Annotated in this window: 217 protein-coding genes and 2 tRNA genes (2 of these 219 cut by a window edge); 116 read left to right on the top strand and 103 right to left on the bottom strand. The window is 63.0% G+C overall.

Annotated features, from left to right (window positions below; genetic code table 11):
• From AB3N21_RS15295 to AB3N21_RS15240, 12 genes are all read left to right on the top strand, one after another.
• Positions 1-641 carry the 3' portion of a DeoR/GlpR family DNA-binding transcription regulator gene (locus AB3N21_RS15295; protein WP_367936017.1) on the top strand. The gene continues 163 nt to the left of window position 1, outside the view, so only the last 641 of its 804 coding nucleotides appear in the window; its start codon lies beyond the left edge, outside the window; its stop codon occupies positions 639-641.
• Positions 625-1,398: an inositol monophosphatase family protein gene (locus AB3N21_RS15290; protein ID WP_367936016.1), complete on the top strand. Its 774-nt coding sequence runs from the start codon at positions 625-627 to the stop codon at positions 1,396-1,398. Before AB3N21_RS15295 ends, AB3N21_RS15290 begins: the two co-directional genes overlap by 17 nt.
• 3 nt (positions 1,399-1,401) lie before the next feature.
• Positions 1,402-3,102, top strand: a complete 1,701-nt coding sequence (locus tag AB3N21_RS15285) for a Na/Pi cotransporter family protein (protein ID WP_367936015.1) — start codon at positions 1,402-1,404, stop codon at positions 3,100-3,102.
• Positions 3,099-3,848 (top strand): N-formylglutamate amidohydrolase, encoded by a 750-nt coding sequence (locus AB3N21_RS15280; RefSeq protein ID WP_367936014.1) that lies wholly within the window; start codon positions 3,099-3,101, stop codon positions 3,846-3,848. Before AB3N21_RS15285 ends, AB3N21_RS15280 begins: the two co-directional genes overlap by 4 nt.
• Complete coding sequence (locus tag AB3N21_RS15275; protein ID WP_367936013.1) at positions 3,845-5,206, top strand: glutamine synthetase family protein; 1,362 nt, start codon at positions 3,845-3,847, stop codon at positions 5,204-5,206. The genes AB3N21_RS15280 and AB3N21_RS15275 overlap by 4 nt, the downstream gene beginning before the upstream one ends.
• A gap of 98 nt (positions 5,207-5,304) precedes the next feature.
• Positions 5,305-6,687 carry an aldehyde dehydrogenase family protein gene (locus AB3N21_RS15270; protein ID WP_367936012.1) on the top strand — a complete coding sequence of 461 codons (1,383 nt, stop codon included), beginning with the start codon at positions 5,305-5,307 and terminating at the stop codon, positions 6,685-6,687.
• Positions 6,684-7,829 (top strand): iron-containing alcohol dehydrogenase, encoded by a 1,146-nt coding sequence (locus tag AB3N21_RS15265; protein ID WP_367936011.1) that lies wholly within the window; start codon positions 6,684-6,686, stop codon positions 7,827-7,829. The genes AB3N21_RS15270 and AB3N21_RS15265 overlap by 4 nt, the downstream gene beginning before the upstream one ends.
• Positions 7,830-7,904: 75 nt before the next feature.
• On the top strand, positions 7,905-8,744 hold the full coding sequence (locus tag AB3N21_RS15260; RefSeq protein ID WP_367936010.1) for an EamA family transporter: 840 nt from the start codon (positions 7,905-7,907) through the stop codon (positions 8,742-8,744).
• Between the two features lie 434 nt (positions 8,745-9,178).
• Entirely contained in the window at positions 9,179-10,303 is a 1,125-nt protein-coding gene (locus tag AB3N21_RS15255) for an extracellular solute-binding protein (protein ID WP_367936009.1), read from the top strand.
• Positions 10,304-10,427: 124 nt separating this feature from the next.
• Positions 10,428-11,540 carry an ABC transporter ATP-binding protein gene (locus tag AB3N21_RS15250; protein WP_367936008.1) on the top strand — a complete coding sequence of 371 codons (1,113 nt, stop codon included), beginning with the start codon at positions 10,428-10,430 and terminating at the stop codon, positions 11,538-11,540.
• Positions 11,541-11,552: 12 nt separating this feature from the next.
• A complete protein-coding gene (locus tag AB3N21_RS15245) occupies positions 11,553-12,473 on the top strand; it encodes an ABC transporter permease (protein ID WP_367936007.1) in 921 nt (306 codons plus the stop codon).
• On the top strand, positions 12,470-13,756 hold the full coding sequence (locus AB3N21_RS15240; RefSeq protein ID WP_367936006.1) for an ABC transporter permease subunit: 1,287 nt from the start codon (positions 12,470-12,472) through the stop codon (positions 13,754-13,756). The genes AB3N21_RS15245 and AB3N21_RS15240 overlap by 4 nt, the downstream gene beginning before the upstream one ends.
• Positions 13,757-13,887: 131 nt before the next feature.
• On the opposite strand, the gene AB3N21_RS15235 is transcribed toward AB3N21_RS15240, so the two are convergent.
• From AB3N21_RS15235 to AB3N21_RS15215, 5 genes are all read right to left on the bottom strand, one after another.
• Positions 13,888-13,962 (bottom strand) — tRNA-Glu (locus AB3N21_RS15235).
• Positions 13,963-14,066: 104 nt separating this feature from the next.
• Positions 14,067-15,815, bottom strand: a complete 1,749-nt coding sequence (gene recJ / locus AB3N21_RS15230; RefSeq protein ID WP_367936145.1) for a single-stranded-DNA-specific exonuclease RecJ — start codon at positions 15,813-15,815, stop codon at positions 14,067-14,069.
• A 93-nt stretch (positions 15,816-15,908) separates the two neighbouring features.
• Positions 15,909-16,886 carry a class II fructose-bisphosphatase gene (gene glpX / locus AB3N21_RS15225; RefSeq protein ID WP_367936005.1) on the bottom strand — a complete coding sequence of 326 codons (978 nt, stop codon included), beginning with the start codon at positions 16,884-16,886 and terminating at the stop codon, positions 15,909-15,911.
• Between the two features lie 74 nt (positions 16,887-16,960).
• The gene (locus AB3N21_RS15220; protein WP_367936004.1) at positions 16,961-18,247 is read right to left on the bottom strand and encodes a homoserine dehydrogenase; all 1,287 of its coding nucleotides are present in this window, start codon (positions 18,245-18,247) and stop codon (positions 16,961-16,963) included.
• Between the two features lie 102 nt (positions 18,248-18,349).
• Entirely contained in the window at positions 18,350-18,637 is a 288-nt protein-coding gene (locus tag AB3N21_RS15215) for a hypothetical protein (protein ID WP_367936003.1), read from the bottom strand.
• 99 nt (positions 18,638-18,736) lie between these two features.
• Here AB3N21_RS15215 and AB3N21_RS15210 point away from each other — a divergent pair, with 99 nt between their 5' ends.
• Positions 18,737-19,336 carry a TetR/AcrR family transcriptional regulator gene (locus AB3N21_RS15210; RefSeq protein WP_367936002.1) on the top strand — a complete coding sequence of 200 codons (600 nt, stop codon included), beginning with the start codon at positions 18,737-18,739 and terminating at the stop codon, positions 19,334-19,336.
• A gap of 15 nt (positions 19,337-19,351) precedes the next feature.
• Here the strand turns inward: AB3N21_RS15210 and AB3N21_RS15205 are convergent, their stop codons facing one another.
• Positions 19,352-20,263, bottom strand: a complete 912-nt coding sequence (locus AB3N21_RS15205) for a pirin family protein (RefSeq protein WP_367936001.1) — start codon at positions 20,261-20,263, stop codon at positions 19,352-19,354.
• 169 nt (positions 20,264-20,432) lie between these two features.
• Between AB3N21_RS15205 and AB3N21_RS15200 the strand changes: the two genes are divergently transcribed.
• A complete protein-coding gene (locus AB3N21_RS15200; RefSeq protein WP_367936000.1) occupies positions 20,433-20,909 on the top strand; it encodes a hypothetical protein in 477 nt (158 codons plus the stop codon).
• On the opposite strand, the gene AB3N21_RS15195 is transcribed toward AB3N21_RS15200, so the two are convergent.
• The 3 genes from AB3N21_RS15195 to AB3N21_RS15185 all read right to left on the bottom strand — a co-directional run bounded on the left by AB3N21_RS15195 (position 20,906) and on the right by AB3N21_RS15185 (position 23,631).
• Positions 20,906-21,403, bottom strand: coding sequence for a pilus assembly protein (locus tag AB3N21_RS15195; RefSeq protein ID WP_367935999.1), 498 nt, complete (start codon positions 21,401-21,403; stop codon positions 20,906-20,908). The genes AB3N21_RS15200 and AB3N21_RS15195 overlap by 4 nt on opposite strands.
• Positions 21,404-21,481: 78 nt before the next feature.
• The gene (locus AB3N21_RS15190) at positions 21,482-22,018 is read right to left on the bottom strand and encodes a TadE/TadG family type IV pilus assembly protein (protein ID WP_171174588.1); all 537 of its coding nucleotides are present in this window, start codon (positions 22,016-22,018) and stop codon (positions 21,482-21,484) included.
• Positions 22,015-23,631 carry a pilus assembly protein TadG-related protein gene (locus AB3N21_RS15185; RefSeq protein WP_367935998.1) on the bottom strand — a complete coding sequence of 539 codons (1,617 nt, stop codon included), beginning with the start codon at positions 23,629-23,631 and terminating at the stop codon, positions 22,015-22,017. Before AB3N21_RS15185 ends, AB3N21_RS15190 begins: the two co-directional genes overlap by 4 nt.
• On the opposite strand from AB3N21_RS15185, the gene AB3N21_RS15180 reads away from it, so the two are divergent.
• From AB3N21_RS15180 to rpoD, 9 genes are all read left to right on the top strand, one after another.
• Positions 23,621-23,779, top strand: coding sequence for a hypothetical protein (locus AB3N21_RS15180; RefSeq protein ID WP_171174584.1), 159 nt, complete (start codon positions 23,621-23,623; stop codon positions 23,777-23,779). The genes AB3N21_RS15185 and AB3N21_RS15180 overlap by 11 nt on opposite strands.
• Positions 23,780-24,054: 275 nt before the next feature.
• Positions 24,055-25,485: a Glu/Leu/Phe/Val dehydrogenase gene (locus tag AB3N21_RS15175; RefSeq protein ID WP_367935997.1), complete on the top strand. Its 1,431-nt coding sequence runs from the start codon at positions 24,055-24,057 to the stop codon at positions 25,483-25,485.
• 230 nt (positions 25,486-25,715) lie between these two features.
• Positions 25,716-26,969: a sarcosine oxidase subunit beta family protein gene (locus AB3N21_RS15170; protein WP_367935996.1), complete on the top strand. Its 1,254-nt coding sequence runs from the start codon at positions 25,716-25,718 to the stop codon at positions 26,967-26,969.
• Positions 26,970-27,029: 60 nt separating this feature from the next.
• Entirely contained in the window at positions 27,030-27,293 is a 264-nt protein-coding gene (locus tag AB3N21_RS15165) for a sarcosine oxidase subunit delta (protein WP_367935995.1), read from the top strand.
• Complete coding sequence (locus tag AB3N21_RS15160) at positions 27,290-30,223, top strand: sarcosine oxidase subunit alpha family protein (protein WP_367935994.1); 2,934 nt, start codon at positions 27,290-27,292, stop codon at positions 30,221-30,223. Before AB3N21_RS15165 ends, AB3N21_RS15160 begins: the two co-directional genes overlap by 4 nt.
• Positions 30,216-30,761 carry a sarcosine oxidase subunit gamma gene (locus tag AB3N21_RS15155; RefSeq protein WP_367935993.1) on the top strand — a complete coding sequence of 182 codons (546 nt, stop codon included), beginning with the start codon at positions 30,216-30,218 and terminating at the stop codon, positions 30,759-30,761. The genes AB3N21_RS15160 and AB3N21_RS15155 overlap by 8 nt, the downstream gene beginning before the upstream one ends.
• A 36-nt stretch (positions 30,762-30,797) precedes the next feature.
• Positions 30,798-31,097: a hypothetical protein gene (locus tag AB3N21_RS15150; RefSeq protein ID WP_367935992.1), complete on the top strand. Its 300-nt coding sequence runs from the start codon at positions 30,798-30,800 to the stop codon at positions 31,095-31,097.
• Between the two features lie 79 nt (positions 31,098-31,176).
• Entirely contained in the window at positions 31,177-33,129 is a 1,953-nt protein-coding gene (gene dnaG, locus AB3N21_RS15145) for a DNA primase (RefSeq protein WP_367935991.1), read from the top strand.
• A 114-nt stretch (positions 33,130-33,243) separates the two neighbouring features.
• The gene (gene rpoD / locus AB3N21_RS15140) at positions 33,244-35,232 is read left to right on the top strand and encodes an RNA polymerase sigma factor RpoD (RefSeq protein ID WP_171174570.1); all 1,989 of its coding nucleotides are present in this window, start codon (positions 33,244-33,246) and stop codon (positions 35,230-35,232) included.
• 48 nt (positions 35,233-35,280) lie between these two features.
• Here rpoD and AB3N21_RS15135 read toward each other — a convergent pair whose 3' ends face one another.
• Positions 35,281-35,811, bottom strand: coding sequence for a hypothetical protein (locus AB3N21_RS15135; protein ID WP_367935990.1), 531 nt, complete (start codon positions 35,809-35,811; stop codon positions 35,281-35,283).
• A 48-nt stretch (positions 35,812-35,859) separates the two neighbouring features.
• On the opposite strand from AB3N21_RS15135, the gene AB3N21_RS15130 reads away from it, so the two are divergent.
• The 6 genes from AB3N21_RS15130 to ribD all read left to right on the top strand — a co-directional run bounded on the left by AB3N21_RS15130 (position 35,860) and on the right by ribD (position 39,526).
• On the top strand, positions 35,860-36,318 hold the full coding sequence (locus AB3N21_RS15130; RefSeq protein ID WP_367935989.1) for a thiol-disulfide oxidoreductase DCC family protein: 459 nt from the start codon (positions 35,860-35,862) through the stop codon (positions 36,316-36,318).
• Between the two features lie 3 nt (positions 36,319-36,321).
• Positions 36,322-36,867: a DUF4166 domain-containing protein gene (locus AB3N21_RS15125; RefSeq protein WP_367935988.1), complete on the top strand. Its 546-nt coding sequence runs from the start codon at positions 36,322-36,324 to the stop codon at positions 36,865-36,867.
• Positions 36,868-36,948: 81 nt separating this feature from the next.
• Positions 36,949-37,353, top strand: coding sequence for a hypothetical protein (locus tag AB3N21_RS15120; protein ID WP_367935987.1), 405 nt, complete (start codon positions 36,949-36,951; stop codon positions 37,351-37,353).
• 70 nt (positions 37,354-37,423) lie between these two features.
• Complete coding sequence (locus AB3N21_RS15115) at positions 37,424-37,837, top strand: secondary thiamine-phosphate synthase enzyme YjbQ (RefSeq protein ID WP_367935986.1); 414 nt, start codon at positions 37,424-37,426, stop codon at positions 37,835-37,837.
• Positions 37,838-37,958: 121 nt separating this feature from the next.
• A complete protein-coding gene (nrdR, locus tag AB3N21_RS15110) occupies positions 37,959-38,429 on the top strand; it encodes a transcriptional regulator NrdR (protein ID WP_171174558.1) in 471 nt (156 codons plus the stop codon).
• Positions 38,426-39,526 carry a bifunctional diaminohydroxyphosphoribosylaminopyrimidine deaminase/5-amino-6-(5-phosphoribosylamino)uracil reductase RibD gene (gene ribD / locus AB3N21_RS15105; protein ID WP_367935985.1) on the top strand — a complete coding sequence of 367 codons (1,101 nt, stop codon included), beginning with the start codon at positions 38,426-38,428 and terminating at the stop codon, positions 39,524-39,526. The genes nrdR and ribD overlap by 4 nt, the downstream gene beginning before the upstream one ends.
• A 93-nt stretch (positions 39,527-39,619) precedes the next feature.
• Here ribD and AB3N21_RS15100 read toward each other — a convergent pair whose 3' ends face one another.
• The 3 genes from AB3N21_RS15100 to AB3N21_RS15090 all read right to left on the bottom strand — a co-directional run bounded on the left by AB3N21_RS15100 (position 39,620) and on the right by AB3N21_RS15090 (position 44,153).
• Complete coding sequence (locus tag AB3N21_RS15100; protein WP_367935984.1) at positions 39,620-41,623, bottom strand: capsular polysaccharide biosynthesis protein; 2,004 nt, start codon at positions 41,621-41,623, stop codon at positions 39,620-39,622.
• Positions 41,624-41,627: 4 nt separating this feature from the next.
• Positions 41,628-42,761, bottom strand: a complete 1,134-nt coding sequence (locus AB3N21_RS15095; RefSeq protein WP_367935983.1) for a polysaccharide biosynthesis/export family protein — start codon at positions 42,759-42,761, stop codon at positions 41,628-41,630.
• Between the two features lie 96 nt (positions 42,762-42,857).
• Entirely contained in the window at positions 42,858-44,153 is a 1,296-nt protein-coding gene (locus AB3N21_RS15090; protein ID WP_367936144.1) for a capsule biosynthesis protein, read from the bottom strand.
• Positions 44,154-44,308: 155 nt separating this feature from the next.
• On the opposite strand from AB3N21_RS15090, the gene AB3N21_RS15085 reads away from it, so the two are divergent.
• Positions 44,309-44,896, top strand: a complete 588-nt coding sequence (locus tag AB3N21_RS15085; RefSeq protein ID WP_367935982.1) for a riboflavin synthase — start codon at positions 44,309-44,311, stop codon at positions 44,894-44,896.
• Here AB3N21_RS15085 and AB3N21_RS15080 read toward each other — a convergent pair.
• Positions 44,866-45,963: a phosphatase PAP2 family protein gene (locus AB3N21_RS15080; RefSeq protein WP_367935981.1), complete on the bottom strand. Its 1,098-nt coding sequence runs from the start codon at positions 45,961-45,963 to the stop codon at positions 44,866-44,868. The genes AB3N21_RS15085 and AB3N21_RS15080 overlap by 31 nt on opposite strands.
• 134 nt (positions 45,964-46,097) lie before the next feature.
• Positions 46,098-47,150: a proline racemase family protein gene (locus AB3N21_RS15075; protein WP_367935980.1), complete on the bottom strand. Its 1,053-nt coding sequence runs from the start codon at positions 47,148-47,150 to the stop codon at positions 46,098-46,100.
• Positions 47,151-47,294: 144 nt separating this feature from the next.
• Between AB3N21_RS15075 and ribB the strand changes: the two genes are divergently transcribed.
• From ribB to AB3N21_RS15055, 4 genes are all read left to right on the top strand, one after another.
• A complete protein-coding gene (gene ribB / locus AB3N21_RS15070) occupies positions 47,295-48,416 on the top strand; it encodes a 3,4-dihydroxy-2-butanone-4-phosphate synthase (protein ID WP_367935979.1) in 1,122 nt (373 codons plus the stop codon).
• Position 48,417: 1 nt separating this feature from the next.
• Positions 48,418-48,969 carry a 6,7-dimethyl-8-ribityllumazine synthase gene (locus AB3N21_RS15065; protein ID WP_367935978.1) on the top strand — a complete coding sequence of 184 codons (552 nt, stop codon included), beginning with the start codon at positions 48,418-48,420 and terminating at the stop codon, positions 48,967-48,969.
• The gene (nusB, locus tag AB3N21_RS15060) at positions 48,966-49,448 is read left to right on the top strand and encodes a transcription antitermination factor NusB (protein ID WP_171174542.1); all 483 of its coding nucleotides are present in this window, start codon (positions 48,966-48,968) and stop codon (positions 49,446-49,448) included. Before AB3N21_RS15065 ends, nusB begins: the two co-directional genes overlap by 4 nt.
• 70 nt (positions 49,449-49,518) lie before the next feature.
• Positions 49,519-49,824 carry a hypothetical protein gene (locus AB3N21_RS15055; protein WP_171174540.1) on the top strand — a complete coding sequence of 102 codons (306 nt, stop codon included), beginning with the start codon at positions 49,519-49,521 and terminating at the stop codon, positions 49,822-49,824.
• A 228-nt stretch (positions 49,825-50,052) separates the two neighbouring features.
• Here AB3N21_RS15055 and AB3N21_RS15050 read toward each other — a convergent pair whose 3' ends face one another.
• On the bottom strand, positions 50,053-50,478 hold the full coding sequence (locus AB3N21_RS15050; protein WP_367935977.1) for an SRPBCC domain-containing protein: 426 nt from the start codon (positions 50,476-50,478) through the stop codon (positions 50,053-50,055).
• Complete coding sequence (locus tag AB3N21_RS15045; RefSeq protein ID WP_367935976.1) at positions 50,475-50,795, bottom strand: ArsR/SmtB family transcription factor; 321 nt, start codon at positions 50,793-50,795, stop codon at positions 50,475-50,477. Before AB3N21_RS15045 ends, AB3N21_RS15050 begins: the two co-directional genes overlap by 4 nt.
• A 115-nt stretch (positions 50,796-50,910) precedes the next feature.
• Here AB3N21_RS15045 and AB3N21_RS15040 point away from each other — a divergent pair, with 115 nt between their 5' ends.
• The gene (locus AB3N21_RS15040) at positions 50,911-51,342 is read left to right on the top strand and encodes an MmcB family DNA repair protein (protein ID WP_367935975.1); all 432 of its coding nucleotides are present in this window, start codon (positions 50,911-50,913) and stop codon (positions 51,340-51,342) included.
• Between the two features lie 3 nt (positions 51,343-51,345).
• Here the strand turns inward: AB3N21_RS15040 and AB3N21_RS15035 are convergent, their stop codons facing one another.
• Positions 51,346-51,534, bottom strand: a complete 189-nt coding sequence (locus tag AB3N21_RS15035; protein WP_367935974.1) for a DUF6324 family protein — start codon at positions 51,532-51,534, stop codon at positions 51,346-51,348.
• A gap of 77 nt (positions 51,535-51,611) precedes the next feature.
• On the opposite strand from AB3N21_RS15035, the gene AB3N21_RS15030 reads away from it, so the two are divergent.
• Positions 51,612-52,094, top strand: coding sequence for a GNAT family N-acetyltransferase (locus tag AB3N21_RS15030; RefSeq protein WP_367935973.1), 483 nt, complete (start codon positions 51,612-51,614; stop codon positions 52,092-52,094).
• A 47-nt stretch (positions 52,095-52,141) separates the two neighbouring features.
• Positions 52,142-52,218: transfer RNA gene (locus AB3N21_RS15025), tRNA-His, on the top strand.
• 53 nt (positions 52,219-52,271) lie between these two features.
• Here the strand turns inward: AB3N21_RS15025 and AB3N21_RS15020 are convergent.
• Positions 52,272-52,574: a DUF6476 family protein gene (locus tag AB3N21_RS15020; protein WP_367935972.1), complete on the bottom strand. Its 303-nt coding sequence runs from the start codon at positions 52,572-52,574 to the stop codon at positions 52,272-52,274.
• Here AB3N21_RS15020 and AB3N21_RS15015 point away from each other — a divergent pair.
• A complete protein-coding gene (locus AB3N21_RS15015) occupies positions 52,573-53,607 on the top strand; it encodes an RluA family pseudouridine synthase (protein ID WP_367935971.1) in 1,035 nt (344 codons plus the stop codon). The genes AB3N21_RS15020 and AB3N21_RS15015 overlap by 2 nt on opposite strands.
• Before the next feature lie 145 nt (positions 53,608-53,752).
• The gene (rpoH, locus tag AB3N21_RS15010; protein WP_171174524.1) at positions 53,753-54,649 is read left to right on the top strand and encodes an RNA polymerase sigma factor RpoH; all 897 of its coding nucleotides are present in this window, start codon (positions 53,753-53,755) and stop codon (positions 54,647-54,649) included.
• A gap of 70 nt (positions 54,650-54,719) precedes the next feature.
• Here rpoH and AB3N21_RS15005 read toward each other — a convergent pair whose 3' ends face one another.
• Together AB3N21_RS15005 and AB3N21_RS15000 are read right to left on the bottom strand one after the other, a co-directional pair.
• Positions 54,720-55,895, bottom strand: coding sequence for a fasciclin domain-containing protein (locus AB3N21_RS15005; RefSeq protein WP_367935970.1), 1,176 nt, complete (start codon positions 55,893-55,895; stop codon positions 54,720-54,722).
• A gap of 312 nt (positions 55,896-56,207) precedes the next feature.
• The gene (locus tag AB3N21_RS15000) at positions 56,208-57,386 is read right to left on the bottom strand and encodes a dipeptidase (RefSeq protein WP_367935969.1); all 1,179 of its coding nucleotides are present in this window, start codon (positions 57,384-57,386) and stop codon (positions 56,208-56,210) included.
• A 178-nt stretch (positions 57,387-57,564) separates the two neighbouring features.
• On the opposite strand from AB3N21_RS15000, the gene AB3N21_RS14995 reads away from it, so the two are divergent.
• Positions 57,565-58,539, top strand: a complete 975-nt coding sequence (locus tag AB3N21_RS14995) for a Gfo/Idh/MocA family protein (RefSeq protein WP_367935968.1) — start codon at positions 57,565-57,567, stop codon at positions 58,537-58,539.
• An 88-nt stretch (positions 58,540-58,627) separates the two neighbouring features.
• Positions 58,628-58,897, top strand: a complete 270-nt coding sequence (locus AB3N21_RS14990; RefSeq protein ID WP_367935967.1) for a DksA/TraR family C4-type zinc finger protein — start codon at positions 58,628-58,630, stop codon at positions 58,895-58,897.
• Positions 58,898-59,002: 105 nt separating this feature from the next.
• Here AB3N21_RS14990 and AB3N21_RS14985 read toward each other — a convergent pair whose 3' ends face one another.
• The 4 genes from AB3N21_RS14985 to AB3N21_RS14970 form a co-directional block, all read right to left on the bottom strand.
• On the bottom strand, positions 59,003-59,416 hold the full coding sequence (locus tag AB3N21_RS14985; protein WP_367935966.1) for an ankyrin repeat domain-containing protein: 414 nt from the start codon (positions 59,414-59,416) through the stop codon (positions 59,003-59,005).
• 120 nt (positions 59,417-59,536) lie between these two features.
• Entirely contained in the window at positions 59,537-61,357 is a 1,821-nt protein-coding gene (locus AB3N21_RS14980; protein ID WP_367935965.1) for a M3 family oligoendopeptidase, read from the bottom strand.
• Between the two features lie 73 nt (positions 61,358-61,430).
• Positions 61,431-62,399 (bottom strand): alpha/beta hydrolase, encoded by a 969-nt coding sequence (locus tag AB3N21_RS14975; protein ID WP_367935964.1) that lies wholly within the window; start codon positions 62,397-62,399, stop codon positions 61,431-61,433.
• Complete coding sequence (locus tag AB3N21_RS14970) at positions 62,399-62,689, bottom strand: SCP2 sterol-binding domain-containing protein (RefSeq protein WP_171174508.1); 291 nt, start codon at positions 62,687-62,689, stop codon at positions 62,399-62,401. Before AB3N21_RS14970 ends, AB3N21_RS14975 begins: the two co-directional genes overlap by 1 nt.
• Positions 62,690-62,803: 114 nt before the next feature.
• Here AB3N21_RS14970 and AB3N21_RS14965 point away from each other — a divergent pair, with 114 nt between their 5' ends.
• The 5 genes from AB3N21_RS14965 to AB3N21_RS14945 all read left to right on the top strand — a co-directional run bounded on the left by AB3N21_RS14965 (position 62,804) and on the right by AB3N21_RS14945 (position 67,807).
• Positions 62,804-63,328 (top strand): tetratricopeptide repeat protein, encoded by a 525-nt coding sequence (locus AB3N21_RS14965; RefSeq protein ID WP_367935963.1) that lies wholly within the window; start codon positions 62,804-62,806, stop codon positions 63,326-63,328.
• A gap of 29 nt (positions 63,329-63,357) precedes the next feature.
• Entirely contained in the window at positions 63,358-66,234 is a 2,877-nt protein-coding gene (locus AB3N21_RS14960; protein WP_367935962.1) for a helicase-related protein, read from the top strand.
• A 6-nt stretch (positions 66,235-66,240) separates the two neighbouring features.
• Complete coding sequence (locus tag AB3N21_RS14955; protein ID WP_367935961.1) at positions 66,241-66,612, top strand: RNA-binding S4 domain-containing protein; 372 nt, start codon at positions 66,241-66,243, stop codon at positions 66,610-66,612.
• Positions 66,613-66,677: 65 nt separating this feature from the next.
• Entirely contained in the window at positions 66,678-67,016 is a 339-nt protein-coding gene (fdxA, locus tag AB3N21_RS14950; RefSeq protein WP_171174500.1) for a ferredoxin FdxA, read from the top strand.
• A 281-nt stretch (positions 67,017-67,297) separates the two neighbouring features.
• Entirely contained in the window at positions 67,298-67,807 is a 510-nt protein-coding gene (locus AB3N21_RS14945) for a CarD family transcriptional regulator (protein ID WP_171174497.1), read from the top strand.
• Positions 67,808-67,871: 64 nt separating this feature from the next.
• Here AB3N21_RS14945 and cobS read toward each other — a convergent pair whose 3' ends face one another.
• Positions 67,872-68,636 (bottom strand): adenosylcobinamide-GDP ribazoletransferase, encoded by a 765-nt coding sequence (gene cobS / locus AB3N21_RS14940; RefSeq protein ID WP_367935960.1) that lies wholly within the window; start codon positions 68,634-68,636, stop codon positions 67,872-67,874.
• A gap of 79 nt (positions 68,637-68,715) precedes the next feature.
• On the opposite strand from cobS, the gene cobT reads away from it, so the two are divergent.
• Positions 68,716-69,729 carry a nicotinate-nucleotide--dimethylbenzimidazole phosphoribosyltransferase gene (gene cobT, locus AB3N21_RS14935; protein ID WP_367935959.1) on the top strand — a complete coding sequence of 338 codons (1,014 nt, stop codon included), beginning with the start codon at positions 68,716-68,718 and terminating at the stop codon, positions 69,727-69,729.
• Between the two features lie 50 nt (positions 69,730-69,779).
• On the opposite strand, the gene AB3N21_RS14930 is transcribed toward cobT, so the two are convergent.
• Positions 69,780-71,657 (bottom strand): monovalent cation:proton antiporter-2 (CPA2) family protein, encoded by a 1,878-nt coding sequence (locus tag AB3N21_RS14930; RefSeq protein ID WP_367935958.1) that lies wholly within the window; start codon positions 71,655-71,657, stop codon positions 69,780-69,782.
• Positions 71,658-71,675: 18 nt separating this feature from the next.
• Positions 71,676-72,131, bottom strand: a complete 456-nt coding sequence (locus AB3N21_RS14925) for an Lrp/AsnC family transcriptional regulator (protein WP_367935957.1) — start codon at positions 72,129-72,131, stop codon at positions 71,676-71,678.
• Between the two features lie 147 nt (positions 72,132-72,278).
• Here AB3N21_RS14925 and hppD point away from each other — a divergent pair, with 147 nt between their 5' ends.
• Positions 72,279-73,379 carry a 4-hydroxyphenylpyruvate dioxygenase gene (gene hppD / locus AB3N21_RS14920; protein WP_367935956.1) on the top strand — a complete coding sequence of 367 codons (1,101 nt, stop codon included), beginning with the start codon at positions 72,279-72,281 and terminating at the stop codon, positions 73,377-73,379.
• 141 nt (positions 73,380-73,520) lie between these two features.
• On the opposite strand, the gene AB3N21_RS14915 is transcribed toward hppD, so the two are convergent.
• Both AB3N21_RS14915 and AB3N21_RS14910 read right to left on the bottom strand, forming a co-directional pair.
• Complete coding sequence (locus AB3N21_RS14915; protein ID WP_367935955.1) at positions 73,521-73,889, bottom strand: hypothetical protein; 369 nt, start codon at positions 73,887-73,889, stop codon at positions 73,521-73,523.
• Positions 73,890-74,079: 190 nt separating this feature from the next.
• Positions 74,080-76,257, bottom strand: coding sequence for a hypothetical protein (locus AB3N21_RS14910; protein ID WP_367935954.1), 2,178 nt, complete (start codon positions 76,255-76,257; stop codon positions 74,080-74,082).
• Positions 76,258-76,420: 163 nt separating this feature from the next.
• Here AB3N21_RS14910 and AB3N21_RS14905 point away from each other — a divergent pair, with 163 nt between their 5' ends.
• Positions 76,421-77,119, top strand: a complete 699-nt coding sequence (locus AB3N21_RS14905; RefSeq protein WP_367935953.1) for an SIMPL domain-containing protein — start codon at positions 76,421-76,423, stop codon at positions 77,117-77,119.
• 220 nt (positions 77,120-77,339) lie between these two features.
• The gene (locus AB3N21_RS14900) at positions 77,340-78,530 is read left to right on the top strand and encodes an adenylate/guanylate cyclase domain-containing protein (protein WP_367935952.1); all 1,191 of its coding nucleotides are present in this window, start codon (positions 77,340-77,342) and stop codon (positions 78,528-78,530) included.
• Positions 78,531-78,968: 438 nt separating this feature from the next.
• Here AB3N21_RS14900 and AB3N21_RS14895 read toward each other — a convergent pair whose 3' ends face one another.
• The 6 genes from AB3N21_RS14895 to AB3N21_RS14870 form a co-directional block, all read right to left on the bottom strand.
• Positions 78,969-80,261, bottom strand: coding sequence for an O-acetylhomoserine aminocarboxypropyltransferase/cysteine synthase family protein (locus tag AB3N21_RS14895; RefSeq protein ID WP_367935951.1), 1,293 nt, complete (start codon positions 80,259-80,261; stop codon positions 78,969-78,971).
• A gap of 366 nt (positions 80,262-80,627) precedes the next feature.
• The gene (locus AB3N21_RS14890) at positions 80,628-81,632 is read right to left on the bottom strand and encodes a hypothetical protein (protein ID WP_367935950.1); all 1,005 of its coding nucleotides are present in this window, start codon (positions 81,630-81,632) and stop codon (positions 80,628-80,630) included.
• A 128-nt stretch (positions 81,633-81,760) separates the two neighbouring features.
• Entirely contained in the window at positions 81,761-83,020 is a 1,260-nt protein-coding gene (locus AB3N21_RS14885; RefSeq protein ID WP_367935949.1) for a TRAP transporter large permease, read from the bottom strand.
• Positions 83,017-83,559: a TRAP transporter small permease gene (locus tag AB3N21_RS14880; protein ID WP_367935948.1), complete on the bottom strand. Its 543-nt coding sequence runs from the start codon at positions 83,557-83,559 to the stop codon at positions 83,017-83,019. Before AB3N21_RS14880 ends, AB3N21_RS14885 begins: the two co-directional genes overlap by 4 nt.
• Positions 83,560-83,626: 67 nt before the next feature.
• Positions 83,627-84,610 (bottom strand): TRAP transporter substrate-binding protein, encoded by a 984-nt coding sequence (locus tag AB3N21_RS14875; RefSeq protein ID WP_367935947.1) that lies wholly within the window; start codon positions 84,608-84,610, stop codon positions 83,627-83,629.
• 49 nt (positions 84,611-84,659) lie between these two features.
• On the bottom strand, positions 84,660-85,202 hold the full coding sequence (locus AB3N21_RS14870; protein ID WP_367935946.1) for a 3-hydroxyanthranilate 3,4-dioxygenase: 543 nt from the start codon (positions 85,200-85,202) through the stop codon (positions 84,660-84,662).
• A gap of 214 nt (positions 85,203-85,416) precedes the next feature.
• Between AB3N21_RS14870 and AB3N21_RS14865 the strand changes: the two genes are divergently transcribed.
• The 4 genes from AB3N21_RS14865 (at position 85,417) to AB3N21_RS14850 (ending at position 89,456) form a co-directional block, all read left to right on the top strand.
• Positions 85,417-86,049, top strand: a complete 633-nt coding sequence (locus AB3N21_RS14865) for a cupin domain-containing protein (protein ID WP_367935945.1) — start codon at positions 85,417-85,419, stop codon at positions 86,047-86,049.
• A 158-nt stretch (positions 86,050-86,207) separates the two neighbouring features.
• Positions 86,208-87,542, top strand: a complete 1,335-nt coding sequence (locus AB3N21_RS14860; protein ID WP_367935944.1) for an NAD(P)-dependent oxidoreductase — start codon at positions 86,208-86,210, stop codon at positions 87,540-87,542.
• Positions 87,543-87,612: 70 nt separating this feature from the next.
• Positions 87,613-88,917 carry an NAD-dependent dihydropyrimidine dehydrogenase subunit PreA gene (gene preA, locus AB3N21_RS14855; RefSeq protein ID WP_367935943.1) on the top strand — a complete coding sequence of 435 codons (1,305 nt, stop codon included), beginning with the start codon at positions 87,613-87,615 and terminating at the stop codon, positions 88,915-88,917.
• A gap of 272 nt (positions 88,918-89,189) precedes the next feature.
• Positions 89,190-89,456 carry a hypothetical protein gene (locus AB3N21_RS14850; protein ID WP_367935942.1) on the top strand — a complete coding sequence of 89 codons (267 nt, stop codon included), beginning with the start codon at positions 89,190-89,192 and terminating at the stop codon, positions 89,454-89,456.
• A 17-nt stretch (positions 89,457-89,473) separates the two neighbouring features.
• Here the strand turns inward: AB3N21_RS14850 and AB3N21_RS14845 are convergent, their stop codons facing one another.
• Positions 89,474-90,094 carry a TetR family transcriptional regulator C-terminal domain-containing protein gene (locus AB3N21_RS14845; protein ID WP_367935941.1) on the bottom strand — a complete coding sequence of 207 codons (621 nt, stop codon included), beginning with the start codon at positions 90,092-90,094 and terminating at the stop codon, positions 89,474-89,476.
• Between the two features lie 169 nt (positions 90,095-90,263).
• Here AB3N21_RS14845 and AB3N21_RS14840 point away from each other — a divergent pair, with 169 nt between their 5' ends.
• The 11 genes from AB3N21_RS14840 (at position 90,264) to AB3N21_RS14790 (ending at position 100,235) form a co-directional block, all read left to right on the top strand.
• Positions 90,264-91,514 (top strand): Zn-dependent hydrolase, encoded by a 1,251-nt coding sequence (locus AB3N21_RS14840; RefSeq protein WP_367935940.1) that lies wholly within the window; start codon positions 90,264-90,266, stop codon positions 91,512-91,514.
• A gap of 80 nt (positions 91,515-91,594) precedes the next feature.
• The gene (gene hydA / locus AB3N21_RS14835) at positions 91,595-93,049 is read left to right on the top strand and encodes a dihydropyrimidinase (RefSeq protein WP_367935939.1); all 1,455 of its coding nucleotides are present in this window, start codon (positions 91,595-91,597) and stop codon (positions 93,047-93,049) included.
• A gap of 1 nt (position 93,050) precedes the next feature.
• Positions 93,051-93,533, top strand: a complete 483-nt coding sequence (locus tag AB3N21_RS14830; protein WP_367935938.1) for a hypothetical protein — start codon at positions 93,051-93,053, stop codon at positions 93,531-93,533.
• Positions 93,530-94,324 carry an ABC transporter ATP-binding protein gene (locus tag AB3N21_RS14825; RefSeq protein ID WP_367935937.1) on the top strand — a complete coding sequence of 265 codons (795 nt, stop codon included), beginning with the start codon at positions 93,530-93,532 and terminating at the stop codon, positions 94,322-94,324. Before AB3N21_RS14830 ends, AB3N21_RS14825 begins: the two co-directional genes overlap by 4 nt.
• Positions 94,324-94,755, top strand: a complete 432-nt coding sequence (locus AB3N21_RS14820) for an N-acetyltransferase family protein (RefSeq protein ID WP_367935936.1) — start codon at positions 94,324-94,326, stop codon at positions 94,753-94,755. The genes AB3N21_RS14825 and AB3N21_RS14820 overlap by 1 nt, the downstream gene beginning before the upstream one ends.
• Positions 94,752-95,666, top strand: coding sequence for an ABC transporter permease (locus AB3N21_RS14815; RefSeq protein WP_367935935.1), 915 nt, complete (start codon positions 94,752-94,754; stop codon positions 95,664-95,666). Before AB3N21_RS14820 ends, AB3N21_RS14815 begins: the two co-directional genes overlap by 4 nt.
• 94 nt (positions 95,667-95,760) lie before the next feature.
• The gene (locus AB3N21_RS14810; RefSeq protein ID WP_367935934.1) at positions 95,761-96,606 is read left to right on the top strand and encodes an ABC transporter permease; all 846 of its coding nucleotides are present in this window, start codon (positions 95,761-95,763) and stop codon (positions 96,604-96,606) included.
• 60 nt (positions 96,607-96,666) lie between these two features.
• On the top strand, positions 96,667-97,656 hold the full coding sequence (locus tag AB3N21_RS14805; RefSeq protein WP_367935933.1) for an ABC transporter substrate-binding protein: 990 nt from the start codon (positions 96,667-96,669) through the stop codon (positions 97,654-97,656).
• 182 nt (positions 97,657-97,838) lie between these two features.
• Complete coding sequence (locus AB3N21_RS14800) at positions 97,839-98,552, top strand: ABC transporter permease (protein WP_367935932.1); 714 nt, start codon at positions 97,839-97,841, stop codon at positions 98,550-98,552.
• Positions 98,545-99,279 carry an ATP-binding cassette domain-containing protein gene (locus AB3N21_RS14795; RefSeq protein WP_367935931.1) on the top strand — a complete coding sequence of 245 codons (735 nt, stop codon included), beginning with the start codon at positions 98,545-98,547 and terminating at the stop codon, positions 99,277-99,279. Before AB3N21_RS14800 ends, AB3N21_RS14795 begins: the two co-directional genes overlap by 8 nt.
• A 131-nt stretch (positions 99,280-99,410) precedes the next feature.
• Positions 99,411-100,235, top strand: coding sequence for an extracellular solute-binding protein (locus AB3N21_RS14790; protein ID WP_367935930.1), 825 nt, complete (start codon positions 99,411-99,413; stop codon positions 100,233-100,235).
• Positions 100,236-100,306: 71 nt separating this feature from the next.
• Here the strand turns inward: AB3N21_RS14790 and AB3N21_RS14785 are convergent, their stop codons facing one another.
• From AB3N21_RS14785 to AB3N21_RS14735, 11 genes are all read right to left on the bottom strand, one after another.
• A complete protein-coding gene (locus AB3N21_RS14785) occupies positions 100,307-101,179 on the bottom strand; it encodes a substrate-binding domain-containing protein (RefSeq protein WP_367935929.1) in 873 nt (290 codons plus the stop codon).
• Positions 101,180-101,305 carry a hypothetical protein gene (locus tag AB3N21_RS14780; RefSeq protein ID WP_367935928.1) on the bottom strand — a complete coding sequence of 42 codons (126 nt, stop codon included), beginning with the start codon at positions 101,303-101,305 and terminating at the stop codon, positions 101,180-101,182.
• 15 nt (positions 101,306-101,320) lie between these two features.
• A complete protein-coding gene (locus AB3N21_RS14775; protein WP_367935927.1) occupies positions 101,321-102,589 on the bottom strand; it encodes a c-type cytochrome in 1,269 nt (422 codons plus the stop codon).
• The gene (locus AB3N21_RS14770; protein ID WP_367935926.1) at positions 102,590-103,783 is read right to left on the bottom strand and encodes a formate dehydrogenase subunit gamma; all 1,194 of its coding nucleotides are present in this window, start codon (positions 103,781-103,783) and stop codon (positions 102,590-102,592) included. It lies immediately after the preceding gene.
• 26 nt (positions 103,784-103,809) lie between these two features.
• Positions 103,810-104,160, bottom strand: coding sequence for a putative quinol monooxygenase (locus AB3N21_RS14765; protein WP_367935925.1), 351 nt, complete (start codon positions 104,158-104,160; stop codon positions 103,810-103,812).
• 96 nt (positions 104,161-104,256) lie between these two features.
• The gene (fdh3B, locus tag AB3N21_RS14760) at positions 104,257-104,850 is read right to left on the bottom strand and encodes a formate dehydrogenase FDH3 subunit beta (protein ID WP_170398009.1); all 594 of its coding nucleotides are present in this window, start codon (positions 104,848-104,850) and stop codon (positions 104,257-104,259) included.
• Positions 104,851-104,862: 12 nt separating this feature from the next.
• Positions 104,863-107,757 (bottom strand): formate dehydrogenase subunit alpha, encoded by a 2,895-nt coding sequence (locus tag AB3N21_RS14755; RefSeq protein ID WP_367935924.1) that lies wholly within the window; start codon positions 107,755-107,757, stop codon positions 104,863-104,865.
• Positions 107,758-107,911: 154 nt separating this feature from the next.
• Entirely contained in the window at positions 107,912-108,100 is a 189-nt protein-coding gene (locus AB3N21_RS14750; protein ID WP_367935923.1) for a ubiquinol-cytochrome c reductase iron-sulfur subunit N-terminal domain-containing protein, read from the bottom strand.
• A gap of 59 nt (positions 108,101-108,159) precedes the next feature.
• A complete protein-coding gene (locus AB3N21_RS14745) occupies positions 108,160-108,768 on the bottom strand; it encodes a molecular chaperone (protein ID WP_367935922.1) in 609 nt (202 codons plus the stop codon).
• A 6-nt stretch (positions 108,769-108,774) separates the two neighbouring features.
• Entirely contained in the window at positions 108,775-109,341 is a 567-nt protein-coding gene (locus tag AB3N21_RS14740) for a DUF3306 domain-containing protein (protein ID WP_367935921.1), read from the bottom strand.
• Positions 109,338-109,892: a DUF3305 domain-containing protein gene (locus tag AB3N21_RS14735; protein ID WP_367935920.1), complete on the bottom strand. Its 555-nt coding sequence runs from the start codon at positions 109,890-109,892 to the stop codon at positions 109,338-109,340. The genes AB3N21_RS14740 and AB3N21_RS14735 overlap by 4 nt, the downstream gene beginning before the upstream one ends.
• Before the next feature lie 294 nt (positions 109,893-110,186).
• Between AB3N21_RS14735 and AB3N21_RS14730 the strand changes: the two genes are divergently transcribed.
• The gene (locus AB3N21_RS14730) at positions 110,187-112,139 is read left to right on the top strand and encodes a 4Fe-4S binding protein (RefSeq protein WP_367935919.1); all 1,953 of its coding nucleotides are present in this window, start codon (positions 110,187-110,189) and stop codon (positions 112,137-112,139) included.
• 112 nt (positions 112,140-112,251) lie between these two features.
• Here the strand turns inward: AB3N21_RS14730 and AB3N21_RS14725 are convergent, their stop codons facing one another.
• Positions 112,252-112,980, bottom strand: a complete 729-nt coding sequence (locus tag AB3N21_RS14725; RefSeq protein WP_367935918.1) for a hypothetical protein — start codon at positions 112,978-112,980, stop codon at positions 112,252-112,254.
• 64 nt (positions 112,981-113,044) lie between these two features.
• Between AB3N21_RS14725 and AB3N21_RS14720 the strand changes: the two genes are divergently transcribed.
• From AB3N21_RS14720 to AB3N21_RS14705, 4 genes are read left to right on the top strand one after another with little or no spacing between them, the layout of a single operon-like run.
• Positions 113,045-113,242: a DUF6494 family protein gene (locus AB3N21_RS14720; RefSeq protein WP_367936143.1), complete on the top strand. Its 198-nt coding sequence runs from the start codon at positions 113,045-113,047 to the stop codon at positions 113,240-113,242.
• A complete protein-coding gene (locus AB3N21_RS14715) occupies positions 113,239-114,300 on the top strand; it encodes an Mrp/NBP35 family ATP-binding protein (protein ID WP_367935917.1) in 1,062 nt (353 codons plus the stop codon). Before AB3N21_RS14720 ends, AB3N21_RS14715 begins: the two co-directional genes overlap by 4 nt.
• Positions 114,297-115,004, top strand: a complete 708-nt coding sequence (locus AB3N21_RS14710) for a DUF4444 domain-containing protein (protein WP_367935916.1) — start codon at positions 114,297-114,299, stop codon at positions 115,002-115,004. Before AB3N21_RS14715 ends, AB3N21_RS14710 begins: the two co-directional genes overlap by 4 nt.
• A complete protein-coding gene (locus AB3N21_RS14705) occupies positions 115,001-115,480 on the top strand; it encodes a DUF6505 family protein (RefSeq protein WP_367935915.1) in 480 nt (159 codons plus the stop codon). The genes AB3N21_RS14710 and AB3N21_RS14705 overlap by 4 nt, the downstream gene beginning before the upstream one ends.
• Positions 115,481-115,483: 3 nt before the next feature.
• On the opposite strand, the gene AB3N21_RS14700 is transcribed toward AB3N21_RS14705, so the two are convergent.
• From AB3N21_RS14700 to acs, 8 genes are all read right to left on the bottom strand, one after another.
• Entirely contained in the window at positions 115,484-115,984 is a 501-nt protein-coding gene (locus AB3N21_RS14700; RefSeq protein WP_367935914.1) for a flavin reductase family protein, read from the bottom strand.
• Between the two features lie 155 nt (positions 115,985-116,139).
• On the bottom strand, positions 116,140-117,552 hold the full coding sequence (locus AB3N21_RS14695; protein WP_367935913.1) for an exonuclease domain-containing protein: 1,413 nt from the start codon (positions 117,550-117,552) through the stop codon (positions 116,140-116,142).
• A complete protein-coding gene (locus tag AB3N21_RS14690) occupies positions 117,552-118,073 on the bottom strand; it encodes a hypothetical protein (protein WP_367935912.1) in 522 nt (173 codons plus the stop codon). Before AB3N21_RS14690 ends, AB3N21_RS14695 begins: the two co-directional genes overlap by 1 nt.
• Positions 118,074-118,168: 95 nt before the next feature.
• Positions 118,169-119,992, bottom strand: a complete 1,824-nt coding sequence (locus tag AB3N21_RS14685; RefSeq protein WP_367935911.1) for a DUF294 nucleotidyltransferase-like domain-containing protein — start codon at positions 119,990-119,992, stop codon at positions 118,169-118,171.
• A 114-nt stretch (positions 119,993-120,106) separates the two neighbouring features.
• A complete protein-coding gene (locus tag AB3N21_RS14680; protein WP_171174408.1) occupies positions 120,107-121,882 on the bottom strand; it encodes a sodium:solute symporter family protein in 1,776 nt (591 codons plus the stop codon).
• A 6-nt stretch (positions 121,883-121,888) separates the two neighbouring features.
• Positions 121,889-122,173 (bottom strand): DUF4212 domain-containing protein, encoded by a 285-nt coding sequence (locus AB3N21_RS14675; protein ID WP_171174840.1) that lies wholly within the window; start codon positions 122,171-122,173, stop codon positions 121,889-121,891.
• A 176-nt stretch (positions 122,174-122,349) separates the two neighbouring features.
• A complete protein-coding gene (locus AB3N21_RS14670) occupies positions 122,350-123,033 on the bottom strand; it encodes an adenylate kinase (protein ID WP_367935910.1) in 684 nt (227 codons plus the stop codon).
• Positions 123,034-123,040: 7 nt separating this feature from the next.
• Positions 123,041-125,005: an acetate--CoA ligase gene (gene acs, locus AB3N21_RS14665; RefSeq protein WP_367935909.1), complete on the bottom strand. Its 1,965-nt coding sequence runs from the start codon at positions 125,003-125,005 to the stop codon at positions 123,041-123,043.
• Positions 125,006-125,477: 472 nt separating this feature from the next.
• Between acs and AB3N21_RS14660 the strand changes: the two genes are divergently transcribed.
• The 3 genes from AB3N21_RS14660 (at position 125,478) to AB3N21_RS14650 (ending at position 128,602) form a co-directional block, all read left to right on the top strand.
• A complete protein-coding gene (locus AB3N21_RS14660) occupies positions 125,478-126,494 on the top strand; it encodes a C4-dicarboxylate TRAP transporter substrate-binding protein (protein WP_171174402.1) in 1,017 nt (338 codons plus the stop codon).
• 71 nt (positions 126,495-126,565) lie between these two features.
• The gene (locus tag AB3N21_RS14655; protein ID WP_171174400.1) at positions 126,566-127,195 is read left to right on the top strand and encodes a TRAP transporter small permease subunit; all 630 of its coding nucleotides are present in this window, start codon (positions 126,566-126,568) and stop codon (positions 127,193-127,195) included.
• A gap of 3 nt (positions 127,196-127,198) precedes the next feature.
• On the top strand, positions 127,199-128,602 hold the full coding sequence (locus AB3N21_RS14650) for a TRAP transporter large permease (RefSeq protein WP_367935908.1): 1,404 nt from the start codon (positions 127,199-127,201) through the stop codon (positions 128,600-128,602).
• Positions 128,603-128,729: 127 nt separating this feature from the next.
• On the opposite strand, the gene AB3N21_RS14645 is transcribed toward AB3N21_RS14650, so the two are convergent.
• The 8 genes from AB3N21_RS14645 to rocF all read right to left on the bottom strand — a co-directional run bounded on the left by AB3N21_RS14645 (position 128,730) and on the right by rocF (position 143,560).
• Entirely contained in the window at positions 128,730-130,700 is a 1,971-nt protein-coding gene (locus AB3N21_RS14645) for a DNA/RNA non-specific endonuclease (protein WP_367935907.1), read from the bottom strand.
• Between the two features lie 30 nt (positions 130,701-130,730).
• A complete protein-coding gene (locus tag AB3N21_RS14640; protein ID WP_367935906.1) occupies positions 130,731-135,263 on the bottom strand; it encodes an AAA family ATPase in 4,533 nt (1,510 codons plus the stop codon).
• Positions 135,253-137,121, bottom strand: coding sequence for a serine protease (locus AB3N21_RS14635; RefSeq protein WP_367935905.1), 1,869 nt, complete (start codon positions 137,119-137,121; stop codon positions 135,253-135,255). Before AB3N21_RS14635 ends, AB3N21_RS14640 begins: the two co-directional genes overlap by 11 nt.
• The gene (locus AB3N21_RS14630; RefSeq protein ID WP_367935904.1) at positions 137,108-138,739 is read right to left on the bottom strand and encodes a S8 family serine peptidase; all 1,632 of its coding nucleotides are present in this window, start codon (positions 138,737-138,739) and stop codon (positions 137,108-137,110) included. Before AB3N21_RS14630 ends, AB3N21_RS14635 begins: the two co-directional genes overlap by 14 nt.
• A gap of 251 nt (positions 138,740-138,990) precedes the next feature.
• Complete coding sequence (locus AB3N21_RS14625; RefSeq protein WP_367935903.1) at positions 138,991-140,322, bottom strand: serine hydrolase domain-containing protein; 1,332 nt, start codon at positions 140,320-140,322, stop codon at positions 138,991-138,993.
• Between the two features lie 347 nt (positions 140,323-140,669).
• Positions 140,670-141,713 carry an ornithine cyclodeaminase gene (locus AB3N21_RS14620; protein ID WP_367935902.1) on the bottom strand — a complete coding sequence of 348 codons (1,044 nt, stop codon included), beginning with the start codon at positions 141,711-141,713 and terminating at the stop codon, positions 140,670-140,672.
• A gap of 6 nt (positions 141,714-141,719) precedes the next feature.
• Positions 141,720-142,640, bottom strand: coding sequence for a citrulline utilization hydrolase CtlX (gene ctlX / locus AB3N21_RS14615; RefSeq protein WP_367935901.1), 921 nt, complete (start codon positions 142,638-142,640; stop codon positions 141,720-141,722).
• On the bottom strand, positions 142,640-143,560 hold the full coding sequence (gene rocF / locus AB3N21_RS14610) for an arginase (RefSeq protein WP_367936142.1): 921 nt from the start codon (positions 143,558-143,560) through the stop codon (positions 142,640-142,642). The genes ctlX and rocF overlap by 1 nt, the downstream gene beginning before the upstream one ends.
• 86 nt (positions 143,561-143,646) lie before the next feature.
• Here rocF and AB3N21_RS14605 point away from each other — a divergent pair, with 86 nt between their 5' ends.
• Positions 143,647-144,075, top strand: coding sequence for an Lrp/AsnC family transcriptional regulator (locus AB3N21_RS14605; RefSeq protein ID WP_171174383.1), 429 nt, complete (start codon positions 143,647-143,649; stop codon positions 144,073-144,075).
• A gap of 23 nt (positions 144,076-144,098) precedes the next feature.
• Here the strand turns inward: AB3N21_RS14605 and AB3N21_RS14600 are convergent, their stop codons facing one another.
• Positions 144,099-144,857: a DeoR/GlpR family DNA-binding transcription regulator gene (locus tag AB3N21_RS14600; RefSeq protein ID WP_367935900.1), complete on the bottom strand. Its 759-nt coding sequence runs from the start codon at positions 144,855-144,857 to the stop codon at positions 144,099-144,101.
• Between AB3N21_RS14600 and AB3N21_RS14595 the strand changes: the two genes are divergently transcribed.
• The 4 genes from AB3N21_RS14595 (at position 144,856) to AB3N21_RS14580 (ending at position 149,424) form a co-directional block, all read left to right on the top strand.
• Positions 144,856-145,008 (top strand): hypothetical protein, encoded by a 153-nt coding sequence (locus AB3N21_RS14595; RefSeq protein ID WP_367935899.1) that lies wholly within the window; start codon positions 144,856-144,858, stop codon positions 145,006-145,008. The two genes, AB3N21_RS14600 and AB3N21_RS14595, sit on opposite strands and share 2 nt — an antisense overlap.
• A gap of 162 nt (positions 145,009-145,170) precedes the next feature.
• Positions 145,171-146,772 carry a glycerol-3-phosphate dehydrogenase gene (glpD, locus tag AB3N21_RS14590; RefSeq protein ID WP_367935898.1) on the top strand — a complete coding sequence of 534 codons (1,602 nt, stop codon included), beginning with the start codon at positions 145,171-145,173 and terminating at the stop codon, positions 146,770-146,772.
• 16 nt (positions 146,773-146,788) lie between these two features.
• Complete coding sequence (gene glpK / locus AB3N21_RS14585) at positions 146,789-148,276, top strand: glycerol kinase GlpK (RefSeq protein ID WP_367935897.1); 1,488 nt, start codon at positions 146,789-146,791, stop codon at positions 148,274-148,276.
• The gene (locus tag AB3N21_RS14580; RefSeq protein WP_367935896.1) at positions 148,276-149,424 is read left to right on the top strand and encodes an iron-containing alcohol dehydrogenase; all 1,149 of its coding nucleotides are present in this window, start codon (positions 148,276-148,278) and stop codon (positions 149,422-149,424) included. Before glpK ends, AB3N21_RS14580 begins: the two co-directional genes overlap by 1 nt.
• A 61-nt stretch (positions 149,425-149,485) precedes the next feature.
• On the opposite strand, the gene AB3N21_RS14575 is transcribed toward AB3N21_RS14580, so the two are convergent.
• The 3 genes from AB3N21_RS14575 to metG form a co-directional block, all read right to left on the bottom strand.
• The gene (locus AB3N21_RS14575) at positions 149,486-152,638 is read right to left on the bottom strand and encodes an efflux RND transporter permease subunit (RefSeq protein ID WP_367935895.1); all 3,153 of its coding nucleotides are present in this window, start codon (positions 152,636-152,638) and stop codon (positions 149,486-149,488) included.
• A gap of 3 nt (positions 152,639-152,641) precedes the next feature.
• Entirely contained in the window at positions 152,642-153,811 is a 1,170-nt protein-coding gene (locus tag AB3N21_RS14570; protein WP_367935894.1) for an efflux RND transporter periplasmic adaptor subunit, read from the bottom strand.
• Positions 153,812-154,130: 319 nt separating this feature from the next.
• Complete coding sequence (gene metG / locus AB3N21_RS14565) at positions 154,131-155,849, bottom strand: methionine--tRNA ligase (protein WP_367935893.1); 1,719 nt, start codon at positions 155,847-155,849, stop codon at positions 154,131-154,133.
• A gap of 217 nt (positions 155,850-156,066) precedes the next feature.
• Between metG and AB3N21_RS14560 the strand changes: the two genes are divergently transcribed.
• Together AB3N21_RS14560 and AB3N21_RS14555 are read left to right on the top strand one after the other, a co-directional pair.
• Entirely contained in the window at positions 156,067-156,828 is a 762-nt protein-coding gene (locus AB3N21_RS14560) for an OB-fold-containig protein (RefSeq protein WP_367935892.1), read from the top strand.
• A gap of 30 nt (positions 156,829-156,858) precedes the next feature.
• Positions 156,859-158,529: a flotillin family protein gene (locus AB3N21_RS14555; RefSeq protein WP_367935891.1), complete on the top strand. Its 1,671-nt coding sequence runs from the start codon at positions 156,859-156,861 to the stop codon at positions 158,527-158,529.
• 76 nt (positions 158,530-158,605) lie between these two features.
• Here AB3N21_RS14555 and AB3N21_RS14550 read toward each other — a convergent pair whose 3' ends face one another.
• Entirely contained in the window at positions 158,606-158,830 is a 225-nt protein-coding gene (locus tag AB3N21_RS14550) for a hexameric tyrosine-coordinated heme protein (protein ID WP_367935890.1), read from the bottom strand.
• A 100-nt stretch (positions 158,831-158,930) separates the two neighbouring features.
• On the opposite strand from AB3N21_RS14550, the gene AB3N21_RS14545 reads away from it, so the two are divergent.
• Positions 158,931-159,371 (top strand): MarR family winged helix-turn-helix transcriptional regulator, encoded by a 441-nt coding sequence (locus tag AB3N21_RS14545; RefSeq protein WP_367935889.1) that lies wholly within the window; start codon positions 158,931-158,933, stop codon positions 159,369-159,371.
• A gap of 72 nt (positions 159,372-159,443) precedes the next feature.
• Here the strand turns inward: AB3N21_RS14545 and AB3N21_RS14540 are convergent, their stop codons facing one another.
• The 4 genes from AB3N21_RS14540 to AB3N21_RS14525 all read right to left on the bottom strand — a co-directional run bounded on the left by AB3N21_RS14540 (position 159,444) and on the right by AB3N21_RS14525 (position 163,282).
• Positions 159,444-160,667 (bottom strand): MFS transporter, encoded by a 1,224-nt coding sequence (locus AB3N21_RS14540; protein WP_367935888.1) that lies wholly within the window; start codon positions 160,665-160,667, stop codon positions 159,444-159,446.
• An 86-nt stretch (positions 160,668-160,753) separates the two neighbouring features.
• Positions 160,754-161,380 carry a YceI family protein gene (locus AB3N21_RS14535; protein ID WP_367935887.1) on the bottom strand — a complete coding sequence of 209 codons (627 nt, stop codon included), beginning with the start codon at positions 161,378-161,380 and terminating at the stop codon, positions 160,754-160,756.
• Positions 161,377-162,591, bottom strand: a complete 1,215-nt coding sequence (locus AB3N21_RS14530) for a CynX/NimT family MFS transporter (RefSeq protein ID WP_367935886.1) — start codon at positions 162,589-162,591, stop codon at positions 161,377-161,379. The genes AB3N21_RS14535 and AB3N21_RS14530 overlap by 4 nt, the downstream gene beginning before the upstream one ends.
• 70 nt (positions 162,592-162,661) lie before the next feature.
• Positions 162,662-163,282 (bottom strand): ImuA family protein, encoded by a 621-nt coding sequence (locus AB3N21_RS14525; protein WP_367935885.1) that lies wholly within the window; start codon positions 163,280-163,282, stop codon positions 162,662-162,664.
• 236 nt (positions 163,283-163,518) lie between these two features.
• Between AB3N21_RS14525 and AB3N21_RS14520 the strand changes: the two genes are divergently transcribed.
• Complete coding sequence (locus AB3N21_RS14520) at positions 163,519-164,409, top strand: FHA domain-containing protein (protein WP_367935884.1); 891 nt, start codon at positions 163,519-163,521, stop codon at positions 164,407-164,409.
• A gap of 76 nt (positions 164,410-164,485) precedes the next feature.
• On the opposite strand, the gene AB3N21_RS14515 is transcribed toward AB3N21_RS14520, so the two are convergent.
• Positions 164,486-164,884, bottom strand: coding sequence for a rhodanese-like domain-containing protein (locus AB3N21_RS14515; protein WP_367935883.1), 399 nt, complete (start codon positions 164,882-164,884; stop codon positions 164,486-164,488).
• Positions 164,885-165,004: 120 nt separating this feature from the next.
• On the opposite strand from AB3N21_RS14515, the gene AB3N21_RS14510 reads away from it, so the two are divergent.
• Positions 165,005-166,051 (top strand): aldo/keto reductase, encoded by a 1,047-nt coding sequence (locus AB3N21_RS14510; RefSeq protein WP_367935882.1) that lies wholly within the window; start codon positions 165,005-165,007, stop codon positions 166,049-166,051.
• 73 nt (positions 166,052-166,124) lie between these two features.
• Here AB3N21_RS14510 and AB3N21_RS14505 read toward each other — a convergent pair whose 3' ends face one another.
• Entirely contained in the window at positions 166,125-167,102 is a 978-nt protein-coding gene (locus AB3N21_RS14505; RefSeq protein WP_367935881.1) for a GlxA family transcriptional regulator, read from the bottom strand.
• A gap of 133 nt (positions 167,103-167,235) precedes the next feature.
• On the opposite strand from AB3N21_RS14505, the gene AB3N21_RS14500 reads away from it, so the two are divergent.
• The 3 genes from AB3N21_RS14500 to AB3N21_RS14490 are packed head-to-tail and all read left to right on the top strand — an operon-like array spanning position 167,236 to position 170,412.
• Complete coding sequence (locus AB3N21_RS14500; protein WP_367935880.1) at positions 167,236-168,159, top strand: 3-keto-5-aminohexanoate cleavage protein; 924 nt, start codon at positions 167,236-167,238, stop codon at positions 168,157-168,159.
• Between the two features lie 28 nt (positions 168,160-168,187).
• On the top strand, positions 168,188-169,654 hold the full coding sequence (locus AB3N21_RS14495; protein ID WP_367935879.1) for a carnitine 3-dehydrogenase: 1,467 nt from the start codon (positions 168,188-168,190) through the stop codon (positions 169,652-169,654).
• Entirely contained in the window at positions 169,651-170,412 is a 762-nt protein-coding gene (locus tag AB3N21_RS14490; protein WP_367935878.1) for an SDR family oxidoreductase, read from the top strand. The genes AB3N21_RS14495 and AB3N21_RS14490 overlap by 4 nt, the downstream gene beginning before the upstream one ends.
• Before the next feature lie 70 nt (positions 170,413-170,482).
• On the opposite strand, the gene AB3N21_RS14485 is transcribed toward AB3N21_RS14490, so the two are convergent.
• Together AB3N21_RS14485 and AB3N21_RS14480 are read right to left on the bottom strand one after the other, a co-directional pair.
• The gene (locus AB3N21_RS14485; RefSeq protein ID WP_171174344.1) at positions 170,483-170,665 is read right to left on the bottom strand and encodes a hypothetical protein; all 183 of its coding nucleotides are present in this window, start codon (positions 170,663-170,665) and stop codon (positions 170,483-170,485) included.
• A 132-nt stretch (positions 170,666-170,797) separates the two neighbouring features.
• A complete protein-coding gene (locus AB3N21_RS14480) occupies positions 170,798-171,679 on the bottom strand; it encodes a helix-turn-helix domain-containing protein (protein ID WP_367935877.1) in 882 nt (293 codons plus the stop codon).
• Between the two features lie 109 nt (positions 171,680-171,788).
• Here AB3N21_RS14480 and AB3N21_RS14475 point away from each other — a divergent pair, with 109 nt between their 5' ends.
• Genes AB3N21_RS14475 through AB3N21_RS14465 form a run of 3 tightly spaced genes read left to right on the top strand, consistent with a single transcriptional unit; the run spans position 171,789 to position 173,814 of the window.
• Positions 171,789-171,992 (top strand): DUF2061 domain-containing protein, encoded by a 204-nt coding sequence (locus tag AB3N21_RS14475; RefSeq protein ID WP_367935876.1) that lies wholly within the window; start codon positions 171,789-171,791, stop codon positions 171,990-171,992.
• Positions 171,985-172,890 (top strand): fatty acid desaturase, encoded by a 906-nt coding sequence (locus AB3N21_RS14470; protein ID WP_367935875.1) that lies wholly within the window; start codon positions 171,985-171,987, stop codon positions 172,888-172,890. The genes AB3N21_RS14475 and AB3N21_RS14470 overlap by 8 nt, the downstream gene beginning before the upstream one ends.
• 21 nt (positions 172,891-172,911) lie before the next feature.
• Positions 172,912-173,814, top strand: coding sequence for an EamA family transporter (locus AB3N21_RS14465; protein WP_367935874.1), 903 nt, complete (start codon positions 172,912-172,914; stop codon positions 173,812-173,814).
• 112 nt (positions 173,815-173,926) lie between these two features.
• Here the strand turns inward: AB3N21_RS14465 and AB3N21_RS14460 are convergent, their stop codons facing one another.
• The 4 genes from AB3N21_RS14460 to AB3N21_RS14445 all read right to left on the bottom strand — a co-directional run bounded on the left by AB3N21_RS14460 (position 173,927) and on the right by AB3N21_RS14445 (position 179,248).
• Positions 173,927-175,279, bottom strand: a complete 1,353-nt coding sequence (locus AB3N21_RS14460; RefSeq protein ID WP_367935873.1) for a DEAD/DEAH box helicase — start codon at positions 175,277-175,279, stop codon at positions 173,927-173,929.
• Positions 175,280-175,450: 171 nt separating this feature from the next.
• A complete protein-coding gene (locus AB3N21_RS14455; protein ID WP_367935872.1) occupies positions 175,451-176,401 on the bottom strand; it encodes a glycosyltransferase family 2 protein in 951 nt (316 codons plus the stop codon).
• A complete protein-coding gene (locus AB3N21_RS14450) occupies positions 176,394-177,152 on the bottom strand; it encodes a hypothetical protein (protein ID WP_367935871.1) in 759 nt (252 codons plus the stop codon). The genes AB3N21_RS14455 and AB3N21_RS14450 overlap by 8 nt, the downstream gene beginning before the upstream one ends.
• Positions 177,153-177,640: 488 nt before the next feature.
• Entirely contained in the window at positions 177,641-179,248 is a 1,608-nt protein-coding gene (locus tag AB3N21_RS14445) for a peptide chain release factor 3 (protein WP_367935870.1), read from the bottom strand.
• 109 nt (positions 179,249-179,357) lie between these two features.
• Here AB3N21_RS14445 and AB3N21_RS14440 point away from each other — a divergent pair, with 109 nt between their 5' ends.
• From AB3N21_RS14440 to AB3N21_RS14410, 7 genes are all read left to right on the top strand, one after another.
• On the top strand, positions 179,358-179,720 hold the full coding sequence (locus tag AB3N21_RS14440; RefSeq protein WP_367935869.1) for a SnoaL-like domain-containing protein: 363 nt from the start codon (positions 179,358-179,360) through the stop codon (positions 179,718-179,720).
• Between the two features lie 95 nt (positions 179,721-179,815).
• Complete coding sequence (locus AB3N21_RS14435; RefSeq protein ID WP_367935868.1) at positions 179,816-180,595, top strand: SDR family oxidoreductase; 780 nt, start codon at positions 179,816-179,818, stop codon at positions 180,593-180,595.
• A gap of 2 nt (positions 180,596-180,597) precedes the next feature.
• Entirely contained in the window at positions 180,598-181,710 is a 1,113-nt protein-coding gene (locus tag AB3N21_RS14430) for a hypothetical protein (RefSeq protein WP_367935867.1), read from the top strand.
• Between the two features lie 138 nt (positions 181,711-181,848).
• Complete coding sequence (locus AB3N21_RS14425; RefSeq protein WP_367936141.1) at positions 181,849-182,892, top strand: ABC transporter ATP-binding protein; 1,044 nt, start codon at positions 181,849-181,851, stop codon at positions 182,890-182,892.
• Between the two features lie 163 nt (positions 182,893-183,055).
• Positions 183,056-183,838, top strand: coding sequence for a 5'/3'-nucleotidase SurE (surE, locus tag AB3N21_RS14420; RefSeq protein ID WP_367935866.1), 783 nt, complete (start codon positions 183,056-183,058; stop codon positions 183,836-183,838).
• The gene (locus AB3N21_RS14415) at positions 183,835-184,485 is read left to right on the top strand and encodes a protein-L-isoaspartate(D-aspartate) O-methyltransferase (RefSeq protein WP_171174315.1); all 651 of its coding nucleotides are present in this window, start codon (positions 183,835-183,837) and stop codon (positions 184,483-184,485) included. Before surE ends, AB3N21_RS14415 begins: the two co-directional genes overlap by 4 nt.
• A gap of 62 nt (positions 184,486-184,547) precedes the next feature.
• Entirely contained in the window at positions 184,548-185,708 is a 1,161-nt protein-coding gene (locus AB3N21_RS14410; protein WP_367935865.1) for a LysM peptidoglycan-binding domain-containing protein, read from the top strand.
• Positions 185,709-185,777: 69 nt separating this feature from the next.
• Here the strand turns inward: AB3N21_RS14410 and AB3N21_RS14405 are convergent, their stop codons facing one another.
• Together AB3N21_RS14405 and AB3N21_RS14400 are read right to left on the bottom strand one after the other, a co-directional pair.
• Complete coding sequence (locus AB3N21_RS14405; RefSeq protein WP_367935864.1) at positions 185,778-186,443, bottom strand: helix-turn-helix transcriptional regulator; 666 nt, start codon at positions 186,441-186,443, stop codon at positions 185,778-185,780.
• Between the two features lie 43 nt (positions 186,444-186,486).
• Positions 186,487-186,792 carry a hypothetical protein gene (locus AB3N21_RS14400; protein WP_367935863.1) on the bottom strand — a complete coding sequence of 102 codons (306 nt, stop codon included), beginning with the start codon at positions 186,790-186,792 and terminating at the stop codon, positions 186,487-186,489.
• Positions 186,793-187,020: 228 nt separating this feature from the next.
• On the opposite strand from AB3N21_RS14400, the gene AB3N21_RS14395 reads away from it, so the two are divergent.
• From AB3N21_RS14395 to AB3N21_RS14380, 4 genes are all read left to right on the top strand, one after another.
• Complete coding sequence (locus tag AB3N21_RS14395; protein ID WP_171174307.1) at positions 187,021-187,236, top strand: twin-arginine translocase TatA/TatE family subunit; 216 nt, start codon at positions 187,021-187,023, stop codon at positions 187,234-187,236.
• A gap of 6 nt (positions 187,237-187,242) precedes the next feature.
• Positions 187,243-187,701, top strand: coding sequence for a Sec-independent protein translocase protein TatB (gene tatB, locus AB3N21_RS14390; protein ID WP_367935862.1), 459 nt, complete (start codon positions 187,243-187,245; stop codon positions 187,699-187,701).
• Positions 187,698-188,624, top strand: coding sequence for a twin-arginine translocase subunit TatC (locus AB3N21_RS14385; RefSeq protein WP_367935861.1), 927 nt, complete (start codon positions 187,698-187,700; stop codon positions 188,622-188,624). Before tatB ends, AB3N21_RS14385 begins: the two co-directional genes overlap by 4 nt.
• Positions 188,625-188,742: 118 nt before the next feature.
• A complete protein-coding gene (locus AB3N21_RS14380) occupies positions 188,743-189,585 on the top strand; it encodes an ATP-binding protein (protein ID WP_367935860.1) in 843 nt (280 codons plus the stop codon).
• Between the two features lie 83 nt (positions 189,586-189,668).
• Here the strand turns inward: AB3N21_RS14380 and AB3N21_RS14375 are convergent, their stop codons facing one another.
• The 11 genes from AB3N21_RS14375 to AB3N21_RS14325 form a co-directional block, all read right to left on the bottom strand.
• Positions 189,669-190,313, bottom strand: a complete 645-nt coding sequence (locus AB3N21_RS14375; RefSeq protein WP_367935859.1) for an SDR family NAD(P)-dependent oxidoreductase — start codon at positions 190,311-190,313, stop codon at positions 189,669-189,671.
• A gap of 42 nt (positions 190,314-190,355) precedes the next feature.
• Positions 190,356-190,604, bottom strand: coding sequence for a hypothetical protein (locus AB3N21_RS14370; protein WP_367935858.1), 249 nt, complete (start codon positions 190,602-190,604; stop codon positions 190,356-190,358).
• A gap of 182 nt (positions 190,605-190,786) precedes the next feature.
• The gene (gene purF / locus AB3N21_RS14365; protein WP_367935857.1) at positions 190,787-192,244 is read right to left on the bottom strand and encodes an amidophosphoribosyltransferase; all 1,458 of its coding nucleotides are present in this window, start codon (positions 192,242-192,244) and stop codon (positions 190,787-190,789) included.
• A 197-nt stretch (positions 192,245-192,441) separates the two neighbouring features.
• On the bottom strand, positions 192,442-192,996 hold the full coding sequence (locus tag AB3N21_RS14360) for a CvpA family protein (protein WP_171174294.1): 555 nt from the start codon (positions 192,994-192,996) through the stop codon (positions 192,442-192,444).
• A 42-nt stretch (positions 192,997-193,038) separates the two neighbouring features.
• Positions 193,039-194,403 (bottom strand): DNA repair protein RadA, encoded by a 1,365-nt coding sequence (gene radA / locus AB3N21_RS14355; RefSeq protein ID WP_367935856.1) that lies wholly within the window; start codon positions 194,401-194,403, stop codon positions 193,039-193,041.
• Positions 194,404-194,534: 131 nt separating this feature from the next.
• The gene (locus tag AB3N21_RS14350; protein WP_367935855.1) at positions 194,535-195,317 is read right to left on the bottom strand and encodes a DNA repair protein; all 783 of its coding nucleotides are present in this window, start codon (positions 195,315-195,317) and stop codon (positions 194,535-194,537) included.
• A gap of 142 nt (positions 195,318-195,459) precedes the next feature.
• On the bottom strand, positions 195,460-195,909 hold the full coding sequence (locus tag AB3N21_RS14345) for a paraquat-inducible protein A (RefSeq protein WP_367935854.1): 450 nt from the start codon (positions 195,907-195,909) through the stop codon (positions 195,460-195,462).
• 502 nt (positions 195,910-196,411) lie between these two features.
• The gene (locus AB3N21_RS14340) at positions 196,412-197,158 is read right to left on the bottom strand and encodes an ABC transporter ATP-binding protein (protein ID WP_367935853.1); all 747 of its coding nucleotides are present in this window, start codon (positions 197,156-197,158) and stop codon (positions 196,412-196,414) included.
• A complete protein-coding gene (locus AB3N21_RS14335) occupies positions 197,155-197,937 on the bottom strand; it encodes an MlaE family ABC transporter permease (RefSeq protein WP_367935852.1) in 783 nt (260 codons plus the stop codon). Before AB3N21_RS14335 ends, AB3N21_RS14340 begins: the two co-directional genes overlap by 4 nt.
• Complete coding sequence (gene alr / locus AB3N21_RS14330) at positions 197,934-198,968, bottom strand: alanine racemase (RefSeq protein ID WP_367935851.1); 1,035 nt, start codon at positions 198,966-198,968, stop codon at positions 197,934-197,936. Before alr ends, AB3N21_RS14335 begins: the two co-directional genes overlap by 4 nt.
• A gap of 47 nt (positions 198,969-199,015) precedes the next feature.
• Positions 199,016-199,954, bottom strand: a complete 939-nt coding sequence (locus AB3N21_RS14325) for an isopenicillin N synthase family dioxygenase (RefSeq protein ID WP_367935850.1) — start codon at positions 199,952-199,954, stop codon at positions 199,016-199,018.
• A gap of 381 nt (positions 199,955-200,335) precedes the next feature.
• Between AB3N21_RS14325 and ppk2 the strand changes: the two genes are divergently transcribed.
• Positions 200,336-201,127 (top strand): polyphosphate kinase 2, encoded by a 792-nt coding sequence (gene ppk2 / locus AB3N21_RS14320; protein WP_367935849.1) that lies wholly within the window; start codon positions 200,336-200,338, stop codon positions 201,125-201,127.
• Between the two features lie 18 nt (positions 201,128-201,145).
• Here ppk2 and AB3N21_RS14315 read toward each other — a convergent pair whose 3' ends face one another.
• The 4 genes from AB3N21_RS14315 to AB3N21_RS14300 form a co-directional block, all read right to left on the bottom strand.
• On the bottom strand, positions 201,146-202,636 hold the full coding sequence (locus AB3N21_RS14315; protein ID WP_367935848.1) for a replicative DNA helicase: 1,491 nt from the start codon (positions 202,634-202,636) through the stop codon (positions 201,146-201,148).
• Between the two features lie 224 nt (positions 202,637-202,860).
• The gene (locus AB3N21_RS14310; RefSeq protein ID WP_367935847.1) at positions 202,861-203,541 is read right to left on the bottom strand and encodes an orotate phosphoribosyltransferase; all 681 of its coding nucleotides are present in this window, start codon (positions 203,539-203,541) and stop codon (positions 202,861-202,863) included.
• 70 nt (positions 203,542-203,611) lie between these two features.
• Positions 203,612-204,649 carry a dihydroorotase gene (gene pyrC, locus AB3N21_RS14305; protein WP_367935846.1) on the bottom strand — a complete coding sequence of 346 codons (1,038 nt, stop codon included), beginning with the start codon at positions 204,647-204,649 and terminating at the stop codon, positions 203,612-203,614.
• Between the two features lie 68 nt (positions 204,650-204,717).
• Positions 204,718-205,632: a phosphoadenosine phosphosulfate reductase gene (locus AB3N21_RS14300; protein WP_367935845.1), complete on the bottom strand. Its 915-nt coding sequence runs from the start codon at positions 205,630-205,632 to the stop codon at positions 204,718-204,720.
• A gap of 398 nt (positions 205,633-206,030) precedes the next feature.
• Here AB3N21_RS14300 and AB3N21_RS14295 point away from each other — a divergent pair, with 398 nt between their 5' ends.
• The 10 genes from AB3N21_RS14295 to AB3N21_RS14250 all read left to right on the top strand — a co-directional run bounded on the left by AB3N21_RS14295 (position 206,031) and on the right by AB3N21_RS14250 (position 216,033).
• Positions 206,031-206,939, top strand: coding sequence for an AAA family ATPase (locus tag AB3N21_RS14295; protein ID WP_367935844.1), 909 nt, complete (start codon positions 206,031-206,033; stop codon positions 206,937-206,939).
• Positions 206,940-206,996: 57 nt separating this feature from the next.
• The gene (locus tag AB3N21_RS14290) at positions 206,997-208,253 is read left to right on the top strand and encodes a VWA domain-containing protein (RefSeq protein WP_367936140.1); all 1,257 of its coding nucleotides are present in this window, start codon (positions 206,997-206,999) and stop codon (positions 208,251-208,253) included.
• A 129-nt stretch (positions 208,254-208,382) separates the two neighbouring features.
• Positions 208,383-208,667 carry a hypothetical protein gene (locus tag AB3N21_RS14285; protein ID WP_367935843.1) on the top strand — a complete coding sequence of 95 codons (285 nt, stop codon included), beginning with the start codon at positions 208,383-208,385 and terminating at the stop codon, positions 208,665-208,667.
• 124 nt (positions 208,668-208,791) lie between these two features.
• Positions 208,792-209,343, top strand: a complete 552-nt coding sequence (locus tag AB3N21_RS14280) for a YeeE/YedE thiosulfate transporter family protein (protein ID WP_367935842.1) — start codon at positions 208,792-208,794, stop codon at positions 209,341-209,343.
• 3 nt (positions 209,344-209,346) lie between these two features.
• Entirely contained in the window at positions 209,347-209,937 is a 591-nt protein-coding gene (locus tag AB3N21_RS14275) for a DUF6691 family protein (RefSeq protein ID WP_367935841.1), read from the top strand.
• Positions 209,938-210,074: 137 nt separating this feature from the next.
• Complete coding sequence (locus AB3N21_RS14270; protein WP_367935840.1) at positions 210,075-211,043, top strand: XdhC family protein; 969 nt, start codon at positions 210,075-210,077, stop codon at positions 211,041-211,043.
• On the top strand, positions 211,040-212,041 hold the full coding sequence (locus AB3N21_RS14265; RefSeq protein WP_367935839.1) for a molybdopterin-binding protein: 1,002 nt from the start codon (positions 211,040-211,042) through the stop codon (positions 212,039-212,041). Before AB3N21_RS14270 ends, AB3N21_RS14265 begins: the two co-directional genes overlap by 4 nt.
• 154 nt (positions 212,042-212,195) lie before the next feature.
• Positions 212,196-212,681, top strand: a complete 486-nt coding sequence (locus AB3N21_RS14260; RefSeq protein WP_367935838.1) for a (2Fe-2S)-binding protein — start codon at positions 212,196-212,198, stop codon at positions 212,679-212,681.
• 87 nt (positions 212,682-212,768) lie between these two features.
• Positions 212,769-215,132, top strand: a complete 2,364-nt coding sequence (locus tag AB3N21_RS14255) for a xanthine dehydrogenase family protein molybdopterin-binding subunit (RefSeq protein WP_367935837.1) — start codon at positions 212,769-212,771, stop codon at positions 215,130-215,132.
• Positions 215,133-215,241: 109 nt separating this feature from the next.
• Entirely contained in the window at positions 215,242-216,033 is a 792-nt protein-coding gene (locus AB3N21_RS14250) for a xanthine dehydrogenase family protein subunit M (protein ID WP_367935836.1), read from the top strand.
• A gap of 48 nt (positions 216,034-216,081) precedes the next feature.
• On the opposite strand, the gene AB3N21_RS14245 is transcribed toward AB3N21_RS14250, so the two are convergent.
• Positions 216,082-216,984 carry a MurR/RpiR family transcriptional regulator gene (locus AB3N21_RS14245; RefSeq protein WP_367935835.1) on the bottom strand — a complete coding sequence of 301 codons (903 nt, stop codon included), beginning with the start codon at positions 216,982-216,984 and terminating at the stop codon, positions 216,082-216,084.
• Positions 216,985-217,027: 43 nt separating this feature from the next.
• On the opposite strand from AB3N21_RS14245, the gene AB3N21_RS14240 reads away from it, so the two are divergent.
• The gene (locus AB3N21_RS14240; protein ID WP_367935834.1) at positions 217,028-217,855 is read left to right on the top strand and encodes a 3-keto-5-aminohexanoate cleavage protein; all 828 of its coding nucleotides are present in this window, start codon (positions 217,028-217,030) and stop codon (positions 217,853-217,855) included.
• Entirely contained in the window at positions 217,852-219,174 is a 1,323-nt protein-coding gene (locus AB3N21_RS14235) for an aspartate aminotransferase family protein (protein ID WP_367935833.1), read from the top strand. Before AB3N21_RS14240 ends, AB3N21_RS14235 begins: the two co-directional genes overlap by 4 nt.
• A gap of 30 nt (positions 219,175-219,204) precedes the next feature.
• Here AB3N21_RS14235 and AB3N21_RS14230 read toward each other — a convergent pair whose 3' ends face one another.
• From AB3N21_RS14230 to AB3N21_RS14220, 3 genes are all read right to left on the bottom strand, one after another.
• On the bottom strand, positions 219,205-220,215 hold the full coding sequence (locus tag AB3N21_RS14230) for a D-cysteine desulfhydrase family protein (RefSeq protein ID WP_367935832.1): 1,011 nt from the start codon (positions 220,213-220,215) through the stop codon (positions 219,205-219,207).
• Positions 220,216-220,516: 301 nt separating this feature from the next.
• The gene (locus AB3N21_RS14225) at positions 220,517-221,275 is read right to left on the bottom strand and encodes a DsbA family protein (protein ID WP_367935831.1); all 759 of its coding nucleotides are present in this window, start codon (positions 221,273-221,275) and stop codon (positions 220,517-220,519) included.
• Complete coding sequence (locus tag AB3N21_RS14220; protein WP_367935830.1) at positions 221,272-222,624, bottom strand: M48 family metalloprotease; 1,353 nt, start codon at positions 222,622-222,624, stop codon at positions 221,272-221,274. The genes AB3N21_RS14225 and AB3N21_RS14220 overlap by 4 nt, the downstream gene beginning before the upstream one ends.
• A 22-nt stretch (positions 222,625-222,646) precedes the next feature.
• Here AB3N21_RS14220 and AB3N21_RS14215 point away from each other — a divergent pair, with 22 nt between their 5' ends.
• The 3 genes from AB3N21_RS14215 to AB3N21_RS14205 form a co-directional block, all read left to right on the top strand.
• Positions 222,647-223,792, top strand: coding sequence for a pyridoxal phosphate-dependent aminotransferase (locus AB3N21_RS14215; protein WP_367935829.1), 1,146 nt, complete (start codon positions 222,647-222,649; stop codon positions 223,790-223,792).
• 72 nt (positions 223,793-223,864) lie between these two features.
• Positions 223,865-225,085, top strand: coding sequence for an N-acetylmuramoyl-L-alanine amidase (locus tag AB3N21_RS14210; RefSeq protein ID WP_367935828.1), 1,221 nt, complete (start codon positions 223,865-223,867; stop codon positions 225,083-225,085).
• Positions 225,086-225,275: 190 nt separating this feature from the next.
• Positions 225,276-227,009: the 5' portion of a penicillin-binding protein 1A gene (locus tag AB3N21_RS14205; RefSeq protein WP_367935827.1), read on the top strand. The gene runs 756 nt beyond the window's last position; 1,734 of the gene's 2,490 nt are visible here — the first part of the coding sequence; the start codon lies at positions 225,276-225,278; its stop codon lies off the right edge, out of view.

Below are 227,009 nucleotides of genomic sequence, written 5' to 3'. Positions count from 1 at the left end.
AGCGGGTGCATGGCGGCGCCTATCTGGCCGGTACCCAGGGCGACCCGAGCTTCTTCCGCCGGATTGCACAGCACTCTGACGAGAAACGTCTGATCGGAGCAAAGGTCGCCGCGATGGTGCGCGAAGGCATGACGTTGTTTCTGGATGTCGGCTCGACCACGGCCTTTGTTGCTGAGGAACTGCGCCAGCGCAGCAATCTGACCGTTGTCACGAATTCCATCGGAGTGGCGCAGACACTGGTCGGTGTGAACAACAACCGGGTGCATCTGCTAGGCGGTGAAATGCAAAGTGATGAGCGGGGATCGTTCGGGCACGTCACGCACCGGCAGGCGCGTCGGTTTGCATTCGATCTTGCCGTTTTGAGCACGGACGCAATTTCGGCGCGTCAGGGGTTCCTGTACCTGAGTGCCGCCGAAGCCGACCTCGCTTCGGTTGTTGCCGACAGCGCCGAGCGGTCGTTGGTGGCTGTGGCGCATTTCAAATATGGCGAGACGGCCCCGTATTGCGGCCCCGACCCCCGCCGGGTGCACGACATGGTGACGGACCTGGCGCCCGAGGGTGAGTTGGCGGCAGCGTTCAGAGACTGGGGGATCAAGATTCATTTGGCGACCGGAGCAGAAAGCCGTGCTGGTAAGAAGTGATTATGCGGCTCATGCAGCGCAGATGGCCGAGCTTGCCGCCGAGGCGGCGCGCGGCTACTTTCGTGGGCGCCTCGGGGTCGAGTTCAAAGCCGATGAAAGCCCGGTAACGCAAGCCGACAAGGGCGTCGAGGCGCAGGTGCGCGCGTATCTGGCAGAGCATTTTCCTGATCACGGTGTCTTTGGCGAAGAGCATGGCGTCGAAGGGCTGGACCGCAAGCATGTCTGGATCATCGACCCCATCGACGGGACCCGCTCGTTCCTGTCCGGTCATCCGTTATTCGGTTTTCTGCTGGGGCATCTGGTGGATGGCGTGCCGCAGCTCGGCGTGATCGGTATGCCGGCGCTGGGTGAGGTGTTTCTGGGCGTGCAGGGGCAGGGGGCGACACTGAATGGCGAGCCCGTTCGCGTGTCGGACAAGACCCGGCTGGACCGCTCGATCCTGTTCGTGAACGAGGGCGACAAAATCCACCGTGACCATCCGGCGCTGTTCGACCGGCTGATGCGGTCGGGACAGACTAGGCGCTTTGCCTATGACTGCTATCCGCACGCCCTGCTGGCGGCAGGGCATGTGGATGCAGTGATCGACTATGACCTGCAACCCTATGATTTCCTTCCGGTTCTAGCGGTTGTCGAAGCTGCGGGCGGTGTGATGACCGATTGGGACGGCAAGCCCCTTAGCCTGAATTCGGATGGCCGTGTGATCTCGGCGGCGACGCTCGAACTGCATGCCGAGATGCTGGAACTGGTGTGTGGGTAGGCCATGGCGATCGTCAGCTTCATCATAAGCCTTGCCGGAGCGACGATGCTGCTGCTCTACGCGGTGCGCATGGTGCGCACGGGGATCGAGCGCAGCTATGGCGCCTCGTTCCAGCGGGTGATGACCGGGCAGCGCAGCTATGCGCAGGCCAGCCTTGTGGGCATTGTGATGGCCATCGTGCTGCAAAGCTCGGCGGCGGTGGCGCTGCTGACCTCGGGCTTTGCCGTCGGCGGGATGCTGAGTTTTCCGGCGGGGCTGGCCATCGTGCTGGGCGGCGATCTGGGCTCGGCCCTGATCATCCAGATCCTGTCGTTCCGGCTGGACTGGCTGGTGCCAATGCTGCTGGCTGTGGGCGGTTATCTTTTCGTCAAGGCCGAGGCCAAGCGGCCACGCCAGATGGGGCGCATCCTGATGGGGATTGCCTTCATCCTAATCTCGCTGCGCTTTCTGCGTGAGGCGATGGACCCGATCCGCGACAGCGCCTTTCTGCCTGCCATCGCCGGGTATCTGGCACGCGACTACATCACCGCGTTTCTGGTTGGCGGCGCGCTGGCCTTTGTCATGCATTCCTCGGTTGCGGCGATCCTGATGTGCGTGACGCTGGTGCAGATTGACGCCATCCCCTTCGCGGCCGGTCTGTCGCTGGTGCTCGGCGCCAATTTCGGCTCAGCCTTCATTCCGGTGTGGCTGACGCGCGGCATGGAGTTACCGGCGCGGCGCATCCCCTTCGCCAATCTGGCGCTGCGCGGCACTTGGGCAGTGGTCACCCTATTTGCTGCGAACATGGCGCTGCGCAACGGCCTTTTGGGCGATTTGCAGGGCGGGCAGATGCTGGTCAACGCGCATCTGGCGTTTAACGCGTCGCTGTTGGTGCTGGCCCTGCCGTTCTGCGCTCGCCTGCGCGCACCATTTGAGCAGCTGCTGCCCGAACCGAAGAACGCCGATGCGACCGTGCAGCCGGGCCGCACTGCCAGCGCGCTGGACCTGCGCAATATCGGCAGCCCCAGTCAGGCGCTCTCCAGCCTCAAACGCGAACTCTTACGGATGAGCGATTTGGTCGAGGCGATGTTCCGCCCGTCGCTGGAGCTTTACCGCAGCGGCGACAAGGAGCAGATGCGCGCGGTCCGGGATGTTGATGAGGACGTGAACGAGTGCCTCTCGGGCGTGCGCAAATTTGTCGCCGCAATTCCAGCCGAGGAGTTCGGCAAGGACAACGCCAAAGTGGCGCGCGATCTGATGGAATACGCCATCCGGCTGGAAACCGCGGGCGATGTGGTGGCCAAGCGCCTGACCGTGCTGGCAGGCGACATGCGCAAAAAGGGGGCTTCATTCTCCAAGGACGGCTGGTCGGAATTGGTTGAGATGCATGAAGGCATTCTGGCCAACATGAAGCTGGCCTCGAACGTGCTGATTTCCGACGATCTGGAAAGCGCCCGGCTGCTGAGCCTTGAGAAAACCGAGATCAAGCGGGCCGAACGCGATAGCCGCAAGCGCCACCTCAAGCGCCTGCAGCACGGAACCACCGAGAGCTTTGAGACCAGTGATATCCATCTGGAAACCCTGCGCGCGTTCCGCGAGTTCAACAGCCATATCGCCGCCGTGGCCTATCCGATCCTCTATCGCAACGGCCAGCTGTTGGAGACGCGGCTGATCGAGGAAATGCCGCAGATGGAGGATAGCCCGGATGCGGAGGTCAAGGGATGACAGCTCCGGTCGAGGTTCTGAATGCAGCGGGCAGGGGCCGGGTGGTTCTACTTTGTGAGCATGCCAGCAACCGCATCCCGGCGGAATATGACGGATTGGGCCTGTCCGAGGCGGATCGCGTCAGCCATGCCGCCTGGGATCCGGGCGCGCGGGCGCTGACGTTGCGTTTGTCACAGGCGCTGGACGCACCGGTTGTGGCCTCGACCGTGTCGCGGCTGGTCTATGACTGCAACCGCCCGCCCGAGGCGGCCAGCGCCATGCCGGAGAAATCGGAAATGATCGGGGTGCCGGGCAACGTGGGGCTCAGCCAGCAGGCGCGCGATGCGCGCGTTGCAGCGATCTACGCGCCGTTTTGCGAGGCGGTCGCGCAGGTGCTCTATACGCGCGGACCCGAGACGGTGCTGGTGACAGTACATTCCTTCACACCGGTCTATTTCGACCAGCCACGGGCGGTAGAGCTGGGCCTCTTGCACGATGAGGACAGCCGATTGATCGATGCCATGCTCGATCATGCAGGTCGCATCCCACACCGCCGCATCGAACGCAATGAACCTTATGGCCCTGCGGATGGGGTCACCCATTCGCTGCGGTTGCACGCGCTTGGCCGGGGGCTGGCCAATGTGATGCTAGAAGTGCGCAACGATCTGCTGCGGACAGACGAACAGGTTGCCGCAATGGCACAGGATATTCTGGCGCTGCTCGAACCGGCGCTGAACGAAATCACGATCAAGGAGGAGGCATCGTGAGCGGAACTCTCGGTTTTGAGGACCTCAGGGCGCAGGTGGCCGCCGGTGAGGTGGATACGGTTCTGGTCTGCATGGTGGACATGCAGGGCCGCCTGATGGGCAAGCGCTTTCACGCCGGCCATTTCGTTGCCGGTGCCTGGGAAGAGACCCATTGCTGCAACTACCTGCTGGCCACCGATCTGGAAATGGGAACGCCCGACGGCTATGCCTCGACCAGTTGGGAGCGGGGCTATGGCGATTACGTCATGAAGCCCGATCTCGACACCCTGCGTCCGGTGCCATGGCTGGAGGGCACGGTGATGGTTATGTGCGATGTGCTGGATCATCACACGCATAAAGAGGTGCCGCATGCTCCGCGCGCGATCCTGAAGAAGCAGGTGAACCGGCTGAAGGGCATGGGCTATGACGCGATGGCCGCGACCGAGCTGGAGTTTTTCCTGTTCGAAAAAAGCTTTGATCAGATCCGCAAGGAAGGCTTTCGTGATCTGGAGCCGATCTCGGGCTACAACGAGGATTATCACATCCTTCAGACCACCAAGGAAGAGCATGTGATGCGCCCGATCCGCAACCATTTGTGGGATGCGGGCATTCCGGTCGAGAACTCGAAGGGTGAGGCAGAGACCGGGCAGGAAGAGTTGAACATCAAATATGCACCGGCGATGGCGACGGCAGAATATCACTCGATCGCCAAGAATGCGGTGAAAGAGATCGCGTGGCAGCATGGTCATGCAGCGACCTTCCTGCCGAAATGGCATCATCAAAAGGTGGGCAGTTCTTCGCATGTACATCAGTCGCTGTGGAAGGATGGGCAGCCTGCGTTTTATGATGCAGGGGATGCGTTGGGCATGTCGGCGCTGATGAAAAGCTACATGGCCGGTCTTTTGAAATACGCCGCCGATTATACCTATTTCATGGCGCCTTACATCAACAGCTACAAGCGGTTCATGAAGGGCACCTTTGCGCCGACGCGGATCATCTGGTCGGTGGACAACCGCACCGCCGGGTTCCGCCTGTGCGGCGACGGCACCAAGGCGGTGCGGATCGAGTGCCGGATTCCGGGCTCGGACATGAACCCCTATCTCGCCATGGCCGGGATGCTGGCCGCCGGGATCGCCGGGATCGAGGAGGGGCTGGAGTTGCAGCCGCCGACCAAGGGCGACGTCTATCAGGGCGAGACGGGGATGATCCCCGGCACGCTGAAGGACGCGCGCGATGCGCTGAACGGTTCGGGGATGCTGAGGGCGGCGATGGGGGATGACGTGGTCGACCATTACACCCGCGCCGCAGAGGTGGAGATCGAGGAATTCGAGCGTGTGGTGACGGATTGGGAAGTGGCCCGCGGGTTCGAGCGGGCGTAAGCCGATGGGTCCGGGCGCGGCGCGCCCGGAGGCCTTCGGCGAGAGTATTTGGGAAAAGATGAAGCGGGGTGCGCCCTGCGAACAGTCAAGAGGTTGGGATGGCCCAGACACTGAAATGTATCTCACCGATCGACGGGTCGGTGTTTGCTGAGCGCGACACCTTGTCGCGCGAGGGCGCGTTCGAGGCTGCGGCGCGGGCGCGGGCGGCGCAGGCGGGATGGGCCGCGCGTCCGTTGCAGGAGCGGATCGATCTGGTGATGGCGGGCGTGGCCGCTGTGGGCGCGATGAATGACGAGATCGTGCCGGAACTGGCCCACATGATGGGCCGCCCGGTGCGCTATGGCGGCGAGTTCGGCGGTTTCAACGAGCGTGCCAGTCATATGGCGGCGATTGCTGAAACGTCTTTGGCCGATATCGCCGTGGGTGAGGATGAGACGTTCAAGCGCTATATCAAGCGCATCCCGCATGGGGTGGTGTTTGTCGTGGCGCCTTGGAACTACCCGTACATGACAGCGATCAACACGGTCGCTCCGGCATTGATTGCGGGCAATACGGTGATCCTGAAACATGCGACCCAGACCCTGCTGGTGGGGGAGCGCATGGCCCAGGCCTTTCTTTCGGCCGGTGTGCCCGGGGACGTGTTCCAGAACGTGTTTCTAAGCCATGATGTGACCAACGATCTGATTGCGGGCAATGCGTTCGACTTCGTGAACTTCACCGGCTCGGTCGGGGGCGGTCAGGCGATGGAGCGTGCGGCGGCGGGCACTTTTACCGGTGTCGGCACCGAGTTGGGCGGCAAGGACCCGGGCTATGTGATGGAAGACGCCGATCTGGATGCAGCGGTCGATACGCTGATCGATGGGGCGATGTTCAACTCGGGTCAGTGCTGCTGTGGGATCGAGCGGATCTATGTTCACGAAAGCCTCTATAATGACTTCGTTGCCAAGGCGGTGGAGATCGTGAAGGGCTTTAAGCTAGGCAATCCGCTGGCCAGCGAGACGACGATTGGCCCGATGGCTAGTGTACGTTTTGCCGACGAGGTGCGGGCGCAGATTGCCGAGGCGGTCGAGGCCGGTGCCGTGGCCCATATCGACACTTTCGCTGAGGATGATGGCGGGGCCTATCTGACCCCGCAGATCCTGACAAACGTCACCCATGACATGCGGGTGATGCGGGATGAGAGCTTTGGCCCCGTTGTGGGCATTATGAAAGTGTCCTCGGATGACGAGGCCGTCGCGCTGATGAATGACAGCGAGTTCGGCCTGACGGCCAGCCTCTGGACCCGTGACGTGGATCGTGCAGCACGGGTCGGCGACCAAATCGAGACCGGCACCGTGTTCATGAACCGGGCCGATTATCTGGACCCGGGCCTCTGCTGGACCGGCTGCAAGAATACCGGGCGCGGTGGCGGCCTCTCGGTTATCGGCTATCACAACCTGACCCGTCCCAAATCTTACCATCTGAAGAAGGTGACATCATGAGCCTTGTTGGAAACTGGTCCTATCCGACCGCGATCAAGTTCGGTGCTGGCCGCATCCGGGAACTGCCCGAGGCCTGTGCAGCGGCGGGCATGAAGCGCCCCCTGCTGGTCACCGACAAGGGGTTGGCCGATCTGCCGATTACCAAGGCGACTCTGGATATCATGGAGGCCGCTGGCCTGGGCCTGGGCCTGTTCAGCGATGTTGACCCGAACCCGAACGAACAGAACCTCGACGCGGGGGTCGCCGCCTACAAGGCGGGCGGCCATGACGGGGTGGTCGCGTTCGGCGGCGGCTCGGGTCTGGATCTGGGCAAGATGGTAGCCTTCATGGCCGGTCAGACGCGGCCTGTCTGGGATTTCGAGGATATCGGCGACTGGTGGACCCGCGCCGACGCCGATGCCATCGCACCGATCATCGCGGTGCCGACAACGGCCGGCACGGGTTCGGAGGTGGGCCGCGCCAGCGTCATCACCAATTCCGAGACCCACGCCAAGAAGATCATCTTCCATCCCAAGGTTTTGCCGACCGTGGTGATCTGCGATCCGGAACTGACGGTGGGGATGCCGAAATTCATCACTGCCGGCACCGGGCTTGACGCCTTTGCACACTGCGTCGAGGCGTTCTCGAGCCCGCATTACCACCCGATGTCTCAGGGCATCGCGCTGGAGGGGATGCGGTTGGTCAAAGATTACCTGCCGCGCGCCTTTGCAGATGGCGCTGATACCGAGGCCCGCGCCCAGATGATGAGCGCGGCGGCGATGGGCGCAACCGCCTTCCAGAAAGGCCTTGGCGCAATCCACGCCATGAGCCATCCGGTGGGCGCGCATTTCAACACCCATCACGGCACCACCAATGCGGTCTGCATGCCTGCGGTGCTCGATTTCAATGCGCCTGCCATCGCCGACCGCTTCGACACGGCAGCGGCCTATCTGGGGATTGGCGGCGGGTTCGATGGGTTCCGCGCCTTCGTGCAGGAGTTCAACGATAGCCTCGGCATTCCGCGCAGCCTCTCGGATCTGGGCGTGACCGCCGAGGCGGTCCCCGAGCTGGTCAGGGGCGCGATCACCGACCCGTCTTGCGGCGGCAACCCGATCGAACTGACCGAAGAGAACCTGACCGGCCTCTTCAACGCGGCGCTGTGACCGGCGGACTGACATATGACCTGACCAACCGGCCCGCGTTGAGGGCCGGTCCTTCCTCGCGCGAAAGGCCCGCACGTGACACTCTTCGTCATCGCCATCATCCTGTCGGCGGCGCTGCTGCACGCCGTCTGGAACGCCATCGTGAAAACGGCGGCCGACCGGACCACCACGCTGGGGCTTGTGGCCTTTGGCCATGTGATCCCCGCAGGGATCATGGTGGTACTGCTGCCGCTGCCCAGTGCCGAGAGCTTTCCCTACATCCTGCTCTCGACCGTGGTGCATTTCGGATACTACTTCATGCTGGGCAAGGCCTATCAGCATGGAGATCTGAGTGTCGTCTATCCCATCGCCCGCGGCATCGTGCCCGCGCTGGTATCGCTTTGGGCGATGGTCCTGGTGGGCGAGGTGCTGCCATGGCAGGCCTGGGGTGGGATCGCCCTGATCGCCCTAGGCATCCAACTGAGCAGTTGGAAGGCGCTGCGCTCAGGCGTGGGCCGGGCGGCACTGGGCTTTGCGCTGGGCACCGGGTTCTGCATCTCGATCTATTCGGTGGTGGACGGGATCGGGGTACGGCTGTCGGGCAATACGCTCAGCTATTGGGCCTGGGGCGCTTTTTTGCACCTCTTCATCGCCGGTTTCGTGGGTATCCGGAAACGCGCCGTTCTGGCGCAACTGCCCGCCAAGGTCTGGATGACCGGCATTGTCGGCGGACTGGTGTCGATGACGGCGTACGGGCTGGTGCTATATGCCAAGAACTTCGCGCCGCTCGGGGCGGTGTCGGCGCTCAGGGAAACCTCGGTGATCTTTGCCGCGCTGATCGGGTTCGTCTTCCTCAAGGAAGGCAACTGGATGCGGCGGCTGGGAGCTGCGGTTCTGATGGCCTTGGGCGTTGCGCTGATCGGCATGGCGGTCTGAGGCTCGGGGGGCGGTCGCTGTTACCTTGCAGGAGGTCGCGCCGGACCGCGATGCGGCCGGAAAATGTGCTAGATTGGTACCGTGATGCCGGACCACCTGCTTTGCTGTCAGGCCAATGCGCCGGGAACAACAAGAAACGGCGGTCGCGCAGTCACAACTGGGGGAAGCAGACGTGAGATTGACCTGCGAGATGACCCGTCGGTGCAAAAGGCCTGAAACTGCGTTTAAGCAATGGTTTCAGGATCATGCAAAGACACAGCGCATCGTTTCGTCGGCTGCGCCGATCCCAAAACTTCGGCAAAAAACGAGTGATCGCATCTGGACCTACCAAAATATGAAACTGTCACTTTAGGAGAGTAGAAAGCACCGCAAAGACTTCACGTATAACCAAGAAAAACAACGCCAAATCAGTCCAAAAAACGGGAGAGTAACTAATGGCTGTAGAATCAACTGTAACCCGCCGCTCGGTTCTGAAGGGGGCTGGCGCTGCGGCACTGGCCGCACCGCTTTATTCCAAGAGCGCGCTGGCATCCTCGGGTGAGATCAACATCCTGATGTGGTCGGACTACCTGCCGCCGTCCTTCATCTCCGAGTTCGAAAGCGAAACCGGCATCAAGGTGAACTACACTGGTATCGGTTCGAACGAGGAAATCATCAACAAGATGAAGGCCACCAAGGGTCAGGGTTTCGACATCGTGTCGCCAACCAACAACCGCTCGCTTCAGTGGGAGCCGCTGGAGCTGCTGCAGCCCTTCGACATGGGCAAGGTCAATGTCGACGCGGTGAACCCGGCAATGGCCAAGATCGGCACCGACGCGTGGAACTTCGGCGGCAACGGCGTGCACTGGCTGCCGCATATCTGGGGCACCGAGGGCATCGCCTATCGCACCGACAAGTGGCTGCCCGAGGGCGACGCGCCGTCTTACGGCGACGTCTGGTCGGAAGAGAACGCGGGCAAGACCATGGGCCGCGCGCATTCGATGATGCTGGGCGCGGGCCTTTACATGGAGCGCTCGGGCGAGATGGAGCCGGGCTCGATCTGGGCCGCTTACGGCGACGAGGAAACCATGCGCAAGGTCTGGGGCCAGGTGGCCGACTGGTGTATCGCCCGCAAGGATCGCATCAAGCTGATCTGGAACGATGCCGACACCCAGAAGAACGGCCTGCTGAACGAAGGTGTGGTCGTCGGTCAGACTTGGGACGGCCCGCCGCTGGCACTGAAGGCCGCCGGTGAGCCGGTGCACTATCAGGCGCCGGTCGAGGGTGCGATGGCCTGGGTCGACGGCGTCTCGATGCCGACGGGTGCGGCCAATATCGACCAGATCTATGCCTTCCTCGAGTTCGCTTATCGCAAGGAACCTGCGGGCGTGGCCATCGACAGCCACGGCTACAACTCGCCGGTTCTGGGCGCCGATACCTTCGCGGGTAACGTCTACAAGAAGAACTTTGCCGAGGCCTATCCCGGCGACTCGCTGGCCAACTTGAACCCGTGGCCGGCCGAGGCACCCTGGTATGCCGAGGTCCGGACCGAGTTCGTCAACAAGTTCAAGAGCGCCTGATCGCCCTGAATGCGGGTCCCCTGTGCACGTGCAGGGGGCCCTCTTTGTATGTGCCGCGCGCGCAAAGACAAGAAACAAATGTGGCCGTACCACGCGGAACCGCATTGCGAGGGAGAAACAAAAGATGAGTGCTGGGGTCGGAGTCGATCTGGAAAACCTTTGGATCCGGTTCGGAGATTTTGTCGCCGTGCGCGACGCGAATGTGAACATCAACGGGGGCGATTTCTTCTCGTTCCTCGGGCCCTCGGGCTGTGGCAAGACGACGATCCTGCGCGCGGTGTCGGGCTTTCTTGAGCCGTCCGAGGGCAATGTCCTGATCGGCGGAAACAACATGAAGGGCATCGGGCCGAACAAGCGCCCCACCGCGCTGATCTTTCAGAACCTGGCGCTGTTCCCGCTGATGAAGGTGTGGGAGAACATCACCTTTTCGATGGAGATCAAGGGCGCCAGCAGCGCCGAGCGCCGCAAGCGCGCCGATGAGCTGCTGGACATGATCGCGCTACCGGATCAGGGCGACAAGCTGCCCAGCGAGTTGTCGGGTGGCCAGCGTCAGCGGGTGGCGATTGCCCGGGCGCTTTGTGCCGAACCGGATGTGCTGCTGCTGGATGAACCGCTCTCGGCGCTCGACCTCAAGCTGCGCCAGCACATGAGGACCGAGCTGCGCGAGATTCAGAAACGCGTCGGCATCACCTTTATCTACATCACCCATGACCAGGGTGAGGCGCTGACCATGTCGGACGACATTGCCGTGATGCGCGCCGGTGTGATCGACCAGATCGCCGATGGCAAGACCATCTACAACGACCCTTCGACCGCATTTGCGGCCTCTTTCGTAGGCGAAAACAACGTCTTCCGTGGCAAGGTTAAACAAGTCATGGGAAGCGAAGCGCTGATCACCACCAACCGCTCAGGCGATCTGGTGGCGCGGATCTCGACCGCCAATCAGGGCAAGATGAAAGAGGGGGACGAGGCGATGATGTTCATCCGCCCCGAGGCTTTCGCCATCGCGCCCGACGGCGTCACCGGGGATCATTTCGTGACCGCCTCGGTCACACATGAGGAGTTCGAGGGCAACGTCTTCAACATCTTCACCGAGGGTGAGGGCGGCAAGGAGATCAAGGTGTCGATCCCGAATCTGGGCCAATCCTTTGAATCCCATACCGGTCAGGCGATCACGCTGGAATATGAGACCCGCAACGCGGTGGTCGTTCCGGCGGGCGAACTGGCTGCGGAATAAGGAGGCCTGACAATGCCCGGCTTCCTCAAGGAGTTCCTCAACCGCAACGGCACCGGAATGGGGCTGGCGATTCTGGGCCTGGTCCTCTTCTGGACCATTGGCCTGATCATCCTGCCGCAGCTGTCGATGCTCGACTTTTCGTTCCGTCCCAACCTGCCGCCGCCCGAGATCGGCGGGCCCAAGGACGTTTACACGCTGGAGAACTACAAATACCTTGTCTACGGCCCCGAAGGCGGCAGCCAGGACTACAACGTCGTGGATCTGAGGATCTTTTTTCGCACGCTGATCGCGGCGGTCTGCGTGACGATCTTCAACCTGATCCTGTGCTATCCCATCGCCTATTATCTCGGCCAGACCAAGGGCAACCACATCCGCGTCTTCGCGCTGATGCTGATCATCCCCTACTGGATCAACGAGATCCTGCGCGCCTTTGCGCTGCGCATCATCTTTGGTGAGACCGGGGTGCTGAACACGGTGCTTGTGGGCGTGGGCATCTTCGACACGCCCTTCGACTTCATCCGCAACGACATCGCGCTTTATGCCGGTCTGGGATACGCCTACATCCTGCTGATGATCTTCCCGATCTACAATGTGATCGAAAGTCTGGATCACAACCAGATCGAGGCGGCACGGGATCTGGGAGCGCCCTGGTGGCGTATCCACTGGCGGGTCGTTGTGCCTTATGCCAAGCCGGGCATCAGCTCGGGCTGCACTATGGTTTTCATGCTCAGCGCGGGCGCGTTGGCGGCTCCGCAGATCCTTGGCGGGCCATCGTCGTTGTGGTTCACGCAGCTGATCTATCAGCAGTTCAATGACAACAACGACTGGCCGCAGGGGGCCGCCTACGCCATCGTTCTGCTGGTGACCTGCATCCTGTTCGTGCTGGCCGTGATGCGGCTGTTCAAGGTGAACATGGGGGATATCGGGAAATGAACACTTCCTTCCTCCGCATAAGCGTCTGGGTCTATCTGGCGATCTTCTTCGCCTATCTGCTCGGGCCGCTGGTGATTATGTCGATCACCGCTTTCAACTCGTCCGAGTTCCCAAGAGCCACGCCGTGGGAATGCCTCACCTTCGACTGGTTCAGCGCCCTGTTTCAGGATCAGCGCATCCTGAACGGCATCAAGAACTCGCTGATCATCGGGCTTGGCACTGTCGTGCTGTCGGTGGCGATGGGTCTGGCGGGGGCGCTGATGCTCACCCAAATCTGGCCAAAGCTGCGCGCCTCCTACTACACGATCATCATCGCACCGATCCTGATCCCGGGCGTGGTTCTGGGTATCTCGACGCTGGTGTTCTGGGACCGGATCAACCGGTTCCTGGGGCTGGGGGCGGACAGCTTCCTGTCGAACGGCATCTTCCTGACGGTGATCGGCCAGTCCACCTTCATCGCCAGCTACTGTATGCTGGTGCTGGTGGCGCGTTTGCAGCGTTATGACGTGGCACTGACCGAGGCGGCGCTGGATCTGGGCGCGACCCACGCGCAGGCCTTCCGCAAGATCCTGTTGCCCTTCATGCGTCCGGCGATTGCCTCGGCCGCGGTGCTGGCGTTCCTCGCCTCGTTCGAGAACTACAACACCACGACCTTCACCTTCGGCGAATATCCGACGCTTACCATCGAGCTGGCGCAGAAGGTGCGCTACGGCATTACCCCGGCGATCTCGGCACTGGCCTTCATCATTGTGGTGCTGACCGTGTTCTTCGCGCTGCTCAACGAAGCGAGCATCAAGCGCAAGGAGGTGGTCGCTGCCGCGCGCCGTCAGGCAACGGTGGGTGAGGTGACCGGCAAGGTCAGACTGCCCGGCTTCTTCACCGGCAACGCGGCTGCGGTGGTGTTGGTGGTCTTTGCCATCGCCACGATCTCGGTCGTGGGCACGGCGACGGTTTACAGCCCTGCGCAGTGCATCGCCGACGTCAAGGAGCAGAAGCGCCTTGAGGCCGAGAAGCGCATTCAGGAGTTGCGCAAGAAGCGTGAGGAGCAGCGCAAGCAACGTGAGGCCGAACAGGCCGAACAGGCCGAGCAAGGCGAAGCGCAGCAGTCGGCTCCGAAACCGTCCAACAACAGCGGCTTCGGCAATGTCTTCGCTCCGAACACGCTGAGCGGTGAGGGAGAGGACGACGTACCAGACACCGATACCGATGAGCAGCCGTCCGGCGGCAATGGCGGTTTCGGAGGGGCCTTCGATCCGAACTCACTGCAAAGTCCGAGCGAGTAACCCGCCAGCGCACGCAAGAGAACCTCCGGGCCGGATCGGTCCGGGGGTTTTTTCTTGCCCGCACAATGGAGGCAGCAACATCGCACAAAAACAGCGCGATCTGTGAGGCTATCATGATAAGCGGAGAAAAGTGGCAGCCCGTAGGGGAATCGAACCCCTCTTTCCAGGTTGAAAACCTGGCGTCCTAACCGATAGACGAACGGGCCACGCTGGCTTGTGGAGCGCCTTTTACGTATTACCGCCCAACCCCGCAAGCGGAAAAATGCGGTTTGGTGAAAGTTTTTTACGCGGTTCCTGAGGGCCCATGTTTTCAGTCATTTCCGACGTCTGCGGCATCCTCGAGACGCAGTTGAACGCTTTGCCGGCCACCCCATGTGTTGATCTCAAGCCGCCCGGCAAAATGGAACCGCGCGCCGCCATGATTGGACAGACGCTCGCCCAACGGGCCGTCGAAGGCGCCAAAGGCGATGGCGTCCAGCCCGCCGGACATCCCGTCCGACAGCGAGAGTTTCAGATGCGAGTCTCCCACCCGTTTGGCAAAGCGCACTTGGAGGCCGGGCAGGGCAAAGCGCGGGGCAGGGGCGCCGGCACCAAAGGGCCCGGCCTGTTCGATCTGTTCGATCAGGTCGACGGTGGCGGCCTTGGGCATCAGCGCCCCGTCCAGTTTCAGATCGGCAGGCCCGCCCTGACTGGCGCCTTGCTTGGCCAGCAGCTCTGACAGACGCTCCATCGCCGGTTCCAACTTGTCGCGCATCACCGTCAACCCGGCAGCCATCTTGTGCCCACCGCCCTTGACCAACAGCCCTTCGGCGGCCAGCCGCTGGATCGACGCGCCCAGATCGACGCCCGAGACCGACCGGCCCGAACCCTTACCCTCATCCCCGTCAAAGCCGATGACGATGGCGGGCCGGTTGGCCGCCTCCTTGAGCCGCGAGGCGACGATGCCGACGACGCCCGGGTGCCAGCCATCGGCCGCCGCCCAGACCAGCGGTGCTTCCAATCCCCGTTGCTCGGCCTGCTCAAGTGCGGCGGCGCGCACGGTGTTCTCGATCTCGCGCCGCTCGGTGTTCAACTCATCCAGCCGCTGCGCCAGCGCCTCGGCCTCGACCATCGACTCGGTCGAAAGCAGCCGCGCGCCCAAATCCGCCTGACCGATCCGCCCGCCCGCGTTGACGCGCGGACCCAGCAAAAAACCCAGATGGTAGGAGCTTGGCGCCGCATCCATCCGCGACACATCCGACAGCGCCACCAGCCCGGGCCGATGCCGCTGCGCCATCACCTTGAGCCCCTGCCGCACCAACGCCCGGTTCGCCTCGATCAGCGGCGCCACATCGGCCACCGTGGCCAGCGCCACCAGATCCAGCAGGGCCATCAGATCGGGCCCTTTCGCCCTGGCCTCACGCAGTTGCCGCCCTGCCTCGACCAGCATCAGGAAAACGACACCAGCCGCACAGAGATAGCCCAGATCGCCGCTCTCGTCCTGCCGGTTGGGGTTCACCACGGCCACGCAGTCGGGTAAGGTCTCGCCGCCCAGATGGTGATCCAGAACGATGACATCCGCGTCCTTCGCGGCGGCGATGGGCTCATGGCTCAGCGTGCCGCAATCGACACAAATGATCAGATCGTGGCGTGTCGCAAGCTCCTGCATGGCGGGCACGTTCGGGCCGTAGCCTTCGTCGATCCGGTCCGGCACATAGAGCGTCGCCTGCAGCCCCATCTGCCGCAACCAGACCAGCAGCAGCGCGGCTGAGCTGCCACCATCCACGTCATAATCGGCAAAGACCGCGATCCGTTCATTGCGTTGCACCGCCTGCAGAAACCGCGTGGCGGCGACCTCCATATCCTTCATTCCGCGCGGGTCGGGCAACAGCTCCTTCAAAGTCGGCGCCAGAAACCCCTTGGCCTCCATCGCCGGAACGCCCCTTCGGGCCAACACCTGACAGACCGCGCGCGGCAGGCTGGTTTGCTGCGCCATCATCTCGGACGCGCGTTCCAACTCAACCGAAGGCCCGACCCAGCGCCGCCCCGTCAGTGACTGCTCAACCCCAAGAAAACTCACCGCGTCTCCCAATGTACCAAGACCGGGCCCATCGCGGACCCGGCCCTTCATCTTTTTACAAATACTCCCGCCGGAGGCAGCGGCGCAAGCCGCTTACTGATGCGGCGCCAGCGGCGTGCGATAAGACATGCGCCGGACCGAACCGGTCTTCGAGCGCATCAGCAGCGTTGTGGTCTCGACCCAGCCTGGCTCGCGTTTGATACGCGGCAGCAGCGAGCCGCCGGTCACGCCGGTGGCGGCAAAGATCACGTCCTGCGTCACCATCTCGTCGCGGGCATAGACCCGGTCCAGATCGGTGATGCCCGCCTTGGCGGCGCGGCCACGCTCGTCATCGTTGCGGAAGAGGAGGCGGCCAAAAATCTGCCCGCCCATGCATTTCAGCGCCGCAGCGGCCAGAACGCCCTCGGGCGCACCGCCCTGGCCCATATACATGTCGATGCCGGTCTCTTCAGCCTCCGCACAGTGCATGACACCGGCCACGTCGCCGTCGGTGATCAGCCGGATCGAGGCGCCGGTTTCACGCACTTCCGAGATCATCGCCTCGTGCCGCGGACGCTCCAGAATGCACACGGTAATGTCGGAAGGATCACAGCTCTTGGCTTTCGCCAACGCCTCGACCCGTTCGCGGGGCGACATGTCCAGCATCACCACGCCCGGCTCATAGCCCGGACCGATGGCCAGCTTGTCCATGTACACATCCGGCGCGTGCAGCATCGAGCCGCGCGGACCCATGGCGATCACCGTCAGCGCGTTCGGCATGTCCTTGGCGGTCAGCGTGGTGCCCTCGAGCGGGTCCAGCGCGATATCGACGCCCGGGCCTTTGCCGGTGCCGACCTCTTCGCCGATATAAAGCATCGGCGCCTCGTCACGCTCGCCCTCGCCGATCACCACAACACCTGCGATGTCCAGCAGGTTCAACTGTTCGCGCATGGCGTTCACGGCGGCCTGGTCGGCGGCCTTTTCATCGCCACGACCCACCAGCGAGGCCGAGGCCAGCGCCGCCTGTTCGGCAACGCGGGCCAGACCCAGCGACAGCATGCGGTCATGGAAGGTGGTGTCGTCAGAGCTCATGTCACTATCCCTTGGTCATTGAAGACGTTTCAACGGGCATAGCCCGTCCCGCCCGGCCTCTGCAAGAGGAAGGCTCAGAGCTCTTCGATGCGCAGGGCGACGGGCTCAAGCGCGACGACGTCTGTTTCCTTCAACGCCGAAAGCGCCTCGTCCAACGCCGCACGGGTTGTCTTGTGGGTCACGATCAGCACCGGAGCCGTACTGTTGGTGTGGCCATATTGGCGCATCCGGTCGATCGAGATGCCGGCCTCACCCAGAATGGCCGCGACCTTGGCCAGCGCGCCGGGTTTGTCCAGCAGCGCCGTGCGCAGGTAGTAAGGCGCGGGCAGGCCGGTGCGGGCCGGTTGCGCCGCTTCCAGCGTATCGGCGGGTTGGCCAAAAGTCGGGATGTGCAGCCCGCGCGCCAGATCACAGATATCGCCCAATACGGCGCTGGCGGTTGGGCCTTCGCCCGCGCCGGGGCCGCGCAGCACGATCTGCTCGACCGCGTCGCCCTCGACCACCACCATGTTGGTGCCGCCCTCAAGCTGCCCCAGCGGCGAGTCGGCAGGCACCAGACAGGGCTGCATCCGCTGCTCAAGCCCGCGGGGCGAACGCTGCGCTACGCCCAAAAGCTTGATGCGATAGCCCATGTCCGAGGCCTGCCGGATATCTTCCAACTCAATCCGCTGGATGCCTTCAACTTCGATGCCGTCGAAATTGGGTCTGGTGCCGTAGGCGATCGAGGCCAGCAGCGTCAGCTTGTGCGCCGCGTCGATGCCGCCGACGTCCAGATTGGGATCGGCTTCGAGATACCCCAGCTTGGCGCATTCGTCGAACAGGGCGTTATAGCCGAGCCCCTGCGATTCCATCCGGGTCAGGATGTAATTGCAGGTGCCGTTCATGACGCCCATGACCCTGGTGATGCCGTTTCCGGCCAGCCCTTCGGTCAGCGCCTTGATCACCGGGATGCCGCCCGCAACGGCGGCCTCGAACCGGATCACGCGGCCCGCCGCCTCGGCCTGTTCGGCCAGCGCCTGCCCGTGGATGGCCAGCAGCGCCTTGTTGGCGGTGACCACATCCTTGCCGCTCGCCAGCGCTGCCTCGGTCGCGTCCTTTGCGGCCCCTTCCGAGCCGCCCATCAGTTCGACAAAGACGTCGATATCGTCGCGTTTGGCCAGCGCCACGGGGTCGGTTTCCCAGGCATATCCCGACAGGCTGACGCCCCTATCCTTGTCCGCGTCGCGGGCCGAGACCGCCACGATCTCGATCCGGCGGCCCGTGCGCGCCGCAAGCAGATCGGCCTGGCGCCGGATGATCCGGACCACGCCCACGCCAACGGTCCCCAAACCTGCAATCCCAAGCCGCAGCGCCTGTGTCATCCTGAGGGTCCCTTTCTGCTCGAAGATCCGGCCGCCACCGGCCCGTCCGTTGCCGCGTGCCTTAGCCGGTTCGGGGCAGGGGCGCAATGCACCGATGTGGGATCAGCCGTCGATATCCTGTTCCAGACGGTCGCGGGCGGTGTCATCGACCACCGGAGCCTGCAAAAGCCGGGCGCGCGCTGCCAATTGGTCGCGGCGCGCGGTCAGCTGATCCTCCAACTCGGAGGCCTCCTGCTGCGGATTGGGTGGTGGGCCAAGCGCGTCGTCCAGCGGGATCAGCCGGGGGTACGGCGCGTTGCGCAGATCCGGGGTCAACCGCTCGTCCAACGCGGGCACCTGCGTGCAACCGGCAAGGGCAATCAGCAATATAGCGCGGGACAGAACGGGCATCGGGATCTCTTTGGCTGTGGCCTGAGTGTTTGATGCCCGTTTCGGTGCGGCGGATCAAGCGGGGTTCTATCTGAACGCATGTTCAGATAGCGTGACGGCATGGCACGTACCCAAGGTTCCCATTCCGATATAACCGGCCCGCGCATTCAGGCGGCGGCGCTGAGGCTGTTTGCGCAGTATGGCTATGCCGCCGTCTCGATGCGCCAGATCGCGGGTGAGGTCGGCGTGCAGGCGGGGGCGCTTTATAATTACATACCCGATAAGCAGAGCCTGCTGTTCCGTCTGATGAAAACCCATATGGATGAGCTGCTCGCGGCATGGGCGGGTCAGGACCGCTCGGGCGATCCACTGCGGCGGCTCGAGGCGTTCACCCGATTTCACATCGGCTATCACCTGCAGCGCCCCGACGAGGTGTTCATCGCCTATATGGAGCTGCGCAATCTGGACCCGGAGAATTTCTCGGCCATCGAAGGGCTGCGCCGGGCCTATGAGAACGAGTTGGAAGCGATCCTGCAGGATGGTGTGGCTCAGGGACAGTTCGACGTGCCCGACCCGCGTATCGCGACGCTGGGGGTGATCGCGATGCTGACCGGGGTCAATACCTGGTACCGGCCCGAAGGGCGCTTGTCGGGCGAGCAGGTGGCCGACGCCTACTGGCAGATGGTGTGCAAGACCGTGGGCGCGCAGAGCAGGGACTGAGCGCGCCCTACAGGATCAATGGGCGGGCTGGATGAACGTTCCGTTGCGCAGGTCGCGAAAGGCCTGCCGCAATTCCTCTTTCGTGTTCATCACGATCGGCCCGTGCCACGCCACCGGCTCGGCAATCGGCGCGCCTGAGATCAGCAGGAAGCGCACACCTTCAGGTCCGGCTTGCACGGTGATCTCGTCACCGGTGCCAAAGCGCACCAATGTGCGGTCGCCGGACATGTCGCGGATATTGACCTCTTGTCCCGCCACCTCTTTCTCGAGCAGTACGCCTGTGGGTGCCGAGGCACCGGCAAAGGCGGCCTGGCCTTCGAACACATAGGCGAAGGCGCGGCGATAGGTGTCGATGTGAAAGGTTTTCCTAACCCCCGCGGGCACGAAGATATCTAGATATTGCGGATCCGCCGCGATCCCGTCCACCGGCCCTCTCTTGCCCCAGAACTCACCTACGATCACCCGAACGCGGGTGCCGTCATCATCGACCACTTCGGGGATATCATTGCCGCGCACATCCTGATAGCGCGGCGCCGTCATCTTCTGGCTCGCGGGCAGGTTGCCCCAGAGCTGGAACCCGTGCATCTGACCGCTCGCGTTCCCCTTGGGCATCTCCTGATGCAGGATGCCCGAGCCTGCGGTCATCCACTGCACGTCGCCTGCTCCAAGCGTGCCGGTATTGCCCAGCGAGTCGCCGTGCTCAACCGTGCCGGACAGGACATAGGTGATGGTCTCGATGCCGCGATGCGGGTGCCAGGGAAACCCTTTAAGGTAATCCTCGGGCCGTTCATTGCGGAAATCGTCGAACAGCAGGAAAGGATCGAGCTCTTCCGGATCCTGAAACCCAAAGGCGCGGTGAAGTTTGACGCCTGCGCCCTCCATCGTGGGCACAGCCTTGCGGGTTTCAATCATTGGTCTGAGGGACATATCGGCCTCCTGTAGCTTTGCCCCAAGATAAATCGTGCGTTGCTGCGATCAATTTGCGCTCCGGCACCGATGCTGTGCGAATTTGTGGGGGCCTGATGGTGGCAGCAAGGCCCTGTCGCTTGCCCCGGATTTGCAGTATCCGACAGTCAGAACAAAACGGAGAGGTGCGATGCAGGACGAGATACTTGCCGTGGTCGAGGCTTCGGCGCCCCGCCGCTGGATCGGGGTAGGGATGCTGGTGACCGTGGGCGTGCTGGTTATCTACGTGGCGCTTGCGACGCCACCTGCACTCGGGTGGCAGGTATTTCTGATCGTGATGGGCATTCTTGCGCTCTGGTTGGCGCAGCGGATGTACCAGGCAACTGCGTACCGGATCGAACTCACTACAACAGAGCTTCGCTCAAGCGCCGGGGTTGTCATAGCCCAGGTTACCGATGTCGAGGCGATGGACCGCGGCGTGTTCGCCTTCAAGCCCTCCAACGGTTTCCTGCTTCGGACCCGAACCGCAGGGGAGGGCACCTGGGCACCCGGTCTCTGGTGGCGCCTGGGCCGTAGAATCGGTGTCGGCGGCGTTACTGCCGCCGCACAAACCAAGTTCATGTCGGAAACTCTGGCCGCCTTGATGGCGGAACGAGACGGCGTTTAAACGCTGGCCGCAATCTCGTTGGTGAAACGGGGACGGGTGAAGATGAAATTATTCAGCTCGATCTCACCGATAAGGCCCCAATTGAACAAGACACCAAAGACCAGCGGCGGCTGAAAGTCGTTGCTGGTTTCGACAACGATCAGCGTGTCGGCGTTGGGCATGGGCGGCAGCCGGTCGCGCATCAGGTGGACGTTGCCGTCGGTCCATTCAGTGTCGAATCCTCGCACGGTCGACCACCTGACAAAGTGACGGTCTTCCTCTTCGTCAAAGGCGATGAGGGTCAGACGCATGCTTACGTTTTCGGTGTTGCGGATCATGATCTGCATCAGCTGATGCATCGAATCCACGTAAGTTTCGTCGATCTCCTGGGTTTCGCGGGAAATCAGGTCGCCAATCGTGTAAGCGGCTTTCAGGTTCGATGCGCTCTGCCGGTACGCATCGAAAAAGGTGTAACACCCGATAATGGTCCAGAAGATGATGGGGAGGGTGAGCATCGTCTCAATCGCAATGACCCCTTCTGTATCTCGTGCGAATTTCCTCAGGTGGTTGCGGAGTTTAGCCATAAACATGTCTTACCTCGGCTCCTGAACGAAAACGGTCGTGGCCGTCAGCGCGTATTGCCCGTCTGCATTGTCCCCCAGTCTCCGGCCAAGTGCGGAGGTCGGAAAAACGGGCGAGATTTTTGCGCATGCGCGCAGTACCATCAATTCGTTGCTCTGCCCGTTTGCGAATGAACGGACCGGCCGGACCTCTTCGGATTTGTCCGTGCAATCCGGATCGGCGGGCAGGGCTACACCGGCAAACGGATCCAACTGTATCATTTCCAACTTCAGGTTGGCGTCACAATTCGGGATGAAAGCCGCTCGAACACAAACGGTGTCCTTGATCGCATCATGGGTAAAGGCCGTGCCGGTTCCGATGCGAATGTCCCTGACCGTCAGATCCACGGCCCGCTCAAGCATCGCGTGGTTCAGAGCGACAAAGCCCAACTCGATCCCAGAGAGCGCAGTTACCATGACGATCGGAAAGACAATGACGAATTCAACGACGATGTTGCCGGATTCGTTGCGCCGGAAACGGCGCAGGAAGTTTGCCACGCGGCGGATCATTGAGTCAGCCTCAGCTTACGGATCGACGATGCGATCGAGGCAAAGACATCCGAGATGCTTACACCTGGTTCCGTCTCATAGTAATGGCTGTCCGAGCTGGCGCAGTTTTGCAGCTGGTAGACCCCCCCGGACGGCGCTTCAAAGCCGATGGTGTATACAATCACGCCCGCGTCCTTGGCTGCCGAGCAGATGGACTGAGTGCGCGAGTTTTTGACACCGGCATCGATACCCTTGCGAATATCATAGTACCACGGGTAGTTAGCCGCCGAACCCATCCATGGCTGAAAGTTCGTGTAGTAGTTGCTCAAAATCGAGGTGTAGGCCCAGAGTTCCCCGAAAGAGAGTTCAGTAGCGGTTCCTTCTTCTTCCGTTTCTCGGGTGTCGGTGCAGTTACCGTATTGGTTTGTGCTGATGCAACGCTCGTATGTGCCGTTCCCGTACGCGTGGTCTTGCCAATTGCTGAGTGCGTCCAATTCCGAGGTGGCATTGTCCCAATAGTAGCGGTTGTTGTTTTCGTCGAAGGTGGAGTACCTCTTCGCCTGCTCATTCCACCAGACTGTAGAGTTGTCCCCACGATAACCTTCAGGGATATAGTATTGTGTGGTGTTTGCCCCGTCGGTCATCAGCACGATGACCTTGAGGGTTTCGCTTGTGCCATATGCGCCAGGGCGGTCGCCGAAAACACTGGGGATTTCGTTGTTGGCCGCCAACTGCGAAACAACAGGACGCATGCTCGGGTCAAGAAGGGCGGTGCCCCATTTCATGCCGATTTCCAGCGAGGTATTGCCACGGGCAATGAAGCCTTCGATGTAGTTTTTGAGCACGGTTGCGTCTTTTTGCAGCGGCAAAATCTCGCGGGACTCGCGTGCTTCACAAACCGGCAATGAGGAACCGGAACTCGTACCTTCGCCCAAAATGTCTGGAGATGCGTTGATGCGGGCATCATAATTGTACCAGGGATCGAAATGCATCGTGCGCGTCAGCGGATCCGTCGGTGAAAGCGTGCGGCTCGAGAACTGCGAAGACGTGAAGTTCACGCAGTTGGAGTAGTCGTGCTCAGTGGAGACGTTGAGTTGATCAAAAATGCTATCCGGCACCGAAACCTGCGATGCATAGGGGATGATGGAAATCGAGAGCTTGCCGTCCTCGGAGTTCTCGATCATCTGGTCCACGAATTCCTTGGCCGCAACCTTCAGCCGCGGCAGCCGGTTGTTGCTGTTCATTGAGCCTGACACGTCCAGTACCAGCGATATCTCGACGCCGCCGATGCTTTCCTCGGCGGCACTTGCAGCCGGTGCGCTGAACGACCGAACGCCGGTAAAGTTCACAAAATGCGTCGGAACCTCCATCTCGGCGGTCGCCGTCACCTTCCGGTAGCCGATGCTTTCCTGCACATCCACGCCGGTGAGGTATTCGCCCAGACCGGCTTTGTCCAAATAAGCCTCGACCACCTGTTGCGGAGGAATCGTCTGGTCGAGGTCAGCCGCCGCCAGCACTGCCCTGTCGACGGTGTATTGCAGGATTGACCGGTTCCGCTCGAAGCGCATCAGGTCGACGCCCAGACCGGTGATCGCCAGGATGGTGATAAAGAGGAAAAGTGCATTGATCGTCATGCTGCCATCCTCGCCGGACGCGAACTTTCCGATCTCCGATCTGGCAAAAGGGGCAGTTTTCTTTTGTTCAACCACCGACTTCCAAGAACCCATGCGCATGACAAACCCTCTGATGGCCGAGCAGCCGACCTTAGATAAATTGACCTGAGAAAACTATAGATAGAAGATGGCAGGATTTGGGCGAAGTTGTTGCTATATAGCCATTATTGTACAGAAACGCGGGATACTTTGCGCCGCTGGCGGATTTCTGTTTCTCAGCATGGGACAATGACGCGCCCTCGCCGATGAGAAGCCCGAGTCGCTAATAAAATGTAAACAGACCAAAGCCTTTGCCGAAAAAATTGGCACTTCTTAATTGAACCGTCATAAGCTGGGTGCGACAAAACGCCATGACGTGAGTCGGAAACGGGCAGGGAGGATTGCATGACCCGAACAACCGAACCCAGCTTTCGCGAGAGTGTGGATCTGATGTTCAATAGGGCGGCGGCCCTTATGGATTTGCCGCCTGGCCTCGAAGAGAAAATCCGCGTTTGCAACGCGACCTATACGGTCCGGTTCGGGGTGCGCTTGCGGGGGCAGATGCACACCTTCGTGGGGTACAGATCGGTGCATTCCGAGCATATGGAGCCCGTCAAGGGCGGCATCCGTTTCGCCACCGCCGTGAACCAGGATGAGGTCGAGGCGCTGGCCGCGCTGATGACATACAAATGCGCATTGGTGGAGGCGCCGTTTGGCGGTTCAAAGGGCGGATTGTGCATCGATCCCCGCGAATACGAAGAATATGAGATGGAGCAGATCACCCGCCGCTTTGCCTATGAACTGGCCAAGCGCGACCTGATCAACCCCTCTCAGAATGTGCCGGCCCCCGACATGGGGACAGGTGAACGCGAGATGGCGTGGATCGCGGATCAGTACGCGCGGATGAACACGACCGACATCAACTCGCGCGCCTGTGTGACCGGCAAGCCGCTGAATGCGGGCGGGATCGCCGGGCGTGTTGAGGCCACGGGCCGAGGGGTCCAATACGCGCTGCGCGAGTTTTTTCGTCATCCCAAAGATATGGCGGAAGCGGGTCTTGAGGGCTCGCTCGATGGCAAGCGGGTGATCGTACAGGGGCTTGGAAACGTGGGCTACCACGCTGCCAAGTTCCTGAGCGAAGAGGACGGATCCAAGATCATCGGCATCATCGAACGGGACGGAGCGCTGTTCGACACGGACGGCCTGGATGTCGAGGCGGTGCGGCAATGGATCGTCAAGCATGGCGGTGTGACCGGGTTCCCCGACGCCACGCATGTGCCTGACGGCGGGACCGTGCTTGAGGAAGAGTGCGATATTCTCGTTCCTGCCGCGCTGGAAGGGGTAATCAACCTATCCAACGCGGAACGAGTCAAGGCGCCGCTGATCATCGAAGCGGCAAACGGGCCTGTCACCGCTGGCGCCGACGAGATTCTGCGCAAGAAAGGCACCGTGATTATTCCGGACATGTATGCCAACGCGGGTGGTGTGACCGTGTCCTACTTTGAGTGGGTCAAGAACCTCAGTCACATCCGCTTTGGCCGCATGCAGCGCCGCCAGGAAGAGGCACGCCATGAGTTGATCGTGAGCGAGCTACAGCGATTGGACCGTTATCTGGGCGATGCTTGGTCGATGTCACCGAACTTCAAGGCTCAGTATCTGCGCGGGGCTGGTGAGTTGGAACTGGTGCGCTCGGGCCTCGATGACACGATGCGGATCGCATATCAGTCGATGGCCGAGGTCTGGCATGACAGGTCGGACGTCGGGGATCTGCGGACGGCGGCCTACATCGTGGCGATCGACAAGGTGGCCAAGAGCTATCGGGCTAAAGGCTTGTAGGTTTTCCGTGATCAAACAAAGCCGAGACGCGCTCCATTTGGGGCGTGTCTTGCTTTGAACTTGAAGGTTCGGCGCCCAAAGTCATCCGGCAATGCGCTGCGTGTCTCAAGCACGACGAAAACGGTCGCGCGTAGGACAGTATTTGTCGAAAAGCGATATGGCCCGGCCCATGGCGGGTTGATAGGTGTTTCCCGGCGGGTCAGTTTCAGCCTGCGACAAGGGGAGAGCACATGCGGTTTTCAGGGCTTCGAATTCTGAAGGAAGGCTTGACTGGCAACAAGGGCTGGACGCCGCATTGGCGCGATCCCAAGCCCAAGGCCGAGTACGACATCGTCATCATCGGCGGCGGCGGGCATGGTCTGGCCACGGCCTATTACCTGGCCAAGGAGCATGGGCTGACCAACGTGGCGGTGCTGGAAAAGGGCTATCTGGGTGGCGGCAATGTGGGACGGAACACCACCATCGTGCGGGCCAACTACTTCCTGCAGGGCAATTCCGAGTTCTACTCGCACTCGCTGGGACTGTGGGAAGGCCTGGAAGAGGATCTGAACTATAACGTGATGCATTCGCAGCGGGGGATCATCAACCTGTTCCACTCCGACGGCCAGCGGGACGCGGCGGCGCGGCGCGGGAACATGATGATCAGCCAGGGGGACGATGCGATCCTGCTGGGCCGCGAAGAGCTGCGCAAGATGCTGCCTTATCTGAACCACGACAACCTGCGCTTTCCGCTTTATGGCGGGCTCTACCATCCGCGCGGCGGCACCGCGCGCCACGACGCGGTGGCCTGGGGTTTTGCGCGGGGTGCCGATCAGCGCGGTGTCGATCTGATCCAGAATTGCGAAGTCACCGGTATCGATATCGAAAACGGCACGGTCAAAGGCGTGCAGACCTCCCGCGGCGCGATCCGGGCCAAGAAGGTGGCCATGGTGGTTGCGGGCCGGTCAGGGCAGGTGGCGGCGATGGCGGGGATGCGCCTGCCGATCGAAAGCCATGTGTTGCAGGCCTTTGTCACCGAGGGGCTGAAGCCCTGCATCGACCATGTAGTGACCTTTGGCATGGGGCACTTCTATATCAGCCAGTCGGACAAAGGCGGCCTCGTTTTTGGCGGCGATCTGGATTTCTACGCCTCATATGCGGCGCGCGGTAACCTGCCCACGGTTGAAAACGTGATGGAGGCGGGCATGGCGCTGGTGCCGATGATCGGCAAGGCCAAGGTCCTGCGCAGCTGGGGCGGGATCATGGACATGTCGCCCGACGGCTCTCCGATCATCGACCGAACCCATATCGACGGACTCTATCTGAACTGCGGCTGGAACTATGGCGGGTTCAAGGCGGTGCCGGGCTCGGGGAATGTGTTTGCGCATCTGATCGCTACGGATCGGTATCACGAGAATGCCACGCGGTTCCGCCTGGATCGGTTCCGGACCGGGCGCGGGATCATGGATGAAGAGGGCAAGGGCTCTCAGCACAACCTACACTAGGGGCGCGTGGCAGATGTCGGATTTGAGTATTTGTAAAAAGATGAAGATGGGGGTGCGGCCATGAGGATCACCTGTCCGCATTGCGGCGAGCGGGATCGCCGGGAGTTCTATTATCGCGGTGCCGCCGTGGATCTGGACCGGCCGGCGCTGGATGCCGGTGAAGAAGCGTGGGACGACTTCGTCTATCTGCGCGAGAACCCGGCCGGGGTGACGCGGGACCTGTGGTATCACGAGGGCGGCTGCGGCGCCTGGGTGGTAGTGACCCGCAATACGGTGACCCATGAGGTCTTGGGCACCGAACTGGCATCGGAGGCGCGGTCATGAGGGTTGATGGCAAGGGCCTGCTGGACCGGTCGAAATCGGTGCCTTTCCTGTTCGATGGCGTGCGCTATTCCGGGTATGAGGGCGACACGCTGGCCTCGGCCCTGCTGGCCAATGGCATCCGGCTGATGGGGCGCTCGTTCAAGTATCACCGCCCGCGCGGGGTGCTGACGGCAGGCAGCGAAGAGCCGAACGCGCTGGTGACCGTGGGGCAGGGTGCATCGCAGGAGCCCAATGTGCGGGCGACCATGCAGGAGATCTATGCCGGGCTCGACGCGCGCAGTCAGAACCGCTGGCCGTCGCTGAATTTCGATGTGTTGGGGATGAACGATCTGGCCGCACCCTTCTTTGGCGCGGGGTTCTATTACAAGACCTTCATGTGGCCCAAGAGTTTTTGGGAAAAGGTCTATGAGCCCGCGATCCGGCGCGCGGCGGGGCTGGGTGCGCTCTCGGGTCAGGACAATGTAGACAAGTATGAGCGCGCCTATGCGTTCTGCGATCTGCTGGTGATCGGTGCCGGGCCTGCGGGTCTGATGGCAACGCTGGTAGCGGGCCGGGCCGGGGCGGATGTGATCCTGGCCGATGAGGGCAGTCGCATGGGCGGCCGCCTGCTGGCCGAGACTTATGAGGTCGACGGCAAGCCCGGTTTCGTCTGGGCCGATGAGGTTCTGGCTGAGCTCAGGGCGATGGACAATGTGCGCTTTATGACCCGAACCACCGTGACGGGCGCCTATGATCAGGGCACTTACGGCGCGCTGGAACGAGTGTTGCATCATACCGGGAACCGCCCCCATGGCGCGCCGCTTGAGACGTTCTGGCACATCGTGGCCAAGCGATCAGTTCTGGCGGCAGGCGCGCTGGAGCGGCCTGTGGCCTTCCGCGACAATGACCGGCCCGGCATCATGACGGCAGGGGCGGTGCGGGCCTATCTCAACCGCTGGGGTGTGAGCGCGGGGCGCAACGTGACCGTGTTCGGCAATACCGACGACATCCACCGTACCGCCCGCGATCTGCTGGAGGCTGGCGTACACGTGGCCGCGGTGATCGACAGTCGCCATGACGCGCCGCTCTCGGATGACTATCCGGTCCTGCGCGGGGCGCAGGTCTGCGGCAGCTCTGGGCGCAAGGGGCTGGAGAGCATCACCGTGCGCCGCCCGAGCGGCGAAGAAAAGATCCAGACCGATTGCCTGGCGATGACCGGTGGGTGGAATCCGTCCGTACACCTGACCTGTCACATGAACGGGCGCCCCACCTGGCAGCGCGACATTGCTGCTTTCGTGCCGACGCCGGGCGCGGTGCCGGGCATGGTCGTGGCCGGGGCCTGCAACGGCACGTTCTCGACTTCCGCTTGTCTGCGCGAAGGAGCGGCTGCCGCGCGCGAGGTGCTGGGCGAGTTGGGCTTCAAGACGCCCGATCTGGCGCTGCCGCAGGCCGAGGATGCGCCGTACGAGATCGCGCCGCTCTGGGCCGTGCCGGGCAAGGGCCGGGCGTGGTTGGATTTCCAGAACGACGTCACGGTCAAGGATGTGAAACAGGCGGCGGTCGAGAATTTCCGCTCGGTCGAGCATATGAAACGCTATACCACGCAAGGGATGGCGACCGATCAGGGCAAGAACTCGAACGTCGCCGCGCTGGCGGTGCTGGCCGATGCGACCGGGCGGGGGATTCCCGAGACCGGGACCACGACGTTCCGTCCGCCCTATTCTCCGGTCGCCATTGCGGCATTTGGTGCCGGGGCCGAGGGGATGGGGTTCAAGCCGCAGCGCTTCACCACCTCGCACAAGGCGACCGTCGCGCGCGGGGCGCCGATGATCGAGGCAGGGCTCTGGTATCGACCGAGCTATTTCCCGAAGGCCGGTGAAACCACCTGGCGGCAATCCTGCGACCGGGAGGTGCAGTTGGTGCGCGAGGCGGTGGGCGTGGCCGATGTCTCGACCCTGGGCAAGATCGACATTCAGGGGCCGGATGCGGGCGAGTTTCTCGATTTCGTCTACACCAACATGTTCTCGACGCTGAAGGTGGGGCGCACGCGCTATGGCCTGATGCTGCGCGAGGACGGGCATGTGATGGATGACGGCACCACCGCGCGGCTGGGCGAGCATCATTATGTGATGACCACCACCACGGCGGGCGCGGGCGATGTAATGAAGCATCTGGAATTTGTGGCCCAGGGGCTGCGGCCCGATCTGGATGTTGCGTTCACTTCGGTGACGGAACAATGGGCGCAGTTCGCCGTCGCCGGCCCGAAATCGCGTGAGCTGCTGAACGGGCTGCTGGAGGCACCGCTGACTGATGAGGACTGGCCGTTCATGGCCTGTGGCCCGGTCAAGGTGCTGGGGGTCGAGGGGCGGCTGTTCCGCATCTCGTTCTCGGGTGAGCATGCCTATGAAGTCGCGGTTCCCGCGCGGTATGGCGCCAGCCTCTTCGACGTGCTGACCGAGCGGGCTGAGGCGCTCGGTGGCGGGCTCTACGGGATGGAGGCGCTGAATGTGCTCAGGATCGAGAAAGGGTTCATCACCCATTCCGAAATCCATGGGCGCACGACTGCCTTCGACATCGGCATGGGCCGGATGGTGTCGGCCAAAAAGGACTGCATCGGCAAGACTATGTCCGAGCGTCCCGGTCTGGAAGAGGACGGGCGTGAGCAGCTTGTGGGGCTCAAGCCCATCGGCGAAAGCAGGGAATTGCTGGCCGGGGCGCATCTTTACAAGGAAGAGGCCGAGCCGGTTCGTGTGAACGACCAGGGCTATGTCACCTCGGTCTGCTACTCACCGACGCTGGGCAGCATGCTGGGTCTGGGCTTTCTGGCCGACGGTCCGGCGCGCTATGGCGAGATCGTCAAGATGGTGGACGGGCTGCGCGGGGTGACGACGCTCTGCGAAGTGGTGAACCCGGTGTTCTTTGACCCCGAAGGAGGGCGTGTGCGTGGATAAGCTGAGTGCCAAGACCCCCTGCGAGGGGCTGCTGCCGCTGACGGTCGGATCGGTGAAACTGACCGAGGAAGACCCCGGCACAATGACCTCGATTGCGCCCTACAAGGGCCGGGTCAACGATCTGTCGGCAGCGCTGAAAGCCGCGCATGGCATGACCTATCCAGCGGCCAACCGGGCAACCGGCAAGGCCGGGGCGCGGGCGGTCTGGTTCGGCCATGCGCAGGCGATGCTGATGGGACCCGCGCCGGATGCGTCTCTGGCCGAACACGCGGCCCTTGTGGATCAGTCGGATGCCTGGGCCGTGGTGCGGCTTGACGGCGACGGGGTCGAAGATGTGCTGGCGCGTCTGGTGCCCGTCGACCTGCGCCCGGCGCAGTTCAAGCGCGGGCACACGGTGCGCAGCCTGCTGTTTCACATGTCTGCCTCGATCACGAAGGTGGGCGAAAAGACGTTTCAGATCATGGTGTTCCGCTCCATGGCCGAGACACTGGTTCACGATCTGAAAACGGCCATGGAAGGTGTTGCCGCACGCGGATAGACTGCGCCCGAGTTTTAACAATTCACGGAGACACGCATGTTTCGCCTTGCCCTTGCCGCCACTGTTCTGATGGCCGCGCCCGTCCATGCTGCTGAAACCAAAGAGCAAAGCTGCCAGTATCAGGCGGATGTGGTCGCCGCGATCCAGCAGGCGCGGTTGGATCGGGTGAAGGAACGCGACGTGCCCGCCGCAATTGCCAAGACCGGTCCGGACTGGCCCGAGAACTACAATGCCGCCATCCCGCTGATCACCCCGTGGGTCTACGAGCAGAAGATGCGCGACGTGCGCAAAAAGGACCTGAGCGCGGCCTGGCTGGAGCTCTGCCTGCAGCAGTAATCCACTGCTGCCGCAATTGCCTGTGGACAACGCGCGCCGGGTGCTTGGCGTGCGTGTCGGTTTCTGTCAGATTTGACCCATGTCACTGCCCCCCGGATTTCTGGACGAGCTGCGCACCCGCCTGAGCCTGACACAGGTTGTCGGGCGCAAGGTGATGTGGGATCAGCGCAAGTCCAATCAGGGCAAGGGCGACATGTGGGCGCCATGCCCGTTCCACCAGGAAAAGACCGCCTCGTTCCACGTCGATGACCGCAAGGGGTTCTATTACTGCTTCGGCTGTCATGCGAAGGGCGACGCGATCAGCTTTGTGAAAGAGACCGAGAATGTCTCGTTCATCGAAGCGGTCGAGATTCTGGCGCGCGAGGCCGGGATGACCATGCCCGCACGCGACCCGCGCGCGCAGGAGAAACAGGATCGCCGCACGCAACTGGCCGAGGTGATGGAGCAGGCGGTACAATTCTTCCGCCTGCAGCTCAACACCGGCGCGGGGGCCGCGGCGCGCGATTACCTGACGCGGCGGGGGCTCGCCGAGCCTGCGCTCGAGCGGTGGGAGATCGGATTTGCCCCCGACGGCTGGCAGAACCTTTGGGATCATCTGCGCGGCAAGAGCGTGGCCGAGGATCTGATCCTGGGGGCGGGGCTCGCCAAACCCTCGAACAAGGGCGGCAATCCCTATGACACGTTCCGTAACCGGATCATGTTTCCCATCCGCGACGTGCGCGGCCGCTGCATCGCCTTTGGTGGTCGGGCGATGGACCCCAATGACAACGCCAAATACCTGAACTCGCCCGAGACCGATCTTTTTGACAAGGGCCGCAGCCTCTACAACCACGGCCCCGCGCGCACGGCGGCGGGGCAGGGCCAGCCACTGATCGTGGCCGAGGGCTATATGGACGTGATCGCGCTGGCCGAGGGCGGGTTCGGCGCCTCGGTCGCGCCTTTGGGCACCGCGATCACCGAAAACCAGTTGCAACTGCTCTGGCGGGTCGCGGATGAGCCGATCATCGCGCTCGACGGCGACACCGCTGGTCTGCGCGCGGCGATGCGGGTGATCGACCTGGCGCTGCCCCTGCTCGAGGCGGGCAAATCCCTCCGCTTTGCCCTGATGCCCGAAGGCAAGGACCCCGACGACCTGATCCGGGCCGAAGGGGCGCCTGCGGTGAAAGCGGTGCTGGATCAGGCCATTCCGATGGTCAAACTGCTCTGGCAGCGCGAAACCGAAGGCCGCGTCTTTGACAGCCCCGAGCGCAAGGCAGCGCTGGACAAGGCGCTGCGCGAAAAGATCAGGCTGATCCGCGACCCCTCGATCCGCTCGCATTACGGGCAGGAAATGAAGGACCTGCGCTGGCAGCTTTTCCGCCCGCAGCGGGGGGGTAAAAAAGGCAAATGGCAGCCGCGTGGGCAATGGGAACGGGCTAAGCCTGGCGCGGTTTCGACCACCAAGGCCTCGCTCTTGGCCTCGTCCGGCGAGGACAGCCAGATCCGCATGCGCGAGGCGGTGATCCTCGCTGCCACCATCGCCACGCCGCAGGTGGTAATCCAGTTCGAGCATGAGATCGAGAAGATGGAATGCCGCGATCCCGACCATGCCGCTCTGCGCGACGTGATCTTGCGCCACGCCATCGACTCGCCCGAGATGCTACAGGATCACATCGAACAGGTTTTGGGTCCTGAGGCCCTTGAAAACCTCCACGCCCTTCGCCATGTGGCCATCAGCCCCTGTGTGCGCCGTCCCGGCGATCTGGAAGCGGCCGAGATGACCCTGGCCGAAGAACTCGCAAAACTCTCTGCGCTCCGTGGGCATGCCGCTGAAATCGCCGAAGCCCGTGAGGAAATCGCTGAACTGGATGACGAGGCCCTGACCTGGCGCGTGGCCCAGGCCGCCGAGGAGCGCAACCGCGCAAGCCGCAGCGAGAACGAGGACAAGGCGATTTTCGATGTCGCCGACAACGGCGCCCGAATCAACCGGGACGAGCGCGAGGCGTTCGAGGCGATCATGGCGGGCATCAACTTTGACCGGAAACGCCGGTGATTGTGCGTTTTCCTAAGGAACCGACAAAGAAAAACGGGTAAACGGGTGGCCGAATCACTTCTTCGCGCTAATGATTCGGTTCCAACGAATCACCCATCCCTGCAGGAGCACTGAATGGCCGCCAAGGACACCAACGAGGAACGCAAATCCGACGAGCAGGATCAGGAAATCTCGCTGGACATGAGCCAGACCCAGGTCAAGAAGATGATCGCGGAGGCTCGCGAGAAGGGTTACATCACCTACGATCAGCTCAATCAGGTTCTACCGCCGGATCAAGTGAGTTCGGAACAGATCGAAGACGTAATGTCGATGCTGTCCGAAATGGGCATCAACATCATCGAGGATGAAGAGGCGGAAGAGGAAGAGCAGAAGGGCTCGACCGAGATCGTCACCACCGAAGGCGCGCGTGAGATCACGCTGGCCGGGGCCCAGACCGAGAAACTGGATCGTACCGACGACCCCGTGCGCATGTATCTGCGCGAAATGGGCAGCGTCGAACTGCTGAGCCGCGAGGGCGAGATTGCCATCGCCAAGCGGATCGAGGCGGGCCGGAACACGATGATCCTGGGGCTCTGCGAAAGCCCGCTGACCTTTCAGGCGATCACCATCTGGCACGACGAATTGCTGAGCGAGGATATCCTGCTGCGCGACGTCATCGATTTGGAGGCCACGTTCGGTAACCAGATGGACGAAGAGGGCGATGTCGAAGAGCCGGTCGTCGATACCTCGGCGGTACAGGCCGCGAAGCCCGCCAAGGATACCGGCCCGGAACTGGATGCCGATGGCAACCCGATTGCCACTGACGATGATGACGACGAGGACGATCAGGCCAACATGTCGCTGGCCGCGATGGAGGCCGCGCTCAAGGATCAGGTGCTGACCACGCTTGAGCGTATCTCAACCGATTTCGCAATGTTGTCGGAAATGCAGGACAGCCGCATCTCGGCCACTCTGAACGAGGATGGCTCGTTCAGCGAAAAGGATGAGGCCACGTATCAGAAGTTGCGCGCCGAGATCGTGGAACTGGTGAACGGGCTGCATCTGCACAACAACCGCATCGAGGCGCTGATCGACCAGCTTTATGGCATCAACAAGCGCGTGATGTCGCTGGACAGCGCGATGGTGAAACTGGCCGACCAGGCCCGCATCAACCGGCGCGAGTTCATCGAGGCCTATCGCGGTCGCGAACTGGACCCCAACTGGCTGTCGGAAATGGCCGAGAAGCCCGGCCGGGGCTGGCAGATGTTCATCGAGCGCTCGTCGGAAAAGGTCGAGGAACTGCGCAACGACATGGCGCAGGTCGGCCAGTATGTCGGTCTCGATATCAGCGAATTCCGCCGCATCGTGCAGCAGGTTCAGAAGGGCGAGAAAGAGGCGCGTCAGGCCAAGAAGGAAATGGTCGAGGCCAACCTGCGTCTGGTGATCTCGATTGCCAAAAAATACACGAACCGCGGCCTGCAATTCCTTGATCTTATTCAGGAAGGCAACATTGGCCTGATGAAGGCGGTGGACAAGTTCGAATACCGCCGCGGCTACAAGTTCTCGACCTACGCGACATGGTGGATCCGTCAGGCGATCACGCGCTCGATCGCGGATCAGGCGCGGACCATCCGTATTCCGGTGCACATGATCGAGACGATCAACAAGCTGGTCCGTACCGGCCGCCAGATGCTGCACGAGATCGGTCGTGAGCCGACGCCCGAAGAACTGGCCGAAAAGCTGCAGATGCCCCTCGAGAAGGTTCGCAAGGTGATGAAGATCGCCAAGGAACCGATCTCGCTCGAAACGCCCATCGGCGACGAAGAAGACAGCCAGCTTGGCGATTTCATCGAGGACAAGAATGCAGTGCTGCCGCTGGACAGCGCCATTCAGGAAAACCTCAAGGAAACGACGACCCGGGTTCTGGCCTCGCTCACCCCGCGCGAGGAACGGGTTCTGCGGATGCGCTTTGGCATCGGCATGAACACCGACCATACGCTGGAGGAAGTGGGTCAACAATTCAGCGTGACCCGCGAGCGTATCCGCCAGATCGAAGCGAAGGCGCTGAGAAAGCTGAAACACCCCAGCCGGTCGCGCAAGCTGCGCTCGTTCCTGGATCAATAATGTAAGGGCGCCTCTCCGGAGGCGCCTTTTTCTTGGCGGGGCACTGACCTACTCGCCGGCGTCTTTCGATGCCTGAAGCCAGTGCACGTCGACAAGGTTCTGCATTTCTCCGACGAACGATGCCTGAACCGCGCGCAGTTTCGAGATCTGTGGCAGGCGGATATCGTCGTAGTCTCCAGCCTTGGGCGGCGCAAATTCCGGTGACCTGAGCATCGTGTCCAATTCGCGCATCAGAACCAGAACCTTGGCATCCTTCTGTTTAAGAACGATTTCTCCCTCGGCCTGCAGCGTGAACAGCTCGGTCCTGATGTTTCGGCGGCGTTCGTAGAAAGCGGGATTGTCGATGGCAACCTCGCTTTGGATTCTCAGCGCCGTCGCAGCAGAGATTCTGGCTGCAACCCGTTGCGACCAGGCGATCAATACCTTTTCCGCTTCGATCCGGTTGGCTTCGAAAGAGATGTTGTTTGATGCCTGCGTGAGCTTCTCAGCGGATTTTGCAATCTGCCGCGCCTGAACGGCGACAAAAACGGCGACGCAAAATGTCGCAATTCCGATGCATTCTTCCAGCGTAATGGTCATTTGAAGGATAATCTTCTATTTGGAGCAAGGTGTTCATTGCGTTCAACCATGGATGGAATTCGAAAACAAGGCGCTGAAAACTTGGATGCAGAGCCCGAATTGGACACCGACCTCATCGTCTTCGACGGCGAGTGCGTGCTGTGCTCGGGCTTCTTCCGCTTCATGCTGCGCCGCGACCGGGCACGGAGGTTTGCCTTTGCCACCGCGCAATCTCCGCTTGGTCAGCGCCTCTATCGCCAACTCGGTCTGCCCATAGACGAGTTCGAAACCAACCTGGTGATTGTCCGAGGCCGTGTGCATCAACGGCTCGATGCCTTTGCTGCCGCCATGCGGGCCCTGCCGGGGTTGTGGCCGCTGCTTTCCGTCTGCCGCTTCCTGCCCAAGGTGGTCAAGGACCCGCTCTATTACACCATTGCCCGTAACCGGTACGCGATCTTTGGCCGGTACGCGCAATGCATGATCCCCGATGCGGCCGTGCGGGCGCGGTTTGCGCCCGAGGGGTTCTGAGGCATGGACGATCCGTTTCTGCAAGCCTTGGCTCCGGGCGCGGACCTGCCGGAAGCGGTATACGCGCTGCATCGGTTTCAGGGGCGGCTGCAAGGCCGGTGCCGGATCGAGCGGGGGCGGGGCTGGCTTATCGCCGCGCTGCTGTGGCTGGGTTGGTTTCCTTCATCCGGACGGGACGTGCCGGTAAGCCTGACCATCACGCGTGACCACGGGACATGGGTTTGGGTCCGTGACTTCGGCGGCCATGTGACCCGCTCGGCTCTCACTTTCGATGCCGAATCAGGAACCGTACGCGAGCAGTTGGGGGCGCTTACCCTGTGGCTCTCCCCGCGCAGGATAGAGGAAGGCATTGCCATCGACATATCCCGATTGGCGGTCGGTGGGCTACCATGCCCGCGCTGGCTGCTACCCCGCTCAACCACGACCGAACGGCAGGATTCCGATGGTCGGTTTTGCTTTGATGTGGCTGCCGCGCTGCCCTTTCTGGGGCGCCTGATCCGCTATCGAGGCTGGTTGCAACCGGCAAAGGATGGTACTTACGGGTTCTGAATTTGCCGTGAATTGATCTGTGCGGATCCTAGTGACGTAACTAGTTCTGTCGCAAAGGCACCAAAAGAGAGATTTAGACCAATGAAACTCAGATTGTTATTGACCGTTGCCGCAACATTCACGCTTGCTGCCGAGGCGCAGGCTTTCAGCGCTAAGAACGGTGCGCGCGTGAACCCCATCAGTGGCTCCGTGTTCGAGGTTATCCCACGCACCGATACCAGCTCGGATGCCATCTGGTGTGCAGCCTCCGACTTCTCCCGCCGCGCTGCGGGGGCGCCTTGGAACCAGAAGATCTATGTCGTCAGCGGCCGTGGGCGGAGCGTCACGACCGGGCGGCGCACCGCGGTGCAATTCACGCTTAACCCAACCGCCGCAGGTGTCACGCCGTTGCAGGGAGGTGGGCTTCGCACCGGTTTCCCGGTGGGCGACAGCATGAGCGTTCAGCGGGCTAATTCCCTCTGTAACGTCATCCCGTTTTTTCGGTGAATGCGTGTTCCTGGATTGCGATGACTAGCGAGAGCTTGAACGCAGTCAGCCCCACGGGCATCTAGGGAACATGCAGACCGAATTTCAGATCGAGACCTGGGGCCCCGGCCTCTATGAATTCACGGCACAGCTGCGAGAGTGGATGCGCCCCACGAACAAGGACGGGCTGCTGACGCTGTTTGTCCGCCACACCTCCTGCTCACTGCTGGTCCAGGAAAACGCCGATCCCGAGGTGCAAACCGATCTGCACGCCTTTTTTGAACGGCTGGTGCCGCCGTCTGATCATCCGTCGATGGCCTATCTGCGGCACACATATGAGGGTCCGGATGACATGCCCGCCCATATCAAGGCGGCGATGATGCCGGTATCCCTGTCGATCCCGGTCGCAAACGGGACGCCCGAATTTGGCACTTGGCAGGGTGTTTACCTATTCGAACACCGCCGTGCCCCGCATACGCGCCGGGTCGCTGTGCATTTCGCCTGACATCCTTTATCTTGCGGTGTGAAATTCCGTCTACCCAAACTCTAGCGGTTATCCTATAGTTGTGGATAAGTGGGCCGGAGCGCTCACAAAAAGAGGCGGACAAGGGACGAGGAGACGGCGAATGCGCTGCCCGTTTTGCGGAAATATCGATACTCAGGTCAAGGATTCACGGCCCGCAGAGGATCACGTGGCGATCCGCAGGCGGCGGTTCTGTCCGGCGTGCGGGGGGCGGTTCACCACCTATGAACGCGTGCAACTGCGCGATCTGGTGGTCATTAAGTCGAACGGCAAGCGCGAGGATTTCGACCGCGACAAGCTGGAGCGGTCGATCCGCATCTCGATGCAGAAACGTCCCATTGACCCGGACCGCATCGACCAGATGATCTCAGGCATCGTGCGGCGGCTTGAGAGTATGGGCGAGACCGATATCGCCTCGAACAAGATCGGTGAGATCGTGATGGAAGCGCTGGCGCGGATCGACACGGTCGCCTATGTTCGCTTTGCGAGCGTCTACAAGAATTTCCAGGCGGCCGACGATTTCGAGGAGTTTGTCCATGAATTGCGCCCGCCGCAACCTCCGGCTGAAGAGTGAACGACACAGATAAGCGTTTCATGGCGTTGGCCCTGTCACTGGGCCGGCGCGGACAAGGAACATGCTGGCCCAACCCCGCAGTGGGTTGCGTGATTGTGCAAGGTGGCCGGATCGTCGGGCGCGGCTGGACTCAGCCGGGCGGGCGTCCGCATGGGGAAACCGAGGCGCTGGCGCAGGCCGGAGAGGCCGCGCGCGGTGCGACCGCCTATGTTTCGCTGGAACCTTGCGCCCATCACGGAGAAACCCCGCCCTGCGCCGAGGCGTTGATTTCGGCAGGCGTGGCCCGGGTGGTCTGCGCGGTCGAGGACAGTGACCCACGCGTTGCCGGTCAGGGCTTTGCTCAGTTGCGTGAGGCGGGAATCGAGGTGACGACCGGCGTGCTGCGCGATCAGGCCGCGCGGGATCATGCCGGGTTCTTTCTGAAAACCGAACAGGGCCGTCCGCTGGTGACGCTGAAACTGGCCAGCAGTTTCGACGGTCGGATTGCCACGGCGACGGGGCAGAGCAAGTGGATAACCGGACCCGAGGCGCGGCGTGTGGTGCATGCCATGCGCGCGCGCCACGATGCGGTCATCGTCGGCGCTGGCACGGCGCGGGCGGACGATCCGTCGCTGACCGTGCGCGATCTGGGGATTGAGCACCAGCCGGTGCGGGTGGTGGTCTCGCGCCATCTGGACCTGCCGCTGATGGGGCAGTTGGCGCGCACCGCCAACGATGTTCCCGTCTGGCTGTGTCATGGCCCGGGTGCCGATGCCGAGCGTATGCGCGCCTGGGAGGGGCTGGGTGCGCGTCTGATTTCTTGTGCGGTGCATGGCGTGCAGCTCGATACGGCGGACCTGCTCCAGCAGTTGGGGCAGGCCGGGTTGACCCGGGTGTTCTGCGAGGGTGGCTCGGCGCTGGCAGCCTCGTTGCTGGCTGAGGATCTGGTGGATGAGCTGATCGGTTTTTCGGCGGGGATCGCAATCGGAGCCGAGGGGTTGCCCGCGGTGGGCGCGTTGGGTCTGGACCGGCTGGAGGATGCGCCCCGGTTCGAACTGGTCGAAACCCGGCCTATCGGTTCGGATATCCTGCACCGCTGGACGCGCGCCCTGAGATAAGCATCCCGGGAATCACAGAGCGGAAAAAGGCGTTTGAAAACGCCTTAAAGCGGTTTGGAAACCGCTTAAGCCGCTTGCAGGCGGCTTTGCGGCCTACCTCCAGAGGTGCGCATAGGTGGCAAAGGTGCCTTGTAGCTTGGACAAGAGCCGATTGGCCAGCCCCGGATGCGGGATATGTCCCGCGCTCAGCCGCTCCACCGCCACTTCGACCGGGCAGGGCAGGCCGGTCACCGGGTCCAGGTAGCGCGGATAGTCGATTAACGCCGCGTGCACGAGGCCCATGAGCGACGGTCGCGCGCCCCTGCGTGCAGGCACCTGTCCAAGATCAGTCGTCAGCCCCCAGCCTGCGTAGAACGGCGCACCCAACGTGGTCACCTTGACCCCGCGCAACAGCGCCTCGAACCCGGTGAGCGAGGTAATGGTCCAGACCTCGTGCACCTGCATCAGCAGCGCCGCCGGATCGGTGCCGCTGGCGATCACGTCCGCCAGATCGGTGGGCGCGATGTCACCGGTGCGCAGCCCGGCCTCCACATCTGGATGCGGTTTGTAGATGATCACCGCCTCCGGATTGGCCTCACGTGCCGTGCGCAGCAGGTCGAGATTTGTCCGGATAGTCCCCGCACCCTTGTGGATCGAGGCGTCATCCTCGACCTGTCCGGGCACGAGGATACGGTGCCCTTCCGGCAGATCGGGCAGCACGGCGCCGCCCAGATTGTATTTGCTGAGCCCGCCCTCGGTCAGCCGCGCCACCAAACGTTCAGCCCTGAGTTGTTGATCGGGGCGGAGGGTCTCGCGCGCGGCGATCAGCGCTTCCAACCGGCTGGGCCGGGTCGGGTCATAATAGATGCCCAGATCGTCGGTCACCAGCGACACCGGCGGCACCAACTCAGCCCCCAGCCCGCGCGAGCGCAGAAACCCGTCTTCGACCCGGACCACGCCATCCCGGTCTCCGGCCCGGTTGGCCCAGCACATATGCGGGCGCGGATCGGTGGGGTCGGGAGCTTCAACAAAGCGGATCTTCTTCTGTTGCGCGAACATCTTCTGCAAGGGGCGCCGCTTCCACAGCCGCATGCCCGAGGCGGTCCAGCCTCGGTGATCCTGCCGCCATGCGCGGGTCAGTGCCTCGAGCGTGTCCAGCACGGTTTCCAGCTCACACAGCCGGTCACGATAGGGATCGTACCACGTCGGGTAGAGCAGCATCGCCGCTGCAAACAACTGCGCGCGGGTCAGGTGGCGCTGACGACGGGGCAGGGGGCGTTCGTCCTGTGTCAGACCCCAGCCCGCATAGAAGGGCTGCCCGAACACCCGGGGTTTGTGTCCGGCCAGTATCGCCTCGAATCCAAATTGCGAGGACAGCGTGTAGACCCCGACCGCGCCTTCGAGCAGAGCCCAGGGGCTGACCGGCTGATCCACCAAGGTGACGCGCCGGGTTGCGTCCTGCGATGTGTAATGTCCGGACCGATGCCCGGCGGCAGTCTCGGGATGGGTTTTGATGATCACCCGCGCGCCCGGATGCTCCTCCTGAGCAAAGACCAGCATCTCGCGAAACAGCGCCTCATCGCCGCCGCTTGCGGTGACGGCGGCGTCGCCCCTCGTCTGATCAACGACCAATACGTAACCGGGTTGGGGCACCGGCGCTTCGGGGTCGAAGGCGGAGTATTTGCTCAGATGCAGCTCTCGCATCCGCTCCGTCGCGCCGCGTGCGCGGTTTAGCAGTGCGGTGTCGTCCAGTGGATGGGTGGCCAGCAGGGTCTCCAGATCGGACGGCGCGGCAGGGTCGAAATGCACCCCGGACCGGTCGAGCAACAGCCCCAACGGCGGCTCGCCCAAGCGCCCTGGATGAAGCGAGCGCAGAAAGGCGTCCTCTACCCGCAAGAGCGGCGCATTGCGGCGCGCGGCCACCGCCCGCCCGCGATGGGCGGTGGGGCTGTTGCCCCAGATGCCGACCATGTCTGATGGTCCGGGCAGGCCAAGGCGCAGGTCATACCCTGCCAGCGACAGGATACGGCGGATGCGGCGTTGGGTCAGGAAGCCCCCGTTATAAACGAATAGCCGGGAGCGTTCGCCCCCGGCCGCCGAATCCGGATCATGGCTCATGCCGTCAGTTGCCGGTCAGCGTCGCGACATTGGCAACAGGGGTCAGACCGCCGGCGATCAGCGAAATGGTCTTGGTCCATTGTGCGTAGGGCGCTTCGGTCACATAGATCGTGTCGTCGTCCCGGATCACGAAATCACGGGCTTCGAACAATCCGTTGGGCTCGGTCAGGTTCAGCACATAGATCATGCGTTGCGCCCCCTGAAGGTCGTTCCGGCCCAGAACCTGACCGGCGATTTCGGCCGGTTCGTTGCGCAGAATGAAGATCCCTGTCGGATCAGACGAAAGAGATTGCAAGCCACCGACCTGCGCAATCGCCTCAAGCGCGGAAAGGTCCTGACTTTCAAACGGAACCCGGGCCTGGCTGGCGGTGGCGCCAAGCGCGGTAAAGGACCGGGTATCCTGTTCGACCAGAATGCGGTCGCCGCCGCGGAGTGCGATGTCGAGCTGCGGATTGGTGAACAGATCCTGATACCAGACCTGTCCTTTTTGGTTGCCGCGGATCACGGTGACCTGCGCGATTTCCGGTTCGACCGAAACTCCACCGGCCTTGGCCAACATATTGGCGAGGGTCCGGGTCGGGCGTTCGATCGGGTAGACGCCGGGCGCGCCAACGGCGCCGGTCAGCGAAACGGTCGCGCCATCGCCAGCAACGCGACGGACCTGAACCTGAGGATCCGGCGTCTGCTCTTCCAGCTCTTTGGTGATCACGGCGCGCAGTTGCTCAGGCGTGTTGCCCGAGGCGCGGACCCGCCCGGCATAAGGCACGAAGATAAACCCGTCGCTGTCGACCTGCACTTCTTCCAGAATGGTTGCGTTGCTGGTCTCGCCTGCCAGCAGGCCATCATCGACGTTTTCCCAGACGGTCAGGCCCAGAACGTCGCCGGGTCGGATCGTGTCTGCGGTCAGGTTGGACGCGCTCTGGAAGGCAGGGGAAAACCCAAGCGCCGGAACCACCGCAGTTGCGCGCGTAACACGGTCGTTCACTTCAACAACGAACGCGTCGCCGTTGTTGAGCACGGAACCTTCGAAGATTTCGCGCTTGTTCGGCCCGACTTTGGGCAGTGTGCACGCGGCCACAATGGAAAGCGCGGCCAGAAGGGCGGTGCATTTGGCCCAACGGAAAGAGGGGGTTTTCACTGTTTGGGGTCCTCGACCGGTTCTGTTTCTGCCTCAGGAGTTGGCGGCAAAGTACCGAAATCGGCCGCGGTTATCCAGCCTCACGGCGCGCTTCGCTCAGGTCACAACCTGCAAGTGTTGCCGTGCTGCCGCTTTTCCAGAGGTCAAGGCCTGATAGGGATCTTCGTGGCTGAGCACCATATCGACCACCCGGCGCAACAGTTGCCGACGTCCACGGCGCGAATAGAAACCGCCCGGAATCTGGCTGGTTTCAAGCAGATAGTGGCGGTAATCGCGATAGGCACGGCTGTCGGGGCGGTCGGGGGCTGCAAAAAATGCGCTGATCGGTTGGGTCGAAACGAACTCCGGTTTCGCATAAACAGCGGCTCCAAACACACGCAGCGGAATTCCCCGCCAAAGCGCCTGCTGACCGGCGGTGGAATTCACCGTGACCGCGCTGCGTGCATCGTCAAGCAACTGGGCCAGCTTGCCCCCGGGCACGTAGTGGATGCGGTCGGTCAGGCCATACCGCTTTGCCAATTGCCGGATTTCCCGGCGCAGCGGAACCCGGTAGTTTTCAAGCGGATGCGCCTTGATGACAAGATGATGGTGACGCGGTGCGCCGTGCGCAAACCCCTCGAACACACGATCCAGAAACTCGGTCATCGACGCAAAGGGCGAGTGATTCTGGAAAGAGCTATCATGTTCCAGTTGCAGCAGCACCAGATGATAGGGAAAGCCGCCATTGCGAATGTTGCGCGTTGCCTGCCTGCGCTGAAGCCAGTGCAGCGGCATCATCAGCAAGCGCTTGAGATACAGATGAAACTCGCGCGACACCGGCAGGTCGCGATGGGGTTGGAAATTGCGATAGCGGCGGTTCCAGAACATCACGAACCAGTGGTAAAGCGCCCCATAGAACAGATGTTGGCGCATGTCGCCCCAATGTGATGGAGGCGGGGGAGCTTCTGCATCAGACTGAACCAAAGCGGCCTGCATGTGGGCGACCGGCATCTCCATCAGCCGCGAATGCCCGTTCGAACCGCCGCGCTCGTAAGTGACCCACCAGGGGCGCAGATACCCCTCCTCGAACACGTGCAGGGTCAGCCCGCGTGCCCGTGCGGCCTCAGTGGCGCGGGCATGGATGGGCCGGGTGTCGCCATAGAGCACGATGTCGGTCACACCGTGCTCTGCCAGCAGGGTATCGAGGGTGTCCGGCCATTCAGCAAGTGTGCCCCGATAGGGAATATAGCTGTCCTTGTGAAACCAAAAGGCACGGTCCCCGGCATTGAACCCGACACGCAGCACGGTAGCCCCCGCCGTGCGCAGCATCTTTGCCAACGCATCGAAGAACGGGCCGTGCGGGCCCTGAAGAAACAGGAACACACGTCCGGAAGGGGCCTCGTTAAGTGTCATACGGTCCATTTGCGGTGGTGGCGGTTGATTCAGTCTGGCAGAAAATTCCGTCGAAACTACGGCATGGTGCATCCCGATGGCAAGGTGGGGGCTTGTCCACAGAGGCAGGGGGCGTTACCCCGGCCATGAATGCTGGTCCTGAAAGGGTTGAGAACATGTTTACGGGCATCGTCACAGATATCGGCACCGTGGTGGAACTGGAAAAGCGGGGCGATCTGCGGGCGCGGATCGCAACGAGCTACGACACTGCGGGTATCGATATCGGCGCCTCGATTGCAAGTGACGGTGTCTGCCTGACGGTGATCGCGCTGGGCGACGACTGGTACGATGTCGAAATCAGTGCCGAGACGGTGTCCAAGACCAATCTGGGGACCTGGACCGAAGGCAAGCGGCTCAACCTGGAGCGTGCTTTGAAAGTCGGGGATGAACTGGGCGGTCACATCGTCTCGGGACATGTGGATGGCGTGGCCGAGGTGGTGGCCGTCGCGGACGAGGGGGACAGCACCCGCGTCACCCTGCAGGCGCCCAAGGAACTCGCACGGTTCATCGCTCCGAAAGGCTCGGTGGCACTGAACGGTACGTCGCTGACGGTGAACGATGTCGATGGCTGCGATTTCGGCATCAACTTCATTCCGCACACCAAAGAGGTGACCACCTGGGGCGACGTGGCGGTGGGCGATGCCGTCAACCTCGAGATCGACACGCTGGCCCGTTACGTGGCCAGACTTGCCGACTGCGGATAGTTTTCGGTTGCGCCGAACCGCCGTGTCAGGATCTTGGCCACCCACCAGAACAGCGCTGCCAATCCGATCGAGAGATATCCGTCGACCGCGTAATGCCATCCCAAATGGACCGATCCGATCAGGATGACACCGGTAAAGGCCGTCAGCAGCCATCCCAGCGCCTTTGAATAGCTGAAGCCGAACAAGGCAACGACCGCGCTGGTGGCCACATGCATGCTGGGCATGGCCGAGATGCCTCGCATGCCGCTTTGAGACTGATAGCCCTCAAGCAGCTTCTGCTGTAGTTCAAGTGCCCAAACGGGGCTGATTTCGTTCAACTGCTTCAGCCTCTCCATCTGTCCGGCATAGGTGTCGCCAAAGCCGAAGGCTTCGTAATAGACCGGGCCCACGGAAGAAAAGAGTGTCGCAAGCAGGCTGCCGCCGACGGCCCAGGTCAGTGCGAACGCGACCAGAAAGACGGTCCCACGCTCGGGATCGCGGCGGTCGAAGGCGGCCGCAAACACAGCCAGGTAAATCAGCGCGAACCAGGCGTGATAAGCCACGTTGATTGCGCTCGTCGCGGTTGGAGAGCCAAACAGCGGCCAAAGCAGGGTCCAGACATCGGCCCCGCCATGCAGGCTGCGGTCCAGTGCGGCAAAATACGTGTCCCACTGAAACGGATTCACGACCGGGATCAGATCTTTAAAAAACGCGTAGCTTGCGGACATCAGCGCGATGAGCATAAAGCACAGGATGCCGTCCACCGGATGCGTGACGTCGCGCAGGATTGAGCGCAAATCGGACATCAGCCATCGGACCGGTTTGTCGGGTTTAACCCGAAACAGGCAGTGGATGAACCGCCAGACAATAATGCCGGTGCCAATGATGATCAGGAACAACTTCAGGATATCCAGAATAGTCAGCACAACCGGCGGCACCCTAGTCCAAAAAGGGATCCCCATGAAGAGGCCTACCGCTGCGGCTGCAAATGTGTAGATCAGCACCAGAGACAAGAACAGACGATTTCGTCTCAGCGTTGCAGCCAACGCTGAGCCTGCGGTCGAGAGCGCAGTCAGTACATGCGTCATGTCTTTTGCCCCCTCCGGCTTGCGGCAACAGTTTGTTGCGAAAACAGATACGGTGGGGCTTTGACGCTCGTTCGACAGGATTCAGGCATTTTTGCGGCGTGCGGGCGCCGCCAAGCTGTGCCATGGGCCACTTGCTACCACATGTCTCCGACCGTGTAGCCTGCGGGAAACGGGTCAGAGGGATCGAGCGTCCAGTTTGTCGTGCCGTGGATCCAGCCCTGACCGGACAATGTTGGGATAATGGCCGGGTAGGGACCGACCGTGGTGGTGTCGGTGATGCGCCCGGTGAAAGTGGTGCCCAAGGGTCCCGCGTTTACGTAGTCCTCGCCCGCGTTCAGCAGCCCGCGTGCATGCAGCACCGCCATCTTGGCGCAGGTGCCGGTGCCGCAAGGGGAACGGTCCAGGATGCCCGAGGCGTCCTGTGGCCGCGCCGGATCGTAGGGGCCGGTCGAGATGGTGATGGCTCCGCGCCCGTGGGTGCCCTGGACAAGGGGCGGGCCCCAGAGATTGGTGATGGTGGGCCCGGTGATTTGCGGGTTTTCCGGGTGGACTACGGGGAGTTGTTCAGCCGTGGCATGACGGATCGCTTCCGAGACGCGAACGATCTCGGCGCCATTCTCCGCATCAAGCGACACGCCCAGTTTTGCCGCCTCGACCAGCACGAAGAACATCCCGCCCCAAGCCACGTCCACATGGACCGTGCCCAGACCCGGCACCTCGACCGGTGCATCAAGATGCATGGCAAAGGCGGGGACGTTGCGAAACTCGACGCGTTTGACCTTGCCGTCCTGGCATTCCGCCTTCACCCGGATCAAGCCCGCAGGCGCTTCAAGCGTCAGTTCGGTCACCGGCTCGACCATCGGCAGGATGCCGGTTTCCAGCAGCACCGTAACCACGCAGATCGTGTTCGAGCCGGACATGGGCGGATACTCCATCTGCTCCATGATGATGAACCCCGCATCGGCGGACGGATCGCAGGGCGGCACTATCGCATTGCAGCAGAGCCCGGGATTGCCGCGCGGCTCGCGCAGCATCAGAAGGCGTACGTCGTCGAGGTTTTTCTGCATCCAACGCATCTTTGCGAACACCGTCTCACCCGGGATGTGCGGCAGGCCGCCGGTGATGACGCGGCCCGGTTCGCCCTCGGCATGGGTCTCGACGGCGGTGATCATGCGGGATACGCGCATCCGGAACTCCTCTCTTCCCTTGCCGGGACGCTATCCGCCCTTTCTACGCCGCGTCCAGCCCTGCCGATGCCGTTTGCGGTCTGGTCTTTGGCGCATGGGTGGTCTATCCCGCCACACAAGAGATGCTCAGCGAAAGGCTGCCCCATGAGCTTTGAAACCCCGGGTCCGGTCGAGGCCCAGCTGCGCGACGCGATCAGCCCGATCGAAGAGATCATCGACGAGGCGCGCAAGGGCCGGATGTATATCCTGGTCGATCACGAGGATCGCGAGAACGAGGGCGATCTGGTGATCGCCGCCGAGTTCGCCGATGCCGAGGCGATCAACTTCATGGCCACGCATGGGCGCGGGCTGATTTGCCTGCCGATGACCGCCGAGCGGATCGACCTGCTGGGGCTGCCGATGATGGCGGTCAACAACTCGTCGCGGCACGAGACCGCCTTTACCGTCTCGATCGAGGCGCGCGAGGGGGTGAGCACCGGGATTTCCGCCGCCGACCGGGCGTTGACCGTGGCAACCGCGATCAACGAGCAGAACACGATGGCGCATATCGCGACGCCAGGCCACGTCTTCCCGCTGCGGGCCAAGCGGGGCGGGGTGCTGGTGCGCGCGGGCCATACCGAGGCCGCGGTGGATATCTCACGGCTGGCGGGACTGAACCCCTCGGGTGTGATCTGCGAGATCATGAAGCACGACGGCACCATGGCGCGGCTGCCCGATCTGGTGGCGTTCGCCAAGGAACATGGGCTCAAGATCGGTACCATCAGCGACCTAATCGCCTACCGGTCGCGCAACGACAATCTGGTGGTCGAAACCTCGCGCGAGACCATCGCTTCGGAATATGGCGGCGAGTGGGAGCTGCGGATCTTCACCGACCAGACCCATGGCATCGAGCACGTGGTGATGATCAAGGGCGATATCTCGACGCCTGAACCGGTGCTGACCCGTACCCATGCGCTGCATGAGGCGTCGGACGTGCTGGGCCTCGGCCCGAAATCGCCGCAGGAACTGCCGCGCGCGATGCAGAAGATCGCCGCCGAGGGGCGCGGCGTGGTCTGTTTATTCCGTCAGCCGCGCAACTCGCTTTACGCCAGCGAGGACGAAGGGCCGCGCACCATCAAGCAGACCGGGCTGGGGGCGCAGATCCTGTCCAAGATGGGGCTGCACGAACTGGTGCTGCTGACCGACACGCCCGAGACGAAATATCTGGGTCTGGATGCCTATGGGCTGTCCATCGTCGGGACCCGACCGATTCTGAAGGACGACTGACATGGCCGGACAAGAAACCCACTATATCCTGCCGCGTGCCGAGTTCGATGCACCGGTGAAGCTGCTGATCGTGGTGGCGCCCTACTACAAGGACATTGCCGACAATCTGGTCGCGGGTGCGAAGGCCGAGATCGAGGCTGCCAGCGGTACCTGGGACATCGCCGAAGTGCCCGGCGCCTTGGAGGTGCCCACCGCCATCGCCATGGCCGACCGGCAGTGCAATTTCGACGGTTACGTGGCACTGGGCTGCGTGATCCGGGGTGAGACCACGCATTACGACACCGTCTGCAACGACAGCAGTCGGTCCATTCAACTGATGGGCCTGCAGGGGCTTTGCATCGGCAACGGCATCCTCACGGTCGAGAACCGCAAACAAGCCGAAGTGCGCGCCGATCCCGCCGATCAGAACAAAGGCGGCGGGGCTGCTGCTGCGGCCTTGCATCTGATCGCGCTCAGCCGTAAGTGGGGCGCTTCCAGAAAGGGGGTCGGCTTTAAACCGCCGTCCGAGTCGATCCTTCTGGCAGGCGACAGCAACGGACCCAAGACCGCATGAGCACCAAAGACGCGCCCAAACCGGGCAACCGGAAACGTTTGATGAAATCCGCCGCGCGGCTTTATGCCGTGCAGGCGCTGTTTCAGATGGAGCAGTCGGGCCAGACCATCGAAGCCGTGGTCAACGAGTTTCTGGATCACCGGTTCGGCGCGGTCTATGAGGGCGACGAGATGCTGGACGGAGATATCTCGCTGTTCCGCAAGCTGGTCGATGACGCCGTGAACTATCAGGCGCAGATCGACCAGATGACCGACCGGGCATTGGTGGCGAAATGGCCGATTGCCCGCATCGACCCGACCTTGCGCGCCGCTTTTCGCGCCGCAGGCGCCGAATTGACGCATCACGACACCCCGCCCAAGGTGGTGATCAACGAATTCGTGGACATTGCGCGGGCCTTCTTCCCCGAGGGCCGCGAGCCGAAATTCGTCAATGCCGTGCTGGATCACATGGCGCGCGAGGCGCAACCCGAGGCGTTCTGACACGCCTTTGTGTGCTGTACCCGGGTCTAATATGCGCTAAACTGAATGTCAGAGCGCAAGGAGACTCACCATGCCCAAACTGATCCGCCTCTACATCACCCAGGTGGCCATCGGATTCGTGATCTCGGCGGTGTTCGTCGCGCTGCTTCTGGTGCTGAACGTGGCCAATCTGAGGGGTCTCATCTTTGGCTCTGACAGCGGACTGATCGCGCTGGGCATGATCTGGTTCATGAACGGCATCGTCTTTGCCGGGGTGCAATTCGCGTGGAAGATCATGAGCATGGCGGAAAAACCGAAAGGTCCCCGCCGTGGCACGCCCGTTGCGCACGCGATCAAACCGACGCTGATCCGGCAGGAGGCTGGCGCAAAACGCTAACCCTGATCTGAGCAACAGGAGGGGAAGTGTGGCGGGACCACCAGTCAACCGTGCGGCTTTGATTCCCGAGGACCTGTATTTACAGGTGGGCGCCAGATAATCAGGCCAGGACCTGAACAGAGCCAGCTCCCTCGGAATTGCTTAAGGCCACCGGAATGCTGCCTGTCACGAGAAGGGCAGACCCCGCCGACCGCCTAAGTAGGCCTCCCGGCGGGGTTGCACAAGGGGTCAGGCTGGAACAGTTTCGTTGAGCGCCTCGCGCATCTCGCCAAAATGACCGTCCCAGCCCTTGTCCAGCGCCAAAACCAGACCGAACGCCTCGGCGCCCTGCGGCAGGCCCTCATGCAGCAGCGACAGCTTGGTGCCGCCCGCGACCGGTTCCAGCGTCCATTTCACCACGCTGATGGCATCCCCCATGGGTTTGACGGTGAATGTATATTCCAGATACTCCGGCGGCCGCGCAGCGCGCACCTCGCCCCAGATCAGCAGATCGCCGCTGGTGGTGCCGTACATCTCCAGCTTTTGCCCCGACGCCAGCGGGCGTTCGGGCTTGTGGAACCATTCGGCCAGCCGATCCGGTTCGGTCAGATAGGCCCATACGGTTTCGGGTTCGGCGCGCAGGTAAATGGATTTCTCCAGAACGGCTTGGGTCATTTCTTTTTCCTTTCAATGGCTTCTTTCAGATCGGCAAGGCGGTCGTCCCAGAACTGGTCGAAATAGCTGAACCAGTCGAGAACCGGCTCCATGCCCTGCGGGTTGAGCCGGTTGACGCGCTCGCGCCCCCTTGGCTCGACAGTGATGAGGCCGCCATCCGAGAGCACCGTCAGATGCTTTTTCACTGCCGCGCGGGTCATGTCGAACCGCTCGGTCAGCTGCGCGATGGTCATCTCGTCCGCGGCCAGCATCCGCACGATGTCGCGCCGGGTCGGGTCGGCCAGGGCGCGAAAGGCGTATTGGGTCTGGTCGGTCATGGTACCTCCTTAAGTGATACCGTTTGGTATCCTATTTAATAAGATACCCTTTGGTATCATGTCAAGTGCGCCACGTGCCCTTGATTTTTGTTCATGAATTGTTCACCTTTGGCGCATGACACTGGATTTGCAGCCCGGACAGAAACTCGCGCGCGGCGTGGCGCGGCACCTGGCCAGCCATGGCTTTGTTTCCGTTGAGGAATTTGTGCCCGCACGCGGATTGCGCGTGGATGTGATGGGGCTGGGCCCCAAGGGCGAGCTGTGGGTGATCGAGTGCAAATCCAGCCGCGCCGATTATCAGTCGGATGCCAAGTGGCAGGGCTATCTGGAATGGTGCGACCGGTTCTTCTGGGCGGTCGATACCGACTTTCCGACCGACCTGCTGCCATCGGAAACGGGATTGATCATCGCCGACGCCTATGACGCCGAAGTCATTCGCATGGCTCCCGAGGACAAGATCGCACCGGCGCGGCGCAAGAAGCTGATCCAGAAATTTGCGATGGACGCGGCACGGCGCCTGCGGGCGCTGCGCGATCCGAGGCTTTAGGGCTCAGCCCTTCACGGCGCGCGCGGCCTGAGCGGCGGCACGAATCTCCTCGGCGATTTCCTCGGCCTCTTCCGGGTCGAAATCCATCGGGATCTCGATATCTCCTGCTTCGATAAACAGGCGCACCATGCCCTGATCGGTCGGCCCGATCTGCAGATTCGCCTCGATATCGCGCTCGGTATTGATGCTCATGTCAGCCTCCGGAGATGAGCGTTTGTGCTAGCCCGCAACGGGTTGAGAATCAAGCGGGCTTTGCGGTCAGATGGGGCATGAGTGATGTCACCCTGCGCCCGTTCCGCCCCGATGACGCCCCTTGGCTGGTTGAGTGTCACGGCACGCTTTACGCCCGCGATGAAGGGTTCGACGACACCTTTGGGCAACTGGTCGTGCAAATCCTCGACGATTTCATCGCCGATCATGACCCGACGCTCGAAAGGGGCTGGATTGCCGAGCAGGACGGCCACCGGCTGGGCAGTATCTTCTGCGTCAAGGCCGGAGAGTCCACGGCCAAGCTGCGCCTGTTCCTGCTACTGCCCGAGGCGCGGGGCAGGGGGTTGGGCAAGCGTCTGCTGCACACCTGCATGGGCTTCGCGCGGGATGCCGGATATCGCGACATGCGGCTCTGGACCCATGAAAGCCACCGTGCTGCTTGCGCGCTTTATGCAGCGACGGGCTGGCAGTTGGTGGACAGCAAACCGGTGCATTCCTTCGGGGTCGATCTGGTCGAACAAAGCTGGAAAATTCAGCTCTAAGCCCCTTGCATTCCGCAGGCCGGTTGGGTACATCGCCCTTCACAAGTGCCGCCTTAGCTCAGTTGGTTAGAGCGCTGGATTGTGGATCCAGAGGTCCCCTGTTCAAGCCAGGGAGGCGGTACCATCCACCAGGCCCGCGAATGTCACTACAACCGCCCTTTTCGGGACGTGTTTCCGTTACTCGATTGTGATTTCCTGCCGCATCCGGCCGGTGGTTTTATCGAAAATCAGAATGCGATTGTCGTCGGTCACCACTGCATACCAGTTCGAGCCGATCGTAACCGCCTGGGCCTTGGCACCGTCGGGCAATTCGACCTGATCGGGCAGGGCGGGGGTACGATCCGACAGGCGGATGACAATCAGTGCGAATGTGACTAGAACCCCGCCAATCATCACCGCGGTCAGTAGCATGACCATGCGCCGAAGCAGTCTTAGCTGCGGCGTTTCCTGCGGTTCCTGGGGGTCGGAAGGGACAGTCATGGGCACCCGCCTGATAGAATTCACCATTGCGGCCGCGCCGCCGCCCCGCCTTGATAAGGCGCTTTCGCGGGATGTGCCAGCCGAGGCGGCCCTGTCGCGGACCCGCCTGGCACGGCTGATCGCCGAAGGCGCCGTCCGGGTCGATGGCGTGGTGGTGACCGACGCCAAGGCGCGGGTGGCCGAGGGCGCCGGGATCATCATCACCGTGGAAGAGGCCGAGGACAGCCATATCGGCCCCGAGGATATCCCGCTGGACATCGTGTTCGAGGATGCCGATCTGATCGTGGTCAACAAACCTGCGGGCATGGTCGTGCATCCGGCGCCGGGCTCGCCCAGCGGCACGCTGGTCAACGCGCTGCTGCACCATTGCGGTGACGATCTCTCCGGGGTGGGGGGCGTCAAGCGGCCCGGCATCGTCCACCGGATCGACAAGGAAACCAGCGGGTTGCTGGTCGTGGCCAAATCCGATGCCGCCCATCAGGGTCTGGCCGCCCAGTTCGAGGCGCATAGCGTCGAGCGCTATTATCGCGCGCTCTGCTACGGGGTCCCGGACGCCAACGATCCCCGGCTGCGCGGGGTCAAGGGGGTGAGTTTCGAACCGGGCAATGTCCTGCGCCTGACCACGCAATTGGCGCGACACAAGACCGACCGGCAGAAACAGGCGGTGCTGTTTCACGGTGGCCGTCACGCCGTCACGCGGGCGCGGATAGTCGAGCCGTTCGGCACGCCTCCGGTTGTGGCGCTGATCGAATGCTGGCTGGAGACCGGCCGCACCCACCAGATCCGCGTGCATATGGCCCATGCAGGCCACGGCCTGATCGGCGATCCGGTCTATGGCGGCAAGCGCAAACTGGCGCAAAAGGCACTGCCTACGCAGGCGGCAGAGGCGGTGCGTGCGTTTCCCCGGCAGGCGCTGCACGCAGCGATCCTGGGCTTTGAACACCCTGTAACGGGGGAGCATCTGCGGTTCGAGGCCCCGATTCCTCAGGACATGGCAGGCCTGATCGCCGCACTACGCGCGCCGCTGACATGATTTGCACATGCGCGTGATACACGCATTCTCATGTTTCCTTAATGGAAGCTTAATCACAATATAGTAGCCCCACCTCTTGAAAGGGCAACATGGATGACCCATATCCATGTTAAAGCCATAAACATTACAAGGAGGGACACGGAATATGGCAAATTATGCAAACCTCCCCGCACCCACTCCGGAAGGCGGTCTTAACCGCTATATGCAGGAAATCCGCAAGTTTCCGCTGCTGGAGCCGGAAGAAGAATACATGCTGGCCAAGCGCTGGGTCGAAGAGCAGGACACCGAGGCCGCGCATAAGATGGTTACCTCGCACCTGCGGCTGGCCGCCAAGATCGCCATGGGATACCGTGGTTACGGCTTGCCGCAGGCCGAGGTAATATCCGAGGCCAATGTCGGCCTGATGCAGGCGGTCAAGAAATTCGACCCGGAAAAGGGTTTCCGGCTGGCGACCTACGCGATGTGGTGGATCCGCGCCTCGATCCAGGAATATGTCCTGCGGTCGTGGTCGATGGTGAAGCTGGGCACAACTTCGGCGCAGAAAAAGCTGTTCTTCAACCTGCGCAAGGCCAAGGCCCGCATCGGTGCACTGGAAGAGGGCGACCTGCGTCCCGAGAACGTGGCGCAGATCGCCACCGATCTGGGCGTGTCCGAAGAGGACGTGATCAGCATGAACCGCCGCATGTCCGGTGGCGACGCGTCGCTGAACGCCACGGTCGGAACCGAAGGCGAAGGCTCGATGCAGTGGCAGGACTGGCTTGAGGACGAAGACGCCGACCAGGCGGGCGACTACGAGGCCCGCGATGAGCTGGAGGCGCGGCGCGAGTTGCTGGCCGAGGCGCTGGCGGTGCTGAACGACCGGGAAAAGGACATCCTGACCCAGCGCCGTCTGATGGATCAGGCGGTGACGCTGGAAGAGCTGAGCACGCAGTACAAGGTCAGCCGCGAGCGCATCCGCCAGATCGAGGTGCGGGCGTTCGAGAAGCTGCAGAAGAAAATGCGCGAACTGGCCCGTGAGAAGGGGATGCTGACCTCGGCCTGACCTTACGCTTCTATCAACCAAAACAGCCCGCTGATCACGGCGGGCTGTTTCATTTGGCTTCGGCCTGCGATCACGCGAAGATAAAGTCGCTTTCCGAAAGCTGGCTCTCCCAGACCCCCAAAAGTTTGATGCTGTCGCCGTTTTCCAGTTTGATGGTGGTTCTGAAGAACCCACCGTCGATATCGTCCTCGATATCCGCAAAACTGGTAATACCGTCGTAACCCGACAGGTCGATCTTATCGCAGCCCGCCCGGAACCCGACGATTGCATCGTCGCCGTCGCCTTGCTCGAAAACGAACGTGTCGCTGCCCCAGCCGCCGGACAGCAGGTCATTTCCCGCGCCACCGTCGATCAGATCCTTGCCGCGGCCACCGTGAATGACGTCGTTACCCTCGTCACCCCTAAGTATGTCGTTTCCGCGCCCGCCTTTCAGCAGATCGTTGCCTAAACCGCCATCGATCGTGTCCTTGCCTGAACCGCCATGGATGATGTCATGGCCGTCTTCGCCACGCAGCAGGTCAGCCCCGCGGCCGCCGAACATCAGGTCGTTTCCGGTGCCGGCAAGGGCCACGTCGTTGCCCTTGCCGGTTCTGATCACATCATTGCCGCCGTTGCCATCGACGAAGTCATTGCCCCTGCCGGTGAAGTAGAATTCATCCGAGTCGTCGCCCAGGATGAAGTCGGTGTTTTTCTGCGTCAGAATATCCGTCACCGAAATCGGCAACAGCACGCCGTCCAGAACGTGGATTATCCCGTTTGTGGCCTTGATATCAAAGGCGATGAGGCCGGGATCATGGATACCATCATCCGCGTCACCCAGGCTCGGGGGCATGCTTGCCAGATTGAGCTTCAGATCCCCGCCTTGTAGCGTGCCAATGGCCGCGCCGTTCCCCAGACCTGCTACTGCTTCAAGGTTGAACTTGCCGTCAACCACATGATATTTCAGGATTTCCGACAAAAGCGGGACCGGATCGCCGCCGCCAAGAAGCGTCAGGGCCTCGATGATATAGCTGAGCGCTCCGTTTTCGTCCGAGCCTTTGAAACCCAGAGTCTGGGCAAGTCCGATAAAGGCCGCGTCGTTCGGGGCAAATACGGTCAACGCGACGTCGTCGCTGTTCAGCGTGTCCGCCAGCCCCGCAGCAATGACCGCTTCGCGCAGCAGGTCGAAATCGCTGTTGTCGGTGTCAAAAGTCCCCGGGGCGCCGCTGTTCAGCACGATGCCGGTCAGTGTTTGTGTCGCTTCCATTCTGCTTTGTCTCCCACCCTGTTTGCACGTCCTCGCAACAGAAGGGCGCAAGGAATGGCCGGCATCTGATTTGCGAGGATGTTTGGGGTACGGGGCAAATGATGCCGTGGATCAATGGCCGGGGAGGCCACCGATGGTGATGGCCGATGTCCGCCAGCCGAGTTCACTGGCAATCACAGTCGGGCCTCATCGGGTAAAGATCAGCTTTCTTGAGATTCCAAGTGCCTTGGCGACCGCAATGTTCGGCCCGCAAGGATGTGTTTTTCAGGCGGCTTGCCAGTGCAAACTGTCCGGCTCTCCCGCAATCCGACGTTACTGCAAACGGTCTCGCAAAACGCGGATCATGTTCTCTCCCATGACCTTGCGGATCTGCGTTTCGGTGAGACCAGTCTCCATCAGGGCAGATGTCAGCGCGGCCAACTCCGACGTGTCGAACGCGGTTTCCACGGACCCGTCGTAATCCGAGCCCAGCGAGACGTGGTCTTCGCCAACGGTCTCGATCGCGGCCACGATCATCTTGGCGATGCCCGCGGGCGTGATGTCGCCGCAGGTTACATCCGCCCAGTATCCCATGCCGATGACGCCGCCGGTGACGGCGATGTCGCGCATCAGGTCATCGGGATAATTGCGCTTGACCGGGCAGAACCCGTGCAAGCCGGTGTGACTGACAACCAGCGGGATGTCGGTCATTTCCAGCACGTCGCGGGCAACCTGCGGGCTGGAATGGGCCAGATCGATTACCACCGGGCGTTTGGCCAGTTCCGCCACCACTTCACGCCCGAAATCGCTGAGGCCGGAATTGGCCTGCCCGTGCAGCGAGCCGCCCAACTCGTTGTCGAAGAAATGCTGCAGGCCGAACAACCGGTGCCCGGCCTCGTATATCGGGTCCAGGTTGGCCAGATCGCCTTCCAGAGGGTGGCCGCCCTCGATGCCGAGAAGGCCGCCGACCACCTGTTCGCCGTTTGCCTTGGCGGCCAGAACCGCCTCCAGATCGGCGGCGGATTTGATGATTTTCAGGCGGCCGTCCGAATTAGCCTCGAAGGCGTGAAGCTTTTCGGCCTGATAGATCGCGCGCTCCCGCAGGGAACCCCAAGTGCGCAGGGGCCAACGCTGACCCACGGCAAGCACGGTGATGTTGTCAAAGGCGTCTGCGGCGTTGTTGTCATAGTTCTGACCGGCGGGCGATTTGGTCACGGCGGTAAAGACCTGCACGGCCACATTGCCCTCGATCAGGCGCGGGATGTCCACCTGGCCACGGGTGCCCCGCTTGGTCAGATCGCGGCTCCAGAGCAGCGGATCGGCGTGCAGGTCGCCCACGATCAGTGTTTCATGCAGCGCCGCAGCCGCATCGGAAACCGGATAGGGGGCATGGTCGATGACATTGTTGCGCCTTTCTTCGATATAGGCGGGCAGAAACCCGAAAAAGACCACCGCACCGACGACAAGCGCGACCAGCGCAAGGCCGCAGAGCCATTTGACCAACCGAAGCATAGTTCCATCTCCCTGAGCTGTTGCTGAAAGAGTACGCGCCTCGTCGCGAGAAAAAAGAATGACTTTGCGTCGGGCCCCGTCCGCATGAGCCGGACGGCGCTGACGGTGCGTGTACCGGACGGGGTTGCGGGGGCGGTTTGCCCAACTATGGTGGTGGTCAATTGCAGGGAGAGGACACATGAACGAACCGGTCCGCTGGGGCATTTTGGGTGCGGCAAAGTTTGCACGCGAATACATGGGGCCGGCAATCCATGCCGCAAATGGGGCGGCGCTGACGGCCCTGGCCACGTCCAGCCCGGAAAAGGCGCACCCGTTTCAGGCGTTTTGCCCGGACCTGAAAACCCATCTGAACTACGAGGATTTGCTCGCTGACCCGGATGTGGACGCGGTCTATGTCCCGCTACCAAATCACATGCATGCGGAATGGAGCCTGCGGGCGCTCGAAGCGGGCAAGCATGTGTTGTGCGAAAAGCCGATGGGCATGCGGGCCCCGGACTTCGACGCCCTCATCGCAAAACGCGATGAGACCGGCTTGCTCGCCGCCGAGGGCTACATGATCGTGCATCACCCGCAATGGCAACTGGTCCGGCAACTCATCTCCGACGGGGCAATCGGAGCGTTGGTGCATGTCTCGGGCGCGTTCAGCTTCGACAATCGCGCCGACACCGGGAATATCCGCAACCGCGCGGAAACCGGCGGCGGCGCGCTGCGCGATATCGGCGTGTACGTGATCGGTTCCGCGCGATTTGCGACCGGGCAGGAGCCGGTCTCGGTCACCTCGCGGATCCGATGGGAAGACGGGATCGACGCGTTCACCGAAATCCAGGCGACCTTCCCGGGATTTACCTATTCCAGCTACGTCTCGATCCGCATGCACCCCTATCAGGAGATGGTGTTTCACGGTGAGAAAGGCCTTATTCGCCTGACCGCACCGTTCAATGCCCGCGTGTTCGGCGAAGCGAGAGTGGAGTTGCACCGCCCCGGTCTTGAAGTCCTCGTGACACGGTTCCCGGCGGATAACCACTACAAGCTCCAGGTCGAGGCATTTGTCCGGTCCGTGCGAGAGGGCGTTCCCTATGCCTGCCCGCTGGAGTTCTCGCGCGGCACGCAGGATATGATCGATCAGGTCTTCGATAAGGCCGCCGCGCTGTGACCCACGGCGATTGCGCGGCCCCGGGCGGCTTGCCTCGCGCGGGCCGGGTCATCTACTCTGTCCGGACAACGAACAACGGATATGAGCCATGGCCGGAGGTTGGGCGCGCGACGGCGCGGTAAGCGAACAGATTGAAGCCTCGATCAGCGATGAACTGGCGCGGATGCAGGCGCAAAAACGGCCTTCGGGCGAGAGCCTGACCCATTGCGCCGAATGCGAAGAGCCGATCCCCGAGGCACGGCGCGTGGCGTTGCCGGGGGTGAAGCTGTGCATTGACTGCCAGCAGGAACGGGACCGCGCCTTCAAAGCACGCGGCGGCATCAACCGGCGGGGATCGAAAGACAGTCAGTTGAAGTGAGTTTGGCGATGGTCCGCATGGAGGCTGCAATCAACGAAAGCTGAAATCCATATGAGTTGACTTTGGTCTGGGTGCCCAACGCAAGGGATCCTGGCCGCGCTTGCCTTATTTATTGCCGATCTCTGCCTGTAGGATTTTGGCGACTTCCTGATATGTCTTGCGAGATGGTAAATCTGGAAACTCATCGAATGCACCTGCCGCCGCTCGCCGTGCGAGCTCAAGCCGCCCATCGGTGTCGGCATCGCGATTGATCAGCATGCGGACAATGTCCATTCGCCCATACATGATTGCGTAGTCGAGCGGCGTGGCGCCGCGATCCTGATCTTTCCTTTCAATGTCTGCACCGTAGTCGAGAAGCAATTCGACGATCTGAAGCCGGTTACGAAAAATCGCCCAATGGATAGGCGGTGGCGTTTCATCCGGCGCATTCGCCAGCTCCTTGTTCGTGTCTAGAACGTCGCGGGCCAGTTCAGGCTGGTTATCATCGATTGCGCGATAAAGACTCTGCGAAGAATACATTTCGGCAGACCTCGTTGAGGGGGTGCTCAATGCTAACACGGGCATCCGAAAACAGCCAATGACCGCTCTGTTCGCCACAACATACAGCCGCCCAGGCTGTTGGCGGCCTGGATCAACATCTCACCCTTCCATCGCCTCCAATTCGTCGATGAAGCCCGAGATCATGCTGAGGCCCTTGTCCCAGAATTTTGGGTCGCTCGCATCAAGGCCAAACGGTGCCAGCAGGTCCTTGTGGTGTTTTGAGCCGCCCGCCTTGAGCATCTCGAAATACTTGTCCTCGAACCCGTCAGCGCCGGATGCGTAGACCGAGTAGAGCGCGTTCACCAACCCGTCGCCGAAGGCATAGGCGTAGACGTAGAAGGGCGAGTGGACGAAGTGGGGGATGTAGGACCAGAAGGTCTCATACCCTTCCATGAACTCGAAAGCGGGGCCGAGGGATTCGGCCTGCACGGACATCCACAGTGCGTTGATGTCGTCGGGGGTCAGTTCGCCCTCGCGGCGTGCGGCGTGGAGTTTGCATTCGAAATCGTAGAACGCGATCTGGCGGACCACCGTGTTGATCATGTCCTCGACCTTGCCCGCCAGCAGCACCTTGCGCTGTTCGGGCGTTTCGGCCGCGTCCAGCATCTTGCGGAAGGTCAGCATTTCGCCAAAGACTGATGCAGTTTCGGCCAATGTCAGCGGGGTGGAGCTGAGCATCTCACCCTGACCGGCGGCCAATACCTGATGCACGCCATGGCCCAGCTCATGCGCCAGCGTCATCACGTCGCGCGGTTTGCCGAGATAGTTGAGCATCACGTAAGGGTGCACTTCGGTCACCGTGGGGTGGGCGAAAGCGCCCGGAGCCTTGCCGGGTTTAACGGCGGCGTCGATCCAGCCTTTCGAGAAGAAGGGCGCCGCGATCTCACCCATGCGCGGGTCGAAGGCGTTGTAGGCATCCATCACCGTTTTCTCGGCCTCGGCCCAGTTCACGATGCGGGTGTCTTCCATCGGCAGCGGCGCGTTGCGGTCCCAGACCTGCATCTTGTCGAGGCCCAGCCATTTGCGTTTCAGCTCGTAATAGCGGTGCGAGAGCTTGGGGTAAGCGGCCACCACGGCCTCGCGCAGGGCCTCGACCACCTCGGGTTCGACATCGTTCGACAGGTGCCGCCCGGTCTGCGCCGTGGGCATCCCGCGCCAGCGGTCGATGATTTCCTTTTCTTTGGACTGGGTGTTGTGGACACGGGCGAATGTCTTGACGTTCTCCTGAAACACCCGTGCCAGCTCGCGCGAGGCGGCCTCGCGTTTGGCCCGGTCCTGCTCGGTCAGCAGGTTCAGCGTGCCCTCGATGTTCAGCTCTTCGCCATCGACGGTAAAGGTCAGCCCGGCGATGGTTTCATCGAAGAGACGTTCCCAAGCGTCGCCGACCACGCCCAGATCGTGCAGGAATTTCTCCAGCTCGTCGCTGAGTTGATAGGGTTTCATCGCGCGGATGCGACGGAAGACCGGCTCGTACCGGGCCAGATCCGCATTGGCAGCGAAATGGGCCTTGAGCGCCTCATCTTCGATCCGGTTCAGCTCCAGCGTGAAAAAGACCAGCGGCGTGGTGTGGATCGTGACCCGCTCCTGCATGTCCGACATGAACTTGGCCCGGTCGGCATCGGTGGTCAGCTGGTAATAGCGCAGGCCCGCAAAGGACATGATACGGCCCGCGATGGTGCTGATCTTTTCGTTGCGCAGCACGCAGGTCAGCAGCCCCTCGGCGTCCAGATCGGCCAGCTTGCCCTCGTAATCGGCGGCGAAACCAGCGCATTCCTGTTCCAGCCAGTCCAGATCGCGGGCCAGTTCAGGGGCGTCCTCCGAGGTGTAGAGATCGGTCAGATCCCACTCGGGCAGGTTGCCCAGATCGTCGGCGCCGCCGGTGGCGTTGGCATCGCGAACGGGAAAGGGAAGGTTGAGCATCGGACACCTCGTGAAACTGCGTTTGCCCACATCTAAGCGTGGGGCGCATGGATCACAAGCGAGCAGGTCCGGGTCAGGCGCTCTGACGGGCGCCGTCCGGCTGATCGCCCGAGAACAGCGCGGCCAGTTGGTCGAAGACCGGGCCGCGAATGTCGGCGGGTTCCATCAGCACCTCATGCTCGCCATCGGGGATTTCGACCAGCGTGCCGCGCGGCCAATTGGCCATACGCCGTCGAATCGCCTTGCGATCGACGATCTGTTCGTGACTGCCCAGGAAAGTCAGGCAGGGCACGTCCGGGGCGGGCTTGGCCATCAGATACTGGCATTCTTCCAGCGCCTCGCGCAGCCAGATGGTCGAGGGCGCTCCCAACGCAAGCTCAGGATGCGCCGCCAGTTGATCCTTCATCATCTGATACATGTCCGGATCGCGGGTCAGCATGTTGCCCTCGAAAGGTTGCGAGACCACATAGCTTTCAAGTGTTGTTGTCGGCGGCGTTTTTTCTCCCAGTCCGATCCTTGGGCCCCAATACGCGGTCAATCGGCTAAGCGGCTTCATGATCGGCGTAAAGAAAATGCCCCACATCGGCCCGGTAAAGCCGCAGGACGCGAAACAGCCGCGCTCGTAAACCGCCCGCAGCCCGATGGCGCCACCCATCGAATGGCCGATCACGTGCCAGGGCTTCGGGAGTTCCAGCGCCTCGGCAAGCTCCAGTACCACTGCCACATCGTGTTGATAGTCGGGAAAATTCTCGACATGGCCTACGCGCGGATCGGGCAGCAAGCGGTCGGCCAGCCCCTGACCGCGCCAGTCCACTGCCAGAAAGGCGAAACCGCGCGATACGAATTCGCCCGCGGCGTTGCCATATTTTTCTATATATTCAGTCCGGCCCGGGAACATCATCACCGTGCCATGTTCCTGATCCTTGGGGCGCCAGTGGCCAACGCGAATCCGGAAACCGTCGGCGGTCTGCAGCCAGTGGGCCTGACCGCCGTCGGGTCCGCCGGCCATATCGTCGAACAAAGGGGCCGGCGTCAGTGTCATCAGGCCAGCACCGATGCAAGCTTCATGGCGATGCCCATATCGCCGTCCACGCTCAGCTTACCGGACATGAAGGCGCCGGTCGGGTTCAGATCACCGCTCAGGATTTGCTCGAAGGTGTCGGCGTCGGCGCTCAGCGTCACATCCGCCTCTTCGTCGCCAACCCGTGCGCCGTTGGCGTCCAGGATGATCGCGCCCAGATCGGCGATGGCAAACTTCGCCGAGGCGTCGAAATCGCCGCCCGACAGTTTTTCGTTCAGTGCGGCCGCGGCCTGCTCAAGAATGTCGCTCATGTTCTTCCTCATGTTGAAACGGCGCCGTGATTGGACTCCGACAGACGCCACGCTACAGTGACCTTTGTTATGAGCATTGCACACCCCAATCTCAAAGGTACCGTTGCGGCAATCATGTTCATAGTCATGTATTCCGTGACTGGACATGCACAAGAGGCGGATTCCAGCAACGAATCCGCCCTGCTCGGCGCATTATTGCAGGCCGATCCGGCGCAGGCGCAGCGGCTGGAACGGCAGTTGCAGGCGTTGTGGGACAAATCGGGTTCGGCCTCGGCTGACTTGCTGCTGGAACGTGGCCGCGATGCGCTGGAGGCCGGTGACACCCATGCCGCGATCGAACATCTGACGGCGCTGACCGATCATGCGCCGGATTTTGCCGAAGGCTGGCACGCCCGCGCGTCGGTCTTTTTTGGCATGGAGCGCTACGGTCTGGCGCTGGCCGATCTTGAGCATGCGCTGACGCTCAACCCAAATAATTACGATGCGATCTATGGGCTTGGCCTGATCTTCGAGGCCTTGGAACGGCCCGAGCAGGCTTATGAGGCCTACTCCCGCGCGTTGGCTATACATCCCCATCACGAGGAAGTAACCAAGGCCGTGAATCGGCTGAAGCCCCAGATCGCGGGTAAGGCACTCTAAAGTCCCGGACAGCGGGGCAGGGGGCAAAGGTGAGCGGGTCATCCCGAATCGTGGCCGTCTTGGGCCCGACCAACACAGGCAAAACGCACTACGCAATCGAACGGATGCTGGGGCACCGCACCGGTGTGATCGGCCTGCCGCTGCGGCTGCTGGCGCGCGAGGTCTATGACAAGATCGTGACGATCCGTGGCCCCTCGGTGGTGGCGCTGGTCACCGGAGAAGAGCGAATCGTGCCGCCCCGCGCCCAATACTGGGTTTGCACGGTCGAGGCGATGCCCGAGGGCATGGGCGCCGATTTCGTCGCCATCGACGAAATTCAGCTCTGCGCCGACCCGGAACGCGGCCATGTCTTCACCGACCGCCTGCTGCGGGCACGCGGCACGCATGAGACACTGTTTCTGGGGTCCGACACCATGCGCGGCCCCATCGCGGCGCTGGTGCCGCAGGCGCAATTCGTCCGGCGCGAGCGGATGTCGCAGCTGGTCTATTCCGGCTCGAAAAAGATCAGCCGCATGCCGGCGCGCAGTGCCATCGTCGGGTTCTCCGTCGAAAACGTCTATGCCATCGCCGAGTTGCTTCGGCGGCAAAAAGGGGGCGCTGCGGTGGTGATGGGCGCGCTATCCCCGCGCACGCGGAACGCGCAGGTGGCGCTCTATCAGAATGGCGAGGTCGATTATCTGGTCGCCACCGATGCCATCGGCATGGGTCTGAACCTGGACATCAACCACGTGGCCTTTTCCGCGCTCAGCAAGTTCGACGGGCGGCGGATGCGGCCTCTGGCCCCGAACGAGCTGGCACAGATCGCGGGCCGGGCCGGGCGCGGTATGTCCGACGGTACCTTTGGCGTCACCGGTGAGGCACCGCCGCTGGATGACGGTGTGGCGCAGGCGATCATGGACAGCCGCTTCACGCCGCTGAAAAAGCTCAACTGGCGCAACGCGGCGCTGCGATTCGGTTCGATCGACGCCCTGATCGCCTCGCTCGAGGCCAGCCCGGACGGCGAACACTTGCTCAAAGCGCGCCCAGCGGACGACCTGAATGCGCTCAAATCGTTGGCACAGGTGGCCGAGGTTGCGGCGCGTGCCAGCGACGGTACCTCGGTTCGGCTGCTGTGGGACGTCTGCCGCATCCCCGATTTCCGGGGCATCAGTCACGCCGAACATGCCGGGCTGCTAGAGGTGATTTACGGCCATTTGCACGAACGCGGCGCCATACCCGAGGATTTCATGGCGCGGCAAATCCGCCGCATCGACCGCACCGACGGAGATATTGATGCCCTTTCCAAACGGCTAGCATATATTCGCACGTGGACATATGTCGCGCAGCGGAATGGCTGGGTGCGCAACGAAACCCATTGGCGTGCCGAAACCCGCGCTGTAGAAGACAGGGTGTCGGACGCTCTGCACGAGCGTTTGACGCAGAGATTTGTGGACCGGCGTACATCAGTTCTGCTGCGCCGGCTCAAGCAAAAGGAGGCCCTTTTGGCCGAAGTGAATGACAAGGGTGAAGTGACCGTCGAAGGCGAATTCGTCGGGCGTCTGGAAGGGTTCCGGTTCATCCCGGACAAAAGCGCACAAGGCGCCGAGGCGAAAGCGTTGAAAGCCGCGTCTCTGCAGGCGCTGGCGCCGCAATTCCACCTGCGTGCCGACCGCTTCTACAACGCACCTGATACCGAAATTGATTTCACCGATCAGGGCGGCCTGATGTGGGGCGAATATGCCGTGGGCAAGCTGGTTGCCGGGGCGGAACCGCTCAAGCCGATGGTCGAGGTGTTTGTGGATGAGGCCGCAGGCCCGGATGTCGAACAGAAGGTGCAACGCCGTCTGCAGCACTTCATCGACCGCAAGGTTGCGGCCCTGTTCGAGCCGCTTCTGGGCCTGTCGCGTGACGAGGAGCTGACCGGCTTGGCCCGTGGCTTTGCCTTCCGCATGGTCGAGGCGCTGGGTGTGCTACCGCGCGCAGATGTGGCGCAAGAGGTCAAGGATCTGGATCAGGAGGCCCGCGGCGTCCTGCGCAAGCATGGCATCCGGTTTGGCCAGTTCACCATCTTCATGCCGCTTTTGCTGAAACCGGCTCCGACCCGTCTGCGTCTGGTGCTGTGGTCGCTGGCCGGCGGTCTGCAGGAATTCCCCGAGGCACCGCCGCCGGGTCTGGTCACCGTGCCCACCGCCAACGATGCGCCCAAGGGCTATGACACCATGTGCGGCTACCGCGCTGCCGGCGAACGGGCGATCCGCATCGACATGCTGGAGCGCCTGGCCGACATGCTGCGTTCCGAGGACAGCCGGGGTGGGTTCGAGGCCAAGGCCGATATGCTTTCGATCACCGGCATGACGCTGGAGCAATTCGCCGACCTGATGCAGGGGCTGGGTTACAAGGCCGAGCGCGGTGAGCGTGAAAAGGTCAAACCGGCACCGGTCGAAGCCACACCCGAAACAGCGGAAGCCACCCCGACCGAAGCAGAGGCAGAAGCGCCCGAGCAACCTGCCGCCGAAGAGACCCCGGCACCCGGGACCGCACCGGAGGAGGTCGCTCCGCCCGCCGAGGCGCCAGCCGAGGCCACCGACAGCACCGAGGCGGCAGCCGAGGCTCCGGCCTCCGATGCCGCAGCGGACGAGCCTGAGATCGAAGTGTTCTACACCTTCACCTGGGGTCGTCAGCGTCAGGCAAATCGCGGCCAGGGTCATCGGGGTCGTGAGCAGCGTCAGGGCCAGGGTAAAGGCAAGCCGCGCGGCAAACCGCAAGACGGCTCCAGAAAATCCCATGGCAAACCGCACGGCAAGAAAGGCGGCAAGCCTCAGCAGGGCGCCAAGACCTTCTCGTCCCGTCCGCCGAAAAAGGAAAAGGCCATCGACCCTGACAACCCCTTTGCCGCGGCGCTGATGGGGCTGAAGGAGGGCAACTGACCCCCCATGGCCGACGCACCGGCAAAGCTGCGGATCGACAAGTGGCTGTGGCATGCGCGGTTCTTCAAAACCCGCAGCCTGGCCGCTAAACAGGTCAGCGGCGGCCATGTGCGTGTCAACTCGAACCGGGTCCTGAAACCGGCGCAAACCGTCGGGCCGGGTGACGTTCTGACCTTTGCCCAGGGGCGACAGGTGCGGGTGGTCCGCATCGAGGCCCTGGGTGAGCGGCGCGGTCCGGCGCCCGAGGCGCAGACGTTGTACACGGATTTGACGGAAAAACAGGACACCCCGCCGCTAAATCCGAAATATGAGGGAAAGGGTCGTCCCTCCAAGCGGGAAAGGCGGGCGCTTGATCTTTCTCGCCGCTCTGACGACTGATCCTCCCTTGAAGAAGGGGGCACTCTGATTTAGCTAGTCGCCCAAACCACAAGTGGATTCCGACCATGACCTACGTTGTCACCGATAACTGCATCGCCTGCAAATATACCGACTGTGTCGAGGTGTGCCCGGTCGACTGTTTCTACGAAGGTGAGAACGCGCTGGTCATCCATCCCGACGAATGCATCGACTGCGGTGTGTGTGAGCCCGAATGCCCCGCCGACGCGATCCGCCCCGACACCGAGCCGGGGATGGAGGAGTGGGTGGAATTCAACCGCAAGTTCTCGGAGCAATGGCCGGTGATCGTGACCAAGAAAGACCCGCTGCCCAACGCCGAGGAACGCGATGGCGAAGAGGGCAAGCTCGAGAAATACTTTTCGGAAGCGCCGGGCGAGGGCGGCTGAGCGATTCGCGCGCGCTCTTAGGGGGACTGTTGGCCAGAGCGGCGGTCAGACCCCTGAAAACATGAGACTTACCAGAAGGTGACCCATGGTCAGCTTCCGGTCTGTTGGTTTTTGTGATATGTTAATACTTCAAATGATGAAAAAGATCGGGATGCGCTCCGAAAGTATGCTCGCTTTGGGGTTCTGATGTTATGACAACCACGCTGCCTGTCGGGGCCTTATTCGCCCCGCTTGTGGCTTTTTGTCGCCCGTTTACCGGTCTGCAGACAAGGAAAGACTGAATGACCAAGTCGAAAAAGCTCGAATTCCGCCCGAACGACTATGTGGTCTATCCGGCGCATGGCGTTGGCCAGATCATCTCGATCGAAGAGCAGGAAGTCGCGGGATATGCGCTCGAGCTGTTCGTGATTTCCTTCGAGAAGGACAAGATGACGCTTCGGGTGCCGACCAACAAAGCCACCGAATCCGGACTACGCTCGCTCAGCTCGCCGGACGTCATCAGCCAGGCGATGAAGACGCTCAAGGGCAAGGCCAAGGTCAAGCGTGCCATGTGGTCCCGCCGGGCGCAGGAATACGAACAAAAGATCAACTCGGGCGATCTGATCTCGATCGCCGAGGTGGTCCGCGACCTGCACCGCACCGACGACCAGCGCGAGCAGAGCTACTCCGAGCGTCAGCTGTATGAAGCGGCGCTGGAACGCCTGACCCGCGAAGTGGCCGCCGTGTCGGGCGGGGATGAGATTTCCGCGGCCAAGCAGGTGGACGACGTCCTGACCTCGCGCGCCGCGTAAGAGACAGGGATTTCTTAAGGGAGGGCCGCTCCTCGACGGGGCGGCCTTTTTGCTTGGGCAGGTGCTAAAGTTGAATCAAAATCGTCAGCAGAAACGCGATCTCGCCCAACTGCTGTGCCGCGCCCAGAATGTCGCCGGTCTGGCCGCCGATCTTTGCTTTGGCGACCGCCGCCAGCACAGCCACGGCGAGACCGGCCATCAGAGCCGGAATCAGCACCGCCACGCCCGACATTGCCAGTCCAAGACCCAGTGCCAGGACCATCCCAGCGGCGCAGGCGGTGGGGGACGGGGCGCCGACCTCGTGGCTCAGGCCCGATCCGCGCGCATTGGGCAGGACGGTCATCAGAACCGGCATCAGCGCGCGGGACCAGAGGGCTGCGGCCAGAACAGACCACAGCGCCCCCGCTGCGATCAGCGCCGCAAGTGCTGAGAACCGCAAGAGCTGCGCCAGGATCAGCGCCAGCACACCGTAGGTGCCGATGTGGCTGTCTTTCATGATTTCCAGTCGCCGCTCGGGCGTGAAACCGCCCCAGAGCCCGTCCACCGTGTCGGCCAGCCCATCCTCGTGCATCGCACCCGTGGTGACGATCAGAGCCGTCAGCACCAGCCCGGCACTAGCCGCAGGCGGCAGATGCACCGCCATGCCAGCCCAGCCGATCAGACAGGCCAACAGCCCCACCGCCAGGCCGGCGAGTGGAAAGGCCCAGGCGGCGGCGGCTTGCCGTTCGAACACGCGCTCAGGCAGGCGCGGCAGCGGCAGCCGCGTCAGCAGCACCAGCGCCAGCGGAATATCCCAGGCCGAGAACAATCGCGTGTCGTTTTTGGTCACTCCCAGGCCTTTCAGGGTGTTGTGGCTTTCGGTGCAATGGTTAAACACGCAGGAACACTCTGATGCAACGAGGCTTTCCATGCTGCCCGAACTCACCGACCTGACCACGTTCCGCGATCTTCTGACGGGCGCATCCGGGCCTGACACCGCCGCCGCGCGAGGTGCCGAGGAGCGGAACGGGCAACTGACCAAGCCGCCGGGCGCGCTGGGGCGGCTTGAGGATCTGGCGATCTGGTACGCCGGCTGGCGAGGCGATGCGCGACCCGCAATCAACGCGCCGCAGGTGATCGTGTTTGCGGGCAATCACGGGGTGACGGCGCAGGGCGTATCGGCCTTTCCGCCGGAAGTGACCGAGCAGATGGTGCTGAACTTCCAGCATGGCGGCGCTGCAATCAACCAGTTGGCCAAGGCGGCGGGCGCCAAGATGGATGTGCACGCGCTGGAGCTGGACCGACCCACAGCAGACTTCACGACAAACCCGGCGATGAGTGAAGAGGACCTGCTCGCCGCGCTGCGCACCGGTTGGAGCGCTGTCGATCCGCAGTCGGACCTGCTGGTCGTGGGCGAGATGGGCATCGGCAATACCACTCCGGCGGCGGCCATCGCCTGCGCGCTGTTCGGCGGTGAGGCGGACGATTGGACCGGGCGGGGCACCGGCGTCGATGATGCGGGGCTGGCCAACAAGACCAGGGTCGTGGCCGAGGGCGTGGCACGGCATGGCGGCAGTGGCGACGGTCTGGAAATCCTGCGCCGTCTCGGCGGGCGTGAGCTTGCGGCCATGGCCGGAGCGATTGCCGCTGCCCGGGTGCTGCGCATTCCAGTCATTCTCGACGGGTTCATCTGTTCGGCAGCGGCAGCCTGTCTGGCAGCGACCACCGAGGGTGCGTTGGATCACGCTGTGGCAGGTCATCAGAGCGCTGAGGGCGCCCATGCCGCAATGCTGGCAAAACTGGGTAAGCAGCCACTTCTGTCGCTGGGCCTACGGCTCGGCGAGGGCTCGGGCGGGGCGCTGGCGATTAACATCTTCAAAAGCGCAGTGGCTTGCCATTCCGGTATGGCGACCTTTGCCGAAGCGGGCGTGTCAGACGGGTAACCCAGCGGTAAATGTGCACAAAGTAGCCCCGGTTCGCTACCGGGGCTTTTTCATGCGGATTGTTTCGCGTGCTCTTCGGCAAGCTCCAAAAGGGCCGTTTCCAGATCCCGCTCCATCTGACGCGCGCGCTCGATGTATTTCTTGTTCTCTGCTGTTGGCATGCCAGGTATCCACAGATCGGCCAATTCACGCAGCGAGCCCCGGTCATGGTGATAAAAGGTCTGCTCGGCCTGCGCGGCCTCGTATTCGCTCAGACCGATATTCTCCAGCACGTAGCGCCCGGCGCGCAGCGATCCGTCGAACATCTCACGCACGATGTCGTTGGCACCCGCCTGATAGAGCTCATAAACATGGGTTCGGTCGCGGGCGCGGGCGATGATGTGTAGGTCTGGACGGGCACGGCGGGCATAAGACACCAGCCGCGTGACCTGTTTGTGGTCGTCCATTGCGGCTACCAGCACCTCGGCTTTTTCCAGCCCAGCGGCCTTGAGCAACTCAGGCCGGGTCGGATCGCCCAGAAAGCCCTTGACCCCGAACCGGCGCATCAACTGGATGGTTTCGATGTCGTGATCCAGAACGATGGTCTTGAACCCGCTGGCGCGCACCAGCCGGTTGACGATCTGCCCGAAACGCCCGATCCCAGCGATGATCACGGGGCCTTTCTCGTCAATCTCGTCGGGTGCCACCTGCTGCCGGTGCTCGCGCATGTTGCGCGACAGGATATCGTAGATGATGAACAGAAGCGGTGTGATCAGCATGGTCAGCGCGATGATCATCAAGAGCTTCTGCGCCAGCCCCGGCGGGATCACGTTCTGCTGGGTTGAGAATGCCAGCAACACAAACCCGAACTCGCCCGCCTGCGCCAGCCCCAGCGTGAACAGCCACCGGTCGCGGCCCTTCAATTTGAAGGCGCGGCCCACAACGTACAGGATGACCCCCTTGGCAAAGATCACCAGTAAGGCCAGCCCGATCAGGTCCAGCGGGTCGGCGAAGAAAAAACCGAGGTCGATGCCTGCACCGACGGTGATGAAGAACAGCCCCAGCAACAGGCCCTTGAACGGCTCAAGGTCGCTTTCCAGTTCATGCCGGAATTCCGAGCTGGCCAGAACCACGCCCGCCAGAAAGGCGCCCAAAGCGGGGGAGAGGCCCACCAGCGTCATCAGAAACGAGATGCCCACGACGATCATCAGCGCCAGTGCGGTATACATTTCGCGCAGACGGGTCGTATGGATGTAGCGGAACAGGGGCCGCGTCAGGTAGATGCCCGCCAGCACCACGAAGACCACTGCACCGATGGTGACCAGTGTCACTGCCCAGCCAGGCAACCCTTCGACCAGCGACAGCGTGTGGTGGTGCGCATCTCCGCCTTCGCCGCCACGGCTGATTGACCCGTCCTCGCGGATACGCAGAACCGCGTCCGAGGCCAGCAGCGGCAGGAAAGCGAGGATCGGGATCACCGCGATGTCCTGCGTCAGCAGCACCGAGAAGGTCGCGCGCCCGCCGTTTGTCTGCATCAGGCCTTTTTCGGACAGTGTCTGTAGCACGATGGCGGTCGAGGAAAGTGACAGGGTCAAGCCCACGGCCAGCGCGACGCTCAGAGGCTGGCCCGCGAACATCGCCACTGCGGTGATCACCAGTGTCGATATCATCACCTGCAGGCCGCCCAAGCCTAACAGCTTGTCCCGCATGTCCCAGAGCGCCTTGGGCTCAAGCTCGAGCCCGATCAGGAACAGCATCATGACCACGCCGAACTCGGCCACATGTTGCAGGCTTTCGGTTTCCGCCCCAACCAGGCCCAGAATCGGCCCGATGAAGATGCCGGCGGCCAGATAGCCCAGCACCGATCCCAGACCCAGCCGTGCAGATAACGGCACGGCGATCACGGCTGCCGCCAAATAGATCGAGGCTTGGTAGAGGAAGCTTTCCATTTTCGTCCTTTCGCCGGGTCAGGTGGGCAGCGGCGCGTCGCGCTTGAGTTGATCCATCACGATCTGGCTTTGTACACGGGCAACCGCAGGATGCGGCAGGATCACCTCGTGAAGCAAGCGGTTGAGGGCGGGCAGATCAATGCAATACACATGTAGGAGGTAATCCGCCTCTCCGGTCATGGTCCATGCGCTGGTAATCTCCGGTCGGGTGTCAACCATGCGGGCAAAACTGGCGGATTGGTCGGGCCCGTGGGTGCCCAGATGCACCTGCACAAAGCCCTGCACATGCAGCCCCAATTTCAGCGGATCGAGCCGCGCGGCATAGCTGGTAATATAGCCGTCGCTTTCCAACCGCTGCCGTCGTCGCCCGGCCTGACTGGGCGACAGGTTCAGTAACTCACCCAACTGATGCGCGGTCAGATGCGCGTTCTTTTGCAGCGCGGCCAGAAGGCGGGTGTCGATGGCATCCAGCATGTGCGGGAAATCCTCGATATCATGTCACTTGATGCGGCATCTCCGCATGTAACCGGATGTTACCTGAAAACAATGCGCAGAAACAGCGCGAACTAAGGCGTATTCTTGAGTCAGCTAAACAGACACTCTCGCCACAGGAGACGCGCCATGGGTCCGTTCCCGCACAACGCCCCGAAATCCGTAATCAGCAACGAAAACCCCGCCGGCACCGACGGGTTCGAATTCGTCGAATTCGCCCACCCCGAGCCGCAGGAACTGCGCGACCTCTTCGAACGTATGGGGTACGAACTGGTTGCCCGCCACAAGGACAAGCCCGCCATCGAACTGTGGCAGCAGGGCGACGTGACTTACATCCTGAATGCCGACCCCGACAGCTTTGCCGCCAAGTTTGTGGCCGAACACGGCCCCTGCGCCCCCGCAATGGGCTGGCGCGTGGTGGATGCGAAACAGGCCTATGAGCACGCCGTGTCGAAAGGCGCCGAGCCCTATGATGCGTCCGACAAGACCATGGATGTGCCCGCGATCAAGGGTATCGGCGGCTCGCTGATCTACTTCATCGACCAGTATTACGAAACCTCGCCCTACAACGCAGAATTCGAGTGGCACAAGCAATCCAAGCCGCGCGGCGACGGGTTCTATTACCTCGATCACCTGACCCACAATGTCTACAAGGGCAACATGGACAAGTGGTTCAGGTTCTATGGCGATCTGTTCAACTTCAAGGAAATCCGTTTCTTCGACATTCAGGGCAAATTCACTGGCCTCTACAGCCGCGCGCTGACCTCGCCCTGTGGTCGCATCCGCATCCCGATCAACGAGGACCGCGGCGAGACCGGGCAGATCGTGTCATACCTGAAGAAGTACAAGGGCGAGGGCATCCAGCATATCGCTGTGGGCACCGACGACATTTACGACTCGACCGATGCGATTGCAGCGAAGGGTCTGAAATTCATGCCGGGTCCGAACGAGACATATTACGACATGTCCTATGACCGTGTGCAGGGCCATAACGAGCCCAAGGACCGGATGATGAAGCACGGCATCCTGATCGACGGCGAGGGGGTCGTGGATGGCGGGGAGACCAAAATCCTGCTTCAGATTTTCTCGAAAACCGTGATCGGGCCGATCTTCTTCGAGTTCATCCAGCGCAAGGGCGATGACGGGTTTGGTGAGGGCAACTTCAAGGCGCTTTTTGAATCCATCGAGCGCGAGCAGATCGAGAGCGGTGAGATCACAGCAGCCGAGTGACGGTATACGGGAGGCCGGGGCAGTGTATTCCTGCGCCGGAAACGGAGAACGCCTCGGCTGTCGGCCGGGGCGTTTTCTTTCTTAGGTGCAGCGGTGAGGAACTATGACGGTCATGCAGATGAAGCGAGTGCCCTAACGTGCTTACCAGAATGCTCTTGGAATCTTTCTTTGTTCTGGAAGTGCGAGCACCTGCCGGCTGTCTTCCCAGATTATTCTTTCTGGGTCTTTAAGTTTGATTTCTCGAATCTCGCATCCCGCTAGCGTGATTGCCGCAGCAAGTTCGCGCGCTCGCATGACTACGCTTCCCGCTTCACGGTTGTAGAAACGCGCATCCTCTCTGAACCAGAACAAGGATTTCCTTACGTTTGGGGTTCGAGCTTTGCCTTTTAGGCGCGGATACATCAGCCCATCGCCACCGTCCGCAGTGAACCAATAAAAAGCTTCTTCCTGTGCCCGCTGGACACTTCCGCGTTGCCAAGAGAAATCTATTTCGTCTCTTGCCGCGAACATACCGAGTTCCGCGTCGGCGCTGGGATGGGGACGTTTGCAAACAAATCTAACGAACATATCTTCGTCGATTTCTATTGTATGAACACTCGCTAATCAACGGAATAGAAATGGGTTTTATCCGATAGATCAAAATACTAGTCGCATTTTTCAGCCGCCTCAGAAAAAGCGCCGTATGCTATTTCAACTGAGCTCAGCCGCTCGGCATCTTCAAGGTCAGGTTGCGCTTGCCCTTCTGATAGCGCAGTTCGCTGTCACCGATGGCCACCACCCGGCCACCATCCACCCGGTCGCCCACCTTGACCTTCTTGTAGCGTCCGCTGGGCAGCCGGATCAGTGCCCGGCGATTGGCGGGCGTCCCATAGACCCCGATCAGATTGATACGCCGCAGGTTGATGGCGTTGTCCAGCGTGGCCTGCCGTGCCACGGATGCCGATGACGGCGCCTTGGGCTTTACCGCCCGGGGCGCGAAGGTGCCGCTTTCGTCGGACGATGAACCACCGCTCAAGCCAGCTGTTGAGCCCAGGTTCCGATTGTTCGCCGCCGCTGCGGCGGCCACTGCCACAGTCAGATTGGCAGGTCGCCGCTTCGGCTTGGGAGAGACCAGCACAGCCGGGGTCGAAGCCGCGGCAGCCACTTGCCGGGACTGCGCCGAGGCCGGGCGCAGTTTCGGTCTGACCGACGCCAGTTCCTCAAGCGACCGGCCACCCAGCCGCAGCCGCTCATTCTGTTCCACCAGTGTTTCAGGCCGCGTACGCGGCCGCAGCTCTTCCAACCGGTCCTGCGCGACATCCACCTCGGGCTCGGTCTCGAACCGGACCGGCACTGGTGGTGGCACGACACTTGGGCGCCCGAGATACACCATGACCCCATCCGGGTTGAGCGTGCCCTCGGGTGTGGGTTCCACCAGCCCTTGCGCGTCCAATGCGTATTCAGCTCCGGCTACGCCGGGCACGGCGACCCGATCAATGGGCTGGTCAGTGTCGAATTCCTGGGCCAGGGGCAAGGCCAGCGCATCTTGTGACAGGTCGGTGCGGTCGATGGATGCGACATAGACATCGTCCACCGGTATGATCGTCGGGGCCTCGGGCGTTTGCGGGGCGTCACTGGCAATGCCCGTCGCCGCATACAGCGCCTCTTCCTGTTCGGGGTCGAAATCCAGCTGCTCCACCGGCTGTGGTGCGACATTCAACGCGTCCAGCACGGCATTGTCGGTGTCGCTCAGGCCGGGTAGGGCGGCGACATCCTGCTGTGTGTCCGGTTCGCTGAGGGCGGGCGTGGGTTCGGCAGTGTCTTCCAATGCGATGTCGGAACCGACCGGTTCTTCGACGTCCGACGGGCCCAATGCGGCCCAGCCAACCACCGCCAGAACGGTAACAAACGACGCCGCCAAGGCCGGATAACGGTACTTGCTGCGGTGAGACAGCTGACCCCGGGCACCGAAGATCGTGAGCCGCTCGGCCTCGTCGCGCGGATCGACACCGGGGATCGTGGGGGCCGCAAATACCGGAGCCTTCGAAGGCTCTGCAATCGGACGGATCTCTGCGGTAGGGGGCGCAGGGTCATCGGTACTGCTTTCAGCAAAGTCGACAGCCTTCTCCGCGCGCAGCGGTGCGGTGGTCGGGGCCTCAGTTTCGGCAATGGGCTCCGGAGTAATTGGCGGTGCAGGGGACTCGTCCAGAGACGGGCGACGGCAGGATGAGAAACCGGGCATCGGCGCGTCATCGGCCTGCTCTTCGATCTCTTCGGTTTCGGTGTCGCTGACCTCTTCGGTCTGTTCCTCGTCCGAAACCTCCTCCTCAGAGATCTGCTCATCTTCCGGCAACTCTACGTCGCCAATCACGACAATCGCGATGCCGTCGGGTTCAACGGCGTCAGCGCCGGTCAGCTGCGCAGCGGCGGGAGAGGGGCCAAAGAACGGCTCACCCGGAAACTCCTCGGGTTCGGGAATGGCGACGTAACTGACCGGCTCGAACCCGTATTGCACCGCAAATCCTGTGGCCTCGATCAGCGTCATGCGCGTCACCGCCGCAACATAGGTGCGCGAGCCTTCATCGACGGTGTCAAAGACCAGCTTGTCCAGCTCATAAGGCGTTGCGGTTGCCACCTCAGCCTCGATCAGAAACTGCCGTTCGTCCTCGGGCTGGTCGCCGGTTTCGACGCTCAGATAGCGGATCTGGTCGTTCGGGATGATCACCTTGCAGCGTAGATCATCCGCCAGTTCCAGCGCGCGTTCGCGCAACTGATGCATGGCTTCGTTCAGGTCAGCAGTATCCACGGGAACATTGCCGACGCTGCGCCAGCCGCCTTCGGCCCGGTGCAGCAGCGAAATACCCTCGATTGACAATGACAGCGCAAAGCCGGGTTTCATGGTCTGAAAAACCGCATAGACAAGTTCTTACGCAGACCCCGAAGGGCCCGCGCGCCGAGATTAAAGCAGGTTCCCGCCGAGGGAAAGAAAAACACTCATTCTCCCCTTGCCCGGCAAAGCCCCGCGCACCCATCTTGAAGGGGTAGCAATGGGAGGAAGCGGTTTGAAGACATTTACTTTTCTGGCGGCGGCCCTGCTGGCAGCCGCGGCAAGCCTGGCCCACGCCGAAGAGCGCCGGATCACGGTCAATGGCACCGGTACGGTCGAAGCCGTGCCCGACATGGCAACAATCACACTGGGCGTGACCAACGAGAACGCCGAGGCAGTACAGGCGATGCAGGCAACCTCGGAGGCGGTGACGCAGATCCTGGCCCGGCTGGAAGAAATGGGAATTGAACCCCGCGACGTCCAAACCCGCGACCTGTCTTTGTCGCCAGTGTGGACCGGCCGGCGCGGGCTGGAAGGCGAGGTGCCGAGAATCACCGGTTTTGTCGCATCCAACCGTGTGTTCGTGCGGGTGCGGGACCTGGACGCGCTGGGAAGTGTTCTGGACGCGGTGATACGGGACGGCGCCAATGATTTCGGCGGTCTGAGCTTTGGAGTGCAGAACCCGGACCCGCTATCGGCCGAGGCGCGTACCAAAGCCGTGGAGAACGCAATGGAAAAAGCCCGGCAATTGGCCGAGGCCGGCGGTGTGCCGCTGGGACAGGTGATCTCGATCAGCGATCACGGCGGCGGCGGACGGCCGATGATGCGGATGGCCGAGATGTCGATGGCGGATGCCGGGGGTGTGCCCGTGGCCGCCGGAGAGGTGACGGTCGAGGCGTCGGTTTCGATGGTTTTTGCCATTGGGGATAACTAACTGCCGAACTTGGGGAAGGAGCTGGAGAAGCTCCTTTTTCATTGGCGATGACTGGACGTCACTAGGGCGTCTGTGAGTTCTTGAATGCAATATTTGTCAACATGTTGCAATGTGAAGTTCATGCGAAACCTCCCCGCCGGGTGTGGCTTCAGGGAAGTGCTTTAAGTCGGCGTCAGTCAGCGTGCTGGCCCGATAAGGTCAGAGGACCTAGAATGGCTTCATGAAACTCACCGCACAGGCCTTTGACAACTTGCCGTCAGATCGGCTCAAGCCCGCATTCGATCTCATCCACTACATGCTGGGCGAGGCTTTGCAGGCCGAGGATGCCGATGACGTCTTGACCGAGATGTCCGGACGTATTTGCCGGGCGGGCGTTCCGTTGGCGCGGGCGACATCCATTGTCCCGCTTTTGCATGCCGAGGCGGTCGCCAGTGCCCGGTTCTGGGAGGTCGAAAGCGGCGCGCGCAGCTACCTGTTCCCCTACACCAAGGAAAGCGGGGAGGAATACACACGCTCACCGGCGGCCGTCGTGCACGAAACCGGAGAATGGGTCACGCTGTGGTTGCCGGACACCCCTGATGAGACCTATGACATCGTGACCGAGCTCAAACAGGCCGGTCACACCCACTACATCATGGCGCCGGTTTTCATGAAAAGCGGGATGGCGGGCACGTTCAGCTTCGCCACGCGGTCACCAGATGGATTTTCGCCCGCCGACATCGCCTTTCTCCGCACAGTGTTTCCGGCCTTGGCCGCGTGTCAGGACATTCTGGCCACCACCCGCGCGATGCGCGAGGTTATGCGGATGTATGTCGGGGCCGAGCCGCAGCAACGCATCCTGTCCGGCGATGTGCACCGGGGCGAGGTCATGCATATCCGCTCGGCCATCCTGTTTGCCGATATGCGCCGGTTCACCGAACTGACCTCGGAAATGAGCGCCGAGCAGGCGACGCAACTGCTTAACGCTTATTACGACTGCATCGTACCGCCTATCGAAGATGCCGGGGGTGAAGTGCTGAAATTCATGGGCGACGGTGTTCTGGCGATTTTCCGGGCGGAAGGCGAGGGCAAGCAGACTTGCATCCGTGCCATGGAGGCCGCGCGCGAGGGGCTGGCACGGGTAAACGCAGCCGACACGTCCCCGCGCTTTGACGTGGGTGTCGCCCTGCACTTTGGCGAGGTGGCTTACGGGAATGTCGGGTCGGGGTTGCGGCTCGATTACACAGTGATCGGGCGGGACGTGAATCTGGCAGCCCGGGTGGCGAGCTTGTGCGGTAACCTCAGCGAACCCCTGTTGGTTTCAAACGATTTTCAACGACAGGCGGGCATACCGGCCCGGTCGGTCGGGACGCACACCCTAAAAGGGCTAAAAACCCCGCAGGAGGTATTTGCCGTGCGCAGCGACGGCTGACCGGTGTCGAGCGACGGTCCCGCTTCGATGGGCTGGTTTGAATTGACGACAGGTTGTCACTCGTCTGCCTGCAATCCCAAGGCGATGCCGTGGAGTTGTTTCGGACAAAAGAGTTTTGGCCTGCCTGATCCCCTCTGTGCAGGTTCTGCCCAGCGTCGTTTCGCAACCGAGGTCCCTCCAACACGCAAACAAGAAGCCACGCCGGGAAACTCAATGTTGCCGGGCGGCTCATTGCGCCGGCGAGCATATGCGTGAAGTCTATATTGCGCACAGGATTAGGCTTGGCGCCAATAAATCACATCCCGCTGCCGATCCGTGCCGCCGGGTACCAGCTCTTGGGGAGTGAAATGGCAGGTCGCTGCAAGCAAAAGAAAATCCCGCATGGCGCTTCGAGCCATGCGGGAACACTGTCTTGGCAATCTCTTTATGCCTTTGTGGTCAGGCGCACGCTTTGGCGAGGGCTTGATCCAAATCGGCAATCAGGTCGTCTGCATCCTCGATCCCGATCGACACCCGTACCACGTTCGGGCTGGCGCCCGCTGCTTCCTGCTGTTCCGGCGTCAGCTGCCGATGGGTGGTTGAGGCCGAGTGGATGATCAGGGAACGCGCATCGCCCAGATTGGCGACGTGGCTGAAGATTTCCAAAGCATTCACCAGTTTCACGCAGGCCTCATATCCGCCCTTGACCGCAAAGGTGAAGAGCGCGCCTGCGCCTTTGGGATAATGCTGTTTCACCCTTTCTTGATAGGGCGACGAAGGCAGCCCGGCATAGGTCACATACTCGACCCGATCATCGGTTTCGAGCCAGGCGGCGATCTTTTCCGCGTTTTCCACATGGCGCTGCATGCGCAGGGACAGGGTCTCGATCCCCAACAGGGTATAATGCGCCGCCTGCGGGTTCATGGTCATGCCCAGATCGCGAAGACCAACGGCGATGCCGTGGAAGGTAAAGGCCAGCGGGCCAAAGGTCTCGTGGAATTTCAGACCGTGATAGGCTGGTTCCGGTGTGCTAAGCGAGGGGAACTTGTCGCTGGCCGACCAGTCGAACTTGCCTGAATCGACGATGCAGCCGCCGGTGACCGTGCCATTGCCTGTCAGGTATTTGGTGGTCGAATGCACCACCAGCGTTGCGCCCTGTTCGATGGGACGACACAGATAGGGGGTGGCCGAGGTGTTGTCGACAATCACCGGAATGCCCGCCGCGTCGGCGATGTCAGCCAACGCCCGGATATCGGTGACATAGCCGCCTGGGTTGGCGATGGATTCGCAGAACACTGCGCGGGTGTTGTCGTCGATGGCGGCCTTCACCGCGTCCAGATCGTCGGTATCGACGAATTTGGCCGACCAGCCAAAGCGTTTGATCGTCTGGCTGAACTGGGTCACCGTACCGCCATAGAGCCGGGTCGAGGCCACCACGTTGCAGCCCGGCCCCATCAACGGGAACAGCGCCATGATCTGAGCCGCGTGACCAGACGAGCAGCAGACCGCGCCAACGCCACCTTCCAGCGTTGCGACGCGCTCTTGCAGAACCGCCACGGTCGGGTTGGTCAGGCGCGAATAGATATAGCCCACCTCTTGCAGGTTGAAGAGTGCGGCGGCGTGATCGGCATCGCGGAACACATAGGCTGTGGTCTGGTAGATCGGCGTCTGCCGCGCGCCGGTCGCCGGGTCGGGGCGGGCGCCTGCGTGAATCTGCAGCGTATCAAAGCCATAAGTGGGGCCGTTGGACATGTTCAAAGTCTCCCTCGCGAATATTGATTGCCGCAATGTGTAGGGCATCCCTTGGCCCCGCACAACGGAGCCTTGTTGACCACGTTGGATTTGATCGTAAGCGCGCCGTGTTCGCCCCACTTATTTAGGCCCGGAATCCAGGCACGTAGTGCCGCCGGGCCGCGCCCTCCCTCCCGCATGGGAGGGCGCATTGGCGATGCCCCGCGCCATTCATTCGTCGTCCGGGGCTTTTGAGATAAACCGCTGACCACGCCCCGAACGAGCGCCCACCCGAGGGAGGGCGCGGCCCTCCGTTGGGGCTAAATGCAAAGACTGTAATCGGGACAATCCGGATCGAAGAATTTGATGCCCGGCAATCTCGCGCCTCTAACGCAGCCAGAGCCCCGCGGATTTGATGCGGTTGCGGATCGCTTGTTCCTTGCGTGGCAGGTTGTCCTGATCGAACAGCGCCCGGACCTTTTCGCCCTTGTTCTGAAAAATCAGCTTCTTCATTGGTTCGTAGTTCTTCAGAACTTTCTTGAACTTGTTGGGCGCGGCAACGGTTTCCAGAACGTCGATCACGTGGTCGCTCTCGCGCGCATAAAGCAGCGGAAACAGGCGGTAGTGACAACTGATCGAACCGTCCAGAAGGCCGGAGGGCAAAGCGTCCCGGCCACCACCGAAGGAGTGGATGACCAGCGGCAATGCCACCTGGTCGAGCCATGGATCAAGGCTCTGCCCGGCCAGTTCCGGGATATCCTCCCACCGGATGGTCTTGGCGTAGTCCAGATATCTTTGGCCGAAGACGCGCGGGCAGCGATAGTAGAAGTATCCGGCGTTGAAATAGAGATAGCGGCGCCAGTAGCCTTCGGGCTGGCTCAGGTCCAGCGAGCTTTCGAAATCCAGTCCGAACCGGTCATAGAGCGCCTTCCAGATCCCGTCATGTCCGGGGCCATAGAGCGTCGGGTTCGGCCATGTCCCCTCGCATCTGAGCGACGCGCTCGGGCGGTCGAAATCGAACGGAACCGATGCCAGATCACCGGTGATCAGCGTGTCGGTGTCGAAAAAGACGAACGGCTCACCTTCGGGCAGTGCCGCAAGCGCTTCGATCTTGTTGCCATAGGGAAAGGCTTCGCCGAAAACCCGGTTTTCGAACGGAAGAACTTCGGCGTCCAACTGCTTGAGTGCCTTCAGGACATCTGCATTTCTGATGCTCGGATCATTCCGCCACTTGGGTCCGGGCTGCGGTGTTGCTACGAACAGGCGACCTTGGAAATCTGGGGACGTGTGACGCAGGGAGGCGGCAAACAGCACCGCCTCGTATTGCAAGCGATTGTTTTGTCCGATGATGACGATGTTGAAGGATGAGTTCGGCGCCCGATTGCGTGCCATTCTTTGTTCCAGCCGCCTGTCTGTTTTTCATAGCAAGTGTTGCGTTGGCGGGCACTATACGAGGTCGGCTGACGTGCAAAAAGCCCCGAAATTGCCCGGCTTGGCGCTTGGGCGACCGGCGCTCGACCTTAAATCAGCGCGGTGCTGAGGATCGGGAAATAGCTGAGCAAGATCAGCACCCCGGCGACCGCCAGAAGAAATGGCCAGAGGGCGGTGAAGATCGTGAAGGGCCGTACCCCGGACATGGCCGAGGCGATGTAAAGGCCTACACCCACCGGTGGCGTAAGCAGCCCCAGCACGAGGTTCAGGCTGATGACGACGCCGAACTGGAACGGATTGATGCCATAGGTGTTCACCGCAATCGGCAGCAGGATCGGCGTGACCAGGATTAGAGCCGCGATGCCGTCGATCAGCATGCCGACAAACAGCAGGCAGGCATTCACGATCAGTAGGAAGGTGAACGGGTCCGATGTTACTGTCGAGATGAACGCGGCCAGCTTTTGCGGCAGTTCCTCATAGACCACCACCCAGCCGAACACATTGGCGGCGGCGATCATGAAGATCACCAATGAGGAGTTGGTCGCCGTGCGCACAAACAGCCGCCCCAGATCACGCGGGTCGATCTCGCGATAGATCAGCCAGCCCACGGCAAAGGCGATCAGCGAGGCGACAGCGGCGGACTCGGTGGGGGTAGCGATGCCAAAGAGGATGCCTCCGACGATGGCAAGCGGGATCAGAAAGGCGGGCAGGGCGTCGCGTAGGGCGCGCGCGGCTTGCGTCAGCGTCATCCATTCGCCTGCGGGGAAATCCTGCGCCAGCCCGATCAGCGCCACGACGACAAAGAAGGCCGCCGCCATGATCAGGCCGGGAATGATGCCAGCGATGAACAGATCTCCGATCGGGAGTTGTGCCAGCACACCATATATCACGAACAGCATCGAGGGCGGGATGACCGGGGCCAGCAACCCTCCGGCGGCAGTGGTGGCTGCGGAAAAGCCGGGGTCGTAGCCCTCCTTTGTCATCGCCGGGACCATCGCGCGGGACATTACCGCGATCTGGCTGGCGGCCGAGCCGATGATGGCGGCCATGAACATGTTGGCGAGCAGATTGATGTAGGCGAGTCCGCCCCGAAACCCGCCGACGAACACCCGTGCAGCGCGTACCAGCCGCTGGGTCATACCGCCCTCGTTCATCAACTCTCCGGTCAGGATGAACAGCGGGATGGCGAGCAGGCCGTAATTCTCGACGCCTGAGAAGATCTGCTGCGCATAGCTGTCGTAGAGTACCAGATTGCCGCTGTCATAGATGTACCAGAGCGCGGTCAGCGCCAGCACGAAGGCAATCGGGACCGAGGCGAAGAGCAGGATCAGGAACAGGATCGGGGTCATTCGGCGGCCTCCACCTGCGCGGCCCTGCCGGGGTGGAACAGGTTTGCCGTCGCATGCAGCAGGGCACCCAGCGTGAAGAGCGGCATGACCAGCCAGATCCACACTTTCCTGATGCCGATGGTGTTGGTTGGCTCGGCATAGATGAAGTTGAAGGTCTGCCCCTGAAACGCCTTCACGTCCCACCCGGCCTGCATCAGTTGCCATGGCATGAACCAGCGCAGGCAGATCCAGACCATCAGGCAGGCGAAGACAAAGAGTACCAGATCGACAAAGCGCGTCAGCCAGCGGCGCGCGTGATCGGGCAGCACCTCGTTGATCAGCGTGACCGAAATGGCCGAGCGATAATGGATCGCAGCCGAGGCCGCCAGGAAACTCATCCAGACCATGGCATAGATCGCCGCCTCATCGACCCAGTAGATCGCATTGCCTGCCGCGCGGGTGACCACGTTCAATAGGATCAGCCCGGTGATCGAGGCTGCAAGCGCCGCCGCCAGAAAGATCTCAACCCGTGCCCAGAAGTGGGATGCCCTGTGGAGCATGTACCTGCCTATTCCTACACAAATCGGGCCGGAGCGTGCCCGGCCCGTTCCGCATCATTTCAGTAGCTTACTTGGTGTCCTCGGCGGCCTTGCGCAGATCGGGCAGGGACGGGGCCTTGGCGGTCCAGGTTTCCTCCCACTGGCCGATGGCATCGCCAAAGAAACTGGAATCGACCTCCTTGAAGGTCTTGCCGACCTTGGTCAGCGAATCCGTCCATTCCGGTTCCTTGGCGATATAGACGTCCAGCGTGCTGTCCACATGCTTGGCCATCAGTTCCGAGATCATCGCCTTGTCTTCATCGCTGAGGCCCGCATAGACCCGTGCCGAGATCAGGCCCACCATCGGGAACATCATGTGGTTCGAGATCAAGATCGTGTCCGCGTGCTCGTGGTATTTCAGCACGTTGATCAGTTCCACATCCATGTCGATGGCGTCCACCTGCCCGTTGGCCAGCGCGTCATAAACGGCGGGCAGGGGCATCGGCGTCGGCGCGGCACCCAGAGCGTTGTAGAAATCGAGGATCGGGTCGAACGGCGTGATCCGCAGCTTCAGCCCCTTGAGGTCATCGGCCGAGTTCACCTCGCCCCGGCTCAGGATCTGGCGCATCCCTGCTGAGCCATAGCCGACGCCAACCACTCCGGCCTCCTGCGGCAGCACGTCCAGCATCCCCTTCGCGGTGTCCGAGCGCAGGATCGCGGCGGCGTGGTCGATATTCGCGGCCAGATAAGGCGCATAGAAGGCGCCCATGTTGGGCACGCGGTTCGACACTTCGGCCACCGTCATGAACGCCATGTCCAGTGCGCCGGTCTGCAGCTGCTGCAGCATCTGCGCCTCATTGCCCAACTGCCGCGCCGGAAACACCGTCACGCTATGCGCGCCGCCCGATGTTTCGGCCAGTTCGGCGCCAAACGCCTCGGCAGCTTTGGTCCAGGTATGCGGCGGCGGGGTGATGAGGCCGAGGCGGAATTCCTTGGCGGCGGCGGGCAGTGCGGCCAGTACAAGCGCCGCGCAGGCGGCCCCTTGGGCCAGCCCCTTGAAGCTGAAAGTCATGTCTCTCTCCCTGATAGAATCATTGTTTTTCCGCGAGTTTAAGCGCGGATCAGAGTTTCACCCAACCCTCCGGTGGCTCTTTTCCGGGATGGACCTCACCACAATCGGGGCAGGTGCGGGCGGCTTCGTCGGCGTAGAAACCGTCATAAACAGGCGGCAGATCGCGGACGATGCTCTCCAGGATCAGCTCGGCCCGATGCACGCGCGTGCCGCAGTTGAAGCAGTACCACTCGATGGCGTCGTGCGCGCCCTCAGGACGCTTGGGTTCGATCACCAGCCCGATCGAACCCTCCTGCGGGCGCTGCGGTGAGTGGCGCACATGCGGCGGCAGCAGAAAGATATCGCCTTCGCGGATCGGCACATCGTAGAACTCGCCACCCTCATAGAGCTTGAGCACCATGTCACCCTTGAGCTGATAAAAGAACTCCTCGACCGGATCGTCATGGTAATCGGTGCGCTTGTTGGGGCCGCCCACCACGGTAACCATCAGATCTGCGTTCTCCCATACCTGTTGGTTGCCCACGGGTGGTTTCAGCAGATGCTTGTGCTCGTCGATCCATTTCTGGAAATTGAAGGCGCTCAGCCGTGCCATCGGTCTTTCTCCCTTGATCTCCCTGTCAAAGACAGGTTCGCGCCGGGATCGGTGTAGCGACAAGATGTTTGTCCGAAATCTGCTATTGGATATCTCGATACCTGCGCATCCTGTGATAACCTGGATCAGCATCCCAGCCACGATTTTGTGATTGCATTTGCAATCGCGCGCCGCCCGGCCACTTATCGACACCAAGCAGGTCAGGAGAAAGCCGATGAGGATCAACGCCGACTTCACCCAGCGCGCTGCCGTGCATTTTAACGAGGCCGACTGGGTCGCGTCCCCCTCTGCTGGGGTCGAGCGTAAGATGCTGGACCGGATCGGAGAGGAGGTGGCCCGGGCCACCACCATCGTTCGGTTCGCCCCCGGCAGCGCCTTTGCCGCCCATACCCATGATGGCGGTGAGGAGTTTCTGGTGCTCGACGGCGTGTTTCAGGACGAAAGTGGCGATTTCCCCAAGGGCAGCTATGTGCGCAACCCGCCGACCACCTCGCACACGCCCTCGGCGCAGGAGGGGGCGACCATCCTGGTCAAGCTGCACCAGTTCGACCCGGCGGACCGGACCGAGGTGCGCCGCTCGATCAACGCTGGCGGTGACGTGGCCCTGTTCCGCGACGCGCATGAAGATGTGCGCATCGAAACCTGGGCGCCGGGTGAGGCCGTTGAACACGACGCTTCTGCCGGGATCGAGGTCTTCGTGATTGAGGGCGGCTTTGCCGAGGCGGACGAGGAGTTCGGCACCTGGGACTGGCTGCGCCTGCCGCCGGGATCGACCTTCAACGGGGTCGCGGGCGGCGCGGGTGCGCGGGTCTGGATCAAGTCCGGGCACCTTTCGGGCATGGTGTGACGCCCGGAATCTCAGCAAAATATTGCAAAAAAACGCGGGGAAACCGGGTCAAACGGCCCGGTTTTTACTTTTTTGACCCCTCGATAAATTTTACCAATTGATAAAAAATTCAGATGTGGCACTCTGGTGGGCAGAAAACATAGCTCAGGGAGAGAGTGATGGCACACGGCCAGACGGCCCCCGGTATCGTGTCCGGGCGGCTATCCAGCGACGAGATTGCCCAGAACTTCAGCGACCTGCATCCGGCCTATGAACCGCATGAGGCGGCGGTGGCGGCGGATCGCTGTTATTTCTGTTACGACGCGCCATGCCAGGTGGCATGTCCCACCGACATCGACATCCCGATGTTCATCCGCCAGATCCAGGCGGGCAATCCCGAAGGGGCGGCGCAGACGATCCTGAACCAGAACATTCTGGGCGGCATGTGTGCCCGGGTCTGTCCGACCGAGACGCTGTGCGAAGAGGCCTGCGTGCGTGAAACCGCTGAGGGCAAGCCGGTCGAGATCGGGCGGCTGCAGCGCTATGCCACCGATACCGTGATGGCGGCGGGCATTCACCCGTTCGAACGGGCGGCGCCCACGGGCAAGAGTGTGGCCGTGGTCGGCGCCGGTCCGGCGGGTCTGGCCTGTGCCCACCGGCTGGCGATGCTGGGTCATGACGTGGTGATCCACGAGGCGCGCGGCAAATCCGGCGGCCTCAACGAATTCGGCATCGCCGCCTACAAGACCACCGAAAACTTCGCCGAGGCCGAGGTGGATTGGCTGCTCAAGATCGGCGGTATCACTATTGAGACCAGCTCTGCCTTGGGGCAGGGGATCACACTGGAGGGGCTGCGCGACAGCCATGATGCGGTATTCCTCTCCATCGGTCTGACCGGGGTCAACGCCCTGCGCGCGGCAGGCGAGGATAAGGATGGCGTCCGTGACGCGGTTGAGTTCATTGCCGAGCTGCGGCAGGCCGGGGATCTGTCGGCCCTGCCGGTGGGCCGCAACGTGGTGGTGATCGGCGGCGGCATGACGGCGGTGGACGCGGCGGTGCAGTCGAAACTGCTGGGCGCCGAGAATGTCACCATCGCCTATCGCCGCGACCGCGACGCCATGGGTGCCAGCCGGTTTGAACAGGATCTGGCCACCTCGAAGGGCGTCAAGATCATGTTCAACGTCCAGCCCGTGGCGGTGCATGGCAACGGGGCAGCAGCCGAGATCGAATTGGAGTATACTTTCGGCACAGGCGGTGACCTGACCGGCACCGGCGAGACTGTGCGCCTGCCCGCCGATCAGGTGTTCAAAGCCATCGGCCAGACGCTGGAAGGCGCGCCTGACGGCCTGGCGCTCGACGGGCGCAAGATTGCGGTGACCGGGCCGGGGCGTACCTCGGTCGAAGGCGTCTGGGCCGGGGGCGACTGTGCCGCGGGGGGCGACGACCTGACCGTGACCGCGGTGGCCGAAGGCCGTGACGCCGCCATGGACATTCACGCCAGCCTGTCCGCGTGACGGCAGGCGGACCGACGTGAGTATTTGGGAAAAGATGAAGATGCGGAACCGCATCAGGGAGGCCGGATAAATGGCTGATTTGACGACTGACTTTCTGGGCATCTCCAGCCCCAACCCGTTCTGGCTGGCATCCGCGCCGCCGACGGACAAGGAATACAATGTGCGCCGCGCCTTCGAGGCCGGATGGGGCGGTGTCGTTTGGAAAACGCTGGGGGCCGAAGGCCCGCCGGTGGTGAACGTGAACGGCCCGCGCTATGGCGCCATCTACGGTGCCGACCGGCGGCTGCTGGGGCTCAACAATATCGAGCTGATCACCGACCGCCCGCTTGAGACGAACCTTGAGGAGATGGCGCGGGTCAAGGCGGACTATCCCGACCGGGCGCTGATCGCCTCGATCATGGTGCCCTGTGAAGAAGCCGCGTGGAAAGCGATCCTCCCGCGGGTGGCCGAAACCGGAGCCGACGGGATCGAGCTCAATTTCGGCTGCCCGCATGGGATGAGCGAGCGGGGCATGGGATCGGCCGTGGGGCAGGTGCCGGAATATATCGAAATGGTCACCCGCTGGTGCAAGCAATATTACGACCGGCCCGTGATCGTGAAGCTGACGCCGAACATCACCGATATCCGCAAACCTGCGGTTGCGGCCAAGAATGGCGGTGCGGATGCGGTATCGCTGATCAACACGATCAACTCGATCACCAGCGTCAATCTCGACACCATGAGCCCCGAGCCCTCGATCGATGGCAAGGGCAGCCATGGCGGCTATTGTGGTCCGGCGGTCAAGCCCATCGCGATGTCGATGGTCTCTGAGATTGCCCGCAACTCCGAGACGCATGGCCTGCCGATCTCGGGCATCGGCGGCATCACCACCTGGCGCGACGCGGCGGAGTTCATCAGCCTCGGCTGCGGCAATGTGCAGGTCTGCACGGCGGCGATGACCTACGGTTTCCGTATCGTCGAAGAGATGAAGACCGGGCTCAGCCAGTGGATGGACGAGAAGGGATACCGCACCATCAACGACTTCGTTGGCCGCGCGGTACCCAATGTCACTGACTGGCAGTTCCTGAACCTGAACTACATCGCCAAGGCGAAGATCGATCAGGATCAGTGCATCAAATGCGGCCGTTGCTATGCGGCATGCGAGGATACCTCGCACCAGGCGATCTCGATCTCGGATGACCGCACTTTCGAGGTGATCGACGAGGAATGCGTGGCCTGCAATCTCTGTGTCGATGTCTGCCCGGTGGAGGGCTGTATCTCGATGGTCGAAATGCAGCCGGGTGAGGTAGATCCGCGTACCGGCGCGGTGGTCGAGGCCGAATATGCCAACTGGACCACGCATCCCAACAATCCGATGGCAAAGGCGGCAGAGTAGGGGATACCGGTATCCTGCACTAACTGGTTCGGCGCTAGAATGCCGCTGACGGACAGGATCAAAGGAGAATGTCACGTCAGCGCCGCCGCCGGGCCGGAACAAGGGCGGCAACAAGGTTTCGAGACTGGATCGGGACAGGTCCAAAAAAGAATGTAGCCCTGTCCAAGGCAAAGCAGCGCGACGCGCTTGCCGCCAAGAGTTTTGTGCAGCACTAGAAACAGGTCCGGAAGGATCTGGACGATATCCAGAAGCTGATACGCTCGATCGACGAGATGATGGAGAAGCTGAAGGAGGATCGCCAACTGGACCAGCGCTTCATGGTCCAGGTCACCAAGAAGGTGAAAGCGCTTCAGGATTTCGACAAGTTCATCAAGGTCTCGGCGCAGGAGCATATGGCCGGGGTGCAGCAGCCCAGGATGTACACCGCTATCGTCAAGGAAGCGGGGAAAGTGCCTAAGATCAGCACGGTCAAGAGGATGGGCGGCTTCACCATCTTGCTGGCGATTGCGATTGTCATTCTCAAGGTATCCTGGTGTTGAAACCGGCGAAATAGCTGTCACCCCTGAGGGGTCAGCAGCCGGGTAAAGAGCTGGTCCAGATAGGCGCTGGCGCCGGGATAAGGATCGGGTTCGGCATCCCCCAGAACGGCCCGAATCTGGACGTCGAAATCGGCGTAATGTTGGGTCAGAGACCAGATCGAGAAGATCAAGTGATAGGGGTTCACCTCGGCGATATGCCCTTCGGCGATCCAGCGGCGGATCAGTTGGGCGGTCTCATCCACCAGCGATTTGAGATCTGCGGACAGCACCGCGTGGATATGCGGTGCGCCGCGAATGATCTCATTGGCGAATAGACGGCTTTCGCGCGGATAATCCCGGCTCATCTCCAGTTTGCGGCGGATATAACTCAGCAGTTCCTGCAAAGGGTTGCCATTCGGGTCGATGGCCCGTAGCGGATCGAGCCAGGTGTCCAGCAGCCTCTCGAGCAGGGCGGCATAGATGGCATCCTTGCTGCGGTAGTAGTAAAGCAGATTGGGCTTGCTCAACCCGGCCTCGGTCGCGATCTGATCGACGGTGGCGCCGCGGAATCCGTGGGTGGAAAACACGTTCAGCGCCGCCTCAAGGATGGCGGCGCGGTTCTTTTTCTGGATTCGGGTCGGCGCGCGGTCCTCAGGCATCTGGGCTTCGTGTCTCTCTTTCCGCCAAACGCGCGCAGATTGGCACAAATCTCCCGCTGCGCGATGCAATTTCTTGACTGATGTCAGACCCGTGATAGCGTGAGTTTGACCAGATGGTCAAATCACGACACCAAAAGCGAGCCAAATCGCAAGCGACAGGGGGAGAGACATGGCAGCGCCGGCGCAGAATCTCAGGATCAATGGCGAGCGGCTGTGGGACAGCCTGATGGAGATGGCCAAGATCGGCCCCGGCGTGGCGGGCGGCAACAACCGTCAGACCCTGACCGACGAGGATGGCGAGGGCCGCGCGTTGTTTCAGAGCTGGTGCGAGGCGGCGGGCTGCTCGATGGGGCTCGACCAGATGGGCAACATGTTCGCGCGGCGCGAGGGCACGGATCCAGATGCGCTGCCGGTCTATGTGGGCTCACACTTGGATACGCAGCCGACGGGCGGCAAGTATGACGGCGTGCTGGGCGTGCTTGGTGGACTGGAAATCATCCGCACCCTGAACGACATGGGGATCAAGACCAAACACCCCATTGTGGCGACCAACTTCACCAATGAGGAAGGCACCCGCTATGCCCCCGCGATGCTGTCCTCGGGTGTGTTCGCGGGCATTCACACGCAGGACTGGGCGTATGACCGCGAGGATGCCGAGGGCAAGAAATTCGGCGACGAGCTGAAACGCATCGGCTGGCGCGGTGAAGAGGAAACCGGCGCCCGCCAGATGCATGCGTTCTTTGAGCTACATATCGAACAGGGTCCGATTCTCGAAGCCGAGGGCAAGGATATCGGCGTCGTCACCCACGGGCAGGGGTTGAGCTGGACGCAGGTGACGATCACTGGCAAGGACGCCCATACCGGCTCCACCCCGATGCCGATGCGGCGCAACGCGGGGCTCGGCATGGCGCGGGTGTTGGAGAAGGTGGATGAGATTGCGCTGTCTCATGCGCCGCATGCGGTGGGGGCGGCGGGCCATATCGACGTCCATCCCAACTCGCGCAACGTGATCCCGGGCAAGGTGGTGTTCACGGTCGATTTCCGCTCGCCCGAGCTGAGCGTGATCGAGGATATGGAGGCTCGGCTGCGCATCGAAGGCCAGAAAATCGCGGATGCGATGGGGCTGGAGATCGAATTCGAAAAGGTCGGCGGCTTCGATCCGGTCAAGTTCGACGACGGTTGCGTGGCGGCGGTGCGCGGCGCGGCCGAGCGGCTGGGTTATTCGCATCTGGATATCATTTCCGGCGCCGGTCACGACGCCTGCTGGATCAACCGGGTGGCGCCGACGGCGATGGTGATGTGCCCCTGCGTGGACGGGCTGAGCCATAACGAGGCCGAGGAAATCAGCCGGGAATGGGCCGCTGCCGGGGCGGATGTGCTGTTCCATGCTGTGGTCGAGACGGCGGAGATCGTGGAATAACCCGGGGCTCCGCCCCGGACCCAGGAGTGTTTGAGAAAAGATGAAGAAAGGCGCGTGTGCGTCCGCAGGGAGATGAGAACATGACTACAGTCATCAAGAACGGAACCATCGTCACTGCCGATCTGACCTACAAGGCGGATGTGCTGATCGAGAACGGCGTGATCGCTCAGATCGGGCCAAGCCTGTCGGGGGACGAGCAGTTGGATGCCACAGGCTGCTACGTGATGCCCGGCGGGATCGATCCGCATACGCATCTTGAGATGCCGTTCATGGGCACCTACAGTTCGGACGATTTCGAATCCGGCACCCGCGCTGGGCTGGCGGGCGGCACCACGATGGTGGTGGATTTCGCGCTGCCCAATCCGGGCGAGAGCCTGCTGGATGCGCTCAAGCGCTGGGACAACAAGTCGACGCGCGCAAATTGCGACTACTCCTTCCACATGGCGGTGACCTGGTGGGGCGAGCAGGTGTTCGACGACATGAAGACCGTGATCGAACAGCGCGGCATCAACACCTTCAAGCATTTCATGGCCTACAAGGGCGCGCTGATGGTGAATGATGACGAGATGTACGCCTCGTTCCAGCGTCTGGCCGAACTGGGCGGCATCGCATTGGTGCACGCGGAAAACGGCGACGTGGTGGCGGAGCTCAGCGCCAAACTGTTGGCCCAGGGCAATAACGGTCCCGAGGCGCACGCCTATTCCCGTCCGCCGCAGGTCGAGGGCGAAGCCACCAACCGCGCCATCATGATCGCCGACATGGCGGGGGTGCCGCTTTATGTCGTGCACACCTCCTGCGAGGACAGCCACGAGGCGATCCGCCGGGCGAGGATGCAGGGCAAGCGGGTCTGGGGCGAGCCGCTGATCCAGCATTTGACCCTGGACGAAAGCGAGTATTTCAACCCCGATTGGGACCATGCCGCGCGCCGGGTGATGTCGCCTCCGTTCCGCAACAAGCAGCATCAGGACAGCCTGTGGGCGGGGCTACAATCCGGGTCCCTGTCTGTCGTGGCCACCGACCATTGTGCCTTCACCACCGAGCAGAAACGCTATGGCGTAGGCGATTTCACCAAGATCCCGAATGGGACCGGAGGGCTTGAGGACCGGATGCCGATGCTCTGGACCCATGGCGTGGCCACCGGACGTCTGACGCCGAACGAGTTCGTGGCCGTGACCTCGACCAATATCGCCAAGATCCTGAACTGCTATCCCAAGAAGGGTGCGGTGCTGGTCGGAGCGGATGCAGACCTGGTGGTGTGGGATCCGGAGAAAACCAAGACCATTCAGGCCTCTACGCAGCAATCCTCAATCGACTACAACGTGTTTGAGGGCCATGACGTCAAGGGTCTGCCACGCTTTACCCTGACCCGTGGACACGTCGCTGTGCATGACGGCGAAATCCGTACTCAGGAAGGCCACGGCAAATTCGTTGCGCGCGAGGCGAATGCTACGGTGAACAAGGCGCTGAGCACATGGAAGGAACTGACCGCACCGCGCCCGGTGGAGCGGAGCGGTATTCCGGCGACGGGGGTTTGAAGTGGAGAAAGAAGCCTGGGAACTCGGGCGCCCCCCGCTGGGCCGCTATGCGGGATTTGTCGCTGTGACCATTCTGTTTGCACTCATGGCGATGTCGCTTTTCGCAATCGCTTCCACGGATGCTTCGGAACGCATGAGCATGATTATGGGTCTCCCTTGGGTTTTTGGATTTCTCTTTTTCTGGGGAAGTCCGATTTGGGTGCCGGTGTTCATAATCGCTTTGTTACCTGGGTTTGCAATCTATCGTGGGGTGGTGTCTCTGATGTTGATCGCCCGGCTCGCGCCCGGTTTAGCAACCGCGTCGGCAGTCATAACAGTTAGCCTTGTTAGCTCTTTGGGAATCCCGTTCGGACTCCATCTCTCGGGGAACGACAATACGTTTTCAGGTGTTTTTGAGTTTCGCCAATATTGGCCAGTAATATTTGGCGTTCCAGCTGCTCTTTTTTCGGCATACCTGATCCTCTACACAAAAGAAAAAACATGAAGCAACACCAAGCTCAACCGGTCGTCGAAGCCAAAAACCTCGACCTCACCTTTCAGACCAATGACGGCCCGGTCCATGCGCTCAAGGACGTCGGCCTGACGGTCGAGAAAGGTGAGTTCGTCAGCTTCATCGGCCCCTCCGGCTGCGGTAAGACCACCTTTCTGCGTTGTATCGCAGCGCTGGAGACACCAACCGGCGGTGCGCTCTCGGTCAATGGCATGACGCCGGACGAGGCGCGGCGGAACCGGGCCTATGGCTACGTGTTCCAGGCCGCAGGGCTTTATCCGTGGCGGACCATTGCCAAGAACATCAAGCTGCCGCTTGAGATCATGGGATACTCCCGCGCCGAACAGGATGAACGGGTGAAGAATGTTCTGGAACTCGTTGATCTGGAAGGGTTTGGTAGCAAGTTCCCGTGGCAGCTCTCGGGTGGGATGCAGCAGCGCGCCTCGATTGCGCGAGCGCTTGCCTTTGATGCCGACATCCTGCTGATGGACGAACCCTTCGGAGCGCTGGACGAGATCGTGCGGGACCACCTGAACGAGCAGCTTCTGGCGCTCTGGGCGCGGACCGAAAAGACCATCGGTTTCGTTACGCACTCGATCCCCGAGGCGGTGTATCTCAGCACCAAGATCGTGGTGATGAGCCCGCGTCCCGGCCGGATCACGGATGTGATCGAAAGCCCGCTGCCCAAAGAGCGTCCGCTGGATATTCGTGACACGCCCGAATTCATCGAGGTGGCGCACCGGGTGCGCGAAGGGCTCCGGGCCGGGCATGAGGACGGGCAGTGATGACTGAGACCGGGATCAGACGCGCCACGATCGAGGATGTCCCTGCCTGTGCCCGGGTGATCAGCACCTGGATGGATGAGACGGACTGGATGCCGCCCGAACTGCCGCAGGAGGAGCTTGAGGCGCTGATCCGCGAGGCATTCCCGGCCCGCGAGATCTGGGTCGCGGGCGATCCGTTGGATTGCTACATGTCCGTCGATCCCAAGGCGGGCAAGGTCGGCGCGCTTTATTGCCTCAGAACCGGTCAGGGGATCGGCAAGCGCCTGCTGGACAAGGCCAAGGAGGGGCGGCAGAGCCTGTGGCTGACCGCGCATGAACCGAACCGGGATGCGCAGCGGTTCTACCGGCGCGAAGGGTTCGTCGAGGCCGGTCGCCTGCCGCCCGAGCCGCCCGAAACGCTTCCGGTGATCAGAATGGAGTGGCACGCATGAAATCCATTCTCGCCATTCTGAGCGTTGTCACCTCAATCGTCGTCCTGTGGTACGCGGCCTGCATTCCGATGAATATCCAGGGGGTGCTGACCGAAGCTGAACGGGCGGGGGCCGCGGTGATGCCCGCGACCGCCAAGGAGCGGCGGGGGCTGAACGAATTTGGACTGGCCGCCCGGAACAGCTTTGTCATCCCGGCCACGTGGGCGCAGGATCGCCCCCGTCTGCCTGCGCCGCATCAGGTGGCAGCGGAACTGTGGGAGACCACGGTGGGCAAGAAGATCACCTCGAAGCGCTCGCTGGTCTATCACGGCTGGGTGACGCTGAGTGCGACGCTTCTGGGGTTCGCCATCGGCACGGGGCTGGGCATTCTGCTGGCGGTAGGGATCGTGCATTCCCGGGTGATGGACATGTCGGTGATGCCCTGGGCCATCGTCAGCCAGACCATACCGATCATTGCGCTGGCGCCAATGATCATCGTGGTGCTCTATTCCGTGGGCGTGCAAGGGATCATTCCCAAGGCGGTGATTTCGGCTTACCTGAGTTTTTTTCCGGTCGTTGTCGGCATGGTGAAAGGGCTGCGCAGCCCGGACGCGATGCAGCTTGATCTGCTGCAAACCTACAACGCCACCCGGTCGCAAGGGTTCTGGAAACTGCGGCTGCCAGCGTCGATGCCGTATCTTTTTGCTTCGCTCAAGATCGGGATCGCGGCGTCTCTGGTTGGTGCCATCGTGGGCGAGCTGCCCACCGGCGCGGTGGCGGGTCTCGGTGCGCGGCTGTTGGCGGGGAGCTACTATGGCCAGACCGTGCAGATCTGGTCGGCGCTGTTTGCGGCGGCGATTCTGGCCGCTTGCCTGGTGGGTTTGCTGGGGTTAATCGAGCGTGGGGTGCTGAAGCGGATGGGGATCGTGTGATGGCGAGGTTGGACACAGGGGGCTCTGCCCCCGTCGCGCAGGCGCGACTCCCCCGGGATATTTTTGAACAGAAGAAGGGGGCGGGGCGCGCGCGATGATGCTGGTGGTGTTTGCCTTGGCGCTTTGGCTGCTGGGATGGTGGGTCAATGCGCGGCTGGCCGGGGGGCCTCATGCCGGGCTGCGTGGGGTGCAGCTTTTGGTACCGGTGATCTTCGGCCTGACCGTTGTCGGCGTGTGGGAGTTGCTGGTGCGGGGTTTGCAGGTGCCGCTGGTGATCCTGCCCGCGCCATCGGGCATCGCGGTTCGGTTTGCCGACAGCCTGCCGATATTGTGGGCCGATTTCGTGCAGACCATCCTCAAGGGTGCGCTGAGCGGGTATGTGATCGGCTGCGGCGCGGCGTTCCTGACCGCCATTGCCATCGACCGGTCGGATTTTCTGCGCATGGGGTTGCTGCCGGTGGGCAATTTCGTGGCCGCGCTGCCCATCGTGGGCACGGCGCCCATTCTGGTGATGTGGTTCGGGTTCGATTGGCAGTCCAAGGCTGCCGTGGTCGTGGTGATGGTGTTCTTTCCGATGCTGGTCAACACCGTGGCCGGGTTGCGCGAGGCCACCGCGATGCAGCGCGATCTGATGGAGACATACGCCGCCTCGTACTGGCAGAGCTTTTTCAAGCTGCGGTTTCCGGCGGCGATGCCGTTCGTGTTCAACGGCCTCAAGATATCGACCACGCTGGCGCTGATCGGGGCGATCGTGGCCGAGTTCTTTGGCTCACCCACCGTGGGGATGGGGTTTCGCATCTCGACCAGCGTGGGGCAGCTGGCTCTGGACATGGTCTGGGCCGAGATCGTGGTGGCGGCGCTGGCGGGCACGGCGTTTTATGGGCTGGTGGCGGTGATCGAAAAGGCAGTGACCTTCTGGCATCCCTCGCAGCGCGGATAGGGTAGGATAATCAAGAATGACCCCGAAACGGGGCGCCAATTGCAACAAGGAGAGAAGATGATGAAACAGCTACTGAGCGGGGCGGTTGCCGCCTTTACATTGGCAGCCGGCGGCGCCTGGGCCGCAGATGAGGTTACCCTGCAGCTCAAATGGGTGACCCAGGCGCAGTTTGCCGGATATTATGTGGCGCTGGATCAGGGGTTTTATGAGGAGGAGGGGCTGGACGTCACCATCCTTCCTGGCGGTCCCGACATCGCGCCCACTCAGGTGATCGCAGGTGGCGGTGCCGATGTGACCGTCGAGTGGATGCCCGCCGCGCTGGCCGCGCGCGAAAAGGGCCTGCCGCTGGTCAATATCGCGCAGCCGTTCAAAAGCTCCGGCATGATGTTGACCTGCTGGAAGGATGCCGGCATCGCCGCCCCTGAGGACCTGAAGAACCGCACGCTGGGCGTCTGGTTCTTTGGCAACGAGTTCCCGTTCATGAGCTGGATGAGCCAATTGGGCATCGACACCGGTGGCAAGAGCGAGACTGGCGTCGAAGTGCTCAAGCAGGGCTTCAACGTGGACCCGCTGCTGCAGCGTCAGGCCGATTGCATCAGCACTATGACGTACAACGAATACTGGCAGGTCATTGATGCTGGCGTCAGCCCGGATGAGTTGGTGACCTTCAAGTACGAAGATCAGGGTGTGGCGACACTGGAGGATGGTCTCTATGTGCTTGAGGACAAGCTGAGCGACCCGGCCTTCGTCGACAAGATGCAGCGCTTTGTGCGGGCGTCGATGAAGGGCTGGAAATGGGCCGAGGAGAACCCGGATGACGCTGCCGGGATCGTGCTCGACAACGATGCGACCGGTGCGCAGACCGAAGAGCACCAGAAGCGCATGATGGGTGAGATCGCCAAGCTGACTGCCGGATCGAACGGCGCGCTGGACCCGGCCGATTTCGACCGCACGGTCAAGACGCTGCTGGCCGGTGGCTCGGATCCGGTGATCACGGCCGAGCCCGAGGGCGCCTGGACCCACGAGATCACCGACGCGGCGCTGAACTGAGCCTGCGGACACGGGTACCAGACCGAACAGGATGGCGGAGGCCATCGTCACGGCCCCTTCCCGAGGGGCCGTGTTTTTTGTGATGATCGTCGGTTTTGAGGCTGGCGAAGTAGGGTTGGTGAACTAGAATAAGGGCGAAGAAACATGCAGTTGATCCGCTTAGCGTTTCTAGTTGGGAGATAATGCAGAATTTTGCATCAGAAATCAGCACCGCACTTCTCCTGATCCTCAAAGGAGATGCCGAGCTGTGGGCGATTGTGCTGCTGTCGCTGCGCGTGTCGCTGCTGGCAGTGCTGATTTCTGCAATGATCGGCATGCCCTTGGGGGCGGCGCTGGCGGTTGGGCAGTTCCGAGGACGGCGCGCGGTGATCGTGCTGATGAACGCGCTGATGGGTCTGCCGCCGGTGGTGGTGGGGCTGCTGGTTTATCTGATGTTGTCGCGCTCGGGCCCGTTGGGGGTGTTGCAACTGCTGTACACGCCGACCGCCATGATCATCGCGCAAGTGGTGCTGGTGACGCCGATTGTCGCGGCGCTGACCCGGCAGGTGGTCGAGATGCTGGCCGAGGAATATTCCGAACAGCTCCGCTCGCTGGGCGTGTCGCGCCTAGCCTCGGTGCCGGTGCTGCTGTGGGATGCGCGGCTGGCGTTAGTCACCGCGCTGCTGGCCGGGTTCGGGCGGGCGATTGCCGAGGTGGGCGCGGTGATCATTGTGGGCGGCAACATCAACCATGTGACCCGGGTGATGACCACCACCATCGCACTGGAAACCTCGAAGGGCAATCTGGCGTTGGCGCTGGCGCTGGGGGCGATCCTGATCGGCATCGCGGTCGCGGTAAATGCGCTGGTCAGCCTGCTGAGCCTGCGGGCGGAACAGGAGGGACTGAGCCATGCGTGACCTGGCGGTTGAGCCCATGGGTGTACTCGAGGCGCGCGGCCTGCGTATCGGACACAATGGCAGCACGCTGCTGGATGTGCCGGCACTGCTCTTGGACGGGCCGGGACCGACTCTGATCCTGGGCCCGAACGGCGCTGGCAAGAGCCTGCTGCTGCGCTGCCTGCACGGGTTGATCGTGCCCGAGGCCGGGCGCGTGCTGCAGGATGGTCATAACCTCGGGCCGGCGCATAAGGCACGGCAGGCGATGGTGTTTCAGCGTCCGGTGCTGCTGCGGCGTTCGGTTACGGCCAATCTGGATTTCGTGCTCCGGCGGCAGGGGCTGAACCGTCCCGCCCGCCGCGCCCGGATCGAAGAGCTGTTGCACGAGGGCGGGCTGGCCGCCAAGGCGCGGCAATCGGCGCGCTCGCTTTCAGGTGGTGAGGCGCAGCGGCTGGCGATTCTGCGGGCACTTGCGACGGAGCCCGAGGTGCTGTTTCTGGACGAACCCACCAGCGCGCTGGATCCGGCGGCGACGCAGGCCATCGAAAAGATGATCCTGCGCGCCTCGAGCCGTGGGGTGCGGATCGTGATGGTAACCCACGACATCGGTCAGGCGCGGCGCCTGGCGGCGGATGTGGTGATGATGCAGGGCGGGCACGTGGTTGAACACGGGCCTGCGGATGAAGTGCTGCAAAACCCGCGGAGCGAGGCGGCAAGGCGCTACCTCGCGGGGGGGCTGCTGATCTAGAGCATGATGCGCAAAAGTGGGAACCGGTTTTGTGCTGTTCGGGCATGCGCAATCAAATAAGGCCGCAGCCTGCTGCGTGAATGATAATGAACGCAACGCGCTCCGGCGCGCATGTGACAGGAGAGAGTGGAATGATCGGAACTTGGGTCCGGGCCGGTGTAATCGCGCTTGGATTGGGGGCAGGGGCGGCGCAGGCCGAGGCGCCCTTCATCGTGGTGCAATCGACCACTTCGACGCAGAATTCGGGGCTGCTGGATTACATCCTGCCAGGATTCGAGGCCGAGACCGGCATCGAGGTGCGGGTGGTGGCCGTGGGCACCGGGCAGGCGATCCGCAACGCGCGAAATGGCGACGGCGATGTGCTGCTAGTCCATGCCAAGGCGGCGGAAGAAGAATTCGTGGCCGAGGGCTGGGGCATCGAACGCTTCGACGTGATGTATAACGACTTCGTGCTGATTGGGCCCAAGTCGGACCCGGCAGGGGTTGGGGGCGGTCAGGACATCGTGGCGGCCTTGACTGCCGTTGCCGGGGCCGAGGTTCCCTTTGCCTCGCGCGGCGATGACAGCGGCACGCACAAGGCTGAGATGCGGTTTTGGCAGGCGGCGGGTATCGACGCCGGGGCGGCCTCGGGTGAATGGTATCGCGAGACCGGCTCGGGCATGGGCGCAACGCTGAACATTGCCGCCGGGATGGGCGCCTATGCGCTGACCGACCGGGCCACCTGGATCGCCTTTGGCAACAAAGGGAATCTGGAGGTGCTGGTCGAGGGTGACCCGCGGCTTTTCAACCAGTACGGGGTCATTTTGGTGAACCCCGAACGGCATCCGGGCGTGCGGGCTGAGGCCGGGCAGAGATTCATCGACTGGTTGCTGGGGCAGGACGGGCAGACGGCGATTGCGTCTTATCGATTGGATGGGCAGCAGCTGTTCTTTCCGAATGCACAGATACGGCCCTAACGGGCCGTGCCTCCGGCGGGAGTATTTTTAAAAAGATGAAGATGCAGGGGCCTGTCCGGCGGGCTGTATTGCTAGCCGCTGGCGCCGTTGTGGTGGATTTGGCCGAGGCCGGTGAGGTCATAGCCGCCCAGTTCCTCGGCGCGGGTGGCGAAGCGGTTGGAGCGCAGGAAGGTTATGAGGTTCTGCATCGGCGGCTCAAAAAAGGCGCGGCGCCAGATGGCGAGGTCAAAGCGTTCCTCATGCGTTGAGACGAAGTCCAGCCCGTAGAGACCCGCCAAGGCGCCGAGGCCGAAGCCTGCTTCGGCCTTGCTGTCATGCAGGGCAATCGCCAGTTCCTCTTCGGTGCGGGCGCAGGCGGGCAGGGCGGCGAGATCGTCATGGGTCAGGCCATGCGTGGCCAGTTGTGCCTCGAACAGGCGCTGGCTGGCGGCGCTGTGCTGGCGCAGGACGACCTGCCGGTTCTTCAGGTCTGCAAAGCCGGAGATGCCTTTGGTGCCGGGGGCCAGCAGCAGCCCCCGCTGGCGGCTGGCGATTTCGATCAGCACCACCGGAGCTTCGCCCAGAGCGTCGCGCAAGGCGCGCGTGTTGAACCCGTCGTCCTCGTGGATATGCAGCGCGGCGGCCTGGGCCGAGCGGGATTTCAGCCGCTCAAGCCCATCAAAGGAGCCGTCATAATAGGTGGCCAGCCCCGAGCCGCTTTCGCGCAGCGCCCAGTCCAGCAGCGGATCGTGACTGCCTGCGACGATCGGGGGCAGGGGTGGGTCGGCCACTTGTGGCCCCGAGCGCGAGGCGTTGAGCCAGGCCACGACCTCAGCCCGGGGAAACAGCAGCTTGCCCATGGCGCGGACGCAGGGAATCTCGCCCGACGAGGCCAGATCGTAGGCCTTGCGCTCGCCGATGCGCAGCAGGTCGGCCAGTTCGCGGGTGGTCAGGTATTCGGCCATTCAGTCGAGGCGCACGGCGGGGCCGGCGGTGGCATCGGCAGAGGTAAAGCCGATCTGTTTCAGCGCAAACGGGGCGGAGGCAGTGATCACGACCATCGCGGCGACAGCGGCAAGAAAGGCTTTCATCTTTGGTCCTCCGGCTCAGTTGTCCGTTGCGGTGGCGCGGCGCAGATAGGCGATCAGGTCGGCGCGGTCCTGGTCCCCGGCGATCCGCTGCATCGGCATCTTGGAGCCCGGAATGTAATGGTCCGGGCCCTGATCGAAAAGGGCATTTATGGTCTCATCCGTCCAGATGATGTCCGCGTTCTTCAGCGTCCCGGAATAGAGATAGCCGGGCAGCGTGCCCGCGCGGCGTCCGAACAGGCCATGCAGCGTCGGCCCGGCGCGGCGTTTGCCGTCGGCTGTCAGCGCGTGGCAGATCGAGCATTTGCGGGCAAACTGGCGCTCTCCGTTGCCCATCTCGTCGGGGTTCTTGAGAAAGCTGCGTTCGGCGCCTGCCATCTGCTCATGTTCGGACAGCGACGCCAACGGCCAGCTATACATGGCGTCGTCGATGCCGCCCGCGTGGATGTTCTCGCCATCGGGAGAGAACGCCAACGCCCAGACCGGCCCGCGCAGGGTGGCACGGAAATCGTGGGAGATGGTCCAGCTTTCCGTGTCGATCACCATGATATAGCCTTGGCCATCCCCCACCGCGAGCTGGCGGCGGTCGGGGCTCAGCGCCAGCGCCAGAATGGGGCGGCGGTCGAGGGTGAAATCGTGCAACTCCGCGCCGGTCTCCGGGTCGATGATGCGGGTGACGCCATCGACGGCGCCATAGGCCAGCCAGCCGTCTGTAGTGTTGAACACCAGTTGGTTGATGCCGAAACCGTGTTTCACGATCTGCCGGATCTCGGCGCCGCTGGCCATGTCCCACTCGCGCAGGATGCCATCCATCCCAGCAGAGTAGAGCCGCGTGCCGTCCGGGCTGAACGTGACCGCATTGACGCCGCTGCCGGTGGGGCCGAGCATCTTCGGGTCGGACCCATCCACTGGCCAGATCCCGATGGTGCCGTCCCAACTTGCGGTGGCGACATGGGTTTTCGAGGCCGCGATATTCACAATCTTGCCCTTGTGGCGGCCCACCACATCGCCGCCGGGCCACCTGCGCAGGGTGAAATCGTCGCCCGCCGAATAGACCGCAATGCCGTTGAAGATGACCGTATTGACGGCGGCCTCGTGCCCTTCCAGCCAGCGCGGCTTGTGGCTGTTCCAGACCCCTACGGAATTGTCGAAACTGGCGGTGGCGATGCGCCCGTCCGGGGCGGCGGCGATGCCCATGATCGGGCCGCCATGGCCTTTTAGCGTAAAGAACTCCGCCGCGCTCAGGGGCAGCGGTAGCAGGGCCAGAACCAGCGCCAGACGCCGCATCTATTCCGCCGGTGAGGGGGCGCTTCGTGAGGCGTCGGCCTCTTTGACCTCCTCCAGCCACAGGGAATGGTGTTCGCGGGCCCATTGTTCCTCGACCTCGCCGGTGCCCATGGCGTCGAATGCGCCCTCCATCCCGACCGAGCCCAGATAGATATGGGCGAAGATGATGGCGAGGAAGGCAAAGGCGACCATGAGGTGCCAGAGCTGGGCGTATTGCATCTCTTCATGCGGCGACATCTGCTCGGGCAGGGTGAGACCCATCAACTCGGGCAAGCCGGTGGCATTGGCGACCACAAAGGTCTTGGCAAACATTGGCAGCTCGAACGGAAACAGCAGCGACAGGCCCGACAGGCTGATCGAGATGCCGAGGATGACGCAGGCCCAGAAGATCAGCTTTTGCCCGGCATTGAACTTGCGCGCGGGTGGGTGGCTGCCCTTGGTGAACAGGCCGCCGCCCGCCGCCAGCCATTTCAGGTCGTGGCGGTTCGGGATGTTGTGCACCACCCAATTGAGCGTGATGATCACCAGCCCCAACATGAAGGCCCAGGCGAGATTGTTGTGCAGCCATTTGCAAGCCAGCGCGATGGTGGCAAAGCCGGATTTTCCGATGAGCGGGATCAGAAAATCGCGGCCATAGAGTGTGATCAGGCCGGTGGCGCCGAGGATCAGGAACGAACCGCCGAACAGCCAGTGGCCGAAGCGTTCGAAGCCGGTGAAGCGGGTGACGGTGCGCCCGGGTTTTTTGCCATCGATGCGGATCTTGCCCCGGATCAGGAAAAACAGCAACAGAATGGCCAGCATCCCGCCCATCGCGTAGGTGCCGTAAAGGCGCAGCGGGCCGGTGCGGAAGTTGAGCCACCACATACCGCTGTCCTGAATGATCACCTCCGCCGCCGGGCTGCGGGATGAGACGGTGATATCCGCCGAGCCGTAGCGCAACGCGCGGTAGAGATCGCTGTCCGAGGCGATGCCGCGCGTTCCCAACTGCCCGATCAGTGCCTCGACATTGCCCTGACCGGTGTTTCCCGCGCGATGGCTGTTATCCACTTTCTCGCCGCGCTGGCGCGCCAGAATATCCTCCAGCGTCGTGGCGCCGCCGGTGGCTGTGCGGTCCGGATCGGGGGCAGGGGCCTCCTGCGCCCAGGCGAAGGTGGTCCAGATCAGCAGGATGAGCAGCGAAAGCATAGGGCGCATCGGTCGGGTCTCCCAAAGGTTCCGGATCAGCGGTCGAAGCCGCCCACCTGGTCGTAGAAATTGGCGCCCATCGGACCCAGCGCCTGGCGCACCTCGTCATTGACGGCGCCGTAGACGTCAAAGCCGGTGGGGGTGAGTGCCGCCAAGAAGCGGTCGGCGAAATGGGCGCCAAAATTGCCCATGTGGATCATCGCATCTGTGGCGCTGGCATAGCGCTCGAAGATATGCACCTCGGACCCCTCGCGGTGCCACTCGTAGGCCTTGGCGCCGGTTTCCTTGAGCGTTGAGGCGACCATTTCGGGCATCAGCGTCTCGAACGCTTCTTCCTGCCCGTCATTGATCGCCAGCCGCAGAATCCAATAGACGTCTGGGGTCATGCCATGCCTCCGTTGCGCAACGCATCCCCGCCAAAAGGCGGGGTTTCATAGGGGCGAGCGGCCCCGGATCATCTCCGGGGCCGTCCCATGCGCGTGTCAGCCGCCCTTCTGGTCGTAGGCGGTGCCCCAACCCCAGGCGCCCGAGCCAAAGCCGCGCGCCACCACGCGTTCGCGGTAGATGGCCGAGACCACATCGCCGTCACCGGCCAGCAACGCCTTGGTCGAGCACATCTCGGCACAGAGCGGCAACTTGCCTTCGGCGATCCGGTTGCGCCCGTATTTGGCGAACTCGGCGGTCGAGTGGGTCTCCTCGGGGCCGCCGGCGCAGAAGGTACATTTGTCCATCTTGCCGCGCGATCCGAAGTTGCCCGCCTGCGGGTATTGTGGCGCGCCGAACGGGCACGCGTAGAAGCAATAGCCGCAACCGATGCACAGGTCCTTGGAGTGCAGGACGACCCCTTCTTCGTTCTGATAGAAGCAGTCGACCGGGCACACCGCCATGCAGGGCGCGTCCGAACAATGCATGCAGGCCACCGAGATCGAGCGTTCGCCCGGATTGCCGTCATTGATCGTCACCACCCTGCGGCGGTTGATGCCCCAGGGCACCTCGTGCTCGTTCTTGCACGCAGTTACGCAGGCATTGCATTCGATGCAGCGTTCAGCGTCGCAGAGAAACTTCGCTCTAGCCATTTATCGTCCTCCTCACGCTGCCCAGATCTTGCATAGAGTACATTTCGACTCCTGCATCTGGGTTACTGAATCGTAGCCATAGGTCTGGGCGGTGTTGGAACTTTCACCCAAGACATAGGGGTCGGCGCCTGCGGGATATTTGTGTCGCAGATCCTCGCCCTGGAAATGGCCGCCAAAGTGGAATGGCATGAAGGCCACACCGGCACCGACCCTGTTGGTCAGCATCGCCATCACCTTGACCTTGCCGCCTTCGGGACCTTCGACCCAGACCTGTGCCCCGTCGCGGATACCAAGGTTGTTGGCGTCGCGTGGGTTGATCTCGACGAACATGTCCTGCTGCAGCTCGGCTAGCCACGGGTTCGACCGGGTTTCCTCACCGCCACCCTCATATTCGACCAGACGACCTGACGTGAGGATTATCGGGTAATCCTTTGAAAAGTCGTTCTTCTGAATCGACGCATAAAGGGTGGGCAGGCGATAGGCATGCCGGTCCTCGTAGGTCGGATAATCCGCGACCAGATCGCGGCGCGGCGTGTATAGCGGCTCGCGATGCAGCGGGATCGGATCCGGGAAGGTCCAGACGACCGCACGGGCCTTGGCGTTCCCGAAGGGCGCACAGCCATGCTTGATCGCAACCCGCTGGATACCGCCGGACAGGTCGGTCTTCCAGTTGGTTTCCGGCCCCGCAACAGCGTCGATCGCCGCGCGTTCCTCGGCGGTCAGGTCACCATCCCAGCCAAGGTCCATCAGCATCTGCATCGTGAATTCGGGATAGCCATCCTGAATTTCCGACCCGGCGCTATAGACCCCTTCGGCCAGCAGGTTGTCGCCATCGCGTTCCACGCCGAAACGGGCGCGGAAGGTCAGGCCGCCTTCGGCCACCGGTTTCGACATGTCATAGAGGTTCGGCGTCCCCGTATGACCCATCTCTGCCGTCCCCCAGCAAGGCCAGGGCAGACCGTAATACTCGCCGTCATTGGGTCCACCAATGGCTTGCAGCGTGGTTCGGTCGAACGTGTGCTGGTTGGCCATATGGCTTTTCAGACGTTCCGGCGACTGACCGGTATAGCCGATCGTCCAGAGGCCCGAGTTGAACTCGCGCGTGATGCTCTCGACATTCGGGGTTTCGGCGTCTTCCATCTCGATATTGCGGAAGAGCCGATCCGCCCAGCCGAACTTGTTGGCGAACTTGGCCATGATGACCTCGTCCGGCAGGCTTTCGAACAGCGGATCGACCACCTTGTCGCGCCATTGCAGCGAGCGGTTCGAGGCCGTGACCGAGCCACGGGTTTCGAACTGCGTACAGGCGGGCAACAGGTAAACGCCATCGGTGCGGTCATGCAGAACGGCGGAAACGGTGGGATACGGGTCGATAACGACCAGCATGTCCAGCTTCTCCATCGCCGTCTTCATCTCTGGCCCCCGCGTTTGCGAGTTCGGCGCGTGGCCCCACAGCACCATGGCGCGGACATTGTGGTCCTGATCCATGTTGGCCGGGTCCTCCAGTACGCCGTCGATCCAGCGTGAGACCGGAATGCCACGTTCGTTCATCAGCGGCTTGTCCTTGCCCTCCTTGTCCTTGATCGTCGCGAACTGCCCTTTGAGCCAATCCACATCCTCGCCCCAGACACGGGACCAGTGGGCCCATGCGCCATTCGACAGGCCGTAATAGCCGGGCAGGGTGTGGCTGAGCACACCAAGGTCCGTCGCGCCCTGCACGTTGTCATGGCCACGGAAGATGTTGGTGCCACCACCCGAGGTACCCATGTTGCCAAGCGCAAGCTGAAGCACGCAATAAGCGCGGGTGTTGTTGTTGCCGTTGGTGTGCTGCGTGCCGCCCATGCACCAGATCACCGTACCGGGACGGTTGTTGGCCATGGTGCGCGCCACCCGGCGCAGCTGCGATCCCGGAGTGCCGGTCACTCGTTCGACTTCATCGGGGTTCCATTTGCGAACCTCGTCGCGAATCTGGTCCATGCCCCAGACACGGGTGCGGATGAACTCCTTGTCCTCCCAGCCGTTCTCGAAGATGTGCCAGAGGATGCCCCAGATCAAAGCGACGTCTGTGCCCGGGCGGAACCGGACATATTCATCCGCATGGGCCGCGGTGCGCGTAAAGCGCGGGTCGCAGACGATGAGCGGCGCGTTGTTTTGCTCTTTCGCGCGCAGAACGTGCAGCAGCGAGACGGGATGGGCCTCGGCCGGGTTGCCGCCGATGATGAAGATGGCCTTGGAGTTGTGGATGTCGTTATACGAATTGGTCATGGCGCCGTAGCCCCATGTATTCGCAACGCCTGCCACGGTGGTCGAGTGACAGATACGCGCCTGATGGTCCACGTTGTTCGTGCCCCAATAGGCGGCGAATTTGCGGAACAGATAGGCCTGTTCGTTGTTATGCTTGGCCGAACCCAGCCAGTACACGCTGTCAGGCCCGCTTTCTTCGCGGATCTGCATCATGCCGTCGCCGATCTCGTTGATCGCCTCTTCCCAACTGATGCGCTTCCACTCGCCGCCCTCTTTCTTCATCGGGTATTTGAGGCGGCGCTCGCCATGGGCGTGTTCGCGGACCGAGGCCCCCTTGGCGCAATGCGCACCCAGGTTGAACGGGCTGTCCCAGCCGGGTTCCTGCCCGACCCAGACGCCGTTCTGCACTTCGGCGATCACGGTGCACCCGACCGAACAGTGGGTGCAGACGGATTTCACGGTTTCGACGGCGGTGTTTGCTGCCGTCTGGGCGCTGGCGGGCGTCACGGTCCCACCCGTGGCGCTGATCGCGGCCAGGCCGCCGATCGTCAGGCCCGATCCGCGCAGGAATGCGCGGCGGTCAACGCGCGTGTCGCCGACCTTGGACAGGATCGAAGTCCGCTGGGGGCGTCTCGCAACCCCGTTGGTCTTTTTCCTAAGCATTTCTCTCCTCCCTTGCTGGCCACGTTTCACGCGGCTGGCTTGGTCCTCCCAAAACCGGCGTCAGGGCCAATCGCAACCGTCTGCCGGGTGTGACCTCGTCCGGATCGTGGCCGGGCGCTGTCGGTGCGCCGAGATGCGCTGTCAAAGGCCGCGCTCAGAAGCGCGCGCTGTCGATGTAGGCGCGCGTATGCGCCGTGTCCTGAATGCGGGTGTCATCCGTCGGCTGCTCGGCAGCTTCGGCCTTGCCGCTCAGGCTGGCGGCGGCAACGGCAGCGGGCGCTGCGGTTCCGGCCAGTTTCAGGAAGTCGCGGCGCGTTGCGCCATCTTCCTTGCTCTTGCTCATGGGAGTCCTCCTTTCCCATTTGCGATTTAGCGCCCGGGCGGGCGCCGGCGAGTGGCGGATCACGCCGCCGTCATCCGGAATGCCTCGCGCTCGATCTCTATGAAGACCCGGCCGGCACTGCCGACCGAGGCATAGAGCACCGAGTTCTCGGCGGCTTCCAAATCGGTAAAGAAATGCCCGGCCCAGGGGCCGACATGTTTGTTCCAGAACGTCCTTTGGTCCTCAAGATCGGCCACGGAGCCAAACCGGCCCACGATCAGCCCGGCCATGATCTCCATCAGCGAGGCGACGTTGTCTTCGGGTTCATAGACGTTCGGCGCGCGGGTGATGCCGCGCGCGGCCATGTCCTGCCGCAGCTGCGCCAGCGGTTTTTCATTGAGAAAACCGGTCAGATAATAGCTGGCATAGGGCAGCAGCTCACCACGCCCCAGCCCAATGAACAGCGCGTTGAATTCGCGTTCGGCAGCGGCGGGTTTGGTGACCTTTGCGACCCGTGCCATGGCACCGATGGCCTGACCCAGTTCCGTGTCATCCCCGCTCAGCCCCGCCATCTGGTCCAGCAGAAACTGATCCGGCGGACCTGCCAACAGAAGGCCGAGGAAGTTGTAAAAATCCGCGCGCAGGCGGTCCTCTTCGGGGATGGCAGCAGGGGCGGATGGGGCAGTCACCATGGTCTATCCTTCAAACTCGAACCGCATCCGGCGCGGGGTGGGGGTGTTATCCGGTTCCGGTTCGGGCGCCGCTTCGGCAAGCTGTGGCTCGGCTGCGGGCTCCGGCTCGGCAGTGGGCGGTTCCTCTGCGACCAAGTCGTCATCGGTCTCATCGTCCGGCTCCTCCGCCTCGAGGGCCAGCGTCTCGACATGGGCGAGCATCCCCTTGCCCACCTGATAGGCGGTCTGCAGGTTCTCGATGACACAACTGGCGTCGGTGTAATCCTCGCCGTAGTCAACCAGCCCGTCCACATTGGCCAGAACCGGGTTCAGCCGCCACAACCGGCGCAGCGCCCGGCGGCGAAGACGGTCGGGCACGGCGCGGGCCATAAAGCCCGTCACATCATCGCCCGCTTGCAGATTGTCGGGATCGGGCAGATTCAACTCGGCCAGAATCTCGGCGTCGCTCTTATCCTCCAGCGCCGCTTGTTCCTGCGCGATCACCTGAGCCTCGACAGCCGCCTGTTCGGCTTCGGTCTCGGCCTGCACCCCGGCCTTGCGGCGGGACCAGAAATCGCGCGGCTGGGTCATTGCAGAACCCTCCGTGGCGCGCGGTAGACGTCCGAGGCCTGACGGATGCGGGCATCGCCTTTGCCATCCTCGACCAGATCGACCCGCTTTCTGTCACGGCGGCGCTTCACAAAGCCATCATCGCGGTAGTGCTCAAGCGCAAAGTCGCGGACCCAGGCGATCAGGCCCTCGGTCATCGGGATCTTCTCGACGATCTCCTCGCCGGTGTCGGCATAGTCCTGCCCTTCAAAGGGTGAGGCGGTCACCAGCACCGCATCCAGCGGGCGCTTGTCCCCGGCCTCGTCGCGCAGGACCAGATAGATCGACGGCTGCGCATCGGCGAGGTTGGCCATATAGGCCTCGGCCTCGGCGGCCCAGAGGGTCAGGGGCAGGGTGGCCGCATGATATTCGACCGCATCGCCCTCGCGCCGCAGCTCGACCCAGTCGGCAGGCCCGGCGCCTGGCAGAACGGCGACCGCAGTCCAGTTCCAGCGCGCCCAGCGGGTGACACCCGGCGTCTTCCGGACGACAACGCCCAGCGGCATTTCGATGCGAATAGCGGCCCCAGCCACGTGTTCCTCCCCCGAAAGGCTCTCCGTGGCCTTCCGCTTGGTGAACTATGGTACACAAAGGCGCCCTGTGCCAAGCCCGCGAAGGGCCAAAACTTCCGAGATCACCAAATTTTCAGGAGGTTTTTCGATAGTTCCGACAATATGCGCCGTGCGCATTCAGATGTATTATAATGCAGTTTTTGGGTGCGAACAGAGGAGCCGGTGAAAAATTGATCTGGGCTGCGGCTACCCTTTACGCCGCGTATGGTCTGCGCCTAGGCTGGCAGGCGGACTGCAAGGCGTCCGGGGGAGGGCATGGTCAAAAAACTCATTCTATGTGATTGCGGCGGCTCGCAAAACGTGGACCGCGCGGCGATCGGGTCGGCCTGCGATGCCACCTGTTCGCGGGTTCACACTGCGCTCTGCACTGCCGAGCTGGGCGCGGCAGCCGAGCTGTTGCGGCAAGAGGGCGAGGTGGTGATCGCCTGCGGGCAGGAACAGGTCACCTTCACGGAACTGGCCGCCGAGCTAGAAATCGATGCCCCCGGCTTTGTGGACCTGCGCGACCGCGCCGGATGGTCCGAACAGGGCGCCGATGCCACCCCGAAGATGGCCGCGCTGGCCGCCGAGGCGCTGCTGCCGGCGCCGATTACCCCCTCGGCGGATGTGATCAGCGAAGGCGTCTGTTTCATCGCAGGGCCGGGTGAGGTGGCCTTTGATCTGGCGGCGCAGCTTTCGGACAGCCTGGTGGTCACCGTGCTGGTCACGGACGATGCCCGGCCGCTGTCGCGCGCCTATGACGTGGTGCGGGGCCGGATGCGGCAGGTTTCGGGCGCGCTGGGCGGGTTCGAACTGCGCCTGGACGGGGTGCAGCACGTTGAGCCCGGCGGGCGCGGCGGTTTTGGCTGGACCGCGCCGCGTGACGGGGCGGTGTCGCAATGCGATATCATCATCGACCTGACCGGTGACATCCCGATGGTGCAGGCCCCGCACAAGCGCGAGGGCTATCTGCGCGCCGACCCACGCGACCCGCTGGCGGTGGCGTGGCTGGCTTTCGAGGCGGCGCAACTGATCGGAACATTCGAACAACCGCTCTATGTGCGGCTCGAGGAAAGCCTCTGCGCCCATTCCCGGGCCGAGCAGGTGGGCTGCTCCAACTGCCTCGATATATGCCCCACCGGGGCCATCACGCCGGCCGGTGATCATGTCGCCATCGACCCGATGATCTGCGCCGGCTGCGGCGCTTGCGCGGCGCTCTGCCCCTCGACCGCAATCACCTATGAGGACCCGCCGGTCAGCTTCCTGCTGGCCCGGATGCAGGTGCTGGCCCGAACCTTCCGGCAGGCCGGAGGCCACGCGCCCCGGCTGCTGGTGCATGACGCGCATGGGGCCGAGATGATCCGGCTCGCGGCCCGTTTTGGGCGCGGCCTGCCCGCCAATATGATTCCGCTGGAACTGGGCGTGGTCTCGGGCTTCGGCCATGCCGAGATGCTGGCCGGTCTGGCCCATGGCTTTTCCCGCGTGGACGTGCTGCTGGCCCCGACCACCGAGCGCGATGCGCTGACCTGCGAACTGGCGCTGGCCGAGGCGCTGGCAGGGCCGACCCGGCTGGGCCTGATCGACGAGAGCGATCCCGATGCCCTCTCAGACCTGCTCTATGCGCAGGAAAAACTTGACCCGTTGCCCGACCCGGTGCTGCCGCTGGGTAACCGCCGCCAGATCGCTCGACTGGCGGCACAGGCGCTGAACCCCGGCGGTCCCACGATGCCACTGCCCGAAGGCGCCCCCTATGGCGCCATTGCGGTCGATACCGAGGCTTGCACGCTCTGCCTGAGCTGTGTGTCGCTCTGCCCCTCGGGCGCCCTGATCGACAACCCCGACCTGCCGCAGCTCAACTTTCAGGAGGACGCCTGCCTGCAATGCGGCCTCTGCCGCACCATCTGTCCCGAAAACGCCATAACGTTGGTGCCGCAACTGGATCTCAGCGATGCCGCCCTGTCGCAGCGGGTGCTGCACGAGGAGGAACCCTTTGCCTGCATCGAATGCGGCGCTCTGTTCGGGGTGAAATCCACCATCGAGCGGATCATGGAGAAACTGGCAGGCACGCATCCGATGTTTGCCTCATCCGAACAGGCGCGGATGATCCAGATGTGCGACGACTGCAGGGTCAAGGCGCAATTCCACAGCGAAGACAATCCGTTTGCGGCGGCACCAAAACCAAGAGTGACAACAACGGACGACTATTTCACCAAGCGCAAGGACCACTGACACCTGCCTCCCCACCCAAACCGTCCCCACCTTCTTCTGTTCAAAAATATCCCGGGGGAGTCGCGCCTTGCGCGACGGGGGCAGAGCCCCCTGCGACAACGCCGCCCGCGCCTCACTGAAATTGCAACGGCGCCCCAAGATCGGCTGCGCTGGTTACCGCAACAAAGGCCAGGATCGCTTCAAGATCGTCCAGCGTGATCTCCACCGGCACGATGGGCGGCGGGCGCTCGGGATCGAAGGGCGGGGTGACATCCTTGACCTGCGTGAACGCCCCATGCGGGCGCAGGACATAGAACTGCTGGAACCGGTCCGACCAGTCCGGCAGCGTCCGAAGCACGGCGAAAGACGGGGTCGAGCCCAGCCCGTTCATCCGGTTCTGCGGCCCCACCACATGGCAGCGCCCGCAATGGGTCAGCGCCAGATCCGCACCCAATGCCGCATTGCCCGTAAAGGCCGGGGCCTCGACAACCTCCACTGTGTCGAAACTGGCGGTAAAGGGCGGGCCATCTTCCGGCTGAAACCCTTCGATGGTGCGTTTTCCGATCTCGGACAGCATCCAGTCCCGGAACCGCTGTTGCCGCTGCTCATCGCTCACCCGCAGGTAGTAGGTGACCCCGCCGCCCCGAAACACCGGATCGCCCGGGGCAGCGACGGCGATCTCCATCGGCCCGGCCTCATCCGCAACCACGCGAATTCCGGTCTTGAGAGAGAAGCGCGGAAGAATATGTTTCAAAAGGCCGGATCGTGCCACTTCGTCGGGTGCCATCAGTCCAAGCGCCTCCTGCGACCAAGAGGGGCTGGCGGAGAGCATCAGGCTCAGGCACAACAGGGCAAAGCGCATGGCCCAGCCTAACGGCGGCGGGGCGATTGCGTCAAACGCGGCGAATGATACGGAGACCCACGCGATGAGCGGCGATTACAACATGTCCATGCGCAAGTTCCTCAAGCAGGTTGGCGTGACCAGCCAGCAGGCAATCGAAGAGGGGCTGCGCAAGGCGGGCAATCCCGCGGGCCAGAGCTATGAGGCGAAGGTGGTGCTGACCATCGACGGGCTCGAGGTCGAACATACCGTGACCGGTGTGATCAAGGATGGCGACGCATGAGCATCCGCGACGCGGTTCTGGCGAACCTGAAAAAGATCACCGACCCGGTCTCGGGGCAGGACATCGTAAGCGCCGGTCTGGTGCGGGCGCTGAATGTCGAAGGCGACACCGTGCGCTTCGTGCTGGAGATCGACCCGAAACAGGCCGAGCGGATGGAGCCGGTGCGCGCCACTGCCGAACAGGCGGCACAAATGGTGGACGGCATCGAAAAGGTCTCGGCCATGATGACGGCGCATTCGGAAAAGGCACCGCCGGATCTCAAGCCGAAACCCAAACCCTCGCAGACCGGCCCTCAGGCGGTGCCGGGCGTGGACCGGATCGTGGCGATCGCCTCCGGCAAGGGTGGCGTAGGCAAATCCACCGTCGCCGCCAACCTCGCCTGCGCGCTGGCCGCCGAAGGCCGCCGGGTGGGGCTGCTCGATGCCGATGTCTATGGCCCGTCGCAGCCACGTATGCTGGGCGTCTCGGGCCGTCCGGCCAGCCCCGATGGCAAGACCATCCTGCCGCTGCGCAACCACGGCGTCACCATGATGTCGATGGGCCTCATGGTGAACGAGGGGCAGGCGGTGGTCTGGCGCGGCCCGATGCTGATGGGCGCGCTGCAGCAGATGATGGGGCAGGTGCAATGGGGCGCGCTCGACATCCTCATCGTCGATCTGCCGCCGGGCACCGGCGACGTGCAACTGACGCTTTCCCAGAAATTCCAGGTAGATGGCGCAATTGTCGTCTCGACCCCGCAGGACGTGGCCCTGATCGACGCCCGCAAGGGGATAGACATGTTCCGACAGCTCAAGACCCCGATCCATGGCATGATCGAGAACATGTCCACCCATATCTGCTCGAATTGCGGGCATGAAGAGCATGTGTTCGGCCATGGCGGTGTCGCGAACGAGGCACAGGCGCTGGATGTGCCGCTCTTGGGGGAAATCCCACTGCACCTCGACATCCGGGTGGCCGCCGACGGCGGCGCGCCTATCGTGGTCAGCAAGCCCGAAAGCGCTCAGGCCGAGGCCTTCCGCCGCATCGCACGGGACATGATCGCCAAAGGCAACGCATGACGGAACCCACCTTTCCACCCTTGTTGCAGGGCCAGCCCGCCCGGGGCGGAGAGAACCCGTTCGACCGCGCGCAAGCGCTGGCCGCGCTTGGCTGTGACAGCGGCACGGTGGTCTACAACATTCAGGCCGACCGGTTACGCACGGCGGTCGTGTTTGCGCCTGAGGTAGCGCTGGAAGACGCGATGGCGATGCTGCCGCTCTGCGCGGTGGGCTTCCAGAACGCGCTCGGTGCGCTGGCCCCGCCCGAGGTGGCGGTACATCTGGTTTGGGACGGCACGATCTGCGTCAATGGCGCCCGGTGCGGCCACTTCCGGGCCGCCGCCGCAACCGCCGATCCGGCGGCTGTGCCCGATTGGCTGGTCGTCGGCTGGGAGCTGCCGCTGATGCAGACCGACGCGGCGCCGGGCGAAACGCCGGATGTGACCGCGCTTTATGACGAGGGCTGTGCTGAGATCACCCCCGTCCAGCTTGTCGAAAGCTGGTCGCGCCATATGCTGGCCTGGCTGAACCGGTGGGAAGAGGACGGCAACGCCCCTCTGCATTCCGAATGGACGGGCCTGCTGCGCGGCGTCGGCGAACCGGTCGGCCAGGGCGGATATGACGGCACCTTTCTGGGCACCGACGAACGTTTCGGCATGTTGATCCGCGACGGCTCGGCTACGCATCTGGTGCCGATGAGCACGCTTTTGAAGGGGAACACATGAAACTCGCCCGCGCGATCCATTTCGACGAAAGCGACCTGAATGTGTTTCACTCTCCGGCGCGCACCGGTGAATGGTGCATCTCAGGCGGGTTCGAGTTTTCCAACTGGGGCGAGGGGGATCTGGAGGGTAAGGCCCGGCAGGCCTTTGCCAATGGCTGGCTGGGGCTGGAGACCTTCGGACGCGTCACCTTTGTCGCGGTGACACAGGCCGAAGCCGCCGAAGTCGAGCGGCTCGAAAGCAGCCTCGCCGAGCATTTCGTTGCGCTCTACGGCGCGCCCTCGGTCGAGGCGGCGCAGGGCGTGGCCAAGGACGAGATCGCGCAGATGGCCGGGCTCTGCGATGAGCACGCCCCCAACACGCTGCTCACGGTGGCCCGCACATTGACCGGGGCCGGGGTGCACGAGGCCTATCGCGTGATCACGCCGCGGGATGCCGAGCTTGAGGCGCTGGCGGTACACGGAACTTTGGATGAGTAGGCGTTAGAGCAGATCGGTGAACGCGCCGTACTGGCCACGCTTGAACATCAGCCCCTTGCCGGTCCGGTGCATGGCGCGCAAAACTTCTCCGACGATGATCAGGTGATCTCCGGCCTGATGCCGGGCGTGCAGGCTGCAGTCGAACCGGGCCAGACAGCCGCTCAGGATCGGGGTGTCGCTGGCATCCGCCTGCCAGTCCGCATGCGAGAAATCCCAGCCGTTGCGGGCAAAGCGCAGCGTCTGATCCTGCTGCCCTTCGGCCATCACGTGGATGGCATATTGCTCGGCCTTGGAGAACGCATCGTACCGGTTCGACTCCTCGCCCAGGCACCACAAGACCAGTGGGGGATCCAGCGAAACCGAGGTGAAGGAATTCACCGTGATGGCCACGGGAGTACCTTCGGCCATCGTGGTCACGACCGCAACGCCCGTGCCGTAGCACCCCAAAGCCTCGCGAAAGGCGAGGGTCTGTCCGGGGCCGGGGATGAAACTGTTCTCGGTCATGCGCGCGCCTGATACTTTGATCGCGCCTCACGTGCCACGCCGCGCGCGGTTTGTCCATGGGGGAGCAAAGCCGCTTGCAAGCGGCTTTCACGCGGTTTGAAACCGCGTCAAGGCGTTTGCAAACGCCTTCCACCGCCCAGTGACGATGCTGGCGCCTAGTTCAGGTCCTCCAGCAGACGACCGTGTTTGCGGGTCTCGGCGATCACATCGCCGAAGGTCTCCATGCCGCGCGCGGCCAGCATCGGCAGCATCCGCACCAGCACCTCGGCCGTGGCCTGCGCATCGCCCAGGGCGGTGTGGCGCACCGCGTCGGGAATGGTCACGCCCAGCCGGTCGCAGAGCGCGTCCAGCGTGTGGGTCTCGCTGGCGCCGAACAGCACCGCCGACAGCAGTACGGTATCCAGTATGGGGTGATCCCAGCTCACCCCGATCCGCCCGGCATGACGATGCAGAAACGCCATGTCGAAGGGCGCGTTATGGGCTACGATCACCGCGTCCGAGGCGAAGGCATGAAACAGCCGCCCCGCCTCGGCGATATCCGGCGCGCCCTGCACCATGGCATCGCTCACCCGGTGCACTTTGGTCGAGGCGGGCGGGATCGGGATGCCCGGATCGACCAGCATGTCGAGGGCCTCGCCCTCGATGATCCGCCCCTTGAGTACCCGCACGGCGCCGATCTGCACGATCTCATCCTTGTGCGGCAGCAGACCGGTGGTCTCGGTATCGAACACCACGAAACACAAGTCGGGCAGGCGCCGGTGCTCGAACGCCACGTCTCCGGGCGTGTCCAGCAGGTCGAAATCATAGACCAGCGGGCGCGCGGCATCCGGTGAGATTTGCACTGACGCGTCATCGAACACCAGCAGATAACCCGGTGCGTCGCCCAGGGGTTTCATGCGCGTACCATAGCTCTGCGCCCCATCCGCGCCGGTGAGCTGGCAGGACACCTCCATCCCGCTGCGCGCCAGCTTGGCATAGGCCGCCTCGACACCCGCCCGGTCCAGATAGTCGAACAGCGACGCATTGAGCCGGGGCGGCGCGATCTGCGCCAGCACCTCCGCCGCCTGTCCGTCATAGAGCACGATCTGATGGCTTGGGTTCACCAGCACCATGGCCACCGGAATCTCGGTCAACAGCGCCGTCAGCCGCGCCTTTTCATCGGCCAGCCGGGCGGTCTCCTGCGCGATGGCCTCGGCTGTGGTCAGCGCCGTGTCACCCAACTGACCCGCCAGCCCCGCGGCTGCCGGAGCCAGATCGCCCAGATAACGGGTGGCGTGCAGATCCACCTCGCTGCTGCCACCGGCATGGGCATGCACCCGCAGCTGCGCGGCCAGCCGTTCGATGGGTTTGGCCACGTTTTCGTCGAAGAGCAGCCAGACGCCCACGACCAAGGCCAGATAACCGAAGCCGATCAAAATACCGGAAAAGACAAACCCGTCGAACGCCTCCGCCAGACCGGTGCGGCCATAGCCAAGCACCAGCGCCGCTGTGGCGATGCCTAGTCCTCCTGCCGCAAGCAGGGCAAAGAACAGAAAGACGCGCAGGCGCAGGCTGAGGCCCGACAGCATCACGACACCTCGCACACCGCGCGCACAACCGGGTCATCCGGTCCGGCCGCAACCCAGTCGGCATTCTCCACCGCGCCATCGGCGCCGAATTCCGCCCCGTCAGCCAGATTGGCGCGCCGTCCCGCGGCACAGTCCACTGCAACAGGCAGCTTCGCTAACGGCGCCCAGCGGCCAAAGAAATAGAGATCGGCCAGCCGCTGGTCCGGTACGTTCTCATTGGTCTGGACCGAGGCCGTGTCCACGGCGGCAAACCGGTCCACAAAGGGCGCCGCATAGGTCCAGGGGCGGTAGAAGGCACGGCTTTCCACCTCCTGCACCACTTCCAGCCCCTCGGGCAGGGCCGAGCGGGTGCGCTCGTACCAGGAATATTCGCTGCCAATGGTCACCAGGATCATCGCAAGACCGGCGGCCACCGGCGTCAGCCAGCGCGGCAAGCGCCCGCCGGTGAGCCGGTTGACCAACATCACCACACCTGCCACAGCAAAGCCTGCAAAGATCGTACCGATCAGTTCCAGAAACATGGCTCTCCTCCAGACGCCCGAAACTTCATCTTTTCCCAAATACTCCCGCCGGAGGCACGATTTTTCACCGAAAAATCGTACCCGTGGCGGAGGCCTTATCCCAGCATTCCCTTACCGTGCCCCACGGCCGATTGCATCGTCTTTACCACGACGAAAGCATCGCGCAGATGACTTCGCTCAAAGTCCGACAGGTCGGTGGGTGCCAGATAATTGTCCGGCTTCTCCCCGCGCTTGACCATGGCCGCCTGATGCTCCAGCCGGGTCTCGGCGATCAGATCATAAGCGTCGAGCAGATCTCGCGCGCCCGAGGGGCTGAGCACGCCCGCCGCCTCTGCCGCCTTGAGTCGGGCGCGGGTTCCGGCCTCGGGCAATCGCCCCTGCAATGCATAGATGCGGCCCAGATCGACCACCGGCACCACGCCGTTGTGCTTCAAGTCCAGCGTGTTGCGGTGCTCGCCCGAGCGGATGGTGGCAAAGCCGCGCAACAGGCCCAGCGGCGGCGTATGTTTCAGCGAATTCGAGATCATGTGGGCCACAAAGATCGAATTGGCACTGGCGGCTTTCAGCGTCTCGGCCTGCAGATCGGCAAACAGGTCGAACGCACCGCCAATGGGCCGCAGGTCGAACATGACCGAGGCCAGCATCTGCGCCTCGGGGTTTGGTTTGGCAATCCAGCCCGCGAAATAATCGCGCCAGATGCGCACCGGCTGACACCAGCGGGGATTGGTCGCCATCATGTCGCCGGGGCAGTAGAAATAGCCGCAGGTATCCAGCCCGTCGCTGACGAATTTCGCCAGTGACGCGAAATAGGGCATGTCGCCCTCGCGCACGCTGTCATCCAGCATCAGGCAATTGTCCTGATCGCTCACCCCGGTTTGCTCCTGCCGCCCCTGGCTCCCGCAGGCCAGCCACAGATAGGGCACGGGCGGCGGGCCCAGCTTGGCCTCGGCCAGGGCCAGCAGACGGCGGGTGGTGGTGTCGGCGATGTCGGTGATCAGGCGGGTGACCACCTCGTGCCGGTTGCCGCCCGCGACCAGCTGCACCAGCAGGCGGGGGATCTCGGCGGTAACCTTGGCCATCTCTTCGGCGTTGTCCGCACGGGCGATGCGGCTGACCAGCTCGGCCGAACTGACCGCCTGATACCGGGTCAAGTCGGTCTGGGTCACGATGCCCACCAATCGCCCGCCCTCGGCAATCGGGATATGGCCGATGCGATGCTCCATCATCGCATGCAGCACGTCCGAGCCGATGGCGCCGGGCGACAATGTCAGCGGCGAGGGGGTCATCACCTGCGAGATCGGCGTGGCGGCGGGCAGCGCCTCGGCCACCACCTTGCCCGACAGATCGCGCACGGTGACGATGCCGCGCAGCGTCTCGCCCTCGGTGATGCAGAGCGAGGAAATCCCGCGCGCGCGCATCTGCTGTGCGGCCTCCTGCACCGAGGTTTCCGGCGAGCAGGTGGCCGGGTCGCGGGCCATCAGCGTATCGACCGGGCTGGTGGCCAACGTCTCCTGCTGCGGGCGGGGGCCACGGGCGCGGTTGAAGAACTTGGCCACCACGTCATGTTCGGCGATCAGCTCGCGAAACAGGGCAGGGGGCAGCACCAGCAGCACCGAATGGGCATCCGCCCGGGCGCTGGTCGCGGCCTTGCCGTCGCGCAAAAGCCCACGCTCGCCAAAGGAATTGCGCAGGCCCAGATGCGAGACGACGACACCGTTCTCGTCGGTGATCTCGATCTGGCCTTCGTGAATGACGAACAGACCCGGCAGCGTCTCGCCCAGATCGTAGACCGCGAAGTCCCGCTCGACCTCCCAGGCCTCGACCTGCAATGCGATGGTCTCCAGCACGTCGACGGGCAATGCGTCATAGGGATGGACGGATTTCAGAAAGCGGGTGATCTGCTCTGGCGACAGGGGCATCGGGTCTACCGTCAACTCTTGAAGTAAAAAGTCCCGCCCGGACAAGCCGGGCGGGATCAGTCGGGTCACAGTGGGCGGCCCCTATTCGGGAGGGAAGTCTGGCCGCCCCGCATCTCAGTGATCCTGAGCTGCGCCTGCGCCACGGGGAATGCGCACGCTTTCGACCAGATCCTTGATCTCCTGCGGCGTGTCTTCGGTGGCGTTCGACACGAAGTAAGCCACGGCGAAGTTGATGACGGCGCCGATCGAGCCGATCGCGGTCGACTGGATACCCAGCAGCGAGCCGGAAATGGTGTCCGGGAAGCTGTTGGTGCCGGGGATGAAGAGCCAACCCTTGTGCAGGAAGATGTAGATCAGCGTGAAGAGCAGACCTGCCAGCATCCCCGCAACCGCGCCCTTGTTGTTGATGCGCTTCGAGAAGATGCCCATCATCAGCGCCGGGAAGATCGAGGCCGCGGCGAGACCGAAGGCCAGCGCCACGGTTTGGGCGGCGAAGCCCGGCGGGTTGAGACCCAGATAGGTCGCTACCACGATCGCCACCGCCATCGAGATCCGGGCCGCCAGCAACTCGCCCTTTTCGCTGATCTGCGGGTTGATCTGCCCCTTGATCAGGTCATGGCTCACTGCGCCCGAAATCGCCAGCAGCAGACCGGCCGCGGTGGACAGCGCCGCCGCCAGACCGCCGGCCGCGACCAGCGCGATCACCCAGCCGGGCAGGTTGGCGATTTCCGGGTTGGCCAGCACCAGGATATCGCGGTTCACGGTGAGTTCCGAACCGCTCCAGCCGCGTTCCTCGGCAGTGGCGGCAAAGGTGTCGGACTTGTCGTTATACCACTGGATCTTGCCGTCGCCGTTCTTGTCCTCGAACTTGAGCAGGCCGGTGACCTCCCAGTTCTTGATCCAGTCGGGGCGCGCCTCGTACTCGATCGGCTGCTCGTTGGTGCCGTTCGGATAGATCGTGTCGACCAGGTTCAGCCGCGCCATGGCACCCACGGCCGGGGCAGTCAGGTACAGAAGCGCGATGAAGACCAGCGCCCAGCCGGCCGACCAGCGGGCATCCGACACTTTCGGCACGGTGAAGAAGCGGATGATCACATGCGGCAGACCCGCGGTGCCGATCATCAGCGAGAAGGTGAACAGCGTCATGTTGATCACCGACGAGGGTGTGCCGTCCTGGGTGGTATAGGCGGCAAAGCCCAGATCGGTCACCACCTGATCCAGCCGTGCCAGCAGCGGCTCGCCCGACACATGGTCGCCGAAGAGACCCAGACCCGGGATCGGGTTGCCGGTCAGCTGCAGCGAAATGAAGATCGCCGGGATCGTGTAGGCGGTGATCAGCACGCAATACTGGGCCACCTGGGTATAGGTGATGCCCTTCATGCCGCCCAGAACTGCGTACATGAACACGACGCCGGCGCCGATCAGCAGGCCAACGGTGTTCGACACCTCAAGAAAGCGCGAAAACGCCACGCCGACACCGGTCATCTGGCCGATCACGTAGGTGACCGAAGCCACGATCAGGCAGACAACGGCCACCATGCGCGCGGTCGGGCTGTAGAACCGGTCGCCGATGAACTCGGGCACGGTGAACTTGCCGAACTTGCGCAGATAAGGCGCCAGCAGCAGCGCCAGCAGCACATAGCCGCCGGTCCAGCCCATCAGGAAGGACGAGGCGCCGTAGCCGCCGAAGGCGATGAGGCCGGCCATCGAGATGAACGAGGCCGCCGACATCCAGTCGGCCGCCGTGGCCATCCCGTTGGTGACCGGGTGCACGCCACGCGACGCGGCGTAGAACTCGGATGTGGAGCCCGCCCGGGCCCAGATCGCGATGCCGATATAGAGCGCGAAGGTCGCGCCCACAAACAGCAGGTTCAGGGTATACTGTTCCATGGCGTCTTACTCCTCGTCCACGCCGAATTCACGGTCGAGCTTGTTCATCCGCCAGGCGTAGAAAAAGATCAGGGCCAGAAAGACCAGGATCGATCCCTGCTGCGCGAACCAGAAGCCCAGATCGGTGCCGCCGACGGAAATGCCGGCAAGCAGCGGGCGCAGCAGGATGCCGAACCCAAACGAAGCGACAGCCCAGATGATCAGGCTGACGATGATGATCCGCAGGTTGGCTTGCCAATACCCTTGTTCGGCTTCGGCCGCCTGCGTGGAGTTTGTCGATTGATCCGCCATGACGCGGTTCCTCCTTGCTTTCTCCAGGGGTGTCCGGTGCCGGACAAACCCTCTCCATGCGCCTGCGCAAACGTCTGGCCGCAGGCATGCCTTCTCCGGTCCGCCAAGGCGGTTGATCCGGGTATTCCTCAGGGGTTGGGGGAAGGTAGTGGTTCGTCCCCCGGGGTCTTTCCCGCCTAGTTCATCGCCCCCTTGACGATGGAGGCGAGGCCCTGGGCGATCTCGTCGATCTGTCCCATGGCGTCGATCTTTTTCAGCACACCGTGACCCGCGTAGTATTCGATCAGCGGCGCGGTCTGGGCGTGATAAGCAGCCAGGCGCGACTTCACGGTTTCCGCGTTGTCATCGGCGCGGCGCTTGAACTCGGTGTTGCCGCATTTGTCGCATTTGCCCTCGACCGCCGGCTGCTTGAACGTGTCGTGGAACCCTTCACCGCAGCCCGCACAGGTGTAGCGGCCCGAGATGCGGGTGACCATTTCGGCATCCTCGACCTCGAGGCTGATGGCGGCGTTGATCTGCTGCTCGGTCTCGGCCAGCAGCCCGTCCAGCGTCTCGGCCTGAACCGTGGTGCGCGGGAAGCCGTCGAGGATCACGCCCTTGGCGCAGTCCGGGTCGGCCATGCGGTCGCGCAGGATGGCGATGACGATGCCATCGCTGACCAGATCGCCCGCATCCATGACCGCCTTGGCGGCCTTACCGGCCTCGGTCCCGGCGGCAACGGCTTCACGCAGCAAGTCACCGGTACTCAGTTGCACCAGCCCGAACTGCTCTTCCAGCATCCGGGCCTGCGTGCCCTTCCCGGCGCCCGGAGGGCCGAGAAGGATCAGGACGGTGGGGGTGGTTTTTACGGCAGCGTCCATCACACCCTCACTTGTTGGCCCGGTTTTCGATCAGATCCTCGACCACCGACGGATCGGCGAGTGTCGAGGTATCACCCAGCGAGCCGAAATCGTTCTCGGCGATCTTGCGGAGGATACGGCGCATGATCTTGCCTGAGCGGGTTTTGGGCAGGCCCGGGGCCCACTGGATCACGTCCGGGCTGGCGATGGGGCCAATCTCGGTCCGGACCCAGGTGCGCAGCTCTTTAAGCAGATCGTCGCTGGGCTCGCGATCATTCATCAGGGTGACGTAGCAATAGATGCCCTGGCCCTTGATTTCATGGGGGTAGCCCACCACGGCGGCCTCGGCCACGGCGGCATGCGCCACCAGCGCGCTTTCGACCTCGGCGGTGCCCATGCGGTGGCCCGAGACGTTGATCACGTCGTCGACACGGCCAGTGATCCAGTAATCGCCATCCTCGTCGCGACGGCAGCCGTCACCGGTGAAGTAATAGCCCTTGTAGTCGGCGAAATAGGTTTTCTGGAACCGCTCATGATCGCCCCAGACGGTGCGCATCTGTCCGGGCCAGCTGTCCTTGATGCACAGCACGCCCTCGACCCCGTTGCCACTGATCTCGACACCCGATTGTGGGTCCAGAACCACCGGCTGAATGCCGAAGAAGGGTTTCATGGCCGAGCCCGGCTTCATCGCGTGTGCGCCGGGCAGCGGGGTCATCAGGTGACCGCCGGTTTCGGTCTGCCACCAGGTATCGACGATGGGGCAGCGACCGCTGCCGACAACTTCGTTGTACCAGTTCCACGCTTCGGGGTTGATCGGCTCACCCACGGTGCCGAGCACCTTGAGATCGCTCAGATCGCATTTCTCGACCCACTCGTTGCCCTGACCCATCAGGGCGCGCAGGGCAGTGGGGGCGGTGTAGAACTGATTGACTTTATGCTTTTCGCAGACCTGCCAGAAGCGCGAGGCATCTGGGTAGGTCGGCACGCCCTCGAACATCAGCGTGGTTGCCCCATTGGCCAGCGGGCCATAGACGATATAGCTGTGCCCGGTGACCCAGCCTACATCCGCCGTGCACCAGTAGATGTCGCCGTCATGATAATCGAAGGTGATTTCGTGCGTCATCGAGGCATAGACCAGATAGCCGCCGGTGGTGTGCACCACGCCCTTGGGTTGGCCGGTCGAGCCGGAGGTGTAAAGGATGAAAAGCGGGTCCTCGGCGTTCATCTCGGCAGGGGCGCAGTAGTCATCGGCCTCCAGCGCCATTTCGTTGTAGTCGTAGTCGCGCCCGTCGATCCAGGTGGTCTGCCCGCCGGTGCGCTTGACCACCAGACATTTCACGCTGTCCTTGCAGTGCAGCAGCGCGGCGTCGGCATTCGACTTGAGCGGCGTCTTGCGGCCACCGCGCGGCGCTTCGTCGGCGGTGATGATCACCTTGGCGTCACAGCCATTGACCCGGGCCGCCAGCGCGTCGGGGGAGAAACCGGCGAAGACGATGGAATGGATCGCGCCGATACGGGCACAGGCCAGCATGGCATAGGCGGCCTCGGGGATCATCGGCAGATAGATCACCACCCGGTCGCCTTTGCGCACGCCCAGGGACTCGAGAATATTGGCCATCCGGCAGGTGCGGCGGTGCAGTTCAGCATAGGTGATGTGCTGCGCTTCGTCGGTGGGCTCATCCGGTTCCCAGATGATCGCGGTCTGATCGCCACGGGTCTTCAGGTGACGATCCAGGCAGTTGGCCGAGACGTTCAGCGTGCCGTCGGCATACCAGTTGATGCCGACCTTGCCGAAGCTGTAGTTGACGTCCTTGACCTGCGTGTAGGGCTTGATCCAGTCGACCCGCTTGCCGTGCTCGTCCCAGAACGCAACAGGGTCGGCTATCGAGGCGGCATACAACTCATCATACTTGGCAGCATCGACATGTGCGCGGGCAACGGTGTCGGCGGATGGCGGAAATACTTTGGCATCTGCCTGAGCGGCGGCTGTCATTCTGAGGCTCCTCCCTCTGACTGAGATTTGTGCGACCGTTTTCGCCCGTGGCGCGGGTTTTGTCGATCCGGTTCCTACCCTGCGCAAATAATACCCGGATCTGAAAATAAGGAAATAAATTACCGTAATCTAACGGTTTATGTGTAAATATTTTTCTCTGTTTCGTCCGGTTCTGTAAATTCGAGTGCAAGGCGTTTCCGCAAACATGTTCATTTTCAATGCCTAACGAGTCAACGAATTTCCGCTCGCGATGGGCGGGCAGCTGCGCAAGCCCTGCGAGAGGATCGTAAAGCGCGGCACAACCGCCGCGACATTTTGTTGCGCGCCGTCCGGGCGAGCGGCAGTTGCCGCCGCAAGCCCGCAGGGATGACTCGGGCCGCGCCTCCCCGGGGGTTGGCAGGGTGGGGTGTTGGCGCTAGCTTGAGCGGCAAGCGGCCTGCCAGAGGGCCGCAATCAAGGGAGAGAGTCCATTATGACCAAGATGTTGACCGGTGCGGCCGTTGCCGCCCTGAGCTTTGCCTTTGTCGCCGAAGCGGCCGCCACCGAATGGAATGTGTCGGTCTGGGGTAAACGCCGCGCCTTTACCGAACATGTCGAGAAACTGGCCGAGTTGGTGAGCGAGAAAACCGGTGGCGAGTTCACCATGAACGTCAGCTATGGCGGCCTGTCCAAGCCTAAGGAGAATCTGGACGGCATCTCGATCGGTGCCTTCGAGATGGCGCAGTTCTGCGCCGGCTATCATCGCGACAAGAACCGGGCGATTACTGTGCTGGAACTGCCGTTTCTGGGTGTGAACACGCTTGAGGAAGAGGTCGCCGTCAGCCACGCCGTTTATGGCCATCCGGCGGTGCAGGACGAAATGGCACAGTGGAACGCGCGCATCCTCATGACCTCGCCCATGCCGCAATACAATCTGGTCGGCACCGGCGATCCGCGCGATCAACTGGCCGAGTTCGACGGTATGCGCGTGCGTGCAACCGGCGGTCTGGGCCAGGCGTTCGAGGCGGTGGGCGGCGTGCCCACTTCGGTGCCCGCAACCGAGGCCTACAACGCGATGGAATCCGGCGTGGTCGATACCGTGGCCTTCGCCCAGCACGCGCATCTGTCCTTCGGCACCATCAACAAGGCCGACTGGTGGACCGCCAACCTGAACCCCGGCACGGTGAACTGCCCCGTCGTGGTCAATATCGAGGCCTATGAGGCGCTCAGCGCTGAGCATCGCGAGGCGCTGGACAGCTCGATTGACGAGGCCATCGCCCATTACCTCGCCAACTATGGCGAGCTGCTCAAGAAATGGGACGGCGTGCTGGAAGAGAAGGGCGTCGAGAAAGTGAACATCTCTGACGAGGTGATCGAGGAGTTCCGCGCCAAGGCCGCCGATCCGATCCGCGAGAAGTGGATCGCCGATATGTCCGGTCAGGGCCTGCCTGCGCAGGACCTCTACGATCTGGTGCAAGCCACTTTGCTGCAGCAACGCGGCGGCAACTAAGCGATTGGCCGGGCGCCCATTGGTGCCCGGCCTGACCGCCCGGATTTCCCCCTCAACAAAGGAGTTCTGCGATGGCAGGACATGCCACGGTGCTGGAGGATGGCAGCCTGCTCAGCCGTCTTGACCGGCAGCTTTTGCGGCTTGAGCGGTTGATGGCGCTGGTCAGCGGGCTGGCGGTGTTCTCGCTGATGGTGCTGGCGGTGGTCTCGGTCGGCGGGCGCAACGCGATGAACGCGCCGCTACCCGGCTATGTGGACTGGATCGAACAGGCGATGCCGCTGATTGCCTTTCTCGGCATTGCCTTCGTGCAGCGCGACGGCGGGCATATCCGCATGGATATCATGATCGGACGCCTGAGGGGCCGGGCGCTGTGGCTGTTCGAGCTGATCTCGGTCCTGCTGATCCTGATCCTGATGATCGCGCTGGTCTGGGGCAGCTGGGCGCATTTCGACCGCTCTTTCGATTTCGGCGTGCCACTTTGGAGCCGTGACAGCTCCATCGATATCGGCATCCCGATCTGGCCCGCAAAACTGCTGGCGCCGGTGGCGTTCTCGGTGCTGTGCCTGCGGCTGGTGCTGCAGGTCTGGGGCTATGGCCGCGCCTTCCTGCTGGGGCTTGAGGCGCCGGTGGCGGTGCCGCTGATACAGGACACGGCGGCGCAGGCCGCGGCCGAGGCCGAGCAGCTCGAGGGGCAGGAGTAGGGCATGGACACGATCGAGATCGGCCTCTGGGTCACCGGCGGGCTGCTGGTCATGGTGGTCGCGGGCATGCGCGTGGCCTTTGCCGCCGGGCTGGCGGGGCTCATCGGCCTCGTGTGGATCTTCTGGGCCCGGTTCGGCTATGACCCCGAACGCTTCGGCAAGGCAATCACCGTTGCGGTCAAGACCGCGGGGCAGGTGCCGCATTCGAAAGTCGCCTCGCACACGCTCAGCCTGATCCCCACCTTCATCCTGATCGGCTATCTGGCCTATTACGCCGGGCTCACGCGGGCGCTGTTCGAGGCCGCAAAGCGCTGGATCGCCTGGGTGCCGGGCGGGCTGGCGGTGTCGACCGTCTTCGCCACCGCAGGCTTTGCCGCCGTGTCAGGCGCCTCGGTCGCCACCTCCGCCGTTTTCGCCCGCATCGCCATCCCCGAGATGCTGGATGTCGGCTACAACAAACGCTTCGCCGCCGGGGTCGTGGCGGCGGGCGGCACGCTGGCCTCGCTGATCCCGCCCTCGGCCATTCTGGTGATCTATGCCATCATCGTCGAGCAGGACGTGGGCAAGCTGCTGCTGGCGGGCTTCATCCCCGGCGCGTTTTCGGCGGTGATCTACGGCCTGCTCATCGTCGGCATCGCTGTGGCCTTCAAGACCGTCGGCCCGCCCGTCACCGGCTTCACCTGGCGCCAACGCCTTGCGGCGCTGCCCGGCGCGCTGCCCATTGTGGCGGTGATCCTGATCATCATCTGCTTCGTCTACAACCCGTTCGGAGATCAGGCCTGGGGCACCCCCACCGAAGGCGGCGCCATCGGTGCCTTCATCGTGTTCTGCTTTGCACTGTTTCACGGTATGCGGTGGGAGCAGCTGAAATCGGCCCTGCTGGAAACCGCCAAACTAACGGCGATGATCTTCTCGATTATCTGGGGCGTGCTGATCTATGTGCGCTTTCTGGGCTTTGCCGACCTGCCGGGTGCGTTCTCGGACTGGATCACCTCGCTGGCCATGTCACCGATGCTGATCCTGATCTGCATCCTGCTGGCTTATGCGGTGCTGGGCATGTTCATGGACGCCATCGGCATGCTGCTGCTGACCCTGCCGGTGGTCTACCCGGCGGTGATGGCGCTGAATGGGGGCGAGGCGGTGAGTGCCGCCGATAGCACATTCGGCATGTCCGGCCCGATGTGCGCCATCTGGTTCGGCATTCTGGTTGTGAAGATGGCCGAGTTCTGCCTCATCACCCCGCCCATCGGCCTGAACTGCTTCGTGGTGGCGGGCGTCCGCCCCGATCTGAGCGTGCAGGACGTGTTTCGCGGCGTGGCGCCGTTCTTCGTGGCCGACGCCATCACAATCGCACTGCTGGTGGCGTTCCCGGCCATCGTGCTCTACCTGCCATCTCTGGCGGGGTAGAGCGCTTTGCGTTTAATTTGAATCGGAATACGCTGCCTCTCCCTTCGGTCGAACGCGCATTCCGATGCACGTATCTCAGATAAAACGCAAAACGCTGTAGCGGGCGGCCCGCGCCGCCCGTCGGGGATCACAGACGGATATTCTCCAGATCCCAGATGGTGACGGCGAGCGCCTCGCCAGCCTCGGTCCCGTCCGCGCGTGCCAACGGATCGAAGTCGCGAAGCTGTCCGAAATCATGCCCGGTCGCGGCCTCAAGGTCGCAGATCCGCACCTGAAAGGTCTTGTACTCGCCAAACGCAAAGCCCTCGACCGCCTCGACATGGCCCCGATCCGACAACATGCTGTGGATCAGCTGCCCCTGCGACAACACATAGGCCGTGGCGTGCAGGCGCAGGATACCGTCCTCCTCCGGGGCTTCGGCCAGCATGGTGACCAGCTTGAAATACTCCAGCGGCACCGGCGCGTCGGTATCGCCCAGCGGCGGCTCGTGGCCGGTAAAGATCGGGCCGGTGAACACATTGGCGCGAAACCCGTGGGTGCGCACATTGTCCATGATGTAATCCTCCAGCCCCAGCCAGGTCTGGTGGTTCTGGTTGAACCCCTGATGCTGCGGGCTGGCCACCGTGTAGTGGAACGTGTCCTTGTTGGCGCGCTTGGCGATCTCGTGGGTTTCGCCCCAGTTGGTGATCGCGCGGCGCACCAGATGACCCCGGTCGATATCGGCGTGGCCATAGGCCTCTTTGTCCAACTGCTGCTCGGCGGGGATGCGCAGGTCCTTGCGCCAGCGGGTCGACCCGCGCTTGACCCGTTTGGTCTGCTCCCCGTCAACGTTGAGCGCGGTCAGCAGCGGCCCCTTCACCGCACCGCCGTAAAGCACGCTGAAATGCTGATACCGCAGCTCGAACGGGCGCTCGGGCGTGGCATCGCTGGGCGCGGTGAGCGGGATCCGGTCCGACAGCTTGGGCAGCGGCACCGGCACCACCTGCAGGAACTCGGCATCATAGCCCTCGCGCCCGGCAAAATGGTCGGCCTCATGGCCCTCGGGCGCTTCAGTCGGACCTCCGGCAGAGGGGTGTACATCTCCCGCCGCACCGTCATCCAGCAGCCCGGTCAGGGTAGAGACCCGCACGGCACTGTTGCCGATCCCAAAACGTCCGGCGAAATGCAGCCCCACCACCTTGCCGCTGTCGAGGCTGATCACCGGGCTGCCGGAATTGCCGCCCAGCGTGGTCGCATCATGACCCAGCCGCGCCGCATCGTCGGCGACCTGCACAAACCCCGGGGCAAAGCGCTTGACGTCGTAAAGGCCCTGAAAATACCGCTCCATCTGGGTCCGGTCGTTGCGCGAGCCGTCCGAGGCCGGATAGCCGATGACCGCGATCATCTCTCCGTTTTCGGCATCTGCCTCGGCGCGGGGCAGGGGCGTGACCGCCAGCCCATCGCCCGGCTTGTCGATCCGCGCCAGCGCCACATCCGCCGAGATATCGTCGGCGATATAGGTGAATTTCTGGATGCGCACGGTGCGGCTGTCATCCTCTGAGGTCTCGACCTCTTCCAGAAAGTCGATGGCGGCGCCGTACTGGATGTTGCCGGGGCCGAACATGAACACGCCGTCGCCCAGAAAGGTGCGCCGCGCCACCAGCTTGGCCACATGGCGGTTGGTGATCACCAGCAGGCTGCCATCATCCTCTTCATCAATCACCCAGCCGGTGCCGCCCCAGGTCATGTCGTGATTGCGGAACTCGATACGACCGACCGAGGGGAGGAGCGGTTCGATATTGGTGATCTTGATGTCGGTGCCTTGCGCGAAATCGGCGCCGAGCTGGGTCTTGCCCTCGACCTGCCCGTTGCGCACCAGTAGCGGCGGACGGCCAACCGCGCGCACGATCGCTTCGAGCTGGACGGGTGAGTGGCCCGCCGCCTCAAGCTGCCCGGGTTCGCTGTCAAGCATTTGTTTGGCCGCTGCGGCATCGGCCAGCCCCAACTCCTTCAGAATCGGTGGGCCATCGTCGATCACCTGCTTCAGCTTGTCGAAATCCCAATTGGCCCGCAGCCCTTCAAGCCGGTTCAGGCTTTCGGTAAATGCGCGGTCGGTCATATCAAATCTCCTTTACAAATATCTATCATATCACGAAAAAATTTCTTCTGCCGACACCCCACGGGCGGCGAGCGCTGCCAGTGAGGCGCTCTGCGCGAGCGGCAGCCCCGCCTGTTGCAGCAGCCGCAGCGCGACGTGCAGATCGCCGCCGCATCTGGCCGACGCGTCCTGATAGGGCCGTATGAGACGTCGGCGGGCCTGCGCCCGATACCGCTCGGCCGGGGCAAAGAGCCACAGCAGCGACAGCGCCAGTTCGCGTGTGTCCAGACGCTCGGCCACCGCCATGGCCTGATGATCCACCTGCACGTCGGACATCCAGCCCTCGGGCGGCGAGGACCCATAGGACCAGAGCCCGTTCACCGTGCGCCGCCAGCGTTCGGCGGCATCGGCCAGCGCGGGCAGGTCGCGGGCGGGGCGGAAAAAGGCATACGCCCCCAGCACCTCTGCCGCGATCCCTGCATTGGCCAGCGCCTCTGCTGCGTCCGAGGCATAGGATGACAGCCCGTGCGCCACCTGTTCCAGCCCGCGCAGATCGGGTGCAATCAGCAACCGGATTTCAGCGAACAGTTCGCGCAGCCGTGCCAGATCCCTGCCAAAGCGGCCACCATCCTGACGCGTCATCTGATCCAGCCGCACATATTCCACCAGTGGCGTGGCATAGGGGTTGAGCGGCGCGATGATGCGCCCGTAGGTTTGCGGCGCGAAATCCATCGCACCCCCGTCGAACCGCTGCTGGATACCCAGATTGGCCCGCAACCGGTCGGCGCGGTCGCGCTCATTCCAGGCCATTTTCTCATCGCCGCCGGGCAGGAACGGGAAAAGCTGCGCCTTGGCGTCTTCGTTCAGCGTCGAGTATTCCCGCCCGAAAGGCACTTGCAGCATCATGGCATCAAGGGCGCAGCCTGCCAGAATGCTGCTCGAATAGACATCCGTCGCTTTCGCCAGAACGTCGTCCAGATCTCCCTTCGCCAACCGCTCAAGACAGCCGGAAAACCGGAACTCGGCCCAGATCTCGAGCAACGCCCTGACCAGATCGGGTTTGGAGGTGTTCAGGGCCTCTTCGAAAAAGCCCTGCGGCAGGTGGTCGAAGATCTGCTGTACCAGCGTCCACTGCCCGGTGCGCCAGGCATGTGCCATCGCGACCAGGCCGGCATCGCTGATCAGCTCGAACGGGGTCGAAAAGCCGCTTGCCATGATGCCGGGAACTTCGCGCAGCTCGCCTTTTTCCATCATGATCTCGACATCCCGAATGGCGCGTTCGTCGACCGGCTGTGGCATGCCGGCATCTTCGGGTTTCACATAAATGACGCGCTGAAGGCGATGATCGAAGGCCAGTTGCGGCTTGGTTTCGCGCGGCGGGGGCGGGCTCGGCGCAGGCGGCTGAGGCGCATCTACCGCGAAGGGTTGGTTCAGCAGGACAGAGAACGCGTCGCCCGGCATGTCGCCTTCGTCTTGGAATTGGTGCACGAATTCCGACCTTTGGCTACGGGCCTGCCGCACGGCGTCACTCGCAGGCTGGGGAAGGTCATCCAGCATGTCATCGGTGAACTCATAGGCGGTGTCCGGCGCGATGTCCGGAAATTGCTCATTCGGGTCGCGGCTGAGCTGAAGCCGATGATAGAGAGCCGTGGCGTAATGCTCGCCAACAAACCACTCGGCGGCCTTCCGGTTGATCTGTTGTGCTATCTCTGGAAACTCGCCGTAAACCAGGCTCAGAAACGCTCTGCGGACATCACTGCGGTACACAAGCCACGAGCCGTCCTCATGTATAAGCCAAGTCAGTTCACGCTTTATGTCCTCGACCGTCCGTTCTGCGTCGGCCTCGTCCAGCTCCAGTTCCAGAACCGGCGCAAGCACGTTGCGCAACACGTCGGAATTTATCCGCAGCAGCACCAGACCTTTGATCGCGATGTCGCGCAGGGGATTGGGTATGCGATCGAGAATGCGGCGATAGAGATACGCTTCAACCTGATCTTCATTGATGTCGTCGATCAGCTTCTCGTCCAGTTTGACGCCGTTCTCCAGCGACTTGATCGCAAGCATCAGGCGGAGCGGATTGCCGTCGGCGATGCGGACGATGGATGGTCGATCCTCCTTGGCCACGCCATGACGCTCGAGCAGTGTTTCAACCGCCGAGTTTTCAAGGCCCATCAGTTCGACATGATGCGCCACCCGCTTTTCGGCGAGAAGGATGGACTCGCGGCGCCCGGCTGAGATCAGGCAGATCGGGCGCCCGATCAGCTCAGCCAGACGATCCAGACGTTCGAACAGCAGTTGCACCCGAACTTCGGAGCGGCGGCGCACGACCTCAAGCGCATCCAGCAGTATGACAAGGGTGCTGCCCGATCCGCGCACCGCGTCCCGGATCGCATCGTTGATTTCACGGGGCTGGACCCGCCCGGGCAGGGTCTTGAGCCCGGCGGTCGCCTCGACGGTGCGCAGACGGGCCTGCCGCAGGCGTTCGGCAGAGCCGGACAGGCTGTTGCCGATCTGGCGGGACAGCTCGTCCATCACGGCAATGTCGTCGCCCGCCGCAAGCGAGGGTCTGTCAAAGTTCAGCCTCAGGACCACCATCTCGCGCTCCTGCGCAACCCGGCCAATCTGATCCAGAAGATGCGACTTGCCGATGCCGGGCAGGCCGGACACATGCAGGGTACGCAGCTGCGCCGGTTTGCCTTTGCCCGCCCATTCCGAGGGGGAGGACAGCCAGTTGCGCATCACCCTCAACTCGGCCTCGCGCCCGACAAAATCCGACGCGGGTTTGCTTTCGGCGCGCCGCCCGAAATCCGATCGCTCCCCCCGCGCCTGACGGATGGCATCGCTGGCCCGTGGCGGCAGGTCGCCCAACATGTCGTCGGTGAACTCCAGGGCCAGTTCCGAACCAACGTCCGGCACAGGTTCGCCGGGGTCACGGCATAGCTGCAATTGATGATAGAGCGCGGTGACATCCTGAACGCCGACAAACCAATCGGCGGCAATCCGGTCGATCTGATGCGCCTCGTTAAAGTGGTCTTCATAGATGAGGCTCAGGATCGCGCTGCGGATATCGCTGCGGTGCATGAGCCAGGGACCATCGCGGCGCACCAGCCAGTGGTGATGGGCCAGATCGTCCAGAATGCGCCGGGCCTGCGTGTCATCCAACGTCATGCCCAGAACCGGCGCTACCACCTGACACAGCGCATCCGCGTTGATCCGGTGCAGCACCAGCCCCTTGAGCGCCACGTCGCGCAGGTGACGCGGCACCCGGCTGAGGATGGCGCGGTAGAGGTAGCCCTCGATCTGATTGCCCCGCGCACCCTCGGGCAGGTCATCATCGGGCCGGGCGCCCAGTTCCACCGATTTGCTGGCCAGCACCAGTCGCAACGGGATGCCGTTGGCGATGCGCAGGATGGGGGGCCGGTTTTCGACGTCCACACCGCGTTTTTCCAGCAAGGTTTCGGCCACCGGGTCCTCAAGCCCGGTCAGGTCGATGTGATGGGCAACGCGCTTTTCGGCAGGCAGAATCGAATCGCGGCGACCGGCGGAAATCAGGCACACCGGACAGCCCGCAAACTCAGCCAGCCGGTCCAGCCGCTCGAACAGCAGCCGCACCTGTACATCGGCGCGCTGGCGTACCACTTCGAGCGTATCCAGCAGGATCAGGAAGCTGCCGTCGAACCCGCTCAGCGCATCGCGGATCGCCCCCATGATCTCGCGCGACTGACCGCGCCGGGTGAGACCTTCGAGATCGGCCAGCGTCTCGGCCCGCCGCAGCCGGGCCTGACGCAGCGCTTCTGCTGTGCGGGGCAGGCCGTTGCCGATCTGGCGCGACAGCTCGTCAAACAGCGCATGATCGTCCTGCACGGTCAGCGACGAGCGGTCGAAATCCAGCCGCAGGATGACCATGCCGCGCTGCCGCGCGATCTGGATGATGCGTTCCAGCAAAAAGGACTTGCCGATGCCCGGCAGGCCGGACACATGCAACGTGCGCAGCCGCGGAGGTGTGCCGGTTTCGGCCCAGTCCGACGGCGACGACAGCCATTTATTGATGGTATCAAGCTCGGTTGTGCGGCCGAAAAAGCCGGTGGCAAGCGCACGCTCGTTGGCCTGGGCCTGCTGCAGCCTGTTCACCGCACCCCGCAGCGCCGCGACGCGGGAATAGCCCGGCGCACCCGGCCCGGCGCGGTCCAGCACCTGAATCAGGTCGAGCAGAGGCTCGGCCTCCTGCGTGGCCTCGATGTGACCATCGATGCTGTCCGGCGCGTAGGGACCGGTTCCGGCCAGGGCCTGCTCAACCTCGGTGGGTCGCTCGGAATACGTGCCCTCACCCCCGAACGGCGAGGAGCGCGACAGCACCTTGCGCCGCACGCTGTTGCGCATCAGCCAGAGGTCCTGCTTGTCATCCCGCTCAACCGTGCAGTCAGGCCGCAGCAGGCTCACGATATCCAGCAACCGGGTCGGGGTTTCGGCCAGTTCCGCGCCACCGATTTCCATCAGCGCCGAAACCGGGTTGAACGCGCCCGAAACGGCCGCCACCCAGCGCAGCTTGTCCAGAAGGTCGCGGTTCTGCGGATCAACCTTCATGGGCACCTCCGGCGTTGAGGTCTTCTCCCAGATCGTGCCGCGCCTCGCTGCGCAGCCGGTCGGCCACCAGCGGCAGTTTCGTCGTCGCAAACCGGTTGGCCACCACCGGCGGGATGCCGTCCAGCGCCCGGTCCACCATGTGATTGCAGACCCCTTCGTCCCAATCCAGCTCCAGCGCCTCTGTCATCAACTGGACGCAATCGAACACGTCACGGCGCAGGAAGGGCCGGATGTAATCGACAAAGACGGCGGGGCGGGTGTCGGTCGCGGCCTCGTCGATGCTGGTCACGGTGCGCGCACGCAGGTCATAGGTTTCGCACCCGCTGAGGACCAGCCGCATCTCGGGCGCGTCCAGCACCTCTTCGATCAGGTGCTCCAACTGGAACCGGGTGTGATCGATCTGACCGCTTTCGGGGTTCTCGAAATAGAGCCACAGCATCTCGTCCCGGGCCTGGCACTGGGCGCGCAACTCCTCAATCAGTGCCTTGATGCGGTCATCCTCGTGCGCGGCATCGGTGGTTTCATCAGCAGCCACACCGGCGCGGGCGGCCACGGGACCGGCCCCCAGCAGGGCGCGCTGGCGGACCGCGTCGACCAGATCGCGGCGGTTGAACCCCGTCTCCAGACGTACCACCCGGTGGTTGCCCTCATTCACGTCCAGGAACCGGTCGAGCAGGTTGAAGCTGAAATTCATCCCTTGCCGCCCGTCGATCTCGGTCCGTTTGATCCAGATGCCGCGCAGGCTGGTTTCCTCGGTTTCCAGCATCGCCGTCAGCGCGTCGAAAAACCCGTTGCGCCCGATGACGAAATGGCCATCCAGATCGTCGCTCAGCGACCACAGCCTGCGGGGCGGGCAATCGCGGTCGATCTGGGTTCGGAAATCGTCATTGGCCGCGAAATGGTGATAGGGCACCAGCCGCCGCACGTTGCGCCACCGGCCCTGATGCAGCCCGACAAAGGCAAAGGATCGGTCGAACCCCGCGCCGCCCGACGATCCTCCATGCGTGGAAATCGAGTGCACATGACGCGCCTCGTCCAACTGTTCGCGCCGCAGGTGGCCGACGGCGATGCCCTTTTCGGCACCTTCGGGGAAGTGGATCAGCACAAAGGCTTCGGTCCCCACCCAGTCGGGCGGCTCGGCGGGCAGCGACAGATGCCCCAGCGTCCGGCCCAGCGGTGCGCGGATGCGCAACAGAGCGGCATCGCAGAGGGCAGAGGCATCCGGGCCTTCCGGCATCTGCCCGGTCTTTTCGCCTTCGAAACAGGGGGCGACCCAGACCGCGCGTGCCTGATGGCGGCTGCCATCCGAAAGCTGCACGCTCACATCCTGCACCGTGGACGGATCGACGCCGGTGGCCGCATCCGGTGCATAGGCGTCCACCACATGCGCCGAGGTCAGGATCAGCCGCGGCGACACCATTGCGCCGCTGCCCATCACCTGTTCATCGACCATCACCCGGCACCGGAACGCCTTGGCGCCGCTGGCAAATTCGCCGATCTGGTCGATATCAAGATCGTCATGGTCCGCCGCACCGTTGAGCGGAACCAGCGCCACCGGATCGGTCAACTGATCCGGGTCAGGGGGCAGGGGCTCGACCCCACGCATCCGCAAGGCGGCGATAAAGCGCGCCATCAGCCCTTTGTCCAGCAACCGCTCCACCATCAGCCCGGCCAGCGCATTTCCTTCGGGAAATAGCTGCGCCACACTTCGGAAACTGTCGATATCGCCTCCGTGACCGGCGGACTGGAACACCTCCTCGATGGTGTCGTTCACCAGTTCCGGGCGATCCTGCAAGAGCGGCTGCAGGTCGTTTGCCGTCAGTTTTTCGTCGCCCGCCACCGGCCTAGTCCGCGCCAACAGCCGCCTTGAGCGCGGGCTTGTCGGCCAGGATTTCGCTTAGTCCGGGGCTGGTGGTGTCCGGGACCAATGCGGCCTCGGCACCCAAGGTCTCAGCAGCCCGCGCGCGGGCGCCGGTGCGGTGGCTGAGCCACAGCAGCTCGGACGCGTAATCGGCCAGATCCGAGGAAAACTCCGCTGCCGCTGCCGGTGCGTGGTTGGCCAGATGGGTGAGCAGGATGTTGGCGCTGCTTTCGATCCCTGCCGGGCCGAGATCGGATTCGGCCACGGCCTCATGCCCGGTCAGCGATTGCGGCAAAGGCGCGTCCAGAGTGGATTTGGCATCCAGCACGCCCGCGCCCAGATCATTGGCACCTCCCCAGACAGGTGGTTTGCTCAGCCCGTGGGTTACGCTGGTGATCCACATCGCCTGCACCGTGGTGCCCGCAGCGGCAGCTTTGTGGCGCAGAGCCGTCCGCCCGCCGTGACGCGCTACCCATAGCGCGGCAACCCCGGCGGCGAGCGAGGTGGCCAGCGTAGTGCCCTGCGACGCCTTGATCCCCCAGTCATGATCATCCGGCTTGCGCTTGGCAGCACCCCAGACATTCTCTCCCGGCGCCGACAGCGTCACCTCAGGGCCCCGCCCGGACCGCGCCCAGGGCTGTAGGCTCCGGGTCACGGCGGCCAAAGCCGTGCACAACCCGTTGGCCGCGTAAGCCGCCGGAAAGACCACATTGGGCCAACAGTTTCCTGCCGCACACACCACGACCAGCCCACGCTGCACGGCCTGACGCAAGGCCCGCTCGGTCGAGGCGACGCGTCCGGGTCCGCCTTGCGCCATCGTGATCACATCGGCGCCATTGTTGATGGCATGGGCGATCGCATGGGGCAGGGTGCGCTGGTCCAGATTGATCACCGATTTGATCGCACGGATTGGCATCACCTTGGCCTCGGGCGCCGAACCGGTCACCGCGCCGGGCTGACCGGTATTTCCGTTCATGTCGGCACTGCCGCGCGAGGCGATGACCGAGGTCACCAGCGTGCCATGCCCGGGATTGCGCAGTGGCCCGTCGCTGAACCGGTCCGAGGCATCGGTGCCCCCCTCGACCAGGTTGAGCTGATGGGTCAGATCCAGCGCCCCCTGCAGCTCGCCATGCGAGGAATAGCCTGTGTCGATTACCGCCACGGTCGAGCCCGCGCCGCGGCTGCGCTGCCACGCCTGCGGAGTGCGGATGACCTTGTGCACCCAGCCGAAGGGCCGGATATTGGTGCGCGGGGTGGAACAGTTGAACAGACCGGCCTCGGTGGTGACGGCGCCCACCGCGACCGCGCCATAGAGGCTTTCGGGCAGTACCGGGTTGGCCTCAATCGCATCCAGAGCGGCGCGCAGACGGCGGGCAAACTCAAAAGCTGTGGCCTCTTGCCCGGCGACATTGGTGCCGCTGAATTCTGCGAAAAAGAACTGATCCTGCTCCTCGTCAAAAGCGCTCTCGACCTGGGCCGCCGCGCCGGGCAGCGCCTGTTCGATCCGGTCAGAGATATCGGCAGGAGAGGCGTTTTCGGGAAAGACAAGCTCGACAACAAATGGATCGGCACCGTCGCGCGAGGCTGAGCGCAGCGTTTCAAGAAGGTCCTGCATGGATGAGTCCAGTTACAAATGTGAACATACAATAGCTGATAGGCTAGCACAGATTGCACCAGAAATCACCATTGCGGCAATGAGGGATAGTCCGGACAGCCAACTGAAGCATAAAAGAAAAGGAAGTGTCCGCACGTCATATTGGTCTGCTGTGCGGGACGGAACAGACCTTGGACGAGAAACCTAAATTTGCGCAACCTAAGCAGATGGACAAAGTACTTGGTCACGGATCGCCTGGAGATCCTGCGGTGTCAAAACTGCTTCGCAATGGCCCTAGCCATGGTTTCTTCTTGATCGTCACCGCTTCCAGTAGAGAAATAGGCAATCACAAGATTACGTGAGGGTGAAATGTAAAGGCCCTGTGCACCGACGCCCTTTTTCCAGAAATCGCCATCTTCAAATACAGCATCCCACTGGTAGCGATTTGCGATGTTTTCGTCTTCGGGAAAACCCTTTCGCGCGTTCAGCTCACCGAGATAGCCCCGCTGATAGATGGCCGGGTCGCCACCGGTCTGGATATTCTGAATTATAGCGTCAGAGATAATCTGTTCATCTGCGATCGTGCTCCAACTCGGCGTGAATAGCATCCCGAAGCGGGCCATGTCGCGGAGCGTCGAATTCATCACGCCAAAACTTGCTGGCAGTCCATCGTCGCTAACGGCCACAAAGGCATCGTGCTCCATCCCGGCTTTTCGCCAAATCCGCTCGCTGAGATACTCGGGCAGCGGTTTTCCAGAGACGTTCTCCACGATCACGTCGACCACGAATGTGTTGATCGAATTGTATTCAAACACCTCGTATCCCGGCATTCGGCGTGTCATGCCGCTCAAGACTTCCAAAGGCGTTTCTTCCAGACCAAGCGGGTTGTCGAGAAGCCCCATCGTAGAAACCCAACGATACCACCCTTGCTCCGGATTGGTGCGGGAATCTCCGGCCGGCTCGTCCAACTCGGTTGAGTCCAGCCCGGTTGCCATATCGAGGGCATGTTCGACGGGCACAGTGTCCCAGACCGAATCTTGGAGTTCCGGAATATAAGTGCTTACAGGATTCGTGATATCGACTTTGCCCTCCTCCTCAAGCAGTGCGAGGAGTGTACTGCCGAGGATCTTGCCGGATGAGTACCAATTGTGTTTGTCGAACTCCCGCATCGTTTTGTAGTGCTCGAAAAGGATTTCGCCGTCCTTCACAACAATCAGCCCATCCATCGGATAGTTCTCGAACTGTTCGTTGACGGTCGAAACCGACCCGTCCTCCCTGGTGAATTCAATGTCGCCGATGGAGGGCTGAAGATTTTCCGGCAAGTCGCTGATTGATCCGGCTCGGAGAATTTGCGCAGTTCGGAAAAAGCGCGACATGTTCTGCCATGCGTAGAGAGTGCGCTCACTTGGCGCCAGCATCTGCACCTTTTTATCTTCATCAGAGAAGAAATCATGGATCTTGCGAATCTCGTTCAAGGGCGTATCTGCGGTCACCATTTCTTGAGCGCTGGTATGGGGCGCCAGCAAAGAACAGGCTCCAGATAAAAGAAGCGCGCTTGCATTTGAGTGAATCGAGCGACGGAATCGAAAATTAGGAAAATGCATTGCTCGGTGTCCCTCCAAGTCGTTGTAAGCAGGTTCGGCAGTTGAGTCGTCTACCTGTCCCTAGTTGTGCCAAGCTTCAGTTTGCCGCCGAAAACGAAAACCACTAAGTCCAACCAATTGATGTTCAGACCTTAAAAGCAACTCTCCCACAATGATATGATGAACGTCGTCCCAAGGCACACGAAGGTTGTGAAGCCCGGCAAGCAGGGGACTATAGCGACGTCAAAGAGTATTGAGCGCCCATTTCGGGCTCCGAGAGCACCAACACGAAATACGGGCGTTCCTGAAGAAAAAAGACCCCGGGCAAGATCAACTTACCCGGGACCCGTGCTTGAGCGACTGGCGCTCTAACCCGCCCGCATCAGCATGCCGAACAGATCGCGCGGGTCGTCCGGGTCTGCCAGCATGTCGAGCGGTTCGAAGAACTCGGTACCTTCGATGGCGGATTTCACATAGCGCAGGGCCGAGAAATCCTCGATCGCGAAACCTACGCTGTCAAAGAGGGTGATCTGCCTCTCATCGCGGCGGCCCTCGGCCTGGCCGGTCATGACCTGCCACATCTCGGTCACCGCATGATCGGGGTCCAGCGCCTGAATCTCGCCCTCAACCCGGGTCTGTTCGGGATATTCCACGAAGATCTCGGACCGCAACAGGATGTCCCGGTGCAACTCGGTCTTGCCGGGGCAGTCGCCGCCGATGGCGTTGATGTGCACGCCGGGGCCGACCATGTTATCGGTCAGGATGGTGGCGTATTTCTTGTCGGCGGTGCAGGTGGTGATGATCTGCGCGCCCTCGATGGCCTCTTCCGCCGTCTTGCAGGAAACCACGGTCAGCCCTTTGCCCGCCAGGTTGGCCGCGCATTTCGCGGTCGCCGCCGGGTCGGTGTCGTAAAGCCGCGCGGTGTCGATGCCGCAGAGCGCCTTGAAGGCGAGGCACTGGAACTCGGACTGCGCGCCATTGCCGATCATCGCCATCGTGGTCGAGCCCTTGGGCGCCAGATACTTGCCGACCAGGGCCGAGGTCGCTGCCGTGCGCAGCGCCGTCAGCATCGTCATCTCGGTCAGCAGGGTCGGATAGCCGGTATAGACATCGGCCAGCAGGCCAAAGGCGGTCACGGTCTGCAACCCTTCCGAGGTGTTCTTGGGATGACCGTTCACATACTTGAATCCATAGGCCTCACCATCCGAGGTGGGCATCAGCTCGATCACCCCATGCGGCGAATGGGCGGGCACGCGGGGCGTCTTGTCGAAGCTCTCCCAGCGCTTGAAATCGGCTTCGATCTGATCGGCGATCTCGGTCATCATCCGCTCGACCCCCACGTGGTGGATCAGGCGCATCATGTTGTCGACGGATACGAAGGGCACGAGGGCCTTGTCGGAAGGTTGCATCACGTACTCCTATCGGCGGGCAAGGTGGATGCCGGCGATCATGCAGCGGACCGATCCGCCGGCGGTTTCAATGGTGGGCACCGAGAGTGGCAGCGGCGTGGCGCTGGCCTCGATGATGGCGATCTGCTCGGGCGTCAGGGCGGCCAGCGCGCGCGCAGAGAGCGCCAGAACCAGCCCGTCGCGCCCGGTCAGTTCGATGGCGTTCCCGGCGAACTCGGCGATCTGGTCATGGCTCAGGTCGATGACGGTGCGCCCGGTTTCTTCCAGCCGGGTACGGACGGTTTCGCGCCGCTCTCGCTCGGTGATCATGTCCAGACAGATCATCGCATATTGCGTGCCGATCCCCATCAGGACATTGGTGTGGTAGACGTCGCGGCCCTGCGCGTCGCGCGCCTCGAACGCGATGGGTTCATAGTTGAAATGGGTGCAGAACCGCTCGAGCAGCACCGGATCGGCGCGGTGGGATTTGACCGTATAGGCGATGCGGCCCGCGTGATCGAGCACCATGGCCCCGGTGCCCTCCAGCGCCAGATCGTCCTGCTCCAGCCCGGAATAGTCGATCACGTCCTGAACGCGGTAGTCCTGTTTCAGCATCTCGATCACGTCCGCGCGCCGCTCGCGCCGCCGCGAGGGCACGAACATCGGATAGATCGCCACATGCCCGCCCGGATGGGTCGAGAACCAGTTGTTGGGAAACACGCTGTCGGGCGTGTCGCGCTTACCGTGATCGTCAAAGACATGCACGGTCACACCCGCCGCGCGCAGTTGCTCCACGGCACGGTCGTGCTCGTCCCGCGCAGCGGCCGAGGTGGCTTCGGCAGAGCGGTTGGCCAGCGTCTGGAACGCGTTGTCATCCCGGGTCTCGGGATTCGAGGCAAAGGCGTGCGGCCGGATCATCACCACGGCGGAAGGGGCTTGCAGGGACAGCATCAGAAGCTCCGGGTCGGGCGGTCGAAGATGCGGCGCCCCATCAGCGAAGCGGCCAGATCGACCATCAGTTTCGCGGTACGTCCACGCTCGTCGAGGAACGGGTTCAGCTCCACCAGATCCAGCGAACAGACCAGCCCGCTTTCGTGCAGCAGTTCCATCACCAGATGCGCCTCGCGCTCGGTGGCACCGCCGGGAACGGTGGTGCCCACGGCGGGCGCGATGGCGGGTTCCAGGAAATCCACATCCAGCGACACGTGCAGGATGCCGCCCGCAGCCCGCACGCGGTCCAGAAACGCCATCAGCGGCGCCTTGATGCCATGCTCGTCGATGCTGCGCATATCCGCAAGCATGGCGTTGTCCTTCTCAAGCGCCGCCCGCTCATGCGGATCGACCGAGCGCAGTCCGATCATGCCCACCTGCTGGGTGGGCACCGGCGCGGGCAGGGCAGGGAAGGCCTCGAACCCGGCCTGACCGGTGAAATACGCCACCGGCGTGCCGTGTAGATTGCCGCTGCCTGTGCTGTCGGGGGTGTGAAAATCGCTATGCGCGTCAAGCCAAAGGACAAAGAGCGGGCGACCCAAATCCTGCGCATGGGCGGCCATGCCCGCGACGGTGCCCATCGACAGGGCGTGATCGCCGCCCATGAAGATCGGCACGCCCTGCGCGGCGGCCTCCCGCGCGCTGCGCATCAATGCCTGCGTCCAGCCCACGCATTCGGGCAGGGCAAACAGGTGGTCATGGTCCGGTATATCGACCGGATCGGGGCTGACATCGCCCAGATCGCGGATCGGGTGGCCCAGATCGGCCAGGGCCTGCTCGATCCCCGCCACACGGTAGGCATCGGGCCCCATCCGGCAGCCCTGACGCCGCTTGCCCGCGTCCATCGGGGCTCCGACAAGAAGAATATCACGCTTTTCCATGTCGCCATTTTGCGTATCCACCCCTCTTGCGGGAAGAGATCAAATTGCTCAAAAAGGAACTTTGATGACCGAAACGGAATGACAAAATGGACGATCTGGATGCCCGCCTTCTGGCGGCGCTGCATCGCGACGCGCGGGCCTCGCTGTCGGAACTGGCCGAGCACCTGGGGGTGACGCGTACCACCGTGCGCACCCGCCTCCAGCGCCTCAAGCGTGAGGGCGAGATCGTGGGCTTCACCGTCGTGACCCGCCGCGACGTGGCGCAGAGCCCGGTGCGCGGCCTGATGATGCTGGGGATCGAGGGGCGCGGGACCGAGCGGATCAGGTCCCGCATCTCGGCCATGCCGCAGGTGCGTGCGGTTCACTCGACCAATGGAACCTGGGACCTGATCGCCGAGATCGGCACCGAAACGCTGGAGGAACTGGACGGGGTGCTGTTCGACATACGCCGCATGGATGGGGTGACGCGGTCGGAAACCAACCTGCTGCTGTCGACCCGCAAGGGACGGGTCTGACCGCCGGGCGCCAAGATCCGCACTCAGCCTAACTCGACCCGCGTGCCCCAGTCCGCACAGCGCTGCGCCAGATCGTCGGGTAGCGGCAGGTCGGTATAGAACGCATCGACACTGGACAGCGACGCGATCCGCGCCGGTGCGGTGCGCTGGAATTTGGAGTGATCGGCCACCAGAAAGGTCTGCCGGGCTCGGCCGATGATCGTCTGGCTGACAGTGACCTCCTGAAAGTCGAAATCCAGCAGATCGCCGTCCAGATCCAGCGCCGAGCAGCCGATGATGGCGTAATCGAACTTGAACCGCTCGATCATCGACACGGTCAGATTGCCGATCAACCCGCCATCCGAACGGCGCAGCACGCCGCCCGCCACCACGATCTGGCACTCGGGGTTCGAGACCAGAATGTTGGCCACATTCATGTTGTTGGTCACCACCATCAGGTTCTTGTGAGACAACAGCTCACGCGCCACCGCCTCGGTCGAGGTGCCGATATTGAGGAAAAGCGAGGCACCGTCCGGGATGTCGACCGCGCATTTGCGGGCGATCCTGACCTTGGCCTCTTCGTTCAAGCCGCGCCGGTCCTCGTAGCCGATATTGGACACGCCTGAATGCAGCACCGCCCCGCCATGCACCCGGTCGAGCCTGCCCGCCTCGGACAGTTCGGTCAGATCGCGGCGGATGGTCTGGACCGTCACGCCAAAGCGCTCGGCCAGATCCTCGACCGTCACCCGGCCCTCGACCCGGGCGATTTCGAGGATGTCCGACTGGCGGAATGAGAGTGACATGCGTGCCCCCAAGTTTCTGGTTCGCTCACTTTCGATGTTTTTCTGGTCTCATGCAAAATCTTTCGCGGATCGCGCAAGCGAGAAAAATGAAACACGCCCCAAGGGAAAACTGATCACGTTGGAAAGACGTGATGCTGGATTCGCCGCGTGACTCACATGGTCCTGGGGCGGGTTCGGCACGCGGGAAGGAATTTGCGTTTTAGCGCTATACGCAGCAGGCTGGCAAGAAAGCGAACATAATCGAAAAAGAAAGTTGACCTACCGAAGGTAAATGGCATTAATGTGCCCATCTTCACAACAGGAGAGTCGGGTGGTGGCGCATAGCCGGGAAACGGAGGTCTGCGACCTCTTCATCATTGGCGGGGGGATCAACGGCTGCGGCATCGCGCGCGATGCGGCGGGGCGGGGTCTGTCGGTTACGCTGGCCGAGATGAACGACCTGGCCTCTGCCACGTCCTCGGCCTCGACCAAGCTGTTTCACGGCGGGCTGCGCTATCTGGAATATTTCGAGGTCCGGCTGGTGCGCGAGGCTCTGATCGAGCGTGAAACCCTGCTGCGCGCCATGCCGCATATCAGTTGGCCCATGCGCTTCGTGCTGCCCTATCACCGCGACATGCGGTTCGACGCGGAAACGCCCACCTCGCGGCTGCTGAGCCGGGTGATGCCGTGGATGCGCGGGCGGCGCCCGGCCTGGCTGATCCGTCTGGGCCTGTTCCTCTATGACAATCTGGGCGGGCGCAAGATCCTGCCGGGCACCCGCTCGCTGGATCTGCAAACCGAGCCGGAGGGCCGGCCGCTGCACGAGAGATTCCGCCGCGCCTACGAGTATTCCGACTGCTGGATCGAGGACTCGCGGCTGGTCGTGCTGAACGCCCGCGATGCCGAGGCGCGCGGAGCGGAAATCCTGGTCCGGACCGAGGTGATCTCGGCCGAACGCGCAGGCGATCTGTGGGAGGTCACGATCCGCGACACCGACCGCGATGAAACCCGCACCCTGCGCGCGCGGATGCTGGTGAATGCCGGGGGGCCATGGGTCGGCGACATCATCCAAAGCCGCATCCGCATCAACTCGCGCGAAGGGGTGCGGCTGGTCCGGGGCAGCCATATCGTGACGCGCAAGCTGTTCGATCACGACAAATGCTATTTCTTCCAGGGCGAGGATGGCCGTATCATCTTTGCCATTCCCTACGAGACCGATTTCACCCTGATCGGCACTACCGATCAGGACCATCCCGACCCGTCGCAGCCGCCGGCCTGCACCGAGGCCGAGCAGGATTATCTCTGCGCCTTTGCGTCGAAATATTTCCGCCAACCGGTCACGCGCGAAGATATTGTCTGGACCTATTCCGGCGTGCGCCCGCTCTATGACGACGGTGCCAGCAGCGCCACGGCGGCGACGCGGGATTATACGCTCAAGGTGGATAATGGCGGCGGGGCACCGGTGCTCAACGTCTTCGGCGGCAAGATCACCACCTATCGGAGGTTGGCCGAAAGCGCGATGGACAAGATCGCCGAATATTTCCCCGGCCTGTCCGGACACTGGACCGCAGGTGTGCCGTTGCCGGGCGGAGATTTCCCTGTGGACGGAGCCGGGGACCTGATCGCGCGCCTGCGGGCCGATCACTCCTATCTCACCGAGTTCTGGGCCCGGCGGCTGGTGCGCGCCTATGGCAGCGAAGCGGCGCAGGTTCTGGGCGACGCCAAGGCGGCAAGCGATCTGGGCGAGGATTTCGGCGCCACTCTGACCGCGCGCGAGATCGCGTGGCTGATGGATCGCGAATACGCCCGCACAGCCGAGGATGTGGTCTGGCGGCGCAATAAGCTGGGGCTGCGGCTGAACCCGGAACAGATCGCCGCGTTGGACGCCTGGATGGCGGCGCGGCGCAAGAACGGTACATCTGCTGCGGCAGAATAGAGAGGGAAAGACGAAGATGACCCATATTCTTGCCATCGATCAGGGAACCACCTCGTCCCGCGCGATCATCTTCGATGCGAAGATGTCGGTCGTTGCGGCCGCGCAAGAGGAGTTCACCCAGCATTTCCCCGCCTCGGGCTGGGTCGAGCATGACCCTGCCGATCTGTGGTCGACCACCGCCGGGACCTGCCGCGAGGCGATCGAGCGGGCCGGGCTCTCGACCGGCGACATCGCCGCCATCGGCATCACCAACCAGCGCGAAACGACGCTGGTCTGGGACCGCGCCACCGGCAAACCGATCCACAACGCCATCGTCTGGCAGGATCGCCGCACCGCCGAGATGTGCCGCAGCCTGCGCGAGGCCGGGCACGAGGATATGGTCACCGACCGCACCGGCCTGCTGCTCGATCCCTATTTCTCGGGCACCAAGCTGGCTTGGCTCCTGGACAATGTGGACGGCGCCCGCGAACGCGCAGAGGCAGGTGAGTTGCTCTTCGGCACCGTCGACAGTTTCCTGATCTGGAAGCTGACCGGCGGCAAGGTGCACGCGACCGACGCCACCAACGCCGCCCGCACGCTGCTCTATGACATCCGCAAGGGGCGGTGGAGCAGCACCATCTGCGGCCTGCTGAACATCCCCGTCTCGATGCTGCCCGAGGTGCGCGATTGCGCCGCCGATTTTGGCTCCACGCGGTCCGACCTGTTCGGGCGCGAGATCCCGATCCTCGGGGTGGCGGGCGACCAGCAGGCCGCCACGGTGGGGCAGGCGTGCTTTGCGCCCGGCATGCTGAAATCGACCTATGGCACCGGATGCTTCGCACTGCTTAACACCGGCGACACGCCGGTGCGGTCGCAGAACAAGCTGCTGACCACCATCGCCTATCAGTTGGACGGCAAACCCACCTATGCGCTCGAAGGCTCGATCTTCATCGCGGGCGCCGTGGTGCAATGGCTGCGCGACGGGCTCAAGATCATCCGCGAGGCGCGCGAGACCCAGCCCATGGCGCAAGCCGCCGATGAGACACAGAACCTGGTGTTGGTGCCCGCCTTTGTCGGGCTTGGCGCGCCCTATTGGAATGCCGAATGCCGGGGCGCGGTCTATGGGCTGACCCGCAATTCGGGACCTGAGGAATTCGCCCGTGCCGCACTGGAAAGCGTGGGCTACCAAACCCGCGATCTGCTCGAAGCGATGCAAGCCGATTGGGGCGCGGGCGAGGCACAGCAGGTGTTGCGTGTCGATGGCGGCATGAGCGCGTCCGATTGGGCGATGCAGTTCCTGTCGGACATTCTGGGCGCACCGGTGGACCGGCCCAAGGTGCTGGAGACCACGGCGCTGGGGGCGGCGTGGCTGGCAGGCATGAAGGCCGGGATCTATCCCGACATGGACGGCTTCGCCCGCGAATGGGCGCTTGAGCGGCGCTTTGATCCGGGGATGGACGACAGCCTGCGCGCCGAAAAATACGCCCGCTGGAAACGCGCGGTCGCCGCGACCACGCAGGTTTGATGCCCGACCGGGCGACGCCTTTTACCTTTGCCACTGCCGGGCAGATCCAGTTTGGCCGGGGCGTGTCCGGCAGAATGGCCGAGATCGCCTCGGGCTTTGGCAAGCGGGTGTTGCTGGTGCATGGCGCCTCGGGCCGGGGCGTTGATCGGACCTTGCGGGATTGCGCGGATCATGACGTGGAAGTTACCCGCATCGCCTGCGGTCGCGAACCCGATCTGGACATGCTGACCACCGCATTGGCTGAGGCGCGCCCGGCTCGGCCCGATTGCGTGCTGTCCCTTGGCGGTGGCTCGGTGATCGACTTGGGCAAGGCGCTGGCGGCCCTGTTGCCGGCAACCGGGGACGTGTTGGACCACCTCGAAGTAGTGGGGAAGGGCCTGCCACTCACTGCCGACCCGCTCCCCTTCATCGCGGTCCCGACCACCGCCGGAACCGGGGCCGAGGTCACCCGCAACGCGGTGATCGGTGTACCGGAACACCGGCGCAAGGTCAGCCTGCGCGATACGCTGATGCTGCCCGATGTGGCGCTGGTCGATCCGGCGCTGACCGACAATACCCCGCGCGCGCTCACGCTCGCCTCGGGGCTGGATGCGGTCACGCAGGTGATCGAGCCTTATCTTTGTAACCGGACCAACCCGCTCACCGACGCGCTCTGTCGCGACTCCATACCGCGCGGGCTGGGGGCCTTGAACCGGCTGATGCAGGGCGAGGACGAAACCGCCCGGGACGACATGGCGCTGACCTCGCTCTACGGCGGTCTGGCGTTGGCCAATGCCGGACTGGGAGCCGTGCATGGGTTGGCCGGGGTGATCGGTGGCATGGCCCCCGGTGCGCCGCACGGGGCGATTTGCGGGGCGCTGCTGCCCCATGTGCTAACCGCCAATGCAGAGGCGGTTCCGGCAGGCTCGGATACCGCCCGCCGGATCGCTGAGGTGCAAGGGTGGATCACCCGGCATCTGAACCTTGATCACATCGGTGCCTTTCCCGATTGGACACGCCGGAACGGCCTGCCGGCCCTGGCTGCCATGGGTGTCCGCTCCGGCGATCACGCGGCAATCGCAAAGGCTGCGCAGACCTCATCCTCGATGAAGGTCAACCCGGCGCCACTGTCCGAGCAGGCGTTGCAGGACATTCTTGCCGCCACCTGAAATCCAGCCAAAGAAAAACGCCCCATGACCAGCATGGGGCGCCTCGTTTCTCAGGCCCGGGTCACTCCGCCGGGGTCGTGGTGTCCTCGGCAGGCGTGTCGGCCTTGCGACCGATGCCTTTGACCCATTCCCGCAGCCCCTGCATCACCGCATAGAGCACCGGCACCAGGATCACGCCCACGACAGTCGCGGCCAGCATGCCGCCAAAGACCGCGATGCCGATGGCCTTCTGACTCGACGCACCAGCGCCGCTCGCCGCCAGCAGCGGCACCACCCCCAGCAGGAAGGACAGCGCGGTCATCATCACCGCGCGGAACCGCTGATGCGCGGCCTCGGCCGCCGCCTCGCGGATCGAGAGGCCCTTGGCCCGCTGCTCCATCGCAAACTCGACGATCAGAATGCCGTTCTTCGAGGCCAGCCCAACCAGCATGATCATCCCGATCTGGGTATATAGGTTGATGTCGCTGCCCACCACGGCCACCGCCGCCACCGCGCCAAACAGCGCCACGATGACCGACAGCAGGATCGAAACCGGCATGGTCCAGCTTTCATACTGCCCCACCAGGAACAGATAACCGAACAGAACCGCCAGCCCCAGGATCACCTGCACCAGCCCGCCAGAAGAGAGCTGTTGCTGCGCCGTGCCGGTCCACTCGAAGGCATAGCCTGGGGGCAGGGCGGTGGCCGATTCCTCGGTCATCACCGTAATCGCATCCCCCGTCGACAGCCCCGGCGCCGGCACCGCCGTCACCGTTGCCGACCGGAACAGGTTGTGCCGCTTTAGCAGTACTGGGCCCAGCACGTTCTCGACATCGACCAGCGTGCCCAGCGGCACCATCTCGCCTTGCGTCGAGCGCACATAGAGGTTCGAGATATCGTCGACCTTGTCGCGATAGGATCCCTCTGCCTGGATCATCACCCGATAGACCCGCCCAAACAGGTTGAAGTCGTTCACGTAAAAGGACCCCAGATGCGCCTGCATGGTCTGGAATATCTCGGCCACCGACACCTGCAGCGTCTTGGCCTTTTCCCGATCAAGATCGACGAACAGCTGCGGCACGTTCGCGCGGAAGGTGGTGTAGGATTGCGCGATCTCGGGCCGCTGGTTTGCCGCATAGACGAATGAGCCAACCGCCGCGGCCAGATCCTGCGCCGAACCGCCGCCGGTCTGCTGCACCTCCATCTCGACGCCAGCCGACATGCCGAGGCCCTGAATGGGCGGCGGGTTGAAGGCCACGATCGAGGCAGCGGATTCACCATAGGCAACGCCCAGAACCTTCTGCAGGATGGCATCGGCGCTCAGATCGTCCTCTTGCCGGTCGTCCCAGTTGTCCAGGTTGACGATGATCATCGCCCCGTTCGAACTCAGCCCGTTCAGCAGCGAGAATCCGTTGACCAGAACCGTGTTGGCCACGCCGGGGATCTGCGACAGCTTTTCGTTAACGCGCGCGGTGACCGTCTCGGTGCGGTTCAGCGTGGCCGCATCGGGCAGTTGCACATCGACGAAAAGATACCCGTTGTCCTCCAGCGGGATAAAGCCCTTGGAGGTTTTGGACATGATCGTTCCGGCCCCCAAGGCGAGACCGGCGATGATCGCAAGCGAGATCACAGGAATCCGCAACAGCCGCCGCACCACGCTCAGATATCCGCCGCGTACGGTCCCGATCAGGTTTTCGAACAAGGCCAGTAGCCCCTTGGGTGGCCCGGACCGGGGCCGCAGCACCAGCCCGCACAGGGCAGGCGACAGCGTCAGAGCGTTGATCGACGAAATCACAACGGCGGTCGAAATGGTGACTGCGAATTGCGAATAGAGCCGCCCGGTAATGCCCGGCATGAAGGTCACCGGCACGAACACCGCCAGCAGCACCAGCGTGGTGGCGATCACCGGCCCGGTGATCTGGCCCATCGCCTTGCGGGTGGCCTCGGGCGGGCTCAGACCCTCTTCGGCGATGATGCGTTCGACGTTTTCCACCACCACGATGGCGTCATCCACCACGATGCCGATGGCCAGCACCAGCGCAAACAGCGAGATGGTGTTGAGCGACATGCCGAAGGCCAGCAAAAAGGCGAAGGTACCGATCAGTGAGACCGGGATGGCCACCGCCGGGATGATCGTCGCCCGCCAACTGCCGAGAAAGACGAACACGACCGAGATCACCAGCGTGAAGGTGAGCATCAATGTCGTGACCACGTCGTTCAGCGACTGTTCCACGAAATCGGTGGTGTCGAAGGGGACCTGGTATTCGACATCCGCCGGGAAGGCCCGCGACAGGCGATCAAGCTCGGCCCGCACCCGCTCGGCCACCGCCAATGCGTTGGCGCCGGGGGCCTGATAGATGCCCAGAACCGTCGCCGGATCGCCCTGAAAGAAACCCGAGGCCGAGTAGAACTGCGCCCCCAGTTCGACCCGCGCGATATCCTTGATCCTCACGATCGAGCCCGCGTCCCCGGTGCGGATCACGATATCTTCGAACTCGTCGACGGTGGTCAGGCGGCCCTTGGTCTTGATCGTGTATTGAAAGGTCTGCCCCTCTGGCGCGGGCGGCGCGCCGATGGATCCGGCAGAGACCTCGATATTCTGTTCGCGCACGGCGTTGATCACGTCACCCGGCGCGATGGAAAGCGCCGCCATCTTGTCCGGGTCCATCCACACCCGCATGGCGTATTGCAGGTCGGTCAGCACGTCGGCCCTGCCCACACCCTGCACCCGCGACAGCGCGTCCTTGAGGTTGATCGAGGCATAGTTCGACAAGAACACGCTGTCATAGGTGTCGTTGGGCGAGGTCAGGGTGACCACCAGCAGCATGTTGGTCGAGGATTTCTGGGTCACCACACCGGACGAGGTCACTTCGCTCGGCAGCGAGGCCATGGCCTGCGCCACCCGGTTCTGCACGTTGACCGAGGCGATATCGGGATCGGTGCCGACCTCGAAGGTGATGTTCAGCGAATACGAACCGTTATCGGCCGAGGTGGACGTCATGTACAACATGTCGTCCACGCCGTTCACCTGCGCCTCGATGGGCGCGGCAACCGTGTTTTCGACCGTTTCGGCGTTCGCGCCGGTGTAGTTGGCCGAGACGCTGACCACCGGCGGGGTGATATCGGGGAACTGCGCGACCGGCAGCACCATATAGCCGATGCCGCCCATGATGGTCAGCACCAGCGAGATCACGAGCGCCAGCTTGGGCCGGCTGATGAAAAGGGCTGAGAACATCCGTTATTCCCCCGGCTGCTCGGAGGCCACGACCGCATCCACGGCAACGCCGGGGCGGACACGTTGCAGCCCCTCGACGATCACGCTTTCGCCTTCGCGCAGCCCATCCAGCACGATGATGGCGCTTTCGATACTGTCTCCGGTGGTGATGTAGCGCTGCTCGACCATCTGCTTGTCATTGACCACCAGCACGAAATCCCCGCGCTGGTCGCGCTGCAACGCGGCCTGCGGCACCAACACGCGTTGCGTCGGCTCCAGCGCCTGGATGCGGACGTGGACAAAAGCGCCGTCCACGATCAGGCGGCTGGCATTCTCGAACTGCGCCCGGATCGCGATGGCGCCGGTCAGCGGGTCGATGCGGTTGTCGACAAAAACGATCTCACCGGTCTCATCCAGCGCGGTGCCATTGGGCAATTCCAGCCGGACGGTGGGGCTCTGGTCGCTTTCCGTCAGCGACGCCGCGGTCTGGTCCAGTTGCTCCAGTATCGAGATGAACTGTTTTTCGTTCAGCGAAAAGCTGACATAGATCGGAGCCTCGCGCACCAGCGTGACCAGCGGCGGGTTCGAGGGGCCGACCACGTCGCCCTCGCTGGTCGTCACCCGGCCCAAACGCCCGGGGAAGGGCGCGGTGATCTGGGTATAGCTCAGATCCAGTTCCGCCTGCTGGATGGCCGCATGCGCGGATTTGACCTGGGCCGCAGCGACAAGCTCGTTGGCCTGGGCGATGTCACGTTCGGACACCGGCACCGCGTCGCGGGTCAGCAGCTCCTCCTTTCGGGCCAGTTCCACCTTGGCCAGCTCCAGATTGGCCTCGGCCCGGTCCAGATCGGCCTTGCGGGCCTCAAGCGTGGCCTCGTAGAGATCGGGCTCGATCTTGAACAGCAGATCGCCCTCATCGACCAGCGCCCCGTTCCCGATCAGTTGCTCTTCGAGAAAGCCGTTGACCCGGGCCACGATGTCGACCTTGTCGATGGCTTCGCCGCGCCCAATAAAGATCGCCTCGTCGGTGATCTCCTGCGTATAGGCCGCCGCGATCGACACCTTGGGGGCCGCCCCCTCCTGCGCCAGCGCCGGCGAGGCCGCCGCCAGGCACAACACGGCGAGACCATGCCGGATATGGCGCGCGATCAGGCCGCCGGGGCCGGATGTCGAGGGGAGCAGAGCAAAGGGCATGGCGGGGGCCTCATTCTTGATGCGGAATGCGTTTTGAAAACGACCCGGCGAGAAAGGCCGAGTCGATAAGTATTGCGCACAAGATGACGGTTTTCCGGAAATAGCTCAAGCGATGCAGCAGGGGCTTGTGTGCATGATCCAGAACGAAAAATCCGATCCGCCATAGACGAGCGTCCCCGGCTCGCGCGCCGATGCGGGTTGGCGGGGCAAGCCGCTTGCAAGCGGCTTCAAGCGGTTTGCAAACCGCTTGGTCCAAGGCGTTTGTAAACGCCTTGTGCCCGGCGACCACAGGTGCCGGTCATGCCCCGACGGTGCGCGGTCAGTCGCGGGTGCCCGCAAACCGCGCCTGCCAGTCTTCGCGTTGATCGTCGGTGATCTTGGCAAACAGCACATCCGGCACCGTGAACCCTTGCCCGGCGGGCAGGGCGCTCAGCGCCGCCGCCACATCCTCGGGCCAGCCGTCGTCGGTGGTGTTCATCGCGTCGAGCATCCTGGCGGCGCTATGCGGGATGAACGGCGCGCTCAGCACCGCATAGAGCCGGATCAGGTTCAGGCCCAGCCGCACCTGCGCCGCGGCCTTTTCGGGGTCTTCCTTGAAGGTCGACCACGGCGCTGCGGCCTGCAGGTATTCGTTGCCTGCGACCCAGATCGCCCGCAGTTCCTGCGCGGATTTGCGGACCTCCATCGCCTCCATGTGGCCCTCATAAGCACGCACGCGGCGTGTCAGCTCCTCGATCAGCGCTTGTTCCTGCGGGCCGTATTCGCCACCCTCGGGCACCGCCTCGCCGAATTTCGAGCGGCAGAACTTGGTGATGCGCGAGACGAAATTGCCCAGAACATCGGCCAGATCCTTGTTCACCGATTGCTGGAACTTCTCCCAGGTGAACTCGCTGTCGCTGCTCTCGGGCGCGTGGCTCAGCAGCCACCAGCGCCAGTAATCGGCGGGCAGGATATCCAGCGCCTGATCCATGAACACGCCACGGCCCTGGCTGGTCGAGAACTGGCCGCCGTCATAGTTCAGGTAGTTGAACGACTTCAGGTGATCGACCAGCTTCCACGGCTCACCCGAGCCCAGAATGGTCGCCGGGAATGACAGGGTGTGGAAAGGCACATTGTCCTTTCCCATGAACTGCACGTAACGCACATCGTCGGCGCCCTTGTCGGTGCGCCACCAGCGTTCCCAGTCGGCATCCGACTTGCCGTTGGCATCGGCCCATTCCCTGGCACAAGCGATGTATTCGATGGGGGCATCGAACCAGACGTAAAAGACCTTGTCCTCCATCCCCGGCCAATCCTCGTCGCCCTTCTTGACCGGAATGCCCCAGTCCAGATCACGGGTGATGCCCCGGTCCTGCAGCCCGTCGCCGTCATGCAGCCATTTCTTGGCAATGGACGTAGTGAGCACCGGCCAGTCAGCCTTGCTGTCGATCCAGGCGTCCAGCCGATCCTTCATCGCCGACTGACACAGGTACAGGTGCTTGGTCTCGCGCACCTCCAGATCGGTGGACCCCGACACAGCCGAGCGCGGCTCGATCAGGTCGGTGGGGTCCAGCTGTTTGGTGCAGTTTTCGCACTGATCGCCGCGTGCGCGCTCGTAGCCGCAATTGGGGCAGGTGCCCTCGATATAGCGGTCGGGCAGGAACCGGCCATCGGCGTTGGAATAGACCTGTTTCTCGACCACTTCGCGGATCAGCCCGGCCTCGGCCAGACGCCCGGCGAAATGCTGGGTCAGGCGATGGTTCTGCTCGCTGGAAGAGCGCCCGAAATGGTCGAAGCTGAGGCCGAAACGCTGCGCGATGTCGGACTGCACCCCGTGCATCTCGGCGCAATACTCGGCCACCGGCTGGCCCGCCTTGGCGGCAGCCAGTTCCGCGGGGGTGCCATGCTCGTCTGTGGCGCACAGGAACATGACCTCGTTGCCCCGGCCACGCTGGTAACGCGCATAGAGATCGGCGGGCAGCTGCGAGCCGATCAGGTTGCCGAGGTGCTTGATCCCGTTGATATAGGGGATCGCCGAGGTGATGAGAATCCGGGCCATATTTCGTATCCGCGTATCTGTCTGCGCGCCCGTCTATCTCATGTGACGGGTCAGCAAAAGGCCAGCTTTCGACCGAAGCGCGGTTTTCGCGCTGAAATGTGGTGAAACGACCGCCCCGGCACCGAGCGGGTTGTGCTTTTTGGCAGTCCGGTCAACACCATAGGTTGAAAACTTGACTCACAACCTCTTGAAAATCCACCATGATGCACCATATTGATTGTATACCTCTGTATACCAAACCGGGGACTACCTGCTGATGTTCGACTTTCTGCTGCAGGGCGCTTTTGCGCCCTTTACGATGGCGCTCGCCTTGTTGTTCGGCCTTCTCGGGCTGGAACTGATCGCCCTTTTGCTGGGCGGCAGCCTTATGGCGGGTGAGGGCGAGATTGATGTCGAACTCGGGGACGCGCCCGATATCGACATTGGCAATCTCGATCTGGATGTCGATGCGGATGTGGATCTGGGCGAGTTCGAACTGGCTCAGGTCGAGGCAGATGCGGAGACGCCGCAGGCGGGGGCCTCCGGTCCCACCGCCTGGCTGGGCTTGGGGCGGATGCCGGTCATGATCTGGCTGGCGGGGCTGCTGATGGGCTTTGGTCTGAGCGGCATGGGCCTGCAACTGGCGCTGCATGACCTCGTCGGCGTGAATGCGCCTGCATGGCTGGCCGCGATCCCGGCGGCGGCGTTTGGCCTGTGGTTCGCGCGCGGCTTTGGCGGGGTCTTTGCCCGGCTGCTGCCGCAGACCGAGACCGAGGCGATGTCCGAGCGTATGCTGGCCCGCCGTCGCGGCGTGATCACGCAAGGCACCGCCGCGCGCGGACGCCCCGCCGAGGTGCGGGTGACCGACCGTTTCGGCAACGCCCACTACCTGCGGGCCGAGCCCATGCGGGACGGCGAATGCCTTGCCCAGGGCACAGAGGTGCTGGTGCTGCGCAACCGCAAGAGCGGCACCTTCGTTCTGATCGGCATGTCCGAATAATCAAATACCAACTCTCAAGGAGGATTTTGTATGGAAGTTCAATTCCTGGCTGTTTCTGTTGTGTCTTTTCTGGCGGTTTTGTTGCTGATCGGCCTGATACTGGGCCGTCTCTACCGCCGCGCCACGCGCGAGATATCTCTGGTCAAGACCGGGGCGGGCGGCAAACGGGTGATCATGGACGGCGGCACCATCATCGTGCCGCTGCTTCATGAGGTCAGCCCGGTCAACATGAAAACCCTGCGCCTTGAGGTGCAGCGCAACGGCGATGCCGCACTGATCACGCAGGACCGGATGCGGGTCGATGTGGGGGTCGAGTTCTACGTCTCGGTCATGGCCACCGAAGAAGGCATCGCCCGCGCCGCCCAGACGCTGGGTGACCGAACGTTCGATGTCGAGCAACTGCGCGAGATGATCGAGGGTAAGCTGGTCGATGGCCTGCGCGCCGTGGCCGCGCAGATGACCATGGACGGGCTGCACGAAAACCGCGCCGACTTTGTGCAGGAGGTGCAGAATGCAGTCTCCGAAGACCTGCTCAAGAACGGTCTGTCGCTGGAATCGGTCTCGCTGACCGCGCTGGACCAGACGCCGTTCGAGGCGCTGGATGAGAACAACGCCTTTAACGCCGTTGGTATGCGCAAGCTGGCCGAGGTGATCGCAACCTCGAAAAAGGAGCGCGCGCAGATCGATGCCGATGCCGAGGTCGAGGTGCGCCGTGCCGCAATGGAGGCGGAACGCCAGAAGCTGCTGATCGAACAGGACGAGGCCAAGGCCCGCATCCAGCAGGCGCAGGAGGTCGAGACCATGAAGGCCGCACAGGAGGCCGAGATCGCCGCCCGCACCGAGGATTCGATGCGTGAAACCGAACGCGCCCGTATCGCGCGCGAGGAAGCGATCCGCGCCGCCGAGATCGAGCGCGAGCGCAAGATCCGCGATGCCGAAATCTCGAAAGAGCGTGAACTGGAAGTGGCCGAGCAGGAACGCCAGATCATCATCGCGCAGAAATCCGAAGAGGAAAGCCGCGCCCGTGCCTCCGCCGATCTGGCCCGTGCCGAGGCGACCAAGGCGACCGAGGCGGTGGTGACCGCGCGCGAGGTGGCCGAGGCCGAACGCCTCAAGGAGATCGCGCTGATCGAAGCCACCCGCGAGGCCGAGCGTCAGGCCACCGCCCTGCGTCTGGCCGCGCAGGCCGAGAAAGAGGCCGCCGCCGACCGCGCCGAAGCGCGCCGCGAGGAAGCGCAGGCGGAGGCGGACGCGCTCAACATCCGGGCCGAGGCCAAGAAGAACGACATGCTGGCCGAGGCCGAAGGTAAGCGTGCCATCGTCGAGGCCGACAATGCGCTTTCGCCCGAGCAGATCCGCATGAAGGTCGACCTGGCCCGGATCGAGACCATGCCCGCGATCATCACCGAGATGGTGAAACCGGCCGAAAAGATCGATTCGATCAAGATCCATCAGGTCAGTGGCATCGGTGCGCCCGCCGGCGGTGGTGCGGCCAATAGCGACAAGCCGGTGGTGAACCAGGCGCTCGATTCGATCATGGGCATGGCGGTGCAGATGCCCGCGCTCAAGAAGCTGGGCGAAGAACTGGGCCTGTCGATGGAGCAGGGGGTTGGCGGTCTCGCCAACGGGGCACTGGGCGCGCCGGAACCCGCCGCCGAAGTGGTGGACGAAGCGGAAGATGAACTGCGCGTCGAGCACTAACACAGCAAGGGCCGGGATCTCCCGGCCCTTTTTTATTCAGTTTCAACGTCAGCCGGGCAAGCCCGGCCTTTCCGATCTAGGACCGCCAGTAGTTGTTGGCCTGCGATACGGTCTGAAAGTTGATGGCCACCACCTGAGAAACGCCGATCAGACTGTCGGCACTGTTCGCATAGTCCGGCCGCATACGGTTGCGCGCCTCATCATCGGGCTGCGTCAGCTTCACCGCCATGCGTGACATCTTGATGGCCAGTTCAAATCCTTCTTCGGCGGTTTCGGTTTGCAGGTTGGGTAGCCAGGGCATCATCGCCTCCATTTGTATCGTGCGCGACCTAAGTTACAGCTTGACGGCCTATGGCAAAATGTCAAGATAATATCGTGCACGATATAAATGAGGCTGCGATTTGAACGCTCACGACATACCGACGCGTGCCGAGGATCTGTTCTGTTTTGGGGTGTACACGGCCTCTCACGCGATCAACCGGGCCTATTCGGGCCACCTGAAACGCCTCGGGCTGACCTACCCGCAGTACATAACCCTGACCCTGTTGTGGGAGAGGGACGGGCAGAAAATCAACGAACTGGCGCAATGCCTGCGCATGGAGACAAGCACGCTGACGCCATTGGTGAAGCGGCTTGAGGCATTGGGCCACGTCACCAGGAACCGCAGCGACAAGGATGGCCGCGCGGTTGTCGTGAACCTCACAAAAAGCGGGCGCGCCCTGCGTGACCGGGCGCCAGCGGTCACGGCCTGCATGATCCAACAAACCGGCATGACGCCTGCAGAGCTACAGACGCTTCAGGAATTGCTGTTCAGACTGCGCGACGGTTTGCAGGCCTCCTAGACGACGCTTAGCCGTTCCGACCTACACGGACAAATGAAGGCTCTCCAAGGTTCATTCGCGTGAGCTTCAGCGTCACCGCCCCTCGCGTGAGCGTTTCAGCAACCGGCCAATGGTGAACGAGGTCCGCGGCGAATAGACGTAATGCGTCCGGTCCTCGGGGGCCGGACGAGCGCGCATGCGGGTCAGGCCGAACACGATCAGGAAAACATGCCCCAGCGCCACAAAGGCGAACAGCGCACCGGGCCCGTAAAGCTCGATCAGCGACGACGAGACATAGGGTGAGGCAATCGCCCCAAGCGCGTACCAGAACATCAGCGCCGCCGACAGCTCCACCCGTTGCTCGGTGGTGGCGAAATCATTGGCGTGCGCGGCAGAGACCGAGAAGATCGGGAAGGTGGTAAAGCCGAAGAACCCCGCCGCCAGCATCACACCGATGGTGCCGGTGCCGCTGGCGGCCATGGTGATGCCGCAGCTCAGCACCGCCACCGCCGACAGCCAGATCAGCACCCAGCGCCGGTCGTATTTGTCCGCGAGCCACCCCATCGGATACTGCGCCAGCGCGCCGCCCAGCACGAAGGAGGCCAAGAAAAAGGCGATCTGGTCGATGCCCAGACCAACCTCCTGCCCGTAAACCGGGCCGACCATTCGGAACGAAGCGGAACTCAGCGCCGCCACGATCACACCCGCAACCGCCAGTGGCGAACAGTGCCAGGCCAGCCTGGGGCGCAGGCGCGGGGTGTCGGGGGTTTCGGGTTGGCTGGCCCGGGTCAGCGTCAGCGGCAGCAGCGCGGCACAGCACAGGATCGCCAGCAGGTTATACGAGACATAGGATGCGGGCGGCAGCACCGCGATGATCAGCTGCGCACTGAGCGAGGCGCTCATGTCCACAATGCGATAGATCCCGGTCGCGCGGCCCCGGTTCTCGTTGGTGACCTTCGCGTTCATCCAGGCCTCGATCACCGTATAGCAGCCCGCCACGCAGGTGCCCGAGGCGACCCGCAGCAGCGCCCAGACATAAGGACTCTCGGTCAGGGTATGGCCGATCAGCCCCATCGCGCCCATCGCCGTGCAGACCGCGAAGGCGCGGGAATGGCCGACATTGCCCATCAGCCGCGGCGCCCACCAGCAGCCGATGAAAAAGCCCAGGAAATGAGAGGAGCCGAGCAGACCGATCTGGCCGGTGGAGAACCCCAGCGTCAGCCCCGATATCGCATCGAGTGGGCCGACGCCCCCGGTCGAGAGCTGCAACAGAACAACCGAAAGAAACAGGGCGGCAAATGAGATGATCGTACGCATAATGCGCCTAACATGACCGCCCGGTTTCCGGATGCACGAGGTTTATCGACCTCTCCAGGTCGGTTTTGGCTCATGTGGCGGAATTATTACGCCTGCCGGATGACGGCCCGGATGTCCAGCGTTACCGCATCCCGGACCAGATCGCGATAGCCCGAGGCGCCGAAGGCGCGGCGGCTGATGGCGCCCCGCAAGCGGAAGCTGAGCTCGCTCAGGTCATCGGCGGCGCTGCCCCGGCGGCGGAACAGGCTGGCCTCAAGCACCACCGGTCTGGTGACATCGCGCACGGTCAGATCGCCGGTGATCCGGGCGCCGTCCGACAGCCGTCCACCGGGGCCGAGCTGAACGCGGGTCGAGGTAAAGCGGATGGTCGGAAAGCGCCTCGCGTCCAGCACGTCGGGTCCCAGCATCGCGGTGCGCGCAAAGACCAGATTGGTGCGCGCGCGGGCGACGTCCAGCGTCACATCCGCCCGGCTGCGCGTCAGGTTGGCAGTGTCGATCACGATATCGGCGGACCGGATCGGCATGGTGCCCTTCTGGGCGGAACCGGAAAGCGTAAAGAAAAACCCGACCGAAGACGCGCTTTGGTCCAGCCGGTACCGGACAGGGGCGGCCGACAGCGGCGCGGCCAAGGGCAGGGCGGCGAGGGACAACAGCAGCGCGCGGCGTCCGATCTGCGGGCACCCGGCTCCACTATCGATCTCCCGAGCGCTCATACCGTGACCCCGCTCCGCCGTGGGCGCGACCGTTTCAACAGCATCAGCATGATCGCGATGTTCAGGCCGTTCCAGACGATCCCGTTGACGAATGCCAACTGGTAATTGCCGGTCACATCGTAGATCCAGCCCGACATCCACCCGCCAAGCGCCATGCCCAGAATGGTCATCATCAGCACGAACCCCACCCGTGCACCGGCCTCGCGCGGGGGCATGTATTCCCGCACGACCAAAGCGTAACTGGGCACGATCCCGCCCTGCGCCAAACCAAACAACGCGCTGATGAAGTAGAGCGAAACCATGCCGTCATAAGGCAGGAACAGGAACAGGGCAGCACATTGCAGGGCCGATCCGGCCAGCAGGGTCCGCACCCCGCCGAACCGGTCGGCGACCAGCCCCGAGATCACACGGCTGACCACGCCGCCCAGCAGCATCAGCGACAACATCTCGGCGCCAACGGCCGGGCCATATCCCAGCCCGACGCAATAGGCCACGATGTGAACCTGCGGCATGGACATGGCCACGCAGCAGCCGATCCCGGCAAGACCCAGCAGATATTGCAGGGCGCGCGGCGAGAAGCCGGAACTCTGGGCGTTCAGCTGTGCTGCGACCTCGGCGGTTCCATGCGCCTCGGCCGGGATTTGCCGGCGCAGCAGCAGCGAGAGCGGGATGATGACGATCAGAGTGATGACGGCAAGCGTCAGATAGACCTGCTGCCAGCCTTCGCGGGCAAGTATCCCCGACAGCAGGATGGGCCAGATCGCGCCCGACAGGTAATTCCCGCTGGCCACCAGGGCCACGGCGATTCCGCGCCTGCGCATGAACCAGTGCGAGATATCGGCGATCAGCGGCCCAAACCCCACCGCCGTGCCAAGACCCAGCATCAGATGGGTTATCGACAGGGTCAGCATCGACGGGGCCAGGGTGGCCAGAACGTAACCTACCGCAGTCAGGGCGGCAGCGCCGATCAGCGCCCGGGTCACACCCAGCCGATCAACCAGTTGCCCCAGCCACATGTTGCCAAAGGCAAAGCCGATCATCGTCAGCGTATAAGGCATCGACGCCTCGGCCCGGCTGGCGCCAAACTGTGTTTCGATGGCGGGCATCACCACGATCACCGCCCACATGCCCACATTGGCCACGGTGGCGATGGCCAGCGTGATCAGCAACCTGAGCCAGGAATAGCGGCTGTCATGGATCGGGTGGGTCATGAGGGCACGCTAGTGAGCCGCTTGTGCTTTGACCAGTCACAAGTTTCTGAGGCCCTTTTGACCGGATGTGTCACCCCGCATCGGCGGTCTCCGCTACCCGCTCCAGCTCCAGCCCGGCGCGCGGGCGGGTCTGGGTGGCCTGCCACGTCACCGGGGGCAGGGCGCGGGCGCGGCGGCGGGTCAGGCTCCAGCGGCGCAGATCGCCCCGATGCGTTGGCGCCATGTGCCAGCGCGTCTCGATCCCCTGTGCGCCGCCCTCGCCGGGGGTCAGCAACAGCCCCAGCGGCGCCTGTCCCAAGGCACCGCCCTGTTCGGCGGCCAGATGCATCCGCCGCACCGGCGTCAGCCCCGGCGCACCGGGCAGATCGGCGACGATCAGCGGCACCGCACCGCTGCGCAGCGCCTCTTCCATGCACCACAGCAGATCCTCGGCCCGCGTCGGACGGATGAAAAGAAACCGCGCCGGGTCGGCAAAGGGCATCATCCCGTCCGGGTTCAGTTGATCGGCCTCCCATGCGGGCGAAATCCACAGGACCGGCCCTTCGGTCCGGCCCGCCAGCCACAGCGCAAAGCTGCGCCGCGCCGGGCCGCAGGCCTCATGCACGCGGGCCAGCGGCAGGGCGACGGCCGGGTGCGGGCAAAGCGCGGGCACATCGCGCGCGGGTTTGCGGCCAAGAAGGTGAGTCGACATGCAGGCAGCTTAGCATGTTCCACTTTTGTTCTCAATCGATGGATTACCCGATGATCGCTTGAGACCCCGCAGACCGTTTCAGCATATTGGTGGTTGCATAGCGCACGACGATAGTTAACCTTGATCAACATTATCATTGGTAGAAACCGGGCCTTCAGGCCCCGACAGAAATCGTTAAGTGTGTGTACAGACAGTTTAAAATAGATACACTTCATTCAAAAAATTCGGGAAACACAGTGGACACCCAACTCGCCACAACGATTATCGCGGATATTTCGGAAAGCACCCCGCTCTACCAGGCCATGGGCGATGACCAGGCGCAGCGGTTGATCCAGCTTGAGATCGACCGGCTCAGGGAGGTGATGCTTGACCATGGCGGCACGCCCGTGGGTCAGAAAGGCGATGACGTTCTCAGCTATTTCGACGATCACGACGCGGCCATTCACGCGGCTCTGAAAATGATCGAACAGCCGCCGGGCACCATGCTTTCGGTTCATGTGGGGGTGCATCGCGGCGCCATCGTTGTCGCGGAAAAGGGCATCTTTGGCGAGGCCGTGAACCTGACCGCCCGATTGGCCGCCGTGGCCAACCCCGGCGAGGCCTGCGTCAGCGAAGCCGTGGCCGCCATGGTGAAGCCCGGCCTCAGGCAATTGCTCAAACCCATCGGCGCGCTGCGTCTGAAGGGGATCAGCGATCCGCTCGAGGTTTTCTCATTGGTCCGCTCCGCCTCCGATCTGAGCACGCAGACACGTCTGCCGCTGCAATTCGGCGGCGGTGACGAGCAGGGATATCCAAGCGAAGCCCTGACGCTCGTCCTCAATCATGGCGGCCGTTCCTGGCGGTGCCGCGAGGGTGGTGAGCTGAAAATCGGCAGGTCATCGCAATGCGATGTGGTTCTGCCGCAGGCATGGGTGTCGCGGCTTCACGCTGTCCTGAGTCTGAAGGATGGCAAGCTGATGCTCGCCGACCGCAGCACCTCGGGAACCTATGTGCAGTTCGACGCGGGCCGGGAAATCCAGCTCAAGCGCGAGGCCGTCATGCTTGCGGACGGAGGCCTGATCTCACCGGCTTTGCCGATCCAACATGACGATGCGCAATTGCTGGAGTTCGAGATCCTGCGCCGCTGACATCGCATGACCTGCGCTGTCTGCGGTCAGCACCGAACATAGATGCGTGATCCGAAACTGGGCGGCGAGATTCCGATCAATTCTTTTCGGCCACCGGTCCATCCTGTTTGACCCATTCGCTGAAACCGCCTTCCAGATGCACGACCGGGCTCAGGCCCATCTCCTGCGCGGCCTTGGCGCTTAGGGCCGACCGCCAGGCGCTGGCGCAGTAGAACACATAGGTCTTGTCCTGATTGAACACCTCCTTGTGATAGGGGCTGTCCGGGTCGATCCAGAACTCCAGCATGCCGCGCGGGCAGGAAAAGGCGCCGGGGATCATGCCGGACCGCTGCAACTCGCGGATGTCGCGCAGGTCGACGAAGACATGGCCGGGGTCATCATACAGCGCCTTGGCCTCGGCCACGGGCAGGGTTTTGACCACCGAATTGGCCTCGGCCAGCAGGGCCTTGATCCCTTTGGTGATGGTTTGCGGCATCTGTCTGCTCCTTCTTGTCCGGCCCAAGGCTTGCCGAAATGCGGTGACGGCTCAAGAGGGGCTTGTTCCCCGGGGACAGCCCGCTAGGTTTGCGCTATTCGGAGCAAGAGGAATTTCAGCATGAAAATGAACCCGCTGGGCCGCACCGGCATGATGGTGTCGGAACTGTGCCTCGGCACGATGACCTTCGGCACCCAGACATCCGAGGCAGAGGCCCATGCACAGATGGACATGGCGCTGGCGGCCGGAGTGAACTTTGTCGACGGCGCCGAGATGTACCCGGTGAACCCGATCAGCCAGGAGACCGTCGGCCGCACCGAAGAGATCCTGGGCAACTGGAACGCCGCCAATCCGGGGCGGCGGGGGGAGTATATCCTGGCCACCAAGCATTCCGGCGCGGGGTTCATGTATGCCCGAAACGGCGCCCCGATTTCGGCGCAGACCATTCCGGAAGCGGTCGAAGGCTCGCTGCGGCGGCTCAGGACCGATCACATTGACCTCTACCAGTTCCACTGGCCGAACCGGGGCAGCTACATGTTCCGGCAGAACTGGTCTTACGACCCGTCCGGTCAGGACCGAGCCGTGACGCTGGCCAACATGGAGGAATGTCTGGAGGCGATGCAGCAACAGGTGGACAAGGGCAACATCCGCGCCTTTGGCGTCTCGAACGAAAGCGCATGGGGCACGGCGCAGTGGCTGCGGCTGGCCGAAGAGCGCGAATGGCCCCGCGTGGCATCTGTACAAAACGAATACTCACTGCTCTGCAGGTTGTACGATACGGACATGTCTGAGTTGAGCGTGAACGAAGACGTCGGCCTGATGGCCTTTTCACCACTGGCGGCGGGGTACCTGACCGGCAAATATCAGGGCGGCGCGGTGCCCGAAGGCTCGCGCATGTCGTTGGTGCCTCAGATGGGCGGACGCAAGTCGCCGCGCATTTCGGATGCGGTGGCAGCCTATCTGGAGATCGCCGCGCGCCATGGATTGAACCCGGTGCACATGGCGCTCGCGTGGTGCCGGACGCGGCCCTTCATGATATCGGCGATTTTCGGCGCGACAACGCTGGCACAGCTGGAGCATCTGCTGGGGGCGGTCGATGTAGAACTGACGAGCGATGTTGTGGCCGAAATTGACGCTGCACATCGGGCGCATCCGTTGCCTTACTGACGCCGGGATAGGGGGCTCTGCCCCCGCCGCCTGACGGCGACTCCCCCGGGATATTTTCAAACAGAAGAAGGGGTTAGTGCAGCGTCTGTTCCTGCCGAAGGTCGCGGGCCGAGAGGCCGTGGGCGGTGCGGAAGGCGCGGGCGAAGCTGGATTGTGAGGTAAAGCCGGTGGCCAGCGCCACATCCATCAGGGACATGTCGGTATCGGCGACCAGACGGCGGGCCTCGGCCAGGCGCAATTGCAGGTAGTGGTCCTGGGGTGTTGTGTTCAGGCGCAGGCGGAACTGCTGCTGCAGGGTGCGCGGGCTGGTGCCCAGCGTGTCGGCAATCTGGGTCAGCGGCAGGGGCTCGTCCAGCGCCGCCTCCATCAGTGCGTTGGCCTTGGCGGTCAGCGCGTTGTGGCGGTGCGGGGCGCCGGTGCGGCTTTGCGGTTTGGTTGGGGCAGGCGCGCCGTCGTAGAGGAAGAGGCCCGAGACACGCGCCGCGAACCTAGCGCCATGGCGGGCCGAGATGATGTGCAGCATCATCTCGATCGCGGGCATGGCGCCGCCCGAGGTCAGGCGGTTGCCAGAAATCGCAAATCGGTCGCGCAGAACCGTTACATCCGGAAAGCGACTTGAGAAGTTATCCAAATCTTCCCAGTGTGTTGTGGCGTTATGTTGATCCAGTAAGCCTGCCTCGGCCAGCAGCCACGGGCCGCCATCTATACCGGCCAACGCGGCGCCGGTGGCGGCGATGCGGCGTAGCCCGGCAAGTAGGCTGGGCGTGGCGTGGCGGGCCAATTGGAACCCGGCCACTACGATCAGTAAATCGCATTCCTCGAACCGAGCCAGCGGGACGCCGGGCACGGTTAGCCCACTGGTCAGCCAGGCGGGTTTGTCGGTAGCGGTCACGTAATCCCAGTCAAAGGCGGGCCGGTCGGCCAGCCGGTTGGCGGCGCGCATCGGGTCGACCGCTGCGGCAAAGCTGAGCGTGTTGCACTCGTCCAGTACCAGAACGCCCGTTTTCAGGGCGCGGTGTTCGGGCTGGAGGATGTTTTTTGCGGATTTCATCAAGTTCGATTCGCATATTGGCAAGTTGTTTCGCTAAGGCTGCGCCAGACTCGGGGCCAGACGCAAATCGGAATCCGGGGACAAGCCTGGGGATATCCCCGGGCGGAAGCCGGTAAAACTTGGGGAAAACACGATGCCTCTGGAAATGAACCGCGAAGTCTTCATCACCTGCGCCGTCACCGGCTCGGGCAGTACCCAGGATCGCAGCCCGCATGTGCCGCGCTCGCCCAAGCAGATCGCTGAGAGCGCGATTGCCGCGGCCAAGGCCGGCGCGGCGGTGGTGCATTGCCATGTGCGCGATCCGGAAACCGGTGCGCCCTCGCGGGATCTGCCCCTCTATCGCGAGGTGACCGACCGTATCCGCGATGCCGAGGTCGACGCGGTGCTGAACCTGACGGCGGGGATGGGCGGCGACATGGTCTTTGGCGGCATCGAGAACCCGCTGCCGCTGGCCGACGCGGGGACCGATCTGGTTGGTGCCGCTGAGCGGGTGGCGCATGTGGCTGAATGCCTGCCCGAGATCTGCACGCTCGATTGCGGCACCATGAACTTTGCCGAGGCTGACTACGTGATGACCAACACGCCCGGCGCCCTTCGGGCGATGGGGCAGATGATGACCGATCTGGGCGTGAAGCCCGAGATCGAGGCGTTTGACACCGGCCATCTGTGGTTTGCCAAGCAGTTGGTGAAAGAGGGAATTCTGGAGCAGAATGCTCTGGTGCAGCTCTGCATGGGCGTGCCGTGGGGGGCGCCGGACGATCTCAATACCTTCATGGCGATGGTGAACAATGTGCCGGACGACTGGACTTTTTCGGCGTTCTCGCTGGGGCGCAATGAGATGGCCTACGTGGCGGCCTCGGTTCTGGCGGGCGGCAATGTGCGTGTGGGGCTTGAGGACAACCTGTGGCTGGAAAAGGGCGTGCTGGCCGAGAACTGGCAGCTGGTCGAGCGCGCGGGCTCCATCATCGAGAATATGGGCGCGCGGGTGATCGGGCCGCAGGAGGTGCGGGAAAAGCTCGGGCTGACCAAGCGGGCGCCGGTGGGGGTGGCGGGCTGAAGCCCGCCCTACGGATGGATCGACCGACATGACCAAAACAGCAGCAATCATCGGTGGCGGCGTGATCGGCGGCGGCTGGGCCGCGCGGTTTCTGCTCAATGGATGGGATGTGCGGGTGTTTGACCCGGACCCCGAGGCGGAACGCAAGATCGGTGAGGTTCTGGATAATGCTTGCCGCTCGCTGCCGGGGTTGAGCGACGTGCCGCTGCCGCCCGAGGGCGCGCTGACGTTTCACGAAGATATGGCAGAGGCCGTGCAGGGGGCTATCTGGATTCAGGAAAGCGTGCCCGAGCGGCTGGACCTGAAGCTGAAGGTTTACAAAGGCTTGCAGGCGGCGTGTGACAAGCAGGCGATCATCGGGTCTTCGACCAGCGGCTTCAAACCCTCCGAGTTGCAGGAGGGCGCGCTGCGTCCTGAACAGATCGTGGTGACGCATCCGTTCAACCCGGTCTACCTGCTGCCTTTGATCGAGTTGGTGCCCACCGAGGCCAACCCGCCCGAACTGGTCGAACGGGCCAAGGAGGTGCTGAGCTCGGTTGGATTCTTCCCGCTGCATGTCAGGAAAGAGATCGACGCCCATATCGCCGACCGCTTCCTCGAAGCCGTCTGGCGCGAGGCGCTGTGGTTGGTCAAGGACGGCATCGCCACCACCGAGGAAATTGACGAGGCGATCCGTATGGGGTTCGGCATCCGCTGGGCGCAGATGGGCCTCTTTGAGACTTATCGCGTGGCAGGCGGCGAGGCGGGGATGCGGCATTTCATGGCGCAGTTCGGTCCGGCGTTGAAATGGCCGTGGACCAAGCTGATGGACGTGCCCGAGTTCACCGACGATCTGGTGGACATGATCGCCGATCAGTCCGACGCGCAATCGGGGATGCATTCGATCCGTGAATTGGAGCGCATCCGCGACAACAACCTTGTCGGCATGATGCGGGCGCTCAAGGCGCAGGACTATGGCGCGGGCGCGGTGCTGAACCGGCATGATGCGCGGCTGAAACCCGGGGCGCTGCCGACGCTGGATGAGGCCGACCTGAGCCAGCCAATCCTGACGCTGTCGCGCGCCGTGCCGCTGGATTGGACCGACTATAACGGCCACATGACCGAGTCGCGCTATCTCGATGCCTTCGCCTGTTCCACCGACCGGTTCATGGAGATCATCGGCTGTGATGCGGACTACATCGCCAGCGGACGAAGCTATTTCACTGCCGAAACCCATATCCGCCATCTGGATGAAACCCATGCAGGTGCAAAGATCGAGGTGCGGACCCAGCTGTTGCTGGGGCAGGGCAAGAAGCTGCATCTGTTCCACTCCATGTACGAGGGCGACAAGCTGTTGGCCACCGGCGAAAGCTTTCTTTTGCATGTCAGCCTCGAATCCCGACGGCCCTGTGCGCCGTCGGCGCAGATGGAGGCCGCGATGGCGCGGATTGCGCAAGCGCAGGCCAGTCTGCCTTACCCTGAGGGGGCGGGTAGCGCGATCCGCAAACCGGCATGAACAGCCGGGTTCTAATCACCGCCGGTGCCTCGGGTGTCGGCCGGGCCATGGCCGAGGCTTTCGATGCGGCGGGTGCTCAGGTCTGGGTGGCCGATATAGATGAGGCCGCGCTGGCCGCTTGTCCCGATGGCTGGCAGCGCTCCTGCTCGGATGTGTCCGACGAGGCGGCGGTGGCGGCGCTGTTTGCCGAGATTGAGGCCAAGTGGGGTGGGCTGGATGTGCTATGCGCCAATGCGGGCGTCGCGGGGCCAACTGCGCTGATCGAGGATGTGGCACTGGCCGACTGGCGTGCCTGTCTGGCGGTCAACCTTGAGGGGGCGTTCCTGTGCTCGAAATACGCGGCCCCGATGCTGAAACGGCAGGGCAGCGGCTGTGTGCTGATCACCTCTTCCACCGCCGGGCAATACGGTTATCCCAACCGCGCACCCTATGCGGCGGCGAAATGGGGCATGGTGGGGCTGGGCAAAACGCTCGCCATGGAGTTGGGGCCGCACGGGGTGCGTTGCAACGTGATCTGCCCCGGCGCGGTCGAGGGTCCGCGCATGGAAGGCGTGCTGGAACGCGAGGCGGCGGCCAAGGGCATGACCCGCGATCAGGTCTATGATGGTTACGCTTCGGGCACCTCGATGGGCCGCTTTGTCGAAGGCCGCGATATTGCCAACATGGCGGTATTCCTTGCCTCGGACGCGGCACGGCTGGTATCCGGGCAGGTGATTGCGGTGGACGGGCATACTGTGAACCCGGATCCCAAGATCTGAGTGTTCACGATCCGGCGCGAAAAATCCGGCCCGCGATCTTGGGGCCGGACTTCCCGTTCAATATCCCGGTTCAGGCCTGATTTGGTCCGCGAATCTGCCGGATGGCCCGGCGGACGGCCTCCCAATTCTGGGCCTCTTCCTTGTTTCCGGCGGCATCGTATTCGCGCATCTTCTGCGCGGCTTCGGCCTCGGCCTTGTCTCCATGCGCGGAATAGAGCGCACGGGCATATTCGGCAGTCCTGATTGCATCCATACGTCGAATCCTTCCTTTGTCTCGTGAGCGGTTGGATTGCCCGTTCGTTCAGGTGACCCCATTATAGGGCACGGCAGGCCGCACTGCACCCTGTGATTGCAAAAGCGCGTTTATTCGCCGCTAGCTGCCCGGTCACCCGGGTGTGGGGACAGGACCCGTGATCGCTGTTCGCAACTGGCGCAGATGGGTGGGCAGGTGGCGGGCGGTCAGGTCGGCCTCGCGCACCAGCGTGTCGAAATGGCGGGTGAAGATCTCGATCCGGTCGCGGTCGCGGAAGGCCATATAGTGGCTGCCGGCGTAGAAGACGCAGAGCAGGGGGCCGAAAATGGTGATCGGCGCGGAATAGAGCCGTTTCGCGTCGAACAGATAGATGCGCAGGCGCGGGTAGAGCTGTTCGCAAATCGTCAGCAGGTGGTCGATCTGCTCAAGCCGGACGTCAAGCGGAAGACCGTGATAATAGCCGGTCGCGTGGGCAAAACTGTGGATCTCATATAGCGGCATGGCGATTTCATAATCCGACTGCGCGCTGCGCATCCATGACAGCCGGTCCTCGGAGGCGCCGATGGCCTGATCCGCCGTCCGCCCCAGATGCGGCGCATATTCCCACTCCAACACCGCGCGGGTCTTGAGCATGTCGGGCAGGGTGGCCGGGACATAGCGGATCTTGTAGCCCGCAGCCTGCTGGTGCCACTCAAAGATGCGCTCATCGACCAGCGCCCGGGGCGCCTCGGTCATGGACAGGGACCCGGCCAGCAACTCGGCGGCGCTCTCGGGGCGATCCGAGAGGCTCAGCAGCCAGTCCGCCGATACGCCGAGCGCGGTGGCGCAGGCGCCGACCACATGGGCGTTGGGCAGCCGTGCGCCCTCATCGGTGAGAAGTTGCGAGATGGTCGACCTGTCCACTCCGATTCGACGGGCGAGGCCGCTCTGGCTGACCTTCGCCTCTTCCATTGCGCGCGCCAGACGCTGGCGGAATTGGGAAGCCCGGTCGCGTTTGTCCATTTTTTCATACATATGGTGATAAATATCACATTCGATGAATTTTGTTAATCATATTCAGAATTCTCTGCGCCGCGTCGATGGGTGACACTTCAGAGAAAGAAAACAAAAAATGGGTAACGGAATGGAGACGCGCCGAAGATCGGTCGTGAAGGCTGTGATCTGGAACATCATGGGGTTGGCTACGATGACACTGGTGGGGCTTGTCGCCACCGGGTCGGCGGCCGTGGGTGGCACGCTGGCCATCGTCAACACCGCCATCGGGCTGAGCATGTATATCCTTTATGAACGTGTCTGGGCCGGCGTCCGCTGGGGGCGCAATGTCTGAGCGCACGACCCAAGGCACCGGGCCCGAATGGGGCACGTTTTTCCTGATCCTCGCCTGCCATGCCGCCTGGCTGATCACCATCTTCTGGCTGGCGGAGTGGGGCCTGTGGCTGGCCATCCCGGTGATGGGGCTGGTCGCCGCGCTGCACTCCTCGCTCACGCATGAGGCGCTGCACGGCCATCCGTTCCGGACCAAGTGGATCAACGAGGCGCTGATGGGGCTGCCGTTGACGCTGTGCATTCCCTATAACCGTTTCCGTGACCTGCATCTGGCGCATCATCTGGATTCGAACCTGACCGATCCCTATGACGACCCGGAATCGAACTATCTGGACCCGGTGATCTGGAACGCGCTGCCGGGGTGGAAACGGTGGATCTATGGCGTGAACAACACGCTGCTGGGGCGGATGGTGCTGGGCCCCGCCATCGGGCAGATCGCGTTCTTTCGCGACGAATGGCAGGGTGCGATGCGGGGCGACCGGGCGATCTGGCTGGCCTGGGCGCTGCATCTGCCGGGGGTCGCGGTGGTGCTGTGGATCGCGGCCCTGTCGCCGATGCCGGTCTGGGCCTTTGTGCTCTCTTCCTATATCGGGCTGGGTCTGCTCAAAATCCGAACGTTTCTGGAGCATCGCGCCCATGATAAGGTGCGTGGCCGTACCGTGGTGATCGAGGATCGGGGGCCACTGGCTTTTCTGTTTCTGAACAACAACCTGCATGTTGTGCATCACATGCACCCGACCGCGCCTTGGTACCGGCTGCCGGTGCTCTACCGTGAGGGCAAGGAGCGGTATCTCGCCTGCAATGACAGCTACGTTTATCGCTCCTACGGCGAGATATTCCGGCGCTATTTCTGGCATGCCAAGGACCCGGTTCCGCATCCGCTCTGGCCTCAGCGCTGAATCCAAGCCACAAGGGCCTCCATGAGTTTGTGGATTCCCGTGACCCTGGCCGCCGCGCTGTTTCAGACGGTGCGGTTCATGCTGCAGAAAACGCTCAGCACCGTGAAGCTGTCGGCGGCGGGGGCGACCTTTGCCCGCTTCGCCTATTCGGCGCCGCTTGCGGTGCTGGGGCTTGCGATCTATCTCGCGGTAAGCGGGCGGGACCTGCCTGTTCTGCCTTGGAAGTTCTGGATGTTCGTGGTCATCGGTGGGACGGCGCAGATTCTGGCCACCATCTGTGTCGTGGCGCTGTTCAAGCAGCGGAACTTTGCGGTGGGGATCACCTTCAAGAAGACCGAGGTGATCCAGACGGTGATTGTCGGGCTGATCCTGTTGGGCGAGGGCGTCTCGCTGGGTGCGCTTGGTGCCATCCTGCTGGGGCTGGCGGCGGTGCTGCTCTTGTCGAAAACACCCGGAGGCGACGGGGCCTGGTGGCGCCACCTGACAAACCGCGCCTCGCAGCTTGGGTTGGGCTCGGGTGTGCTGTTTGCCTTTTCCGCCGTCAGCTATCGCGGCGCCGCATTGGAGCTTGGCGATCTGGACCCGTGGTTCCGGGCGCTGGTCACGCTCGCCGCCGTCACTTCGTTTCAGTTGCTGAGCATGGGGGCGTGGCTGGCGTGGCGCGACCGGGTCGAGTTGCGTGCAGTGTGGGAGACACGGCAGACGGGCGTGTTCGTCGGGCTGACCAGCCTGGGCGGGTCGTTTTGCTGGTTCCTGGCCTTCACTCTGCAGAACGCGGCCTATGTGAAGGCCCTGGGGCAGGTGGAACTGATGTTCAGCCTGATGGCCTCGACCTTGTTTTTCCGCGAGAGCATAACCCGGCGTGAAGTGGCCGGGATCGCCCTGCTGGGTCTTTCAATCTTGGCGCTGGTTTTGGCGATCTGAGACGATGGGGCCTAAGGGCGCGCTAAGCCGCTTGGAAGCGGCTCAAGCGGTTTCGAAACCGCTTCAAGGCGTTTGCAAACGCCTTGGTTCCGGTCCAGCCGTGGTGTGAGGGTCAGCCCGCGCGCCGTTCCTCGAAGCTGAGCGCGATGAAGCTGGGCAGATGGTCGCCCATTCCGACCACGGCCTTGCCACCATCGTCGCGCCGGTCGCGCCCGCGCGACTTGACCTCGCCGGGCTTCTTGCTGCGTGAGCGCTTTTTCTCGGGCTTTGGCGCCATTGTTTCGGCTTCGGTTTCCGGCTCCGGCTTGGCCTCGCGCTTTACCGGATTGTCCAGACGCGGGATCTCTTTCTGGATCAGCTTCTCGATCGCATCCAGCGCCTTTTCATCGCGCGGGATGCAGATGGTGATGGCCTTGCCCTCACGCCCCGCGCGTCCGGTGCGGCCAATGCGGTGCACATAGTCTTCGGGGTGGCCGGGTACGTCGAAATTGAACACGTGGCTGACATTGGGGACATCCAGGCCGCGCGCCGCCACATCCGAAGCTACCAGCAAGCGCAATGAGCCGTCGCGGAACCCGTCCAGCGTCTTGGTCCGCTGCGACTGGTCCAGATCGCCATGGATGGCAGCGGCGTCATAGCCGTATTTCTTGAGCGATTTCGCGCAGATATCCACATCGGTCTTGCGGTTGCAGAAGATGATTGCGTTGGTGCAATTGTCGCCTTCAGCATCGATCAGCTTGCGCAGAACCTTACGTTTCTCGCTGCCCTCGCGGTCGCGGCGCGAGGCTTTGAACTTGACCACGCCCTGTTCGATGGTTTCCGACGCGGTGGCTTGCCGTGCCACCTCGATGCGGGCGGGGGCCGACAGGAATGTGTTGGTGATCCGCTCGATCTCGGGGGCCATCGTGGCCGAGAAGAACAGGGTCTGGCGGGTGAAGGGGGTCAGCGAGAAGATGCGCTCGATATCCGGGATGAAGCCCATGTCGAGCATCCGGTCGGCTTCGTCCACCACCATCACCTGCACGCCGGTCAGCAGCAGTTTGCCGCGCTCGAAATGATCCAGCAGGCGGCCCGGAGTGGCGATCAGAACATCGACGCCCCGGTCGATCAGCGCATCCTGTTCCTTGAAGCTGACGCCGCCAATCAGCAGCGCCTTGGTCAGCTTCACGTGCTTGGCATAGGTGTCGAAGTTTTCCGCCACCTGTGCCGCCAACTCGCGGGTCGGGCACAGCACCAGTGAGCGCGGCATTCGCGCGCGTGCGCGGCCCCGCGCCAGCATGGTGATCATCGGCAGCGTGAAGCTCGCGGTTTTGCCGGTGCCTGTCTGGGCAATGCCTAGAACATCGCGGCCTTCCAGAGCGGGTGGGATGGCACCCTCTTGAATCGGGGTCGGGGTTTCGTACCCGGCTTCCTCAATAGCCTTGAGGACCTTCGGGTTCAGGTTCAGATCGGTGAATTTTGTCATGTATGTCCGGTTAATGCGGACACTGACCTGGCCCGCGCGTATGAATGTAGCCGGGCCCGGGTGGCCATGCGCCCCATGCGCGTTTCGGCTTGAGCGCGGACATAGCAAAAACCCCCGGCAGCGTCAAATCGCGACGTTGGGGCGGAAAATGCACATGATGTGGCGCGGCATTCAGGCGACAGTTGCGGCAAACCCGGGAAAATGTTTCGCAAGCTTGGTGTCGAGATCCAGATCCCGCTGCAGGATCATCTCTGCTTTGCGAAGCCGCTCGCGCACCTCGGGATCGGCGGCGCTGATCTCATCGAAAAAGGCGCGCAGCCCGGTTTCGCCTTCTTCCTGTTCGATGCCGGATAGTAGCTCGTGCATACTCAGACCGCCGTCCTCACGCGGTACGTTGGGGGAGAGGCCCGGGCGATACACACCCTTTTCCAGCCGATAGGGATAGCGCGCGATCCAGTCCTCCCACCCGAGCGCGTGGTTGTGGCACAGGTCGACCTGCGGCAGTTCCACCTCGCAGTCCAGTCTCTGGCGATTGCGAAACAGGCCATGGATGCGGAATCCGATCCCGTCCATACCGGTGCGGGCAAAGATCTTGCCGCCCACATGACTCAGGAAGCCGCCCTTCACAAAGGCGCCGTATCGGGGATAGAGGCCGCACACGATGTCATGCCGGTCGGGGCCGGCCGGGATGAAAGCCTTGTAGAGGTTGCCCGAACCTGACAGCGCCTCGATCGGGCGCACCCGGGCGTAGGGTATGTCCGCTGGCAGCGCGGCCAGCAGGGGGGCCAGAGGTTCGGCCGGCCAGAGAAACTCATCCACGTCGATATGCGCAAGCCAGTCCACATCGGCCCGGGAATAGGCGTGGGTGGCGTTTGCGGTCTGACGTATCTGGTGGCGCCGGGGCCGCTGAGGCTTGCGTCGGCGCCAATAGGTGTCGTCGCAGGTCAGCACACGTACCTTGGGATGGGCTTTGAGCGGGGCGAACGCCTGCGGGTTGGGTTCGTCCAGATACAGAAACAGCCGGTGCGCGCCGAGATCGAGGTGATGGGCGGCAAAGCGCAGAATCTCGTCAGCCGGGGCCTTGATCGTGGCGACGATGCCCCAGGTGCAGCCGTCAGCCATCCGGGTCTTCCCACATGCTTTGCCGGTTCTTGTAATGCTGGATGCGGCCAAAGACGCTGCGCGGGTCGCTCATCACCAGTTTCAGCATTCGGAACCCAAGCGGGCGCAGCACCGGGTCATCTTCGGCATAGCGCCACAGCCGGGCCAGCAGGTTGCGGTCCAGATCGCCCACCCGCAGGGAGTATTCCGGCATGTCGAAGGCCAGGGGCACTTTCAGATGCTTCATGCCCACCATCTCGAACGCCTGATCATTGGGCCGCAGCGAGACGCGGCGCTCGCAGTCGTGCAGCTTGATCAGGTCAAAGAGGATATACAGGCCTTGGCCGCCCAGACGCTGATCCATGGTCTCGCCATGATCGGCAAAGGTGGTCGCGGTCGAGATCAGCCAGCGCACCGGCAACTCTCGCGCCAGATCGGCTCCTTTCTCGTGCCAAATCCGCAAAAACAGCGCCCGCGCCTCGGGCGGAGCCGGCTGGCGGCGCAGCAGCGCGATGCACATGGCGTGGATAAGGTGTAGCTGCGACTGGCCTGCGAATTCCTGCTTCAGCGCGTGGTATTTTCGGCGGGCGTCCTGGGCGTTGCCAAAGCGGACATCCGGATCCGGCGCGTCGACAACCGACCGGGCGAGCATATCCAGATCCACGTCGGCGGGCGGCAGAACCTTCTCGGGGCCGAGATAAGGCACCTCCTTGCGCTCCAGATGACGCATCAGGGAATAGAACCCGCCGGGATAGTTTTCCTTATCGATCATGCGTCGAAACCATACTCACCGATGCCAAACCTACAAGACCGGGTTCGACGCCTTTTGCCCCTCCGAATGCAACCATTGCCCGGCTTGCTATGGCGATGTCTCGTCCTATCGAGCGCGCGACCGCATGGCCACGCGTCTGTTCCTCGTGATCTTGAGACGGCGGAAGATCCCACCGGGATCCCGGTTCAGCTCCGTCAAAAGGTGATCGGCCAGTGGGGCGATGGTGTTGTCCATCAGGGCTCTGGTACAAATGGGCGATCAGGTTGATGTCCAGGCCGCCCTGGACGTGATCCGGGTAGCAATTCGGGCACGATCTGTGTTGTCAGCGCCTCCAGATCCACATCCAGAGGCGGCAGTTTTTCTGGGCCAAAATCGAACGGGTCACGCCGCCCATCATAGCGGCCAGCCCGCCGGAATAGGTGAAGTCGTCGTCGTTCATGCGGCCAGATTTACAGGGCCAGAATTGCCCGTACAATCCGGCAGCCGCGTCACAGCATCATTTCCTTGGTCGCCGTCAGGTTCAACGCGGGATAGTCCCGCACCACCCGGTCGATGTCCCATTGCAGGCGGGTCAGATACACGATGTCACCATCATGATCATGGGCGATGTGCTGTTTGTTGGCGGCCAGGAACTTGTCGATCTCGGCCTTTTCTCCTGACACCCAGCGGGCTGAGGTGAATTGAGAGGCCTCGAAGCGGACCGGCAGGCCGTATTCCAGTTCGATCCGGCTGGCCAGAACCTCGAACTGCAAGGCGCCGACGACGCCGACGATAAAGCCCGAGCCGATGGAGGGCTTGAACACCTTGGCGGCGCCTTCCTCGGCAAACTGCATCAGCGCCTTTTCCAGATGCTTGGCCTTCAGTGGATCGCCCGCGCGCACGCCTTGCAACAGTTCTGGCGCGAATGAGGGGATGCCGGTCACGCGGATCGCCTCACCCTCGGTCAGGGTATCGCCGATGCGCAGTTGACCATGGTTGGGGATGCCGATGATGTCACCGGCCCAGGCCTCTTCGGCCAGTTCGCGGTCGGACGCCAGAAACAGCACCGGGTTCGACACTGCCATCGGTTTCTTGGTGCGCACATGGGTCAGCTTCATGCCGCGCTTGAAATGACCGCTCGCCATGCGCACGAACGCCACCCGGTCGCGGTGCTTGGGGTCCATATTGGCCTGCACCTTGAAGACGAACCCGGCGACTTTCTTTTCCTCGGGCGAGATCTGTCGAGGTTCAGCCGACTGAACCTGCGGCTGCGGGCCATAAGAGCCGATCCCCTCCATCAGTTCTTTCACACCGAACGAGTTGATCGCCGAGCCGAACCAGATCGGGGTCATGTGCCCCTCAAGCACCGCTTGAGGGTCGAGCTTGGGCAGCAATTCGCGTGCCATCTCGACCTCTTCCAGCAGTTTGTCCAGCAGGTCGGCAGGCACATGCTCGGCCAGTTTCGGGTCGTCCAGCCCGTTGATTTCGATGCTTTCGGCCACCTTGTTGCGGTCGGCGCGGTCCATCAGCTCCAGCCGGTCGCGCAACATGTCATAGCAGCCGATGAAATCGCGCCCGACACCGATGGGCCACGAGGCGGGGGTGACGTCGATGGCCAGCATCTCCTGAATTTCGTCGATGATTTCGAACGTATCGCGGCTTTCGCGGTCCATCTTGTTGCAGAAGGTCAGGATTGGCAGATCGCGCAGGCGGCAGACCTCGAACAGCTTCTGCGTCTGGCTTTCCACGCCTTTCGCGCCGTCGATCACCATCACCGCTGCATCCACGGCGGTCAGGGTGCGGTAGGTATCCTCGGAGAAATCGCTGTGGCCGGGCGTGTCCACCAGATTGAACCGGAAGTTGGCATAATCGAACGACATCGCCGAGGCGGAAACCGAAATGCCCCGGTCCTTTTCCATCTGCATGAAATCCGACCGGGTCCGCCGCGCCTCGCCCTTGGCGCGCACCTGACCAGCCATCTGAATGGCGCCCCCATACAGCAGGAACTTTTCGGTCAGAGTCGTCTTGCCCGCATCCGGGTGCGAGATGATGGCGAATGTCCGGCGACGGGCAATCTCGGGCGGCAATACGGGTTGGTTCGAGGCGGTATCAAGCATGAACGCGCGTATAGGTAAGGATTCCGACTGAGGCAAGCCAAAGGGGGTGTCGCGAATCGCGCGGATATGGCAAAGAGAACGTATAGTGAACAAATAATGGAGTGGACCGATGAATTTGAAGGAAATCGCAGATGAACTGGTGGCCGGATGCCGTGAGAACCGGGCCAAGGCCAATCTGGACAAACTCTATGCTGCCGATGCGGTTTCGGTGGAAGCTGCTGACATGCAAGGCATGGGGCGCGAGGCCCAGGGTCTTGAGGCGATCCATGGCAAACATGAATGGTGGGAAAGTGCTAATGAGGTCACCGGTGGCTCGGTCAGTGATCCGTTCTTGCACGGTGATGACCGGTTCGCCGTGGTCTTCGAAGTGCAGGGGACGATGAAGGAAAGCGGCGAAAGCTTCGATATGCGCGAGGTGGCAGTTTACCACGTCGGTGACGGCAAGATCGTGCGCGAGGAGTTTTTCTACTGATCCGATGATATCTGGATTTTTGCCAATGGACGCACTGGCCTGCTGATCCGGGCCAGTGCTAGGTGTGTGCGAATACCTTTGATGGGAGAGCAAGGATGGATCTGGGAATTGCGGGTAAACGCGCGCTGGTCTGCGCCAGTAGCAAGGGGCTGGGGCTGGGCTGTGCCGAGGCTTTGGCTGGGGCTGGTGTTGATCTGGTGATGAACGCGCGCGGGGCCGACGCGCTGGAACAGACCGCCGACCGGATTCGCGCTGAACATGGCGTGCAGGTGCAGACCGTGGCTTGTGATGTGACCACGCCCGAGGGACAGGCGCAGGTGATCGAGGCAGCGCAGGGCGTTGACATTCTGGTGACAAATGCAGGCGGCCCGCCGCCGGGCATGTGGTCGGATTGGGAGCGTGAGGATTTCATCAAGGCGCTCGACGCCAACATGCTGACGCCCATTGCCTTCATGAAAGCGTTGCTTCCGGGGATGATGGAGAAAGGCTGGGGCCGGGTGGTCAACATAACCTCGCAGTCCGTGCGCGCGCCGATTGCCGTGCTGGGTCTGTCGAACGCCGCCCGCACCGGGCTGACCGGCTATGTCGCGGGCACCGCGCGGCAGGTGGCGCCCAAAGGCGTGACCATCAACAACCTGCTGCCGGGTATTCACGCCACAGACCGCGCCGATGCGCTGGATGGTGGCGTGGCCAGCCAAAAGGGCATCTCGCTGGACGAGGCCCGGGCCGAGCGCGCAGCCACGATCCCGGCACGGCGTTACGGCACCCCTCAGGAGTTCGGTGCGGCCTGCGCGTTCCTGTGTTCGCAACATGCCGGGTTCATCGTGGGCCAGAACATCCTGCTGGATGGCGGCGGCACCAACCTGACGATGTGATCATGGCGCAGGGGTTTTCGCTGAAAGATCAGCTTTTTAACGCCGAAAAGACCCGCTATCTGGCGGAGCTTTTTGCGGCCGCCGAGCCCGGGTTCGATGCCGGCGCGTTCGAGGCGCAGGTGATGGCGCGGCTGCCGGAACTGGAGCTCAAGGAGCGGATCAACTGGATCGCAACCTGTCTGGCCGAGGCGCTGCCGGGCGATCTGCCCGAGGTGGCGCCGGTGATCTTGCGGGCGCTGCCGCCGCCTCTTGATCCTTCGCTGAGCGATGACGATTTCGGCGATTTCATCTTTGCGCCTCTGGGCGAGTGGGTGGGGACGGTCGGGCTGGACCATCGGGAGCTTGCGCTTGATGTGATTGAGGCGCTGACCCAGCGCTTTTCGATGGAATGGGCAATCCGGCCATTCCTGAACCGCTGGCCGGGTGAGGTGCTGGACCACATGCAAGCATGGTGCGATCACCCGCATTACCACGTGCGGCGGCTGGTGAGCGAAGGCACGAGGCCACGCTTGCCTTGGGGCATGGCGGTGACGCTGGACCTGACGGACCCGCTGCCGCTGCTCGACCGCCTGCATGGCGACCCCACCCGCTACGTGACCCGCTCGGTGGCCAATCACCTCAACGATATCGCCAAGAAAGAGCCTGAGCTTGTCTTGAAGCAGTTGGCAGCCTGGCGTGAGGAGGGGCGGCAAAAGCCGGAGGAACTGGCCTGGATGACAAGTCACGCCTTGCGGGGGTTGGTCAAGTCGGGGCATCCCGGCGCGATGGCGATGTTGGGCTTCGACCCCGACGTTGTGCTTGAGGTTGCCATAGTCCTTAACGGCGAGGCCCGGATTGGCGAGGCGCTGGAATTCGACCTGCACCTGACTGCACCAGAGCGGCAACCCGTGCTGGTGGATTATATCATTCACTTTCAGCGGCCTGGGGGCAAAGTCTCACCCAAGGTACACAAGCTGAAACAGGCGGTGATCGACGGTGGGGCGCTGAAACTCAGCAAGCGCCACAAGCTGAAAGGCAACGCCACCACCTTCAAGCTGATACCGGGACCGCACCGGTTGGAAATACAGGTGAACGGCCGCGTCCGCGCCGGGGTTGATTTCGAGCTAAAGGCCTGACCCGCCTAGTTGCTGACGCCTTGCGCCCGAGGGGCGGGGTTGTTATCCCCGCCCAAGCCCGATGGATTTGATCGGGAAAGGCAATGGGGTCCATCGGTGACGGTCAAGGCAGATCCTCCGCGTCTGGAAATCCGCAATATGGTGCGCGCGTTTGGCGGGCGTACCGTGGTGGATGACGTTTCGCTGAGTATTCAGGCAGGGCAGGTGACCTGCCTTCTGGGCCCGTCGGGCTGCGGCAAGTCCACGACGCTGCGGATGATCGCCGGGGTCGAGATGCAGGACTGCGGCGAGATCTATGTCGATGGCAAGCTGATTTGCGACACGGTCTTTCGCGTACCGCCCGAGCGGCGCGAGATCGGTCTGATGTTTCAGGACTTTGCCCTGTTTCCGCATCTGAGCGTGGCCGACAACGTGGCCTTTGGCCTGAAGGGCACGAAAGAGAAAAAGCGGGCTCGGGTCGAGGAACTGCTGGCCAAGGTGGATCTGTTGCGCTTCGTCGACGGCTATCCTCATCAGCTTTCGGGTGGCGAGCAGCAGCGCGTTGCACTGGCGCGAGCGTTGGCGCCACGGCCCCGTATCATGCTGATGGACGAGCCGTTTTCGGGCCTCGACAACCGGCTGCGCGACGGCATCCGGGACGAGACGCTGAGCATCCTCAAGGACGAGGACGCCGCCGTTCTGCTGGTCACGCATGAGCCGGAAGAGGCGATGCGCATGGCAGACGAGATCGCGCTGATGCGGCGCGGCAGGATCGTGCAGCAGGGCGCGCCTTATAACGTCTATACCCGGCCCGCAGACAAGGCAGCAGTGGCGTTTTTTAGCGATATCAATGTGTTGAAGGCGCAAGTTAACGGGGCCTTGGCGCAGACACCATTCGGCCAGTTCCTTGCGCCGGGTATTCCCGACGGCACGGATGTCGAGATCGTGTTCCGTCCCCAGCATGTGAAGCTGGACTTCGACCGCGGCGGCAAGGGGCCGATGCCCACCCCAAGCGACGGAGTGGCGGCGCGCGGCGTCGTGCAGCGTGCGCGGTTTCTGGGCAATGAAAGCCTTGTCGAGTTCCGCATGGATCATGACGCTTCGACCCTAAAGGCGACGGTGCCCAACGTGTTCATGCCGCAGCAAGGGCGGGTGATGTGGCTGACCGTGCGGCGGGACCGGTGTTTCGTCTTTCCCGCCTAGGCGCGGGCGGCAGTGCTGGGCAGGCGTATTTTCAGCAAGAAGAAGCGGCGGGCGCATTTTCCTAACGATTGGTGCGCGAATGCCGCAGGTTGGGCCGCGCGATTGCTTGCCGCGATGCGGGGCCGGGTCTATCAAGGGCGAAACCGGGGACGGAGCGGGCGGTATGCGAATTCTTCTGACCAATGATGACGGCATCAGCGCACCGGGGCTGACCGTGCTGGAGGGCATCGCCGCCGAACTGGCGGGGCCGGATGGCGAGGTCTGGATTGTCGCGCCCGCCTTCGAGCAGTCGGGCGTAGGGCACTGCATCAGCTACACCCACCCGATGATGATCGCCGAGATGGGCGAGCGGCGGTTCGCGGCCGAGGGCTCTCCGGCCGATTGCGTTCTGGCCGGGCTGCACGACGTGATGAAGGACAATCCGCCGGATCTGGTGTTGTCCGGCGTCAACCGGGGCAATAACTCGGCCGAAAATGCGTTATATTCCGGAACATTGGGCGGCGCGCTGGAAGCCGCGCTGCAGGGGCTGCCTGCCATCGCCCTGTCGCAGTATTTCGGGCCGCGCAACCTGGGGCTGGAGAACACGTTCGAGACCTCGCAGCGGCATGGGGCCGAGGTGGTGCGCCGGATACTTGATGCCACACCTGCCGAGGACAAGGACTATCGGCTGTTCTACAATGTTAACTTCCCACCCGTTCCGGCGGATGAGGTGTTGGGTACCCGGGTCGTACCGCAGGGGTTCCGCCGCGATACGCATTTCGGGGTCGAGCCGCACAGCTCGCCCTCCGGGCGGCGATTTCTCTGGATCAAGGGCGGCTATCAGCACAACCCGACTGCTCCCGGAACCGATGCGGCGGTGAATTTGGAAGGGTACATCTCGGTCACGCCGATGCGGGCCGATCTGACCGCGCATGATGCGCTGGCGGCACTGAAGGCAATCGAATGAGCGGACCCGATCCGGAAACCAAGATGCAATTCCTCTTTGCGCTGCGGTCCAAGGGGGTAACAGATGCGCGTGTTCTGGCGGCGATGGAGGCGGTCGATCGCGGCCTGTTCGTCAAGGGCCTGTTTGCCGGGCGCGCCTATGAGGACACGCCGCTGCCGATTGCCTGCGGCCAGACCATCAGCCAGCCTTCTGTTGTTGGCCTGATGACGCAGGCTCTGAACGTGCGGTCCCGTGATACTGTGTTGGAGGTGGGCACCGGCTCTGGCTATCAGGCGGCGGTGCTGGCGAAGCTCGCGCGGCGGGTCTACACGGTCGAGCGGCATGCCCGGCTGGTGCGTGAGACCGCGCAGCTGTTCCGTGACCTGCAACTGACCAATATCACTGCATTGCTGTCGGATGGATCCTTTGGATTGCCCGAGCAGGCGCCCTTTGACCGTATCATCGTGACCGCTGCCGCCGAGGACCCTCCGGGCCCGCTCTTGGCGCAGCTTAAAATCGGCGGTATCATGGTGGTACCGGTGGGCCAGTCGGACGCCGTGCAGACCCTGATCAGGGTGCGGCGGACCGAGGATGGCCTGGAATATGACGAGTTACGGCCCGTCCGTTTCGTGCCCTTGCTGGAAGGGCTTGGCAGGGACGGGGCGTAGCGGATTAACAGCGTGGAACGCCAAAACCCCGGTCAACAGGGGGCGGTATTGAGGATAGCGAGATGAATGCAGTTTTCCGAACTGTTTGGGGCCGCCCGATGGCGGCAGTTGCGGCATTGGCGGTGCTGGCGGGCTGCGAAGGGCCGCTGGATTATGACCTGCGTGGAAAGGTCGGCGGCTTTTCGACAACGCCCGCGGCCCAGTCGGCCAGTACGGCACCCCGGCCCAATCCAGATGCGCGCGGTGTGATCACATATCCGAACTATCAGGTGGCGGTGGCCCGGCGCGGTGACCGGCTGGCCGATGTGGCGACCCGTGTCGGGCTGCCGGCAGCCGAGCTTGCGCGTTACAACGGGTTGGACACCGATGTGGCGCTGCGCGAGGGCGAAGTGATTGCATTGCCGCGCGCTGCTGCCGGCACCACTGGCGTCGACATTGCCGCCGTGGCTGGCAGTGCCATCGAAACCGCGCCGGATACCAGCCCGGTTCAGACCACCACTTTGGCGCCCGCCAAACCGGCAGCTCCTGTCGCCGCTGGCCCTGAGCCTGTTCGCCACAAAGTGAAACGGGGTGAGACGGCCTATACGATCTCGCGGCTATATCAGGTGCCGGTCGAGGCGCTGGCCGAGTGGAACGGGTTAGGTTCCGATTTTGGGGTGCGTGAAGGGCAGTATCTGCTGATCCCGGTCAAGGACCAGCCTGCGCCGAAGCGGACTGCGGCTGTAGCGCCGGTCACGGATGTGACGCAGCCGGGGCAGGGCTCTCCGACGCCGACACCGCCCAGTGCGACGCAGCCCTTGCCGGATGAAAAGGTTGCCGCCAAGGCGCCGGAGGAACCGGATGTGAAGGCCGAGGCGCCGAGCAACGCCAGCACTTCGGCACTGGCCCTGCCGGTGTCCGGTAAGATCATCCGGCCTTACAGAAAGGGCAAGAACGAGGGCATCGACATCGCCGCCGCTCCGGGCACGGCGGTGCAGGCCGCGGAGGCGGGGACGGTGGCCGCGATCACTTCGGATGCCGATCAGGTGCCGATCATCGTGGTGCGCCACAAGGATAACCTACTGACGGTCTATGCCAATGTCGAGGGCATCACCGTGGGTAAGGGGGATCGTGTCAAGCGCGGCCAGAAGCTGGCCCAACTGCGTGGCGGTGACAATGCCTATGTGCATTTCGAAGTGCGCAAGGGTTTCGATTCCGTCGATCCGGCGCCGTATCTGAAGTGATCCTGTATGGCCCGTTCCGGGCCGTGCCTTCGGCACGCGTATTTTTGGCAAGAAGAAACGGGGGCGCTCTCAGGGCTGATAGTCACTGAGGCGTTTGCCGGGTTCATCGGTGAACAGTTCGGGTAGCGGCGTAACCTCTTCGATCAAATCCACGCGAAAGACACGGAACGCTTCACGCAACTCGCACCATGCGGTCAGGGTCCAGACGCGGCCCCAGTATTCCATGTGCAGCGGGCGGATGGTGCGTTCCGTCAGTACACCGTCGATGCGGCGATAGGCAAGGTGCAGTTTCTGCCGGGACTTGATCGCGGCGCGCAGCGGCGCCATGTGGCTGAATCCGCGCGCGGCATCGGCAAAGGGGTAGACCGCAAATTTCCAGGCGTCGGCCTCGGCGATGGTCTGGGTCGGCAGTACCGCGTCGATCTTGTTCGCCAGCGACTCGGCAGCGGCCTTGAGTTCGGGATCTGCGGCCTCGGCCACGATGGCCATGCCCAGATTGAGCGCCTCGAGCTCGGCACTGGTCAGGTTGAGCGGCGGCAGCGTGATCTGTTCGCGCACCATGTAGCCCACGCCGCGTTCACCCTCGACCGGTACGCCCGAGGCCGCCAGCGTGTCCATGTCGCGATAGATGGTGCGGACCGAAACCTCAAGCTGGTCGGCGATGTCCTGCGCGCGGTGCAGCTTGCCGTCGCGCAGGATCTGGATGATGTCGAACAGGCGGTCGGTGCGACGCATGGGACTACCCTTGGCCTGCCGGGCTACCTTCCGTCAAGCGCCGTCAGGCGGCCATGTCCCAGTGCACCGCTTCGTGCCGGATCTGAACGCTGTCGGCGGCGATGGCGGCCATCAGAGCCGGGGCGAAGTCCTGCTGCGGAAAGGCTGCTGCCGCCTTCTGCGCCGTTTCCATATCCTGCCAGATCACGTAGTCGGTCCAGCGTCCGTCCGTACCCTGGCTGAGTTGGCGGTGGACGAAACCCGGCGCGGCGCGGACAAACGCCTCGGAGGCCTGGCTGAGCTTGACGAACCTTTCGGGGGTGATGCCATCGGCCAGCGAGAAGGTGACAATTTCGGCGACATGGGTCATTTCGGGTACTCCTGTTTTCGATGTCGATGGGCTGGACCTAGCAGGACACAACTGACATAAACCTGTCAGTTGGACGCGGCGCCAGCGGATTCCGTTCAGATTTGATCGGATTCCCGGGTGATCCGGGGCGCATCCGCTTTTCCCCCGGCGCGCTCCTGCGCTACATCAGGCGCAGAAACATCCTCGGCGCGCGCGCAAAGCGCCCAAAGACGTGAAGGAGACATTCACATGCTGAACAATATCGGACTTCCCGGCCTTCTGCTGATCGCCGTCGTCGTGCTGGTCCTTTTCGGACGCGGCAAGATCAGCTCGCTGATGGGCGAAGTGGGCAAAGGCATCACCGCCTTCAAGAAGGGCGTCAAGGACGGCACCGAAGAGCTGGAGCAGGACGTGGCCGAGACCGCCAAGGACGTGACACCCGAGTCCGAGAAAGACAAGGCGTAAACGCGCATGTTTGATCTGGGCTGGACCGAGCTTCTGGTCATCGGCATCGTCGCGCTGATCGTGGTGGGCCCTAAGGACCTGCCGGTGCTCTTCCGCAATATCGGGCGCTGGGTCGGCAAGGCACGTGGCATGGCGCGCGAGTTCAGCCGGGCGATGAACGAGGCCGCCGACGAAGCCGGGGTGAGCGAGATCCAGAAGGGCATCAAGGCCGCGACCAATCCGATGAGCACCGCCATGGACGGGGTCAAGCAGGCCGCGCAGGACATGGCCAAGGATATCGATCCAACCAAGTTCGACCCCGACAGCGAGACCGGCAAGCTGGCCGCCGAGCGGGCCGAGCAGGCCAAGAAGATCCAGGCCTCGACCGCCCGCGCCGCAGCCGAACGCAAGGCCAAGGAAGCCGCTGAAGCACTGGCAAAGGCCGAAGAGGCCGAGGCCGCGCTCAACACCGAGACCAAATCATGAGCAAGACCGACGAGATCGACGATTCCTCTGCCCCGCTGATCGAGCATCTGGCCGAGCTGCGCACACGGCTGATCCGCTCCGTGATCGCCTTTGTGATCGGCATCGTCGTGGCCTTCACCGTGGCCGAACCGATCCTGCAATTCCTGCTGCATCCGATCGAGGAAACCCTGCGCGAGCTGGGCGATCCGTCGCCGACGATGCAGTACACCTCGCCACAGGAATACCTGTTCACGCTGTTCCGGATCTCGATGGTCTTCGGCTTTGCGCTGGCCTTTCCGGTGATCTCCTACCAGATGTGGCGGTTCGTGGCACCGGGGCTCTATCGCTCTGAAAAGGGCGCCTTCCTGCCGTTCCTCATCGCCTCGCCCTTCATGTTCCTGTTGGGGGCGACATTTGCGCAGTTCGTGGTCACACCGCTGGCGATGCAGTTCTTTCTGGGCTTCGCCGATGTCAGCTCGATCTTCGCCAACCTGCTGACCACTGCCGCAGGTGATGTACCGGCAGAGGTCGCCGTTGTGCCCGAGTCGGCGGACGGGGTGAAGATCACCTTCTTCGGGAAGGTGAACGAGTCGCTCGACATCACGCTAAAATTCATCATCGCCTTCGGCCTTTGTTTCCAACTGCCGGTATTGCTGACGCTGATGGGTAAGGCCGGTCTGGTCAGTGCCGAGGGACTGGGTGCAGTGCGCAAATACGCGATGGTCGGCATTCTGGTTCTGGCCGCACTTGTCACGCCGCCGGACGTGATCACGCAGATCATCCTCTTCACCGTGGTCTACGGTCTCTACGAGGTCTCGATCTTCCTGGTTGCCCGGGTCGAGCAGAAGCGCGAGGCGCAATTGCGCGCCGAAGGCTACTACGATGACGAGGAAGACGAGGATGACGCCATGATGGCCGAGTTCGAAGAGGGCGAAAACAAGTAACCCCGCAGGACGCTTACACATCAAAGGCGCGCCCGATCCGTGGCGCGCCTTTTTTCGTTGCAAGTCTTGCTGCGGCGCCGCGAACATGGTTTGAACCGCCGGAGTATTGGAGGAGCGCATGGAGACCCAAGCCCTGACCCGCATCGCCGAGGCGCTGGAGCGGATGGCGCCCGCGCCGCTGGCCGCCCCCGATTTCAATGCGGCCCCGGCCTTTGTCTGGAATGTGGAGCCGGACCGGCTGGAACCGGTGCATCAGGTCAATCGCGTCGATCTGGACCTGCTGGTGGGCATCAACCGCTCCCGCGACACGTTGCTGGATAACACGCGCCGGTTTGCGAATGGGTTCAAGGCCAACAACGCACTTCTCTGGGGTGCCCGCGGGATGGGCAAATCGAGCCTTGTCAAGGCGGTGCACGGCACCCTGCAGGCCGAACACCCGGACCTGAAGCTGGTTGAACTGCAGCGCGAGGACATGGGCTCGGTTGCGCGCCTGCTCAATCACCTGCGCGCCGCGCCGTACCGGTTCATCCTGTTCTGCGACGACCTGTCCTTCAGCCATGACGATCAGCATTACAAATCGCTCAAGGCGGTGCTGGATGGCGGCATCGAGGGCCGCCCTGAAAACGTCGTCTTCTACGCCACCTCGAACCGCCGCCACCTGATGCCGCGCGACATGATCGAGAACGAACGCTCCAGTGCCATCAACCCCTCCGAGGCGGTCGAGGAAAAGGTCTCGCTCAGCGACCGGTTCGGCCTCTGGCTGGGCTTCCACCCCTGCGATCAGGACGAATACTTGGCGATGATCGACCGCTATTGCGAGGCCTATGGGGTTAGCGTCGCGGCCGAAACCCTGCGCGCCGAGGCTATCGAATGGCAGGCGACACGCGGTGCCCGCTCGGGCCGAGTGGCCTGGCAGTTCTTCGTCGACCTTGCAGGCCGGAACGGTGTCCATATCCAATGAAAATGGCGCCCCGCCTGGCGCCGCCACATCCTCATCTTTTCAAAAATACTCCCGCCGGAGGCTTGGCCCGGAACGGGCCATATTTACAGCACCGCCACAATGCGTGCCGCCTCATCCGCCGGCGCCGTCAACACTGCGCGATCCTCGCCCGGATGGAACCGGGCGCGCAGGGCGGTGGGCATCGGTGCGGGTTCCACGATGGTCACGCGCGGTCCGGTCCTGACCGTCTCGGCGGCCCAGCTGCGCGCCAGCGCCATCTGCGCCGCCTTGCTGGCGCCATAGGCCCCATAGAACTTCTCACCTGCCTTGGGGTCGTCAAAGAACACCGCCTGACCTTCCACGCCCAGGAGCGGTGCCACGTAAGGGATTAGCATCGAGGTCGCGGTGGCGTTGACCGCGACTGATTTGGTCCAGTCCTTGGGATCGACCGAGGGGGCAGGGGTCAGCGGCGCGGTGTGGATCGCGGTGTGCAGCCACAGGTCCAGCTTACCCCAGCGGTCATGGACGCCCCGGCACAGCGTCGCCATGGCTGCAGGCTCGGTGATGTCCATCGGCGCCAGCGTGGCGGACCCGCCTTTGGCGCGGATGCGGTCATCCAGCTCTTCCAGCGCGCCAGTGGTGCGGGCGACGGCGACGATGTGGTGGGTTGGGGCCAGAGCCTCGGCCAGCGCGGCGCCCAGGCCGCGCGAGGCACCGGTGATGAGGGCGAGTTTGGTCTGATCGGTCATGGGCGCGGTTTGAACCCGCGCGCCCGGCCCGTCAAGCCGCGATCAGCTTCCGGGGATGTCGATCCGCCGGGTCTGGCCGCTTTGTCGCAGCAAAACTCCGGTCTTGTCGATGGCCACGACGGTGCCCGAGGCCACCCGGCTGCCCGGCTTGACTTCCTTCACCCGTCCGCTCGACAGGCGCATCAGCGCGCGCAGATCGCTGTCCGGACCGAAGACGCCCAGCACCGAAACGGCGTTCCTGCTCAGCGCGCCCTTCTGCGTGGCCGCGCCCTTGACTTTCGAATTCGACATGATGTGCGGTCCGGGCAAAACCCGGACCCCTTTGATGAGTGGTTGAGGGGCTGGTATCAAACGCCCCGAGGATGGAAAAGGGGCGCTGGATCACAAAGGCGAAACCATGCCGCCACGTCGTTTTACGCTATGAAAAAAGGGCCGAACGGCCCCTTTTCCTGGATCGCATTGTTCCTGCTTGGTTATTCCGCCGCAGGCTGCATTTTGAAACCCTGTTCGACCATATCGGCCGGCGTCACCGGGTACTCGCCCGAGAAACAGGCATCGCAGTATTGCGGGCAGCCCTTGTCGCGCCCTTGCGATTCGCCCACGGCACGGTAGAGCCCGTCGAGCGATATGAATTTCAGGCTGTCGACCGCCAGGTGTTCGGTCATCTCCTGCTCGGTCATGGTCGCAGCCAGCAGCTTTTCGCGTTTTGGTGTATCTACACCATAGAAGCAGGGCCATGCGGTCGGAGGCGAGGCGATGCGGAAATGTACCTCCTTGGCGCCGGCATCCAGGATCATCTCCTTGATCTTGCGGCTGGTGGTTCCGCGCACCACCGAGTCATCCACCAGAATGACCCGTTTGCCCTGAATCAGCGCCCGGTTCACATTCAGTTTCAGCCGTACACCCATGTTGCGGATCTGCTCGGTGGGCTCGATGAAGGTGCGGCCCATATACTGGTTGCGGATGATTCCCATCGCGTAGGGAATGCCCGATTCAAGCGAATAGCCGATGGCCGCGGGCGTGCCGCTGTCCGGCACCGGGCAAACCAGATCGGCCTCGACAGGGCTCTCCTTGGCCAGTTCGCGTCCGATGGCCTCGCGCGTTTCATAGACCGAACGCCCGCCCAGGATCGAGTCGGGGCGTGAGAAATACACGTGCTCGAAGATGCAAAACTTCGACGGTTGCGGCCGGAACGGAAAGTGGGTCTCGACATTGCCGTCCTTGGTGATGACCACCATCTCGCCCGGTTCGATCTCGCGGATGAATTCGGCGCCGATGATGTCCAGCGCGCAGGTTTCAGAGGACAGACACCAGCCATCGCCGATCCTGCCTAGCACCAGTGGGCGCACGCCCAGGGGATCGCGCACGCCGATGAGCTTGGTGCGGGTCATGGCCACGACTGAGAACGCGCCCTCGACCCGGCGCAGCGCGTCCTCCATCCGCTCGGGGATGTTGCGCTGCAACGACCGCGCCATCAGATGGATGATGCATTCGCTGTCCGATGAGCTTTGAAAGATCGAGCCGCGCTCGATCAGTTCCCGCCGCAGTGAGTTGGCATTGGTGATGTTGCCGTTATGGGCAATCGCCGCACCGCCCATCGAGAATTCGCCAAAAAACGGCTGCACGTCGCGGATCGCCGTCTGGCCCTTGGAGCCTGCCGTGGAATAGCGCACATGGCCGATTGCCAGCGGTCCCGGCAGGGTCTTCATGATATTGGCCGAGGTGAAGTTGTCGCGCACATAACCGAAGCGGCGGGCGTTGTTGAACCCTTGCTCGGGGTCATGGCTGACGATGCCGCCGGCCTCTTGTCCCCGATGTTGCAGGGCGTGCAGACCCAATGCGACGAAAGTTGCGGCATCCTTGACGCCGTTGACACCGAATATCCCGCATTCCTCGCGGAGTTTGTCGTCGTCAAAAGGGTGGGTGGGCATCTGCGGGCTTTGCAAGGCAGGCAGCTCCGATTCCATTGCAGGTCTGGCCCCCACATAATGCCTCAGACCGCTGCTGTCATCAAAGGATCACAATCGCGTTTTGCCGCAGGCGGGTTGCGGTTTTCCGGTCACGCGTCGGGCCAACGAAAATGCCCGACCAGAGGCCGGGCATGTGCTCATTCGCGGTGTGGTCGGGATCACTGGGCGCAGGTGCCCACCAGATCCTCGTATTGCTGCGTGACCCAACCCAGCGCCTGTTCGGGGTTCTGTTCCTCGATCTTGTCGCTCATCTGGGCAAAAACCAGTGCCGAGCGGCTTTCATCCACGATGGTGAAATTTTGGCCGGTCATCACGGTGTCGTAGACAAAGAAGGCGATCGCCACCAGCAGGATGCCCCGCGCCACGCCGAAGAAGAACCCAAGCGCCTGATCCAGACCGCCAAGGGCCGAGCGCTGCACCAGCGAGGAAAACAGCGGTGTAAAGACGCTGACCACGATCAACGCCAGCGCAAAGACGGCAGCAAAGGAGGTGATCACCGACAGCTCGCAACTGTCTCTCAGGAATTCGCCCACAACCGGAACCTCGCGGATCAGCGGCATCGCCTGCGGCGCGAAGATGAAGGCCAGGATGGCGGCGCCGACCCAGCCGAGGATCGCCATGGTCTCGCGCACGATGCCCCGCGAATACGCCAGAAGCGCCGATAAAACGATGATCAGGGCAACGACCCCGTCAATAATGGTGAAACCTTCCATGGCCCTCGCCTGTTCTTTCCTCTGCCCTTTTTGGGCGCGATCCTAACCTGCCCCGAACGTTTCGCCAACAAAGCCGGTCAAATCACCGGGCCGGGTCAGTGTCAGTCCTGCAACAGTGCCGGTTTTGCCACCCGCCGGAGCAATCGCGGCTGTGAAACCAAGTTTTTGCGCCTCTTTCAACCTGTTTTCGGTCTGAGAGGCGGGTCTGAGCGCGCCTGAGAGGGAAATCTCGCCGAAAACCACGCAATCGGCGGGCAGGGCGGCGTCTTCGCGCGCACTCAACAGGGCTGCGGCGACGGCCAGATCGGCGGCGGGTTCCGAGATCTTCAGACCGCCGGCCACATTCAGGTAAACGTCAAGCCCGGCAAACGGGATGCCGCAACGCGCCTCGAGCACCGCCAGGATCATCGCCAGCCGCCCGCCATCCCAGCCGACCACGGTGCGGCGGGGCTGCGAATGGGGTGAGGAGGCGACCAGCGCCTGCAGCTCGACCAGCACCGGCCTTGTGCCTTCGATCCCGGCAAAGACGGCGGAGCCGGGGCTGGGGGTGCCGCGTTCGGACAGGAACAGGGCCGAGGGGTTGGTGACCTCGGCCAGTCCGGCGCCGGTCATCTCAAAGACACCGATCTCATCCGCCGGGCCAAAGCGGTTCTTGACCGCGCGCAGGATGCGGAACTGATGGCCGCGTTCGCCTTCGAAATAGAGCACGGTATCGACCATGTGTTCGACCACACGGGGGCCTGCGATCTGGCCGTCCTTGGTGACGTGACCCACCATGATGATCGAGATGCCGTGCCGTTTGGCAAAAGACGTCAGCTCATGCGCGGCGGCGCGGACCTGACTGACCGAACCCGGGGCGCTGTCCACATTGTCGGCCCACATGGTCTGAATCGAATCGATGATCGCGAGGCCGGGTTTTTCGGCCTCGAGCGTAGTGAGGATGTCGCGCAGATTGGTCTCGGCGGCCAGTTGCACCGGTGCATCCGCCAGCCCCAGCCTCCGGGCACGCATGCGAACCTGCGCGCTGGCCTCTTCGCCGGAAACGTAGATCGTCTTGAGCCCGGTGCGGGCGAAGCGAGCGGCGGCTTGCAACAGCAGGGTGGATTTGCCGATCCCCGGATCACCGCCCACGAGGATCGCCGAGGCGGGTACCAGCCCACCGCCCAGCACCCGGTCCAGTTCGGCCACGCCACAGAGCGTGCGGGGCGGAGGTGCTTCTTCGGTGGCAAGATCGGACAACGCGATGGCCTGTCCGCGCCGGGTGCCCAGCGATTTTGAGGCGGGGCCAGCGGACAGCGGCGCCTCTTGCACGATTGTGTTCCACGCGCCGCAGCCGTCGCAGCGTCCGGTCCAGCGGGCATGCGCGGCCCCGCAGGCGGAGCAGGAGAAAGATTTCGTCTTTGCCATGCCGCCCTTGGTGCCCGAGGCGGGGCGGCTCTTCAAGCCCTTGCGGGCATTCATCGCCGCCGGTGGCTCGGCCTCTCCTCAGGCCCGGCGGGCCCTCGTCGCGGCCGGGCGGCCCTGACGGGCCTTGGCGCCTACTCCGCGGCGCGGGGCGGTTGCATGGCGATGACGCTGGCGGCCGAGGGATCGCTGCCGTCGGGCGGCGAGCGGAGCTGGGCCGAAAGCTCGGGCAGCAGCTCGAACAGTTCGTCGCGCAGCCGGGCGAGGTGGGATTTGGCGATGGCCTCTTCGATCTCGACATCGCGGGTCCATTGCCGCAGCTCGTGCATGATGATCTTGGCCTCTTCCAGCCGTTCGGTGAACTGCGCCATCTCCTCCTGCCGCTGCCGCAAGAAGGTGCGGGCGCGTTCGACCTTGGCATCGGAATAGACCTCGGCGATTTCATGGCTGACCTGGCTCATCTGCGCGGCCAGTTCCAGCACGCCGGGTTCCAGATCGCCCAGATCGGGATGCTGGCTGAGAAACGCCAGCCGTTCCTTGACCGCGTCGAACTCGGAGGCAAGTTGAAATTGCTCACCACGGTCTGCGCGATGGGCGATCCGGTAGGCCTGCACCACGTCCTGCATCCCGAGCGCAAAGCTGCGATGCGTGTGCTCAAGCGCCATGATGCGAGCATTTGCGGGCAGGTAGAAGGCCAGCATCACGATCAGGGCCGTGAGTGCGACCTGAGCGATCATGCCGGCCTGTGGATGCAGGGTGTCGCCCAGCCCGGCCTGAACCGAGAGCCACGGCCAGACGCCAACAGCGGCCAGTAAAGTGGCGGTCACGGACAGTAGGGCGGCAACGCAGATCAGAGCAAAGGTCAGGCGAAAAAACCAAGTGTGTAGTAGATAAATGACTGTGTGAAGGGCGGTCATAAAAACCCTCTCCTTTCGAAACCGGACTTGTGCCGGACCCGGGTGGGAGAGCCATGAACCAATCAGGACGATCCGCAACGGATCCAAACTCGAAATAAACTTTGCTGCTCGAATGCCCCGATGATAGCATAAATTATCGTTTTTAATCAATCATATGTTGTTTCATCTTTGTTTCAGTGAGGTGTCCCAGCAGGAATGAGACCAGAATGCAGCCGGTGAAGAGATAGAGGCCCCAGGCGGTCTCGATCGTTGCGTAGGAAATGCCTTTGGCCAACGTGATGTAGAGCGCGATGAGAAAGATGTCGGCCATGGCGAGCTTGCCGAGGATGTGCAGGACGGGTTGCACACGTGGGTCGAGAAGTTGCCACTGCACCAGCGCCAGACCGATGGTTTTGAGATAGGGCGCGAAGAGGGCGAAGGCGGTGACCACAAGGGCCAGGAATACGTCCGAGCGCCAGAGCGACTGCAGTCCGGTAATGACGCTGATTTCGCTGAGGCCAAAGATCGGCAGGAGACCGGCTCGCATTAGCGGGGCGAACCACGCGATGGGGTAGAGGATCAGGAGAGAGAGGGTGGCGAGGCGGACGGGCATGGGCCAAGAGGTAGGGGGTTTGGGGGCTGTGCGCAACGATTTGGGCGCGCGATAGGTTACACAAAGTTCGACGACTTATGCTGTGGATGCTTTTACTGAGGTATCGCGTTGATGCCAGGCGGGGCGGCGGAAGGCCGCACGGATTATCCCAAGTACAGCACGCCGAAAACCACATATGCTGTGACCAGCGTCAAAACTATGGAGATGGCTGCCAAAACCGGTGCGGTACCCTTGACCAAAGCGCGGATGAGAAGCCCAATGATGGCGGACCAACTCAGGATTATCGGCAGGACAGGTATCCAACTTTGTATGAGCCAGGCCGGCGAAGCGCCGGACAGAAAGAAAGAAAAGAGAATCCAGGCGCAAACGAAAACCGGCAACGCGATAAGAGAGGTTCCGGTGAGTCGAAGGGGTGTAACCCGCCGCAACTTCCAACCGGTCGCCATTGTCGAAACGGCAGCCCCGAAAGGGCTGGCCAGCATAAGAGCTAGCATCGTGGCGTTCACCGCACTGCCTCGATCGGCCCCTCGGCGCTGCCGGTGATGAACTGCTCCAGATAGGGATCGCCCGAGGCGTCCATCTGGTTCACAGGCCCCGTCCACTGGATCACCCCGTCATGCAACATCGCCACGTTGTCGGCAATCGCGCGGACCGAACTCATGTCGTGGGTGATGGTCATCGCAGTGGCCCCCATCTCGACCACGATCTCGCGGATCAGGTCGTTGATGACGCCGGACATGATTGGGTCCAGACCGGTGGTGGGCTCGTCAAAAAAGATGATCTCGGGCTCGGCGGCGATGGCGCGGGCCAGACCCACGCGTTTCTGCATCCCGCCCGACAGTTCCGAGGGGTAGAGGTCGGCCACCTTGGCGCGCAAGCCGACGCGGCGGAGTTTCTCGATGGCGATCTCGCGCGCCTCGTCTGCCGGGCGTTTCAGCGAGCCGCGCAGCAAGCGGAAGGCCACGTTCTGCCAGACGGGCAGGGAGTCGAATAGCGCACCACCCTGAAACAGCATCCCGAACCTGGCCAGAAACGCATCCCGGTCGCCGGTTGAGGCGTCCTTGCCGTCCACATAGATCTTGCCGCTATCGGGCGCGATCAGCCCGAGGATGCATTTCAGCGCCACCGATTTGCCGGTGCCCGACCCGCCGATGATGACCATGGACGAGCCCTTGGGAATCTCCAGGTTCAGGCCCTGCAACACGCTGTTGTCGCCAAAGGCCTTGTGCACGTTCTCCATCCGGATCATAGCGAGAAAAACACCCCCGTGAGAACGAAGTTGGCGGCCAAGATCAGCACGGCTGCTGCCTCGACCGAGCCCTTGGTGGCGCGGCCCACGCCCTGCGCGCCGCGGCCCGAGTTCATGCCGTAATAGCAGCCCATGACGGCGGCGATGACGCCGAAGGCGGCACCCTTGACCAGCGACGAGACGATATCGCGCAATTCAAGAAAGTCCACGGTGTTCTTCAGGTAAGCCGCTGAGTTAAAACCCAGATTCTGCGTGGCAACCGTATAGCCCCCGGCGATGCCGATGATGTCGCCCACGCCCACCAGCGCCGGCACCGTGACCAGCGCGGCCAGCACGCGGGGGGCGGTCAGGTATTTCATCGGATGGGTCGAGAGCGTGACCAGCGCGTCGATCTGCTCGGTCACTTTCATCGTGGCGATCTCGGCGGCGATGGATGACGTTACGCGCGCCGCGATCATCAGGCCCACCAGCACCGGGCCCAGTTCGCGCACCATGCCGATGGCGACGATCTGCGGCACCACGGCCTCGGCATTGAAGCGGGCGCCGCCGGCATAGATCTGCAGCGCCAGCGCGCCGCCGGTGAAGATGGCGGTCAGGCCGACAACCGGCAGCGACAGCCAGCCGATGTTCAGCAGCGCCCAGAAGAATTCGCGCGGGTAATAGGGCGGGCGAAAGACATGCGACAACGCATCGAGGCCGAACAGGGCCACGCGGCCAAAGGCGGCCAGCACGGTCAGGACAACACGGCCGATCCGGGCCAGAAGGCGGGCAGGGGTCATGCCACGTAGTCCCGGGCATAGCGCGCACCGAGCGAGGTGAGGATTTCATAGCCGATGGTGCCAGCAGCCTCGGCCAGATCGTCCACGGTCTGATGCCCGTTGAGGATGCGCAGGCTGTCGGGGATATCCTGCACGTCCGTAACGTCCACGGTGATCAGGTCCATCGAGACCCGGCCCACCATCGGGCAGGGTTGACCATTGGCGAACGCGTCGATGCCACCGCCGATAGCGCGCTGCAGCCCGTCGGCATATCCGGCGGACACGGTGGCGATGCGTGAGGCCCGGCGCGCGGTCCAGGTGTTGCCATAGCCCACGGTCTCACCCGCGGCGACGTCGCGCACCTGAATGACCGGCAGATCGACGGTGATAACAGGGCGTGCCTCGGTAAAAGGCAGGCCGCCATAAAGGCCGACTCCGGGACGGCAGAGATCGAAGTGATACTCCGGCCCGAGCAGCAGGCCCCCGGTGGCGGCCAGCGAGCGAGGCACCTGAATGCCGTCGGTGATTTCCTTGAAATTGCGCAGCTGACGCTGGTTCATCCGGTGATCGGGCTCATCGGCGCAGGCCAGATGCGACATGATCAGAACCGGCTTTTTGCCAAGCGCGATGTCGCGCAGCGCGATCCAGTCGACCGGCTCGATGCCCAGCCGGTTCATGCCGCTGTCGAGCTGGATGCCAAAGCGATGATCGGGCAGTGCCTCGAAGTGGCGCAGTAACTGCTCGCCCGAGTTCAGCATCGGCACCAGATCGTGATCGCGCAGCAATTCGGTGTCGCCCTGCATATGGCCCGAGAACACGCCGATCATCGGACCGGGCCCAACGGCGCGTCGCACGGCTGCGCCTTCTTCTGCGACTGCAACAAAAAAGGTACAGGCGCCCGCCCCGGCCAAGGCCTTAGCGGCGGGCTCCACGCCCAAGCCATAGGCATCCGCCTTGACCACGGCGGCGGTCTCGACACCCGTTTTTGCGTCAAGCGCCCGCCAGTTGTCGGCGAGCGCGGTCAGATCGATGGTCAGTCGTGCAGTACTCATGGCCCCGTTCATGACATCGGCGCGCGGCAGGTCAAGGGGGAATTGCCCTAACCCTGCGTGGGTTTATGGGCGTCATAGGCCGCTTCAAGCTCGCCGCGCAGGAAATCGGCGAAAAGCAGCGGTGGGAACCGGGGGCTTCCTGTTCCCGGGAGCGGCTCAATCACGGTGTTCACATGCGGATCGTAGAAAAACGGGCAACTATACCGCTCACGGCCGGAGCGGTTGATGACCCGGTGCGGGGTGGACAAGAGGCGCCCGTTGCTCATGCGATGCAGCATGTCGCCTACATTAACTACGAAACTGCCGGGGCGCTTCGGTACATCCACCCACGCTCCCCCTGGGGTCTTTACCTGCAGCCCGCCCACATCGTCCTGCGCCAGCAGGGTAAGACAGCCGAAATCCGTATGGGGGGCCGAGCCATAGAGGTCATCCGGGCTGGCCTGCGGTTGCGGAGGGTAATGCAGCAGACGCAGCCATGTGGTCGGTGCTCCGAACGCGTCGAGCGCAGAGAAATCAGCGATCTCAGCCGCTTGCAGGGCGATCTTCATCAATCTCAACCCCAGTCCAGACATGGCCGCGGTATAGGCCTCAAGCGTCTCGCGAAAGCCCGGCAGGTCGGGCCAGCGATTGGGGCCCGAAAGGTACACATCCGGATCCGCCGCCGCATCCTCGCGCATCATCATGAAGCTGGCGGATTGGTTGGGCTTGGTCACATCGGCGATGGTCGAATTTACATCCGTGGAGGTATTGATCGGGATGTAACCGCGATGGGTGTGATCGACGGCTATGGCCATCTTCTCGGCCAGCGGCAGCGCGTGGAACCGGTGTGAGGCATCGAACACGCCCTCGACCAGCGCCGGATCGACACCGTGGTCTTCGATATAGCCAAAGCCGGTGGTGCCGTATGCGGCACGGAACTCGGTTGCGATCTTGGCATCGGGGCGGTCGCCCAGCCGGATGACGGGGATTTCTATGAATTCGGTCATGGGGCTCTTGTTCGTTTACGGGAAGGTCAGGGGCAAAAAAGACGCCCAGCGCTAACCCGCAAACCGTTTCCGGCGGTGGCCGTAATGGCGCGCCAGGGTCACGCGGCGCGGCAAAGGGGAGAGGCTCCGTGTCATGCCCCGATCAGTGGCGCGATACGCGCGGCGCGTCAAGGGTGTTGCGCGGGGGCTGCAGAGCTTTGCCTGGTTGAATTGGTCGCAGGTCAGGTTTGGGCGCTTAACCCCTTGGGACTCAACGTGCTAAAGAGACACAAATCGGCGGCTGCCCCGAATTCGACCCGGGCAGCCGCGCAGAACTACCGTTTCGTCTGTCGATGACCGGATGACCCACGATGCGATTTTCAAACCCCGCGGGAGGCCCAAATGAAGAAAATCTCGAACAAGGCATATGAGGCAGAACTCGCCCGGCTTCAGATCGAACTGGTAAAGCTCCAGGAATGGGTCAAGAACACGGGCCACCGGGTTGCCATCGTCTTTGAGGGGCGGGATGCAGCGGGCAAGGGCGGGACCATCAAGCGCATCACCGAGGCCATGAACCCTCGGATCTGTCAAGTCGTCGCGCTTCCGGCGCCGACCGAGCGGGAAAAGTCGCAATGGTATTTTCAGAGATATGTCGCGCATCTGCCAGCCGCTGGCGAGATCATCATCTTTGACCGCTCGTGGTACAACCGGGCCGGTGTCGAGCGCGTGATGGGGTTTTGCACCGATGAGGAATACAAGGAATTCATGCGTAGTTGCCCGGAATTCGAGCGGATGCTGGTCCGCGCAGGCATTCAACTGATCAAATATTGGTTTTCGGTCAGCGACGAAGAGCAGGAACGCCGGTTTCAGAAACGGCTCACCGATCCCACCAAGCAGTGGAAGCTCAGCCCGATGGATTTGGAAAGCAGGAAGCGCTGGGTGGATTATTCCAAGGCCAAGGACGACATGTTCTCACACACTGACATCAAGCAGGCGCCTTGGTATGTGGTGAATTCCGATGTAAAGAAACACGCCCGGCTGAATTGCATCAGCCACCTTCTGTCACTGATACCTTACGAGGAGATCGAGCGTTCAAAAGTGGTGCTTGAAGACCGCCCGCCGCAGCGGGGTTATGTCAGGCCGCCAATTGATGATCAGACCTTCGTGCCTGAGGTTCACTCGAAGCTTGTTTAGCGGTTCCCGACCAGTGCTTTAGTACCCTTCGATCTCGCCGCCCTGTTGCCAGGGTTTGACAAGATTGCCAAAACGGGTGAACTGCGCCTCGAAGGAGAGCTCGACCGTGCCGATGGGGCCGTGGCGTTGCTTGCCGACGATGACCTCGGCTTTGCCGTGCAGCCGCTCCATCGCGGTCTTCCATTCTTCCATCTTTTCCAACTCATGGTCGCCGGGCTTTTCGCGTTCCTTGTAGTATTCCTCGCGGAACACGAACATCACCACGTCGGCATCCTGCTCGATCGAGCCTGATTCCCTGAGGTCGCTGAGTTGCGGCCGTTTGTCGTCACGGTTTTCTACCTGACGGCTGAGCTGCGAGAGCGCGACGACAGGGATGTTCAGCTCCTTGGCAATCGCTTTCATCCCCATGGAAATCTCGGCGATCTCGTTCACCCGATTCTCCGCCATGCCCCGGCAGAGCTGTAGGTAGTCGATCACCAGCAGGTCCAATCCATGGGTCCGTTTCAGCCGCCGCGCCCGTGCTGCAAGCTGCGAGATCGGCAGGGCCGGGGTATCGTCGATGAAGAGCGGGCAGGCCTCCAACTCCTTGGCGGCATTGACGAAACGGCGGAACTCGGATTCCGTCATGTCGCCCTGACGGATCTTGTGGGACGAAATCTCCGACGCCTCGGCCAGAACCCGGCCTGCCAGTTGCTCGGCGCTCATCTCCAATGAAAAGAACCCCACGACGCCGCCATCGACCGCGCCTTCGGAGCCGTCCGGTTTCTGCCCGCGCTTGTAGGATTTGGCCACATTGAAGGCGATGTTGGTTGCCAGCGAGGTTTTGCCCATCGACGGGCGCCCGGCCAGGATGATTAGGTCCGAGGGGTGCAGGCCGCCCAACTGCTTGTCCAGATCGGCCAGCCCGGTGGAAATTCCCGCCATGCCGCCGCCGCGCTGATACGCTTCGTTGGTGACGTTGACCGCCTCGGTGACCGCCTTTAGGAAGGATTGGAACCCCTGTTCGGTTTGTCCTTGCTCAGAGAGCTGATAGAGCTGCTGCTCGGCTTCGACAATCTGTTCTTTGGGTTCCGAGGCCACATCGACCCGTGCCGCCTTGTCCGAGATGTCGCGGCCCAGCCGGATCAGCTCGCGTCGGATGGCGAGGTCATAAATCATCTGCGCATAGTCGCGGATGGCAAAGGCGCTGATCGAGGCCCCGGCGAGGTTGACCAGATAGGCCGCCCCGCCCAGTTCTTTCAGCCCCTCATCCTCGGCCATGAAGGATTTGAGCGTGACGGGTGAGGCCAGCGCGTTCTTGGCGATGCGCGCCGCCGCCACCTCCCAGATGCGGGAATGCACCGGATCGTAGAAATGCTCCGGCCCGATGATCTGGGCCACCCGATCGTATAGATCGTTGTTTGTCAGTACGGCCCCCAGAAGCTGCTGCTCTGCCTCCACCGAGTGGGGCATCGTGTCGGCATTCTGGATCTGGGCCGGAGCCTGCTCGAAATTGCTTATCTCGTTCATTCTAGTCCCCGCCGTCTGGGTGTAGCTTCTACACCTGCGGCTGCGCCTCCCGCCATCTGGAAATCCCTGTGGCTAAGTGGCGGCCCGCATCGGGATAACTCTGTGGATTTGATTATTGGTGTTTGGAGTATGGTACATCATGTGGCCCATGTCGCAAAGGCCACAAGATTTTGGTTTCGCGAGCGCGAATCGGGGCGGGTTGTCCCCAAAGCGCTCACAGGCGCTCAGGCGGGTTTATTTGCTTCCTGCCAGGCGCGCGGATCGTTCAAGAAGGCCTCGACCCCATCCAGTGTTTCCTGATCGAAAACACCCTGCGCCTTGGCCTCGGCCAGCACGTCCCACCAGGTGCACAGGTGGTGCAGTTGCACGCCGTGATCGCCCAGCGTCTTCTCGGTCTCGGGGAAGATGCCGTAGTAGAAGATCACTGCCGTATGCCCGCAGGTGGCGCCAGTGTCGCGGATGGCATCGACAAAGCTGAGTTTCGAGCCACCGTCGGTGGTCAGATCCTCGACCAGCAGCACCCGTTGTCCTTCGCTCATCGCGCCTTCGATCCGGGCATTGCGACCGTACCCTTTCGGTTTCTTCCGAACGTAGGTCATCGGCAGCGCCATGCGCTCGGCCACAAAAGCGGCAAAGGGGATGCCAGCAGTCTCGCCGCCCGCGATATTGTCGAACGCTTCGAAACCGGCGTTGCGCATCACAGTGACGGTCAGGAAATCCATAAGCGTCGAGCGGATGCGCGGGTAGGAGATCAGCTTGCGGCAGTCGATATAGGTCGGGCTGGGCAGCCCGCTAGCCAGCGTGAACGGCTCGCGCGCATTGAAATGCACCGCCTTGATTTCCAAAAGCATCCGCGCAGTCAGGCGGGCGATTTCGGTGGCGTCGGGGTAGCTGGAAGGGATCATGCTCACATCCTCGGTTCTGGGGCGGAGGATGCGGGAGCCTCCGGCGGGAGTATTTGTCAAAAAGATGAAGTCAGGCCACGCGCCAGTGCAGCGGGAAGCCCGGGTCGAACACGGTCACCGGGCCATCGCCTGTGTCGATCTTGTCAGGGTAGGTCGCGGGCGCGCCCTTGGTCAGGGTGATCGTGTCTTCGTTCACCGGCAAACGATAGAAGGCCGGGCCGTTAAGGGAGGTGAAGCCTTCGAGCTTGTCTAGGGCGTTCTCCCGTTCGAACATCTCGGCCACCAGCGACATGCAGTTGGTGGCGGTGAAGCATCCGGCGCAGCCACAGGCGCTTTCCTTGTTGGGATCGGTATGCGGCGCGCTGTCGGTGCCAAGAAAGAACCGCGCGTCGCCAGAGGTGGCGGCGGCCAGCAGGGCGAGGCGGTGATCCTCGCGCTTGGCCACGGGCAGGCAGTAGTAGTGCGGTTTGATCCCGCCCACCAAGATGTGGTTGCGGTTGATGATCAGGTGATGGGCGGTGATGGTCGCGCCCAGATCGGTGTCGTTGGCCTTGACGTAATCCACGCCGTTGGCGGTAGTGATATGCTCCATCACCACCCGCAGGCCCGGTGTCGCCTTGCGGATCGGGTCGAGAACCCGGTCGATGAACACCGCCTCGCGGTCGAAGATATCAATGTCGGCGTCGGTGACCTCGCCATGCACGCAAAGCGGCAGGCCAATCTCGGCCATCTTCTCGAGCACGCCACGCACCTTGTCGAAATCCTGCACGCCCGAGGCCGAGTTGGTGGTCGCGCCCGCAGGATAAAGCTTGACCGCCTTGACCAGCCCGCTGTCACGGGCGGCGGCGACATCCCGCGCGTCGGTGTCCTCGGTCAAGTAGAGCGTCATGAGCGGCTCGAACGACATGCCCTCGGGCAGGTTGGCCAGGATACGGTCGCGATAGGCGGCGGCCTGCGCACCGGTCACCACCGGCGGAACCAGGTTGGGCATGATGATCGCACGGGCAAAATGGCGCGCGGTTTCGGGCAGGACGGCCTGCAGCATCGCGTCATCGCGCAGGTGCAGGTGCCAGTCGTCGGGGCGGCGGATCGTGAGGCTCTGGGTCATGACGCCCGGCTAACACAGCTCTTGAGGCCGGGAAAGACCTGCGCCAAGGGGCGAGGCAATTTGCGCCGCTAGCGGGTCGCGGAATAGGGAAGCAGAATTTCCCGGTTTTCCATCGCGGTTTTGAGCCTGGCCATTTGGCGGCGGAACCGTTTCACCCGGCGGCGGCGCGGCATCCGCGCAATTGTGTCACGACAGAGCAGATATTTGAGATAGTGCCGATTCTCGCGATTCAGCCGGGCCAGGAGTTTCAGCAAGTAGTCGATATTGTTCCGACGGGCCCGGTAGAGGCGATGAAATACATCTGTTGTCAGCTTTCCGGTCGCCGCGAGATCCAGCGCGGGCTCAAGAATACTCATCTGCTGCAGGCTGTGTTCCAACGCCTCGCCCATATTGGGCATCCGCAACAGGGTCACATTCTGGCGCGCCATCATCGCGGCATGTATTGCGTCTGGTTTCTCAGACGGGTCGTACAGGACAAATGCCTGGGCCGCGGCATCCAGCATGTGCGGGGCAAACCCGTACCTGTCGGTAAACGATATCCGGCGCGCATCGCGAAATCTGGTGTCCCATCCGCACAGGCGCGGGTCTAGCGTGGCCTGTGGTTGAATGGCCAGCACCGTCGCACCGGGGGCCGCGACGGAAAAGACTGCGGCGGCATACCCGCAGGAACCGCTGCCATAGAAAAGGATCTGTTCGAAATCGTCGAACAATCCGGAGTCAGTCAGATGGTCGAAGAGGGCAAAGACGCTCTGATCGCGGAACCACGTAGTGCCAAGAGAGACCACCGCCAGATGCGACCAATCCTTCGCCTCGGCAAACGCGCGGATAGTGGACTGAGGCATTTCTGATGTGGGGGCGGAGTCCTGAGCTACTTCGAACGAAACCAACAGGGTGTCGCCGCGTCTGGAGAACATACAGGAGTGCTTGTCGCCCAGCGAGTGTACCTCTCCCTCGGGCAGATACACATCTGACGGATCTTCCATCCAGCCATCAAGGCCCGGCCCTTTCAAGGGGCCGTCAACATCACTTAACTCGTCACGCATATTCAACTCGTAATCTCCGGGCCACTGGGGCGCCGGAGTTTCATTGTAAGCGGGGGAATGTGGCCAAATTGGGCAAATCCTACGGTGCTTTCTGGTGGTTTTGTCATTTGTTATCTGGGATTTGACGAGATTTGTGGGCACTTATGGGTAAACCACACCTCACGGGACTTTTCTTTCGATCTTCTTGGAGCTGCGCCAATACTCAGCAGATCCCCGCCCCGCTTCGGGTTTCGGATTGCCTTGCCAAAACACATCAATGCCGCATGTCACTTGCAGACACCCGCCCTTGACCTGTCGTGCAGGCCGTGACCTCTTGGGCGCAACAACAAGGAGAGACCATGAGCCAGCCGCAATCGATCGACGCCGTGCAGGATCTGCTGGGCGCCCAAGGCTATGTCTGCGGTCGGGCGCTGGCCACAGTGGTGTTTCTGGCGCTCAAACTGGGACGACCTCTGTTTCTCGAGGGCGAGGCGGGTGTCGGCAAAACCGAGATCGCCAAGGCACTGGCCGCCGGCCTGAACCGGCGCTTGATCCGGCTGCAATGTTACGAGGGGTTGGACGCTGCTTCTGCGGTTTATGAATGGAACTTCCAGGCGCAGATGGTCGCGATCCGCACCGCCGAGGCCGCGGGCAGCGCCGACCGCACGGCACTGCAGACGGAACTTTTCTCCGACGAGTTCCTTGTCGAGCGCCCGCTGCTGCAGGCCATGCGCCCGGACGAGAACGGCGCGCCGGTGCTGCTGATCGACGAACTCGACCGCACCGATGAGCCCTTCGAGGCTTTCCTGCTCGAAGCGCTCTCCGATTTCCAGGTCACCATCCCCGAGCTTGGCACCGTCACGGCGCCCGAACCGCCCATCGTCGTGGTGACCTCCAACCGCACGCGCGAGGTGCACGACGCGCTCAAGCGCCGCTGCCTCTATCACTGGGTCGACTACCCCGACTTCGACCGCGAGGTGGAAATCCTGCACGCCCGCGCGCCCGAAGCCGCCGAAACCCTCAGCCGCGAAGTGGTGGCATTCGTCCAGAAGCTGCGCACCGAGGATCTGTTCAAGAAACCCGGTGTGGCCGAAACCATCGACTGGGCGAAATGCCTGTTGGCGCTGGATGTAATCAACCTCAGCCCCGAGGTGATCGGCGACACGCTGGGCGCGATCCTGAAATACCAGGACGATATCCAGAAGCTGCAGGGTTCCGAAGCCAAACGCATTCTGGATCAGGCCAAGGCAGAGTTGGAACTGGCCTGATGCTTCATCTTTTCGGAAATACTCCGGGGGTATGGGGGCAGAGCCCCCATGAAGACGATGCCTGAACACCTGCCCCTCGATATCCCCGACGATCCGAAACTGGCCCACAACATCACCCATTTCGCCCGTGCCCTGCGCAAGGCGGGCCTGTCGATCGGGACGGGCCGGGTGATCGACGCCATCCGCGCGGTCGAGGCGGCTGGGTTCACCGAGAGACGCGATTTCTACTGGACCCTGCATGCCTGTTTCGTGAACCGGCCCGAGCACCGCGCCGTCTTCGCCCAGATCTTTCGCCTTTACTGGCGCGACCCACGCTATCTGGAGCACATGATGTCGATGATGCTCCCCGCCATCCGCGGCGCACAGGAAGAACGCAATGCACAAGCCGCCGAGAAACGCGCCGCCGAGGCGCTGCTCGACGGCGTGCAACGCGACCTGCCGGAGATTGAGGAACAGCAAGGCGGGACCGAGATCGAGGTCGACGCCTCGCTCACCATGTCCTCCGAGGAACGGCTGCGCACGCTGGATTTCGAACAGATGAGCACCGACGAGATCGCGCAGGCCAAACGGATGCTCGCGCGCCTCAAACTGCCGGTACAGCCGATCCCGTCGCGCCGGGCACAGGCCAGCCATCTGGGTCACCGCATCGACCGCGCCCGCACCTTGCGCGCCGCCATGCGACAGGGGGGCGAACTGCGCGACATCGCTCGCAGCGTGCCGCGCCCGCGCTGGCCCAATCTGGTGGTGCTCTGCGACATTTCGGGCTCGATGAGCCAGTACAGCCGGATCATCCTGCATTTTCTGCACGCGGTCTCGAACGCGCGGGGTGCAGGCTGGGCGCGGGTTCATGCCTTTACCTTCGGCACCCGTCTCACCAACATCACCCGCCATCTGGCGACCCGCGATGTGGACGCCGCCCTTGCCGCCGCCGGGGCCGAGGCACAGGACTGGGAGGGTGGCACCCGCATCGGCCAATGCCTGCACGACTTCAACCGCGACTGGTCGCGCCGGGTCATGGGGCAGGGCGCCGTGGTGCTGCTGATCACCGACGGGCTAGACCGTGATGATCCCGATCAACTCGCTCGCGAGATGGATCGCCTGCACCTGTCGGCACGCCGTCTGATCTGGTTGAACCCGCTGCTTCGGTGGGAAGGCTTCGCGCCTAAGGCGCGGGGAATTTCAGCGATGCTGCCGCATGTGGACAGCTTTCGGGCGGGCCATTCCATCGCGTCGCTGGAAGAGCTTGCCGGGGTCATCTCACGCCCGGACGATGTCGGCGAAAAAGCCCGGCTGCTGGCGCGTCTCTCGGCCTGACCTTAAGAACTTTCTCTTGATTTACGGTGAATTGAGTTGCTTTTTTCCCACTGGCTCAAGATTGACAGGCCGCGCCGACATATCTCAGCATTCGAATTGTGTGATGTTGCACGGTAACGAGGGACAGAAATGGAAAACCTGATTGCTCAGATTGTTGGTGGTGCGCTTGGCGGGACCGCGGGCGGCAAGGTGTCACCCGGAAACTCCATGGGGAACACGGGGAATTTGATCGCTGGTGCGATCGGTGGTGTTGGCGGCGGTCAGTTGCTAGGCGGCTTGCTGGGTGCGGCTGGGGGCGACGCAGCTGGCGGCATGGATATCGGCGCGATGCTTGGCAATCTGGTTGGCGGCGGCGTCGCGGGTATGGTTGTGCAGGTCGTTGTCGGAATGGTGATGAAGAAGATGCGCGGCTGAGCGCTGTCACATCTGAGGTGCAGCCAGTCAGGTCCGTGCCAACCGGTTTGATCTAAATCATTCCAATTTCAGAATGTGAAATATATTCTGTTTCGCGAATGTAAGATTCGCGAAAGGAAACGCCATGCCTCTGAACTGGAAAACCGGGGGGCTGCTGCTGGGACTTGTGTTCTTTGCCGCCGTCCTGCTGGTCAAGCCCATCGGGGTCTCAACCCAATTCGTCATCCTCGACGGGATCGTCGCCGACGCGGTCAATCCCGACCTGGTGACCAAAACTGACGAGGGCTATAGCTCGACCAACGCCTATCTGGCCAAGTCCGGCGGCAAATACGCCAAGTCGGTCGCCAACCCGCTGAACTATTCCTTTGTCTTCGTGATCGCCATGATGGCGGGCGGGCTTCTGTCCGCTCTCGCGCGTGGCGGCATCCCCGCCGATGACCGCTGGGTCCCGGCCCTCTGGCAGGCCAATTTCGGCGATTGCCGCATCAAGCGTTCGGTGGCGACCTTTGTGGGCGGCTTCGTGGTTCTCTACGGCGCCCGACTAGCGGGTGGCTGCACCTCGGGCCACATGATGTCGGGCATGATGCAGACCGCGCTCTCGGGCTACATCTTCGCCGCCGGGGCCTTTGCCGCCGCCATCCCCGTTTCCCTGATGCTGTTCCGGAAGGAGGTCTAAGCCATGACCACGATCCTGCTTGCCATCGTCATCGGCGCCGCCTTCGGTGCGGTGCTGGACCGGGTGGGGGCCTCGAACCCCTCCTACATCAACACGATGTTGAACCTGACCAACCTCAACCTCGCCAAGGCGATCCTGCTGGCCATCGGCACCGGCTCGGTGCTGATGTTCGGCGGCCAGATGCTGGGACTGGTCGATGTCGGTCACATGTCGGTCAAGACCGCCTATCTGGGCGTGTTCCTCGGCGGGCTGTTGTTGGGCGCGGGCTGGGCGCTGTCGGGCTATTGCCCCGGTACCGGCGTGGTTGCCGCCGCCTCGGGCCGCAAGGACGCGCTGTTCTTCATCGCCGGCGGGTTGCTGGGGGCTGCGGCTTACATGATCAGCTACCCGGCGTGGAAGGCCTTGGGCCTGCTCGACAAGATTGCGGGCGGCAAGGTAACGCTGGGGACCGTTCCGGGCGCCAAGTATGAGGGGCTGACCGCGCTGCCCGGCGACATTCTGGGCATCGTGCTGGGGCTGGGCTTCATCGCGCTGGCCTTTGCCTTGCCCGAGCGGCTGATGGGCCAGCCCGCGCAGACCCAACCGGCGGAATAGGCCTCACCCGATACGCGTGGCCACTTCGCTATCATACCGGCCACGCGCCTGCGGTCCGGCGACCCCGTGTTCCCGCCGGACCGCTTTTCTTTGTCCGAATCCTCCTTATGTTGAACCCCAGCACCCGGGAGGAGCTCATGCAGAGATTCGACAACAGCCCCGAAACCGCGCTCGCCTGGCACCGCAAGGGCATCGGTGCGGCCCTGGCCACGGTGGTCGAAACCTGGGGCAGCGCTCCGCGCCGGGTAGGGGCGCAGTTGGTTATCGGTGGCGACGGGCGGATCGAGGGCTCGGTCTCGGGCGGTTGCGTCGAAGGCGCGGTGATCGTCGAGGCGCTGGAGGCCATCGAAGAGGGCGACGCGCGGCTCTTGGAATTCGGCGTCAGTGACGAGGACGCCTTTGCCGTCGGGCTCGCCTGCGGTGGCACGATCCGGGTTCTGGTGGAGCCGGTCGGCCCGGTCCTGCCCGAGGCGATGCTGGCCGATCTGGTATCCGCCCGCAAAACCCGGGAGGCGCTGGCCTATGAGGTCAACATGGAGACCGGCCACCGTGCCCTGAAACGCGGCGCGTACCCGGACCGGATGCGGATGGATCGCTCGGGCTTCGAAGAGGACGCCCAGACTTTCGTGGCCGTCCACAACCCGCCCTTGCGGTTGATCGTGGTCGGCGCCGTGCATATTGCGCAGGCGCTGGTGCCGATGGCGCGGATCGCGGGCTATGACCCGGTGATCATCGACCCGCGCGAGGCCTTCGCCTCACAGGCGCGCTTTCCCGGCGAAAAGATCCTTACTGACTGGCCGGATGAGGCGGTGGCGCAACTGGGCCTCGACCCGCGCACGGCTCTGGTGCTGTTGGCCCATGATCCCAAGCTGGACGACCCCGCTTTGGCCGCCGCGCTCAAGGCGGATGTGTTCTATATCGGTGCGCTGGGTTCGACCCGGACCCATGCCAAGCGGGTGGAGCGGATGACGCAAGCCGGGTTCACGACTGAGCAGATTGGCCGCATTCACGGACCCATCGGCCTCGATATCGGGGCGGCGGGCCCGTCCGAGATCGCGGTGGCGATCCTGGCGCAGATGACGGCGGTTCTGCGGGGCAAGGCATGAAATTCGGCCCCGCGCCGGTGGCGCAGGCCGGGGGCGCCATCCTTGCCCATTCGGTGCAGACCAACGCCCGGAAACTGCGCAAGGGCCTGACTTTGGAGCCCGCCCATCTCGCCGCGCTCACCGAGGCAGGCATCGCCGAGGTCATCGTGGCAAGGATGGAGCCCGGCGATTGCCATGAAAACGAGGCCGTGCAGATGCTCGCCGACGCGCTTGCCCCCGATCCGGCGGCGGCAAATCTGCGCGTCACCGAGCCCTTCACGGGCCGGGTCAACTTTCTGGCCGATGGTCCGGGCGTGGTCGAGCTCGACATCGCTGCTATCGAGCGCTTCAATCAGGTTCACCCGATGATCACCGTGGCGACCGTGCCGCAGTATCAGCAGATGGGGCAGGGCGGTATGGTGGCGACGATCAAGGTGATTTCCTACGCCGTGCCGCGTGCGGATGTAGAGCGAGCCGTGGCCGCCGCCCAAGACGCAATCCGGCTGGTCACTCCCGTACACGACACGGCGGCGCTGGTTATCACCGACATCCCCGGCGGCCCGCCCAACGAAAAGGGCATCGCCGCCATCAAGGGCCGCGTCGAAGCACTGGGGATGGAGCTGAGCGACATCCGCACCGTCCCGCACCGGGCACCAGAACTGGCGCAAGCGGTCGCGGCGGTGGCGGGCGACATGGTGATGATCCTCACCGGCTCGGCCACCTCCGACCCGCATGATGTGGCCCCCAGCGCAGTGCGCGCGGCGGGGGGCGAGGTGGACCGGTTCGGCATGCCCGTCGATCCCGGCAACCTGCTGTTTCTGGGGCAACTCGGCCCGCGCCCGGTGATCGGCCTGCCGGGCTGCGCGCGCTCACCGGCGCTCAACGGTGCCGACTGGGTGCTGTCGCGCGTGGCCTGCGGAATTGCCACCACGGGGGCGGATATTGCGGCGATGGGGGTGGGCGGGTTGCTCAAGGAAATCCCGACCCGGCCACAGCCGCGCGCCGGGAAAAAGGCGTGACGTAACGGCACTTTGGACGCCCGCCACTGTCGACTTAAGTCGTAGTCGTTGCCTGCAACCGCTTGGGGGATATCGAGAAATATTTTTGTTCTCAAACGATTTTTGCCGTGTTTAACTCGACCCCAAGGACAGAATAATCGAAAGGGAGGATCTCATGACACAGGTCTCGATGACCGTGAACGGGAAGGCCGTGAGCGGGGATGTGGAGGGGCGGACGTTGTTGTCCAGCTTCCTGCGCGATCACCTGTCGCTGACCGGCACCCATGTGGGCTGCGACACCGGCCAATGCGGCGCCTGCATGGTGCATGTGGACGGCGATGCGGTGAAATCCTGCAACATGCTGGCGCTCGAGGCCGAAGGTGCGCAGGTCGACACGATCGAGGGGCAGGCGGGCGCCGACGGATCGCTCAACGTGATCCAACAGGCGTTTCAGGACCACCATGGCCTGCAATGCGGCTTCTGCACGCCGGGCATGGTGATGTCGGCGGCGGCGTTGCTCAAGAACAATCCGCAACCGACCGAGGCCGAGATCCGCGCCTATCTTGAGGGCAACATCTGCCGCTGCACCGGCTACCACAACATCGTCAAGGCGATCATGGCCGCGTCCGGTCAGGACGTGGGCGCCATCGCCGCCGAATGACGCCGCCGCGGGCGTGCGGAGGACGCGCCCGGGGAGAGTTGTAGGGTACGTGCCCGGCACGCACCGCTTATGGGAGGAGAACAAGCAATGCCCAAAGACAGTGGCATCGGAGCCAGTTCCAAGCGCCGCGAGGACGTGCGCTTTCTGACCGGCACCGGCAATTACACCGACGACATCAACCTACATGGCCAGGCCTATGTGCATTTCCTGCGCTCGGATGTGGCCCATGGCCGGATCAACGGCATCAACACCGATGCGGCGGCCGCCATGCCCGGCGTGGTGCGTATCTTTACCGGCGCCGATTTCGAGGGCGTGGGCGGTCTGCCCTGCGGCTGGCAGGTGACCGACAAGCACGGAGAGCCGATGCAGGAACCGCCGCACCCGGTTCTGGCGCAGGGCAAGGTCCGCCATGTGGGCGATCCCATCGCCGCCGTGGTGGCCGACAGCGCCGAACAGGCACGCGATGCCGCCGAGGCCATCGAGGTGGATATTGAGGATCTGCCCGCCGTCATCGACATGAAGGCGGCACTCGCCGACGGCGCCACCAAGGTGCATGACGATCTGACCAGCAACCTCTGCTACGATTGGGGCTTTGTGGAAGAAAACAAGGCCGCCGTGGACGAGGCCATCGCCAACGCCGCCCATGTCACCACGCTGGAACTGGTCAACAACCGTCTGGTCGCCAACCCGATGGAGCCGCGTGTGGCCGTGGCCGATTACAATCGCGCCAACGATGAATCCACGCTCTACACCACCAGCCAGAACCCGCATGTGATCCGGTTGCTGATGGGCGCCTTTGTGCTGGGCATCCCCGAGCACAAGCTGCGCGTGGTGGCGCCTGACGTGGGCGGCGGTTTCGGCACCAAGATCTTCCACTATGCCGAAGAGGCGTTCTGCACTTTCGCCGCGCGCGCCATAAATCGCCCGGTGAAATGGACCTCGTCCCGCTCCGAGGCTTTCATCTCGGACGCGCAAGGTCGCGATCATGTGACCAGGATCGAGTTGGCGCTGGACGCGGACAACAACTTCACCGCGATCCGCACCGAAACCCATGCGAACATGGGTGCGTATCTCAGCACCTTCGCCAGCTCGGTCCCGACCTGGCTGCACGGCACTCTGATGGCGGGCAACTACAAGACGCCGCTGATCTATGTGAACGTGAAGGCGGTGTTCACCAATACGGTACCGGTCGATGCCTATCGCGGCGCCGGACGGCCCGAGGCGACGTTCCAGCTGGAACGTGTGATCGACAAGGCCGCGCGTGAGTTGGGCGTCGATCCGATCGCGCTCAGACGGCAGAACTTCATCACTGAGTTCCCCTATGCCACGCCGGTCGCGGTGGAGTACGACACCGGCAACTACGTGGCCACGATGGACAAGCTGGAACAGGTCGCGGACCTCTCGGGCTTCGCCGCCCGCCGCGCCGAGAGCGAAGCCAAAGGCATGCTGCGCGGTCTCGGTGTGAACTGCTATATCGAGGCCTGCGGCATCGCGCCGTCGAACCTGGTGGGCCAGCTTGGCGCCCGCGCCGGGCTTTATGATGTGGCGACGGTACGGGTGAACGCCACCGGCTCGATCAGCGTCATGACCGGGGCGCACAGCCACGGGCAGGGGCACGAGACCGCCTTTCCGCAGGTGGTGGCCGACATGCTGGGTATCGATGAGAGCATGGTCAATATCGTGCACGGCGACACCGCAAAAATCCCGCATGGCATGGGCACCTATGGCTCGCGCTCGTTGGCGGTCTGCGGCTCGGCCATGGTGCGCGCGACCGAGAAGATCATCAACAAGGCCAAGAAGATCGCGGCCCATCTGATGGAGGCCTCGGAAGCGGATATCGAGTTGAAGGACGGTCAGTTCAGCGTGGCGGGCACCGACAAGTCGGTGGCCTGGGGTGATGTCTGCCTGGCCGCTTACGTGCCGCATAACTACCCGCTTGAGGATATCGAGCCGGGGCTGGAGGAGACCGCGTTCTACGACCCGGCCAACTTCACCTATCCGGCGGGAGCCTATGCCTGCGAGGTCGAGGTCGATCCAGAGACCGGCAAGGTCAGCATCGAACGGTTCTCGGCGGCGGATGATTTCGGCAATATCATCAATCCGATGATCGTCGACGGTCAGGTCCATGGCGGGCTGGCGCAGGGCATCGGTCAGGCGTTGCTGGAGCACGCGATCTATGACGAGAGCGGCCAGTTGCTGAATGCCTCCTACATGGATTACGCCATGCCGCGCGCCGACGATGTGCCGTTCTATGAGGTGGATCATTCCTGCCAGACGCCCTGCACCCATAACCCGCTTGGGGTGAAGGGCTGTGGCGAGGCCGGGGCCATCGGCTCGCCGCCTGCGGTGGTGAACGCGGTGATCGACGCGCTGCAATCGGGCGGCAAGGACGTTACCCATATCGACATGCCCGTGTCGCCGTCGCGCGTCTGGGCGGCGATGAACGGCTGAGTGGAGAGGGCAGGACCGGGGGCTGTCTGCCCCCGGACCCCCGAGGATATTTCTGAACAGAAGAAGCAGGGGCGGTGCGCCCGGAACTTCTTCAGAAAGGAAAGACGGAATGTACAATTTCGAGTTTGAAAAGCCCTCGACCATCGCTGATGCGGTGGCGGCGTTGGGTAGTGAGGACGCACAGGCGCTGGGTGGCGGGCAGACCCTAATCCCGACGCTGAAGCAGCGGCTGGCGGCGCCGGCCAAGCTGGTGTCGCTGAGCGGGATTGCCGAGATGAAGGGCGTCTGTGTCGAAGATGACGGCTCGCTGTCCATCGGTGGCGGGACCACCCATGCCACGGTGGCACGCGAGGCGGCGGGCACGTATCCGGCGCTGGCCGATCTGGCGAGCCATATCGGCGATCCGGCGGTGCGCAATCGCGGCACCATCGGTGGCTCGCTCGCCAATAATGACCCGTCGGCCTGTTACCCGGCGGCGGCGCTGGGCTCGGGCGCCACAATCCGGACCAATGCACGCGAGATTGCTGTGGATGACTATTTCCAGGGGATGTTTACGACCGCGCTGGATGAAGGTGAGATCATCACCTCGGTTCGTTTCCCTGTGCCGCAGGCGGCGAACTATCAGAAGTTCCTGCAACCCGCCTCGCGCTTTGCATTAGTGGGCGTGTTCGTGGCACGGTTCGCGGACGGTGTGCGCGTTGCGGTGACCGGTGCCTCCGAGGATGGCGTGTTCCGCTGGAGTGAGGCCGAGCAGGCCTTGTCCGGCAATTTCAGCGCCGATGCGGTTTCAGGTCTGTCGGTCGATCCGGCAGGTATGATCGGCGATCTCCACGGGACCAAGGAATACCGTGCACATCTGGTCGGCGTCATGACCCGTCGCGCTGCCGTTGCGGCAGGGTGACGGCGCAGTTACCTTTGAGGGCTCCCGCCGACGTGCGGGAGCCTTTTTTCATGTCTCGCGGATGTGGGGCAGGCGCGGGGCCTTCCAGTAGGCGCCGGTATCCTCGCGCATGGCCTCGTAATCGGCGATGCGCTGGTGGGCGGTGTCGCCTCCAGCGGCGATCAGGTGGCCCAGCAGGCATTCCAACACCGCCATCGCACCGGTGTAGCATTCGAAGTGGTGTTGCGATTGAGTTGCGACAGCCAGCACCAGATCCGGCTCGACGCGTGGCGCGATCACCTCGCTGTCCGAGATCAGGATGATCCGGGCCCCGCGCTGGCGGGCAAGGCGCAGCGACTGGATGGTCTCGGCGGAATAGGGCGCGAAGGTGATGGCCAGCAGGCAATCCTGCGCGCCGGTATCCATCAGCTCATCCGCTGCCGAGCCCATGTGCCGGGGCACCAGTTGCAGCTTCGGCAGTGCCATGCGTCCGACATAGTGAAAGTAATAGGCCAGCGCATAGCTCGCCCGTGAGGCGGTGACATAGCAGCTGTGCGCACCGGTCATGAACCCGACCGCCATCTGCGCCTTGTCGGGCGTCAGCAGCCGCAGCGAGCGCGCCACGATATTCATCCCGTTGCGCGCCAGATCGGCCTGCATCCGCCCCTCGCCGCCGTCGCGGGCCATCCGCTCCAGCCAGTCCGCGCCGAGGCTGTCCTCACGCTCGGTCACCAGAGCAGCACGGAAGGGCGCGCGGAACGGATCGAACCCGTCGAACCCCATATGCTGGGCCAGCCGGACCAGCGCGTTGGTGCTGACGCCGATCCTGGCCGCGGTGACGCGAACCGGATCGATCCCAAAATCGCCGGGATGGTCGATGATGTATTTCGCCACCGCCTTGAGGCGCGGGGGCAGGGTGTCGATCTCGACCTTGAGCCGGGTGATGAGCTGAGATTTGGTATGGGTCGGCATGGTGCGATGAAAACATATGTTTTCAAATAAGCAAATTGAAAACGTGCGGGACCTGCGCCATCTGAACGACGACGAGGGCCGCCAGCGAAGGGAACAGGCGATGCCGCAGCCTTATATTCTGGTCGCCGCCAATGGCGCGCGGCGCGGGCCCAGGGATCATCCGGCTCTGCCGGTCGATACCGGCTCCATCGCCGAGACCGCCCGCGCCTGTTTTGCCGCCGGAGCCGACGGCCTGCATCTGCATGTGCGCGATGCCAAGGGGTGGCATACCCTTGATGCCGGGCGGTATCGCGAGGCGCTGCAGGAACTGGCCCGGACCGTACCGCAGATGGAGATCCAGATCACCACAGAAGCGGCGGGAATTTACGACGTGCCCGCGCAGCTCGACTGCCTGCGGCAGTTGCGGCCCGGCTGGGCCTCGATCTCGGTCCGCGAGATCGCCCGCGCGCCGGAACTGGCTGACCGGGTCTATGGCACCTGCGCGGACCACGGCACGCGAGTGCAGCATATCCTTTACGACCCCACCGATGCCGAGCTGCTGAGCCGCTGGCAGGCCGATGGCACGGTGCGGCCCGGACAGATCGACCGGCTGTTCGTGCTGGGCCGCTACGCGACGGGTCAAGGCGAGGGGCGCGCGGCCCGGCCCGGCGACATGGACGCGTTCCTGACCGACACTCCGCCCCGAATCCCCTGGATGGCCTGCGCCTTTGGCGCGCAGGAACATGCCTGCCTGCTGGACGCTGCCGCACGTGGCGGCGATCTGAGGGTTGGCTTCGAGAACGGTCTGACCGATGCTGACGGCATCCCCTGGGCCGACAATGCCGCCTCGGTCGCGGCCCTGATACATGCGCTCGAAAGGAGCCGGACATGAGCCACGTCTTCCCCCGCCACACCAAATCCGCCCTGCCCACGGCAACTGGCGGCGATGGCTGTTATCTGATCGACGCAGAAGGCAAACGGTATCTCGATTGCGGCGATGCGGCGGTGTCCTGCCTGGGCCATTCCAACCCGGCGGTGATCAAGGCGGTGCAGGAGCAGGGGGAACAGATCGCCTTTGCCCATACCGGCTTCATGACCTCGGAACCCGCCGAGGCGCTGGCCGATCTGCTGATCGAACATGCACCGGGCGCTCTGGACCGGGTCTATTTCGTCTCGGGCGGGTCCGAGGCGACCGAGGCCGCGATGAAGCTGGCCCGGCAGTATTACCTTGAGATCGGCCAGCCCGAACGCCGCCGCGTGATCGCCCGCAAGCAGAGCTATCACGGCAACACGCTGGGCGCGCTCTCCGCTGGCGGCAACGAATGGCGGCGCACGCAGTTCGCGCCGCTGCTGATCGAGATGAGCCATATCGCGGCGTGCTACGAATACCCCGAAAGGGCCGAAGGCGAGAGCAGCTACGACTACGGCCAGCGCGTTGCCAACGAGCTTGAGGCCGAGATCCTGCGCCTTGGCCCCGAGACCGTCATGGCCTTCATGGCCGAACCGGTGGTGGGCGCGACACTGGGCGCGGTGCCGGGCGTCGAGGGGTATTTCAAGCGCATCCGCGAGATCTGCGACCAGTATGGCGTGCTGCTGATACTCGATGAGGTGATGTGCGGCATGGGCCGGACCGGGCATCTGTTCGCTTGCGATCATGACGGCGTGGCGCCCGATATTCTGTGCATCGCCAAGGGTTTGGGCGCCGGTTATCAACCGATCGGAGCGATGCTCTGCATCGGTGCGATCTATGACGCCATCCGCGACGGGTCGGGGTTCTTCCAGCACGGCCACACCTATATCGGCCACCCGGTGGCCACCGCCGCCGCGCTTGCGGTGGTGCGGGAACTGACGGGCCGCGACCTGCCCGCCCGCGCCGGGGTGATGGGCGACACGCTGCAAGCCGCGCTTCAGGCCGCGCTCGGCCAGCACCCGCATGTGGGCGACCTGCGGGGCCGGGGGCTGTTCCGCGGCATCGAACTGGTGGCGGATCGCGACGGCAAGACGCCCTTCGATCCTTCCCATGGCGTTGCGGGCAAGGTCAAGAAGGCGGCTCTGGCCGAGGGGCTGATCTGCTATCCGATGTCGGGCACCCGCGACGGCAAGCATGGCGACCACATCCTGCTGGCACCGCCCTTCATCATCGAAGAGGCCCAGATCGGCGAACTGGTCGACAAGCTGTCGCGCGCGATTGACGCCTCGCTTCCGGGGTAAGCGGGCCTGCCACGGGCCGGATACAAACGCCTACGCCGTGGCGATGTCGTTCTGATAGGCGAAGAGGGCGGGAACGCCCCCGGTATGCACGAACAGCACACGGCTACCGGGGCGCAGCCGGCCCTCCGCCAGCAGCCCCGGCACCCCGGCAAAGGTCTTGGCGGTATAGACCGGGTCCAGAAACAACCCCTCCATCCGGGCCATCAGCGTCATCGCCTCGCGCGCCTGTGCGCCCATCCGCCCGTATCCCGGCGCCAGCGCCCGGTCCCAGGTCAGGATATCCGGCGGCGTGACCGGATTGTCCTGCCCGAGCAGTGCCGCGATTTTTGTGGTCACTATGTTCAGACGCTCCGACTGCGCCGCCGCCGCCCGGCGCACACAGATGCCGTGCACCGGCACTTGCGCCCCGAGGCGCCTCAGCCCGTAAAGCAGCCCCCCATGCGTCACGCCGCTGCCCGATGGGACGACGATGGCGTCAAACTCCGGCCCCTGATTGAGGATTTCCCGCGCCGCGTCCACATATCCCAGCGCGCCCAGCGGCCTGGCATCCAACCCCAGCGGAATGACATACGGCCTCCGCCCTTCGGCGCGCAGGGCCTCGGAGCGGGCATAGAGCGCGCGATCCGCCCCGGCCTCATCCTCGCCCTCGGGATAGAACATGTGCTCGGCCCCCAGAATTTGGCTCAGGAGCACGTTGCCCGAGGTGCGATACGTGTCGTCCATACCCGGCACCCGGTCCTCAAGCTGCAGAATGGCCTGCATCCCCAGTCTGGCTGCCGCTGCTGCCGCCGAGCGCACATAGTTCGACTGTACCGCGCCCGTAATCAGGATTGTATCGGCCCCTTCCGCCAGCGCTGCGCCCATATAGTAGTCCAACTGCCGGATCTTGTTGCCGCCGCCGCCCAGCCCGGTCAGATCGTCGCGCTTGATCCACAGGTCGAGGCCGAAATGTTCCGACAGCCGATCCAGCCGTTCAAGCGGTGTCCGATTGGCGAGCAGCCGGGCCCTCGGGAATTGCTCTGTGCCAAGGTCTTTTGTCATGTTTTGATTCCTGTCGCGCCAGTCGCCGGCCATTGCAGGTTAAACACCCGCCTCGCTCGGACAAGTTGCCGAGTTGAGATCAAAGAAACGGCGAATTACGCGGCTGTAAAGCCTGCATGGGATCGAACTCGGAGTGGAAATGCGCAAATGGCGAATGCCGATCACGATTTTGAAGTGACGAGCAGAAGCGCGGGGTGAAAGGAAGCAAACCGGTGCGGCCGACAAGACGCGTACGCCTGCACGTTGAGTTTCAAGATCCCAACAAATCAAAAATAGGACGGTAAACCCACCCCTCCGATCATCAGCTCTTGTTGGCTCGAATGCCTTCGGCGATTTCAAGCATCTGGTCGGCGGTCAGGTACCCGCGTAGCATCTCGGTCTCCAGAACGAAGGTCGGCGTGCCCGAGATCTGCAACCGTTGCGCCAGCGCGCGGGTTTCGGCGATCTCGCGGGTTACCTCGTCGCTGTTCATCGCCGCGACGATGGCCTCGGTATCCAGCCCCAGACCGTCCGAGATGCGGCGCAGGGTGACCTCACCCACCTCGCCGCTGAATTCCAACAGTGCGTCATGGACCTGTTTGTAGGCCTCATCGCCCGCGACCTGCTTGGTTGCTACTGCGAAACGAGAAGAGATCACCGAAGCCTCCCCCAGAATCGGGAACTCTTTGATCACCAGCCGTATATTGCCGTCTTCTTTCAGCAGCTTGGTGACCTCGGGCACGGCCCGGCGGCAATAGCCGCAGCGATAGTCCATGAATTCGACTAGTGTGATGTCGCCGTCCGGGTTGCCACCGACCCAGCTATAGCCGTCGTTGAAGAGCGCGTCGGCATTGGCCGCCACCAGTTCCAGATCCGCCTGCGCCTCGGCTGCGGCGTTGCGTTCCTCAAGGATGTTGATTGCTTCGAGGATCACATCGGGGTTTTCCAGCAGGTATTCCCGCACCTGCGCGCCAAAGGCTTCGCGCTCATCGGCGCTCATCGCGCTCAGGTCCAGCGCCTGCGCGGGGGCCGAGATCAGGGTCAGGGCCGTAAGGGCTGGGGCGGCAAATCTGAGCATCATCTTCTTTTCCTTTTTTGCGCGCGTTCGGATGCAATCAGCACATCCTGAGCCCGTTGCCAACCCGGAGAACCTTCGGGCAACTGGCCAATGGCGCGTTTGGCGTGAATTCCCGCATCCTCGATGCGGCCTTGCAGGGCGAAGCGTTCGGCGGTGACCATCGAGGCCATGCCGTTCTTGCCGGTCTTGGCATAGGCCATCGCCAGATCCCGCATCATGCGGGCGTTGCGATAGTCGCGGGCGCGTGCCTGTTCAAGAATCTCCAGCGCCTGTTTCGGTTGATCCGCTGCCAGCAGCGCGCGGCCATATCCGGCCAGGATCAGCGCGTCGCGGGGCGCCATTTCGACAGCGGTCTTGTAGGCGGTGAGCGCACCCTGAAGCTTGCGGTTTTCCATCAGGATCTGGCCCTTGAGTTCATAGTAGAACGGGTCGTCGGGCCGGATCGCCAGCGCGCCGTCGATGGCAGCGCGGGCCTTGGACAGATTGTTGTTGCGGTGGTGCGCCACGGCCTCGCGCATCAGGCGGATATCGCGGGCTTGTTCCTCAGGCGCCCGGCGAAGCGTCCACGATGGCGCGCGGGTAAAGGCCGAGACCTTGCCCTTGACGCGCGCGAACCAGTAATCGGCATTCGGATTGGGCGGTGCCCGGTCGCCATGGGTAGCAAGATAAGACTCTGCAGCGCGGACCCGGTCGCGGGTCAGCGGGTGTGAGCGCATATAAGGGTCCTGTTGGTTCGGACCCAGAAGTTCCTGGCCTGAAAAGGTGCGGTGCAGATCGACCAGCCCCCGGGGGGAAATATCGGCCCATCGCAGATAACTGGCGGCGGAGCGGTCGGCCGAGGCTTCCTCGGCACGGGTATGGCCGAGAAAACTGCGCAGGGCCGAGCTTTGGATGCCGACGGCAAGACCGGGTGCAGCCTCGCCGGCGCCAGCGGCGGCGGCAGCGATGGCCAGCGCGGTGCCCAGACCTGCCAGCCGCTGCGCGCTTTGCAGGTTGGCGACGCGGCGCGAGATGTGGCCGTTGGCGATATGGGCCGCCTCATGCGCGATGACCGCCTGCAGGATATCTGGGCGCTCGACCTTCAGGATCAGGCCGTAATTCAGAAAGATCGTGTTGTGGTCGATCACAAAGGCGTTGAAGCGGTCGTCATTGACCAGCAGCACCCGCACCCTGTTGGTGTTCAGTCCGGCGGCGCGAAGGATGGGAAAGGCCAATTCACGCAGGCCATGTTCGATATCCGGGTCGCGCAGCAGCCCGACCGCGGCGGCGGGGATCGCGGACATCAGATACATAACCGACGTCAGCACAAGGGCCGGGATTGACGCCAGCCGGGATACGCGATCAAAAGCCATGGCCGCAACATGGGAGAAGGCCATGAGAAACTCAACCCGGTCGGGAGTCGATCCCTTCATTGTGATGGACGTGATGGAGGCCGCGCGGCGGGCCGAAGAGGCCGGGCGCCGCATTATCCACATGGAGGTTGGCCAGCCCGGCACCGGCGCGCCAGAAGGGGCCCTGGCGGCGCTGGAAGGGGCGATGAAAACGGGTTCTCTCGGTTATACCGTGGCGCTGGGTCTGCCCGAGTTGCGGCAGCGGATCGCACGGCTATATGGCGAATGGTACGGGGTCGATCTGAACCCCGAGCGGGTGGTTGTTACGCCCGGCTCTTCCGGAGGGTTTCTGCTGGCGTTCACGGCGCTCTTCGACACCGGCGACCGGATTGGGATCGGCGCGCCGGGCTATCCCTCGTACCGGCAGATTCTGCGCGCGCTCGGGCTGGTGCCGGTGGACCTGCCGACCGCGCCCGAGAATCGCCTGCAGCCGGTGCCTGCCGATTTTGCCGGGCTCGATCTGGCGGGGCTGATGGTTGCGTCTCCGGCCAACCCGACCGGTACCATGCTGGATCATGCCGCAATGGGCGCGCTGATCGAGGCGGCGCAGGGGCAGGGGGCCTCGTTCATCAGCGACGAGATCTATCACGGGCTGGAATACGAGGCGAAGGCAGTGACTGCGCTGGAACTGACGGATGAGTGCTATGTGATCAACTCGTTCTCCAAGTATTTCTCGATGACCGGCTGGCGCGTCGGTTGGATGGTGGTGCCCGAGGATCACGTGCGCGTCATCGAGCGCATCGCCCAGAACATGTTCATCTGCGCCCCTCATGCCAGTCAGGTGGCCGCCTTGGCGGCGATGGAATGCGACGACGAGCTGCAGGCCAATCTGGATGTCTACCGCGCCAACCGCGCGCTGATGTTGAAGGGCCTGCCCGAGGCCGGGTTCACCAATATCGCGCCACCCGATGGGGCGTTCTATGTCTATGCCGATGTGTCGGAGCTGACTGAAGACAGCCGCGCCTTTGCGGCGGAAATCCTCGACAAGGCTGGGGTCGCGGTGACCCCGGGGCTGGATTTCGATCCGGTCCGGGGGCACCGGACGCTGCGGTTCTCCTATGCCCGCGCGACCGCCGACATCGAAGAGGGGTTGGCACGGCTCAAGGCGTTCATGCAGGCCCGGGGCTGAGGGCGGCTTTTCGTTCACAAAGCACCGGACATGCAGTAGGGTCCGCGCAAACGATCTCGGAAAGCTGAGGCAATGAGCAGATTTTTCAGCATTTTTGCGCTGGTCTTGGGGCTGGCGGGCAGTGCGCTGGCGCAGGAGTTCAGCGGGCTGGCGCGCATCGACGCCGAGGCCAGCCGCATCATGGCCGCAGGGCGTGACGGTGTGCGGGTGGAGTTGACGCTCAACCAAGGAGTGCCGTACCGGCTGTTCACGCTCGACAACCCGCCCCGGCTGGTGCTGGATTTTCAGGAGGTGGACTGGACCGGGTTGAGCGCCCGTGACCTTTTGCAAACCGACCGGATCGCACAAGCGCAGTTCGGCACCTATGTGCCAGGCTGGTCCCGGATGGTGCTGGATCTGGGGCAACCTCTCGGTGTCGAACAGGCAGAGCTGCGGGTCGATCCGGTAACGGGCGCCGCCGTCCTCGGGTTGGAGGTGCAGCCCGTTGGCGCGGAGGAATTCGCAGCCGCCGCAGGTGCTCCGAAGGACCCGCGGTGGGATTTACCAGAACCTGCGCAGGTTGTGGCACCCGCGCCGCGGGGGCCCGACGCTCCGTTGCGGGTGGTACTCGATCCCGGCCATGGTGGCATTGATCCGGGGGCCGAGACCGGCGTTTCCGACGAAAAGACCCTGATGCTGACCTTTGCCCGTGAATTGCGCGAGCTGCTCTTGCGCTCAGGCGGGTTCGAGGTGGAACTGACCCGCGATGGCGACCATTTTGTGTCGCTCGAACGCCGCATCACGCTGGCGCACCGGGCGGGGGCGGATGTGTTCATTTCGCTGCATGCCGATTCGCTGTCTGAGGGGCTTGCGCACGGGGCGGCGGTTTATGTGCTGTCCAAGGACGCCTCGGACATCGCCAGCGCCAAGCTGGCCGAACGGCATGATCGTGGCGATCTGCTGGCGGGGGTCGATCTGAGTGCCACAGACGATCAGGTGGCCGACGTCCTGCTGGATCTGGCCCGGCAGGAAACCCGGCCCCGCACCCGGGCGCTGGCGGGTGCGCTGGCGCGGGGCATGGCGCAGCAGGGCGGGCCAATGAACCGGCGTCCCGTGCGGGAGGCGTCGTTTTCGGTGCTCAAGGCCGCCGACATTCCCTCAGTTCTGATTGAGTTAGGGTTTCTGTCCAGCCCGCGTGATCTGAAGAACATCCGCAACCCGGACTGGCGTGCGGCAATGGCGCAGGGAATTCGAAATGGCTTGCAGAATTGGCGCGATGCGGATCGGGCAAAACAACCGCTGGTGCGCAATTGAAGGAGAGGGCAGAGGGGGCGCTGCCCCCGTCGCCTTTGGCGACTCCCCCGGGATATTTCTGAACAGAAGAAGATTTGAACGCCGGATGAGGCGGCAATGTGTATAATGGGGTGGCCAAATCGTGCCGTTGGTTTTGACGCTGCCATGGGGCGTCACTATATAGGCGGCACCGCGGAAAAAAGGCAGTAACGTGATCCGGTTCATTCTTTCCTTCTTCGGGGCGATCTTCAGCCTCGTGACGCTTGGTATTTTCATGGTTGCCCTGACCATCGGCGGGGTGTTCTGGATGTATGGGCGCGACCTGCCCAGCCACGAATCTCTGGCCCAATACAAGCCGCCGACCATCAGCCGGATCTATTCCGGCGAAGGCAACCTGATCGACGAGTTCGCACAGGAGCGGCGTCTGTTCACGCCGTCGGAAGAGATCCCGGATCTGGTCAAGCAGGCCTTCATTTCCGCCGAGGACAAGAATTTTTATTCGCATCAGGGCTATGACATTCGCGGCATCGCGGCGGCCGGGTTCGAGGCGATCAAATCGCGCGGCGAGACTGTGCGCGGGGCCTCGACCATCACGCAGCAGGTGATGAAGAACTTCCTGCTGTCCGGCGACCGTCGCGCCGAGCGCAAGATCAAGGAGATCATTCTGGCTGCCCGGCTCGAGGACACGCTGGACAAGGAACAGATCCTTGAGCTGTATATGAACGAGATTTTTTTGGGCCAGAACTCCTATGGTGTGACCGCCGCTGCCCAGACCTATTTCAACAAGACCCTATCCGAACTGGCGCCGCATGAGGCGGCGATGCTGGCCTCGATGCCCAAGGCGCCGTCGGACTATCACCCGGTGCGCCAGAAAGAGCGCCTGCTGGCCCGGCGCAACTATGTGCTGCGCGAGATGCGCGAGAACGGCTATATCGATCAGGCCACCTATGATGCCGAGGTCGAGCAGCCATTGCGCTCGGTCCAGAACGGCGATTTCGAAAGCTTCCGTACAGCCCTGCCACCGCGCGATTATTTCACCGACGAGATCCGCCGCCAGTTGAGCGAGGATTTCGGCGAGGGTGAGTTCTTTACCGGCGGGTTCAGCGTGCGCGCCTCAATCGACGAGGAAATGCAGGTCGAAGCGGCCCGTACCTTGCGAGAGGCGCTGGAGAAATACGACCGCTCGCGTGGGAAATGGCGCGGCACCGGTGAGGTTATTGCCGAGGAGAAGCTGGCGGAGGAGAATGCCTGGCGGCAGGCGCTGGCGCTGGTCGAAGTGCCACGCGACGTGATCCTTCCGACAAGGTGGTACCCGGCGGTCGTGATGGAGGTCGCCGATCAGCAACTGACGGTAGGTATCGAGGATGGTCCGGCGGACGGCGTGGTGCCGCGCTCGGACATCAAGTGGATGCAGGGCGATTTCGCGGCCAACTTCAAGCGCGGCGATATCGTGCTGGTGCGCGAGGGCGAGGAAGGCCAGTGGTCGGTGCGGCAGGTGCCGGAGGTGCAGGGCGGCTTCGTCGCCATGGATGTGAACTCGGGCCGGGTTCTGGCGATGCAGGGCGGGTTCTCGTACCAGGATTCGGTCTTCAACCGCGCTACACAGGCGCAGCGCCAGCCAGGGTCGAGCTTCAAGCCCTTCGTCTATGCCGCAGCGCTCGACAGTGGCTATAGCCCGGCGACCATCGTGGTGGACGCGCCCATCGAGGTGAACACGCCGCAGGGCCTGTGGCGGCCCAAGAACGCGTCGAACAAGTTTTACGGACCGACGCCACTGCGTACAGGCATCGAGCGCTCGCGGAACCTGATGACAATCCGTCTGGCGCAGGAGGTCTCGATGCCTGTGGTCGCGGGCTATGCCGAGCGGTTTGGGGTCTATGACCACATGGGGCCGTATTTGGCCAACGCCTTGGGGTCGGAAGAGACGACGCTCTACAAGATGGTC

Origin of the sequence: Ruegeria sp. (genome assembly GCF_040830605.1) — a bacterium.
In the GTDB taxonomy this organism is placed as follows: Bacteria; Pseudomonadota; Alphaproteobacteria; order Rhodobacterales; family Rhodobacteraceae; genus Ruegeria.
This window is presented reverse-complemented; position numbering and strand designations above follow the sequence as displayed.

Bases quoted from the DNA above. Each gene is read 5' to 3' on its own strand.
- AB3N21_RS15285 (WP_367936015.1), top strand. From the start codon at position 1,402: ATGGCGATCGTCAGCTTCATCATAAGCCTTGCCGGAGCGACGATGCTG.
- AB3N21_RS15280 (WP_367936014.1), top strand. From the start codon at position 3,099: ATGACAGCTCCGGTCGAGGTTCTGAATGCAGCGGGCAGGGGCCGGGTG.
- AB3N21_RS15270 (WP_367936012.1), top strand. From the start codon at position 5,305: ATGGCCCAGACACTGAAATGTATCTCACCGATCGACGGGTCGGTGTTT.
- AB3N21_RS15265 (WP_367936011.1), top strand. From the start codon at position 6,684: ATGAGCCTTGTTGGAAACTGGTCCTATCCGACCGCGATCAAGTTCGGT.
- AB3N21_RS15255 (WP_367936009.1), top strand. From the start codon at position 9,179: ATGGCTGTAGAATCAACTGTAACCCGCCGCTCGGTTCTGAAGGGGGCT.
- AB3N21_RS15250 (WP_367936008.1), top strand. From the start codon at position 10,428: ATGAGTGCTGGGGTCGGAGTCGATCTGGAAAACCTTTGGATCCGGTTC.
- AB3N21_RS15245 (WP_367936007.1), top strand. From the start codon at position 11,553: ATGCCCGGCTTCCTCAAGGAGTTCCTCAACCGCAACGGCACCGGAATG.
- AB3N21_RS15240 (WP_367936006.1), top strand. From the start codon at position 12,470: ATGAACACTTCCTTCCTCCGCATAAGCGTCTGGGTCTATCTGGCGATC.
- glpX (WP_367936005.1), bottom strand. From the start codon at position 16,886: ATGAGCTCTGACGACACCACCTTCCATGACCGCATGCTGTCGCTGGGT.
- AB3N21_RS15220 (WP_367936004.1), bottom strand. From the start codon at position 18,247: ATGACACAGGCGCTGCGGCTTGGGATTGCAGGTTTGGGGACCGTTGGC.
- AB3N21_RS15215 (WP_367936003.1), bottom strand. From the start codon at position 18,637: ATGCCCGTTCTGTCCCGCGCTATATTGCTGATTGCCCTTGCCGGTTGC.
- AB3N21_RS15210 (WP_367936002.1), top strand. From the start codon at position 18,737: ATGGCACGTACCCAAGGTTCCCATTCCGATATAACCGGCCCGCGCATT.
- AB3N21_RS15205 (WP_367936001.1), bottom strand. From the start codon at position 20,263: ATGTCCCTCAGACCAATGATTGAAACCCGCAAGGCTGTGCCCACGATG.
- AB3N21_RS15200 (WP_367936000.1), top strand. From the start codon at position 20,433: ATGCAGGACGAGATACTTGCCGTGGTCGAGGCTTCGGCGCCCCGCCGC.
- AB3N21_RS15195 (WP_367935999.1), bottom strand. From the start codon at position 21,403: ATGCTCACCCTCCCCATCATCTTCTGGACCATTATCGGGTGTTACACC.
- AB3N21_RS15190 (WP_171174588.1), bottom strand. From the start codon at position 22,018: ATGATCCGCCGCGTGGCAAACTTCCTGCGCCGTTTCCGGCGCAACGAA.
- AB3N21_RS15185 (WP_367935998.1), bottom strand. From the start codon at position 23,631: ATGACGATCAATGCACTTTTCCTCTTTATCACCATCCTGGCGATCACC.
- AB3N21_RS15175 (WP_367935997.1), top strand. From the start codon at position 24,055: ATGACCCGAACAACCGAACCCAGCTTTCGCGAGAGTGTGGATCTGATG.
- AB3N21_RS15170 (WP_367935996.1), top strand. From the start codon at position 25,716: ATGCGGTTTTCAGGGCTTCGAATTCTGAAGGAAGGCTTGACTGGCAAC.
- AB3N21_RS15165 (WP_367935995.1), top strand. From the start codon at position 27,030: ATGAGGATCACCTGTCCGCATTGCGGCGAGCGGGATCGCCGGGAGTTC.
- AB3N21_RS15160 (WP_367935994.1), top strand. From the start codon at position 27,290: ATGAGGGTTGATGGCAAGGGCCTGCTGGACCGGTCGAAATCGGTGCCT.
- AB3N21_RS15150 (WP_367935992.1), top strand. From the start codon at position 30,798: ATGTTTCGCCTTGCCCTTGCCGCCACTGTTCTGATGGCCGCGCCCGTC.
- dnaG (WP_367935991.1), top strand. From the start codon at position 31,177: ATGTCACTGCCCCCCGGATTTCTGGACGAGCTGCGCACCCGCCTGAGC.
- rpoD (WP_171174570.1), top strand. From the start codon at position 33,244: ATGGCCGCCAAGGACACCAACGAGGAACGCAAATCCGACGAGCAGGAT.
- AB3N21_RS15135 (WP_367935990.1), bottom strand. From the start codon at position 35,811: ATGACCATTACGCTGGAAGAATGCATCGGAATTGCGACATTTTGCGTC.
- AB3N21_RS15130 (WP_367935989.1), top strand. From the start codon at position 35,860: ATGGATGGAATTCGAAAACAAGGCGCTGAAAACTTGGATGCAGAGCCC.
- AB3N21_RS15125 (WP_367935988.1), top strand. From the start codon at position 36,322: ATGGACGATCCGTTTCTGCAAGCCTTGGCTCCGGGCGCGGACCTGCCG.
- AB3N21_RS15120 (WP_367935987.1), top strand. From the start codon at position 36,949: ATGAAACTCAGATTGTTATTGACCGTTGCCGCAACATTCACGCTTGCT.
- AB3N21_RS15115 (WP_367935986.1), top strand. From the start codon at position 37,424: ATGCAGACCGAATTTCAGATCGAGACCTGGGGCCCCGGCCTCTATGAA.
- nrdR (WP_171174558.1), top strand. From the start codon at position 37,959: ATGCGCTGCCCGTTTTGCGGAAATATCGATACTCAGGTCAAGGATTCA.
- AB3N21_RS15100 (WP_367935984.1), bottom strand. From the start codon at position 41,623: ATGAGCCATGATCCGGATTCGGCGGCCGGGGGCGAACGCTCCCGGCTA.
- AB3N21_RS15090 (WP_367936144.1), bottom strand. From the start codon at position 44,153: ATGACACTTAACGAGGCCCCTTCCGGACGTGTGTTCCTGTTTCTTCAG.
- AB3N21_RS15085 (WP_367935982.1), top strand. From the start codon at position 44,309: ATGTTTACGGGCATCGTCACAGATATCGGCACCGTGGTGGAACTGGAA.
- AB3N21_RS15080 (WP_367935981.1), bottom strand. From the start codon at position 45,963: ATGACGCATGTACTGACTGCGCTCTCGACCGCAGGCTCAGCGTTGGCT.
- AB3N21_RS15075 (WP_367935980.1), bottom strand. From the start codon at position 47,150: ATGCGCGTATCCCGCATGATCACCGCCGTCGAGACCCATGCCGAGGGC.
- ribB (WP_367935979.1), top strand. From the start codon at position 47,295: ATGAGCTTTGAAACCCCGGGTCCGGTCGAGGCCCAGCTGCGCGACGCG.
- AB3N21_RS15065 (WP_367935978.1), top strand. From the start codon at position 48,418: ATGGCCGGACAAGAAACCCACTATATCCTGCCGCGTGCCGAGTTCGAT.
- nusB (WP_171174542.1), top strand. From the start codon at position 48,966: ATGAGCACCAAAGACGCGCCCAAACCGGGCAACCGGAAACGTTTGATG.
- AB3N21_RS15055 (WP_171174540.1), top strand. From the start codon at position 49,519: ATGCCCAAACTGATCCGCCTCTACATCACCCAGGTGGCCATCGGATTC.
- AB3N21_RS15050 (WP_367935977.1), bottom strand. From the start codon at position 50,478: ATGACCCAAGCCGTTCTGGAGAAATCCATTTACCTGCGCGCCGAACCC.
- AB3N21_RS15045 (WP_367935976.1), bottom strand. From the start codon at position 50,795: ATGACCGACCAGACCCAATACGCCTTTCGCGCCCTGGCCGACCCGACC.
- AB3N21_RS15040 (WP_367935975.1), top strand. From the start codon at position 50,911: ATGACACTGGATTTGCAGCCCGGACAGAAACTCGCGCGCGGCGTGGCG.
- AB3N21_RS15035 (WP_367935974.1), bottom strand. From the start codon at position 51,534: ATGAGCATCAATACCGAGCGCGATATCGAGGCGAATCTGCAGATCGGG.
- AB3N21_RS15030 (WP_367935973.1), top strand. From the start codon at position 51,612: ATGAGTGATGTCACCCTGCGCCCGTTCCGCCCCGATGACGCCCCTTGG.
- AB3N21_RS15015 (WP_367935971.1), top strand. From the start codon at position 52,573: ATGGGCACCCGCCTGATAGAATTCACCATTGCGGCCGCGCCGCCGCCC.
- AB3N21_RS15020 (WP_367935972.1), bottom strand. From the start codon at position 52,574: ATGACTGTCCCTTCCGACCCCCAGGAACCGCAGGAAACGCCGCAGCTA.
- rpoH (WP_171174524.1), top strand. From the start codon at position 53,753: ATGGCAAATTATGCAAACCTCCCCGCACCCACTCCGGAAGGCGGTCTT.
- AB3N21_RS15005 (WP_367935970.1), bottom strand. From the start codon at position 55,895: ATGGAAGCGACACAAACACTGACCGGCATCGTGCTGAACAGCGGCGCC.
- AB3N21_RS15000 (WP_367935969.1), bottom strand. From the start codon at position 57,386: ATGCTTCGGTTGGTCAAATGGCTCTGCGGCCTTGCGCTGGTCGCGCTT.
- AB3N21_RS14995 (WP_367935968.1), top strand. From the start codon at position 57,565: ATGAACGAACCGGTCCGCTGGGGCATTTTGGGTGCGGCAAAGTTTGCA.
- AB3N21_RS14990 (WP_367935967.1), top strand. From the start codon at position 58,628: ATGGCCGGAGGTTGGGCGCGCGACGGCGCGGTAAGCGAACAGATTGAA.
- AB3N21_RS14985 (WP_367935966.1), bottom strand. From the start codon at position 59,416: ATGTATTCTTCGCAGAGTCTTTATCGCGCAATCGATGATAACCAGCCT.
- AB3N21_RS14980 (WP_367935965.1), bottom strand. From the start codon at position 61,357: ATGCTCAACCTTCCCTTTCCCGTTCGCGATGCCAACGCCACCGGCGGC.
- AB3N21_RS14975 (WP_367935964.1), bottom strand. From the start codon at position 62,399: ATGACACTGACGCCGGCCCCTTTGTTCGACGATATGGCCGGCGGACCC.
- AB3N21_RS14970 (WP_171174508.1), bottom strand. From the start codon at position 62,689: ATGAGCGACATTCTTGAGCAGGCCGCGGCCGCACTGAACGAAAAACTG.
- AB3N21_RS14965 (WP_367935963.1), top strand. From the start codon at position 62,804: ATGTTCATAGTCATGTATTCCGTGACTGGACATGCACAAGAGGCGGAT.
- AB3N21_RS14955 (WP_367935961.1), top strand. From the start codon at position 66,241: ATGGCCGACGCACCGGCAAAGCTGCGGATCGACAAGTGGCTGTGGCAT.
- fdxA (WP_171174500.1), top strand. From the start codon at position 66,678: ATGACCTACGTTGTCACCGATAACTGCATCGCCTGCAAATATACCGAC.
- AB3N21_RS14945 (WP_171174497.1), top strand. From the start codon at position 67,298: ATGACCAAGTCGAAAAAGCTCGAATTCCGCCCGAACGACTATGTGGTC.
- cobT (WP_367935959.1), top strand. From the start codon at position 68,716: ATGCTGCCCGAACTCACCGACCTGACCACGTTCCGCGATCTTCTGACG.
- AB3N21_RS14930 (WP_367935958.1), bottom strand. From the start codon at position 71,657: ATGGAAAGCTTCCTCTACCAAGCCTCGATCTATTTGGCGGCAGCCGTG.
- AB3N21_RS14925 (WP_367935957.1), bottom strand. From the start codon at position 72,131: ATGCTGGATGCCATCGACACCCGCCTTCTGGCCGCGCTGCAAAAGAAC.
- hppD (WP_367935956.1), top strand. From the start codon at position 72,279: ATGGGTCCGTTCCCGCACAACGCCCCGAAATCCGTAATCAGCAACGAA.
- AB3N21_RS14915 (WP_367935955.1), bottom strand. From the start codon at position 73,889: ATGTTCGCGGCAAGAGACGAAATAGATTTCTCTTGGCAACGCGGAAGT.
- AB3N21_RS14910 (WP_367935954.1), bottom strand. From the start codon at position 76,257: ATGAAACCCGGCTTTGCGCTGTCATTGTCAATCGAGGGTATTTCGCTG.
- AB3N21_RS14900 (WP_367935952.1), top strand. From the start codon at position 77,340: ATGAAACTCACCGCACAGGCCTTTGACAACTTGCCGTCAGATCGGCTC.
- AB3N21_RS14895 (WP_367935951.1), bottom strand. From the start codon at position 80,261: ATGTCCAACGGCCCCACTTATGGCTTTGATACGCTGCAGATTCACGCA.
- AB3N21_RS14890 (WP_367935950.1), bottom strand. From the start codon at position 81,632: ATGGCACGCAATCGGGCGCCGAACTCATCCTTCAACATCGTCATCATC.
- AB3N21_RS14885 (WP_367935949.1), bottom strand. From the start codon at position 83,020: ATGACCCCGATCCTGTTCCTGATCCTGCTCTTCGCCTCGGTCCCGATT.
- AB3N21_RS14880 (WP_367935948.1), bottom strand. From the start codon at position 83,559: ATGCTCCACAGGGCATCCCACTTCTGGGCACGGGTTGAGATCTTTCTG.
- AB3N21_RS14875 (WP_367935947.1), bottom strand. From the start codon at position 84,610: ATGACTTTCAGCTTCAAGGGGCTGGCCCAAGGGGCCGCCTGCGCGGCG.
- AB3N21_RS14870 (WP_367935946.1), bottom strand. From the start codon at position 85,202: ATGGCACGGCTGAGCGCCTTCAATTTCCAGAAATGGATCGACGAGCAC.
- AB3N21_RS14865 (WP_367935945.1), top strand. From the start codon at position 85,417: ATGAGGATCAACGCCGACTTCACCCAGCGCGCTGCCGTGCATTTTAAC.
- AB3N21_RS14860 (WP_367935944.1), top strand. From the start codon at position 86,208: ATGGCACACGGCCAGACGGCCCCCGGTATCGTGTCCGGGCGGCTATCC.
- preA (WP_367935943.1), top strand. From the start codon at position 87,613: ATGGCTGATTTGACGACTGACTTTCTGGGCATCTCCAGCCCCAACCCG.
- AB3N21_RS14850 (WP_367935942.1), top strand. From the start codon at position 89,190: ATGATGGAGAAGCTGAAGGAGGATCGCCAACTGGACCAGCGCTTCATG.
- AB3N21_RS14845 (WP_367935941.1), bottom strand. From the start codon at position 90,094: ATGCCTGAGGACCGCGCGCCGACCCGAATCCAGAAAAAGAACCGCGCC.
- AB3N21_RS14840 (WP_367935940.1), top strand. From the start codon at position 90,264: ATGGCAGCGCCGGCGCAGAATCTCAGGATCAATGGCGAGCGGCTGTGG.
- hydA (WP_367935939.1), top strand. From the start codon at position 91,595: ATGACTACAGTCATCAAGAACGGAACCATCGTCACTGCCGATCTGACC.
- AB3N21_RS14825 (WP_367935937.1), top strand. From the start codon at position 93,530: ATGAAGCAACACCAAGCTCAACCGGTCGTCGAAGCCAAAAACCTCGAC.
- AB3N21_RS14820 (WP_367935936.1), top strand. From the start codon at position 94,324: ATGACTGAGACCGGGATCAGACGCGCCACGATCGAGGATGTCCCTGCC.
- AB3N21_RS14815 (WP_367935935.1), top strand. From the start codon at position 94,752: ATGAAATCCATTCTCGCCATTCTGAGCGTTGTCACCTCAATCGTCGTC.
- AB3N21_RS14810 (WP_367935934.1), top strand. From the start codon at position 95,761: ATGATGCTGGTGGTGTTTGCCTTGGCGCTTTGGCTGCTGGGATGGTGG.
- AB3N21_RS14805 (WP_367935933.1), top strand. From the start codon at position 96,667: ATGAAACAGCTACTGAGCGGGGCGGTTGCCGCCTTTACATTGGCAGCC.
- AB3N21_RS14800 (WP_367935932.1), top strand. From the start codon at position 97,839: ATGCAGAATTTTGCATCAGAAATCAGCACCGCACTTCTCCTGATCCTC.
- AB3N21_RS14795 (WP_367935931.1), top strand. From the start codon at position 98,545: ATGCGTGACCTGGCGGTTGAGCCCATGGGTGTACTCGAGGCGCGCGGC.
- AB3N21_RS14790 (WP_367935930.1), top strand. From the start codon at position 99,411: ATGATCGGAACTTGGGTCCGGGCCGGTGTAATCGCGCTTGGATTGGGG.
- AB3N21_RS14785 (WP_367935929.1), bottom strand. From the start codon at position 101,179: ATGGCCGAATACCTGACCACCCGCGAACTGGCCGACCTGCTGCGCATC.
- AB3N21_RS14780 (WP_367935928.1), bottom strand. From the start codon at position 101,305: ATGAAAGCCTTTCTTGCCGCTGTCGCCGCGATGGTCGTGATCACTGCC.
- AB3N21_RS14775 (WP_367935927.1), bottom strand. From the start codon at position 102,589: ATGCGGCGTCTGGCGCTGGTTCTGGCCCTGCTACCGCTGCCCCTGAGC.
- AB3N21_RS14770 (WP_367935926.1), bottom strand. From the start codon at position 103,783: ATGCGCCCTATGCTTTCGCTGCTCATCCTGCTGATCTGGACCACCTTC.
- AB3N21_RS14765 (WP_367935925.1), bottom strand. From the start codon at position 104,160: ATGACCCCAGACGTCTATTGGATTCTGCGGCTGGCGATCAATGACGGG.
- fdh3B (WP_170398009.1), bottom strand. From the start codon at position 104,850: ATGGCTAGAGCGAAGTTTCTCTGCGACGCTGAACGCTGCATCGAATGC.
- AB3N21_RS14755 (WP_367935924.1), bottom strand. From the start codon at position 107,757: ATGCTTAGGAAAAAGACCAACGGGGTTGCGAGACGCCCCCAGCGGACT.
- AB3N21_RS14750 (WP_367935923.1), bottom strand. From the start codon at position 108,100: ATGAGCAAGAGCAAGGAAGATGGCGCAACGCGCCGCGACTTCCTGAAA.
- AB3N21_RS14740 (WP_367935921.1), bottom strand. From the start codon at position 109,341: ATGACCCAGCCGCGCGATTTCTGGTCCCGCCGCAAGGCCGGGGTGCAG.
- AB3N21_RS14730 (WP_367935919.1), top strand. From the start codon at position 110,187: ATGGTCAAAAAACTCATTCTATGTGATTGCGGCGGCTCGCAAAACGTG.
- AB3N21_RS14725 (WP_367935918.1), bottom strand. From the start codon at position 112,980: ATGCGCTTTGCCCTGTTGTGCCTGAGCCTGATGCTCTCCGCCAGCCCC.
- AB3N21_RS14720 (WP_367936143.1), top strand. From the start codon at position 113,045: ATGAGCGGCGATTACAACATGTCCATGCGCAAGTTCCTCAAGCAGGTT.
- AB3N21_RS14715 (WP_367935917.1), top strand. From the start codon at position 113,239: ATGAGCATCCGCGACGCGGTTCTGGCGAACCTGAAAAAGATCACCGAC.
- AB3N21_RS14710 (WP_367935916.1), top strand. From the start codon at position 114,297: ATGACGGAACCCACCTTTCCACCCTTGTTGCAGGGCCAGCCCGCCCGG.
- AB3N21_RS14705 (WP_367935915.1), top strand. From the start codon at position 115,001: ATGAAACTCGCCCGCGCGATCCATTTCGACGAAAGCGACCTGAATGTG.
- AB3N21_RS14700 (WP_367935914.1), bottom strand. From the start codon at position 115,984: ATGACCGAGAACAGTTTCATCCCCGGCCCCGGACAGACCCTCGCCTTT.
- AB3N21_RS14695 (WP_367935913.1), bottom strand. From the start codon at position 117,552: ATGCTGTCGGGCCTCAGCCTGCGCCTGCGCGTCTTTCTGTTCTTTGCC.
- AB3N21_RS14690 (WP_367935912.1), bottom strand. From the start codon at position 118,073: ATGTTTCTGGAACTGATCGGTACGATCTTTGCAGGCTTTGCTGTGGCA.
- AB3N21_RS14685 (WP_367935911.1), bottom strand. From the start codon at position 119,992: ATGCCCCTGTCGCCAGAGCAGATCACCCGCTTTCTGAAATCCGTCCAT.
- AB3N21_RS14680 (WP_171174408.1), bottom strand. From the start codon at position 121,882: ATGGAACAGTATACCCTGAACCTGCTGTTTGTGGGCGCGACCTTCGCG.
- AB3N21_RS14675 (WP_171174840.1), bottom strand. From the start codon at position 122,173: ATGGCGGATCAATCGACAAACTCCACGCAGGCGGCCGAAGCCGAACAA.
- AB3N21_RS14670 (WP_367935910.1), bottom strand. From the start codon at position 123,033: ATGGACGCTGCCGTAAAAACCACCCCCACCGTCCTGATCCTTCTCGGC.
- acs (WP_367935909.1), bottom strand. From the start codon at position 125,005: ATGACAGCCGCCGCTCAGGCAGATGCCAAAGTATTTCCGCCATCCGCC.
- AB3N21_RS14660 (WP_171174402.1), top strand. From the start codon at position 125,478: ATGACCAAGATGTTGACCGGTGCGGCCGTTGCCGCCCTGAGCTTTGCC.
- AB3N21_RS14655 (WP_171174400.1), top strand. From the start codon at position 126,566: ATGGCAGGACATGCCACGGTGCTGGAGGATGGCAGCCTGCTCAGCCGT.
- AB3N21_RS14650 (WP_367935908.1), top strand. From the start codon at position 127,199: ATGGACACGATCGAGATCGGCCTCTGGGTCACCGGCGGGCTGCTGGTC.
- AB3N21_RS14645 (WP_367935907.1), bottom strand. From the start codon at position 130,700: ATGACCGACCGCGCATTTACCGAAAGCCTGAACCGGCTTGAAGGGCTG.
- AB3N21_RS14640 (WP_367935906.1), bottom strand. From the start codon at position 135,263: ATGAAGGTTGATCCGCAGAACCGCGACCTTCTGGACAAGCTGCGCTGG.
- AB3N21_RS14630 (WP_367935904.1), bottom strand. From the start codon at position 138,739: ATGCAGGACCTTCTTGAAACGCTGCGCTCAGCCTCGCGCGACGGTGCC.
- AB3N21_RS14625 (WP_367935903.1), bottom strand. From the start codon at position 140,322: ATGCATTTTCCTAATTTTCGATTCCGTCGCTCGATTCACTCAAATGCA.
- ctlX (WP_367935901.1), bottom strand. From the start codon at position 142,640: ATGCTGTCCCTGCAAGCCCCTTCCGCCGTGGTGATGATCCGGCCGCAC.
- rocF (WP_367936142.1), bottom strand. From the start codon at position 143,560: ATGGAAAAGCGTGATATTCTTCTTGTCGGAGCCCCGATGGACGCGGGC.
- AB3N21_RS14605 (WP_171174383.1), top strand. From the start codon at position 143,647: ATGGACGATCTGGATGCCCGCCTTCTGGCGGCGCTGCATCGCGACGCG.
- AB3N21_RS14595 (WP_367935899.1), top strand. From the start codon at position 144,856: ATGCGTGCCCCCAAGTTTCTGGTTCGCTCACTTTCGATGTTTTTCTGG.
- AB3N21_RS14600 (WP_367935900.1), bottom strand. From the start codon at position 144,857: ATGTCACTCTCATTCCGCCAGTCGGACATCCTCGAAATCGCCCGGGTC.
- glpK (WP_367935897.1), top strand. From the start codon at position 146,789: ATGACCCATATTCTTGCCATCGATCAGGGAACCACCTCGTCCCGCGCG.
- AB3N21_RS14580 (WP_367935896.1), top strand. From the start codon at position 148,276: ATGCCCGACCGGGCGACGCCTTTTACCTTTGCCACTGCCGGGCAGATC.
- AB3N21_RS14575 (WP_367935895.1), bottom strand. From the start codon at position 152,638: ATGTTCTCAGCCCTTTTCATCAGCCGGCCCAAGCTGGCGCTCGTGATC.
- AB3N21_RS14570 (WP_367935894.1), bottom strand. From the start codon at position 153,811: ATGCCCTTTGCTCTGCTCCCCTCGACATCCGGCCCCGGCGGCCTGATC.
- metG (WP_367935893.1), bottom strand. From the start codon at position 155,849: ATGGCCCGGATTCTCATCACCTCGGCGATCCCCTATATCAACGGGATC.
- AB3N21_RS14555 (WP_367935891.1), top strand. From the start codon at position 156,859: ATGGAAGTTCAATTCCTGGCTGTTTCTGTTGTGTCTTTTCTGGCGGTT.
- AB3N21_RS14550 (WP_367935890.1), bottom strand. From the start codon at position 158,830: ATGCCCTGGCTACCCAACCTGCAAACCGAAACCGCCGAAGAAGGATTT.
- AB3N21_RS14540 (WP_367935888.1), bottom strand. From the start codon at position 160,667: ATGCGTACGATCATCTCATTTGCCGCCCTGTTTCTTTCGGTTGTTCTG.
- AB3N21_RS14535 (WP_367935887.1), bottom strand. From the start codon at position 161,380: ATGAGCGCTCGGGAGATCGATAGTGGAGCCGGGTGCCCGCAGATCGGA.
- AB3N21_RS14530 (WP_367935886.1), bottom strand. From the start codon at position 162,591: ATGACCCACCCGATCCATGACAGCCGCTATTCCTGGCTCAGGTTGCTG.
- AB3N21_RS14525 (WP_367935885.1), bottom strand. From the start codon at position 163,282: ATGTCGACTCACCTTCTTGGCCGCAAACCCGCGCGCGATGTGCCCGCG.
- AB3N21_RS14515 (WP_367935883.1), bottom strand. From the start codon at position 164,884: ATGCCGCAAACCATCACCAAAGGGATCAAGGCCCTGCTGGCCGAGGCC.
- AB3N21_RS14510 (WP_367935882.1), top strand. From the start codon at position 165,005: ATGAAAATGAACCCGCTGGGCCGCACCGGCATGATGGTGTCGGAACTG.
- AB3N21_RS14505 (WP_367935881.1), bottom strand. From the start codon at position 167,102: ATGAAATCCGCAAAAAACATCCTCCAGCCCGAACACCGCGCCCTGAAA.
- AB3N21_RS14500 (WP_367935880.1), top strand. From the start codon at position 167,236: ATGCCTCTGGAAATGAACCGCGAAGTCTTCATCACCTGCGCCGTCACC.
- AB3N21_RS14495 (WP_367935879.1), top strand. From the start codon at position 168,188: ATGACCAAAACAGCAGCAATCATCGGTGGCGGCGTGATCGGCGGCGGC.
- AB3N21_RS14490 (WP_367935878.1), top strand. From the start codon at position 169,651: ATGAACAGCCGGGTTCTAATCACCGCCGGTGCCTCGGGTGTCGGCCGG.
- AB3N21_RS14485 (WP_171174344.1), bottom strand. From the start codon at position 170,665: ATGGATGCAATCAGGACTGCCGAATATGCCCGTGCGCTCTATTCCGCG.
- AB3N21_RS14480 (WP_367935877.1), bottom strand. From the start codon at position 171,679: ATGTATGAAAAAATGGACAAACGCGACCGGGCTTCCCAATTCCGCCAG.
- AB3N21_RS14475 (WP_367935876.1), top strand. From the start codon at position 171,789: ATGGAGACGCGCCGAAGATCGGTCGTGAAGGCTGTGATCTGGAACATC.
- AB3N21_RS14470 (WP_367935875.1), top strand. From the start codon at position 171,985: ATGTCTGAGCGCACGACCCAAGGCACCGGGCCCGAATGGGGCACGTTT.
- AB3N21_RS14465 (WP_367935874.1), top strand. From the start codon at position 172,912: ATGAGTTTGTGGATTCCCGTGACCCTGGCCGCCGCGCTGTTTCAGACG.
- AB3N21_RS14460 (WP_367935873.1), bottom strand. From the start codon at position 175,279: ATGACAAAATTCACCGATCTGAACCTGAACCCGAAGGTCCTCAAGGCT.
- AB3N21_RS14455 (WP_367935872.1), bottom strand. From the start codon at position 176,401: ATGGCTGACGGCTGCACCTGGGGCATCGTCGCCACGATCAAGGCCCCG.
- AB3N21_RS14450 (WP_367935871.1), bottom strand. From the start codon at position 177,152: ATGATCGATAAGGAAAACTATCCCGGCGGGTTCTATTCCCTGATGCGT.
- AB3N21_RS14445 (WP_367935870.1), bottom strand. From the start codon at position 179,248: ATGCTTGATACCGCCTCGAACCAACCCGTATTGCCGCCCGAGATTGCC.
- AB3N21_RS14440 (WP_367935869.1), top strand. From the start codon at position 179,358: ATGAATTTGAAGGAAATCGCAGATGAACTGGTGGCCGGATGCCGTGAG.
- AB3N21_RS14435 (WP_367935868.1), top strand. From the start codon at position 179,816: ATGGATCTGGGAATTGCGGGTAAACGCGCGCTGGTCTGCGCCAGTAGC.
- AB3N21_RS14430 (WP_367935867.1), top strand. From the start codon at position 180,598: ATGGCGCAGGGGTTTTCGCTGAAAGATCAGCTTTTTAACGCCGAAAAG.
- AB3N21_RS14425 (WP_367936141.1), top strand. From the start codon at position 181,849: ATGGTGCGCGCGTTTGGCGGGCGTACCGTGGTGGATGACGTTTCGCTG.
- surE (WP_367935866.1), top strand. From the start codon at position 183,056: ATGCGAATTCTTCTGACCAATGATGACGGCATCAGCGCACCGGGGCTG.
- AB3N21_RS14415 (WP_171174315.1), top strand. From the start codon at position 183,835: ATGAGCGGACCCGATCCGGAAACCAAGATGCAATTCCTCTTTGCGCTG.
- AB3N21_RS14410 (WP_367935865.1), top strand. From the start codon at position 184,548: ATGAATGCAGTTTTCCGAACTGTTTGGGGCCGCCCGATGGCGGCAGTT.
- AB3N21_RS14405 (WP_367935864.1), bottom strand. From the start codon at position 186,443: ATGCGTCGCACCGACCGCCTGTTCGACATCATCCAGATCCTGCGCGAC.
- AB3N21_RS14400 (WP_367935863.1), bottom strand. From the start codon at position 186,792: ATGACCCATGTCGCCGAAATTGTCACCTTCTCGCTGGCCGATGGCATC.
- AB3N21_RS14395 (WP_171174307.1), top strand. From the start codon at position 187,021: ATGCTGAACAATATCGGACTTCCCGGCCTTCTGCTGATCGCCGTCGTC.
- tatB (WP_367935862.1), top strand. From the start codon at position 187,243: ATGTTTGATCTGGGCTGGACCGAGCTTCTGGTCATCGGCATCGTCGCG.
- AB3N21_RS14385 (WP_367935861.1), top strand. From the start codon at position 187,698: ATGAGCAAGACCGACGAGATCGACGATTCCTCTGCCCCGCTGATCGAG.
- AB3N21_RS14380 (WP_367935860.1), top strand. From the start codon at position 188,743: ATGGAGACCCAAGCCCTGACCCGCATCGCCGAGGCGCTGGAGCGGATG.
- AB3N21_RS14375 (WP_367935859.1), bottom strand. From the start codon at position 190,313: ATGACCGATCAGACCAAACTCGCCCTCATCACCGGTGCCTCGCGCGGC.
- AB3N21_RS14370 (WP_367935858.1), bottom strand. From the start codon at position 190,604: ATGTCGAATTCGAAAGTCAAGGGCGCGGCCACGCAGAAGGGCGCGCTG.
- purF (WP_367935857.1), bottom strand. From the start codon at position 192,244: ATGCCCACCCACCCTTTTGACGACGACAAACTCCGCGAGGAATGCGGG.
- AB3N21_RS14360 (WP_171174294.1), bottom strand. From the start codon at position 192,996: ATGGAAGGTTTCACCATTATTGACGGGGTCGTTGCCCTGATCATCGTT.
- radA (WP_367935856.1), bottom strand. From the start codon at position 194,403: ATGGCAAAGACGAAATCTTTCTCCTGCTCCGCCTGCGGGGCCGCGCAT.
- AB3N21_RS14350 (WP_367935855.1), bottom strand. From the start codon at position 195,317: ATGACCGCCCTTCACACAGTCATTTATCTACTACACACTTGGTTTTTT.
- AB3N21_RS14345 (WP_367935854.1), bottom strand. From the start codon at position 195,909: ATGCCCGTCCGCCTCGCCACCCTCTCTCTCCTGATCCTCTACCCCATC.
- AB3N21_RS14340 (WP_367935853.1), bottom strand. From the start codon at position 197,158: ATGATCCGGATGGAGAACGTGCACAAGGCCTTTGGCGACAACAGCGTG.
- AB3N21_RS14335 (WP_367935852.1), bottom strand. From the start codon at position 197,937: ATGACCCCTGCCCGCCTTCTGGCCCGGATCGGCCGTGTTGTCCTGACC.
- alr (WP_367935851.1), bottom strand. From the start codon at position 198,968: ATGAGTACTGCACGACTGACCATCGATCTGACCGCGCTCGCCGACAAC.
- AB3N21_RS14325 (WP_367935850.1), bottom strand. From the start codon at position 199,954: ATGACCGAATTCATAGAAATCCCCGTCATCCGGCTGGGCGACCGCCCC.
- ppk2 (WP_367935849.1), top strand. From the start codon at position 200,336: ATGAAGAAAATCTCGAACAAGGCATATGAGGCAGAACTCGCCCGGCTT.
- AB3N21_RS14315 (WP_367935848.1), bottom strand. From the start codon at position 202,636: ATGAACGAGATAAGCAATTTCGAGCAGGCTCCGGCCCAGATCCAGAAT.
- AB3N21_RS14310 (WP_367935847.1), bottom strand. From the start codon at position 203,541: ATGATCCCTTCCAGCTACCCCGACGCCACCGAAATCGCCCGCCTGACT.
- pyrC (WP_367935846.1), bottom strand. From the start codon at position 204,649: ATGACCCAGAGCCTCACGATCCGCCGCCCCGACGACTGGCACCTGCAC.
- AB3N21_RS14300 (WP_367935845.1), bottom strand. From the start codon at position 205,632: ATGGAAGATCCGTCAGATGTGTATCTGCCCGAGGGAGAGGTACACTCG.
- AB3N21_RS14295 (WP_367935844.1), top strand. From the start codon at position 206,031: ATGAGCCAGCCGCAATCGATCGACGCCGTGCAGGATCTGCTGGGCGCC.
- AB3N21_RS14290 (WP_367936140.1), top strand. From the start codon at position 206,997: ATGCCTGAACACCTGCCCCTCGATATCCCCGACGATCCGAAACTGGCC.
- AB3N21_RS14285 (WP_367935843.1), top strand. From the start codon at position 208,383: ATGGAAAACCTGATTGCTCAGATTGTTGGTGGTGCGCTTGGCGGGACC.
- AB3N21_RS14280 (WP_367935842.1), top strand. From the start codon at position 208,792: ATGCCTCTGAACTGGAAAACCGGGGGGCTGCTGCTGGGACTTGTGTTC.
- AB3N21_RS14275 (WP_367935841.1), top strand. From the start codon at position 209,347: ATGACCACGATCCTGCTTGCCATCGTCATCGGCGCCGCCTTCGGTGCG.
- AB3N21_RS14270 (WP_367935840.1), top strand. From the start codon at position 210,075: ATGCAGAGATTCGACAACAGCCCCGAAACCGCGCTCGCCTGGCACCGC.
- AB3N21_RS14265 (WP_367935839.1), top strand. From the start codon at position 211,040: ATGAAATTCGGCCCCGCGCCGGTGGCGCAGGCCGGGGGCGCCATCCTT.
- AB3N21_RS14260 (WP_367935838.1), top strand. From the start codon at position 212,196: ATGACACAGGTCTCGATGACCGTGAACGGGAAGGCCGTGAGCGGGGAT.
- AB3N21_RS14255 (WP_367935837.1), top strand. From the start codon at position 212,769: ATGCCCAAAGACAGTGGCATCGGAGCCAGTTCCAAGCGCCGCGAGGAC.
- AB3N21_RS14250 (WP_367935836.1), top strand. From the start codon at position 215,242: ATGTACAATTTCGAGTTTGAAAAGCCCTCGACCATCGCTGATGCGGTG.
- AB3N21_RS14245 (WP_367935835.1), bottom strand. From the start codon at position 216,984: ATGCCGACCCATACCAAATCTCAGCTCATCACCCGGCTCAAGGTCGAG.
- AB3N21_RS14235 (WP_367935833.1), top strand. From the start codon at position 217,852: ATGAGCCACGTCTTCCCCCGCCACACCAAATCCGCCCTGCCCACGGCA.
- AB3N21_RS14230 (WP_367935832.1), bottom strand. From the start codon at position 220,215: ATGACAAAAGACCTTGGCACAGAGCAATTCCCGAGGGCCCGGCTGCTC.
- AB3N21_RS14225 (WP_367935831.1), bottom strand. From the start codon at position 221,275: ATGATGCTCAGATTTGCCGCCCCAGCCCTTACGGCCCTGACCCTGATC.
- AB3N21_RS14220 (WP_367935830.1), bottom strand. From the start codon at position 222,624: ATGGCTTTTGATCGCGTATCCCGGCTGGCGTCAATCCCGGCCCTTGTG.
- AB3N21_RS14215 (WP_367935829.1), top strand. From the start codon at position 222,647: ATGAGAAACTCAACCCGGTCGGGAGTCGATCCCTTCATTGTGATGGAC.
- AB3N21_RS14210 (WP_367935828.1), top strand. From the start codon at position 223,865: ATGAGCAGATTTTTCAGCATTTTTGCGCTGGTCTTGGGGCTGGCGGGC.